The following is a 228653-nucleotide window of genomic DNA, read 5'->3' on the forward strand; positions in this document are numbered from 1 at the left end:
CGATTCTGCAACTGGACGGGCGCGAACTTCTCCGGTTCCCTGATCCAGAACATCTCGCCCACGGGCACGTCCGTCTGGTGCGTCAACATGCCGACCGGGACGCGATCGATGAGCAACGGCACCAACCTGACCCTCAGTGCCAACCAGAACCGCTGTGAGAACGCTGGCGGGTCGGCGACGGCGGTCAGCCCCGGTCAGGACAGGGGATCGTTCTCCTTCGTGGTCAACTCCGTGTCCTACTGCGGGGTCTGCCGCCAAAACCACGCCGCCACCTCGGCGGGCTAATTAATTCTGACCGGCTGCTTCATCAGCCAATTCGGAGTCGTTCGCTGGCCCTGGCATTCGGTGGCCGGCGAACGACTCCGAGCCGCTCAATCGCGAATGGTGCCTTTAACGTCGCCCCGTGCGCGAAGCAGTCCACGACGCCACGACCCGATGCTTTTCACGCCCGCCCAATGGACGTTAAGTAAGAGCATCCGTACTGTGTGAGGGGTGTTGAGTAGACCGCTCGGCAGACCGCAGCACCCGGCAGGAACAGGCGGATGAGCATCTCCTGGTCCACCATCGGTCACACGGTGCGCCTGACCGTCACGGGGGCGCGTCGGTGGCTTGCGCTTCCCGACCGCCGTCCCGTCACGGTGGCCGCCGTGGTGCTCATCGCGCTGCTGGTAGGGGCCTTCGGTGCCGCAGCCGGCTCATGGCTGAGTACGCGTGCCGTGGCCGACCTGCCCAGCGAGGCAACGCTGGCCGACCTCAGCCGGCGGGCCACCGGCGTCGACGAGGCGCCGGTCGTTTCGCGTGAGACGTCCCCTCGGACGGCGGCAAGATTCGCTGCCGACACCACGCTGGCCACCGGTTGGGATTCCGCCCAGGCCCGGCAGCGCTACGCCGCGGCCGGCTGGTCAGTCTCCCCGTTGACGGTCACCGACGACCAGGCGAGCGTGCTGTATCCCGGTGACAAGGCCGTCAGCTACCTTCCAAGCCGATACGCCCGCTTCACCGCCGAGTCGCGCGGGTTGGTCATCGAGGTCAGCGGCGGGTTCGTCGGTGCGGACGGCGTCGTGAGGCTGGCCGGTTGGGCCGCCGATTCGCCAGTGGTGCCGGCCCTGACAATCGCCGGCGCGGCCCTCGGGCTGATCACCGGATGGCTGTTGGCCGTGACGACGATGCGACGAGTCCGCCCAACGCACCCCGCGCACCGGGCCACCGTGAGCGCGTTGACGGCCACCGCCCTGCTCGTGCTGGCGGCACCTGCCATCGCTCTGTACGGCAACCTCGTACGCACGTTACGCCCACACGTCGACACCAGCGGCCCGGCCGCCACCGTGCACAGCGCCCTCACTCCCGACCCCTACTGGTCAGCCGCTCCCGCCTGGCTGCTCCCGGGCCTCACCGTCGCTGGCGGCCTGATCGCCGTCATCACGCTGGTTCTCGCTGCCTCGACACGGCTGAGTCGCGTCGGCACGGTCGACAGCCCGGCTGGTGTCGGCGACTGGGAAGCCGCGGCCAGCACAGTCGAGGCGTCGATCGAGGCGGCACGAGTCGACCGCGACGCGGCGCAGCGGCTGCTGTTCCTCTCCGCATACCCGGACTGGACACCGGGCTCCCTGGACCGGATGCGCGAACGGCTGATCAACGCCGGCGTGCCCGCAGACTTCCTGACGACGTCGAACCAGTCCAGGCCGGATCGGCCCTGACCCGTCGTCGGCGACGGCGGAGGATCCATGTGCTGGCCGAACCACTGGCCGGACTGATCCACTCTGCTTCAGTGATATCGCGGTCTCCGGGGCGGTCTGACACCCCCACCTCAGGAAAACCGAGTCGATCGTCATCATGCCGCCGGGCCGGGCCGTGCGTCACGTGGTGGTCGACGTGGCCACCGGATTGTGGAATGGGCGGACGCCCAGCTCAGAGGCCGGAAAATCGGTTGAGTTGACGGGTTGGTGCCGGCAGGCTGAGGTCTCCGCCACCCACGTCCCGGAGGACTTTCATGCGCCTGCTCCGTGATCTGTGGGGCACTTCGACCCGTCGTGTGACGATCGTGGCCGTCCTGATCGTGCTGGGCGCTGCGGGGCAGGCGGGTGCGTCGGCGCTGGCCGGCGCGGTGCTGGTGCACCGTTCGGCTGGCTTCTTCGCCGTACTGGCCGCAGCCCTGGTTGCCGTGGTCCTCAGCGACCTCGCGGTGAGTCTGCTGATGGCCGGCCTGACCGCGGACTGGTCCGCCGACGTGCGTCGCCGGCTCTGCCGCGTCGCTCTCGGGCAGGACCTGCCCACCCTGGAGACCACTCCGGTGGGCGAGTTGCTGGACCGGATCGACGGGGACGTCTATCAGGTGGCATCGGCAATTCGTAACCAGGGCACCCGGCTCGCCCAGGGCCTCTGCGTCGGTCTGTTGTCGATGGTCGTGGCGGTGTTCGTGTGGTGGCCGGCCGGGATCGCGATGCTGCTGCTCACCGTGGTGCTCGCGGTCGGCCTGCGCCGACCCACGGCGCGGATCGGCCCGGCCCGGATGGCCGAGGAGGAGGCGTGGTCCGACCTGGCCGCCGTGATGGAGGAGGCGGTGCACGGCCAGGACGACGTACGCACGAGTCTGGCGCGGCCGTACGTGCTGCGGTTGTACGCCCGGCGGGCCTCCGCCGTGCTGTCCCGTGGCCTGGTGGTCTGGGTGCTGTCCGCCCGGGTGGCGACGGTGGCCACCGCGACGATCCGGGCAGGCATCGGCGCTGTGGTGCTCGGCGGTGCCTGGGCGTTGGCCACCGGTCGGATCGACGCCGCCCGGCTGACCGCCATCTGGCTGCTCGCCCTGGCCTTCGGGGCGACCGCGGAACACGTCAGCCGGATGGTGCCGGAGATCCAGGAGGCGCTCGGCGCGTGGGCGCGGGTGCAGTTGCTCTACAAGGCCCGGCAGGAGCCGGTCGGCGGGGCCAGCCCGAGCGAGGGTGACCTGCGCATTCGGGACCTGACATTCGGGTACGGGGAGAGTGACCGGGGGGCCGCGCTGCGCGGGCTCAGCCTCACCTTCGCGCGCGGTCGTTCGTACGCGCTGATCGGGCGGACCGGTTCGGGCAAGTCGACGCTGGCGAAGGTGCTCACCCGGGCGGTCGACGTGCCGCCGGGCACTGTCTTCCTCGGCGGCACCGACCTGTGCGACCTCGACGTCGAGCAGCTGCGCCGCTGGGTGGCGTTGGTGCCGCAGCGCACCGAGATCCTGGCCGGCACGCTCGCCGAGAACGTGGCGCTCTTCGACCCGGAGTTGCTCGACGCGGCGGCTCGGGCGCTCGACGAGCTGGGCCTGGCCGGCTGGATCGCCGAGCTGCCGGACGGGTTGACGACCCGGCTGGGGGAGGGCGGGCACGTGCTCTCCGCCGGTCAGGAGCAGTTGGTGGCGTTCGCCCGGATCCTGGTCCGGGAGCCGCACGTGGTGATCCTCGACGAGGCCACCGCTCGGCTGGACCCGGTCACCGAGGCGCGGGTGCAGCGGGCCACCGAACGCCTGTTGCGCGACCGGATCGGCATCGTCATCGCGCACCGACTCTCCTCGGTGCGCCGCTGTGACGAGGTGGTCGTCCTGGCCGACGGTGCGGTGGTCGAGGCCGGTCCGCTGGAGTCGTCAACGCGCTTCGCCGAACTGTTGGCGACCAGCCACGCTGCCGCGTACGCGACGGTGGCGCCGGCCGGTCGCACCGGCGTCGGCACCGACCTGCTGGTCGGGCCCGGCCCGGCCGACCCCTGGCCGAGCGAGCCGGCACCCGCGCGGGGCGAGCCGAATGGGCAGACCGCGCGGGCGACACCGCCGGACGGCACGCAGGGTGCGGTCGGGCCGACCCGGGCCGACCCGCCGCCGCTGCCGCCGGTGCCGCCGGCCCGGACGCTGCGGGAGATCTTCCGACTCTGCACCAACGATCCCCGGTACGGTGCGGCCGCGATCGTGCTGTTCCTCGGGCTCAGCCTGCTCGGGCTGGACGGCCCGGTGCTGCCCTGGCTCTGGGCGGACCTGGTCGACGGGACGGGCAACCCGTACCTGCCGGCGGTGGGGATCGTCGCCGGTTTGCTGATCACCCTGCCGCTGCCGTTCTACACCCACGTCTGGTTCCCGCAGTGGTGGGTGCGGCAGATGCTGCGGATCGGCCTTCGCCTGGTGCACGGCCAGACCGGGCCGCGCCGGGTCAGCTCACACACCCCCGCCGAGGTGGTGGCGCAGGGCGGGGACACCGAACGGGTGGTCCAGCTCGCCGACAACGTGCTGGACCAGACCGTCGCGCTGGTGCTCGTGGTCGCCATGACGGCGGTCACCGGCAGCGTCGTACCCGGGCTGTTCTTCCTCGGCACGATGGTCGTCTCCGGGCTGGCCGCGACGTTGTTCGGGCCGAAGCTGGAGCATGCGGCCCGGGCGACGGTGGCGGCGCGGGCCTCCTTCGCCACGGCGCTGGTCTCCGTGCTGTCCGCGGCGCGGACGGTGAAGCTCGCCGGCGCGACCACTGCGGTGCTGCGCCACCTGGCGGGCCTGGACGTGCTGCGCAGCGACCGGCAGCGGCGGGAGATCTCGGTCCAGGTGTGGGCGCGCTCCACACCGTCGATGGCCAGTGGGCTGTTGCCGATCGGCGCCTGGGCGCTCTACCTGAACGGCTCGCTCTCCGCCGGGGCGGTGCTGGTGGCCGTCTCCACCCTGGGCGCGGCCCGCTGGTTCGCCTGGACGACGGCGTCGTTGATCTCGCAGCTGCCCTCGGCGCGGGTCTGGACCCGGCGCACGGCGGCGATGACCGGGGTGAGCGCGTACTCCGCGGGGGTGCCGGAGGTCGACCTGACCGCCGGGACGGCGCCCGCGCCGACCATGCCGCCCCGGCATCCGCTGCGGCGGCTGGAACTGCGCGGCTTCGGGGTGGTGCACTCCGACGGCACGGTGGCCGTCCGGGACGTGGACCTGACCGTGCAGCGGGGGCAGTTGGTGCTTGTCGTCGGGCCGGTGGGGTCGGGCAAGTCCTCGCTGCTGCGCGGGCTGGCCGGGATCGTGCACCACACCGGCGAACTGGCCTGGAACGGTGACCCGGTCACCGAGCCGGAGCTGTTCCTGCGTCCCAACCAGGTCGGCTACGTCGGTCAGTTGCCCCGGGTGCTCTCCGGCACGGTGGCCGACAACATCGCCCTCGGGCACCAGGTGGACGCGGCGGGGGCGGTCAGCACCGCCCAGCTCGACCATGACCTGGCCGCCGCCGGTGGTGGGCTGGGCCTGCTCATCGGGCACAAGGGCACCCGGCTCTCCGGCGGGCAGTTGCAGCGGTTGGCGCTGGCCCGGGCGCTGGCCCCGCGTACCGAACTGCTGGTCGCCGACGACGTGTCGTCGGCGCTGGACGTCACCACCGAGCTGGCGCTGTGGCAGGCGTTGCGCGGCCACGGGGTGACAGTTGTCGGCTCGACCGCGAAGCGCGCCGCGTTGGTCCGGGCCGACCACGTGGTGGTGCTGCTCGGCGGCACGGTGGCCGCCCAGGGCACCTGGCAGGACCTGGAAGGCGACTGGTCCCACCTGGCCGGCTGACCGACGGTCGGGCGGCCACTCACGCGGCGGCCGCCCGACCGGTCGGGATCAGGAGGCGCGGGCGTACTGGGCGGGGCCGGAGTACGCGACACCGAGCTTCGCGGCGGCCCGGTGCGGCCAGTACGGGTCGCGCAGCAACTCCCGACCCAGCAGCACCAGGTCGGCCTCGCCGCTGGCGACGATCTGCTCGGCGTGCTCGGGCTCCACGATGAGGCCCACCGCGCCGGTCGGCACGCCGGCCTCGCGGCGGATCTGGGCGGCCAGCGGCACCTGGTAACCCGGGCCGAGCGGGACGCGCTGGTCAGTGCTCACCCCACCGGAGGACGCGTCGACCAGGTCGACGCCGACGCCGGCCAGCTCACCGGCGAGCACCACGCTGTCCTCGATCGTCCAGCCGCCCTCGACCCAGTCGGTGGCGGAGATCCGGGTCAGCACCGGCACGTCCTCGCCGACCGCGGCGCGCACCGCGCGGGCCACCTCCAGGGTGAGCCGCATCCGGGCCGCCCGGTCGCCGCCGTACGCGTCGGTGCGGTGGTTGGTCAGCGGCGACAGGAACTCGTTGAGCAGGTAGCCGTGGGCGGCGTGGATCTCCACGGCGGCGAAGCCGGCGTCCAGCGCGCGTTGGGCGCCGGCCGCGAACGCCTCGACCACACCGGCGATGCCGGCCTCGTCGAGGCTGGTCGGCGTCCGGTAGTCGGCGGTGAACGGCTCCGAGCCGGGGGCGACGGGCGTCCAGCCGCCCTCGGCGTCCGGCACACCACCGCGCTCGGGTGCCCACGGCCGGTAGGTGGAGGCCTTGAAGCCGGCGTGCGCGAGCTGCACTGCCGGCACCGCGCCGTGGGCCGCGACGAACGCGGTCACCGGTCGCCAGGCGTCGACGTGCGCACCGGACCAGAGGCCGGTGTCCTGCGGGCTGATCCGGCCCTCGGGGAGTACGGCGGTCGCCTCGGTCAGCACCAGGCCGGCGCCGCCGACCGCGCGGCTGCCGAGGTGGATCAGGTGCCAGTCGGTGGGCAGGCCGTCGGGGCCGGCGGAGTACTGGCACATCGGCGCCATGGCGATCCGGTTGGGCACTGTGACCCCGCGCAGGGCCAGGGGGGTGAACAGGGAACTCATGGGGTCATCCTCTCCGACACGGCGACGGGCCCCCGGGGAGAGGGGCCCGTCGCCGTACTGGTGAATCGGTCAGGCAGGAACGGGGGTGAGCTCGGGCCGGGTGTCGGCGACCGGCTCCGGATCGGTCAGGTCACGCCGGCCGGCGGACTCGTACGCGACGCGGTCGAGAGTGCCCTCGCGGGCGGCGACCACTGTCGGCACCAGCGCCTGCCCCGCGACGTTGGTGGCGGTGCGGATCATGTCCAGGATCGGGTCGATGGCCAGCAGCAGGCCGGCGCCGGCCAGCGGCAGGCCCAGCGTGCTGAGGGTCAGGGTGAGCATCACGATCGCGCCGGTCAGGCCGGCGGTGGCCGCCGAGCCGACCACCGAGACGAAGGCGATCAGCAGGTAGTCGCCGATGCCGAGGTCAACGCCGAACACCTGGGCCACGAAGATCGCGGCGAGGGCCGGGTAGATGGCGGCGCAACCGTCCATCTTCGTGGTGGCGCCGAAGGGCACCGCGAACGAGGCGTACTCGCGGGGCACACCGAGTCGCTCGACGGAGCGCTGGGTCACCGGCATGGTGCCGACCGAGGAGCGGGACACGAAGCCCAGCTCGATCGCCGGCCAGGCGCCGGCGAAGAAGCGCAGCGGGTTGAGGCGGCCGGCCAGGATCAGCACCAGCGGGTAGACCACGAACAGGACGATGGCGCAGCCGACGTAGACGGCGGTGGTGAACTTCGCCAGGGGGGCCAGCAGGTCCCAGCCGTACGAGGCGACGGCGTTGCCGATCAGGCCGAGGGTGCCGATCGGGGCGAGTCGGATGACCCACCAGAGCGCCTTCTGGACGATCTCCAGCAGGGAGCGGTTCAGCGCCACGAACGGTTCGGCGGCTTCGCCGACCAGCAGGGCCGCGGCACCGATGACGACGGCGAGGAAGACGATCTGGAGGACGTTGCCCTCGACGAACGCGCCGACCGGGTTGGTGGGCACGATGCCGGTGAGGAAGTCGGTCCACGAGCCGGTGTTCTTCGGCGGCGCCGCGCCACCCAGGTCGAGGGTCACGCCCTTGCCCGGGTTGGTCAGCAGGCCGAGGCCGATGCCGATGCTCACCGCGATCAGCGCGGTGATGCCGAACCACATCAGGGTCTTGACGGCGAGCCGGGCGGCGTTGGCGACGCCGCGCAGGCTGACCACGCTGACCACGATGGCGGTGAAGACCAGCGGCGGCACGGCCAGCTTGAGCAGTTGGACGAAGAGGCTACCGACGGTGTGCAGGGTGCTGGTCAGCCAGCTCAGGTCGTTGCTGCGGGCAAGGAAGCCCAGTGCGACGCCGAGCACGAGGCCGAGCAGGATCTGCACGGAGAAGGGAATTTTGCGCAGGCTGAAGGGCATGAGGATGTATCCAATTGTCCGGTCCGATCGGGGCAGGCGTAGGAACGCGGCTAGCCCGGACAGATGCCACTGGCCTGCAGTCGGAGATCGACATACAGGCGGACAGTGAGGCCCCAGACATTGGTCATCGCTGGCCGACGATACGCCGATTCCCGCTCATCGGAAGGACCGGACGGCGTGAGGCTCCTTACACAGGGCCAGCGCGGTGGCGGTGCTCAGGCCCCACAGCACCGCCAGGGCGAGGATCAGCCGTTCCAGCACCCCCACCACCGGGCCTCGACCGATCACGAGCATCGCCAGCCCCACCGTGGCGCAGAGCGGCAGTGCCAGCGCGGCGGCCATGCCGGCCAGCCGACGCACCGTCCGGCCGGCCGGCCCGGAGACGGCCAGCGTGATCATGGCGAAGACCACCGACGCGGTCGCCGCGATGCTCGCGCCGCCGTGCACCAGGTCGGCCGCCGTCGCGCGCTCGAACGGCGGCAACGGGCAGCCGCCGGAGCAGGTCACCGCCCCGGACACGGCGGTGAACACGGCCCCGGTGGCGAGCAGCGCCGGGGCCGCCGCCCACACCCCGGGGGGCAGCGCCGCGCCGATCAGCAGCAACGCGCCGGCAAGGGCAAGGATCCCGATCCGGTACGTCGCGGCGTGGGCGCTGCCGGCGATGCCCGCCTCGCTGACGTACCCGGTGAACCCTGGACCGGGACCGGCGACCACGGCGAGCGTCACCGCCACCGCACCGGCCAGCGTGCAGCCGGCCGCCGCGGACCCGGCGACCCGACGGGCGACGTCGCCACGGGCCCTCGGCACGGTCGGGGTGGCCGGCCGACCCGGCTCAGCCACGCCCGTGCGGCGTGCTCCAGCCGGACTCGTCCGGCCCGAGTGGCACGATGCCGCTGGGATTGATCTCCCGGTGCGTGCCGTAGTAGTGCCGCTTGATGTGGTCGAAGTCCACCGTCTCGCCGAAACCCGGCGTCTGGAACAGATCCCGGGCGTACGCCCAGAGCACCGGCATCTCGGTCAGCTTGTTGCGGTTGCACTTGAAGTGCCCGTGGTACGCGGCGTCGAAGCGGACCAGCGTGGTGAACAGCCGCACGTCCGCCTCGGTGATCGCGTCGCCCATCAGGTAGCGCTGCCCGGACAGCCGCTCGGAGAGCGCGTCCAGCCGGGCGAAGAGCGCCCGGAACGCCTCGTCGTACGCCTGCTGGGAGGTGGCGAACCCGCACCGGTAGACGCCGTTGTTCACGTCGGTGTGGATCTCGGCCATCAGCGCGTCCATCTCGGGGCGCAGCCCTACCGGGTACAGGTCCGGCGCCCCCGCACGGTGCAGCGACCGCCACTCGGTGGAGAAGTCGAGGGTGAGCTGCGGATAGTCGTTGGTGACCACCCGACCGGTCAGGGTGTCGACGAGCGCCGGCACTGTCACCCGGCCGGTGTAGTCCTGGTCGGTGGCCAGGTACGCCTCGGACAGGAAGCTCACGCCGAGGACCGGGTCGAAGCCGTCCGGGTCGAGGGCGAACGCCCAGCCCCGCTCGTCCCGGATCGGGTCGACGGTGCCCAGCGAGATCGCGTCGTCCAGCCCGAGCAGGCCACGCACGATCCTCGCCCGGTGCGCCCACGGGCAGGCCCGGCACCAGATAAGCCGGTAACGGCCGGCCTCGAGCGGCCAGCGGTCCTGCTCGTCAGGGCCGCCGCCGGGTGGCGAGGTGGAGTCGGCGGTGACCCGACCGGTGAACCGGTTCGGCTGGCGGACGAACGCTCCGCCGCCGCTGGTCTCTGCGCTGAACTGGGCCCGGGCCATGCCGTCAACCTATCCGCTGCCGGCGCGGATATCCTGGCGGCCGGCAGCCCTCGTGACCCGTGGGCGTGCCCCACCCCCGCCGTCTGCACCCCCTAAGGACTCGCGATGACCGTGGCATACCTGGTGGCCGGTGTCCGCACCCCGATCGGCCGGTACGCGGGCGCGCTGGCCGGCGTCCGCCCCGACGACCTGGCCGCGCACGTGATCCGGGAACTGGTCGCCCGCCACCCGTCGGTGGACTGGGCGCGAGTCGACGACGTCGTGCTCGGCTGCGCCAACCAGGCCGGCGAGGACAACCGCAACGTGGCCCGGATGGCGGCGCTGCTGGCCGGCCTGCCCGAGGAGGTGCCGGGCAGCACTGTCAACCGGCTCTGCGGCTCGGGCCTGGACGCGCTCGCCACCGCCGCCCGGTCCATCGTCGCCGGGGACGCGGAGCTGGTGATCGCCGGCGGGGTGGAGAGCATGAGCCGGGCACCGTTCGTCATGCCGAAGGCGACGTCGGCGTACTCCCGCTCGGCGGAGGTGTACGACACCACCCTTGGCTGGCGGTTGGTGAACCCGTTGATGCGTGACGGGTGGGGGGTCGACTCGATGCCGGAGACGGCGGAGAACGTGGCCGCCGAGTACGGCGTGAGCCGGGCCGAGCAGGACGCCTTCGCGTACCGGTCGCAGCAGCGTGCGGCCAAGGCGCAGGCCGACGGCCGGTTCGCCGAGGAGATCGTGGCGGTGTCCGTGCCGGCCGGTCGTCGCGAGACCCGGCTGGTCGAGGTCGACGAGCACCCCCGGGAGACCTCGCTGGAGAAGCTGGCCGCACTGCCCACCCCGTTCCGCGACGGCGGCACGGTGACCGCCGGCAACTCCTCGGGCGTCAACGACGGCGCTGTCGCGTTGCTGGTGGCCAGCGAGGCGGCTGTCGCCCGGTACGGTCTGACGCCCCTGGCCCGGATCGTCGGCGCGGCGGCGGCCGGTGTGCCGCCCCGGATCATGGGGATCGGCCCGGTGCCGGCCACCCGCAAGCTGCTCGACCGTGTCGGCGTCGAGGTGGGCGCTGTGGACGTGGTGGAGTTGAACGAGGCGTTCGCCGCGCAGTCCGTGGCGGTGTTGCGGGAGCTGGGGCTGCCCGTGGACGCCGACCACGTCAACCCGAACGGTGGCGCCATCGCGCTGGGGCACCCACTCGGCGCCAGTGGCGCGCGGCTGGCGTTGACCGCCGCCCTGGAGCTGCGCCGTCGCGGCGGCCGCCGGGCTCTGGCCACCATGTGCATCGGCGTTGGTCAAGGCATCTCGCTGTTGCTGGAGTCAGCCGCCTAGAGTGGTCCACACCACACGACCCGCGGGTCGACCGGTGCCCACGCGTGCCCGCTGCGCGCCCCGACGCCGGTGCCGTCCCGCGCCGCGGCGATGAACTGGGGAGCACGCTGATGCCGGACGGACTGCCGACCGAGATCGATCTGACCAGGCCGAGCGCGGCCCGGGTGTACGACTACTTTCTGGGTGGAGCGCACAACTTCGAGATCGACAGGCAGTTGGCGGAGCAGATCGCCAGCATGACCCCGAATCTCGCCGCCACCATGCGCTCCGGTCGGGAGTTCCTGCGTCGGGCCGTCCGGGTGCTGCTCGACGCCGGCATCGACCAGTTCCTCGACATCGGCTCCGGAATTCCCACCGTGGGCAACGTGCACGAGGTGGCGCAGGGGGTGAACCCCAAGGCCCGCGTCGTGTACGTCGACATCGACCCGGTGGCTGTCGCGCACAGCCGGGAGTTGCTGGCTGGCAACGAGCTGACCGGGGTCATCCACGCCGACCTGCGGGAGCCGGAGCGGATCCTCACCGAGACCCGACAGCTCGGGCTGATCGACTTCAGTCGTCCGATGGGCATCCTGCTGGCCGGGGTGGTGCACTTCATCCCGGACGCCGACGGGCCCGAGGCGATCCTGGCCACCCTGCGGGCCGCGGCCGCGCCGGGCAGCTTCCTGGTCGTCTCCCACTCCACCTTCGAGGACCAGCCGCAGGAGATGCTGGACGCCCAGCGCCTCTCCGCCCGCACCGCCACCGAGATCACCCTGCGCTCCCGCGCTCAGGTCACCGGCTTCTTCGGCGACTGGACCGTCCTGGAACCGGGCGTGGTGCACATGCCGCTCTGGCGCCCGGACTCACCGTCCGACGTGGACGAGCGCCCGGAGCGGTTCGGCGCCTTCGGGGGCGTCGCCCGGTACGACCAGCCCGCCGGCTGATCTCGTGGCCGCCGTCCCGGACCCCGCCGGGGTCGATTCCGGCCGGGACCCCGCCGGGGTCGATTCCGGCCGGGCGGACGCCCAGGGGTACGCCGCCGACTGGGCCCGCGCGGTGCGCCGGCTCGGTTTCGTGCCGCTCAGCGTGGCCGAGACCGAGCGGCTGCTGCTGGCGCACACGATCCGGCTGGCCCAGGCGGTACGGGCGGAGCCGTTCAGCGCCTACCCGGCCGAGGAGGTCGGGCGGGCGCTGGTGGAGGCGCACCTCACCGAGCCGCAGGCCCTGGAGTGGACGCTGCACGCGCTCGGCGCGACCTTCGGGCGTCGGGTGCTGGGCGACGGTGACCGGCCGGCCGACCTCGCCGACCGGATCGCGGCGGTGCAGGGCGGGCTGGCCGCCGGGTTCGCCCGTGCGCTGCGCGACCGCACGTTCAGCCAGCAGGAGCGGATCGCCCGGTCCGCCTGGCAGGCGCGCGACGAGGTCGAGCAGGCGCTACGCGAGAGCGAGGCACGGTTCCGGGCGGTGTTCACCGGCGCCGCGATCGGGATCGGGATCGCCGGCGTGGACGGTCGGATCATGGACGTCAACCAGGCGTTCGCCGACATGCTCGGCTACTCGATCGAGGAGTTGCGCGAGATCAACGTGGCGGCGCTGTTCCACGCCGACGACGCCGCCGGGATGTGGGAGCTCTACCAGGAGCTGATCGAGGGAAAGCACGACGCCGCCCGGGTGGAGAAGCGCTACCACCGTAAGGACGGCACGGTGGTCTGGACGGATCTTGCCGTATCGCTGATCCGGCACGACGGCCGGCCACGATTCACCGTCGCGATGATCGAGGACATCACCGAGCGGTACGAACTCCAGCAGCGGCTGCGCTTCCAGGCTCTGCACGACCCGCTGACCGGGTTGCCCAACCGAACGCTGTTCTTCGAGACGTTGGGCCGGGTGCTCGACACCGCGGGCACCGGGCAGCGCGTCGGGGTCTGCTTCCTCGACCTGGACGGCTTCAAGGCGATCAACGACAGTCTCGGCCACGACCTCGGTGACCGGCTGCTCGTGATGATCGGCCGGCGGCTGGCCGCGTGCGTGGCCGACCACGGCCACCTGGTCGCCCGGATGGGCGGCGACGAGTTCGTGATCCTCGTCGACGGAGGGGACGACACCGACGACCCGGTCGCCGTCGCGGAGGCCGCGCTGGCCGCCGTCGCGGCCCCGGTCCACGTCGGTGAGCACCAGTTGGCCGTCTCGGCCAGTGTGGGCATCGTGCAGTGCCCGGCCTCGGAGACCAGCGCGTCGGAGCTGATGAAGGCGGCGGACACCACGCTCTACTGGGCCAAGGCGGCGGGCCGGGGCCGGTGGGCGGTCTACGACCCAGAGCGCGGCGCCCGGGACATCGCCCGCGCGGCGCTGGTCGCCGGGCTGCCCGCCGCACTGGAGCGGGGCGAGTTCGTGCTGCACTACCAACCGATCGTGTCGCTGCTGGAGGGCACCATGCTCGCGGTGGAGGCGCTGGTCCGTTGGGAGCATCCGGAGCTGGGCCTGATCGGGCCGGACCGGTTCATCGGCCTGGCCGAGGAGACCGGCCTGATCGTCCGACTCGGCGAGTGGGTGCTGCGGCGGGCCTGCGAGGACGCCGAACGGTGGTGGCGGGAGTTCCCCGACGCCCGGCTGGTGGTCAGCGTCAACCTGGCCGCCCGGCAGGCCGACGAACCGGCCATCGTGGACACCGTCGCCGACGCGTTGCAGACCAGCGGGCTGCCCGCGGAGCTGCTCCAACTGGAGCTGACCGAGAGCGCCGTGATGGGCAGTGCCGACGAACCCCTGCGCAGCCTGCACCGGCTCGCCGCGCTCGGCGTCCGGCTGGCCGTGGACGACTTCGGCACCGGGTACTCCAACCTGGCGTACCTGCGCCGGTTGCCGATCCACTGCCTGAAGCTCGCCGGTCCGTTCGTCGAGGGCATCCGCGCGGACGGCACCGACGTGGCCGCCGACCACCGCGACGAACGGATCGTCGACGCGTTGGTCCGGTTGGCGCACGCCCTGGAGTTGTGGGTCACGGCCGAGGCGGTGGAGACCGGAGTGCAGGCCGAACGGCTGCGGGCGCTGCGCTGCGACACCGGGCAGGGCCGATACTTCGGTGCGCCCGCCCCGGCCGACGTGATCACCGCCCGGCTGCGCGGCGGAGCGTTGGCGTGAGTGGGGGACCGAACCGGTCCGAAGGGTGGCGACGAAGGATGGCGGCGTGGACCTGACGGACTCGCAGACGGCGGTGACCGTGGTGGCCGGCCTGGCCATCCTGGCCGGGTTGGCCGGCGTGGTGGTGCCCGGTCTGCCGGCGCTGCCGCTGTGCTGGGGCGGCGTGCTGCTCTGGGCGGTCTTCGGCGGCGCCGGCCTGGGTGGCTGGGCGGTGTTCGCCGCCGCCACAGTGGTCGCCGGGGGTGGCGCCGTGATCAAGTACGCGTGGCCGGGCCGGAACCTGAAGCGCACGGGTGTGCCGACGTCCACGCTGCTCGCCGGCGGGGTGCTCGGCATCATCGGCTTCTTCGTGGTGCCGGTCGTCGGCCTGGTGCTCGGCTTCGTCGCCGGGGTGTGGGCGGCCGAACGGCTCCGGCTGGGCAGTAACCAGCTCGCGTGGCCCTCGACCGTGCAGGCCCTGAAGGCCGCCGGCCTGTCGATGCTGGTGGAGTTCCTGGCCGGCCTCCTGGTCGCGGCCCTCTGGGTAGCCGGCCTCCTCCTGACCTGACCCACGCCTTTCCCGCGGTGATCAAGAGCTTTCGGTCAGGCACGGCGGGAAATTTGACGCAAACCTCTTGATCACGAGGGGGAGCGGGGCGCGGGGCACTTTTCGGGTACGGCGGAATGGCCGTACGTGAGAGAGAGGCGTGCCCCGCGCCACCGGGTCGGGCGGTCCGAGCGCCCGGGGTGGGCCCTTGTCGGGCCTGGTCACCGGTCCAGGATGCCGGCCGGGGCGGCCGGTCGGCAACGCAATTAGCCCGACGGCGGTGAGATTCCCACCGACTACGTATTGACCGCCTTGATCGGCTGGGTCGACACTTTGCCCACTCGCACGCGGAACCACCTCAGGGAGGTGTGCAGTGGCCACGACGCCCGTGCCGACCGCCGAGCAACCGATGGACGACGACGCCCGGCGGCTCGCCGAACTCGGCTACAAACAGGAGTTGCGCCGTAAGTGGAGTGGCTTCTCCAACTTCGCCATCTCCTTCTCGATCATCTCGATCCTGGCCGGCTGTTTCACCACCTTCGGTCAGGCGTGGAACAACGGCGGGCCGGTCGCCATCTCCTGGGGCTGGCCGCTGATCTCGCTGTTCATCCTGATCATCGGCTTCTGCATGGCGGAGCTGGTGTCGGCGTACCCGACCGCGGGTGGGATCTACTGGTGGGCGGCCACCATGGGCCGCCCGGTGCACGGCTGGTTCACCGGCTGGCTGAACCTGATCGGTCTGGTGGCGGTCACCGCCTCGGTGGACTACGGCTGTGCGACGTTCCTCAACCTCACCCTGTCGGCGCTCTTCGACGGCTGGGCCGGGACGCTGCGTCAGGCGTTCGTCCTCTTCGTGATCATCCTGGTGCTGCACGGGCTGATCAACATCTTCGGACACCGGATCATCGACGTACTCCAGAACGTCTCGGTCTGGTGGCACGTGGCCGGCGCGGCCGTCGTGGTCGCCATCCTGGTCTTCGTGCCCGACAACCACCAGAGCTTCCAGTTCGTGTTCACCGAGCGGTTCAACAACTCCGGCTTCGGCGACGGGGACATCGGCGGGCTGACGTTCTGGTTCTACGTGCTGCCGCTGGGCTTCCTGCTGACCCAGTACACGATCACCGGCTTCGACGCCTGCGCGCACGTCTCCGAGGAGACCCGGGGCGCCTCCCAGGCCGCGGCCCGTGGACTCTGGCAGTCGATCTTCTACTCGGCGGTCGGCGGCTGGATCCTGCTGCTGGCGTTCCTCTTCGCGGCCACCGATGTCGAGGCGGTCAACGCCGCGGGCGGCTTCTCCGGCGCCATCTTCGAGTCCGCGCTGACCCCGGTCTTCTTCAAGATCGTCATCATCATCTCGACCATCGGCCAGTTCTTCTGCGGCATGAGCTGCGTGACCTCGATGAGTCGGATGGCGTACGCGTTCAGCCGGGACCGTGCCGTACCCGGATGGCGGCTGTGGTCGAGGGTCGACCGCAACGGCACCCCGGTCAACGCCATCATCGGCGCCACAGTGGCCGGCCTGGTGCTGACCCTGCCGGCGCTGTACGAAAGCTCCGCCGGTATCCCGATCGCCTTCTACGCGGTCGTCTCCGTCGCGGTGCTCGGGCTCTACCTGTCGTTCCTCATTCCGATCGCGCTCCGACTGAGGATGGGCGACCGGTTCGTCCCGGGGCCGTGGACGTTGGGCCGCAAGTACAAGCTGCTCGGCTGGATCGCGGTGATCGAAATCGCGATCATCGCCGTCTATTTCGTGCTGCCGATCGTGCCCGCCGGAGTGCCCGGCAACGACGAGTTCACCTGGTCGGCGGTGAACTACGCGCCGCTCGCCGTCGGCGGGGTGCTACTGGTGGTCGCCGTCTGGTGGTACGTCTCGGCCCGCAAGTGGTTCACCGGCCCGGTTCGTACCGTCGAGGAAACCGCGGTGGCGGCCGACCCGGCGCGGGCCGACGGCCCGGTCTGATCGGCACCCGGCGGGACGGGCGGTGCTGCCGTCCCGCCGGCCGACGGTCGGGTTTGCCGCACGTGCCGCCGGGGGCATTGACGGTGATCCGGTTTGCCAGTAGACCTTGGTGATGGAGGCCCGCGAATGAGGAAAGCTCCGCTCACGCTGGAACAACTGCGGGTCGCCATCAACGATGGCGAGATCGACACGGTGGTGCTGGCCCTCGTCGACATGCAGGGTCGGTTGCAGGGCAAGCGGTTCCACGCGCCCTTCTTCCTCGACCAGGTGGTGACCAACGGCAGCGAGGGCTGCAACTACCTGCTCGCCGTGGACGTCGACATGAACACCGTCGACGGGTACGCGATGTCGAGCTGGGAACGCGGCTACGGCGACTTCGCGATGGTGCCGGACTTCGCCACGTTGCGCCGGGTGCCCTGGCAGCCCGGCTCCGCCCTGCTGCTGGCCGACCTGACCTGGCTCGACGGCTCGGGTGACGTGGTCGCCTCGCCCCGGCAGATCCTGCGCCGGCAGCTGGACCGGCTGGCCGAGCACGGGCTGACCGCGTACGCCGGCACCGAGTTGGAGTTCGTGCTGTTCCGCGACTCGTACGAGGACGCCTGGCAGCGTGGCTACCGCGACCTCACCCCGGCCAACCAGTACAACGTCGACTACTCGCTGCTCGGCACCGCCCGGGTGGAGCCGCTGCTGCGTCGCATCCGCGTCGAGATGGCCGGCGCCGGGCTCACCCCGGAGAGCGCCAAGGGCGAGTGCAACCTCGGGCAACACGAGATCGCCTTCCGGTACGACGAGGCGGTGGCCTGCGCCGACCACCACGTCATCTACAAGAACGGCGCCAAGGAGATCGCTGCCCAGGAGGGGATGGCGATCACCTTCATGGCCAAGCCGAACGAGCGGGAGGGCAACTCCTGCCACATCCACTTCTCACTGCGGGACTCCTCCGGCTCGTCGGCGATGCTCGGCGACGGACCGGCGCACCTGTCGCAGACCGGGCAACGGGTGCTCGCCGGGCTGCTGGCCACCATGCGGGAGTTCAGCCTGCTCTTCGCCCCGAACATCAACTCCTACAAGCGCTACCAGCCGGGATCGTTCGCCCCGACCGCGCTGCGCTGGGGTGTCGACAACCGCACCTGCGCGCTGCGGGTGGTCGGGCACGGGCAGGGCATGCGCGTGGAGAACCGGGTGCCCGGCGCTGACGTCAACCCGTACCTGGCGATCGCCGGGTTGGTCGCCGGGGCGCTGCACGGCATCGACGGCGAGCTTGAGCTGGGTGCGGAGTGCACCGGCAACGCGTACGACGACCCGGAGGCCGAGCGGGTCCCCGGCACCCTGCGCGACGCCCTGGCCCTCTGGGAAGGGTCCACTGTGGCCCGGGAGGCGTTCGGTGCCGAGGTGGTGGCCCACTACGCCAACCAGGCGAGGGTCGAGCTGGCCGCCTTCGACGCCGCGGTCACGGACTGGGAGCTGACCCGTGGCTTCGAACGCCTCTGACCGCGTGAGGATGGAGGTGGCGGTGTGACGGTCTTGGTGGACCCGGCGCGCGGGGTGGGGTTTCGGGAGGTTGCTGCGGCCTCGGTGGACGAGGTTGACGCGGCCATCGCGCGGGCGGCTGCCGCCTTCGAGACCTGGCGTCAGGTGGGGGCGGGGGACCGGGCACGGTTGCTGCGGCGGTTCGCCGCCGTGGTCGACGCGCATCTGGACGAGTTGGCAGTGCTGGAGGTGCGCAACTCCGGGCACACCATTGGCAACGCCCGGTGGGAGGCGGGCAACGTCCGCGACGTCCTGGACTACTACGCCGGCGCGCCCGAGCGGTTGACCGGGCGGCAGATCCCGGTGCCCGGCGGGTTGGACGTCACCTTCCACGAGCCACTCGGTGTGGTCGGCGTGATCGTGCCCTGGAACTTCCCGATGCCGATCGCCGCCTGGGGGTTCGCCCCGGCGCTCGCCGCCGGCAACACAGTGGTGCTCAAGCCCGCCGAACTGACCCCGCTCACCGCACTGCGCCTGGCCGAGTTGGCCCGCGAGGCCGGCCTGCCCGATGGCGTCTTCACCGTCATCCCGGGCGAGGGCTCGGTGGTGGGGGAGCGGTTCGTCAGCCACCCGGCGGTCCGCAAGATCTGCTTCACCGGCTCCACCGAGGTCGGCACCCGGATCATGGCCGGCTGCGCCGCCCAGGTGAAGCGACTCACCCTGGAGTTGGGCGGCAAGAGCGCGAACATCGTGTTCGCCGACGCCGACCTGGAACGCGCCGCCGCTACCGCGCCGGGCGCGGTCTTCGACAACGCCGGCCAGGACTGCTGCGCACGGTCGCGGATCCTGGTTCAGCGTTCGGTGTACGACCGGTTCCTGGAACTGCTCGAACCGGCGGTACGCGCGGTGCGGGTCGAGGACCCGTCGCGCGACACCGCCGAGATGGGCCCGCTGATCTCCGCCGCCCAGCGGGACCGGGTAGCCGGTTACCTCGCCGGGGCGACTGTAGCTTTCACCGGCTCCTGCCCCGACGGCCCCGGGTTCTGGCACGCGCCCACAGTGCTGCTGGCCGACTCGCCGGCCGACCGGCACTGGCGGGAGGAGATCTTCGGCCCGGTGGTCTCGCTGCTGCCGTTCGACGACGAGGCGGACGCGGTCCGGCTCGCCAACGACACCGAATACGGCCTCTCCGGCTCGATCTGGACCCGGGACGTGGGTCGGGCCCTGCGCCTGGCCCGCGCCGTCGACTCGGGCAACCTCAGCGTCAACTCGCACTCCTCGGTGCGCTACTGGACCCCGTTCGGCGGGATGAAGCGCTCCGGGCTCGGCCGCGAGCTGGGCCCGGACGCGCTGCACTCCTTCACGGACGTCAAGAACGTGTTCATCGCGACGGAGGAGTGACGCCAGTGCAGGGTCGGTTGCAGGACCGGGTGGCAGTGGTCACCGGAGCGGGCAGTGGCATCGGGTTGGCCACCGTGCGGCGGTTCGCCGCCGAGGGGGCCCGGGTGGTGTGCGTGGACATCGACGCGGCGGCCGGCACGAAGGCCGCCGAGGAGTGCGGCGGAGAGTTCGTGGCCACCGACGTGGCCGACGAGTCGGCGGTACGCGACCTGTTCGACGGGGTGGCCGACCGGCACGGCCGGGTGGACATCGCGTTCAACAACGCCGGCATCTCACCGCCGGACGACGACTCCATCCTGGACACCGGCCTGGACGCGTGGGAGCGGGTGCTGCGGGTCAACACCACGAGCGTCTACCTGTGCTGCAAGTACGCCATTCCACACATGCGTCGGCAGGGCAAGGGCTCGATCATCAACACGGCCTCGTTCGTGGCGTTGATGGGTGCGGCCACCTCGCAGATCGCGTACACCGCGAGCAAGGGCGGGGTGCTGGCGATGACCCGGGAGTTGGGTGTGCAGTTCGCCCGTGAGGGCATCCGGGTCAACGCCCTCTGTCCCGGCCCGGTGGCCACCCCGTTGCTGCTGGAACTCTTCGCCGCCGACCCGGAGCGGGCCGCCCGTCGGCTGGTGCACGTGCCGATGGGCCGCTTCGGGCAACCGGAGGAGATCGCCGCCGCGGTGGCGTTCCTGGCCAGCGACGACGCCTCGTTCATGACCGCCGCGCAGTTCGTGGTCGACGGCGGCATCACGGGCGCCTACGTCACGCCGCTGTGAACGCGAGCAGTGAGCCGGGTTTGCGAGCCCCGCAGTCGCGAACCCGGCCAGCCCGGAGCCGACGCCCGCTGATCGGGGTCAGCGCGTACGTCGAACCTGCCGACTGGGCGGTCTGGCGGGGTGTGCGGGCGGTGCTGGTGCCGGAGGCGTACCCGCGGGCGGTGGCGGCCGCGGGTGGGCGGGCGGTGGTGCTGCCACCGGACGACGTGGACGCGGACGTGGTGGCCGTCCTCGACGGGTTGCTGTTGGCCGGTGGCGCGGACGTCGGCCCGGGGCGGTACGGCCAGCCGCCCGACCCTCGTACCGAGGACCGGCCGGACCGGGACGCCGGCGAGTTGACAGTGTTGGCCGCCGCGCTCGCCGCCGAGGTGCCGGTGCTGGGCGTGTGTCGGGGGATGCAGTTGCTCGCGGTCGCGTACGGCGGCACGTTGTACCAGCACCTGCCCGACGTGGTGGGTCACGAGGCGCACCGCCCGGCGCCCGGCGTGTACGGCGCGCACGCGGTGCGGTTCGCGCCGGGGAGCCTGGCCGCCTCGGTGCTGGCCGGGGTCGACCAGGTCAACTCGTACCACCACCAGGCGGTCGCCGATCCGGGCCGGCTCACGGTGACCGGCTGGGCGGGGGACGGCGTGGTCGAGGCGGTCGAGGACCCCGCCCTGCCGTTCGTGCTCGGAGTGCAGTGGCATCCGGAGAACGAGCCGGATCCCCGCCCGATCACGGCGTTGGTGCAGGCCGCCGGCCGGCGGGTGCGCCGTGACCGTGGTCGGCCTGGACGCGGCGGGTGTGACTGAGATCGCCCCCGCCCGTCGATGGCACCGGTGGGAGGATCGGCGCATGGGCAAGGTTTATCCGGAGATCGACGGTCGACTGCGTGACTTCATCGTGGCGCAGCCGCTCTTCTTCGTAGCGACCGCCCCGTCGGGGGTCGAGGGGCATGTCAACGTGTCTCCGAAGGGCATGCGGGGCACGTTCGTGATCCTCGGCCCGCACCGGGTGGCGTACCTCGACTATCACGGCAGCGGGGCGGAGACCATCGCCCACCTGCGGGACAACGGCCGGATCACGCTGATGTTCTGTGCCTTCGACGGTCCGCCGAAGATCGTCCGGTTGCACGGTCGGGGCAGCAGCGTCGCGGTCACCGAGGACGCCTTCGCCGATCGGCTCGCCGAGTTTCCCGCACCGCCGGACGTGCACGCCGTCCGGGCGGTCATCACCGTCGAGGTGGAGCGGGTCAGTGACTCCTGCGGATATGCGGTGCCACTGATGGACTTCCGAGCCGAACGTGATCTGTTACTCACCTCACACTCTCGCCGCAGCGCCGACGACCTGGTCGCCTACCGGGCCACCAGGAACGCGGCAAGCATCGACGGACTGCCGGTCTTCTGACTCGTCAGAGCGTTCCGGGCGCCGCCGTTCGACGCCGCCGTCCACCCGCACTGTCCGGTGCCCGACGACCCAGGCGTACGTAACCAGCGTCCATCGCTCGTGATGCGTTACGTTGCTGGTCCGCTGGGGTACAAGTCGGAGCACGGCGGGTGAAGATCAACGGTCGAGGGGTACGGCCGGAGCGGGAGGCTGCATGAGCTCGGCCCAGGGGGGCGCGGACATCGGGCATCCCGCCCTGTCCGGTCGCGAGACCCCGGCGATGCTGGCGGCCGCGTTCGCGGCCGGCGGCGAGATGGGCGAGCGGCTGGCCTCCTTCGACTGGTCCTCCGGCCCGCTGGGTGAGCCCGGTCAGTGGCCCCCGGCGCTCTCCAACGCGGTCGGCATGATGCTCGCCTCCAGCGCACCGATCGTCATGTTCTGGGGCGACGAGCAGTTGGCCTTCTACAACGACGCCTACCGGCCGACCATCGGCGGCAAACACCCGGACGTGATCGGCCAACCGGCCCGCGCGAGCTGGGCGGAGACCTGGCCGGTGCTCGGCCCGCTGCTCGACAGCGTCCGGAGCACCGGCCGCTCCTACCGGGGCGAGGACCATCCCTTTCTGCTGGACCGTTACGGCTTCGTCGAGCAGACCTACTTCAACGTCTCGTACGACCCGATCCGGGGGGACGACGGCTCGGTCAGCGGCGTCTACTGCATCGTCAGCGAGACCACCGGGCGGGTGCTCGGCGAGCGTCGACTTCGAGCGCTGTCCGAGCTGGGTGCCGAGCTGATCGACATCGGCAGCGCCACGGAACTGGGTCGGACCGCCGCCGGGGTGCTCGGCCGGCACCGGGCGGACGTGCCGTTCGCCCTGATCTATCTGGCTGACGACAACGACCAGCTCACCCTGGCCGGTTGCACCGGCACCACCCCGCCCGCCGTCGATGTCACAGCGCAGTTGTCGGCTCGGCTGACCGCCGATGGCGCGCCCGCCACGATCGAGGTGGCCGCTCTGTTCGACGCGTTGCCTGTCGACGCCGCCGACCAGGCCCTCGTGCTGCCGCTCACCGCGACCAACCAGACCGTCGGCGCGCTGGTCGTCGGCGTGGCCCGTCAGCTGCCGCTCGGCGACGACTACCGCAACTTCCTCGGCCTGGTCGCCGCCCAGATCTCCCGGGCGGTCGGCACCCAGCGGGCGTACGAGCAGGAACGGGCCCGCGCCGCCGAGTTGGCCGCTCTGGACCGGGCGAAGACCAACTTCTTCGCCAACGTCAGCCACGAGTTCCGCACCCCGCTGACCCTGGTGCTCGGCCCGCTGGAGGACATGCTGGCCGATCCGGAGCTGCCGGCCACCGAAACCGACCGGCTCACCATGATGCACCGCAACGCGTTGCGCCTGCTCAAGCTGGTCAACACAGTGCTGGACTTCTCCCGACTGGAGTCCGGTCGGCTCGCCGCCCGCTACCAGCCCACCGACCTCGCCGGTTACACCGCCCGGCTGGCCAGCACCTTCCGCTCGGCGACCGACCGGGCCGGGTTGCGACTGGTGGTGGACTGCCCGCCGCTGCCGACGCCGGTCTTCGTCGATCGGGACATGTGGGAGAAGATCGTCCTCAACCTGGTGTCGAACGCGGTCAAGTTCACCTTCGACGGCGAGATCCGGGTGCGGATCCGGGCCGTCGAGGGCGCGGCCCGGCTGGATGTGACGGACACCGGCGTCGGCATCGTGCCGGACGAACTGCCGCACGTCTTCGAACGGTTCCACCGGGTGCCCGGGGTGCGGGCACGCACCCACGAAGGCACCGGCATCGGCCTCGCGCTGGTCCGGGAACTGGTCGAGATGCACGGCGGTGAGGTCGGGTTGACCAGCACTGTCGACGTGGGCAGCACCTTCACGGTGACCGTTCCGTTCGGCTCGGCGCACCTGCCGGCGGACCGGGTGGCGGCGTTCGATCCGCTGCCCGTGGGTGAGCCCGAGCAGGCCCGGCTCTTCGTGGCGGAGACCGCGCTGTGGGCCGGTGTCGCGTCGGCACCCGAGCTCGACCGGCAGCCGGCGAAGGGCACCTCGGCTGGCCGGATCCTGGTCGTCGACGACAACGCCGACCTGCAGGAACACGTCAGTCGGCTGCTCTCCCCGACCTGGGACGTGGTCACCGCGAACGACGGGCTCGATGCCCTGCCGCTGGCCCGCGAGGGCGGGTTCGACCTGGTACTCACCGACGTGATGATGCCCCGGCTGGACGGGTTCGGGCTGGTGAGCGCGCTGCGCTCGGACCCGCGTACCCGGCACGTGCCGATCGTGCTGCTCTCCGCCCGCGCCGGCTCCGCGGAGGCCGTCGCCGGTCTCGCCGTCGGCGCCGACGACTACCTCACCAAGCCGTTCTCCGCGCAGGAGCTGATCGCCCGGGTCCGGGCCAACGTCGAGCTGGGCCAGCTGCGCGGGCAGATCATCCGCCGGCTCCGGGCGCTGGCCGACGCGGCGGTGGCGGTGAACACCGCCCGATCCACCGCCGATGTGCTCCAGGTCGCCGCCCGACACGCGTTGAGCCTCGCCGAGGCGGCTCGGGTGGTGGTCACCGCCGCCGAGGTGCGCTTCGAGGCGGACGGCGGCGGCACCACCGCCGCCGACCCGTCCTTCGTGACCGAGCTGACCGGCACGACCGGCAAGCAGCTCGGTGAGCTGCAGGTCTGGCGGGCAGCCGGCGACGAGGCGCAGGCCGACGACGCCGCGTTGACCCAGCTGGCCCGGCTCGTCGGGGTGCGACTGGAGAACGCCCAGCTCTACGAAGCCGAACACCGCATCGCCACCACCCTGCAGCACAGCCTGCTGCCCCGGTCGCTGCCTCAACTGCCCGGCGCGGTGGTGGCCAGCCGTTACCTGCCCGGCAGCGCCGACGTCGAGGTCGGCGGCGACTGGTACGACGCGATCGCGCTGAACGGCGACGAGCTGGTGCTGGTCATCGGCGACGTGGTCGGTAAGGGCGTCCGGGCCGCCGCGGCGATGGGCCAGCTGCGCAACGCGCTGCGGGCGTACGTGCTGGAGGGCTTCGATCCGGGTGAGTCGCTGACCCGGCTCAACCGGCTGGTCGGCTCCACCGAGGGCCGCTCCTTCGCGACGGTGGTCTGCCTGCTGTTCAACCCCCGCACCGGTCGGCTGCGGTACGCGAGCGCCGGTCACCCCTCCCCACTGTTGATCACTGGAGGCGACGTGGCGTTCCTGCACGACCGGGCGCTCGGTCCACCCGTCGGCGCCCTCCCCGACGCGACGTACGAGTCGGTCGAGGGCGAGTTGCCAGCCGGCACTCGACTGCTGCTCTACACCGACGGGCTGATCGAGGACCGTCAGCTCGGCATCGATGCCTCACTGGCCCAGTTGCGCGTCGACGCGGCCACCCCGAGTGAGCACGTGGTGGACCTGATCGACGCGGTCGTGGAGCGGGTCACCGGACGGCCGCGCCGCGACGACGTGGCGGTTCTCGCCCTGGAGGCGGCGGAGCTGAACCGCTTCGCGCTGCGGCTACCGGCGGACCCGACCCGGCTCAGCGTGCTTCGAAAGCGGTTGGAGGACTTCCTGATCGCGCACTCCGTCGGCGAGACCGACCTGTTCGACCTGACCGTCGCCGTGTCCGAGGCCGCCGCCAACGCCATCGAGCACCCGGTCCATCCCGCCGAGGCCATGATCAGTGTGGAGGTGGCCATCGAGGATCGGACGGTGACGGCCACGGTGCGCGACAGCGGGCAGTGGCGGGAGTCGACCGGCTCCGGCTTCCGGGGCCGCGGGCTGGCCCTGATCAGAGCGCTGGGCGAACTGTCGGTACGGCGTACCGCTGAGGGCACCGAGGTGACGCTGCGCCGGCAGTTGCAGGACTGACCGCGCGCCCGGCGGCGGCCGGGTGCCTAGGCCGGGTCGAGCCAGCTCTGCCCGCCGAGGCCGGAGATCTCCAGCACCCGACGGACCTGCCGGGACGGGCGAACGGTGAGCCGGCCCGGAAACTGCTGGGCGAGCCGGACCAGGGCGTGGATGGCGGCCGAGTCGAAGAAGGTGACAGCACTCAGGTCGAGAGTGATCTTCCCGGCGGGCTCACGTAGCGCCGTCTGGAGCATCGTGTCCGCGGTCGCCATGTCGACCTCGCCGGCCACCACGACGTGGAGGTGGTCACCGTCGATCTCGGCGCTGGCGGAGAAGACGGGCGGTGCTCCCCCTTGATCCACGCTGACACCATGGCACAGCCACCCTGGCAGGGCAACAACCTCCACCGGGCGGCCGTGGCGCGGGTCACCAGCGGCCCCGGCGATAGGCTTGCGGCATGACCGTCCGTCCGCCGCTGACACCAGGCACGCTCTCCCCGATGCGACCGGTGCCACCCCAGATCGCCCGACCCGAGTACGTGGGCAAGGCGCGTCCGCGGGAGTGGCGTGGCTCGCACGTGCAGACGCCGGAAACCATCGAGAAGATGCGGATCGCCAGCCGGCTCGCCGCCCAGGCGACCCAGCTCGCCGGCGAGCACTGCAAGCCCGGCGTGACCACCGACGAGATCGACAAGGTGGTGCACGAGTTCCTCTGCGACCACGGCGCGTACCCGTCGACGCTGGGCTACAAGGGCTTCCCGAAGTCCTGCTGCACCAGCCTCAACGAGGTCATCTGCCATGGCATCCCGGACACCACGGTCCTGACCGACGGCGACATCATCAACGTCGACGTGACCGCGTACATCGGTGGGGTGCACGGTGACACCGACGCCACCTTCTGCGTCGGCGAGGTCAGCGAAGAGGCCCGGCTGCTGGTCGAGCGGACCCACGAGGCGATGATGCGCGGCATCCGCGCCGTCGCCCCGGGACGCCAGATCAACGTGGTGGGTCGCGTCATCGAGTCGTACGCCAAGCGGTTCGGCTACGGCGTGGTCCGCGACTTCACCGGCCACGGCATCGGCGAGGCCTTCCACAGCGGCCTCTACGTGCCGCACTACGACAGCCCGCGTCCCACGGACATCATGGAGCCCGGCATGACGTTCACCATCGAGCCGATGATCACCCTCGGCACCTACCAGTACGACATGTGGGACGACGGGTGGACCGTGGTCACCAAGGACCGGAAGTGGACGGCGCAGTTCGAGCACACCATCGTGGTGACCGACGACGGTCACGAGATCCTGACCCTGCCGTGACCGACACCCCAGCGGCGCTGCGCGAGGCGCACCACGCGGACGTCTCCGGCGGCTGGCTGCGCCCGGCCGTCTTCGGCGCGATGGACGGCCTGGTCACCAACATCGCCCTGATCGCCGGCGTCGGCGGCGGCGGGGTGTCGCCCCGCAGCATCGTGCTCACCGGCAGCGCAGGCCTCGTCGCCGGTGCGATCTCCATGGGCCTCGGTGAGTACACCAGCGTGCGCTCCGCCAACGAGCAGGTCGCCGCCGAGGTGGCCAAGGAGCGACGGGAACTGGAACGGCACCCCGAGGCTGAGGCCCGGGAGCTGGCCGACGCGTGGGTGGCCCGGGGTCTGCCCCGGGACCTCGCCACCCAGGTCGCCGAGGCGGTGCGGCGCGACCCGGAGGAGGCGCTGCGGGTGCACGTCCGCGAGGAGCTGGGCGTAGACCCCGACGACCAGCCCAGCCCGTGGGCCGCGGCGATCTCGTCGTTCCTGTTCTTCTCGATCGGCGCGCTGGTCCCACTGCTGCCGTACCTGCTCGGCGCCACCGAACTGTGGCTGGCGCTCGCCGTCGGCGGGCTCGGGCTGTTCGCCGCCGGGGCCGTGGTGGCCCGCTTCACCCACCGTCCCTGGTGGACCAGCGGGCTGCGCCAGCTGCTGCTGGGCGCCGCGGCTGCCGGCGCCACCTACCTGATCGGCTCACTGATCGGCGTACCGGGCGGGCTGTGACGCGCCTCAGGTGCTGAGCAGCTCGTCGATCGTGCCGTCGACCGCACGACCACGGGCGGCCAACTCCTCGGCCTGCCGGGCCAGCACCACACCCACCTCGGTCATGTCCGCGCCGGCCAACCCGGTGCGCCGCACCGCGTCCCCCGGGTCACGGAAGTAGGTGCGACTCAGCAGACCGTTCACAGTGGCCGCCGCCAGCCGGGCCTCACCGAGCATCAGCAGAGCCTGATCGGTCTCGTACCACTCGGCGAGCCGGGCCGCCCGGCAGTGCGCCGCGCTGCCCCGGTACCACGCCTGGCGGGCCGCGGTGCTGAACTCCGCCGGCCGGGCCCGAGCCAGCCGGCCGAGGTGCTCGTCGCGCAGCGTCCGCAACCAGCCCGTCGGATCGTGCAACGCCTGCGTGGTGACGTACCGGTCGGCGGTCAGCGGCCAGAGCGGGGAGAGCACCCGGGCCTGGGCCAGGTAGTCCTCGGCGGCGGCCACTGTCAGATCGACGAGCACCCCGTCCACCCGCCGGGTCGCCGGCGGTGGGCCCGTCCCGGGCCGATAGGTGACCACCAGCATTCCCGCCTCGCGGTCCCCGCCGCCGTCGTCGTCCCCGTGCGCCAGAGGCCCGTGCACCGCGATCGCGAGCGCATCGGCCGGGAACCGCCGTCGGACCGCCTCGGCGACCCGCTCCGCGACCGTCCACCGTCGATCGTCGACGCCCCGGTCGACACCGGCCAGCTCACTCACCGGACCAGCTCTGTTCGCGGCTGCGGGGCTCGCAACCCCGGCTCACGCCTCGCGCTCACGGGACCACCTCGCTTTGGCTACCGAGCGTCAGCCTAGCCAGCCGACGGCGGAGCTTCGGGCGCGCCGCGCCCGGTCGGGGCCAGCCGGAAGATGTGGATCTCCCGGCCGCCGGCCCGCTGCACGTACGTGTGGTACGCGGGCCACGCGGTGACCAACAGCTGCCACAACCGGTCCCGTTCGGCGCCGGAGGCCCGCTCGGCCCGCACCGCGACCCGCCGGCCCTTCACGTCCACCTCGGCGGCGGGGTCGGCGAGCAGGTTCATCGCCCAGCTGGGGTGGTGGGTCTGCCCCCAGTTGGAGCCGATCACCACGTACGCGTCGCCGTCGGGCACGTAGAGCAGTGGATTGCTGCGGGGCTTGCCGGAGCGGCGGCCCGTCGTGGTGATCAGCAGGGAGGGGAGCAGGCCGAGCGCGACCACCCGGCCCCGGGTGAGTCGACCAACCATCCGATCGGCCGGAACCAGCAGGCGCGCGGTGGCGCCGAACCAGCGATGATGACCGACTCGACGGACGACATTCGTGAGCACTGACACGCCGATCAGTCTGCCGGCTGCCCGGCCCGGGCGGCACCCCTGCGCGGTCCCCTTTCGGTCGCCCGGCGGATCGGTCAGTCCAGCCGCCGCTCGATGGGCAGCCGGGCCCGGGTGAACAGGCCCGCCCCGAGCATCGCCACCACCGGCACCAGCACCAGGACGCCGAGCGCGGGCCACGGCACCAGAAAGGGGTACGGATCGGACACCGGCCAGGCACTGGCGTACTGCCGGTTCACCGATACCAGCACGATCGCGGCGGTGCCGAGGCCGGCCACGATGCCGAGCACCGAACCGAGACCGGCGATGACCCCGGCCTGGCAGATCGCCAGCAGCCGGCGTACCGCCGGGGCCGCGCCGACGGCCGCGAGGGTGGTCAGCTCGGCGCGCCCCTCGGCGGCGGCGAGCGCGGTGGCGATCCCTGCCGCCCCCACGGTGATCAGCCCGGCCGCCGCCGCGAGCAGCAGGAGCAGCGGTGAGACATCGCGCGGGGCCCCGCCGTACTCCACGCCCAGCGAGAGCGTCCCGAATGGCCGCAGGGCGGCGGCGAACCGTGCCTGTTGTTCCTCGTCGGGCGGGGTCGTGGTGCCGATCACCCAGCCGGTCTGAGACCAGCTCAGGCCGAGTTGCCGGGCGGCGTCGGCGGACAGCAGCAGACGGGACTGGCCGATTGCCCGGGGCAGCGCGTACCCCGGAAGGTCGTGGGCGGTGATCGGCACGTCCGGCCCGGCCTCCACCTCGGTGACCCGGACGGTCACCAGGCCGTCGTGCAGGTAGCGCGGGTCGGTCACCACCACGCCGCCAGCGCGCAGTACGGCCGTGGCGGCAGCGGTCGTCGCCGGGTCCACGCCGGTGAGCAGGGGGAGTGCGGTCCCGTCGTCGACTCCGGGTTCCACGTAGCCGCCGAAGTAGTCCGCCTCGCGCACCTGGCAGCGGGGATCGGCACGGGCCTGCTGGCGCTGCGCCGCGGGGAGTTGAACGCCGGGCTGCCAGGGACAGGCCCGGGCCAGCGGGAGCACCGGTGCGATGTCGCAGTAGCCGGTGCGCCCCGCCCCGCAGCTCGGTGTCTGCACCGGGGCGACAGCGCCGACCCCGAGGTGGTTCCGGGCCGCGTCGGTGATCTGAGCCAGTGTCGGCTGCGGAGCGGCCCCGATCGGGTTGACCATCACGTGGCCGGTCGGCAGCGCCGGCCGGTAGGCGCGTGCGTCGCGGGCGCCGTCGCTGGCCAGGTATCCGCCGAGCGCGACGCTGCTGGCGACGGCGGCCATCACGGCGCAGATGGCCGGTGCTGCGGCGGCCCGGTTGCGGCTGGCATCGCGCAGCGCGATCCGTGGTGCGAGCGGCAACACCCGGCCGAGGCGGGCGAGCACACCGAGCAGCGTGGGCGTGCAGCAGACCAGGCCCAACTCGCCGAGGATCAGCCCGGTGAGAACCACCGCCGGGGAAGTCCGGGTGGCCCCGAACGCCGCCAACCCCGCCCCGCCGACCACCAGTGCCAGTCCGAGAGCCAACCACCGGCCCGGAGATTTTGCCGGGGTGCGCCGCCCGGCGAGCCCGGCGCTGACGTCCTGCCGCGCGGCGGTCCACGCCGGTGCCAGCGCGGCGAGCACCCCGGCCAGCACCGCGACCCCACCGAGCAGGACCAGCGCGCTCGGCCAGCAGCGGTAGCCGCCGAAGCGGGCGCTGAAGACGTACTGCTCCATCAGCGGGCGACCGGCGAACGCCGCGCCGACGCCGACCAGCAGCCCGGCGGCGGCCCCCAGTACACCCAGCACCACACCGTCGGCCAGCACGACACGGCGAAGCTGGGCGGCGTCCCCGCCCGCCACCGCGACCAGCGCCAGGTCCCGTCGGCGGCGACGGACCCCGACGGCGAAGGCGGGCCCGACCAGCAGGACGACCTCCAGCAGCCCGAGGCCGGCGATCAGCACGCCGGTGCTCAGGTCGTTCGGGTTGTCCCCCATGATCGACCCGAGCCACGTCCGGTCCGCTCCGGTCGCCGAGCCGATGTGCCGCGCGGTGACCACCACCCCCCGATCGTTGAGCCGGGACACCAGCGCCGCGTCGACGGTGCCCGGCACGTCCGCCAGCCAGACGCTGTCCGGCTCCGGGCCGGTCGATGGCGCGGCCCCCGGGTGCAGCGCCACCACCGGTCCGAGATCGTCGGGAAACTCGACCACCGCCACCACGGTGTACGCCCTGCTTCCGTCGGCGGCGGCCACGGCGTGGCCGAGGCGCAGGTCCAGGCGACGCAGCGCCACCGGACTGACCGCGACCTCACCGGGCTGCTGCGGCGCCCGGCCGGCCCGGAACCGCACCAGCCCGCGGGCCAGCGGATCGGTGAGGTCCAGCACCCGAGCGTTCACGACCTCGTCGCGGTGCGGGCCGCGCAGGGTCAGCGGGACGCGCGGACGCACCTCGGTGACCCGGCTGCCCGGCCCGAGCAGTGCGGTCAGCTGTGCCGCGCTGACCTTCGAGGGGGGCTTGCCGTCGGCGGTGGTGTACCAGCTCTCACCCCACTCGTCCTGCCCCACCGGGGCGCCGGCGATCCACTGCAGTTGGGCGTCGGCCACCCCGAGCCGGCGTTCGACGCGTTCCTGTGGGGTCAGCTCGGCCATGTCGTAGCTCGCGGCCAGGAAGGCCAGCGCCGCCACCGGCATGGCGATCATCGCGAGCACCAGGGCGGTCCGCCGCCGGGACCGGCGTGACTCCCGCCGGGCGATCCGCAGGGCCGCCCGCCAGGAGCCGGTCAGCTCGGCGAACCGTCGTCGGCCGACCGGGGCGGGCGGCGCGGCCGGCCGCGGCGTCGCGGTGTCGGCCCGTCCGGGGGCCCGCGTCGGACGGCGAATGGTCACCGCTCGCTGCCGGACAGCAGTTGCTCGACGCTGCCCAGCGGTGCCGTCGTGTCGACCAGCACGCCGTCGCGGAGGAACACCACCCGGTCGGCCCAGCCGGCGTGCCGCGCCTCGTGGGTGACCAGCACTCCGGCGGCTCCCGCGTCGATCCGGCGGCGCAGCAGGTGCAGCACCGCCTCACCGGTCTGGGAGTCCAACGCCCCGGTGGGCTCGTCGGCGAGGACCAGCCGGCGTTCGCCCACCAGCGCGCGGGCGATCGCCACCCGCTGCTGCTGCCCGCCGGAGAGCTGGTCCGGGAAACGGTCACCCAACGCGGGCAGGCCCACCTCGGTGAGCGCGGCCATGGCCAGTGCGCGGGCCCGACGTCCGCTGGTCCCGTCGAGTTCCAATGGGAGCGCCACGTTCTCCAGCGCGCTCAGACTGCCCAGCAGGTTGAGCTGCTGGAAGATGTAGCCGATCCGACGGCGGCGTAGCTGGGCCAGCCCGCGGCGGTCCAGTGCCCCCAGCGGTTGCCCCTCGACCCGGACCTCGCCGCCGGTCGGACGGTCCAACCCACCGGCGAGAGCCAGCAGGGTCGATTTGCCGGAGCCGGACGGCCCCATCACGGCGACCAGCTCGCCGGGCCGGACGACCAGGCTGACGCCGCGCAACGCGTGCACCGCCGCCGGCCCGGCCCCGTGGGTGCGGTGGACGGCGCGTAGCTCCAGCACCGCGTCGTCCGATCCGCTCACCGTCTTGCCTCCTCGCCGGCCCATCGAGCCGCGTCCCGCGCGTCGGCGTCATCGGGTCGGGGAGCGGGAGGCGCCGGGCCGCTGGGTTGGTGCCGGACCAGACTGGTCTCGCAGTGGTCCAGCCAGCGCACCTCAGCCTCGGCCTGGAACACCATCGAGTCCAGCACGAGGCGCCAGGGAAGGTCCTCCGGCCGGTTGCTGCCGTACTTCAACCGGGTCAACTCCTGAAGGGCCCGCATCGTCGCGCTGCGTTGGGCCTGCACCACCGACCGGACGTCGACCCCGGGGGTGGTCAGCGCCAGCGCCAGCTTGATCGCCAGCTCGTCGCGGGGACGGTCGGTACGGCTGATCGGGGTGGCGAACCACAGCGCCAGGTCCGCCCGGCCGGCGTCGGTGATCTCGTACGGGCGCTGCCCAGCCTCGCTCTCCGGCAGCGGGCGCACCAGACCGTCCCGTTCCAACCGGGACAACGTGGTGTAGACCTGCCCGATGTTCAGTGGCCAGGTCGAGCCGGTCGACTCCTCGAACGCGGCGCGCAGCTGGTAGCCGTACATCTGGCCGCGTTCGAGCAGGGCGAGCAACCCGTGACGGATGGACATGGCAACGGAGTATGCATACCTGGTATGCGTACCGCAACCGGAGTGGACCGGCTCAGGTTGGTCGACCGGGAAACGGGACAGTCAGCGGGGTCAGCCCGGCGGTCTTCCGCCACCGGGTGGCCCGCACGGCGTACTCGACAAGGGCGGCCAGCGCCTGGTCCCGGTCGGCGCCGGTGGTGGACGCCAGGGCGGCCCGCCAGTGCGCGGCCGTGCGCTCCTCCACCTCGGCGGCGAGCCGCAGGGCGCTGGCCCGGTCGGTGACCGGGAACGGCAGGGCGTACCCGGCGCGGTCCGGCGGGACGACGCCGCCGGCCGTGGTGAGCTGCACCACCAGCGCGTCGCGTCGGCGTCGATGCGCGGCCTCCGCCTGGCGTGCCGCGTCCCGCGCCGCTCCGGTGAGCCGGACACCGATCCGCCCGTAGGCGTAGATGGCCGCGTACTCGGCGGACAGGGCGGAGGCGAGTGCCTCTCCGGCGGACGGCTGCCTCACTTCAGTGCCTCCTGGTGAGTTGCCCGGGCGGCGACGATCGACCCGAGTAGTGCCGCCCGCTCCGCGGGCGCCGCGGCGCAGGCGGCGGTGGCGGACTGCTGGGCGGTCTTCTCCAGCGCCCGCAGGGCGGCGCGCGCGCCGTTCGGGTCGGCGGCCGGGGCGGTGGTCGGGGCGGCGGAGGCCGCCGACGGCACCGTCACGCCGATCACCCGGGCCAGCTCGGTCGCGTGCGCGGTGTGCGTCTCGGCGATCGGGTCGAGCCGGTCGGCGAGCTCGGGATGGGCGGTCGCACTCGCCCGGTACGCGGCGGCCAGCGCGAGGGACTCGTCCACCATCGGCCGCAGCGGGTCGGGCGGTGGGGCTGGTTGGTCGTCGCGGTCGAAAAGATCACAGCCGGTCAGCGGCGTCACGGCACCGCCGAGCACCAGCAGCGCCCCGGCACTCAGGAGCTTTCGCCGGGAATGTCCGGATGCTTGGTCGCGCTGTGTCGTTCTGCCGATCCCCACCGGCCAAGTCAACACCATTCGTGCCGGTCCGGGGGTCACCGGCGTCGGTGCGCCGCCCGGTCCGCCGCCGGGCAGGCGCGTTACGCTCTGCGCAACCACCGGCGTGTCCACTCCGGTGGCGTGCCGGCATGGCGGGACCACAGGTCCCCGTCGACCAGGGAGAGGGTGCGGAGATGACGCAGCGTGGCCGTGCCACCAGGCCGACGGGTCGACCCCGCGGTGCTGCGGGCCCGCGCGGCGGTGACCTCGCCGCCCGGCGGGACCGACTGCGGGCCGTGATCGAGCCGGTGGTCAACGACGCCGGCTACGACCTGGAGGACCTGTCGGTTTCCCGGGCCGGCCGCCGGCACGTGGTGCGGGTGATGGTGGACACCGACGGCGGGATCGACCTGGACGCCGTCGCTGACGTCTCCCGCGCGGTCTCGGCCGCGCTGGACGCCGCGGAGGAGACCGGTGGCGACATCGTCGCCGGCGAGTACCAACTGGAAGTCAGCTCACCCGGCGTCGACCGGCCACTTACCCTGCCCCGCCACTGGCGGCGCAACGTGGGCCGACTGGTCAAGGTCACCGCCCGGGGCGCGGCCGCGCTGCCCGGCCAGCGGGGCGAGCAGCCAGCCGGTGACCGTCAGCTGACCGGCCGGGTGGTCGCGGCCGACGACGAGGGCGTGCACCTGGAGACCGACGACGGCCGCGCCGCCTGGGCGTACGCCCAGCTGGGCCCGGGCCGCGTGCAGGTCGAGTTCACCCGGCTCGCCGAGCTGGGTGAGCCGGACGACGAGTTCGACGACGCGGACGATTCCGACGAGATCGACGACGATTCAGACGACATCGACGACGAAGATGATGTGGAGGACGAGGAGAGGTGAACATCGACCTCGCGGCGCTGCGCGCACTCGAGCGCGAGCGGGAGATCCCGTTCGACACGATTCTCGCGGCGATCGAGACCGCGTTGCTGACCGCCTACCGGCACACCGACGGGGCCGAACCGCACGCCCGGGTGGAGATCGACCGCAGGTCGGGCGCCGCCCTGGTGTACGCGCAGGAGATGGATGCCGACGGCAGCCTGGTGCGGGAGTGGGACGACACCCCGCACGACTTCGGCCGGATCGCCGCCATGACCGCCAAGCAGGTGATCCTCCAGCGGTTGCGGGAGGCCACCGACGAGGTGCACTTCGGTGAGTACGTCGGCCGCGAGGGTGACCTGGTCACCGGCGTGGTGCAGGCGCACGAGACGCGTACCGAGAAGGGCATCGTCAGCGTCGACCTGGGCAAGCTGGAGGGCGTGCTGCCGCAGTCCGAGCAGGTGCCCGGCGAGCGGTACGCGCACGGCGAGCGGGTCCGCTGCGTCGTGGTGCACGTGGCCAAGGGCATGCGCGGGCCGCAGATCACCCTGTCCCGGTCGCACCCGGCTCTGGTCAAGAAGCTCTTCGCGCTGGAGGTGCCGGAGATCGCCGACGGCACCGTCGAGATCGGCGCGATCGCCCGTGAGGCGGGCCATCGCACGAAGATCGCCGTCCGCTCCACCACCCCCGGGGTGAACGCCAAGGGCGCCTGCATCGGCCCGATGGGTCAGCGGGTGCGTGCCGTGATGAGCGAACTGCACGGTGAGAAGATCGACATCATCGACTGGTCGGACGACCCGGGCACCTTCGTCGGCAACGCGTTGTCGCCGGCCAAGGCGCTGCGGGTCGAGGTGGTCGACCTGGCCAACCGGGCCGCCCGGGTGACCGTTCCCGACTTCCAGCTCTCGCTGGCGATCGGTCGGGAGGGGCAGAATGCCCGACTCGCGGCCCGATTGACCGGTTGGCGGATCGACATTCGTTCCGATGCGGAGCAGGCGGCGCCGGCCGCGCGTGGCGTAACTGATCACGTGCGGGAGCCGGGCGGCGCGATCTCGGGGAGCTAGGGGTAGACTTCCTCCAGTGGTACGACGCGCGCAGCCGGAGCGCACCTGTGTGGGTTGCCGGCAACGTGCGCCGGCCAGCGAATTGCTGCGGATCGTCGCGGTCAGGGACGAGGCTGGTCACAGTCTCCGGCCTGATCCGCGCCGCAGGCTGCCGGGTCGGGGAGCGAACATGCACCCGGATCCGGCCTGCTTCGCGCTGGCGGTGCGGCGCCGCGCCTTCGGGCGTGCGCTGCGCAGCACCGAGGTCCTCGACCACGGTGTGCTGGCGGAGCACGTCGATGCGCCAACCACTACGTCCGGTCAGCCCGACCGGGCGAGGGTCGCTAGCAGGGTAGGACGACCGACATGAGCACACGATGAAGTCCCTGAAATGACCAGGCTTCAAGTGCACGAGTGAGGTCGCTGCGGGTGCTGCCCGCACGACCTCGGAGTGAGGAGTGCAGTGGCAGGCAAGGCCCGCGTACACGAGCTTGCAAAAGAGCTCGGGGTCGAGAGTAAGACCGTTCTCGCCAAGCTGAAGGAAATGGGCGAGTTCGTGAAGTCCGCGTCCAGCACCGTCGAGGCGCCCGTCGCCCGGCGGCTGCGTAACGCATTCGTCGCGTCCGCCGGAGCCCCGGCTCCGGCCGCCCCGTCGGCGCCCGCGTCGACGCCGGCTTCAAACCCGACCCCGACGCCAACCCCGGCCCCGGGCGCGCCCCGGGTCTCGGCCAAGCCGATGCCGCCTCGGCGGCCGGCCGCGCCGGCACCCGGTCCGAAGCCCAAGGGTCCGGTTCCCGGTGCCCCGCAGACGGCGACCCCGGTCGCCAAGCCGGCGAGTGCCCACGACATCGAGGTGGCGGCCGCGGAGGCGCGTGCCGCCGCGCTGAAGGCTGAGCAGGAGGCCGCGGTCAAGGCCGCGCAGGCCGCCCGCCAGCAGCAGCGTGACAACCCCGTTCGCCGGGAGCCTCCGGCAGACGGCGGTAACCGCCCCGGCCCTCGGCCGGGTCCTGCGGCGATGCCGCCCCGTCCCGGTTCGCCGGCAGCTCGTCCGAGCACGCCGGCTCCCGGTCCGGGTGCCCGTCCGGGCGGTCGTCCGCCGGCGCGCGGTGCCGGTAACAACCCGTTCGGCATCCAGGGTGGCCAGCAGCAGCGGCCCCCGGCCGCCGGTGCGGGTGGCCCTCGGCCCAACAGCCCGGCGGGCATGCCGCCGCGGCCGAGCCCGAACTCCATGCCGCCGCGGCCCAGCCCGGCGTCCATGCCGAGTCAGCGTCCGGCTGCCGGTCGCCCCGGTCCCGGTGGCGCTGGTCGCCCCGGTGGCGGTGGCGCTGGTCGTCCCGGTGGCGGTGGCGGTGGCTTCCGTGGCGGTCCCGGCGGTGGTGCCGGCGGCGGCGGTGGCGGTTACCGAGGCGGCCCTGGTGGCGGCGCGGGTGCCGGCGGTGGCGGTGGCTACCGTGGCGGTCCCGGCGGCGGTGGCGGTGCTCCCGGTGGCGGTTTCCGTCCGGGTGGTCCGGCCGGTGGCGGCGGTCGTCCGGGTGCGGGCGGTCGTGGCCGTGGCGGCGGCGCCGCGGGTGCCTTCGGGCGTCCGGGTGGTCGGCCGACGCGCGGTCGCAAGTCCAAGAAGCAGCGCAGACAGGAGTTCGACAACCTGTCGGCTCCGACCATGAGCTCGGGTGCTCCCCGGGGTCAGGGTCAGATCGTCCGGCTCTCCCGTGGCGCCTCGCTGTCCGACTTCGCGGACAAGATCAACGCCAACCCGGGTTCGCTGGTCCAGGAGATGTTCAACCTGGGCGAGATGGTGACCGCGACCCAGTCCTGTTCTGACGACACCCTGCACCTGCTGGGTGAGCACCTGGGCTTCGACATCCAGATCGTCAGCCCGGAGGACGAGGACCGCGAGCTGCTCGCGCAGTTCAACATCGACCTCGACGCGGAGGTGGCCGAGGAGCGTCTGGTCAGCCGTGCGCCGGTGGTGACCGTCATGGGTCACGTCGACCACGGTAAGACCAAGCTGCTCGACGCCATCCGTAAGGCGAACGTCGTGGCCGGTGAGGCGGGTGGCATCACCCAGCACATCGGTGCCTACCAGGTCCACGTCCCGCACGAGGGCGAGGACCGGGCGGTCACCTTCATCGACACCCCGGGTCACGAGGCGTTCACCGCCATGCGTGCTCGTGGTGCCCAGGTCACGGACATCGTGATCCTGGTCGTCGCGGCCGACGACGGTGTGATGCCGCAGACCATCGAGGCGTTGAACCACGCCAAGGCGGCCGACGTGCCGATCGTGGTCGCGGTCAACAAGGTCGACAAGCCGGACGCCAACCCGGACAAGGTCCGCCAGCAGCTGACCGAGTACGGCCTGGTCGCCGAGGAGTACGGCGGCGAGACCATGTTCGTCAACGTGGCGGCCAAGCCGGGCATCGGCATCGAGGAGTTGCTCGAGGCCGTCCTGCTGACCGCCGACGCGTCGCTGGAGCTGACCGCTCCGATCGACGGGCCGGCTCAGGGTGTGGCCATCGAGGCACACCTGGACAAGGGTCGCGGTGCGGTGGCGACGGTGCTGGTGCAGAAGGGCACCCTGCGGGCGGGCGACTCGATCGTCGCCGGTGGGGCGCACGGCCGGGTCCGGGCCATGCTCGACGAGAACGGCAACCAGCTCACCGAGGCTGGGCCGGCGCGTCCGGTCATGGTGCTGGGTCTGACCGCGCCTCCCGGCGCGGGAGACACGTTCCTGGCCGCGGCGGACGACCGCACGGTGCGGCAGATCGCCGAGCAGCGGCAGGCACGGCGGCGGGCGGCGTCCTTCGCCAACTCCCGTGGTCGGGCCACCCTCGAGACGCTCATGGAGCAGCTCAAGGAGGGCGAGAAGACCTCGCTCAACCTCATCCTCAAGGGCGATGTCTCCGGTTCGGTGGAGGCTCTCGAGGACGCGCTGTTCAACCTCGACATCCCCGAGGAGGTCCAGCTCAAGGTCCTCGACCGGGGCGTCGGCGCGATCACCGAGAGCAACGTCATGCTCGCGAGCGCCTCGTCCGAGCCGGTCACGATCATCGGCTTCAACGTGCGGGCCTCGAACAAGGTCCGTGAGATGGCCGACCGCGAGGGCGTGGAGATCCGGTACTACACCGTCATCTACCAGGCCATCGAGGAGATCGAGGCAGCGCTCAAGGGCCTGCTCAAGCCGGAGTACGAGGAGGCCGAGCTGGGCAGCGCGGAGATCCGCGATGTCTTCCGCTCGTCCAAGATCGGCAACATCTCCGGTTGCATCGTCCGGTCGGGCATCATCCGACGCAACGCGAAGGCTCGCCTGCTTCGGGACGGGGCGGTCGTGGCGGACAACCTCACGATCACCTCGCTCAAGCGGTTCAAGGACGACGCCACCGAGGTCCGCGAGGGCTTCGAGTGCGGTCTGACCCTGGGTGGTTACAACAACGTCCAGGTCGGCGACGTCATCGAGACCTTCGAGATGCGGGAGAAGGTTCGCGCCTGATCCGGCAGTGACACGCTGATCAAGGGGTTTACGCCGACTCGGCGTAAACCCCTTGATCATGCGAGGCGGGTTGGCGGTATCGTCCGGGGCGATGTTCACCGGAACCGCGGTCTTCGACCTGCTGCTGCCGGGCGACTCACGGTCGCTCAAAGCCAAGAGATCATATGTACGGCCGATCGTGGCGGCGCTGCGCCGCTTCGAGGTGTCGGCCGCCGAGGTGGGTGCGCTCGACCTGCATGGTCGAGCGCAGCTGGCGGTGGCCGTGGTGGCCGCCGAGACGGCGCACGTCCGCGAGGTGCTCGACTCCTGTGAGCGCCTGGTGGCCAATCGCCCCGAGGTCGAGTTGCTGTCGGTTCGACGCCGGCTCTACGGCGTGGACGACGACTGACCATGGTGCCGGCTGTGCCGGGCGACCGGAGCGGCCCCGAAGGTAATGTTCGAGATGTTGGCCGGTCGGCCGGCGGCCTGCGGGCCGCCGGGTCGGCCGGAAGCAGGACGCCGTGGAGGTGGCGAGATGTCTGATCCGGCCAAGGTACGCCGGCACGCGGAACGGGTGCGTGAGCTGGTCGCGTCGGTGGTGCGGAGCCAGATCAAGGACCCGCGGCTCGGGATGATCACCATCACCGATGCCCGGATTACCGCTGACCTGCGTGACGCGACGGTCTTCTACACCGTGCTCGGTGACTCGGTGGCCCAGGCGGACACCGCGGCGGCGCTGGAGAGCGCCAAGGGGCTGCTGCGCAGCACGGTCGGCAAGGCCCTCGGGCTGCGCCACTCGCCGACCCTCACGTTCGTCCTCGACGACGTGCAGGACCAGGTCAAGCACATCGACGACCTGCTTGCCGCCGCCCGCAACGCCGACGCCGAGGTGCAGCGGCTCGCCGCCCAGGCGAAGTACGCGGGCGAGGCTCAGCCGTACCGGGTGGACGACGAGACCGATGAGGCGGACGAGACGGACGAGGCCACCGACGTCAAGGAGACCCCGCGGGGTGGGGAAACGCGGTGACCAGCACCGCCAGCGCCCCGTTCGCCGGGGCAGCCGGGCTCGGCCCCGCCGAGGCGGACTGGGCCGCGGCCGAGGCGTTGGTGCGGGCTCTCCCGCCGACCGCCCGGGTGCTGCTGATCTGCCACATCAATCCGGACGGCGACGCGCTGGGCAGCATGCTCGGCTTCGGTCTGGGCCTGCGGCAGTTCGGCGTACGCGACGTGCAGGCGACCTTCCCCGGGCCGCCGGAGCTGCCGGAGCCGTTCCGGGGGCTGCCCGGGCTGGACCTGCTGGTCCCGGCGGACGCCGCCGACCCGGCGCCCGATCTGGTGATCTGCTTCGACGCGGCGAGCGAGTCGCGTCTCGGCGAGTTGGCCGGGCGGTTGTCGTCGGCCGGTGCGGCGCTGGTGCTCGACCACCACGCCTCCAACCCCGGTTTCGGCACTGTCAACCTGGTCGACGCGGGTGCGGCGGCCACGTCGGTCGTGGCCGAGCAACTGTTGGCCCGGCTCGGGGTGGTGGTGGATCCGGCCATCGCCGAGTGCCTCTACGTGGCGCTGACCACGGACACCGGCTCGTTCCGGTTCGAGGCGACCACTCCGGCGGTGCATGAGATGGCCGCCCGATTGCTGGCGACCGGCATCTCGCCTGGTGACATCTCCCGGCGGGTCTTCGACACCCGGCCCTTCGGCGCGGTCCGCCTCTTCGGTGAGGTGCTCGGCCGGGCCCGGCTGGAGCCGGCCGCCGCCGGAGGTCGGGGCCTGGTCTGGACCTTCGCCACCCTGGACGACCTGGCCCGGCACGACCAGCGGCCGTACGTGCTGGAGGCGCTGATCGACTCCGTGCGCTGCACCGCCGAGGCGGATGTGAGCTGTGTGGTGAAGCAGACCAAACCCGCCGAGTGGGCGGTGTCGATGCGCAGCAAGGGCGCGGTGGACGTCAGTCGGGTCGCGGTGGCGCTGGGCGGTGGTGGGCACACGTTCGCGGCCGGGTTCACCGGTCGGGGCACCGTCGAGCAGGTGGTCGAGTCGATCCGCGGTCAGCTGGACGCGGCGTTGATCGGCTGACGCGCTTCGGCCGCCATCGATCCGTCGGTCCGGAAGATCAGGGTCAGCTCCGGGGAGTGTTGGTCTTCCCGCGTTCCGTGATACCGGGAAGAATTGCGGGATGGAGCAGCCGCACGACCTCACCGTGGAGGCCCCCCGCGCCTGGGACCGGCCCGCCGTCTCCGTTCCCGTCCTCGTCTGCCTGTCGCTCGTCGGTGGCCGGTTCGCGTCCTTCTCCACCGAGGCGAATCTGTTCACCCTCGGGACGGGCGGGGTGCTGATCTGGCTCGGTCTGAGCAACCGGGTGTCCCGTCGGCCGGCGCCGCGCCGGCTGGGCCCGGGGGCGGCCTGGTGGGCGGTGCCGGTGGTGGTCTTCGGGGTCTTCGAGGGCGTGACCTTCGTGCTGGCCGCCGGCGATGACTTCCCCACCTTCTCCCGGTTGGCCGATCCTCTCCTGGAGGATCAGCTGACCCGGTCGGCGGTCTGGTTCGCCTGGTTGGCCGCCTTCTGGGGGCTGGTGCGGCGATGATGCGCGCCCTCGCGATCGGCGGCTTCCTCGCCGCGCTGGTCCTCTTCGCGGTGGTCGAGTGGATGGCCCGGCGGGAGGGGTCACGGATCCCCACCCTGGGCGAGGTCTGCGCCTACGTCATGCGCTACGAGGTCGGTTCGGTGCCGGTGGGCCGGATCGGTCTGTTCGGGTTCTGGTGGTGGCTGGGCTGGCACTTCCTGGCTCGCTGAGCGGGCTGCCGACCGTCCAAATGGCGGGAACCGTAAGCAGTATGTGGACCTGAACGATAACTTGGGAGAAGGCCGGTGCCGCGTAGCGGTGCAGGTCATGGGCGGTGGTGCCACACCCCGTGCCGCCTCCCTCCAGGGTCGGATCGACCCGGGCTCACGCTGCCCAGTCGGCTGCTCCGGTAACCCCGGACCGCCGTGGGGCGCTCAGCAGGACCGCCCGTGAGGGCCGCCGCGTGTCGGCGGCTCACGCCCTGGGAAGAGGAGCGCCACCATGCCGAACAAGCCCAAGCCCGAGACCACCACCGACGACGCCCGCGAGCAGGCCCGCCGCGCGCTGCAGACGTCGATGGACACCCGTCAGTGACTCGTCTCGACCGGTGGTGACGCCGCCGACGCGCCGCGCCGACAGCGTCACCGTCCGGCCACCAGTGCGGGTCGAGTCGTTCAGGACAGGAACGTGTCCAGGGCCGCCTCGATGGTGCCGGAGTCCGGCGTCGCGTAGGCCCTCATGGTGGTCTTGTCGTACGAGATGAAACTCGGGCACCTGTTCGTCGGGGCGGTCACGGTGCCGCCGTCGCCGATCTTCTCGGCGGTCCTGGCCGCGTAGAAGGTCAGGGTGTAGCGCGACGAGACGTAGTCGATGGTGACCTGCTTCTCCGCCTTGTCCTTGTACTGACACTTCTTCGGGGCGCCCTGGCTGCCCTCGTCGAACTTCAGGCAGCCGACCACCGACACCTTCTGGTAGTCCGCGCCCTTGGCGTAGTAGGACTTGTCCGAGGGGACGTACGTCGACGACCAGGACGTCGGCCGGTCGGGGTTGTTCGAGAACGTGTACGCCTTGGCGCCGGCCGGTCCGCTGTAGGGCGCCGCGTTCAGGATCGGGCTGCCTTCGCAGACGTTCGCCAGGTCGCTGGAGAAACGGGCGGTCATCGAGTTGTTGTTCGGTGGATCCGCCTGCCGCGGCGTCGGGGCGGTCCCCGTGCCCGGCGTGCTGCCGGTGCCCAGCGTGGGGGTGGAGGACGTGCCCCGTGCGGGCTCGTCGTCATCGTAGGCGAGCAGGAGGCCGATTCCCGCGCCGCAGATGGCGAGTATGACGACCACCGCGCCGGCGACCAGCCCGATGATCAGGCCCTTGTTCGACCTGTTCGGCGCCGGCGGCGGTGGCGTGCCGTAGTACGGCTGGGGTGGTGGCTGTCCGTACGGCGGGTAGCCGCCCTGCTGCGGGGCCGGCGGGCCGCTCCAGGGGGTGACGTTCGGGTCGGGCGGAGGGTAACTGTCGCTCACTGTCATAAGGCCTATCGCTGTCGTGGTGCCCCCGCGTGGGAGCCTCGGACAGGGTAGTGAGCGCCGCAAACCGGGATGCCGGCGACACGGAGCGCATCAGGGCCTCGATCCTCCGTGACATCCGCCGAGCCGGTCCAGAGGTGGGTCCGTAAGTTACCAGCGGCCTTGTGCTCCTTACCGTGGACATGCCAGGATCGGCGGCGATGAACCACGCCACCACCGCCCACCGACCCGCCTCGCCCCGGCGGATCGCCGCGCTCGCCCTGCCGGCCCTCGTGGTGCTCGCCGCCGAGCCGCTCTACGTGCTGGTCGACACCGCAGTGGTCGGTCACCTCGGCCGGGTGCCACTCGCCGCGCTCGCCGTCGGCGGCACGGTCATGACGCTCACCGCCTGGGTGGGCACCGTTGTCGCCTACGGCACCACCGGCCGCGCGGCCCGCCGCTTCGGCGCGGGTGACCGGGCCGCCGCGGTCGCCGAGGGCGTCCAGTCGTCCTGGCTGGCGTTCGGTGTCGGTCTGCTGATCGCGATCGGCATGCAGGTCGGCGGCGGCGCGCTCGCGCGTACCCTCGCCGGTGGTGGTGGCGAGGTCGCCGACGCCGCCGCCCAGTGGTTGCGGATCGCGGCCCTCGGCGCTCCCGGCCTGCTCCTCGCCGCCGCCGGCAACGGCTGGCTGCGCGGCGTGCAGGACACCCGCCGCCCCCTGTACTTCGTGCTCGGCCCCAACCTGCTCTCCGCGCTGCTCTGCCCGCTGCTGGTCTACCCCGGCGGGCTGGGTCTGGTCGGCTCGGCCGTGGCGAACGTCGTCGCGCAGACGCTCTGCGGGGTGCTCTTCGCCGCCGCCCTGGTCGGCGAGCGGGTGTCGCTGCGACCCCAACCCCGCGTGATCCGCCAACAACTGGTGCTCAGCCGCGACCTGCTGATCCGTGGGCTGGCGTTCCAGGCCAGCTTCCTGTCCGCGACAGCCGTCGCCGCCCGCTTCGGCGCCGCCGCCGTCGGCGCCCACCAGATCGCCCTGCAACTCTGGTTCTTCACCGCCCTGGTGCTCGACGCCCTCGCCATCGCCGCGCAGTCCCTGGTCGGTGCCGCTCTCGGCGCCGGCGACGACGCGGGTGCGCGGGCGCTCGCCCGCCGGGTCGGGCTGCTCGGCGGCGTCTGCGGCGTGGGCTTCGCGCTGCTCGTCGCCGCCGGCGCGGGCGTGGTGCCGTCGTGGTTCAGCTCCGATCAAGGGGTACGCGAGCAGGCCATGGTGGCCTGGCCGTGGTTCGTCGTCATGCTGCCGCTGGCCGGGGTGGTCTTCGCCCTCGACGGCGTGCTGATCGGCGCCGGCGACGTGCGTTACCTGCGCAACCTCACCATCGTGGCGGCGCTCGGTGGCTTCCTGCCGGCCATCTGGCTGGCGTACGCGCTCAACCTCGGGCTGGGCGGCATCTGGGCCGGGCTCACCCTGTTCGTGGTGATCCGGCTGGTCGCCCTGCTGCTGCGACTGCGCAACGGCAGGTGGGCGGTGACCGGCGCGGTCCGCTGACCGGTCGCCGGGGCCCGCCGGTCAGCAGCGCGTGGTGGTCGGCGCGGGCGCGTCGAGGTCGAAGATGGTGCCCGGGTCGCCCGCGGGGATCCGTTCCCCGTGCACGTCGGCGATCCAGAACTGCTCCTGCACCCAGCCATCACTGAGTTGGGCGCAGTCCGCGTTCCAGGTCACGGCCTCCGCCGAGGCGACCCAGAGGCCCCGGGCGGAGGCCGGCACGTCGTCCGGGTGCGGCACCTGCCACACCACCTTGTCGCGCAGCGCCACCACTGTGGCGCCGGCGGGTGCCCGCAGGTCCACGTCGAACGGGTACGCCCAGACGAACTCCGTGGAGACCTCCAGCAGTCGGATACCGTTCTGCCTGGTGGCCCGGTAACTGACCCGGCCGTCGGCGCGCACGCCGAACTCCCAGTCCGACGGCGACGCCATCCTCGTGGCGTACCGCAGGAAGCTGCCGTTGGTGAAGTCTCCCCGGAGCCGTTCGCGAGCGTCCGGGGCGAGCAGCGCGAGGAACGGCTCCGGATCCCCGGAGAACATCGAGATGTCGACCCGACTCTCGATCAGCGCCTTGCGCACCGACTCCAGCGCGGTCCGCACCTGGGCCGCGGTGAACGGCCCGGTGCTCTTGGCCGCCGGCATCCGCACGGCCTCCTCGGCTGGCGCGAAGGAGGCCGCCGGCGACCCGGCGAAGAGGTCCCGTGGTTCGCCGACCCTGCTCACCGGCGGGGTCAGGCTCGGTGTGGGGCTCGCCGAGGCGGACGTGCGGACACCGTCGGCGACCCGGCCGACCAACACCACCCCGCCGCCGACCATCAGCAGTGCCATCACCAGCCCGAGGCCGAGCAGCAGGGCGCCGTTGTGCCGGGCCGAGAAGAAACGGACCCGGTCCCACCCGGTGGGCTGGTGCTCGGTCTGCGATGACCGTAGCCAGTCCGGTAGCTGCACCGGGTTGACCTGCGCCACCGCGGCGGGCGGCGGTGGCGGGTCGACCGGGTCCGTCGGTGTGGGCTCGCTCGACGACGTGTTGTCCATGGTTCCCCCGTCAGTTCTCGCCGCTGGTGGCCAGCGCGAGCAGATAGTAGGCGCCGGTCACCAGGGTGGCCCCGAGGACGGCGGCCACGACGAACGACAGCACGGCGACGATGTTCGGGTGCGACTCACTCCATCTGGTCCGGCCGTGCCAGTGCCACACCGCCCGGCGGGCGGCCCGGAGCGCCGGCCAACCCTCGATCAGGTCGTCGACGTAACGCGCCGGGCTCCGCCGCGTCGGTGTCGGCTGCCGCATCCACTGCGGCAGGTCGACCCGCGCGCGGTGCTCGTGGCCCGGGGGCCGGTCAGAGGTCATCGGCGGTCCTGGTCTCGGGGCGACGGCAGCGGGCGGATGATCTTCGCATCCACGACGGCCAGCCGGCTGCCCCGCTCGACATTCCGCCGAATGGACGCCTCGTCCCGCCAAACCGGCTCAGACCACGTGAGCGGAGGCTCGGGTCACGCCCGGGCCTGCCCACGCACTGCGGAGTGGGTGCCATCTGGCAGGCTTGGCCGACGTGAGCACCGATGGTCTGATCGTGGTCGACAAGCCCGGCGGCATGACGTCGCACGACGTGGTGGCGCGCATCCGCCGACTGGCGAAGACCCGACGGGTCGGGCACGGCGGCACCCTCGACCCGATGGCGACCGGCGTGCTGGTGATCGGTGTCGGCCGGGCCACCCGGCTGCTGACCTACGTGATCGGCGCGGGCAAGAGCTACACCGGCACCATCCGACTCGGCCAGACCACAGTCACCGACGACGCCGAGGGCGACGTGACCGCCACCGTGCCGGCCGGGCAGGTCACCGACGACGCGATCCGATCGGCGCTGGCCGGGCTGAGCGGCGAGGTCGACCAGGTGCCGAGCGCGGTCAGCGCCATCAAGATCGACGGGCAGCGGGCCTATAAGCGGGTCCGCGACGGGGAGAGCGTCGAGCTGCCGGCGCGGCGGGTCACCATCTCCCGGTTGGAGGTGCTGGCGATCCGCCGCACCGAGCCGGACGTGGTGGACGTGGACGTGGACGTGACCTGCTCCTCCGGCACGTACATCCGGGCCATCGCCCGGGACGCCGGCCTGGCGCTCGGCGTCGGCGGGCACCTCACGGCGCTGCGGCGTACCGCGGTGGGTGGCTTCACCCTCGCCGAGGCGGCGACGCTCGACGAGTTGGAGCAGCGCGCCCCGGACGTGGTGAACCTGCCACTGGACGCGGCGGCCGACCGGTTCTTCGCGCGCCGGGAGGCCACGCCGGACGAGGCCCGGGTGCTCGCCCACGGTGGGCCACTGGACCCGGCCGGCCTCACCGGGCCGTACGCCGTCTTCGGGCCGGCCGGCGGCCTGATCGCTATCGTCAGCGAGCGGGACGGACGGGCCCGCGCGGAGATCGTGCTCGCACCGGCCTGACAGCGCACGTCCGCCGGCCCGCAGCCGGCGGTGTCGACCCGCCGGCCGGCGGGACAGCAGAGAGGAACGGCATGCAGCGGTGGCGGGGCTACGACGCGGCGCCCGGCGGGTGGGGACGCTCGGTGGTCACCATCGGCGTCTTCGACGGCGTGCACAAGGGGCACCAGGCGACGATCGGGCACACCGTGGCCCGGGCCCGCGAGTTGGGCGTGCAGTCGGTGGTGGTCACCTTCGACCCGCACCCGGCCGAGGTGGTCCGCCCCGGTTCGCACCCGGCGGTGCTCACCGAGCCGGCCCGTAAGGCCGAACTGATCGAGGCGCTCGGCGTGGACGTGCTCTGCGTGGTGCCGTTCACCCCGGAGTTCTCCCGGGTGCCGGCCGAGCAGTTCGTGCACGACGTCCTTGTCGAGCACCTGCACGCGGCGTTGGTGGTGGTCGGCAGCAACTTCCGCTTCGGGCATCGGGCCGCCGGCGACGTGGCGTTGTTGGAACGGCTGGGTCAGACGTTCGGCTTCGGCGTGGAGGGTGGCCCGCTGATCGCCGAGGACGGCACCGTCTTCTCCTCCACCTACATCCGGTCCTGCGTCGACGCGGGTGACGTGGGCGCGGCGGCCGCCGCGCTGGGCCGCCCACACCGGGTGGAGGGCGTCGTGGTCCGCGGCGACCAGCGGGGCCGGGAGCTGGGCTTCCCCACCGCCAACCTGCTCTGCCACCGGTACGCGGCGGTGCCCGCCGACGGCGTGTACGCGGCCCGGCTGATCCGCCGCGGTCAGCACGAGCCGCTGCTGGCGGCGGTGTCCGTGGGCACCAACCCGACCTTCTCCGGCCGGGAGCGGCGGGTGGAGGCGTACGCGCTGGACTTCTCCGGCGACCTGTACGGCGAGCGGCTCGCCCTGGACTTCGTGGCGCACCTGCGTGGTCAGATCCGGTACGACTCGATCGAGCCGTTGATCGCCCAGATGAATCAGGACGTCGAGCGCACCCGGCGCGTACTGGCCTGATCGTGGCGGGGTGACGGGCCGCCACCGAGGCCCTTCGCCGGGTGTTACCGGCGAGTGCTGGTAGTCTTGCCGGGACGTCGGGTGACCGGCGTGGGGCCTCGCGTGCCTGCTCGACGCCGCGGGTGCGAGGTACCGGTCCGTTCCCGGTCCACCGGGACGACGGACACCCACTTGATCAACCCATCGAAACAGGGAGAACATGGCGCTCGATCAGGAAGCCAAGGCCAGCATCCGCGCGGAGTACGCGACCGCCGAGGGCGACACCGGTTCGCCGGAGGTCCAGGTCGCGGTCCTCACCAAGCGGATCGCCGAGCTGACCGAGCACCTGAAGGTGCACAAGCACGACCACCACAGCCGCCGTGGGCTGCTGCTGCTGGTCGGCCGGCGCCGTCGGTTGCTCAACTACGTCCAGAAGAAGGACATTGCCCGCTACCGGTCGCTCATCGAGCGGCTCGGTCTGCGCCGGTGACGTGACGGGGGAGTGGCCGGACGGCCGCTCCCCCGTACCGCGTCCCACCTGAGGAAACACGGGCCGCGCGACCACCCGAGAGGGAGCCGGTCAGCGTACCGGTCTCCGGTAGTGGCCCCCGGGAACCCCGGCATCATGCCGGCCACCCGGGCGCTTCGATCGAAGACCGGCCGGCTGAGCAGCTCCCCGATGTCGTGGGCCCACGACGCGAAGGAGCACGACAGCACATGACCGAGACCAAACTCGGCACCGAATCCCGCACCGCCGTGATCGACAACGGGTCCTTCGGCACCCGCGAGATCACCTTCTCCACCGGTCGGCTGGCTCGCCAGGCCGCCGGTTCCGTCATCGCCCAGCTGGGCGAGACGGTCGTTCTCTCCGCCACGACCGCCGGTAAGCACCCGAAGGAGCAGTTCGACTTCTTCCCGCTGACCGTCGACGTCGAGGAGCGGATGTACGCCGCGGGCCGCATCCCCGGCTCGTTCTTCCGCCGTGAGGGTCGGCCCAGCGAGGACGCGATCCTCACCTGCCGGCTGATCGACCGGCCGCTGCGCCCGTCCTTCGTCAAGGGCCTGCGCAACGAGGTCCAGGTCGTCGAGACCATCCTCGCGCTCGACCCGCAGCACCCGTACGACGTCGTGGCGATCAACGCCGCCTCGATGTCGACCAAGCTCTCCGGCCTGCCGTTCTCCGGCCCGATCGGGGCGACCCGCGTCGCCCACATCGACGGCCAGTGGGTCGCCTTCCCGACCCTGGAGGAGCTGGCTCGCGCCACCTTCGACATGGTCGTGGCCGGCCGCACGCTCGAGGACGGCGACGTCGCGATCATGATGGTCGAGGCCGAGGCCACCCCGAACGCCGTCGCCCTCATCTCGGCCGGTGCCACCGCCCCGACCGAGGAGGTCGTCGCCAGCGGCCTGGAGGCCGCGAAGCCGGCGATCCGTGAGCTGTGCCGCGCGCAGAGCGAGCTGGCCGAGGTCGCCGCGAAGCCGGTCACCGAGTTCCCGGTCTTCCTGGACTACCAGGACGACGTGTACGACGCCGTCTCCGAGCTGGCCCGCGGTGAGGTCGCCGAGGCGATCACCATCGCCGGCAAGGCCGACCGCGAGGAGGCCCTGGACCGGGTCAAGGCCCGGGTCGCCGAGGAGCTGGGCGCACGGTTCGAGGGCCGGGAGAAGGAGCTCAGCGCTGCCTTCCGGTCGCTGACCAAGTCCGAGGTGCGCAACCGCGTGCTGCGCGAGCAGGTCCGCATGGACGGGCGTGGCCCGCGCGACATCCGGGCGCTGACCGCCGAGGTCGGCGTGCTGCCCCGGGTGCACGGTTCGGCGCTGTTCGAGCGGGGCGAGACCCAGATCCTGGGTGTCACCACGCTGAACATGCTCCGCATGGAGCAGATGGTGGACACGCTGTCCCCCGAGAACCGCAAGCGCTACATGCACAACTACAACTTCCCGCCGTACTCGACCGGTGAGACCGGCCGGGTCGGCTCGCCGAAGCGTCGCGAGATCGGCCACGGCGCCCTCGCCGAGCGCGCGCTGATCCCGGTGCTGCCGTCGCGCGAGGAGTTCCCGTACGCCATCCGGCAGGTGTCGGAGGCGCTCGGCTCCAACGGCTCCACCTCGATGGGTTCGGTCTGCGCCTCGACGCTGGGTCTGCTCTCCGCGGGTGTCCCGCTGAAGGCGCCGGTCGCCGGCATCGCGATGGGGCTCATCTCCGACGAGGTGGACGGCAAGACCCAGTACGTGACGCTGACCGACATCCTCGGTGCCGAGGACGCGTTCGGTGACATGGACTTCAAGGTCGCCGGTACGCCGGAGTTCGTCACCGCGCTCCAGCTCGACACCAAGCTCAACGGCATCCCGTCGGACGTGCTGGCCGCCGCGTTGCAGCAGGCGAACGAGGCCCGGCAGGTCATCCTCGGGGTCATGAAGGCGGCGATCGAGGCTCCGGCCGAGATGTCCGACTACGCGCCGCGGGTCACCACCGTCAAGATCCCGGTGGACAAGATCGGCATGGTGATCGGCCCGAAGGGGCAGACCATCAACGCGATCCAGGACGAGACCGGCGCCGAGATCTCCATCGAGGACGACGGCACGATCTACGTCGGCGCCACCAACGGCCCGTCGGCCCAGGCGGCCGTCGACCGGATCAACGGCATCGCCAACCCGACGCTGCCGAAGCAGGGCGAGCGGTTCCTCGGCACGGTGGTCAAGACCGCCGCGTTCGGCGCGTTCATCTCGCTCCTGCCGGGCCGTGACGGCCTGCTGCACATCTCCAAGGTGGGCGACGGCAAGCGGGTCGAGCGTGTTGAGGACTTCCTCAACGTCGGTGACCGGGTCGAGGTCGAGATCGCGGACATCGACGCCCGCGGCAAGATCTACCTCGACAAGGTCCGCCCGGAGGGCACCGAGGCTCCGGCCGCCGGTGAGGCCGCTGCTGGCGACCGGCCGGCTGGTCGGGACCGGGGCGACCGGGCTCCGCGTGACCGCGGCGACCGTGAGCGTGGCGGCGACCGTGGCGGGCGTGGCCCGGAGCGCGGCGGCGAGGGCGGCAACGGCGGCGGCGGCGAGGGTGGCGAGGGCGGCGAGCGTCCGCGCCGTCGGACCCGGCACAGCTGACCGTCGTACAACGCATCACCCACCCCTCGTCGAACCGGGAGCAAGTCGTGAGTCGGGCCATCAGCGCGCCGTTTCCACCGGATCGACGGGGGGTGGCCCCGTCTCGGGACACCGGGGCGGGCCGCTCCGGCGGCACCGCCCGCGCGGTGACCCGGACGCTCAGCGACGACCCGCTGGGCGGCACGGTACGTCGTACCGTGCTGCCCAGCGGTCTGCGCGTCCTCACCGAGGCGATTCCGGCGATGCGCAGCGTCTCGTTCGGCATCTGGGTGGCGGTCGGCTCGCGTGACGAGACCGGCCCGCAGGCCGGTGCCGCGCACTTCCTCGAGCACCTGCTCTTCAAGGGCACGCACAAGCGCACCGCACTGGAGATCTCCTCGCAGATCGAGGCGGTGGGTGGCGAGACGAACGCCTTCACCACGAAGGAATACACCTGCTACTACGCCCGCGTGCTGGACGAGGACCTGCCGCTGGCGATCGACGTGATGTGCGACCTGGTCGCGGACTCGCTGTTGGAGCCGGCCGACGTCGAGACCGAGCGTGGCGTGATCCTGGAGGAGATCGCCATGCACGACGACGAGCCGGGTGACGAGGTGCACGACCTCTTCGTCCAGGCCGTCTACGGCGATCACCCGCTGGGCCGGCTGATCTCCGGCACCGCCGAGACCGTCACCCCGATGACCCGGCGGCAGATCCAGAGCTTCTACCGGGGTCGCTACACCGCGCCGCAGATCGTCATCGCCGCCGCCGGCAACCTCGACCACGCGGCTGTGGTCAAGCTGGTCCGTCAGGCCGTGCGCGGCACCCCGCTGGACAGCGACCCGGCCAGCCCGGCACCGCACCGCGCGGCGACCCCGGCGGTACGCACCAAGCCGGTGACCACAGTGGTGGAGCCGAAGGAGACCGAGCAGGCACACGTCATCCTCGGCTGCCCCGGCATCGACCGGCTCGACGATCGACGGTTCGCCCTCGGGGTGCTCAACAACGTGCTCGGCGGCGGCATGTCCAGCCGGCTGTTCCAGGAGATCCGCGAGCAGCGCGGCCTCGCGTACTCGGTCTACTCCTACGCCAGCCAGTACGCCGACACCGGCCTGTTCGCCGTCTACGCCGGCTGTGCGCCGGGCAAGGTGGACGAGGTGCTGGCCCTGACCCGCGCCGAGCTGGCACGGGTGGCCGCCGACGGGTTGACCGAGGCCGAGGTGGCCCGGGGCAAGGGGATGAGCAAGGGCTCGTTCGTGCTCGGCCTGGAGGACACCGGTTCGCGGATGAGCCGGCTGGCCAAGGGTGAGCTGCTCTACGGCGACCTGATGCCGGTCGACGAACTGCTCCGCCGGGTCGACGAGGTCACCGTGGAGGACGTGAACGTCCTCGCCGCCGAGCTGCTCAGCAGGCCGATGTCGCTGGCCGTGGTGGGCCCGTTCGGCGCCGGCGACTTCGCGGTCTGAGGTCTGCCGCCCGGCCCGGTCGAGGCACCCCGGTCGGGCGCCCCGGCCGGTGGAGCACAGCGGATCCGGCCGGAAGGGCCCGTCCCGATTGGGATAGGTTGTGCCCCGTGACTGACGAGCAGGGAAAGACCCCGGCCCAGCAGCTGCGGGTCGGCGTGTTTGGTGCGCGCGGCCGGATGGGCATCGAGGTCTGCAAGGCGGTCGACGCCGCCGACGATCTCGCCCTGACCGCGGCGGTCGACCAGGGCGACAGCCGCTCCGCCGTCTCCAACGCCGAGGTGGTCGTCGACTTCACCACGCCGGACGTCGTCATGGACAACCTCCAGTGGTCCATCGAGCAGGGCATCAGCGCGGTGGTCGGCACGACCGGCTTCACCGAGCAGCGGCTGGAGCAGGTGCGCGGCTGGCTGGCCGACAAGCCCGAGGTGGGCGTGGTCATCGCCCCGAACTTCGGTATCGGCGCGGTGCTGATGATGCAGTTCGCCGCGCGGGCCGCCCGACACTTCGAGTCCGTCGAGATCATCGAGCAGCACCACCCGCGCAAGCTGGACGCCCCGAGTGGCACCGCCACCCACACCGCCCGGCAGATCGCCCGGGCCCGCGCCGAGGCCGGCCTCGGCCCGGTCCCGGACGCCACCAAGGACGAGGTGCCGGGTGCGCGCGGCGCCGACATCGACGGGGTACGCGTCCACGCGGTGCGCGCCACCGGCCTGGTCGCCCACCAGGAGGTGCTGTTCGGCGGCACCGGCGAGACGCTGACCATCCGGCACGACTCGTACGACCGGGTGTCGTTCATGCCGGGTGTTCTGCTGGCCGTTCGCGCGGTGCGCAACCGCCCCGGCCTCACCGTCGGCCTGGACGCCCTGCTCGACTGACCGGCCCCCGTCGGTCCGGGGCGAAACCTGGTCGCGGCACGGGTCCGGCCGACCCTAGGCTGCCCCGATGATCGATGCGGGACACCTGGACCGGGCCGGGCGGCGAGTGACGCTGCGGCCGGTCGACGACGACAACTGGCGGGCGGTGGCCGACGTCGCCCCGCGCGACGACCAGCGCCGGTTCGTGGCCGCGCTGGGCGCGCGTTACCTGCTGCTCAGCATGCGCTCCGAGGTGTGGAGCTCGCTCGCTGTGTACGCCGACGAGGCCGTCGTCGGCCACGTCATGTGGGGCGTGGACGACGACGGCTCGCACTGGATCGGCGGGATGCTGGTCGACGCCGCCGAGCAGGGCCAGGGCGTCGGCCGGGCCACAGTGCAGACGCTGGCCCCCTGGCTGGCGGCCCGGGCCGGCAACCCCCCGGTCCGCCTGTCGTACCACCCCGACAACACCCCAGCCGCAGCCCTCTACACCTCCCTGGGCTTCCACCCCACGGGTGCGATGGACGACGACGAGCTGATCGCGGAACGAACCCCCTGAGCCCCGCGATCTTGCACTTTCCGTCGGGGCATACGGTGCATATTCCGCATCTGGACCACCGAAACTGCAAGATCGCCGGGCGTTCGGGCCGGCCTAGCGGGGGAGGGACGGGGTTGTGGGGCGGCGTTGGGTGGGGAGGGACGGGGTTGGGGTCAGGCGGGTGGGGAGACCGGTGACGGTGGCTTCGCCGGTGCTGTCGACAGTGACGTGCACGGGGGTGTCGGCCACGCGGAGGCCGTCGACCGCTACGGCACCGAACTCCGCTCCCGCCAGCGGTGCGAGTCGGACCGTGCCGCCCGGCACGTCCGGGTAGAGCCCCGTGGCGGCCTGGAGCAGCAGCACCGCGCCCGCCGCGGCCCACGCCTGCGGTCGGCACGAGGCCGGGTACGGCACCGGACGGCTCACCAGTGCCCGGTCGTCGCCGCCGTACAGCTCCGGCATCCGGTAGTCGAACGCCTCGGCCGCGCTGAGCAGCCCGTCGGCCAGACCGAGCGCGGCCTCGCGGTGCCCGGCGCGGGCCAGCCCAGCGAGCACGATCGCGGTGTCGTGGGTCCAGATCGAGCCACAGTGGTACGACAACGGGCTGAACCCGGCGTCGTCGCTGGACATGGTGCGTAGCCCGAACCCGGCGGCCATCGTGTCGGTGGTGAGCAGGTGCGCGACCTGGGCCTCCTCGTCGCGGTCGAGCAGACCGGTGCCGAGCAGGTGGCCGATGTTGCTGGTCAGCGAGTCGACCGGGCGCTTGTCACGGTCGAGGGCCAGCGCGGGTTGCGGTCCGTGGCGACCGTCCACCCAGAAGCTCTTGCGGAACCGGCCGACCAGCGCGGCGGCGTAGTCGCGCCAGCGGTCGGAGCTCGGGCGGCCGAAGGCGTCCAGCAGGGCCGCGCCGTTCACGGCGGCCTCGTGCGCGTACCCCTGCACCTCGGCCAGCACGATCGGCGCGGTGGCCAGGGACCCGTCGTGGAAGCGGACGGCGTCACCGGAGTCCTTCCAGCCCTGGTTGGACAGCCCGTGCCCGGTGGTGTCGACGTACTCGACCAGGCCGTCACCGTCCGGGTCGGCGTGCTCGCCGAGCCAGCGCAGCGCCGACTCCAGGTGCGGCAGCAGGGGCTCGACCTGCTCGGCGGGCATCCCCCAACGCCACGCGTCGTGCAGCAGGTTGACCCAGAGCATTGTGGCGTCGACGGTGCCGTAGTACGCCGGCGGGAGGCGTAGGCCGTTGTCGGGCAGGGCGAACGCGTGGCGGCGCAGCTCGTGCAGGATCTTGCCCGGGGCCTCGCCGGTCGTCGGGTCGACGCGGGTGCCCTGCCGACGGGCGAGCACGCGCAGGGTGCCGGCGGCCAGGTCGGTGCCGAGCGGCAGCATCATCCGGGCGGCCCAAAGGCTGTCCCGGCCGAACAGGGTGAGGAACCAGGGCACCCCGGCGCCGAGGAACACGTCGCCGGGTGCGCCGGTCTCGGCCAGTCGGAGGCCGCGCAGGTCGTCCAGGCTGCGGTCGAGCAGCCGGATCAGCCGTCGGTCGTCGGCGGTCACCTCGGGTCGGGACCACTCGGGCTCGTCGGCCGGGCCGACGACGACGGCGCGCGGGTCGTCGACGGTCACCTGCCAGCGCAGCACTGTCTCCCCGCCGGGGGGCAGGTCGACCGGCCAGACCAGCCGGGGTGCGGTGGCCCGCTCGCCGTCGACCAGCAGGTCGGCGCCCGGCGCGGTGACGGTGACGGTGATCCCGGCGCCCGACCAGGTGAGCGTGCCGGGCTGACCGGTCCTGGCCGTCAGCGCGTCGGTGGCGCCACCGGACTTGACGACCTCGATGGGTGCCAGGTCGCAGCCGAGGTCGACGGAGACGGTGGCCCGTACGCCGATCGTGGCGGTGGAGGCGATCCGCAGCTCCTCGGTGAGGCCGTTGCGGGTCGCCCGCCGGAGCCGGTCGACGCGGACGGTGGGGTCGGGGGTGGGGTCACCGAGCCAGCGGGCCAGGCTCACGAAGTGTGCGCCGTGCGGGCCGTTGTCGCCGCGGGCCAGCCCTTCGAGTTCCCGCTCGTCGACCCGCAGCTCGGCGCGGGAGAGCACCCGGGCATCGGCGTGGAAGACGCCCTGGACGCCGGTCGGGCGGATCTGCCCGGTCGCGTCCCCCAACGCGCTGGTCGGGGCGAAGACCACCCCGACCAACTCGTGCAGGAGGGGTTGCAGCTGGCGTTCGATCACGGTGTGGCTCCAGATCCTCGGGGTGCGCGGCGGCCATCTTGACAACGCGCCGCTGGCGGTGCAAAGTGCGAAACATTCCAGAAACTTGAACGATCCAATCCTGCCTTATCCAAATTGGATCGTTCAAGATGGCGAGAGGGATTAAGTGGCCGAAAAGGTGACCATCGCGACGGTGGCCCGGCACGCCCGAGTCAGCCGGCAGACGGTGTCCAACGTGCTCAACAGCCCGCACATCGTGCGGCAGGAGACCCGTCAGCGGGTCGAGGACGCGATCAACGCGCTCGGCTACCGGGCCAACCAGGCCGCCCGACAGATGCGCACCGGCCGGTCCCGCCTCATCGCCGCCCGGATCGACCCGACCCGCGACGGCATCAACGGCTCCGTGCTCGACCGTTTCCTGCACGGCCTCACCGAGACCGCCGACGCCGCCGGCTACCGGGTGCTGCTCTACACCGCCACCGACGACGACCGGGAGATCGCCACCTACGGCGACCTGCTCGGCACCTACGAGTTGGACGCGTTCGTGCTGGTGGGCACCAAGTACGGCGACCCGCGTACCGAATGGCTCGCCGACCGGGACGTGCCGTTCGTGACCTTCGGTCGCCCATGGGACGCGCTCGACGCGCACCCCTGGGTGGACGTGGACGGCGCCGCCGGCACCGCCCAGGCCACCCGGCGTCTGCTCGACGCCGGCCACCGGCGGATCGCCTTCATCGGCTGGCCGGTCGGCTCCGGCGTCGGCGACGACCGGCGAGCCGGCTGGCGCGACGCGCTGCGTGCGGCCGGCGTCGACCCGACCGGGCTGCACCGGGAGACCGAGGACGGCATCGCCGAGGGCGAACGCCTGATGCACGACCTGCTCGACACCGTGGCACCGAGCGCCGTGGTCTGCGCCAGCGACTCACTCGCCCTCGGCGCCCTCCAGGCGATTCGCGGCGTCGACCCGCCCGTGTCGGTGATCGGCTTCGACGACACGCCGGTGGCTGCCGCGGTCGGGCTGACCAGCGTCAGCCAACCGCTCGGCGAGGCCGCCGCCCGCTGCGTGGACCTGCTCACCGGGGTCCTCGACGGCGACCATGAGACCCCCACCCCCGTGCTGCTCCAGCCCTCGTTGGCACTGCGGCACACCGCGTAGTCCCACCCCCCACCAGGAGAAACCATGGCACCCCGAACAATCACCCGGGCAGCGGTGGCCGGCCTCGCCGCCGTCGCCCTCCTTGGCTCCGCCGCCTGCGGCAGCGGCTTCGACGACTCCTCCGGCGACACCGCCCAGTCCAGCGGCCCGGCCAGCCTGCAGATCCTGATCGGCTCGTCCGGCGAGGCCGAGACCAAGGCCGTGCAGGACGCCGCCGCGAAGTGGGCCAGCAGTTCGGGCAACACCGCGACGGTCACCCCGGCACAGGACCTCACCCAGCAGCTCGGTCAGGCCCTCGCCGGCGGCACCCCGCCGGACGTCTTCTACGTGGACGCGGCCCAGTTCGCCAACTACGCCAGCGTCGGTGCTCTCGAGCCGTACGGCGACAAAATCAGCAACTCGGGCGACTTCTACGAGAGCCTGCGCAGCGCCTTCACGTACGACGGCAAGGTCTACTGCGCGCCCAAGGACTTCTCGACCCTGGCCCTGCAGATCAACACCGACCTGTGGACCAGGGCCGGGCTGACCGACGCCGACGTGCCGACGACCTGGGAGCAGCTCACCGCCGTCGCCCAGAAGATCAAGGCCAAGGGGCAGGTTCCGCTGGCCCTCGGTGACACCCGGGACCGGATCGGTGCCTTCATGGTGCAGAACGGCGGCTGGCTGGTGAGCAAGGACGGCAAGCAGCCCACGGCCGACACCCCGGAGAACCTCGCCGCTCTCCAGTACGTCAAGACCATGCTCAGCACCGGCCTGGCCAAGTACCCGAAGCAGCTCGACGCCGGCTGGTCCGGTGAGGCGTTCGGCAAGGGCAAGGCCGTGATGACCATTGAGGGCAACTGGATCAAGGGTGCTCTGCAGAACGACTTCCCGAACGTGAAGTACAAGGTCGTGGCGCTGCCGGCCGGTCCCAAGGGGCAGGGCACCCTCTCCTTCACCCAGTGCTGGGGCGTGGCCGCGAAGAGCAAGTACAAGGATCAGGCGATCAAGTTCGTCGAGGCGATGACCAGCGGCGAGCAGCAGATGACCTTCGCGAAGGCGTTCGGTGTCATGCCGTCCCGCCAGTCGGCCCGTGACCAGTACACCGCCGCCTTCCCGGCGGACAAGGTGTTCATCGACGGCGCCGCGTACGCCCAGGGCCCGGTGAACGCCCCGAAGATGGACAGCGTCCTCAAGGACCTCGACACAGGTCTGCAGGGGCTGGCCAACGGCGACCCGAAGACCGTGCTGCAGAACTTCGACAAGAACGCCAAGGCGGCGCTCGGCGGCAGCTGAGGTGATGGCGGGGGCCTCGGCGAACACCGGGGCCCCCGCCGCACGTCGGCCGGAGAGAAGAAGGGAGGGAAGATGGCAACCGAGACACTGACCGCCGCGGCGACCGCGGGCGGGGCCGGCCCTCGCCGAAGCAGGGGCGGCATCCGGAGCAACGAGAACCTCGCCGGCTGGCTCTTCGTCGCGCCGGTGATCGTCATTCTGGGGCTGTTCCTGCTACTGCCCATCCTGATGGCGCTCTGGGTCAGCCTGACCGACTGGAACGGCCAGGGCAGCCCGTTCACCGGCGACGTCCCGTTCGTCGGCGCGCACAACTACACCCAGTTGTTCACCGAGGACGGGCTGGCCCGCCGCGACTTCATGACCAGCCTCCGCAACAACATCTACTACGTGGCGATCGTGGTTCCGGCGCAGACAGTGCTGGCGCTCGGACTGGCGTTGGTCGTCAACAACCGGATGCTCAAGGGCAAGAGCTTCTTCCGCAGCGCCTTCTACTTCCCCTCGGTGACCAGCTCGGTCGCGATCAGCGTGGTGTTCCTGTTCCTCTTCGCCAACTCCGGCGCGGTGAACGCGCTGCTCGGTTTCCTCGGTATCGACGGCCCGGAGTGGTTCGCCGACTCCCGGGGCGTTCTGCACCTGCTGTTCGGCGTGGTCGGCGTCGACTCGCCACCGGCGGCACTGGCCGACGGCGGCCCGTTTGGGCTGACCTGGTGGGACTGGCTGGCCGGCCCGAGCGTGGCGATGATCTCGATCATCACGTTGGTCGTCTGGACCACCTCCGGCACCTTCATGCTGATGTTCCTGGCCGGGCTGCAGAACGTGCCGGTCACGCTGGACGAGGCGAGCACCCTCGACGGCGCGTCCCGGTGGCAGCGCTTCCGGTACGTCACCCTGCCGATGATCAGACCCACCACCTTCCTGGTGCTCACCCTCGGCATGATCGGCTCCTGGCAGGTCTTCGACCAGGTGTACGTGATGAGCCAGGGCGACCCGGCCAAGACCACGCTCACCCCGGCGTACCTGTCGTACCGGACCGCCTTCCGGGACTTTGACTACGGCTCCGGCGCGGCGATCTCCTTCGTCCTGTTTCTGATCATCATCGTGCTCACACTGATCCAGCGCCGGGCGCTGGCCGAGCGGGACACCGACCGGCCGCGCCGCGGCCTTTGGCGTCGGCGCGTACCGGAAAGGTCCTGAGATGGCCGTGCTCACCGACCGCCCGGCAGCGGCGCCCGCGCGGCGTCAGCAGCGCGCTGCCCGCACCCTGGCCACCCGCTTCCTGGGGTACGCCACGCTGGTCTTCTTCGGGCTGGTGTTCCTCTACCCGTTCGTCATCCAGATCGGCAACGCGCTCAAGACTGAGCCCGACGCGGCGGCGAACCCGCTGTCACCGTTTCCGGACCCGCTCACGCTGGCCGGCTTCGAACGGATCTTCGCCGGCACCAACTTTCCGCTGTGGCTGGGCAACTCGCTGCTGGTGACGGTGCTGGTCACCATCGGCCGGGTCTTCTTCGACTCGCTCGCCGGGTACGCGCTGGCCAGGCTGCGGTTCCGGGGCCGCGGCGGGCTGTTCGCCGCCGTCATCGCGGTGATGGCGGTGCCCGGGGTGGTGCTGCTGATCCCGAAGTTCCTGGTGCTCAACCAGCTCGGCCTCTACAACAGCTACGCCGGGCTGGTGGTGCCGCTGCTGGCCGACGCGGCGGGCGTGTTCATCATGAAGCAGTTCTTCGAATCGATCCCGGTGAGCGTCGAGGAGGCCGCCCGGATAGACGGGGCGAGCATCTTCCGTACCTTCTGGTCGGTGGTGCTGCCGATGGCGAAACCGGCGCTGATCACCCTCACCATTCTGTCGTTCCAGGGCTCCTGGAACGAGTTCCCGCACAGCCTGGTGTCGGTACAGGACCCGGACCTGTTCACCCTGCCGCGTGGGTTGGCCGACCTGGTCAGCGGCTCGCTCGGCAAGGGCACCCAGTACCCGCTCAAGCTCGGCGCCGCGCTGCTGGCCACCATCCCGGTAGCGATCATCTTCGTGGTGTTCCAGCGGTACTTCGTCCGCGACGCCAACGACGGCTCGGACAAGGGCTGACCGGCCCGGTGTGGCGGCCCTACCGGGGCCGCCAACCGGTTCACTCGGCCGGTACCTTCTCGGCCGGCACGCCCACGTGCAGGCGCACCTGGGGCACCAGCATGTCGTCGACGTCCAGCGCCCGGGCCGCGCCGTCGGGCTCCCACCCGGTGCTGGTCAGGAACTTGCGGGTCGCCTCGTCCCCGTCGAACGCCCAGGCCACCGCCCGGCTCATCCCGTCCTCGCGCCACAGGTCGACGGCGGCCGCGAGCAGCCGGCTGCCGTGCCCCCGCCGGCCCCACCGCGGCTCCACCAGCAGGTCGGTCACCGCCGCCACATCCGGGCCGAGAGCGTCGGCCGGCTCACCCGGGGCCAACGCCTCGCCGTCGGCCGGGCCGGAGGCGGCGAACCCCACCAGATACGATTGCTCGGCCTGTTCGACGGCGACCAGCACCCGGTGCGCGCCCGAGGGCGGCTCCAGCACCGCGGCGCTCCACCGCCGGGCGAGGAACGCCTCGTCCAGGTTGTCGAGCACATGCCGAGGCAGGATCCGGCGGTACGCGACCCGCCAGGTCGCGAGCTGGATGCGTGCGATCTCGCCGGCGTCCTCGGGACGCGCCGGGCGGACGTACCCGAGAGCCATGGGACGGAAGCCTACGCAGGGCGAGGGAGACGACGGTGGCGCAGGGTGCCAACAGGACGACCGCGCAGGTCGTCGGGGTGGTGGTGCTCGCCGCGGCGGTCACCGGGTTCCTCGCCGTCGCCGCCGTCCGGCACGGGTTCTTCGACCTGAAGGTCTACTACGGCGCGTTGACCTGGTGGGTGCACGACGGCGGGGAGATCTACGACTACCTCAAGCCGGGCACCCAGTACGGCTTCACCTATCCGCCGTTCGCCGCGCTGGTCATGCTGCCGATGGCGTACCTGCCGTGGACGGCCGCGATCGTGGTGAGCGTGCTCGCCAGCGTGGCCACCACAACGGTGCTGATCTGGTGGCTGGTCGACCCGATCGCCCGCCGCGCCGGTTGGACCCGGTGGTTCGCCCTCGCCGTGGCGCTCTGCCTGGCCGCCGCGTTCGAACCGATGCGGGAGACGGTCAACTTCGGCCAGGTCAACACACTGCTGCTCTTCCTGGTGGCGGTGGACCTGATGCGGCTGCTGCCCGCCGGCAACCGGTGGGCCGGGGTGGGCATCGGCCTCGCCACCGCGATCAAACTGACCCCTGGCGTGTTCATCGTCTACCTGCTGGTGACCGGGCGGTGGCGGGCGGCGCTCACCGCCAGTGGCACGGCCGCCGGGGTTTCGCTGCTGGCTGCCGCGCTCTTCCCGGACGCGTCCCGGGAGTTCTGGACCGAGGCCCTGTGGAACACCGGGCGGGTGGGCGAGCTGGCCTTCGTCTCCAACCAGTCGCTGCGCGGGGTGGTCGCCCGACTCGACCCGGAGCACCCGAGCACCCTGCTGTGGCTGCTGCTGGTGCTGGGCACCCTGGCGCTCTGGGCCTGGCGCTCCCGGGCCGCCGTCGCGGCCGGCGACGAGGCGACCGGCCTGGCGCTGACCGGCGCGGTGATGTGCCTGGTCAGCCCGGTCACCTGGGTGCACCACCTGGTCTGGCTGCTGCCCGCGTTGATCCTGCTGGTCGACAACGCGATGGCCGCGCCGGCCGGCCGCCGACGGCAGGTCCTGCTGGTCGCCGCGACCATCGGGTACGCGCTGCTGATCAGCCGGACCGTCTGGCTCTGGGAGAAGGACTTCAGCGGCGTCGACGGTTTCCTGGGCAGCAACGCCTACGTGTGGGTCAGTCTGGCGCTGCTGGCCTTCCTGCCGATCCGCCGGTGGTTGACCCCGAACGGGTCAGTGGTCGAGGCGTCCGGCGTACCGCAGCTCGACCAGCCCGACCGGCGGGCCCCCACCGGCCAGCGGCACCTGGTAGGTCGACCGCTCACCGTCCGGTGACAGGCCGGCGCGCTCGCAGAACCGCCGGGCCCGCAGGTTGTCCGCCAGCACCCACGCCCGGTACCCGGCCCAGCCCCGCTCGGTGAGCCCGCTGCGGGCGGCGTCCAGCAGCGCCGAGGCGGTCCCGTCACCCCAGTGGGCCGGCTCCACGTAGAGCGCCACCACCTCGCCGACCGTCGGGTCCAGGTCGTCCCGGTCCTGGTTGCGGCGGTACGGCCCGAAGGTGGTGAAACCCACGACCAACCCGTCCACCTCGCCGAGCACTGTGGTGAACGGGTGTTCCGGATCGGCGGTGCCGACGTCGCGACGACGCTGCGCCCAGGCCACCACGTTGAGCCGCCCGAGCACCTCGTCCGGCATGAAGCCGGCGTAGCCCGCCTGCCAGCCGTGCACGTGTACCCGGGCGACCGCCTCGGCGTCGTCCGGTTCCTCCCGACGGATGGTCAGCATTGCACCGTTCTATGCCCCGTTGGTCGTCACGTCCAGCTTCCCGCACCGGCGTCGTACCGATGAATTAAGGTCGCCGACGATGACCGCACCGGAATCACTCTCGCTCGCCCAGGCCCGCCGCGTGGCGCTCGCCGCCCAGGGCTTCGCCGACCCGGCGCCGACGGGCGTGCCCACCCGCCGGCACCTGCGTCGCGTGTTGGGCCGGGTCGGGCTGATCCAGATGGACTCGGTCAACGTGCTGCAACGCGCGCACTACCTGCCGCTCTACAGCCGGCTCGGGCCCTACCCGACCACGTTGCTCGACGAGGCCGCCTACCGGCGTCCCCGCGAGCTGTTCGAATACTGGGGCCATGAGGCGTCGCTGGTCCCGGTGGAGCTGCACCCGATGCTGCGCTGGCGGATGGCCCGGGCGCACAGCGAATCGTGGGGCGGCATGCGGCGGATCGCCCAGGAGCAGCCGGAACTGGTCGCCTGGGTCCGGGACGAGGTGGCCGCCCGGGGGCCGCTGACCGCTGCCGAGATCGAGCACGACGCGCCACGGGAGACCGGCAACTGGGGTTGGAACTGGTCGGCGGTAAAGCGGGCGTTGGAGTTCCTGTTCTGGGCTGGGGAGGTGGCTGCCGCCGAGCGCAGCACCTCCTTCGCCCGCCGCTACGACCTGCCCGAGCGGGTGCTGCCCCCGGCTGTGCTGGCCTCGCCCACCCCGACCGACGCCGAGGCGTACCGGACGCTGGTTGCCCTCGCCGCGCGGTCCCTCGGGGTGGCCGCCGAGCCGGAGCTGCGCGACTACTTCCGGTTGCCGCTGGCCGGCGCCCGGCAGGCCGTCGCAGAGCTGGCCGAGGCCGGTGAGCTGGTGCCGGTCACCGTGGCGGGCTGGCGACAGCCGGCCTGGCTGCACACGTCCGCCCGGCTGCCCCGCTGGGTGCGGGGCAACACACTGGTCAGCCCCTTCGATCCGCTGATCTGGGAACGTGCCCGCACCGAGCGACTGTTCGACTTCAGCTACCGGATCGAGATCTACGTCCCGGCGCCACAGCGGGTGTACGGGTACTACGTGTTGCCGTTCCTGCAGGGCGACCGGTTCACCGCCCGGGTCGATCTGAAGGCCGATCGGAAGGCCGGGGTGCTGCTGGTGCCGGCCGCCTGGCTCGAACCCGGCGCTGACCCGGGGGAGACCGCCGTCGCACTCGCCGCCGAGCTGTACCGCCTCGCCGGCTGGCTCGGCCTGGACGCGGTGGCCCCGCCAGCGGCCGGCGATCTGGCCGGTCCGCTCACCGCCGCGTTGGCCGGCGTGTCCGGTGTACCGTGAGCGCGTGACGAGCGCTCCCGGACCGGTCGACCAGCCGCACCCCGCCCCAGGCGCGGTCCACACGGCGCCGGCCGACAGTGGCACGGCTCCCGGTGGCTTCAATTCCGGTGACACGGGTCCGGGCGGTTTCGGTCCCGGCGGCTCGGGTCCGGACGGTTTCGGTCCCGGCGGCGCGGGTCCCGGCGGCGTCGGTCCTGCCGACTTCGCACCCTCCGGCTTCGGTCCCGGCGGCTCGGGTCCCGAGGGTTGGCCGACGACCCCGCCCGGTGGCTACCAGGCGCCTGAGCCGGACCGGCTCACCCGGTTCGTGCTGCGCCTCTACGAACGTTCCCCGCGCTGGGCGGTGCCGCTGGCCGCGGTCGGCTGCGTCGCCGTCGGCATGAGCTACGCGCTGCTCAGCAACCCGACCTACGCCGACCCGGACGCCGCGCCCACCTGTCTGCTCAAGTTGACCACCGGGCTGGACTGCCCGGGCTGCGGTGGCACCCGAGCGCTCTGGTACGTGCTGCACGGGGACCTGCCGGCCGCCGCCCGGCACCACTTCCTGTTCGTCTTCGCGCTGCCGTTCCTCGCGTACCTCTTCGTGGCCTGGGCGGGGAACCAGGCGTTCGGTTGGCGACTGCCCGAGCTGCGGATCAGCTCGAAGGTCATCGGCGGTTTCCTGGCCGCGTGGCTGGCCTTCTCGGTGCTACGCAACCTGCCCTGGGCGCCGTTCACCTCGCTCTACGTCTGACCGCGCCCCCGCCTGGCCGCGCCCCCGCCTGGCCGCGCCCCCGCCTGACCGCGCCCCCGTCCGACGCGCCGTTGTCTGACAGCGCGGTTGTCTGACCGCGCCGTTGTCTGACCGCGCCGCCGCCCGACGCGCCGCCGCCCGACGCGCCGTCGCGCCGGGCACGCGCCACAGCCGATGCGCGGATGCGAGGCTCGGCCGACGTGCGCTGTTTTGGCGTCCTTTGGAGCTGATTCGTTTGCGACATCAGGGGCCCCTCCGGCGCTCACCACCCATGATCGACTCGGCATGCAGGAAACCGGGCCATTCACCCGACCCGGATACCCCGACTTTCATGAACCCGAGTCGATCATCCAGCGAGCAGCCGCAACCCGCGTCCGCGGCGGACGGCGGACGGCGGATTTCGCCCCAAGATCACGCTCGATCCTGGATGTAGTGGGGTCGGGCGCGACGGATGCCACTACATCAATGATGTTGCGCGATCTTGGGAGCGGAAGCTGCCGCCGAGCCGCTCAGGCCGCTCGGCCTCGGGCCGCTCGGGCCGCTCGGGTCGCTTGGGCTGCTCGGGTCGCTTGAGCCATTCGGGCTTGGGCCGCTCGGGTCGCTCGGGTCGCTTGGGTCGCTTGGGCTGCTCGGGTCGCTTTAGCCATTCGGGCTTGGGCCGCTCTGGCCGCTCGGCTCGTTCGGGTCGCTTGGACGCCTGAGCGGCGCTCGGGCCTTGGTCGTCGGCTCGGGTGGCCCATCCGCTGGGGCTGATGTCGCCAACGATTCAGCTCCAAAGGACGCCAATGAACTGTCCGCCCCGGCCTCGATGACGATGCCCGGTCCCCGGTCAACGCCCGGATCCCGGACCCGGTCCCCGGTCAACGCCCGGACCGGGACCCGGAGCCCGGCCAACGCCGTTGGGCGTCGGCGGGTCCGCGGACTGTCTGAGTGATCGACATTGCACGGGGCGCGCCTGAGTTGGGTCGGGCGGCACCCCACCACTAAAGTCCCAGGAATGCCGGACATGGTGCAGCCCCAGGTCAAGTTGATCGCGTGGACCCAATTCGCGGCCCCGGACGACGTGCCGTGGTCGACCGACGCGGAGGGCGGTCAGGCGCTGGCCGAGTTCGCCGGTCGGGCCTGCTACCAGTCGTGGAAGAAGCCGAACCCGGCGACCGCCACCAACGCCGGCTACCTGGCGCACATCCTCGAAGTGGGCCACCTGAGCGTGCTGGAGCACGGGTCGGTCACCTTCTACTTCACCGGGGTGTCCCGCTCCTTCACCCACGAGCTGATCCGGCACCGGCACTTCTCGTACTCCCAGCTGTCGCAGCGCTACGTCCCGGAGCGGGATGCGGCCATGGTCGAGCCGGCCGTCATCGCCGACGACCCGGAGCTGCACAAGAAGTTCGTGGAGGCCGCCGAGGCGAGCGTTCGGGCGTACACCGAGTTGCTGGAAGGCCTCGAGCAGCGCTTCTCCGACGAGCCCAACCCGACGCTGCGCCGCAAGCAGGCCCGGCAGGCGGCCCGCGCGGTGCTGCCCAACGCCACCGAGACCCGGATCGTGGTCTCCGGCAACTACCGGGCCTGGCGGCACTTCATCGCGATGCGGGCCACCGAGCACGCCGACGTGGAGATCCGTGAGCTGGCCGTGGAGTGCCTGCGCCAGCTCCAGGGGGTCGCCCCGAACGTGTTCGCCGACTTCGTGATCACCACGCTGCCGGACGGCACCGAAGTGGCGGCCAGCCCGCACGAGGCGTCCTGAGCCCTTCCCCGGCGGGCCTCGGCTGGTCGTCCGCTAGGTTGGAGGGTATGACGCACGACCACCTCGACGCCGCGGCCCGACCGGCGTCCCGCCCCTTCGGCCGGCTGCTCACAGCCATGGTGACCCCGCTCACCCCCGACGGTTCCCTCGATCTCGACGGCGCCGCCCGGCTGGCGAGCCACCTGGTCGACGAGCAGGGCAACGACGCGCTGGTGGTCAACGGCACCACCGGCGAGTCGCCGACCACCACCGACGCGGAGAAGGAACACCTGATCCGGGCCGTGGTGGAGGCCGTCGGTGACCGCGCCAAGGTGGTCGCGGGCGTCGGCACCAACGACACCCGGCACACCATCGAGCTGGCCGCCGCCGCCGAGAAGGCGGGTGCGCACGGCCTGCTCGTGGTCACCCCGTACTACAACAAGCCGCCGCAGAGCGGGTTGCTGCGACACTTCACCGCGGTGGCCGACGCCACCGGGCTGCCGGTGATGCTGTACGACATTCCGCACCGCTCCGGCGTGCCGATCGACACCGAGACGTTGGTCCGGCTCGCCGAACACGGCCGGATCGTCGCGGTCAAGGACGCCAAGGGCGACCTGACCGCCACCAGCTGGGTCACCAGCCGGACCAGCCTCGCCTTCTACAGCGGCGAGGACGCCCTCACCCTGCCGGCGCTGGCCGTCGGATGCGTGGGCGTGGTCGGCACCTCGACGCACTTCACCGGGGCGCTGACCGCACAGATGATCGAGGCGTACGACGCGGGGGACATGCCGACCGCGCTGGCCCTGCACCGGCGGCTGCTGCCGCTGTTCACCGGCATCTTCCGCACCCAGGGCACCATCCTGGTGAAGGCGGGCCTGGCGTCGCTGGGCCTGCCGGCCGGCCCGGTGCGACCCCCGCTCGTGGACGCCACCGACGACGAGATCGCCCAGCTGCGCGCAGACTTCGCGGCAGCGGGCCTGGAGCTGCCCGAATGAACGAACGACACGATGGACGTCGAGTAACGGCGTCGCAGAATGAGGTGGACGCGTGACCGAGGCGCACATCGAGGCGGAGCTACCCCCGCCGCTGCCGGAAGGCGGCCTGCGGATCATCCCGCTCGGCGGGCTCGGCGCCATCGGTCGGAACATGACCGTCTTCGAGTACGACGGCAAGTTGCTGATCGTCGACTGCGGGGTGTTGTTCCCCGACGTCGAGCAGCCGGGTGTGGATTTGATCCTGCCCGACTTCGGTCCGATCCTGGACCGGCTGGCCGACGTCCAGGCGATCGTGCTGACGCACGGTCACGAGGACCACATCGGCGCGGTGCCGTACCTGCTCGCCCACAAGCCCGACATCCCGCTGGTCGGCTCACAGTTCACCCTCGCCCTGGTCGAGGCGAAGTTGGCCGAGCGGCGGATCCAGCCGTACACGCTGACCGTGCGGGAGGGCGGCCGTGAGCGGCTCGGCCCGTTCGAGTGTGAGTTCTTCGCGGTCAACCACTCGATCCCGGACGCCCTCGCGGTGGCCATCCGTACCCCCGCCGGCCTGGTGCTGCACACCGGCGACTTCAAGATGGACCAGTTGCCGCTGGACGGCCGGATCACCGACCTGGCCGGTTTCGCCCGGCTCGGCGCCGAAGGCGTCGACCTGCTGCTGTCCGACTCCACCAACGCGGAGATCCCCGGTTTCGTCACCCCGGAGCGGGAGATCGGCCCGGTGCTCGACTCGATCTTCGCGAAGGCCAAGGGTCGGATCATCGTGGCCTCGTTCGCCTCGCACGTGCACCGCGTGCAGCAGGTCTTCGACTCCGCCGCCGAGCACGGCCGCAAGGTCGCGCTGATCGGCCGGTCCATGGTCCGCAACATGGGCATCGCCCGGGACCTCGGCCTGCTCAACATCCCGGCCGGCCTGGTCATCAGCATCGACGAGGCGACCACGCTGCCGCCGGATGAAATCGTGCTGATGTCCACCGGTTCCCAGGGTGAGCCGATGAGCGCGCTGGGCCGGATGGCCAGCGGCGACCACCGGCACATCACCATCGCCCCCGGTGACACGGTCGTGCTGGCCTCCTCACTGGTGCCCGGCAACGAGACCTCGGTCTACCGGGTGATCAACCGGCTCGCGCGGGCCGGCGCGGTGGTCGTGCACAAGGACGTGGCCAAGGTGCACGTCTCCGGGCACGCCCCCGCCGGGGAGCTGCTCTACCTGCTCAACGTGGTCCGGCCCAGCAACCTGATGCCCGTGCACGGCGAGTGGCGTCACCTGCGCGCCCACGCCCGGCTCGGCATCGAATCCGGGGTCGCCGCCGACCGGGTGGTGCTCTGCGAGGACGGCGACGTGGTCGACCTGGTCGAGGGCCGCGCCAGCGTGGTCGGGCACGTGAAGAGCCGGTACGTCTACGTGGACGGCCTCGCCGTCGGTGACGTCAGCGAGTCGCTGCTCACCGAACGGCGGATCCTCGGTGACGGCGGTTTCATCGCCACCACCGTGGTCGTCGACTCGGTCACCGGCAAGGTGGTCGCCGGCCCGACGCTCTCCGCGAAGGGCTTCTCCGAGGACCCGGAGGCGTTCAACCCGGTGGTGCCGCTGGTCACCGAGGCGCTCAACCGGGCCGCGGCGGACGGCATCACCGACCCGCACCAGCTTCAGCAGATCGTCCGGCGGACCGTGGGGCGGTGGGTCAACGACAAGTACCGTCGTCGGCCGATGATCGTGCCCACCGTCGTCGAGGTCTGACCGCACGCGTCACGATGCCCGTCCGCACACGAGGTGCGGGCGGGCATCGCCGTTTCACGATTGGGCTCACCGTTGCGGGTCAGCCGCGCTGGAGCCGGCGTCGCAGGAGCAGCAGTCCGCCGCCGAGGGTCAGCAGCGACACGCCGATCAGGCCGTACACGATGGTGGTCGTGCCGGTGCGCGGCAGTTCCGTTGCCTTCGGGGCGGGCGTGGCCGGTGCCGTGGTCGCTGCCGTGGTCGCTGGCGTGGTCGGGTCGGCCGGTGGCGCGGTGGTGGCCGCGCCGCCTCCGGCTCCGCCGCCGGTCAGGCGGAGCGTCACCGAGGTGTCCGCGTTGGTGTACCGGTTGGTGGGCGCGAGCCAGAGCCGGACGCTCTTCGTGCCGCCGGTGGCCGCCACCCGTACGTCGAAGCTGTCGGTGGCACCGCCCGCGAGGCGGCGCTCGCGCAGGATCTCGCAGCCCACACCGTTCATCCGGCCGCTGTCGGAGCACCCCGGTGCGGTGACCCGCACCCCGTCCGGGGTGGCGACGTTCAACGAGTACCCGCCGATGTCGAACGTGCCGGTGTTCGTGACCCGGACCCGCATCGTCGCGGCACCGTCGACGACCGGACCGGCGGTGGCCCGTAGCCGCAGCGTCGTGCGGTCCGGCCAGTTGATCCGGAATTCGGTGGGTCGGTCGGCGCGGCCAGTGGCGTCCTGACCGGCAACGGAACCCCACCCGGTCACGCCGAAGACCGGCTGCGCAGCCGATGAGGTCACGGTCAGGCGGTACGTCCGATCGCCCCCGGCGGGCAGTTCCGCGCCGCCGCAGACCCAGGTCCTCGGCGCACCGTCGCCGGCCCGGCAGTCGCCGCCAGCGGTCAGGCCGGCGTCCTGTGGCAGGCGGAGCACGAAGAAGCCCTTCGCGGCTGCCCCACCCTCGTTGACGACTTTGACCTCCAGCGGACCCGACGGGTGCCACGGGTCGCCGCCGAGGAAGACGATGTCGGCCCGGGCCAGGATCGTCGGCGCGGCGTTCCCGGCCGTCGTGCTCGGCGAGACGGTCGGCTTTGCAGGGGCGGCACCGGCAACGGTCGGGGTGGCGAGGGCGGACAGGGCGAGCACGGCGGCACCGACGATGCCGGACCGGAGAGGGCGGTTCATGACGACTCCCGAGAGGTTGCGGTGGGCTGACGGCGATATCACCCCGGTGCCGTTCTCCCGGTTGCGAGCTGTCGGATGTCGTGCAGTCGCGCGGCAACTGCAACCTTTGGCGCCCCTGGCGAATCAGGGCAGCGCGGCGACGGCCTCGGCGTACGCGATGCCGGTGGCGATGGCGGCGTCCATGAGGACCCGTAGCTGCGCCGGGGCGACCCCGTGCGCCAGGTCGGTGGCCACGTCGCCGGCCAGCACCAACTCGTCGCCGAGGTCGTGTGCGTACGCCTTGGGCAGCAGCCGGTCGTGGTTCCAGGCGTTGCAGAAGGCGTACGCCTCGGCGCGGCGCGCCGCCGGCAGCCGGCGGTTGGCCATGGCGCGGGCGTGCAGCACCTCGCCGCGCTCACCGGCCCGCCGGAACTGGATCACCGCCCCCTCCCAGTGGCCGACCACGGTCTCGCCCTCGTCCACCAGATACCGGTCGCCGCGCCCGTCCAGGATCCCGGTGATCATGCCGAGGGAGAGCGCCGACAACTCGCTGTCGCCCAGCTCGGGATCGGGCTCGGCCTGGGCGTCGGCCCGGTCGGCGTCGGGCTCGTCGGGCTCGTCAGGTTCGTCGTCGGTGGGCAGCGGAACCGGCGCCGCGAGCGGGCGCTCGGACAGCCAGGCGGCCATCCGGCCGGAGTGGTGCCCCGTGCCGTTGCGCGCGTCGAAGCTGCCGGCCAACTCGTTGGCCACCCCGAGCAACAGCGCCCCGAGCGTGCCCACGTCCAACTCGGTGGCCGTCCGCTCGCCGTACGCCGGCCGGGGCATCGTCCGCCCGCCCAGCCCTGCCTCCACGGCCAGCCCGCAGACCAGTGCCCCGGCGGCGGCGAACTCCATGGCGGCGAGATCGTCGGTCGGCCGGTCCAACCGGGGCAGCTGCTCAGCCAGGATGGCCAGCCCGCGCTCCAGGTGCCCGCCCAGCGCGCAGAACCGCAGGTGCGCGGCGAGGTGCGGGAACGCCGCGCGCTCCCGTCGGTGCCGGCGGTACGCCCGCACGTGCGCCGTCGCGGCCCGCTCCGGCTCGCCGGAGCGCAGTGCCGGCAGCAGACAGGCGACCAGGTCCCGCTCGGGCTGGTCGGTGCAGGACTGCGGGTCGCCGTCGGTCTCCCCGAGCTCGCTGACTGCGGCATGCCACTCGCCCCAGCCGGCCAGCAGCTCGGCACGCCGGGCCGAGGCGCAGCCCGGGCAGCCGCCGGCGGGGCCCGGCCGTTTTCCGGACCATCGCTCGTACCAGTGCCGGGCGGTGGGCTCGTCGCCCAGATGATCGGCGATCCGGCAGTGCAGCTCCGCGACGGTCGGTGTGTCGGGACCATCCGCGCCGACGCGGTGGGCCAGGTCGTGCAGCAGGGACCGGGTCTGGTCCAGCCCGACCCGGGGGGTGCCGAGCAGCGCCTCCACCGCGTACCGCTGGTAGCGCAGCAGCAGCCCGGTCTCCGTTTCGGTGAGCAGGTCGGGTCGGTGGTCGGCGGCGGCCCGGCAGCGCCGGACCGGCTCGACCAGGCGCCACCGCTCCCCGTGCAGCAGATACGCCTCGATCAACGCGAACCGCGCGTCCATCCCGGACCGGACGTCGCCGGCCGCGTCGGCGCGCTCGGCGAGCCGCTCCAGGGCCACCTGCCGGGCCGGGCCGTCGGGGAGGTCCCGGGCCTCGGCGAGCGCGGCCTCCAGCGCCGGTACGCGGCCCCGCGCGAGGCGGTCACCGGAGCCGGTGGGTGGCGTGCCGGTGCGGCTGCCGGTGAACTCGTCCCGGCCGGTCACGACGGCACCGCGCCGGGTAGTCGACGGACCGCCACGGCCAGCTGGCAGCCGGTGGAGATGCCACAGTCGAGCAGTTGGTCGAGCTGGTGTGGGGTCACGCCGCGTTCCAGGTCGGTGATCACCTCGCCGTACACCCGGGCCCGACCGTCGTCGGCGACGTGGACGAACGCCTTCGGCCAGAGCCGGTCGTGGTTCCAGGAGTTGCAGAACGCGTACAGGTCGGGCACCCGCTCGATGCCGAAGGTCGGATCGACCATGGTGCGGATCTGGAGCAGTTCCCCGTCCCCGCCGACGCGGAGGAACCAGATCAGGTTGTCGTCGAAGTTGCCCACCAGCTCGCCGTCCGGGGTCGGACCGACGGACCGGCCGCGGGCAGCGAGCACCGCGGCGACCAGTTCGCCGGTCAGGGGACGCAGTGCGCCAGGGTGCCCGGCCAGCGGATCATCCGGATCGCCTTCGATTTCCGGCGACGCCATGGGGCATCCCTTCTGAGGCGGATATCACGACCGGCGGTGGGGTTCGTGTTACGACGCGCGGACACGACCCGGAAAAGCGGGGATCTGCCCGGCCCCACCGTTACCGTGACTCTATGGCGGGCCGTACCTCTCAGGCGAGCCGGCGACGCGGCGCGTCGCCGCGCGGTGGCACCAACAGTCGTGCCCGTCAACCGGCGAAGAAGACCACCCGGGCCCCGGTCCGACGTCGCACCACGCCGCCCCGGCCCGGCCCGGCGGTCTACGTCGGCCGTGCGGTCGGTGCACTGTGGATGGGGCTGGCGCACGGGATGGGCTGGGCGGTGCGCGCCGCCGGCCGGCAGGCCGCCTCGGCCCGCGACCTCGACCCGGAGCACCGGCGGGACGGTGCCGGGCTGCTCATGTTCGGGCTCGCCCTGCTCAGCGCCGTGGCGCTCTGGCTGTCCGGAGCGGGGCCGGTGGGCGCGCGACTGGCCGACACGATCCGGCTGTTCCTGGGCGCGATCTCGGTGGTCGTACCTGTGCTGCTGATGATCGGGGCGTGGCGGCTGATGCGTCAGCCCGCCGATCCGGAGCACCGGGGCCGTGGGTTGATCGGCTGGGGCTCGCTGCTGGTGTCGACCGCCGCGCTGCTCCAGATCGGTCAGGACCCGGCCGACCCGCTGGAGCGTGACTTCGCCGGCGGTCTGGTCGGCGCGGGCGTCGGTGGGCTGCTGGAGCGGGCGGTCACCGCCTGGGTGGCGGTGCCGCTGCTCATCCTGCTGCTGCTCTTCGGCCTGCTCGTGGTGACCGCGACGCCGATCAACAAGATCCCGGAGCGGCTGGGTCTGCTCGCCGGTGGGCTGGTCGGCGCGCCGGAGACGGATGAGGAGGCAGACGAGGTGGCCGCCAAGCCGGCGCGCAAGCGACCGGCGAAGCGGATGCCCGCACCACTGGACCCGGACGACTTCGAGGACCTGGACGGCGCGGACCTCCAGGAAACCATGGTGCTGCCGCGCAAGTCTCCGGGCAAGGTGCCGGCGAGCCGCAAACCGCCGGTCGAGCCGCCGGAGCACTCGCCCGCCCCGACCCGGGCCGAGCAGCTCGCGTTGACCGGGCTGTCCGGGGACTACACCCTGCCGCCGGCCAACATGCTCAGCGCCGGGGCCGCCGCGAAGACCCGCAGCAAGGCCAACGACGAGGTGATCGCCGCGCTGACCGGCGTGTTCGACCAGTTCGATGTGGACGCCGCGGTCACCGGCTTCACCCGTGGCCCGACTGTCACCCGCTATGAGGTGGAGCTGGGGCACGGCGTCAAGGTCGAGCGGATCACCCAGCTGTCCCGCAACATCGCGTACGCGGTGAAGTCACCGGACGTGCGGATCCTGAGTCCGATCCCGGGCAAGAGCGCCGTCGGCGTGGAGATTCCGAACACCGACCCGGAGAACGTCGCCCTCGGCGACGTGCTGCGCTCGCGCGCGGCGACCAGCGATCACCACCCGATGGTCGTGGCGCTCGGCAAGGACATCGAGGGCGGCTACGTGGTGGCCAACCTCGCCAAGATGCCGCACATCCTGATCGCCGGCGCCACCGGCGCGGGCAAGTCGAGCTGTCTCAACACCCTGCTGGTGTCCATCCTCACCCGGGCCACCCCGGACGAGGTGCGGCTGCTGCTGATCGACCCGAAGCGGGTCGAGATGACCGGCTACGAGGGCATTCCCCACCTGGTCACCCCGATCGTGACCAACGCGAAGAAGGCGGCGGACTCGCTGGACTGGGTGGTCCGCGAGATGGACATGCGCTACGACGACCTCGCCGCCAACGGGGTCCGGCACATCGACGACTTCAACCGCAAGGTCCGCAACGGCGAGATCACGGCTCCGCCGGGCAGCGAACGCGAGATGCGTCCGTACCCGTACCTGTTGGTGATCGTGGACGAGCTTGCCGACCTGATGATGGTCGCGCCGCGCGACGTGGAGGACTCGGTCGTCCGGATCACCCAGCTGGCCCGGGCCGCCGGCATCCACCTGGTGCTGGCCACCCAGCGTCCGTCGGTCGACGTGGTGACCGGTCTGATCAAGGCGAACGTGCCGTCCCGGCTGGCGTTCGCCACCTCCTCCCTCGCGGACTCCCGGGTCATCCTCGACCAACCGGGCGCGGAGAAGCTGCTCGGCCGCGGTGACGGGCTCTTCCTGCCGATGGGCGCCTCCAAGCCGGTCCGGATCCAGGGCGCCTGGGTCACCGAGCGCGAGATCGCCGATGTGGTGAAGTTCTGCAAGGACCAGCGTGAGCCGGAGTTCCGCAAGGACGTGCTGGCCCCGGCGCAGGAGAACAAGAAGAAGATCGACGAGGACATCGGCGACGACCTGGACCTGCTGGTGCAGGCGGTGGAGCTGGTGGTCACCTCGCAGTTCGGCTCGACCTCGATGCTGCAACGCAAGCTGCGGGTCGGTTTCGCCAAGGCGGGCCGCCTGATGGACCTGATGGAGACCCGGGGGGTGGTCGGGCCGTCCGAGGGGTCGAAGGCGCGCGACGTGCTGGTCAAGCCGGACGAGCTGGACGAGGTCCTGGCCGGCCTGCGCGGCGACGGGGACTGACCCGCCGCCGACTCAGGACGCACGACGGGCCCGCCGGAATCCGGCGGGCCCGTGACGTGGGGGAGCGGTCAGTTGTTGATCAGCGCGGCGAAGACCACCAGACCGAGGATCGCGGCGACGACACTGGCCGCGGCGGCGTACCAACCCAGCGGCTTGTCACCGAGCACCGCGCCGACGACGCCAGCGATGACGCCGAGCACGCCGAAGATGATCGGGTTGAGCAGCAGGGCCAGGACCGCGAAGACGAAACCCACGATGGTGATGATGCGGGCGGCGTTGCTGCGGGGACGAACGGTGCTCGGCATGTCGGCCATGTCTTCCTCCTGTTGAGAGCCTGTCGTGACGGATCGATCACTACCCACTGTGGGCGCCGGCCACGCCTGCCGATGGGACACCTCAGTGGAAGATCTTGAGACCGATCACGCCGGCGACCACCAGCAGGAGACAGAGGATCCGGGGCAGGCTCGCCGACTCGCCCAGCGCCAGCATCCCGACCAGCGCGGTGCCGACCGCGCCGATGCCGACCCAGACCGCGTAGCCGGTGCCGACGGGGATGTCCCGCAGCGCGTACGACAGCCCGGCCATGCTCAGCAGCAGGGTCACCACGAACACCACGGACGGGATCAGCCGGCTGAAACCGGCGCTGCGGTCCAGGGCGATCGCCCAGGCCGTCTCCAACAGTCCCGAGATCACCAGTACGAGCCAGGCCATCGTTCACCTCACCGGAAAGCGCCCGGGCTGCCGCGCCGGGACGAGTCGAGTCTGCACGTCACGCGGGGCGTCTTGGCCTGACCGGGTACGCCCACCACTCGTCCGGAGCGGCCGCGAACATCCGGCCACCGGTGCCGACGCTAGCACCGACCCCGGTGGCGGGGCGGTGACCACCACCACGGTCCGTTGACCTCCACCTGACTTCAACTTGCAGTATCGCCACCATGACCATGCTCTACGCCGACCCCGAGGTCGCCGCCGCGCTGGACGCCGCCACCACGGTCGACGCCATGCGCGCCGCCCTCCTGGCCGCGTACGAGGGACGCCTGATCGCGCCGCCCCGGGCCGCCGCACCGCTGAGCGGCGGACGGATGGTGCTCACCGCCGGGCACCTGGTCGGCGAGTGGTACGGCTTCCGCTCGTACGACACCTTCGGTCACCCACAGGGCGAGCAGTTGGTGGTGCTGCACGACGCCCGGACCGGGGCGATCCGGGCGGTCGCGGTCGGCGAGGAGTTGGGCTCCCGTCGTACCGGAGGGTTGGGGGGCCTCGCGGTCGACGCGCTGGCGCGTCCCGACGCCGCCACCCTCGGGGTGATCGGCTCCGGCCGGCAGGCGTGGACCCAGGTCTGGGCCGCCGCCGCGGTCCGCCCGTTGCGCGAGGTGGTGGTGCACAGCCGCTCCGCCGCTCGCCGGGAGGCCTTCGCCGCCCGGGTCCGCGCCGAACTGGGCGTGCCGGCCCGTGCGGTGGCCGACCCGGGCTCGGCCGTCGCCGGGCGGGACCTGGTGGTGCTGGCGACCACCAGCCCGACCCCGGTGCTCTGCGCCGCCGACATCAGCCCCGGCACGCACGTCAACGCGGTCGGTTTCAAGCAGCGCGACCGCAGCGAGTTCGGCACCGACCTGCTGGACACCGCCGACCTGCTGGTCACCGATTCACCGGCTCAGGCGGCGGACTACCAGCCGCCGATGCTCGCGGCCACACCCCCGTACGCCGGGCGGTTGCGCGACCTGGGCGGCATCCTGGCTGGCGCGGTCCCCGGCCGGACCACCGCGGACCAGATCTCCGTCTTCTGCTCCACCGGCCTGGCCGGCACCGAGGTGTTCCTGCTCGACGCGCTGACCCGGGTGGCGGCCGCGGCGCGCTGACCGGCTGACGTTACGGGGGCTGACCGAATGGTGTCGACCGTCTCCGCAGCCCGCGTGCGTGGGCTTACCCGGCCGGCCCGGTACCCTCGGATGGTGTCTGCCACCTCTCCTTCTCCCGCTGACCACGCCGAGGGCCGTCGTGTCGCCCTGCTGACCCTGGGCTGTGCCCGCAACGAGGTCGACTCGGAGGAGCTGGCCGCGCGCCTGCACGCCGACGGCTGGCAGGTGACCACCGACGGCGAGGGCGCCGACGTGGTGGTCGTCAACACCTGCGGTTTCGTGGAGAAGGCCAAGCAGGACTCGATCCAGACCCTGCTCGCCGCCGCCGGAACGGGCGCCAAGGTGGTCGCCGCAGGCTGCATGGCCGAGCGTTACGGCCGGGAGTTGGCCGACAGCCTGCCCGAGGCCCAGGCGGTGCTGAGCTTCGACGACTACCCCGACATCGCCGCCCGGCTGAACGCCGTCGTCGCCGGCGAGCAGATCACCGCGCACACCCCACGGGACCGGCGCGAGCTGCTGCCGCTGACCCCGGTGCAGCGCCGCGACAGCGGTGTGTCGCTGCCCGGCCACGGCACGGTGACCCGTACCGTCGTCGACACCGACGAGCACACCCCGGCGCACCTGCGCCAGGTGCTGCGCCGACGGCTCGACACCGGTCCGGTGGCCTCGCTGAAGCTGGCCAGCGGCTGTGACCGCCGCTGCGCGTTCTGTGCCATCCCGGCCTTCCGGGGGGCCTTCGTCTCGCGTACCCCGGACGAGCTGCTCGCCGAGGCGGAGTGGCTGGCCAAGACCGGCGTACGGGAGCTGGTGCTGGTCAGCGAGAACTCCACCTCGTACGGCAAGGACCTGGGTGACCCGCGCGCCCTGGAGAAGCTGCTGCCGCAGCTCGCCGCGGTGACCGGCATCGTCCGGGTGCGGGCCAGCTACCTTCAGCCGGCCGAGACCCGGCCCGGGCTGGTCGAGGCGATCGCCACCACCCCGGGCGTGGCACCGTACTTCGACCTGTCGTTCCAGCACTCCAGCGAGCCGGTGCTGCGCCGGATGCGGCGTTTCGGCTCCACCGACCGGTTCCTGGAGCTGCTGGCGAGTGCCCGCGCCCTGGCCCCGGACGCGGGCGCCCGGAGCAACTTCATCGTCGGTTTCCCCGGCGAGACCCGCGCCGACGTCGACGAGCTGGTCCGGTTCCTGACCGAGGCTCGGCTCGACGCGATCGGCATGTTCGACTACAGCGACGAGGACGGCACCGAGGCCGCCGGCCTGCCCGGCAAGGTCTCCGCCGCGACGATCAAGCGGCGCTACGACCGGCTCAGCGCCCTCGCCGACGAGCTCTGCTCGCAGCGGGCCGAAGACCGGCTCGGCTCGACCGTCGAGGTGCTGGTCGACTCGATCGAGGACGGCGTCGTGGAGGGCCGGGCGGCCCACCAGGCGCCGGAGGTGGACGGTTCCACCACCCTGGTCGCCCCGGCCGAGGGCGGGGTCGACCTGGCCGCGCTGCGCCCGGGCGATCTGGTGCGCGCAACGGTGACCGGCACCGAAGGGGTGGACCTGCTCGCTGTGCCGGATGAGATGATCTCGGCGGCGCCCGGCGCGGCACGGTGACGGCGGGCCCGAGCGGAGCGGGGGACCCAGGTGGTGCGGTGCCGGGAACGCCACGGCGGCCCGAGCGGAGTGCGGCGGTGACCGGGGCCACGGAGTCGACGCCGGGCCGGGTGGTGGCCGTGGTGCCCGTCGTCAACGCGGCCAACGCGTTGACCGCCCTTCGGTTGGTGCTGGTGCCGGTCTTCGCCGCCTCGGTGATCATGTCCGGGATGACCCACTCCGGTTGGCGGATGGCGGCCTGCCTCATCTTCGCGGTGGCCTCGGCGACCGACCTGGTGGACGGCTGGATCGCCCGCCGCTTCGGGCTGGTCACCTCGGTGGGCAAGGTGGCCGACCCGATCGCCGACAAGGCGCTCACCGGCGCGGCGCTGGTGCTGCTCTCCTGGTACGACCAACTGCCCTGGTGGGTGACCGCGCTGATCCTCGTCCGCGAGCTGGGCATCACCGGGCTGCGGTTCTGGGTGATCCGGCACGGCGTCATCGCCGCCAGCCGAGGCGGCAAGGTCAAGACCGCGCTCCAGATCCTCGCCATCGCCTGGTACCTCTGGCCGATGCCGGTCGCGCTCGCCGCCGTCGGCCCCTGGATCATGGCCGCCGCCGTCCTGGTCACTGTCGCCACCGGCTTCGACTACATAGCCCAAGCCCTCCGCCTCCGCCGCCCCCGCTGACCCCACCCCCACCGCCCCCCGGGCCCGCCTCTGTTGATCATGGAGTTGTCGCCAGTCGGGACGGCGTGGTGACGCCAACTCCATGATCGCCGCGACCGGGTCGGACGCGATCGGGTCGGAGTTGGGGGTAGTTGGGTTGGGGATTGGTGGGTGGGGGACTGGTGGGTGGGGAAGGACTGGTTTGTGCGACGGAGGTTGGGGTGTCGGTGAACGGTGGCGGGGCGGGCGGTGCCGGGGTGAGTGGTCCTGGGGCGAGTGGTGCCGGGGTGAATGGCGCTGAGGTGGACGGTGCCGAGGTAGGCAGTGCGGCGGCAGGGGTCGTGCACCGGCTCGCCGAGCGGCACGAAACCCTGGCCACTGTCGAATCGCTCACCGGCGGGTCGCTCGCCGCTTCGATCGTGAACATCGCCGGGGTCAGCGGGGTCTACCGGGGTGGTCTCGTGGTCTACGCCACCGAGCTGAAGGCGACCCTGGCTGGCGTACCGGATGACCTGCTGTCCGAGCGAGGGCCGGTGGACCCGGAGGTGGCGGCGGCGCTCGCCGAGGGTGGCCGGCAGCGGTGCGGCGCGGACTGGGGGCTGGCCACCACGGGGGTCGCCGGCCCGGAGCCGCAGGACGGGAAACCCGTGGGCCTGGTCTATGTAGCGGTCGCCGGCCCGAATGGTGGCGAGGTCCGCCAGCTCGACCTGGGCAGCGGACGGGACCATGTCCGAGCGGAGGCGGTGGTCGAGGCGCTGCGGTTGCTCTCCGAGCGGCTCGCCGCCGCAACCTCGTGAAGCCAGGGCCGAAGCGGTCGAAGCCACCCGAGCCGACGCAACACGGGCGGCGGCGCGCCCCGGTGAGCCCGTCCCGACGAACCGACGGGCGGGGCGGGATGTCGCCCGGGCCCGCAACGGGTACGGTTGCGGGAAGGCTCCGACGTTCGGGGTCGGCGCGGTCCGCCGCGACCGGCCGCCCGGCGGCGGGCGCGAGGAATCCCTCAGGGGGAGGTGCGATGATCCTGCTACGCCGGGTGATCGGTGACGCACTGCGAGCGCGCCGGCAGGGCCAGCAGCGCACGCTGCGTGAGGTCTCCACCGCCGCCAACGTCAGCCTCGGCTACCTCTCCGAGATTGAGCGCGGGCACAAGGAACCGTCGAGCGAGCTGCTCGCCGCGATCTGTGACGCCCTCGGCGCCCGCCTCTCCGAGCTGCTGCGTGAGGTGAGCGACACCGTGGCGCTCGCCGAGCAGATGCCCGGGGTGCTCGTCTCGATGCAGGACGAGCCGGCCGACGCCGCAGCCAAGAGCACCAACCGGGGTGTCCGTCAGGTCACCTCCGACGGCAAGGTCGCTGTCTCGGTCCGCCAGGACTCGCCGCTCAAGGCCACCCTGCGCAGCACCCGGGTCCGCCCGACCGAGCGCGACCGGGACGTGGTCTGCGCGGCCTGAGCCGCCGATCCAGTTGACCATGGGCGGGCTGGCCCCGGCCGCGTAGGGTTGCTCGCAGGAGCCGCCGGTGCTGTCGACCGCCCGGTACGGATGCCTCATTGGCGTTCGGCTGGGACGATGGAGACCGGCCGGTCACGGTCGGACGGTCCAGCCGGCCCGGCCGTGGTGGAGCGACGCTACTGAGGGGATACCGCGGAGATGGCGAACCCGTTCGTCAAGGGTTGGAACTACCTGATGGCGCTCTTCGGTGCGAAGATCGACGAACATGCGGATCCCAAGGTGCAGATCCAGCAGGCCATCGAGGATGCCCAGCGGCAGCACCAGGCGCTGGTTCAGCAGGCTGCCGCAGTGATCGGCAACCAGCGTCAGCTGGAGATGAAGCTGTCTCGACAGATGACCGAGGTCGAGCGGTTGCAGGGCAACGCCCGGCAGGCCCTGGTGCTCTCCGACCAGGCCCGGGCCAAGGGCGACGAGGCCGAGGCGGTGCGGTTCGAGCAGTCCGCGCAGACGCTGGCCAGCCAGCTCGTCTCCGCCGAGCAGGCCACCGAGGACCTGAAGACCCTGCACGACCAGGCGCTGGGCGCCGCCGCCCAGGCCCGCCGAGCGGTCGAGAACAACTCGATGATCCTCCAGCAGAAGCTCGCCGAGCGCACCAAGCTGCTCAGCCAGCTGGAGCAGGCCAAGATGCAGGAGACGGTGGCCCGCTCGCTGGAGTCGATGTCGTCGCTGACCGCGCCCACCAACACTCCGTCGCTGGACGAGGTGCGCGACCGCATCGAGCGGCGGTACGCCAACGCGATGGGTCGCGCCGAACTGGCCGGCAACTCCGTCGAGGGCCGTATGTTGGAAATTCAGAAGGCCACGATCGACTCGGCCGGCTCCGCCCGGCTCGAGCAGATCCGGTCCAGCATGGCGGGGGAGCAGCTCGGCGGCGCGGCCGAACGACCGGCCGTGCCGCAGGCCGAGAAGACCGGCCCGGCCAACGACCCGACGGCCGCCGCCCGGCTGGACGAGCTGCGCGCCAGCATGGCTCGCGAGCGGGGCACCGGCGACCCGACCGCCGCCGGCTGAACGACCGGATCGAGGGGGTCACTGTGGCAGACGAGCGGACACGGTACTTCCGGAGGCTGGGTCGGCTTCGCCGGTCGGCCCGGCGGTGGAGCGTACTGGCCGGTGGGCTCGGCGGGGCGGCGGTGGTGCTGACTCCGTACGCCGGCCTTGGTCTGCCCGACGCGGCCTGGGCCGGCGCCGCGGGCAGCGCGGTGGCGCTCGCCGCCTGGCGCTGGATCGACGTGCGCGCCCTGGCCGCCCAGCCGGCGCCCCCGGCGCTCGACCCGGCCGAGGCGGCGGCCCGGTCCCGGGCCCGATTGATCGCCGCCGTCGAGCGGCTGCCGGTCGGCCCGGGCGTGCTGGCCGAGGTGCGCCGGGTCCGCTCCCGGATCGCGCTGCGCGGCACCAGCGCCGGAGAGCAGTGGGCCCGTCTGGACCGGGCGGCACTCACCCTGGCCGGGATGGCCCCCCGGCTCACCGGGCTGGCCGAGCCGGCGGTGCTGGAGGCCGCCGCCGCCGACCGCTCGCTGCGCGACCTGGCCGCGCGGGTGGCCAGCGTCGAACGCGCGCTGCGGCTGGCCCCGGCCGACGCCCGGCCGCCACTGGCCGAGGCGCACGCCGCGCTGACCGCCCAACTGGAGGGCGGGGTGGCGGCGTACGAACGGCTGGTGGTCGCCGCCGCCGGCTATCTGGCCGAGGACTCCCGACCGGAGACCGCCCACCCGGCCGCCGACCGGCTCACCGAGGCGACCGACCTGCTGCACGGCGTCGCCGGGGCGCTTGCCGAGCTGCGGGCCGTCGGCACCCCGCTGCGCGCGCCGACGCGCTGACGGCGCACGCCCCGAGACACCGCGCTGACGGCGCACGCGCGGCGACGGCCCGTGGACCCCGGGCCGGTCACGGTGGTGTCGTCACCAGGACCGGCCCGGTGTACGGCGAGGCGCCCACGACGTTGAACGACCGGATCCGGTAGTGGTACGTGACACCCCGGGCCAGCCCCGTGTTGGTGAAGCCGCGGCCGGTCACCGTGAAGGTCGCCGTCTCCTGCTCGAAGGCCGGGTCGAGCGCCCGCTGCACGATGAACCCGGACCCCGGGCCGCCGGGTGTGCTCGCCTCCCAGGCCAGGATCACCGTGGCGGTGTCCGGCCCCGGAGCGCTGGCGGTGGCGCTCACCCCGCTGGGGGTTCCCGGCGCGGGCGGCGAGGTCACCGTGGCGACCGTCGACCACGCCGAGGCGGAGCCCAGGTAGGTGGTCCGCACCCGGTAGTAGTACGTGGTGTCCGGTGCCACTGTCGCGTCCAGGTGGTTGTCGCCGACCCCGATCGCCGTGGTGCCCGGGCCGCTGGTGAACGTCGGGTTGGTGGCCCGCTGCACGTCGATGCCGGTGGCGAACGAGCGGTTCGTCCAACGCAGCGCCACGCGCAGCGGCGCGGCCGGCGGGAGCGTCGCGACCAGACCGCTCGGCGCGGCCAGGTGCACCGAGGCGGGTACCCCGTTCGACCAGGACGAATAGCTGACCGCGTTCTCCGCCCGGATCCGGTAGTGGTAGGTCACCCCAGGGGTGACGGTCGCGTCGGTGTAGCGGGTGGCGGCGGCCGCGACGGTGATCGTGGTGACCTCGCCGCCGAAGGTCGCGTCGGTGGCCCGTTGCAGCAGGTGGCTGGTGGCGGGTGGTCGCCCGCCGTTGCTGGTCCAGGCCAGCACGATCGCGGGTAGCGCGGTAGCGGAGCCGGACACCGGTGTGGCGGTCAGCCCGGTCGGTGCCTTCGGCGCCACCCGCAGCACCAGCGGCCGGCTCATCCCGCCGTCGCGGTGGCCGGCGAGCTGACTGTGCCAGCGGTACTCCCAACCCAGGTTGACCAGTTGGTTGACCACAGTGGCCGGTCGCCCGTCGATCGGACTGACCGGTGTCGACCCGGTCCGCGCTCCGGCCGGTCGACCCGGGTCGAGCAGCCGGACGCTGTCTCCCAGCTTGAACGGCAGCGCCGGCGCGACCGGGCGTAGCGCCACCACGACGTCCTCCCGGGGGTTGACCCGGACAATTCCCTTCCAGCCCAGCTCCGTGCCGTGCGGGAGTCGCAGCGTGCCGTCCCAGCCAACCCGGTTGATCACCTGCACGTCGCAGCCGGCGACGTGCAACGGCTGGGTCTGCCGGACGTTGCCGCTGATCCGCCAGAGCTGCGTGCCGTCGGTGGGGGCGCCCACCGGCACGGCGGGGTCGGTGGCGAAGAGCACCTCGGTGACCGGGTCGGTCGCACCGAGCGGCAGCGTCGTCGGGTTGAGCGGCCCGGCGTGTGGGTGCCCGACGCCGAGCCGGCCCGCCGACCGGCCGTGATCCGGCTCGAAGATCTGCTGTGCGGCCTTGACCGCGATCGGCACTGTCACCGGGCCGGTGCCGGCCGTCGGCGTGAACGTCACAGTGGTGGCGTGCACCGGCACCGTCGTCTGCGCCGAGGTCCGGGTGCCGAACGCCGGGTCGTACGCCGGCTGCGGGACGATCGGCGGGCGCTGGCTGGCCGCGTACGCCAGTGGCAGCCGATCGCGCAGCCGGCTCAGGTCGTACGGCGACTCGGGCGTCCCGGTGACGCGGAACTGGAGCACGGTGCGGGTGTTCGGGCCGTACCCCGGTTCGGTCGAGGGTGGGCCGCCCTCGGCGCTGCGGTCCGGGGCGTCGGTGTGCTGGTCGTAGCGACCGTCGAAGCCGGGCAGCGGGGCCGGAGCGTCGTTGTACAGGATCAGCGTGCTGCCCGGCGGCACGGCGGAGAAGTCGACGAGTACGTCGGCGCGTTCGCCCGGGGCGAGCAGCACTGTGTGTCCGTCGACGTTCAGCACTGTCGGGTCGAGCCGGTCGTAGCGGTAGCCGATCGGTTGGTTCGGCAGCACCACCGGCGCCGGCAGGAGGCCGGCCTCGTTGCCGATCTGGATGAACTCCGGGCCGGCGGCGCGCGGGTCCGGCACACCGCCGTCGCGTCCGTCGGTCGGCCACCCCGCCGGACGGTCCGCCGCCCGCGCGGCCGGCACCATCGGCACCTCACCGGCGTCGGGGTCGGCGAGCGCCCCGTCGGCCGTCCACATCGCCGCGTCGGAGCAGGCACGGTAGAGCTGGAGGTTGAGGCTGCGGTCCAGACAGGCGTTGAGGATCCGGAACCGGTACGTGCGCGGCCGCACCTCCAGGTACGGGTAGGCGACGCCGTTGACGAGCGGGGTGTCGCCGTACGCCTCGGGAACCGCCGACGGGTGCGGCAGCCCAGGGCTCAGCGGCGGTTCGTCCGGCGCGTCCACCGGGTCGTGGTGCGGGTTCGGGGCCCACCCGTCGGTGCGGGCGTCGTCCGAGGTGGAGTTGCGGGACCAGGGTCCGTAGTCCCACCGGCCGGTGGGGTTGCGTCCGCCGGAGGAGTACGGGTTCTGCCGGGGCTGGTAGACGTGCGGGTGCCAGAGGCTGCCCCGGGCGCCCCAGCGTTCCCGGTCCCAGGTCGGGTCCTCGGCGGCGAGTTGGGTGTCGTCCGGAACGAACGTCTTGTCCTCGATCACCAACGGCACCTGGTCTGCCGGCAGCACCGCGTCGGCGACGAGCTGGTCCTCGGCCGGGTCGGTGAGCAGGTAGAGCGCGAGTTGTCCGCCGTAGACGGTGAGCCGGGCCAGGCCGAGGGTGTTGTCGTGGAACCACAGCAGCCGGCCGCTCTGCTCGTTCGGGAAGTAGAGCGTGGTGGCGCCGGCTCCGGGTGCCGGCATGTCCGGCACGTGGGCCAGGCCGGGCCCGGTCGGGTACGGGGTGATCTCCCCGGCCGGGGTGATCCACTGCCCCGGGTTGCCCGCGCTGGTCCAGCCGGTCTGCGCCCCGGCCAGGTGGAGCACGGCCCGGTTCTGCGGGTACGGTGCCGGTCCGTCCAGTGGGCCCAGGCCGGCCCCCTCGATCGTGTCGTCGACCGGTAGGAACAGCTCGCCGGACCGACCGGTGGGGAGCTGGTTGATGAACTTCACCCGGACCGGTCGACCCCGACGGGCGTGGATCATCGGCCCGAGGTGCCACTGTCGCTCCGGAGGTGCCACCGTGTTGTGTCCGGCCGGGTCGGTGCCCAGGTTGAGTTGCCGGTAGCCGCGCAGCCGGGTGACCGGCAGGTCCCGGTGCAGCCGCTGGGCGTACTCCTGTAGGCCGATCTCGTAGTAGTCGCAGCCCGGATAGCTGATGGTGTCCGGCACCGCCACCGGCAGGTGGCTGCCGAGGTCGCCGCCGCCGGGCTGGCCCGGGATGGGCAGTGGGTCGACGAACTTGCGCAGTCCGGTCCCGGCCACCACCTGCCCGTCGGGGTCCCGCGTCGGGCGGGGGCTGTGGGCGAAGTTCGGCACCGGGCCGAAGTAGCGGGGCACGACGGCCGGGTCCAGGCTCGGCGTGACAACGGCCTCCTCGGTGGCACGCGGGGCCGGCACGGACGCCGCCCGGCCGTCGGCGTCGGTGTCGCGGGTGGTCCGCTCGAAGAAGGTGGAGCGGAGTCTGCGGAACATCGCCATGACTCTCCCCGGTTCGGGGCGCGAGGTCCGCCACCCCGGCGTGGGGGACCTCGGCACTCTGCTGACGGTCGGTGAGCGCTCAACCGCAGCATGCGACTCCGGCGGCCGGTTAGGAATTACCCAATCGTCCGTTTCTGCCATGGATCCCGTCAGGCGAGAGCCTGGTCAGCCGGATGACGACGAAACCGGCCGCTCGGGCTGACAGACCGGGCACCAGTAGGTGACCCGTTCGCCCAGCTCCTCCTTGCGGATCGCGGTGCCGCAGCGGCGGCAGGGCTGGGCGCGGCGGCCGTACACGTAGCTGGTCTGCCCCCGGTGCAATGAGCCGGTGCTGCTCTGCGTCCACCGGCCCCGGTTGGCGGCGAGCAGCCGCTGTGCGAGGGCCACCAGGCCCGGCAGGTCCGGCACTCCGCCGACCGGGGTCCACGGTGACACGCCCCGCAGGAACAGCACCTCGCACTTGTAGAGGTTGCCCACGCCGGCCAGGTTGCGCTGGTCGAGCAGCGCCTCGCCGATCGTCTGCTCCGGGTGGTCGGCGAGCCGACGGACCGCCTCGGCCGGGTCCCAGTCGGAGCCGAGCAGATCGGGGCCGAGGTGGCCGACCAGTTGGTCTTCCTCGGTGGTCGGCACCAGGGTCAGGTCGTGCAGGTGGTAGCCGACCGCGACAGCGCCGGGGCTGCGCAGCACCACCCGGATCAGGTGCGCGGGCCGGCCGCTCCAGCGTTCCCCCGGGGCGTACGCCCGCCAGGCGCCGTCCATCCGCAGGTGGGAGTGCAGGGTCCAGTGCTCCCCGGTCGGGGCGTTGAGCCGCAGCAGCAGGTGCTTGCCCCGGCTGGCCGACTCGCGGACGGTCCAGTCGGTGAGGTCCGTGGTCGCCAGCTGTGGCACCCGGAAGTCACTGCCGGTGATCCGCGCGCCAGCCAGCGCGCGGTGCAGCACGCGCGCGGTGTTCCAGACGGTGTCGCCTTCGGGCACCCTGCCATCCTCCCTCTTTCGAGCAAGATTCGCATGTGTCGCTATTTGTACTCAGGTTCCTCATGATCTCCTGACATGCGAAGGTCAGGGGGTTCTGAGGAGAATGCCCATGACGCGACCGCGTTGTCGTATCCCATCCGTCGCCCTCATCGCCACCCTCGCCCTCCTGCTCACCGCAGCGCTCCTACCCGCCACGGGTCCTGCGCCAGCCGCGCCCGGCGGCGCTCCGATCACCCTCGTCGCCGCCGCACCCGGCGACGAACGGTGGAGCGCCGACCTCACCGTCGTCGACCGCGACGATGTCAACGTCCGGCGTACGGCCGCCGGCCTCCGCCTGCGGGAGGCCCGGTCCACCGGACGCGGCGCCCGCAGCCCGCACAGCGCGGTCGCCGAGGGGATGCTGCTGACCGCTCCCCGGACCCTCGCCCGGCCGGCTACCCGGGTCCGCGCCGAGATCAACGCCGCGGTTCCGGCCCGCGCGACAGTGGAGGCGCAGGTCCGCGGCTGGCGGGCCGCCGGCTGGACGGAGTGGCGGGCGGCCACCACCGGCGCGGTCTTCGACCGGCCGGTCACCCGGGTGCAGACCCGGGTGGTGCTCACCGCCCCGAATGGCGGCGCCACGGCGACGGTACGGGGCGTGCAGCTCACCGCCGACGCGAACGCCGCCGTCTCCGCCGCCACGCCCGGCCGCACCTACCGGGTGTACGCCACCCGCATCGGGCTGGTCGGTGAGGTGACCGCCAACGGCCGTACCGTGCAACCCCGGGACCACTTCGCGGCGCTGCCGTCGCGGCGAGGGCTCTCCCCGCTCAACACCGGCGACTACACAGTGCGGGTCTGCACCACCAGCGGCTCCCGCTGCGAGTACGCCCCGGTCTGGGACGTCGGGCCGTGGAACACCCGCGACGACTACTGGAACCCGTCATCGGTCCGGGAGAACTGGAAGAACCTGCCGCAGGGCCGGCCCGAGGCGCAGGCCGCGTACCAGTCCGGCTACAACGGCGGACGGGACCAGTTCGGGCGGACCGTGCTCAACCCGGCCGGCATCGACCTGGCCGACGGCACGTTCTGGGACGGGTTGCGGCTGACCACCAACGCCTGGGTGGACGTCGCCTACCTGTGGACCGGAGGCGGGACGCGCGGCGTGGTCGGTGACGGGCCGCTCAACATCCGCACCGGGGCCAGCACGTCGTACGCGACGCGTGGCCTCGCCGCCCGCCTGGCCCACGTGCCGATCCAGTGCTACGTCACTGGTCAGTCGGTCGCCGGCCCCTTCCGGACCACCACCCGCTGGAACCGTCTGGCCAGTGGCCAGTACGTCAGCCACGCATACATCTCCAGCGTGTACGGCGGCAGCGTGCCGGTCTGCTGAGCCACGCTCACCCCGTCGGGCGCCCCGTCAACGTCAGGGGCGCTCGTCGGGGCGAGCCGTGCGCACCATGTCCTGGTAGCGCGGGTGGCTGGCACCGTAGACGGCGTAGTTGAGACGGGCGTGTGTGAGGCTCAGGTCGCCGTTGGGACCACCCCGGACAGCATCGGCGTCGGCGTCGGTCTGGCCGTCGTCGGTCCAGAAACAGACGGGGCACGTCCCCCCGCCGGTTCGGGATGCACAGCAGGGACAGCCCACAGGAACCACATGCTCACCCACCGGAGAAGCATTCCACAGTCGAACATCAGCCCGATACCCGCAGGAGGTCCCCCGGGGAGGCCGCGAGAAGGTCCGCAGCCCGCCCGCCGTTGACCGCGACCGCGACCAGACCGGCCGAATCGACGTACGCCACCAGGCCACCGGCCGGGGCGTCGCCGAAGGTCCGCCCGTGCACCGCCACGAGGGCCGGCACCGGCCCCGGCGGGCCCACCCGAAGCGTGGCCGGCAGCGGATCGAGCAACTCGGCCGGCGCGGCCAGTTGGACGTTGCCGAAGTGGTCCACTGTCAGCACCTCGGCGGTGAAGCCCTCGGCGTCCCGGGTCACCGTCGGCGTCGGAAGTCGCACCAGCCCGGCCGGGTCGACCGGTGAGCCCGCCTCGGACAGCGGCGCGCCGAGCGCCAACCGGGCCGCCACCGGTGCGAAGACGTCGCGGCCGTGGAACGTGTCGGACACTCGGGAGGCCAGCCAGCGCGACCCGGTCAGCTCGACCGCGTGGGTCACCCCACCGAGCGCGGTGGCCGCGTCCAGCAGCAACCCGTTGTCCGGGCCGACCAGCAACCCGCCCGGGGTGGCCAGCGCGACACCCCGTCGGGCGGTGCCCACGCCCGGATCGACCACCGCCACGTGCACTCCCACCGGCAGGTACGGCACGGTCTGCGCCAGCACGGCTGCGCCGCGCCGGACATCCGCCGGCGGCACCAGATGGGTCACGTCGATCACCCGGGCGGCCGGTGCGATCCGGGCGACGACGCCGTGGCAGGCGGCCACGAAGCCGTCGGTGAGGCCGTAGTCGGTGGTCAGCGAGATCCAGGGCACGGCGGACATGCCCGCAGGCTAGTAGAACCGCGGCGTGCTGGCGGATACGGGACAGCGCAGTGGCCGACCGGCCCCTCCCGCCGCCGGAGGACGTTGTGCAGACTGCCCTGGTGACAACTCGGAACCTCCCCGCAGTCGGAATCCTGCTGGTCGCCGTCGCCCTCAGCGCCGGTTGTGGCAGTGACGACGACGGCAGCCCGACCGCGACCCCGTCCGTCTCGTCCGAGGCGGCCCCGACCGGCCTGCCGACGCCCCAAGCCGCACCCGGTGCCGACGGCGCGACCCCGCCCTCCGCCGCCGCACAGGGCACGACGCAGCGGAGGCCGGCCAGCCCGCCTCCGGTGGTGCTGCCCAAGCGCCCGGCCAGTGCGCCCGGCGCGAAGCAGGTCGTCGACGCTTTCCGGGCTGCCGGCCTGAAGGTGCCGCGTCCGAAGGACCGCTCGGTCGACTGTGGGCCGGATGGCCTAGGCCTGGGCTGTTCGGAGCTGATGGCCACCGACGCCGTCACCGTCTACGTCTTCCCGGACGAGACCAGCGCCAGCGACATCGCGGAGACCTGGGGTGGTCAGTCGTACCAGCGTGGCGCGGTGGTGCTGAACTACCTGGAGGCGAAGACCCCGGCCGCCGACCGGCCCCGCTACGAGAAGGTCCTCAACGGCCTGGGCTGAGCACCGGTCCCTGGCGTCCACGGCCGGGGCATGTCTGTCTTCGGAGCGACATACCTGTGAGTCATATCTATGACCCACAGGTATGTCGCCCAATCGGGGCCGGCCCTCCTGAGGAGTGGAACGGGTGGCGCCGCCACCGAGGCTGCACAGCAGCGGTGACTTCGTCCGGCGGTGACTTCGTCCGGCGGTGACTTCGTCCAGTGGGGTGACGAGCAGCCGGCGCGGGCAGGGAGGGTGGGTCAGCCGCGCAGGCGCAGGCCGCGGGGGGTGGCCCGGAAGCCGGCGGCGGTCAACGCGTCCCGCAGCGGCGACGAGTGCACCGCCTCGCCGTCGGCCCGCTCCACCGACATCGCGCCCAACGCCCCGGAGTGGACGGCGTCGGCGAGCGCCTTGCCGGCCGCGGCGAGCGTGTCGGTGTCGTCGGTGAACGAGAGCAGGGTCCGGCCGCCGCGTTCGACGTAGAGGACGAGGTCACCGCCGACCTGCACCACCAGCGCGCCCGCCTTGCGACCGGCCCGGTGCCCGGTCGCCGGGGTGGCCCCGTCGCCCGAGTCGACCACCCGTTCGGGCCAGGGCAGCGCCGCACCGTACGGGTTGGCCGGGTCGGTCGCGGCGAGCACGGTGGCCACCGCGCCCCGACCCCGGGCACCGTCGGTCGGCTCGGCCAGCGCGCGCAGCCGGTCCACCGCACCGGGTACGGCGAACTGCGCCGCCCCGAGCCCTTCGACGAAGTAGCCCCGGCGGGCCGCGCCGCGCTCCTCCAGTGCCGACAGCACCGGGTAGACCGCCGAGAACCCGCCGACCACCTGCTCGGCCATCACCGCGCCCCGGGTGACCACCCCGTGCCGCTCCAGCAGCAGGTCGGCGAGCGCGGCGGCGCGCCGGGTGGGGTCGAGGTCCCGCTCCGGGAGACGTGACCAGCGGCCGGCGACGGTCGGCGGGCCACCCCGGGTCGGCAGCGCCACCCGACCGGGCCGCCGGTAACGGGTGCGGGGCGCGGACGGCCGGGAGCGGTGCGCGCCGCCAGCGCCGAGCACTGCGCGCAGCGGCGCGAGGGTGTCGTTGCTGAGGTGACCGGCCCAGACCAGGTCCCAGATCACCGCGGTCAAGGCGGCGTCGTCGGTCGAGCCGACCCGGTCGGCCAGCGGACGGAAGAACAGCGCCTGCCCGTCGCCGAGCGCGTCGAGCACCGCGTCGTGCAGCGGGGTACGGGTCAACGCCTCGTCCGGCGGCGGCAGCACCAGCGATGCGGTGTCCGCGTACGCCAGGGTGACCCAGCCGTCGCCCCCGGAGATCGCACCCGAACCCGCCCAGAGCACCTCCCCGCTGGCGCACAGCTCGTCGAGCTGGGCGGGGGAGTAGTCCGCGACACGGGCGGGCAGCACCAAGCGCTCCAACGCGGACGCCGGCACCGCAGTGCCCTGCAACTGCTCCACAGTGGCGGCGAGCGCCTCCACACCTCGGGCGGACGAGCCGACCTGCTGCCAGCGCGGCAGGAACGTCGCCAGCGCCCGGGGCGGCACCGGCTCGATCTCCCGACGCAGCGCGGCGAGGGAGCGGCGGCGCAGCATCCGCAGCACCTCGGCGTCGCACCACTGGGCGCCGGCCGAATCCGGGGTGAACTCCCCGGAGACCACCCGCCCGGTGGCGCCGAGCCGGCGCAGCGCCTGCTCGACGACGAACACCCCGAGCCCGAACCGGGCCGCGCAGCTGGCCGCGGCGAACGGCCCGTGGGTGCGGGCGTAGCGGGCCACCAGGTCACCGAGCGGGTCGGCCACCGGGGCGAGGTACGCCTCGGCCACTCCCATCGGCAGCGCCACACCGAGGGCGTCGCGCAGGCGGGCGGCGTCCTCGACGCCCACCCAGCGCTGCTCGCCCGCGATCCGGACCCGCAGCACCCGGCGGGTGGCCTCCAGCTCGCTGAGCCACGTCTCCGGCACCCCCCGCTCGGTCAACTCGGCGTCGCTCAGGTCACCGAGCACCCGCAGCAGCTCGACGACGTCCTCGGCATCGCGGGGGCGGCGCTGATCGGTCAGCCACCGCAGCTGCCGGTCGGTCTCGGTGAGCACCGCCGGGTCCAGCAACTCCCGCAGGTCGACCCGGCCGAGCAGCTCGCCGAGGAGCGTGGAGTCGAGGGCGAGTGCGGCGGCGCGGCGCTCGGCCAGCGGGGCGTCGCCCTCGTAGAGGAACGCGCCGACGTAGCCGAAGAGCAGCGACCGCGCGAACGGCGACGGCGCGCTGGTCTCCACCTCGACCAGTCGCACCTTGCGGGTGGCCAGGTCGCGCATCAGCCCGGCCAGCGCCGGCTGGTCGAAGACGTCCTGGAGGCACTCCCGGGCGGCCTCCAGGGTGACCGGGAAGTCCGCGTACTCGCGGGCGACGTCGAGCAGTTGCGCGGCGCGTTGCCGTTGCTGCCAGAGCGGTTGGCGGCGGCGCGGGTCGCGGCGCGGCAGCAGCAGGGACCGGGCGGCGCACTCCCGGAAACGGGCGGCGAAGAGGGCGGAGGTGCCGACCGACTCCTCCACGAGCTGGGTGATCTCGTCGGGCTCGAAGACCACCACGTCGGCGCCGGGGGGCTCGTCGGCGGTGTCCGGAAGTCGCACCACGATGCCGTCGTCGGAGGGCATCACCTGGGCGTCCACCCCGTACCGTTCGGCCAGCCGGCGGCCCACCGCGAGGGCCCACGGCCCGTTGACCCGGGCACCGAGCACGCTGTGCACGGCCAGCCGCCAGTCACCCAGCTCGTCGCGGAACCGCTCGACCACTACCGTGCGGTCGTCGGGCAGCGAGCGGGTGGCCTCCCGTTGCTCGCGCAGGTAGGCCATCAGGTTGCCGGCGGCCCAGTCGTCCAGCCCGCCGTCGCGCAGCGCGGCCAGAGCCGCCTCGTCGGTCTGGCGCAGCAGGGTGCGTACCCGGGCGCCGATGGCCCGGCCCAGCTCCACCGGCCGACCGAGCTGGTCGCCCTTCCAGAACGGCATGCGCGCGGCCTGCCCCGGGGCGGGCGAGACCAGCACCCGGTCCGGAGTGATCTCCTCGATCCGCCAGGAGGACGAGCCGAGCAGGAAGACGTCGCCGACCCGGGACTCGTAGACCATCTCCTCGTCCAGCTCGCCGACCCGGGCGGCCCGCTCGGCGCCGGCCAGGAACACCCCGAACAGACCCCGGTCGGGAATGGTGCCGCCGCTGGTCACCGCGAGTCGCTGCGCGCCGGGACGGCCGGTGAGCAGGTCGGTGGCCCGGTCCCAGACCAGTCGGGGGCGCAGCTCGGCGAAGGCGGTCGACGGGTAGCGGCCGGAGAGCATGTCCAGCACGGCGTGCAGCGCCGAGTCGGGCAACTCGGCGAAGGGCGCGGCCCGGCGGACCAGCACGGCCAGGTCGCCGAGCGCCCACGGCTCCAACGCCACCATCGCGACGATCTGCTGGGCCAGCACGTCCAGTGGGTTGCGCGGGTAGTGCAGCTCCTCGATCGCGCCGTCGGTCATCCGCTCGGCGACCACCGCGCAGGAGAGCAGGTCGCCGCGGTGCTTGGGGAAGACCACCCCCCGGGAGACGGCGCCCACCTGGTGCCCGGCCCGGCCGACCCGTTGCAGGCCGGCGGCCACGCTCGGCGGCGCCTCGATCTGCACCACCAGGTCGACCGCGCCCATGTCGATGCCGAGCTCCAGGCTGGAGGTGGCCACCACCGCCGGGAGCTGGCCCGACTTGAGCGCCTCCTCGATGTGCTTGCGCTCCTCCCGGGAGACGCTGCCGTGGTGGGCGCGGGCGATCACGGGCGGCGCGCCGGTGGCCGCGCCGGACTGGGCCATCACCTCGGCCGGCGGCCGGTTGCGCACCGGACCGGCGGGGCCACCCCAGCGCTGCGCGCCGGACGCCGGGTCACCGTCGCCCGCCGGGTCGTCGCCGGCCGGCAACCCCTCCGGTACGCCGATCGCGCCCTCGCCCGACGCGGATGCGGCCACCGCCTCGGCGGCCAGCTCGTTGAGGCGGGCGCAGAGGCGCTCGGCACTGCGCCGGGAGTTGGTGAAGACGATGGTCGAGCGGTGCTGCCCGATGAGGGTGAAGACCCGCTCCTCCACGGCCGGCCAGATCGACGCCCGACGCGGCCCGGGGCCGCCGAGGTCGTCCTCCGGTGGCTGCTCCTGTTCGTCCAGGCGGGTCATGTCCTCCACCGGGACCTCCACGCTGACCTCGATGGTCTTCGGGGTGGCCGGCTGGACCACGTCGACCGGGCGGGCGCCGCCGAGGAACCGCGCGCAGGCGTCGATCGGCCGGACGGTCGCGGAGAGGCCGATGCGCTGCGCCGGGGCGGGCAGCAGCTCGTCGAGGCGTTCGAGGGAGAGGGCGAGGTGGGCGCCGCGTTTGCTGCCGGCCACCGCGTGCACCTCGTCGACGATCACCGTCTGGACGCCGCGCAGCGAGTCGCGAGCTGCGGACGTGAGCAGCAGGAACAGCGACTCGGGCGTGGTGATGAGGATGTCCGGCGGGGTGCGGGCGAACGCTCGTCGCTCGTCGGCGGGCGTGTCGCCGGTGCGCATGCCGACGGTGATGTCGGGCGGTGCGACGCCCAGCCGGGTGGCCGCCTGCCGGATGCCGGCCAGCGGGGCGCGCAGGTTGCGCTCCACGTCGACGGCGAGGGCCTTGAGCGGGCTGACGTAGAGCACGCGGCAGCGCTGGCGGGCCTCGGCCGGTGCTGGCTCGCGGGCGAGCCGGTCCAGTGACCAGAGGAAGGCCGCGAGCGTCTTGCCCGAGCCGGTGGGCGCCACCACGAGTGCGTTGCGGCCAGCGGCGACCGACCGCCAGGCGCCGGTCTGCGCGGCGGTCGGGGCGGCGAAGGCGTTGTCGAACCAGGCACGGGTGGCCGGGCCGAACCCGGCCAGCACCGCGCCGGCGTCTGCGTCTGCCCCGGTCACCGGTCCATCGTGCCCCGCCGGTCCGACATCCACGAGCGACCCACGACGGAATGCGACCGCAAAAGGCAAAAAGCGTGGAACGTGCGCTTAATACGTTAAGTCTCACTTAACTGCTTGCTTCTAAGGAGCAACATAAAGTAACTTCACTCGCAACGCGAACCGGGGTGAGGGGATTTGATGGCCGGCGAGCAGCGCACCGTCGAACCGGGCACCGACGTGCTGATTCGCAAGGTCGACAGCCACCTGGCCGCGCTCCGCTCCGGCCTGCACGGCCCCGAGCTCGAGCTTGCCGAACGCCTCGCCCACTGCCTGCGCGAAATGGTTCTCTGCACCGCCCAGGCCAGCGCGGCCGACCGGGGTCAGGTCCGCGTTGCCGTGCACTACTTCGTGCTCCGTCGCGAGAGCCGTGGCCGCCTGCTTTCGGTGCGGTCGCTGACCGCCGCCGAGCGGGTGGTCGACCGGGTCGCCCGCCAACTCGGCCGCCTCGACCTGCTGGCCGTGCTACGCCGCGACCGCCCCACCCCCGACGACGCGCAACCTCTCAACAACGCCCTGCTGCGCTGACGACGCCGCACCCCCGCCCGCGTTGATCAAGAGGTTTGCGTCAGGAACGCGGGCGCGGATGACGCAAACCTCTTGATCAACGGTGGGGGTCGGGGCTGGGGTCGGGGCTGGGGCTGGGTGGGCGAATTCTGGCAAAACCGCCCGGCGGGGGAGGAACTGGCGTCTGATCGCTGCTAGGCGCCACCGCTGCCACGGGCGTCGGCCATGTCGATCGGGAGCGCAGGTGCTGGTACTGCTCATCCTCCATCTCGTGGCGGCCCTCGCCGCGCCCCTGCTCGTCCGCTGGTGGGGTCCGCGCGCGTGCTACCCGCTGGCGCTCGCGCCGGCCGCCGCGTTCTGCTGGGCGGTGGCCCGCACCCCGGCCGTGGCCGACGGCGGGGCGGTGGTCGAGACGTACCCGTGGATCCGGCAGTTGGGCCTCGACATCGCGTTCCGGCTCACCACGCTGTCCTGGCTGATGACGCTGCTGATCGGCGGCGTCGGCGCGCTGGTGCTGGTCTACAGCGCCCGCTACTTCAGTGCCGGCTCCACCGGGATGGCGCAGTTCGCCGCGGTCCTGGTCGCCTTCGCGGGCGCGATGCTCGTCCTGGTCTTCGCCGACGACCTGCTGCTGCTCTACGTCGGTTGGGAGCTGACCACGATCTTCTCGTACCTGCTGATCGGGCACAGCACCGAACGGCGGTCCAGCCGTTGGGCGGCGGCGCAGGCGTTGACCGTCACCACGCTGGGCGGCCTCGCCATGCTGGTCGGCTTCATCATGCTGGGCGAGCACGCCGGCACCTACCGCTGGTCGGCAATCAGCGAGCAGCCGCTGCCCGGCGGCGGGTACCTGGTGGGCGCCGTGCTGCTGATCCTGGCCGGTGCGCTGTCCAAGTCGGCGGTGCTGCCGTTCAGCTCGTGGCTCCCGGTGGCGATGGCGGCACCCACGCCGGTCAGCGCCTACCTGCACGCCGCCGCCATGGTCAAGGCCGGCGTCTACCTGGTCGGACTGCTCGCCCCGGTGCTCGCCACGGTCGGCCCGTGGCGGCCGCTGGTGCAGGTCGCCGGCGTGGCGACCATGCTGCTCGGCGGGTGGGCAGCGCTGCGCCAGACCGACCTGAAGCTGCTGCTCGCGTACGGGACGGTCAGTCAGCTCGGCCTGCTGGTGGCGGTGACCGGCTCGGGCACCCCGGACGCCGCGCTGGCCGGCACCGCGATGCTGCTGGCGCACGCCCTGTTCAAGGCGGCGCTGTTCCTGGTCGTCGGCATCATCGACCACAGTGCCGGCACCCGTGACCTGCGCGAGCTGTCCGGGCTGCGGCACTGGTCCCGGCCGCTGTTCGTGGTAGCCGTGCTGGCCGCGGCGTCGATGGCCGGTGTTCCGCCGCTGGTCGGCTTCGTGGCCAAGGAGGCGGTGTTCGGGGCGTTCACCGACCAGCCCGTGCTCCTCACCGGCCTGGTCGTCGGGACGGTGCTCACCGTCGCGTACAGCGCCCGCTTTCTCTGGGGCGCGTTCGCCGACCGGCCGGGTGTGGCGCCGGTCCCGCCGGGGTCGATCGCCGCGTCGCTGCTGGTCCCACCCGCGGTGCTCGCCGGTGTCGGTCTGCTTGCCGGTCCGGCCGCGAGCGTGCTGGACGACCTGCTGCGCCCGTACGCCGATCTGCTCGGCGGGGTCGACGCGCACCTGGCGCTCTGGGCCGGACCGACCCCGGCGCTCGGCCTGTCCGTGCTGGCGCTCGTCGGCGGCGGCCTGCTCTTCGCCGTGCGTGGGCCGCTCGCCCCGGTGCTGGCCCGGCTCCGATCACCGGTGAGCGGGAACCAGGGGTACGAGTGGGTCATCGGCCGGTTCGACCGACTGGCCATCGAGGTCACCGGCGCGACCCAGCGCGGCTCACTGCCGCAGTATCTGGGCATCATCCTGGTCACCCTGGTGCTGGTGCCGGGCACGGCGATGCTCTCCGCCAGCCCCTGGCGGGCGCGGATCCCGCTCTGGGACAGCCCTCTGCAACCGGTGGTCGTCGTGGTGATCGCGGTGGCGGCGGTGCTTTCGGTCGGTGCCCGTCGCCGGCTGACCGCGATGCTGCTGGTGGGCATGACCGGCTACGGCACGGCGATGTTGTTCGTGCTGCACGGAGCGCCCGACCTGGCGCTCACCCAGTTTCTGGTGGAAACCGCGACGATCGCGGTCTTCGTGCTGGTGCTGCGTCGCCTGCCGGAGCGGTTCTCGGCCCGCCCGCTGCGCCGTACCCGCTGGGCCCGTCGGGTGATCGGGGTGGCGGCGGGGTTGGTGGCCGCCGGGTTGGCCCTCACCGCCGTCGGCGCGCGCCGCGCACCGGACATCTCCGCCGCCTTCCCCGACCTGGCGGTGGTGCACGGGTACGGCCGCAACGTGGTCAACGTGACCCTTGTCGACATCCGGGCCTGGGACACGATGGGCGAACTGGCGGTGCTGGTGGTGGCCGCGACCGGGGTGGCCAGCCTGATCTTCGAGCGCTCCCGCACCGGGCCGCGGCCGCGCCGGCCCGAGTCCGAGCAGGGGGAGGGTGGACGCGGCCGGCCGGTCTGGCTGCGCGGTGGCCCCACCCTCTACGAGGAACGTCGCTCGATCGTGTTGGAGGTGGTCATCCGGCTGATCTTCCACACCGTGGTGCTGTTCTCGCTGTTCCTGCTCTTCTCCGGGCACAACGCGCCGGGCGGTGGGTTCGCCGGCGGGCTGGTGGCGGGTCTCGCCCTGGTGGTGCGCTATCTGGCCGGCGGCCGGTACGAGCTGACCGAGGCGGCCCCGATCGGCGCCGGCGCGATTCTCGGCGCCGGGCTGGCCATGTCGGTGGGCAGTGGCGTGGTGGCGCTGCTGGTCGGCGGGTCGGTGCTGGAGAGCGCGAAGGTCGACCGGGTCCTGCCACTGGTCGGCGACGCCCATCTGGTCACGTCGCTCTTCTTCGACATCGGCGTGTACCTGGTCGTGATCGGGTTGGTGCTGGACATCCTGCGCAGCCTCGGTGCCGAGGTGGACCGGCACATCGAGGCCACCGGAACGGGCACCGGCGGGTTGGCCGTCGACAAGGGGGACCGGGCATGACGCGGAGCGGTGCGGGGCCGACGTTGGTGCTGGTGCTGGCCGTCGCGGTGCTGGTCGGGTGCGGGGTGATCCTGCTGTTGGAGCGCAGCCTGACCCGGATCCTGCTGGGCGTGGTCATGCTCGGCAACGGGGTGAACCTGTTGATCCTGTTGGGCGGGCGGTCGGGCGGGGCGCCGATCGTCGGCACGGGCCCGGTGGAGCGGATGAGTGACCCGCTGCCGCAGGCGATGGTGTTGACCTCCATCGTGATCACCTTCGGGTTCACCGCGTTCCTGCTCGCGGTCGCGTACCGCAGCTGGTATCTCTCCGGAGACGACGAGGTGCCCGACGACCTGGAGGACCGGCAGATCATCCGCCAGGCCGGGCGCAACGAGGTGGGTGCGGCCGACCGCGGTGGGGAGGGCCCGAACGGCGATCCGGAACAGGTCGATCCCGAGCCGGCCCGTCGCCGGTTACGACGCGGGGACGGGTCGTGATGCGCACCCTGGTGCCACTGCCGGTGGTGGTGCCACTGCTCGGCGCGGCGCTGACCCTGCTGCTGGCCGGGAAGCCCCGAATCCAGCGCGCGATCAGCGTGCTGTGTCTGAGCGGCACGCTCACGGTGGCGGTGCTGTTCCTGGTGCAGGCGTACCGGCACGGGCCGGTGGTGGTGGCGGTCGGGGGGTGGCCGGCGCCGGTCGGCATCGTCCTGGTGGCCGATCAGCTGGCCGCGCTGATGCTGGTGGTCTCCTCGGCGGTGACCCTCTGCGTGCTGCTGTACTCGATCGGCCAGGGTCGGAGCGACACCAGTGAGAGTTCGCCGGTGTCGATCTTCCACCCGACGTACCTGGTGCTCACCGCCGGTGTCACCAACGCGTTCCTGGCGGGTGACCTGTTCAACCTCTTCGTCGGGTTCGAGATCCTGCTGGCCGCCAGTTTCGTGCTGATCACCCTGGGGGGCACCGAGACCCGGATCCGGACCGGGTCGACGTACGTGGTGGTCAGCATCCTCTCCTCGATGATCTTCCTGACGTCGGTGGGTCTGGTGTACGCGGCCACCGGCACGCTCAATCTCGCCCAGCTCGCCCAGCGCCTCGACGATCTGCCCGACGGTGTCCGACTGGCCCTTGAGCTGATGTTGCTGCTGGCCTTCGCGATCAAGGCGGCGGTCTTCCCCCTGTCGGCCTGGCTGCCGGACAGCTACCCCACCGCGCCGGCTCCGGTCACGGCCGTCTTCGCGGGTCTGCTCACCAAGGTGGGCGTCTATGCGATCATCCGCACCGAGACGTTGCTGTTTCCCGGTGGGCGTGCCCACATCCTGCTCATGGTCGTCGCCGGGCTGACCATGGTGATCGGCATCCTCGGTGCGGTGGCCCAGTCCGACCTGAAGCGACTCTTCTCGTTCACCCTGGTCAGTCACATCGGCTACATGATCTTCGGGGTGGCGTTGAGCACCGCCGCCGGCCTGTCCGGCGCGATCTTCTACGTGGTGCACCACATCACCATCCAGACCACGCTGTTCCTCGTCGCCGGGCTGGTCGAGGAGCGTGCCGGCAGCACCGACCTACGTCGTATCGGCGGGTTGGCCCGGGTGGCGCCGCTGCTGGGCGTGCTCTTCTTCATCCCGGCCATGAACCTCGCCGGAGTGCCACCGTTCTCCGGCTTCCTCGGCAAGCTCGGCCTGCTCCAGGCCGGGGTGGCGGCCGGCGGGCCGCTGCCCGGGGTGCTGGTCGCGGCCGGCACCCTGACCAGCCTGCTCACCCTCTACGTGGCGTCCCGGGTGTGGAACATCGCCTTCTGGCGCGCGCCCCGGCTGGCCACCAGCGAGCCGGTCGTCCAGTTGCCGAGGCTGATGGTGGGCGCCACAGTGGCCCTGGTCGCCCTCGGGCTGGCGTTGACCGTGCTGGCCGGTCCGCTCTTCGACGTCACCGCCGACGCGGCCGCGGACCTGCGGCTGCGCACCCCGTACGTCCGTGCCGTGCTGCCGGGCGGCGTGCCGTGACCGGCTCCCCGGAGCCGGCTCCCGACGCCCCCGGGCCCGCCGTGGTGGGGCGGGGCCGGATCGGGCGCTGGCGGGACCAGGCGGTGGCGCTCGGGTGGCTGGTGGTGGTCTGGAACCTGCTCTGGGGCGACATCAACTGGGCCAACCTGGTCGGTGGCCTGCTGGTGGGTGCGGCCGTGCTGGTGTTCTACCCGCTGCCGGCGGTCAGCTTCGGTGGCCGGTTACGACCGTGGGCGCTGCTGGTGTTCGCGGGCCGGTTCGCCGCCGAGCTGGTCAGCGCGAGCCTGCACGTCGCCCGGATCGCCGTGCAGCCCGGCTACCGACCGCGCGGGGCGATCATCGCGGTCCGGTTGCGGGTGCCCACCGACCTGAACCTGGCGCTCACCGCCGAGGCGGTCTCGTTGGTGCCGGGCACGTTGATCCTCGAGGTGGACCGGGACTCCGGAACGCTCTACCTGCACGTCATGGACACCCACGGCCCCGGGGACCTGGACGTGGCCCGGGACCGCACACTCGCCGTCGAGCGGCGAATCATCCGCGCGGTCGGCTCCACCACCGAACTGCGTCACCTCGACGTCACCTCACCCGAGAAGGGAACCCGCCCGTGACCACGTTCCTGGCCGTCGTCCTCACCGCACTGCTGTCGATCACCGCGCTCCTCGCGCTGGCCCGCCTCTACCGTGGCCCGTCGCTGGTGGATCGGGTGATCGCCGCGGACATGCTGCTCGCCACGATGGTCGGCGCGGTGGGCGCCGAGGCGGCGGTCAACCGGCACGCCACCACGCTGCCCGTGCTGGTGGTGCTCTCCCTGCTCGGCTTCGTGGGCTCGGTGTCGCTGGTCCGCTTCGCCGTCCGGGAGCAGCAGTGATCGCGACGATCGCGGACTGGCTCGGCGCCGGTTGTCTGGTGGCCGGCGCGCTGCTCGCCCTGGCCGCCGGGGTCGGCGTACTGCGTTTCCCGGACGCGCTGTCCCGGATGCACGCGGCCACCAAACCGCAGGTGCTCGGGGTGCTCCTGCTGCTGCTGGGCATCGCGTTGCGGCTGCGGTCCCCGGCCGACCTCGGCATGATCCTGCTGGTGGCGGTCTTCCAGTTGGCGACCGCGCCGGTGGCGGCGCAGATGATCGGGCGGGCCGCGTACCGGTCGGGGCGGCTCGACCGGGGCCTGCTCGACGCCGACGAACTGGCCGACCGCGGACAGGGCAGCGGGTCGGCGGGCCCGGCGTGACGACCGCCACGCCCCGGGCCTGGCGTGCCCACCGGCGGCGCCCGCTGAACCGGACGTTCCGCTCCTTCGGCCCACCCCCAGCGGAGTCCCAGCCAGCGCCGATAAAATGGCGGCATGATCGACTCTTCTGCCCAGGAGGGCAGCAGTAGCCAGCCGGGTCGTGCCCGGCATATCCCCGTACCGACGACCCCGGGAGCCCTGAGCGACCCGTGTTGATCGTCGTTGGTCTCCTTCTGATCATTCTTCTCACTGCCGCCACCGGCTACTTCGTGGCGCAGGAGTTCGGCTACGTCGCCGTGGACCGGGGCAAGCTGCGCCAGCTCGCCGATGACGGCGATCAGGCCGCCGCCCGGGCCCTGACCGTCACCAGCCGGCTCTCCTTCATGCTCTCCGGTGCCCAACTGGGCATCACCGTCACCGCGCTGCTGGTCGGCTACGTCGCCGAGCCGTACCTGGGCGGTGGCCTCGCCGACCTGCTCGGCGTGGCCGGCGTCAGCGAGGCGGTCAGCCTGCCGCTGTCGGTGGCGTTGGCCCTGGTCATCGCCACCATCGTGCAGATGGTCCTCGGTGAGCTGGCCCCGAAGAACCTGGCCATCGCTCGGGCCGTGCAGCTGGCCCGGGCGCTGAGCCGCTCAACCCTGATCTACCTGGCCGTCGCCGGGCCGCTGATCCGGCTCTTCGACCGGGCCTCGGTCCGGCTGCTGCGCCGCATCGGCATCGAGCCGATCGAGGAGCTGCCCAGCGGCGCCACGCCGGCGGACCTGGAACAGATCATCGCCGAGTCCCGCGAGGAGGGCAGCCTCGACGCCGAGATGTCCACGCTGCTCGACCGAGGTCTGGACTTCCGCGAGCTGACCGCCGGCGAGGCCATGGTGCCGCGCGTCGACGTGCACACCGTCCGGGCGCACGAACCGGTGAGCCGGGTGGTCGAGCTGCTGGACACCGGCCACTCCCGCTTCCCGGTACGCGGTGCGGAGGGCGTCGACGACCTGCTCGGCATCGTCGGCATCGCCGACGTGCTCGGCGTACCCCCGGGGGAGCGCGCCACCACCCCGGTGAGCGCGGTGGCCGGGCCGCCGCTGCTCGTACCGGAGACGTTGCCCCTGCCCACGGTGCTCGACCGCCTGCGGTCCGGGCACCGGCAGATGGCGTGCGTGGTCGACGAGTACGGCGGCTTCGCCGGCGTCATCACGCTGGAGGACATCGCCGAGGAACTGGTCGGCCCGATCCGCGACGAGGACGACCCACCGGAGCGGGCACCGGCCCGGCAGGACGACGGGTCCTGGGTGGTGCCGGCCCGCTGGCGGATCGACGAGGTCGCCGACAGCACCGGCATCGCCCTGCCCGAGGCCCCCGAGTACGACACCCTGTCCGGGTTGGTGATGCGGGAGCTGGGCCGGGTGCCCGAGGTCGGTGACCGGCTGGAGATCAGCCTGCAACCCGAGGGGGCGGACGGCGAGGACAACGAGGCAGAGCCCCGGGCGCTGGTCGAGGTGCTGGCCGTGGACCGGCACGTGGCCGACTCGGTGCGGTTGCAGCTGACCAAACCGGAGGTGACCGCATGAGCCCCGGGATCGCACTGTTCAGTTCGGTGATCCTGCTGGCGCTGAACGGGTTCTTCGTGGCCGCCGAGTTCGCCCTGGTGGCCAGCAAGCGCTACCGCCTGGAGCAGGCGGCGGCGAACGGTGGTCGGGCGGCACGCGCCGCGTTGGATGGCGTCCGCGAGCTGTCGCTGATGCTGGCCGGCGCGCAGCTCGGCATCACGCTGTGCACCCTGGGTCTCGGCGCGCTGGCCGAGCCGGCGATCGAGCACCTGCTCAGCCCTCTGCTGCACGCGGTGGGCCTACCGGACGCGGCCAGTCATCTGGTCGCCCTGGTCTTCGCCCTCGGGGTGGTGACCTTCCTGCACCTGGTGGTGGGGGAGATGGCACCGAAGTCGTGGGCGATCACCGACGCGGAGCGCTCGGCGACGCTGCTCGCGTTGCCGTTCCGCGCCTTCGCCCGGGTCTCCCGGCCGGTGCTCTCCGCGCTGAACGCCCTGGCCAACGCGATCCTGCGGCTGTTCGGCGTCAACCAGCAGGACCAGCTCGCCCAGGTGCACGGCCCGGACGAGCTGCGGATCCTGCTGGAGCAGTCCCGTGAGCACGGGCTGCTCGGTGCCGAGCAGCACCAACTGCTGACCAGCATGCTGGAGTTGCAGGGCACGTCGGTGGCGCAGGTGATGGAACCGTTCGCCACCATGGTCACCGTCCGTCGGGACGACCCGGCCGAGCGGATCGAAGAGGTCAGCCGGGGCAGTGGCCGATCCCGGCTCGCGGTACTCGACGAGGCGGGCGACGTGTGCGGGCTCGTGCACGTTCGGGAGGCGGTACGGGTGGTCACCACCGGCCGGGTCGCCACCGCCGGGGAGCTGATGACCCCCGCGTTCACCCTGCCCGCGACGTCCTCGGTCACCGAGGCGGTGGCGGCGATGCGGGCCCGGCAGTCGCAGCTCGCGTTGGTCCGCAACGGCGGCGGCCCGGCCCGGCCGATCGGCTTCGTGGCCCTGGAGGACCTCCTGGAGGAGGTCATCGGGGAGTTCGACGACGAGACCGACACGGTCCCGCGCGGGCGTCGGTTGCGCTGACCTGGCGACCCGGCCGCACTGACGACGTGCGGCCGGGTCAACGGTCGGCACGGCAGCGGGCTTGAGCCGACCCCGACCGGGTAGGCGCGCCTGGTGGGGCCGGCGGGGCCCCGTCTCGGGAGGGGGCGCGGTGCGGCTGACCGGAGTGTCCCCGGAGTCCGGTGGCACCGGGCTCTCCGTGCAGACCACGCTGCCCAACCCGAGTACCCGCCCGGGCCTGCGCCTGCCGGGGCGGGTGACAGTCGCGGCCGGCCCGGAGGACGTGCTGGTGCGGCACATCCGGCTCGGCCTCGTCACCACTGTCGAGCCGGACGACCCGAACGCGGCCCGGCGTCTCGTGCAGTTCCACCACCTGCCGATCGCCGGCCGGTTCGTCGTACCGGCCGGTCGGCGGCGGGCGGTCGACTTCGCGTTCCCGCTGCCGTGGGAGACCCCGGTGACCACCTTCGGTGGGGTGCCGCTGCTGAGCCTGCGGATGGGCCTGCGGACCGAGGTGTCGCTCGACCCCGACCTCGACCAGGGGGCCATGGTGCCGGTCTTCGTGCATCCGCTCCCCACCCAGCAGCACGTGCTGGCGGCGCTGGACACGCTCGGTTTCATGATCCGCCAGTCCGGGTTGCAGGAGGGCGGGTTGCCGGGGGTGGAGCACACCCTGCCGTTGCACCAACGCTGGGGTTACTGGGTGGGGCCGCTCTACGCCGGCCCGATCACCGAGCTGGAGGTGATCTTCGTGACCAACTCGGCGGGCCTGGAGGCGATCCTCTGGATGGATCGCCGGCTGGCGCTGGCCGGAATCACCCACCAGAGCATCAGCAGGTTCCGGATCTGGCACGAGGGCGCCGACCGGCGGGACTGGGTCGCCACCGTGGACGGTTGGATCCGCCAGGCGATCAACCGGCACGCCGCCGCGGCCGCGCACGCCGACTGGTCCGCGCAGATCGCGGGGTCGGCCCACGTCAGCCGCCACCCCGACGAGCCGGTCCGACCGGGTTACGGCCTGGGCGGCACCGCCGGCGGCGCCGGCGTAGGAGGAGGCTCCGGCGGCGGCGACGGCACCTGACCCCCGCCCTCTCACCCCCGCGATCTTGCAGTTTCTGCGGGGACAAACCGGCTCAGAGTGCGCGTTTCGACGACCGAAAGTGCAAGATCGCGGCGGACTAGCCGGCGCTGGCGGTGGCCAGCTTGAGGCTGAAGGCCAGGAAGAGGGCGGCAACGGCGGTGGTGCCACCGGCCGCCAGGCGGCGGCGCTGGCGGAACTGGGCGGCCAGGAAGGTGCCCGCGAAGATCAACGCGGTCAGGTAGAGCGCGCTGGTCACCTGTGCGATCAGCCCGAGCAGCAGGAACGACAGCGCCGGCCAGGCGTAACCGGGGTCGACGAACTGGATGAAGAACGAGATGAAGAACAGGATCGCCTTCGGGTTCAGCAGGCTGATCACCAGCGCCTTGCGGAACGGGCTGCGCATCGCCGCCGGCTCCGCGGCGTCGATGAGCCGCGGCGTGCTCGGGTCATTGCGGTCGCGCCAGCGCCGCACGGCGCCGAGCAGCATGGTCACCCCGACATAACCGAGGTACGCGGCACCGGCGTACTTGATCACCATGAACAGCGGCGGGTACGCCTTGAGCAGCGACGCCACCCCGGCGGCGGAGAGGAACATCAGCACCCCGTCGCCGACGAACACGCCACCGGCGGCCCGGTAGCCGACCGCGACGCCCCGCTTGGCCGCGGTGGAGAGCACGAAGAGTGAGTTCGGCCCGGGCAGCAGGATGATGGCCACGGTGCCCAGCACGTACGTCCAGATGTCGGTGATCCCCAGCACGCCCGCCATCATCACGCCACCGGTGCCGTCCGCAGAAGTCTTTCTCGCAGCCTGGCCTGTGCGTTCGGCCACTCGTCGACGGTCATCGCGTACTGCACGGTGTCCCGCCACGAGCCGTCCGGGCGCTGTCGGTGCATCCGCAGCACCCCCTCCCGGGTCGCGCCGAGCCGTTCGATGGCCGCCTGGGAGCGAACGTTGCGGATGTCGGTGTGCCAGGCGACCCGTACCGCGCCCAGGTCGTCGAAGGCCCGGCTGAGCAGCAGCAGCTTCGCCTCGGTGTTGATCCCGGTACGCCACCAGGGCCGGCCGAGGAAGGTGTGCCCGATCGCCACCGCCCGCCGCTCCGGGTCGATGTCGTAGTAGGAGGTGCTGCCCACCACCGCCCCGGTCGCCGCGCACCGCTGCACCCAGGCCACCCGCTCGCCCCGGTGCTGGGCGGCCAGGGCGGTGCCGATCACCTCGGCGGTTTCGGCGGGGGCGGTGGGCGGCGCGACGCTGAGGTGCCGCCACACCTCAGGGTCCGCGGTGGCGGCGTGCAACTCGTCGGCGTGCGCCAGCTCCAGCGGCTCCAGCCGAACGTGCTCGCCGTGCAGCGGCACCGGGTCGTGCCAGGGCGTGCGGGGCGTCCGCAGGTACGCCGGCAGCGGCGCGGTGACCCCGGCGTCCGGCTCGGGTGCCCCGGCGGTCAGTCGTAGCGGCAGCACGCCGGCCCAGTGCGGCAGGTGCAGGTCGGCCTCGTCCTCGCGGACCCCGCCCGTGCGGGCCCGGACGGACACCTCGCGCAGTGGCAGCGCCAGTACGGCGGTCTCGGCCAACTCTCGGCGGCTGGGCGGACGGGTGGCGGTGCTGCGTCCCGCGCCGACCTTCTCGACCAGCGCGGTCAGCATGGCGAGCTTCTCCCGCTCGTCGGTGACCAGGCGGGCGGTGCCGTGCGCGACGACCGAGCGGTAGTTGGCGCTGTGGTGGAACTGGGAACGGGCGTAGACCAGCCCGTCGAGCACTGTCACCGCGACGCAGACCGGCAACCCGTCGTCGCCGCGGGCGGCGAGCAGCGGTCGACTGCCGGTGGAGCCGTGCAGGTAGAGCGTGTCGCCGATGCGGACGTGCAGGGTGGGCAGCACCCGTGGCTGGCCGTCGACGGTGAAGCTGAGCGCACAGTCGTACGCCTCGTCGAGCACGGCGTGGGCGGCGGCCTGGTCGTAGCTCATCTTGTCGCGGGAGCGGTGGGGTGTGGTCCGGGCGGTGGGTGGATACATGCGCGCGCCCCTTTGTTCTAGTACAATCTCTTATTTGTGTCAGCACACTATCAGCTCACCGGTACGACAGCCGTCGAGATTTCGGCCAGCATCGAGTCGGGCATCCGGACCGGCGCCCTGTCACCGGGGGCCGCCCTGCCGCCCGTGCGGGCACTCGCCGCCGAGTTGGGGGTCAGCCCCGCCACCGTCGCCCGCGCCTACCAGGAGCTACGCCAACGTGGCCTGCTCGCCACCGCCGGTCGGCACGGCACCCGGGTACGCCCCCGCCCGCCGGTGGCTGCCCGCCGCTCCGCGCTGCGCCCCCCACCGTTGCCCGGCGCCCGAGACCTCTCCCGGGGTGAACCTGACCCCCGTCTGCTGCCCCCGCTGGGCCCGCACCTGGCGGCGCTCGCCACCGAGAACGCCCCGTCGGTCGGCTACTCCGATGCCGGAGTGCTGCCCGAACTGGCCGAGGTGGCCCGCGCCCGGCTGCGCGCCGACGGCGTACCGGCCGGGGAGTTGACGCTCACCGGCGGTGCGCTGGACGGCATCGAACGGTTGCTCGGCGCCCACCTGCGTCCCGGCGACGCGGTGGCGGTCGAGGACCCGGGTTGGGCCAACCTGCTCGACCTCGTCGCCGCGCTGGGCCTGCGCCCGATCGGCGTACCGGTGGACGACGAGGGGCCGCTGGTCGCCGGGGTGGCGGCGGCGCTCGCCGCCGGAGCGCGGGCGCTGATCGTCACCAGCCGGGCGCAGAATCCGACCGGCGCTGCCGTCTCCGCCGCCCGCGCCGAGGCGCTGCGGGCGCTGCTCGCCGGCCGCCGGGACCTGCTGCTGATCGAGGACGACCACGCGGCCGAACTGGCCCGCGTACCCCTGCACCCGCTCGCCGGTGCGACAGCGAGTTGGGCCTTCCTCCGTTCGGTGAGCAAGCCCTTCGGCCCGGACCTGCGACTGGCGGTGCTGGTCGGCGACGAGACGACGGTCGCCCGGGTGAGCGGCCGTACCCGGGTCGGCGCCGGCTGGGTCTCCACAGTGCTGCAACGCCTGGTGCTCGCCCTGTGGCGGGACCCGGCTGTCACCGAGCTGGTGCAGCGGGCGGCGCAGAGCTACGAGCAGCGCCGCGAGGGGCTGCTCGCCGCGTTGGCCGAGCACGGCCTGACCGCACACGGTCGCAGTGGCATCAACGTCTGGCTGCCGGTCGCGGACGAGACCAGCACGGTGACCGCGCTCCGCGACGCCGGCTGGGCGGTGGCCCCCGGCGCGCTCTACCGCATCGCCGCACCGCCGGCCCTGCGCATCACCGTCAGCTCCCTGGACACCGCCGATCTGGCCCCCCTGGCGGCGGCCCTGGCCCAGGCCGAGAACCCACCCCCCTCCCAGGGCTTCCCCACCTGACCCCGCCCCCGCCCCCGCGTCCTCGCGCTCTTGCGGTTTGTGTTGGCGAAATGTCGGGCCTGGGCATGTTGGTCGAGGCAGAAAGTGCGAGATCGCGGGGATTCGGGACGGCGGGGACGGGTATGCGGGCGCCCGGAGGTGGGGGACATGGCTTCTGGTGGGGCTCGTAAGGGGATCTGGATCGCGGTGGCGGTGGCGATCATCATCATCGTCATCGTGCTGATCGCGATCGCGTCCGGCGGCGATGGGGGCGGCAACGGATACTGACGTGTTGCGGCCGGTGCGCCGGGGCGTATCCGGCGGCGAGCATCGAACGGGTATATAACAGTCGGCATGGCCGAGCAGACCGGGAGTGCTCCGGGCGCCCAGCGGTTCATCCCGCCCGACGCCGACACCATCGACGACCTGCGCACCGCCGCCGGCGGCTGTCGGGGCTGCGAGCTGTACCGGGACGCCTCGCAGACGGTCTTCGGCCGGGGCGACGAGAGCGCCCGCGTGGTGCTCGTCGGCGAGCAGCCAGGGGACATGGAGGACCAGAAGGGACTGCCCTTCGTCGGTCCGGCCGGTCGCCTGCTGCGCCGCGCGGTCGACGAGGCCGGGCTGGACCCGGGTCACCTCTACCTGACAAATGCCGTAAAGCACTTTCGCTTTGAACAGCGCGGCAAGCGGCGGATCCACCAGACCCCGGACCAGGTGCACATCACCGCCTGCCGCCCCTGGCTGGTCGCCGAGTTCGCCCGGCTGCGTCCGGAGGTCGTGGTGGTGCTCGGCGCGACCGCCGCCAAGGCGCTGCTCGGCCCGTCCTTCCGGGTCACCCGGCAGCGGGGCGAGCTGCTGCCCTGGCCGGAGTCGGCCCAACACCCCGCGGACTTCGAGCAGGTGCCGGTGGACAACGCCGGAAAGCGGGCCGACGCGCCGCAGGCTCGGCTGCTGGCCACCATCCACCCGTCCGCCGTCCTGCGGGCCGACGACCAGGACAAGGCATACGAGGGCCTGGTCGCCGACCTCACCGTCGTCACCCGCGCGCTGCCCGGCTGACCGGCGACCGCCCCACGCAACCTGCGCGCCGCCGTGACCTGTTCAGATCTTGGACAGTTTCCGTCAGGCGCTGACGGAAACTGTCCAAGATTGACAGTGCGTCGCCGATCACGCGGATGGGTAACGGGGGTCGATGGACGTTGACAACGAGGAGCGTCGCGCCGGTGCGCCCGCTGCGGCCGCCGGGCGTCGCGGGAGATGGAAGCGGTTCTTCGAGCGGGCGCCCGGCTTGCAGCTCATGGCCGTCTACTGGGTGCCGATGACGGTGTTCATCGGGCTGCCGGTGCGCTGGCTCTTCGACCGGCAGGAGCCGCTGGTCGAGGCCGTGCTGAACGGTGCCCTGAACCTCGTCTGGATCGGACCCGCCATGTACTTCAGTCGGTGGAGCGCGGGCGAGCAGGCCGCCCGGCGCGATCCGGAGGGGTACGCGCTGCGTCAGGCACTGCGCACCAGCACCGTGCCCGCGGACCAGGCCACGCGGACCGCGCTGCCCCGCTATTTGGCAGAGCAGCGGCGAGCCACCTGGGCGGCGCTGCTGGCCATCCTGGGCATCTGCCTCGGGCTGGTCCTGCTCGCTCTGCTCGTCGCCGACAGCGAGGGCTTCGCAGTGATCTTCGGCGTGGTCGCCGCCGTCAGTGTGGCCGTCGCCGCGCTCACCCTCACCCGTATTCGCCGGCTGGAAACACCAGGATCGCGTGGGTAGGCGGCTCAACTGCCCGCGGTGATCCTGCTGAACACGTCCTTGGCGGTGATCAACAGTGCCGCTCACCCGGGCACGCCAGGCGTGGGACGCGCCGGTGGCGACCCCGTCCCGGCGAAACCCACTGCCGCCGGTCGGTGCGGGTGCGCGAGGATGAGTCACCCCGTCCTGAGGAGCGCCGATGGCGACCGACCTGACCGCGCCGCGTACCGCCGCCCGACCCGACGTCGCGTCGATCCAGCGGCGTACCCTGCGGCTGCTCTTCACCACCCAGATCATCGGCGGGATCGGCGTGACCATCGGCATCGCCGTGGGCGCGCTGCTCGCGGCACGGATCGCCGGGACCGCGGTGGCCGGTGTCGCGCAGAGCGCCGGGGTGGTCGGTGCCGCGCTGCTCGCCGTCCCGGTCACCCGGATCATGGCGCGGCACGGTCGCCGGCCGGGTCTGGTGCTGGCGTACGCGGTCGGCGCCGTCGGTGGCCTGCTGGTGGTGCTGGCCGCGGCCACCCGCTGGGTGCCGCTGCTCTTCCTCGGCATGCTGCTCTTCGGCGGAGGCACCGCCGCTAATTTGCAGGCCCGCTACACGGCGGTGGACCTCGCCGAGCCGGCCCGCCGGGGGCGGCAGCTCTCCCTGATCGTCTGGGCCACCACCATCGGTGCGGTGGCCGCGCCGAACTTCGCCGCGCTGGCCGACCGGGTCACCACCGGCTGGGGGTTGCCCCCGCTGGCCGGCCCGTTCGCGTTCAGCGCGGTCGCGTTCGTGCTGGCTGCCGTCGTACTCCTCGGGTTGCTCCGGCCCGACCCGCTGCTCACCGCGCGCCGGCTCGCGGCGGCCGACGCACCGGCCGCCGATCTGCCGCCGGCCGCCGATGCGCCGCCGGCCGCCGATGCGCCGCCGGCCGCCGATGCGACGGCGGCCGCGGTGGCGGCCGAGGCGCCGGCGGCAGGTGGCGGTGCGACGCCGGCCGCCGCGCCGGTCACGGTGCGCGCGCCGCGCGGCGCCGGGATGCGCGCGGCCTGGTCGGTGGTACGCGGACAGCCCGCCGCCCGACTCGGCATCGCCGCCGTGGCGGTGGGTCACCTGGTGATGGTGGCGGTGATGGCGATGACTCCGGTCCGGCTCGGTGAGTCGCACGCCGACGCCGACGTGTTGCGGCTGGTCGGCATCGTGCTGAGCCTGCACATCGCCGGCATGTACGCGTTCTCCCCGGTGGTCGGTTGGCTCACCGACCGGCTCGGTCGACGGGCGGTGATCCTCGGCGGGGTCGGGCTGCTGCTGGCCGCCTGCGCGGTCGCGGGCACCGCCGGGCACCACACGCCTCGGCTCTCGGTCGGTCTGGTCCTGCTCGGGTTGGGCTGGTCGGGGACGATGGTGGCCGGCTCGACCCTGTTGTCCGAGTCGGTGGCGGCCGAGGTGCGGCCGAGCGTCCAGGGGCTGTCCGACCTGATCATGGGGCTGGCCGGGGCCGGGGCCGCCGTGGTCAGCGGGTTTGTCATGCAGTTCGCCGGATATCCCGTGCTCACCCTGCTCGCGGCGGTCGCGGCGGCGCCCCTGGTGGCGCTAGCGTTGCGCCCGGTGCCGACCGGGGCACCGGACGAGGAGGGCTGATCACTGTGCGGCTGACCGACTTCTGGACGCGGCTGGACGAGGCGTTCGGGCCCGGCTACGCGGCCAGCATCGCCCGCGATCAGGTGCTGTCCCAGCTCGGCGGGCGGACCATCGAGCAGGCCCTGGCATCAGGGGAGCAGACACACGTGGTGTGGCGGGCGGTCTGTGCCGCGTACCCCGACCGGGTGCCCGCTCGACTACGCTGAGCAGCCTTTTCGCCGGTTCCGCGTGTCGCTTGTCGAGTCGTACACCTGTTCGGCTATTGTCCACAGCGGGGTGCTCGTCCACAGCTCGCGGCCCGTCGGCTGGTTTTCTGTCGGACCTAGCGCCTAGCGTGTCCGCGTGACGCGAAGCTCAGCAAAGACGCCGGCGAAGGCAGGGGTGGCAACCATGGCAGCAGGGCCTGACCGGGAGAAGGCACTCGACCTTGCTCTCGCTCAGATTGACAAGCAATTCGGCAAGGGCTCGGTGATGCGGCTGGGTGACCGGCCGGTCGTCCAGACCGCAATCATTCCGACCGGCTCCATCGCGCTCGACGTGGCCCTCGGCATTGGCGGCCTGCCCCGTGGCCGGGTGGTCGAGATCTACGGCCCCGAGTCCAGCGGTAAGACCACTGTGGCACTGCACGCGGTGGCCAACGCCCAGCGCAACGGCGGCATCGCCGCCTTCATCGACGCCGAGCACGCGCTCGACCCGGAGTACGCGAAGGCCCTCGGCGTCGACACCGACGCGATGCTGGTCTCCCAGCCGGACACCGGCGAGCAGGCGCTGGAGATCGCGGACATGCTGATCCGCTCCGGCGCTCTGGACATCATCGTGATCGACTCGGTGGCGGCCCTGGTGCCGCGCGCCGAGATCGAGGGCGAGATGGGCGACAGCCACGTGGGCCTCCAGGCCCGGCTGATGAGCCAGGCGCTCCGGAAGATCACCGGTGTGCTCAGCAACACCGGCACCACGGCGATCTTCATCAACCAGCTGCGGGAAAAGATCGGCGTCATGTTCGGCAGCCCGGAGACCACCACCGGTGGTCGGGCGCTGAAGTTCTACGCCTCGGTCCGGCTCGACGTGCGACGCATCGAGAGCCTCAAGGACGGCACCGACGTGGTCGGTAACCGCACCCGGGTCAAGGTCGTGAAGAACAAGGTCGCCGCGCCGTTCAAGCAGGCCGAGTTCGACATCATGTACGGCAAGGGCATCTCGCGTGAGGGCTCGCTGATCGACGTCGGCGTGGAGCAGGCGATCATCCGCAAGTCCGGAGCGTGGTACACGTACGACGGCGACCAGCTCGGCCAGGGCAAGGAGAAGGCCCGGGAGTTCCTGAAGGAAAACCCGGACGTGGCCGCCGAGATCGAGAAGAAGATCCTGGAGAAGCTCGGCGTCGGGGTCGGCGCGGGTGACGCCGCCGGTGGCCCGGAGCTGCCGCCGGTCGACTTCTGACCGGTCGCTGACCCATGGCAGGACGACGCGCTCGTACGGGGCGGGGCTGGGATGCCAGTCCGCCTCGTACGGGCGACGCCACCGATGCGCCCCGCCCTCGGCGGGGCCGCCGGGGGCGGTCCGAGGAGGCCGACACCGTCGAGTCTCCGGCCCCTCCGCGCGACGAGTCCGAGGTGGCCCGCGAGATCTGTCTGCGCCAGCTTGCCGTTCGGCCCCGCACCCGGGCCGAGCTGGCCGGGGCGTTGGCCAAGCGGGGCATCTCCGAGGAGATCTCGGCCGAGGTCCTCGACCGGTACGACGAGGTCGGCATCATCGATGACGCCGCGTTCGCCCGGGCCTGGGTGTCCAGCCGGCACGCCGGGCGCGGCCTCGCTCGCCGGGCGCTCGCCAACGAGCTGCGCCGCAAGGGCGTGGACGGCGAGGTGGCCACCGAGGCGCTGGATGAGCTGGACGAGGAGACCGAGGCGGACACCGCCCGTGGCCTTGTGGAGCGCAAGTTGCGCACCGCCCGAGGCGAGCCGGACGCGGTCTTCCGCCGGCTGGTGGGCATGCTGGCCCGCAAGGGCTACCCGCCTGGCGTGGCCATCCGGGCGGTGAAGGACGCGCTCGCGGCACAGAGCGCCGAGGCGGCCGAGTTCGCCGAGCAGATCGACGCCGACGCGCTCGCCGACGCCGAGGGCGAGTTGGAGCGCGACAACCGTCTGGTCGAGTGAGCGGTTCGCTGCGACTCCCGATGGAGGTGCGGGCCCGATGTTGAAGGCATGTCTGAACGGTGGGCGCGGCCGGCAGGCCCATCCGGCCGTGCCGCTCACTGCGGCGGAACTCGCCGCCGATGCGGCCCGCTGCGCGGCGCTCGGGGTCGCGGCCGTGCACGTCCATCCCCGGGACGAGACCGGCGTCGAGTCGCTGCGGCCGGCGGTGATCGCTGACGCGCTGACCGCGATCCGTACCGCCCGGCCGGGGCTGCCGGTGGGGGTGAGCACCGGAGCCTGGATCGTGCCGGATCCGGCTGCCCGGGTGGCCGCCGTCCGGGCCTGGCCGGTGCTGCCCGACTTCGCCTCGGTCAACGCTCACGAGCCCGGTGCCGAGGCGGTCGCGGCCGCCCTGCACGAGCGTGGTGTGCTCGTCGAGGCAGGGCTGTGGACGCTCGACGCGGTCGCGGCGTACCGGAGGTGGCGGGTGCCGGCCGGGCGGGTTCTGGTCGAGTGCATGGCCGAGGACGTGACGGTCGCGTTGGCCGACGCCTCCCGGGTTCTCGCCGCCCTGCCGCCGGACGCGCCGTCGGTGCTGCTGCACGCCGAGGGGCCGGCGACCTGGCCGGTCCTCGCCGAGGCGGTACGCCGGGGTCTGGACACCCGAATCGGGCTCGAGGACACCCTGTGCCTGCCGGACGGCTCGCCCGCTGTGGACAACGCGGCGTTGGTCGCGGCAGCGGTGGCGGTCGGTGCCAGCTGACCTGGGTCAGACGGTTCGGTCACACCTCGCTCGGTCGTCGGCCCCGTCCGACGAGCCCTTGGACGGCACTGAGCAGGCCCGACACGTCCAGGGGGCAGCACACCTCGCGGAGTTTGTCCCTTCCTGTCCGGCGTGATATCAGCGCGCGGTGACGGTTCAACTTCTCTCCGTTCGGGGGGTTTGATCATGAGTCCTTGACCGGAGCACCCCTGGCGACCTAGCCTCGCCATACAGGCTCACATTGCCCGACCAGCGCAGGCTAAGCGCACAACATAGATCGCGTAACAGAACAGCATCACTTTGGCCGACTCCGCGGCCTTTGGCGGCAGTTCCGGACAGGCCGGTCCGGAACGCTGCGACAACTGCACCCGGTCGCCGACGCTGCCCACGGGCACCGCCGGCGGAGAAAGCTACCCACGGCCAGCCGCTCCGGTCGGGCGTCCACAGCCGCAGGAGTGTGCCCCCGGCACGGTCGCTGCGGTCTCGACGTTAGGGGAGGCGGCCATGGCGGGGCGGCGGCACAGGTTCATCGGTAGACCCGACGGGGTCCCGGCATGAACGCGTTCGACCTCGTGCTCCTCGTGGCCGTCCTCGTCCTCGCGGTGGTGGTGATCGGGGCCGTGCTGGTCGGCATCCGGACACTGCGCCGGATGGGCGCCGCGCCGGCTCCGGAGGATCCCGCCTTCATCGCCGAGAAGGACCGCCAGGAGCAGTCCCTCGCGGCCCTGCGGACCGCGGCCGACGAGGCGAACAGCACGATCGACGTGGCGAAGTCAGCGGCCGCCGCGGCCCGTACCGAGGCGGCGGCGGCGAAGGCCGAGGCGAAGGCGGCCCGCGCCGAGGCGCGACGGGTCCTCGACGACGCCCGGGCCGAGGCGGACACCGTTCTGGAGCGCGCCCACAAGCAGGCCGAGGCGGACGCCGAACAGTTGCGGACGGCAGCCCGGCGCAGCGGCGAGCGGGAGGTCGCGGTGCTCGCCGCCACCACCCGGGAGCAGGCCGCCGAGGTGGAACGTCGGGCAGCTCGGATGGACGAGCGGGAGCGGATGCACACCGAGGAGGTGGAGCGGTTCGCCGAGCGGGAGCGACAGCTCACCGCCGCGAAGGCTGCCCTCGCCGCCCGGGAGGCCGCGCTCGCCCAGCGCGAGGCCGAGCTGACCGAGTCGGAGGAGCTGCGCCGCCGGGAGCTGGAGCGGGTCGCCGGGCTCACCGCCGAGTCCGCCCGACTGGAGCTGGTCGACGCCATCGAGACGCAGGCCAAGCGGGAAGCGGCGCTGCTCGTGCGGGACATCGAGTCCGACGCGCGCAACACGGCCGAGCAGCGCGCCCGACACATCGTGGTGGACGCGATCCAGCGGGTCGCCAGCGAGCAGACCGCGGAGAGCGTGGTCAGCGTCCTGCACCTTCCCGGTGACGAGATGAAGGGGCGGATCATCGGCCGGGAGGGGCGCAACATCCGCGCCTTCGAGTCGGTGACCGGCGTCAACCTGATCATCGACGACACCCCCGAGGCGGTGCTGCTCTCCTGCTTCGACCCGGTCCGTCGCGAGGTGGGCCGGGTGACCCTGGAGAAGCTGGTCCTGGACGGGCGCATCCACCCGCACCGGATCGAGGAGGTCTACGACCTGGCCCGGCAGGAGGTGGAGCAGCTCTGCCTCCGCGCCGCCGAGGACGCCCTGGTCGAGGTCGGCATCACCGAGATCCACCCGGAGCTGGTGACCCTGCTCGGCCGGCTGCGCTACCGCACGTCGTACGGGCAGAACGTGCTCAAGCACCTGGTCGAGACCGCCCACATCGCCGGCATCATGGCCGCCGAGCTGCGGTTGGACGTGCCGATCATCAAACGGTCGGCGTTCCTGCACGACATCGGCAAGGCGCTCACCCACGAGGTGGAGGGCAGCCACGCCATCATCGGCGCGGATCTGGCCCGCAAGTACGGCGAGCACGAGGACGTGGTGCACGCCATCGAGGCGCACCATAACGAGGTGCCCCCGCAGACCATCGAGGCCGTGCTCACCCAGGCTTCCGACGCCTGCTCGGGTGGTCGGCCGGGCGCGCGGCGGGAGAGCCTGGAGGCGTACGTCAAGCGGCTGGAGCGGATCGAGGAGATCGCGGCCAGCAAGCTCGGCGTGGACAAGGTCTTCGCCATGCAGGCCGGCAGGGAGATCCGGGTGATGGTCAAGCCGGACGACGTCGACGACATCGGGGCGGCAGTGCTGGCCCGCGACGTGGCCAAGCAGATCGAGGAGGAGCTGACCTATCCGGGTCAGATCCGGGTCACAGTGGTCCGCGAGTCCCGGGTCACCGAGATCGCCCGCTGAGCCGTTTGATCGACTTCGGCTTCCTGGAAGTCGGTGGGTCGCACGCGTCGGACACCGCGATTTCCTGAGAACCGAGTCGATCACCCTCCCGCAGCGTCCGCGCGCGGAACGGCGCGACACGCACAACCCGCGCAGATGACCGAAGGCCGCCCCGGATTACTCGGGGCGGCCTTCGGGCCTTCTGGTCGGTGTGGAGTGGCTCAGGCGCCGCCTCCGCCTCCGCCTCCGCCGCCCCCGCCCTCGGCCTGGGAGATCAGGGCCGCCGCGGGCGGGTTCTGTGCCGGGGTGCCGGCGGTCTTGCGGCCGCGGGCGAGCCGCCGTTGGACGTACTGGGCGAGCTTCGACAGCGAGTAGTTCACCACGATGAAGAGTACGGCGATCACGACGTAGACCTGGATCGGGTTGCCCAGCGCGCCGATGATCTGCTTGCCGATGTTCAGGGTTTCCTCGTAGCTGATGATGAACCCCAGCGAGGTGTCCTTGAGGACCACGACCAGCTGGCTGATCAGTGCCGGCAGCATGATCCGGAACGCCTGCGGTAGCAGGATCATCCGGGTGGTCTGCGTCGGGGAGAGCCCGATGGCTTCAGCGGCCTCCGCCTGACCGCCCGGCAGCCCCTCCATGCCGGAGCGGAGGATCTCGCCGATCACCACCGAGTTGTAGATGGTGAGGCCGATGACCAGGTACCAGAGGTTGTCGAAGTAGAGGCCGAACTCGGGGAATCCGCGGGCCACGAAGAAGATGGTGATCACGACGGGCAGGCCGCGGAACACCTCGACGCAGACGCGGGTGATCGCCGACAGCAGCGCGCTCAGCCCGCGCAGCAGGTACGCCAGCGGCGTCGCCGCGCCGACGAACCGCCGTCGGGTCAGGCTCTTGAGCTGGATCCGCAACACGGCGAGCAGCGTGCCGATCACCAGCGAGGAGACGATGGCCAGGGCCGCCGCGAACAGGGTGTTCTTGAAACCGAGGCCGATCCGCTCCCACACCTGGGAGAAATTCTCGTTGGAGGGGTCGATCAGCGGGCCCCACAGCTCCATCGAGAGCTGGCCGTTCTCGTCCAGGGGCCGGTAGATCAGGAAGTACGCCCCGACGAGCAGGACCACGCTGGCGACGAGGCTGCTGATCAGGGTGATCCGCCGCTGCCGGGGGCCGGGGATGTCGTAGAGGACGCTGGTCTGCTGACTCATCGGGCCACCGCCTGTCGCTTCTCGATCCGGTCCAGCAGGGCGCCGAGCGGCACGGTCATGATCAGATAGCCGAGCGAGATGCCGATGGCGACCGGGACGAAGGCGTAGCCCTCGGCCGAGGTGAGCTGGTCGGCAGTGGCCGACAGGTCACCGACCACCCCGAAGAAGCCGACCAGCGCCGAGTTCTTGATCATCGCGATGATCACCGAGCCGAGCGGCACGATGGAGGCCTTCCACGACTGCGGCAACACCACGTACCGCAGGTTCTGCCCGAAGGTCAGGCCCAGTGACCGCGCCGCCTCCGCCTGGCCGGCGGGCACCGCGTTCACCCCGGATCGCAGCGCCTCGCAGACGAACGCCGCGGTGTAGAGCACCAGGGCGATCAGTGCGAACCGGAAGTACGGAAGGTCGGTGCCGAGCCGGGTGAACAGCGAGTCGAGCACCGGGATGCGGAGGAAGTCCGCGTTGGAGCCGAGCGCCGGCAGGCCGAACGCGGCGAAGAACATCACCACAGTCAGTGGCATGTTGCGGAAGACGTTCACGTAACTGGTGCCGACCGCGCGCAGCGGCGGCACCGGTGAGATGCGCAGCACCGCCACGATGGCGCCCAGGACGAGGGCGCCGATCGCGGCGAGGATGCAGATCTGGAGGGTGAGCCAGAAACCACCCGCAAAGACGTCGAACTTGTCGATGAGCACGTTCACGGCTCGGTGTTCCTCCCCACCCTCCAGATCGAAGGATCAGATCAGTAGCGGTTGATGGTGGGCGCCGAGCCCAGTTCCGCGCCGAACTTGCCGGCGGTGTCGTCCCAGGCCTTCTTCCAGCTACCGTCCGAGACCGCCTTGTCCAGCGTGTCGTTGATGAAGCTGCGGAAGTCCGCGTCCTCCTTCTTCACACCGATGCCGTACGGCTCCTTGGTGAAGTTGCTGCCGGCCAGCTTGAAGGACGCCTCGTCCTTGGCGATGTAGCCGAGCAGGATCACGTTGTCAGTGGTGACGGCGTCGACCTGGCCACCCTTGAGGGCGTCGCGGCACTTGTCGTAGGTGTCGAAGAGCACCAGCTGGGTGCCGACGTCCTTGACGTACTGCTTGATCGTCTCGGCCGGGGTGGAGCCGGTGACGGAGCAGACCTTCTTGGTGCCGTCCTTGAACGAGTCCGGACCGGTGATGGTCGTGTCGTCCTTCTTGACCAGGATGTTCTGGCCGGCCTCGTAGTACGGGCCCGCGAAGGCGATCCGCTCCTTGCGCTTGTCGTTGATCGTGTAGGTCGCGGCGACCAGGTCGACAGTGCCGTTGACGATCACGTCCTCGCGGACCTTCGACGGGGCCTCGACCCACTCGATCTTGTCCTCGGGGATGCCGAGCTCCTTGACGATGATCTTGGCGATCTCGACGTCGAAGCCCTCCGGCTTGCCGGAGAGGCCCTTCAGGCCGAAGCCGGGCTGGTCGAACTTGGTGCCGACCTTGATCTTCTGGGCCTTGTTCAGCTTCTCCATGGTGGTGCCGGCGGTGAAGGACTTGCTGCCAGCACCGGTGTCCCCGCCGTCATCGCCGCCACAGGCGGTGAGGCCGAGCGCCAGAGCGGCGACCGCGGCGACTGCCGCAACGCGCTTGATACGCATACTCTTCTCCTTCTTCAACGGAGCCCACCGAGTACGGCGCGCTCCACTACGGACGCCTAGTGCGTGAGGATCTTGGAGAGGAAGTCTCGGGCCCGCTCGCTGCGCGGGTTCGCGAAGAACTCCGCCGGTGGGGCGTCCTCGACCAGTTGCCCGTCGGCCATGAAGATGACCCGGTTCGCCGCGTGCCGGGCGAAGCCCATCTCGTGGGTCACCACGACCATCGTCATGCCGTCGCTGGCCAGCGAGGTCATCACGTCGAGCACCTCGCCGACCATCTCCGGGTCCAGGGCGCTGGTCGGCTCGTCGAAGAGCATCGCCTTGGGCTGCATGGCCAGTGCTCGGGCGATGGCCGCCCGCTGCTGCTGACCGCCGGAGAGTTGGGCCGGGAACTTGTCCGCCTGGTTGGCGATGCCGACCCGGTCCAGCAGGGCCAGGCCGCGCTCGCGGGCGGCGGTCGGCTTCTCCTTGCGGACCTTGATCGGGCCGAGGGTGACGTTCTCCAGGATGGTCTTGTGCGCGAAGAGGTTGAACGACTGGAAGACCATGCCCACCTCGCTGCGCAGCTTCGCGAGGGGCTTGCCCTCGGCCGGCAGCGGCTGACCGTCGAAGGTGATGGTGCCCGAGTTGATCGGTTCCAGTCGGTTGATGGCGCGGCACAGCGTCGACTTGCCGGAGCCGGACGGGCCGATCACCACGACCACCTCGCCCCGACCCACCGACAGTGAGACGTCGTCCAGCACGTGCAGCGGCCCGAACCACTTGTTGACCGCGTCCAGCACGATGAGCGGTTCGCCCGTCGTCACGTCGTCCACCGTCCCCTGTCGTCTCCCGGATCGGGGTCGGTTGACCCCCGGTGCGGCCACTGTAGGCGGCCTGATGTGGCAGAACGCAACCCAGCGGGTCACGGAGCGGTAACACCGGTCACGATCGTTCTCGGGCGTCCGATTTTGGTCACCGGATGGGTGGTCGCGGTGGCGATCGTGGCGCCTTGTCGCGATCATGGGTGGATGACCGAACCCGTACGGTTGACCAAGTACGCCCGCGGCGGTGGCTGCGCCTGCAAGATCCCGCCGGGCGAGCTGGAGATCATGGTGGCCGGTCTCGGCCCGGCGACCGGCACCGCCGAGTTGCTGGTCGGGTTGGACCATGGCGACGACGCGGCGGTGGTACGCCTGGACGAGCGGACCGGCCTGGTCAGCACCGCCGACTTCTTCACCCCGGTGGTCGACGACGCGTACGACTGGGGTCGGATCGCCGCGGCCAACGCGCTCTCCGACGTGTACGCGATGGGCGGCACCCCGCTGGTGGCGCTCAACCTGCTCTGCTGGCCGCGCGACGTGCTGCCGCTGGAGTTGGCCCGTGAGGTGCTGCGCGGCGGCCAGGACGTGGCGCGGGAGGCCGGCTGTCACCTGGCCGGCGGGCACAGCGTGGACGACGACGGCCCGAAGTACGGTCTCGCGGTCACCGGCACTGTCCGACCGGAGGAGCTGATCACCCTCGACGCCGGGCGGGCCGGGATGCCGTTGTCGCTGACCAAGCCGCTCGGGGTGGGCGTGCTGAACACCCGGCACAAGGCGACCGGGGAAAGCTTCCCGGAGGCGGTGGCCACGATGAGCGCGCTCAATCGGGAGGCCGCCCACGCGGCGGTCGCCGCCGGTATCCGGTGCGGCACCGACGTGACCGGGTTCGGGCTGCTCGGGCACGCCTCGAAGCTGGCCCGGGCCAGCCAGGTCACGGTGGCCATCGACACCGCCCGGGTGCCCTATCTGTCCGGCGCCCGCGAGGCGCTGCGCGACGGGTTCGTCAGCGGCGGCAGCCGGCGCAACCTGGAGTGGGTGACCCCGTGGACCGACTTCGGCGCGGCGGACGAGGCGGAGCGGCTGCTGCTGGCCGACGCGCAGACCTCCGGCGGCCTGCTGGTCGCCGGCGAGGTGCCCGGCGCTCCGGTGGTGGGCGAGCTGCTGCCCCGGGGGGAGCACCTGGTCGTCCTGCGCTGACCGGGGGCGGCCGACCGCGGGAGGACACGCGGTGGCGGTGGCGCGGATGGCGCACCATACCCGATAAACTGTCACCTTCCCGCTACTCCGAGCAATGCCGCTCAGGGAAATTTTGCCCGGAATGGTCACAGACCGGTAACTTGCCCCCGGCTGGGGTCAAATGCCCCCCACCATCGTGTGTAAGGCCCGATCCGGAGGCCGGTGGGGACGAACGCAGCGAGGAGGCGGAATGACCGAGCTGTGGAACTGGAGAATCGACGGGGCTCAACCCGTGGAGGTCTACCCGGCGCTGGCGGAAGCGCTTGGTCGGGTGGTGATGCCGCTGGCCGTGGCCGACCCGGCGCGGCTGCCGGCGTACGCGGTGGTGTGTGACGTCTGGCAGGCGCCGGGCGAGTTCGCGACGGTGGTGGACTGCTACGGGGTGCCCGAGCAGCTCTCCGAGCACGCGAGCATCGCCGCACTGGCCCGATTGCTGGGCCGCAACTGCCTGCTGCGCGACGACACGCTCGACGCGGGCCGGCACCTGCTCGTCGCTCCGGACGGCACTGTCCGTCCGGTGCACTTCGACGTGCGGGACACTGAGGACGGTGAGGTGCTCAGCAGGCTGCGGCTCTGCTCGCTGGGTGACCCGGGTTGTCGGGGCTGGTCGCAGTGCCACCGCTCGCGCTGGGCGCCCGACACCGTCGCCCCGGCGCTCGCTGCGGCCTGACCCTCTCCAGGGTCAGGCCCGGCCGGGTGCCGTGCCGGCCAGCGGCGATCAGCTGGCGGCGGTGGCGGACCGGTCGGTGGTGCCCGATCCGCCACCCCGCACCACCAGTTGGTCGAGCAGGGTGCGCGTCGCCTCGGCCACGGCGGCCACCGCGGCGTCGAACGCGGCGGCGTTGTGCGCGGCGGGCGCCCGGAAGCCAGAGATCTTCCGGACGTACTGCAACGCTGCCGCCTCGACGTCCGCGTCGGTCACCTGCGGGGTGAACGGCTCACGCAGCGTCTTGATGCTCCGGCACATGTGAGTTCCTCCTCGGTTGGTGCGCTACTCGCACAACGATGACATCGCCGGGCCGACGCCGCGGGACGGACAATGCCGGTCGGAGGTCCTCCCGGACCGGGCCGCTACCCTGGTAGCCCGAGGGGAAGGGGCACCAACAGGGTGGCTAGGACCTACAACGTCGTCACGTACGGCTGCCAGATGAACGTGCACGACTCCGAACGCATCTCCGGCCTGCTTGAGCAGGCGGGATACGAGCGTGCACCCGCTGGCGACGACACCCCGGACATCGTGGTCTTCAACACCTGCGCGGTGCGGGAAAATGCGGACAACCGGCTTTACGGCAACCTCGGTCGTCTGCGCCCGGTCAAGGACAAGCACCCCGGGATGCAGATTGCGGTCGGCGGCTGCCTCGCCCAGAAGGATCGGGGCGACATCGTCCGTAAGGCCCCCTGGGTGGACGTGGTCTTCGGCACCCACAACATCGGCGCGCTGCCGGTGCTGTTGGAGCGGGCCCGGCACAACGCCGCCGCCGAGGTGGAGATCCTGGAGTCCCTCGACGTCTTCCCGTCCACGCTGCCCACCCGCCGCGAGTCCACCTACGCCGGCTGGGTGTCGATCTCGGTGGGATGCAACAACACCTGCACGTTCTGCATCGTGCCGGCACTGCGCGGCAAGGAGAAGGACCGGCACCCCGGCGACATCCTCTCCGAGGTGCGCGCCCTGGTCGACGAGGGCGTGCTGGAGGTGACCCTGCTCGGGCAGAACGTCAACTCCTACGGTGTGGAGTTCGGCGACCGGTACGCGTTCGGCAAGCTGCTGCGGGCCTGCGGCGACATCGACGGGTTGGAGCGCGTGCGGTTCACCAGCCCGCACCCGAAGGACTTCACCGACGACGTGATCGCCGCGATGGCCGAGACGCCGAACGTCTGCCACTCGCTGCACATGCCGTTGCAGTCCGGCTCCGACGACGTGCTCCGGGCGATGCGCCGGTCCTACCGCTCCGAGCGCTACCTGGGGATCATCGAGAAGGTCCGCGCGGCGATGCCGGACGCGGCGATCACCACCGACATCATCGTCGGCTTTCCTGGTGAGACCGAGGCCGACTTCCAGCGCACCCTGGACGTGGTCCGGGAGGCCCGGTTCTCCTCGGCCTTCACCTTCCAGTACTCGAAGCGTCCCGGCACCCCCGCCGCGACCATGGACGATCAGCTGCCCAAGCAGGTCGTGCAGGAGCGCTACGAGCGGTTGATCACCTGCGTCGAGGAGATCACCTGGGCGGAGAACAAGCGCCTCGTCGGTGAGACCGTCGAGGTGCTGGTCGCGGTCGGCGAGGGCCGCAAGGACGAGCGGACCGGCCGGATGTCCGGTCGGGCCCGCGACGGTCGACTGGTGCACTTCGCGACCGAGACCGCCGACGGGGAGTCCCTCGCTGGTCAGATCCGGCCGGGGGACATCGTGCACACCACCATCACGTACGCCGCGCCGCACCACCTCAACGCCGACGGAGCGCCGGTGGCGCACCGTCGCACCCGGGCCGGTGACGCGGCCGAGGCGGGTCGCTCCCCGCGTACCCCTGGGGTGTTGCTCGGTCTGCCGACGATCGGCGCACCGCCGGTCGTGACTGCCCCCGCCGCTGGCTGCGCCACCCACTGACCGCACGGAAGGGCCCCTGGACGAGGGGCCCTTCCGCGCAGGGCTGAGTCAGACGGTGATCCGGCCGGCGCCGGCGCCCGCCGTCACGATGGACTTGACGGTGCTCGCGGTGTCCAGCTGGTAGGAGTACGGGATGCTGGCCACGCTGCCGCCGGCCTGGCCGGTGGGCGAGTTGACGAAGTGGTTGTTGCGGGCGACCAGGCTGCCGGGCCCCGAGTCCCCCTCACCGAGGTGGTACGGGTCGTCGACGTTCTCGAAGTAGTTGCCCTCGACGAGCACCCCGGCATTCTCGGTGGACGCCACGCCGTAGCCGCCGTTGGCCCGGTAGTAGTTGTTGTACACGTGCACCGGGTTGCCGAAGCGCACCCGGGGGTTGCGCTGGTTGCTGCCGTCGAACCAGTTGTGGTGGTAGCTCACCCGCAGGTGACCGACGTCCTGGCTGGCGTTGTCGTCGCTGTGACCGAGCAGCATGGTCTTGTCGTGGCTGAAGACCCGGTTCCATGAGACGGTGACGAAGTCCGAGCCGCGCTTGATGTCGACGGCGCCGTCGTACCCGTTGCTGAAGCTGTTGTGGTCGATCCAGATGTTGGTGGCCGACTCCTGCACGTTGATCGCGTCGTCGTTCCAGCTACGGAAGGTCAGGTTGCGGATGATCACGTTGCGGTCGCCGCTGACGTTGAACCCGCAGCCGGCGATGGTCGCGCCGTAGTTGCCGAGGATGGTCTTGTTGGACCGGACCCGCAGCATGCCCGAGCAGGTGATCGTTCCGGACACCCGGATCACCGCGGCGCCGGTCGCGTTCAGCGCGCTGGTCAACGCCGAGGCGGTGGTGACGGTGGTGGTGGCGGCGTTGCCGCCACCGGTGGTGCCGCCGTTCTGGGTGGCCCAGCCGACCAGTGTTGACGGCGGCTGTGTGCTGGGCGGGGGAGTGCTGGACGGTGGCGGGGTGGTCGGCGGCGGGGTGGTCGGCGGCGGGGTGGTCGGCGGCGGGGTGGTCGGCGGCGGGGTGGTCGGTGTGGTGCTGCCGGTGCAGGCGACGTTGTTCAGGCTGAAGCTGCTCGGAGCCGGGTTGCTGGAGTTGTTCCAGCTCGCGTTGAAGCCGAACGTGGCGCTGGCGTTGGTAGCCAGACTGCCGTTGTAGTCGACGTTTGTCGCGGAGACCTGGTTGCCGCTCTGCGAGGCGGTGGCGCCCCACGCCTGGCTGACCTGCTGGCCGGCCCCGTACGACCAGCGCAGCGTCCACCCGGAGACCGGGTCGCCGAGGTTGGTGACTGTGACGTTGCCGGTGAACCCGCCCGGCCACTGGCTGGCGACCGAGTAGGCCACCTGGCAGCCGGCGGCCGCCTGGGCGGACACGGAGGTCAACAGCCCGGCGGTGACCAGGGTGGCGGTGGCTGCGGCCGTGGTGGCGATCAGCGTCATTCGACGCCGTCCTGTGCGCATGCTGCTTCCTTTCGGTGAGGCGGACGGAGGTGTCGCGACGCCCATGCCCGTGGGCGGCGAATCTCGGCCGGGACCAGTGGTCCTCGGGCCCGCCAGTGCAGGTTCGTGAAGGAAAGCGGCTCCCGCGCTCGCGCTCACCGACAAAGAGGCAAGCGCTTTCCCGATAAGAACATAGAAGGTTCTGAATGTAAACGGCCGGGACGGCCGATGCGGTGCACACCGGCCGTCCCGGCAGCAGCGCACCGGCCGTCCCGGTGGATCAGCAGCCGGTGCCGCTGAGTTTCACAGTGCCCGGCGCGCTGGCCGTGCCGTTGGCGGTGAAGCCCACGGTGACCGACCCGCCCGCCGGCAGAGACGGAGCGTGGCTCGGAGCCGCCGCGGTGACCGTCGTACCGGACTGCGTGACGGTGGCGTTCCAGCCACTGCCCAACGTCACCCCGGACGGCCAGCTCCAGGTGACCGACCACGGGTTCACCGCGCCCGAGCCGGTGTTCTTCACTGTCAACTCGCCCTGGAAGCCGCCCTGCCAGGCGTTGACCTGCCGGTAGGTGGCCGTGCAGGCGCCGGTCGGTGGGTCCGTCGGTCCACCGGTCGGCGGCCCGCTGGTGCCGCCACCGGACGGCGCGATCAGGTACGGCTGGAGGATCGCCTGCTTGGCGGTGTTGACGTTGGTCCAGTCGTCCAACGCGATACCGCCGGTGTCACCCGAGTTGGGGTTCCACGACCAGTAGGTGAAGGACATCCCGGTCACCCCGGTCCCGGTGTACGCCATCAGCTTCTCCAGCCACACCTTGTCCTTCGGGTCGACCAGGGTGCTGCCGAACTCGCCCATCATGATCGGAGCGATGTTCTGCTTGTAGAGGTAACCGAAGTACTTGTCCCAGATGGCCGGCATGTTCGCCGGGTAGTCCGGGGCGTCGAACCAGGTCTGCCGGTACACCGAGGTGGCGTACTCGTGCGGCGAGTAGACCAACCGGTTCGCCACGCTCAGTCGGACCGGGAACTGACCCGCCTTCGACAGGTTGCCGCCCCACCAACCGCAGTCCTCGTCGTTGCTGGTGTCGCCGTCCCAGACGTTGGAGAGGCCGCCGCTCGGGCAGCTCACCCCCTCCACGAAGATCAACCAGTTGGGCTGGACGCCGAGGATGGCGTTCCCGGCCCGCTCGGCGGCGAGCCGCCAGTCCCGGGTGGTGTCGCCACAGCCCCAGCACGCGCCGGTGGCCGCCGGGTTGGTGCCCTCCGCGTGCGGCTCGTTGTGCAGGTCGGCACCGATCACGGTCGGGTTGCCCGCGTACCGCTGGGCGAGCATCTTCCAGTCGTTGATCCAGGTCGCCTCGGAAACCGTCGACGTGTACCAGAGCGGCGACTGCCCGGCCGCCGTCGGCCGGTGCCGGTCCAGGATGATCCGCATGCCCTTGCTGCCGGCGTAGTCGATCACCTTGTCCAGGATCTGCAACGGCGACAGCCCGATCAGGTCCGGGTTGACGAAGTCGTTGATCCCACTGGCGGTCGCACCCGGCTTCAGCGCGTCGTTCGAGTACGGCACCCGCAACGTGTTGTAACCCAGCCGGGCCATCGTGTCGAGCTGTCCCCGCCATGGGTTGTTCGACCACAGCCCGTGGAAGGTCTTGTTGTCGGTCTCCATGCCGAACCAGTTGATGCCGGTCAACCGGACCGTCGCACCGGTGCTGTCCACGATCTGGTTGCCACTGGTATGCAGATAACCCGTACCGGTGCCGGCGGCCACGGCCGGGCTGGTGCTGACAGCGGCGGCGAGGAACACGCCAGCCGCAACGGTGACGAGCGCGGTCAGCGCGCCGCCGAGAGCTTTCGGACGGAACAATTCGAGCTCCACTTCGGAGGTCCGGCGCCGTCCAGAAACGACGCCGGCGGGCGGCCGTCCGCACGTCACGGTCCCCCAGGGGTACGCGGACAGTGCGCGACGGCCCATGTCACGCGGACGTGCTCACTCGCGGAAGCTCACCGGCGACCCTCGACGGCGGATGTTCCGCCTTCGTCGCCCTCGCGCCGGTGGCCCTACCTGGCTCCGTCGCTCATTCTGATCAGCCCACGTCAATGCGTCAACCTGCACCGTCGCGCCGCTGGATCGAGGGTGACCTTGACGGCCGCGGGTGGGGGCGGACACGCGGGAGCCCCCGGTCCCGAGCGGGACCGGGGGCTCCGGACGTCGTCAGCTCAGCCGGCCTGCTCGGCGAGTTGGAGGAACTGCCGCTTGGAGGCGAGGGCCTGCTCAGCCTCCTTGATCCGGCGTGCGTCCCCGGCGCTCTGCGCCCGGGCCAGCCGGTCCTCGGCCTCCGCCACCTGCGCCCGCATCTGGGCGAGCAGCGGGTTGTCCTCCTTGGTGGTGCGGCGCCACGCCGAGTCCATCACGTCACGGACCTTGTCGTCGATGACGCGCAGTCGACGCTCCAGCCCGGCGGCCGCCTCGCGGGGCACCCGGCCGGCCTCGTGCCACTGGGCCTGGATCTCCCGCAGCTTGGCCTGGGCGCCCTTCGGGTCGGCGTCGATGTCCAACGCCTCGGCCTCGGCGAGCAGGGCCTGCTTGCGCTCCAGGTTGCCGCGCTGCTCGTTGTCCCGTGCGGAGAAGACCTCGCTGCGCCGGCTGAAGAAGGCGTCCTGCGCACCCCGGAACCGTTCCCAGAGCTTCTGCTCGGCCTCCTTGGAGGCGCGCGGAGCGGCCTTCCACTGGGTCATCAGGTCCTTGAGCTGGTTGGCGGTGGCGGCCCAGTCGGTGGAGTCCGCGAGCTTCTCCGCTTCGGCGACCAACTCCTCCTTGGCGGTCTGGGCCTGCTTGCGCTGCGAGTCCAGGGAGGCGAAGTGGGCGCCCCGGCGGCGGGTGAAGCCGTCCCGGGCGGCGGCGAACCGCTTCCACAGCTCACCGTCGGCCTTCTTGTCGACCCCGCGGATGGTCTTCCACTCGTCGAGGATCTCCTTGAGCCGGTCCCCGGCGGTCTTCCACCCGGTGGACTCGGCGGCCAGCTTCTCGGCCTCCTCGACCAGCGCGGTCTTGCGGGCCAGGGCCTCGCCGCGAGCGGCGTCCCGGGCGGCGCGCGCTTCGCCGGCCTTCTCCTCGGCGAGGGTCGCCAGCTTGTCCAGGCGGGTGGCCAGCGCGTCGATGTCGCCGACCACGTTGGCCTCGGGCAGCGAGGCACGGATCCGCCGGATCGTGCTCAACGAGTGCCCGGCGTCCGCCGCACCCGACTTGAGTCGCGCCTCGGTCAGGTCCACCTCGGTCACCAGGTCGGCGAAGCGACGGGCGAAGTGTGCCAGGCCCTCCTCCGGTGCTCCCGCCTGCCAGGATCCGACCACCCGCTCTCCCTCGGTGGTCTTGACGTACACGGTGCCGTCCGCGTCCACCCGTCCGAAGGCAGTCCAGTCGCTCATGTGCCCATCCTCGTTCTCCCGGCGTCGAGGGATCGATCCCCCGTCGCCGCCACGGCGCAGCCAAGTTGCTTCCGGCATTGTCACAGGTCCGACCCGGTCCGCGTCGAGCGCCTATCGCCGACCGTGACCATACGGTGTCCTAGGGGCCGAATGACCGGATCGGCGCGGAGACGCACCGGGGATTCCCGCTACGGTGGACGGGTGCCACTGGTCGCCGCCGCCGTCTGCCCGCATCCGCCCCTGCTCGTGCCCGAGGTGGCCGGCTCCGCGGCCCCGGAGCTGGACGATCTGCGGGCGGCCTGTGACACCGCCGTACGCCGGCTGTTGGCCGCCGATCCGGACATTGTGGTGCTGGTGGGCACCGGCCCGGTGACCGGCCCGATCCACACCCCGGCGACCGGTTCTCTCCAGCCCTGGGGTGTCGACCTGTACCTGCCGTTGGTGCCAGGCCAATCGGACCGGGGCGCGGTGCTGCCGTTGAGCCTGACCATCGGCGCGTGGCTGCTGGCCCGTCACGACACCCGACCGCCGGTGACGGCCGTGCAGGTGGCCGCCGACGCCGGCCCGGCCGAGCTGGCCGCGCTCGCCGACGAGGTCGGCGCCGCCGGTGACCGGGTGGCGTCGCTGGTGCTCGGGGACGGGTCGGCCTGCCGGGGAGAGAAAGCACCCGGGTACGACGACGCGCGCGCCCTCCCGTACGACCAGGGGGTTGCCGCGGCGCTGGCCGACGCGGACCTGAACGCCCTGCTCGACCTCGACCCGGTGGTGTCGGCGGAGCTGAAGGCAGCCGGTCGCGCCCCCTGGCAGGTGCTCGCCGGCGCGGCCCGCGCGGCCGGTGGCGGGTGGCGTGGCGAGTTGCTGCACGACTCCGCCCCCTACGGGGTGGCCTACTTCGTGGCGTCCTGGGAGCGGGTGTGACAGGCCTGGTCGTCGCGGTGGTCGGCCCGACCGCGGCCGGCAAGTCCGCGCTGAGCATCGCGTTGGCGCACGCCCTGGACGGCGAGGTGGTCAATGCCGACTCGATGCAGCTCTACCGGGGCATGGACATCGGGACCGCCAAGCTGACCCTCGCCGAGCGGGACGGGGTGCCGCACCACCTGCTGGACATCTGGGAGGTCACCGAGCCGGCGAGCGTCGCGGAGTACCAGCGACTGGCCCGCGCGGCGGTGGACGACATCCTGTCCCGGGGGCGGGTGCCGCTGCTGGTCGGTGGCTCCGGGCTGTACGTGCGGGCGGTGCTGGAGCGCTTCGAGTTCCCCGGCACGGACGCGGCGCTGCGGGAGCGGCTGGAACGGGAGTTGGCCGAGGTCGGCCCGGCCCCGTTGTACGCACGGCTGCGCGCCGCCGACCCGGTCGCCGCGGACAGCATCCTGCCCGGCAACGGCCGGCGGATCGTCCGGGCCCTGGAGGTGATCGAGCTCACCGGCGCGCCGTTCGCCGCCTCGCTGCCGCAGCCCACGCCGTACTACCCGTCGGTGCAGCTCGGCGTCGACCTGGACACCGGCCTGCTGGACGAGCGGATCGCGCTGCGGGTCGACCGGATGTGGGCCGACGGCCTGGTGCCGGAGACCCGTGAGCTGGTCGGGCGCGGCCTGCCCGAGGGGCGGACGGCGAGTCGGGCGCTGGGCTACCAGCAGGTGCTGCGTCTGCTCGCCGGTGAGCTGACCGAGGCGCAGGCGCACGACGAGACGGTCCGGGCGACCCGGCGCTTCGTCCGCCGGCAGCGGTCCTGGTTCCGCCGCGACCAGCGGATCCACTGGCTGGACTCGACGACCCCGGACCTGATCGGGGCCGCCCTGCGTCTGGTGCCGGCGGCTGCGCGATGATGGGGCTGTGGAGTTCACCAAGGGCCACGGCACCGGCAACGACTTCGTCCTCCTTCCCGACCCGGACGGTCAGCTCGACCTGACCCCGGAGCTGGTCGCGGCGCTCTGTGACCGGCGGCGGGGCATCGGCGCGGACGGCGTGTTGCGGGTGGTCCGCGCGGCCAAGCATCCGGACGGCGCGGGTCTGGCCGGCGAGGCCGAGTGGTTCATGGACTACTGGAACGCCGACGGCTCGTTCGCCGAGATGTGCGGCAACGGTGCCCGGGTCTTCGTGCGCTACCTGCTCGACACCGGGTTGGCGACGCCCGCCGGCGCGGCGCTGCCGGTGGCCACCCGGGCCGGCGTCGTGCGCGCGCTGGTCGAGGGCGACGTGGTGTCCGTCGAGATGCGCCGACCCCAGGTGTACGACAGCTCCGCCGCCACCCTCGGCGGGCTCACCCTGACCGGTGCGGTGGTGGACGTCGGCAACCCGCACCTGGTCTGCGTGCTGCCGGCCGGCGTGGACTTGTCGGCGCTGGACCTGACCGTCGCGCCCGGGTTCGACCCGACGGTCTTCCCGAGCGGGGTGAACGTGGAGTTCATCGTGGCGGGCGACCCGGTCGACGGCACCGACGAGCACACAGTGATGCGGGTGTACGAGCGCGGCAGCGCCGAGACCCTGTCCTGCGGCACCGGCGCCTGCGCGGTGGGTACCGTGGCGCTGCGCGACGCCGGCCGGGACACCGGCGTGGTCGCGGTCGACGTGCCCGGCGGCCGCCTGACGGTGACCGTCACGGCGGACTCCTGCTGGCTCTCCGGCCCCGCCGTCCTGGTAGCCACCGGTGAGCTGAACCCAACAACGCTCCGCCCCTGACCCGCTCCCCACCCCTGACGCCCCGCCCCCACCCCCCGCCCCCACCCCCGCCCGTGTTGATCAAGAGGTTTGCGTCAAGTTTCGCGTGGTTCCTGACGCAAACCTCTTGATCAACGGCGTGGGCGGTGGGCGGTGGGCGGTTCGCGCCTTACGGGGTGGCGCTGGCGTTCGCGGCGATCTCGGGGAGGTCGGCGGGACCGGGGTCGGCGGCCGGGAGCGGGCTCGGGTTGTGCGCGGCGGCGCGCACGGCGGCGGCGACCGCCGGGGCGACCCGGGAGTCGAAGACGCTCGGCACGATCACCGTCGGGTTGATCTTGTCCTCACCGACCACGTCGGCGATGGCGCGGGCGGCCGCGAGGGCCATCTCCTCGGTGAACTCCTCGGCGTGCGCGTCCAGCATGCCGCGGAACACCCCGGGGAACGCGAGCACGTTGTTGATCTGGTTCGGCTGGTCCGAGCGGCCGGTGGCGACCACGGCGGCGTGCTTGCGCGCCTCCCGCGGGTCGACCTCCGGGTCCGGGTTGGCCAGTGCGAAGACGATCGAGTCCTTCGCCATCTGGGCGATGTCGTCGCCGGTGAGCAGGTTCGGCGCGCTGACCCCGATGAACACGTCGGCGCCGCGGATCGCGCCGGGCAGGTCGCCGGAGTAGTTCTCCTTGTTGGTGTTCTCCGCCAGCCACTGCCACGCCGAGTTGAGCCCGGTCAGCCCGCGGTGCAGGGCGCCCTCGCGGTCGTACGCGATGATGTCGCCGACGCCCTGGCGCAGCAGCAGCTTCATGATCGCGGTGCCGGCCGCGCCGGCGCCGGAGACGACCACCCGGACGTCCTCGAGCCGCTTGCTCACCACCCGCAGCGCGTTGGTGAGCGCGGCCAGCACGCAGATCGCGGTGCCGTGCTGATCGTCGTGGAAGACCGGGATGTCCAGCGCCTCGCGCAGCCGGGCCTCGATCTCGAAGCAGCGCGGCGCGGCGATGTCCTCCAGGTTGATGCCGCCGTAGGCCGGCGCGATCGCCTTGACGATCTGCACGATCTCGTCGGTGTCCTGGGTGTCCAGCACCACCGGCCAGGCGTCCACCCCGCCGAAGCGCTTGAACAGCGCGGCCTTGCCCTCCATCACCGGCAGCGACGCGGCCGGGCCGAGGTTGCCCAGGCCGAGCACCGCCGAGCCGTCGCTGACCACCGCGACGGTGTTGCGCTTGATGGTCAGTCGCCGGGCGTCGGCCGGGTTCTCGGCGATCGCCATGCAGACCCGGGCCACCCCCGGGGTGTACGCGCGGGACAGCTCGTCGCGGTTGCGCAGCGCGACCTTCGAGGTCACCTCGATCTTGCCGCCCAGGTGCAGGAGGAACGTCCGGTCCGACACCTTGCGCACGTCCACGCCGTCCAGCGCGGTCAGCGCGTCGACCACCTGGTCGGCGTGACCGGCGTCGGCGGTGTCGCAGGTCAGGTCGACGATCACGTGGGTCGGGTCCGAGTCCACCACGTCCAGCGCCGTGACGATCGCCCCCGCCTCGCCGACGGAGGTGGTGAGCCGGCCGATCGAGGAGGCGTCCGCGGTGACGGCGATCCGAATGGTGATCGAAAATCCGGCGCTGGGCATTCGGGTGATGGCCACGGGATCCCTCCGTAACGGCTGTGCGGCCGATCGGCCGCCGCCCGCATTTCTACCGGGTTGTCGCGGCCGACCAGCATTCGCCCCCACTTTTGGCGACCTTCACCATGGGCATATAGCAGGTGCGTTCGGCGTTGTGTCATGTCAGGATTACGTTCTACTTATCAAAACGGACAGGAGAACCGCTTGCGAGACCAGGAGAGCTTTGTCCCCGTCGAGGACGAGCTCGACGACGTCACCACCGGCGAGATGGAGCTGTCGGAGCGGCAGTCCCTGCGACGCGTCCCGGGCCTGTCAACCGAGCTCACCGACGTCACCGAGGTGGAATACCGCCAGCTGCGGCTGGAGCGGGTCGTCCTGGTGGGCGTCTGGACCGAGGGCACGATCGCCGATGCGGAAAATTCGCTGACCGAGCTCGCCGCGCTGGCCGAGACGGCCGGTTCGCAGGTGCTCGAAGGGCTCATCCAACGCCGCACCCGACCCGACCCGGCCACGTACATCGGCCGCGGCAAGGTCGACGATCTTGGCGCGGTGGTGCTCTCCACCGGCGCCGACACGGTCATCTGTGACGGTGAGCTGTCCCCGTCGCAGCTGCGCAACCTGGAGCAGCGCACCAAGGTCAAGGTCGTCGACCGCACCGCGCTGATCCTCGACATCTTCGCCCAGCACGCCAAGAGCAAGGAAGGTAAGGCGCAGGTCGAGCTGGCCCAGCTCCAGTACCTGCTGCCCCGACTGCGCGGTTGGGGTGAGACGCTCTCCCGGCAGACCGGTGGTTCCGGCCGGGGCGGCGGCGCCGGCGGCGGTGTGGGTGTGCGTGGTCCCGGTGAAACCAAGCTGGAGACCGACCGGCGGCGTATCCGCCACCGCATCTCCCGGCTGCGTCGAGAGATCAAGAACATGCGGACGGTACGCGTCACCAAGCGTGCCCGACGCACCCGCAACTCGATCCCGGCCGTGGCCATCGCGGGCTACACCAACGCCGGCAAGTCGAGCCTGCTCAACCGACTCACGGACGCGCGCGTGCTGGTGGAGAACGCGCTGTTCGCGACGTTGGACCCGACCACCCGTAAGGCCACCGCCTCGGACGGGCGGGTCTACACCCTCTCCGACACTGTCGGCTTCGTCCGGCACCTCCCGCACCAGATCGTCGAGGCGTTCCGCTCGACGCTGGAGGAGGTCGCGGAGGCGGATCTGGTGGTGCACGTCGTCGACGGCACCCACCCGGATCCGGAGGAGCAGGTCCGGGCGGTGCACGAGGTGCTCGCCGAGGTCAGCGCGGACCGGCTCCCCGAGCTGCTGGTGGTCAACAAGATCGACGCTGCCGACGAGGACACCCTGCTGCGGCTCAAGCGGCTCTGGCCGGACGCGATCTTCGTATCGGCGTACTCCGGCAGGGGCATCGAGGACCTGCGCTCAGCAATCGAGGACCGGCTGCCGCAGCCGGCCGTCGAGGTCCGGGCGGTCGTGCCCTACGACCGGGGTGACCTGGTGTCCCGGGTGCACCGCACCGGGGAGGTGCTCAGCACGTCGCACCTGCCGGAGGGCACTCTGCTGCACGTCCGGGTCGGCGCGGAGTTGGCGGCGGAGCTCGCGGCGTTCGACGTGGAGCGGCAGGGGCAGGCGGCCGGCAGCCGGTCCTGAGCGACCACGGCGTCATCCACCCGAAACGCGCGGCATGCGACACTGGCCGAATGCGCCGCGTTGTTTCCTCGGTCACGGTTGCCCTCGGCCTGCTCGGGGCAACCGTGGCGCTCGCCGGAGTCGCCGCAGCGGCTCCCGCCCCTGGGGCGTCCGGGCCGCCCGCCGCGAACCCTGGCCAGAAGCGATGCACGATCACCGACGAGCGGCTACGGGAGCTGTCCGGGCTGGTCGCCACCAAGAGTGGCTTCATCGTCATCAATGACGGCACCGACGTCCCGGCGCGCAAGCGGGTGTTCTTCCTCGACAGCAAGTGCAAGATCTCGAAGGAGCCGGTCCGCTACTCGGGGCAGGGTCCGTTCGACACCGAGGATCTCGCCCTGTCCAAGGACGGGCGCACCCTCTGGATCGCCGACACCGGTGACAACCCCGACTCGAAGGAGCGCCGCAGCCGCGTCGCGCTCTGGTCGATGCCGGTCAGCGGCACCAAGGAACCGACGCTGCACCGGCTCTCCTACCCCGGAGCCAAACCGCACGACGCTGAGGCGTTGCTCATCGGCGACGACGGAAAACCGCTGATCATAACCAAGGTGACCAGCGGCAAGGCCGAGATCTACACACCGTCGGCGGCCCTCAAGAGTGGCGACACCGACCCGGTGCCGATGCGTAAGGCCGGCGACATCACGCTGCCGAAGACCCAGACGGAGAACACCCTCAACACGTTCGGCCGGATCGCCATCACCGGCGCATCCCGGGCACCGGACGGCTCCCGGGTGGTCCTGCGCACGTACGCGGACGCCTTCGAGTTCGACGTGACCGGTGGCGACATCGTGGGCGCGCTCACCACCAGCAAGCCGCGCGTGACGCCGCTGGCCGACCCGTTCGGCGAGGCCATCAGCTACACCTCGGACGGAAAGTCGTTCGTCACCGTCTCCGAAGCGGGCCGGTTCGCCGAAGACGAGCCGCTCGACATCCTCGGCTACACCCCGTCCACGTCGACCGCCGTGCCACTGGCTCCCGAGGACGGCGCCAAGCCGGCCGCCTCGAAATCGTGGACCGACGGGCTGAGCCTCGACGACATCACGTACCTGGTCGGGGCGGTCGGGCTGATCGGCCTGCTGTTGGTCGCCGCCGGAATCTTCGGCATCGTTCGCGCCCGCCGTCGGCCGCCGACCGCTGACGCGTCCGACCCGTCGGAGCCGGACGGTGAGCCGTTCGGCCCGCGCGCGGGCCGCGCCGTTGACGGGTTCCCGGCCGACGATGACCGCAGGGGTGGTGTCTACGGGGGCGGCGCGCCGGCCGGCGGCGCGGTCTACGGCGGTGGTGCGGGTCGCGGTGGCCCGGCCCCGGCTGGTGGTGCGGGTCGCGGCGGCCCGGCCCCGGCGGGTGGTGCCGTGTACGGCGGTGGCGGCCGGCCCGCCTCGGCTGACGGTGGCTACGGTGCGCCGCGACCGGACGGCGGCGGTGCTGGCGTCTACGGCGGCGGTGGCCGTCCCCCGGCTGGCGGCGGACGTCCACCGGCCAGTGGAGGTCGTCCCCCGGCCGGTGGCGGTGGCCGTCCCCCGGCCGGTGGCGGTGGCCGTCCGCAGGGCGGCGGTGGCGGTCGTCCGCAGGGCGGCGGTGGCCGTCCCGGCGGTGGTGTGTACGGCGGCGACGGCGGTCAGCCCGGTCGGGCGGAGCCGCCACGGCGCGGAGGGCAGGAGCCCGACTACCGGGGCCAGCGGCCCGGCCGGCGCCGCGACGACGACGCGCCGATAGACCCGTACGGGCAGTATCCCGGGGGCGGTCGCGGTCCCCGGGGCGACCGTTACTGATCGGACGCTGAGGGCGCTCACCCGCCCTGACGAGCGGTGCGGGTGAGCGCTGTCGGCACCCACCCGCCGGCCGGTCAGATTCGGCGTAGCACCGCCACGACCCGGCCCATGATGGTGGCGTCATCGCCGGGGATCGGGTCGAAGGCCGGGTTCTGTGGCATCAGCCAGACGTGCCCGTCGCGCCGCCGGTAGGTCTTCACGGTCGCCTCGCCGTCGAGCATGGCGGCCACGATCTCGCCGGAGTCGGCGGTCGGCTGCTGCCGGACGACCACCCAGTCGCCGTCGCAGATCGCCGCGTCGAGCATCGAGTCGCCCTTGACCTGGAGCATGAAGACCTCGCCCTCACCCACCAGCTCGCGGGGGAGCGGGAAGATGTCCTCCACGGCCTGCTCGGCGAGGATCGGCCCACCGGCGGCGATCCGACCGAGCATCGGCACGTACGCCGGGGTGGGCCGCTGTGCCCTCGACAGCTCGTCGTCGATCGCCTCGCTGGGGGCGCGGACGTCCACCGCGCGCGGCCGGTTCGGGTCGCGGCGCAGGAAGCCCTTCTTCTCCAGCTCCTTGAGCTGGTAGGCGACGCTGGACGGCGACACCAGGCCGACCGCCTCGCCGATCTCGCGGACGCTCGGCGGGTAGCCGTGGCGTTCCACCCAGGTGCGGATGAACTCCAGGATGCGCCGCTGGCGCGCGGTCAGGTCGACTGTCGCCGGGTCGGGGAAGGCGCTGACCACCGGGGTGACCGGGCGCACGGCGGGCTGACCCGTCCGGCTGCGCGCGGCGCTGCGGCGTCGGGTGGCTGGAGGGCCCGCCTCGGTGATCTGCTGCGGGCTCTTCGGCCGGCTGGCCCGGTCCTCGGTCACGTCCGTCCTCCCTGGTCGGCGCTGGGTGCCTCGTCGGCTCGTGGTGCGTGCGGTGGTGCCACGTTGTTCATGACCGTATAGGTGAGATCAGTCATTTTCAAACATCTGTACGACCTCTCACCGGCGTGTCGGGGTGAAAAAGCGCTCCGGTCGTACGGATGTTCTGATAAATGGTACGTCAGGTAGCACTGGTGTTCGATCCTGGACCATTTTCCGCCCGTGTTCGGCCGGCTGGCCGGTAACCCGGGCGGCGTCGTGACGTTGGGTCTTCGGGTGTTGTGCGGTGCGTGGATGACCGGATGGTCCGTGACGCGCCGGACACGCCGGCCAACTTGACCCGGCTTCCCCAGCGACATACGGTCGACCCCTAGATGTAGTAGTGACACGGGCGTAAGTTGCCTACAGGTTGGGTCTGACTACCGACCGCACTCCCGTAACGTCGATCACGGCGGGCGTCATCCGAGGATGGCACCGTCGTGGTGAGTCGTGCCCGGGGGTGCCCGGGGTTATCGCAGTTGATCATTATTTGGAGGTGGGCGATGCGGTGTCCGTACTGCCGGCACGCTGACTCCCGGGTGGTCGACTCGCGGGAGGCCGACGACGGCCAGCTCATCCGACGGCGGCGGTCCTGCCCGGAGTGCGGCAAGCGGTTCACCACCGTCGAGGAGGCGGTCCTCGCGGTCGTCAAGCGCAGCGGGGTGACCGAGCCGTTCAGCCGCACGAAGATCATCGGCGGGGTGCGTAAGGCGTGCCAGGGCCGGCCGGTGGACGACGACTCACTCGCGCTGCTCGCGCAGCGGGTGGAGGAGACGGTCCGGGCCAAGGGGGCCGCCGAGATCCCCAGCCACGACGTGGGCCTGGCGATCCTGGGTCCGCTACGCGACCTGGACGAGATCGCCTACCTGCGGTTCGCCAGCGTCTACCGCTCGTTCGACTCGCTCGCCGACTTCGAGCGCGAGATCGAGACGTTGCGGGCCGCGGCGCGAGCCCGGGAGCAGGGCCGGGCCGATGCGGTTGAGGCCGCCGGCCGTACCAGCTGAATCTTCACAGTTTTTCAAGAGATTGGGACGCGCGGTGGGTGACCGCGCAGACGAGGGGGGCGACGGCGTGACAACTAGCCGTTCACGAAGCAAGGCAGGCGCGGGGCTGAAGATCGAGCGGGTGTGGACGACCGAGGGGGTCCACCCGTACGACGAGGTCTCCTGGGAGCGCCGGGACGTCGTGATGACGAACTGGCGGGACGGCTCGATCAACTTCGAGCAGCGTGGGGTGGAGTTCCCGGAGTCGTGGAGCGTCAACGCGGCCAACATCGTGACCACCAAGTACTTCCGGGGAGCGGTGGGGACCCCGGAGCGCGAGTGGTCGCTCAAGCAGTTGATCGACCGGGTGGTCACCACCTACCGGACCGCGGGTGAGGAGTACGGCTACTTCGCCAGCCCGGCCGACGCCGAGGTCTTCGCGCACGAGCTGACCTGGATGCTGCTGCACCAGGTGTTCAGCTTCAACTCGCCGGTCTGGTTCAACGTCGGCACGCTGTCGCCGCAGCAGGTCAGCGCCTGCTTCATCCTGGCCGTCGACGACTCGATGGACTCGATCCTCGACTGGTACAAGGAGGAGGGGCTGATCTTCAAGGGCGGCTCCGGCTCCGGGGTCAACCTGTCGCGCATCCGCTCGTCCCGTGAGCTGCTCTCCTCCGGCGGCAACGCATCCGGCCCGGTCAGCTTCATGCGCGGCGCGGACGCCTCGGCCGGCACCATCAAGTCCGGCGGCGCCACGCGGCGCGCGGCCAAGATGGTCATCCTCGACGTGGACCACCCGGACATCCAGGAGTTCGTGGTCACGAAGGCGCGCGAGGAGGACAAGATCCGCGCGCTGCGTGACGCCGGGTTCGACATGGACCTCGGCGGCTCCGACATCGTCAGCGTGCAGTACCAGAACGCCAACAACTCGGTCCGGGTCTCCGACGAGTTCATGTCGGCGGTGGAGAACGGCAAGGGCTTCGACCTCCGCGGCCGGCTGGACGGCTCGACGATCGAGACGGTCGATGCCAAAAACCTCTTCCGTGCCATCTCCCAGGCCGCCTGGGAGTGCGCCGACCCGGGCCTGCAGTACGACGACACGATCAACGACTGGCACACCTGCCCGGAGACCGGGCGGATCACCGCGTCGAACCCGTGCTCGGAGTACCTGCACCTGGACAACTCCTCGTGCAACCTGGCCTCGCTCAACCTGATGAAGTTCCTCCGCGCCGACGGTGGCTTCGAGGTGGAGAAGTTCGTCAAGTCCGTCGAGTTCGTCATCACCGCGATGGACATCTCGATCTGCTTCGCGGACTTCCCGACCGAGAAGATCGGTGAGACGTCCCGCGCCTACCGGCAGCTCGGCATCGGCTACGCCAACCTGGGCGCCCTGCTGATGGCCACCGGCCTGCCGTACGACTCGGACCAGGGCCGCTCGGTGGCCGCGTCGATCACGTCCCTGATGACCGGCACCGCCTACCGCCGTTCGGCCGAGCTGGCCGGCGTCGTCGGCCCGTACGACGGCTACGCCCGCAACGCCGAGCCGCACAAGCGGGTCATGCGCAAGCACGCCGCGGCCAACGACGAGATCAAGCCGACGAGCCCGGTGGCCACCGCGATCGTCCGCGAGGCGACCAAGCAGTGGACCCAGGGCAACAAGATCGGCGATAAGAACGGTTGGCGCAACGCGCAGGCGAGCGTCCTCGCCCCGACCGGCACGATCGGCTTCATGATGGACTGCGACACGACCGGCGTGGAGCCGGACCTGGCGCTGGTCAAGTTCAAGAAGCTGGTCGGTGGCGGCTCGATGCAGATCGTCAACCAGACGGTGCCGCGCGCCCTGCGCAGCCTCGGCTACCCCGAGGAGCAGGTCGAGGCGATCGTCGAGCACATCGCCGACCACGGCCACGTGGTGGACGCCCCCGGCCTCAAGCCGGAGCACTACCCGGTCTTCGACTGCGCCATGGGGGAGCGGACGATCGCCCCGATGGGTCACGTGCGGATGATGGCGGCCATCCAGCCGTTCGTCTCCGGCGCCATCTCCAAGACGGTCAACATGCCGGAGGCGGCCACCGTCGAGGATGTCGAGAAGATCTACTTCGAGGGCTGGAAGCTCGGCCTCAAGGCGCTGGCGATCTACCGGGACAACTGCAAGGTCGGCCAGCCGCTCTCGGTGGCCAAGTCCAACAAGGCCACCGAGCCGGCCGCCGTCGAGACCGCACCGGCCGCACCGGCCGCGGTCGAGAAGGTCATCGAGTACCGGCCGGTGCGTAAGCGCCTGCCGAAGAAGCGCCCGTCCGAGACGGTCAGCTTCTCCGTCGGTGGCGCCGAGGGCTACCTGACCGCGTCGTCCTACCCGGACGACGGCCTCGGTGAGGTCTTCCTGAAGATGTCCAAGCAGGGCTCGACCCTGGCCGGCGTGATGGACGCCTTCTCGGTGGCCATCAGCATCGGCCTGCAGTACGGCGTGCCGCTGGAGACGTTCGTCAGCAAGTTCACCAACATGCGTTTCGAGCCGGCCGGCATGACCGACGACCCGGACGTGCGGATGGCGGCCTCGGTGATGGACTACATCTTCCGTCGCCTGGCGCTGGACTTCCTGCCCTACGAGCGTCGCGCCGAGCTGGGCATCTTCACCGCCTCGGAGCGGGCCGCGCAGCTGCGGGCCGAGGCCGACGCGGAGGCCGCCGGCGTCACCGGCGCCGAGCTCACCGCGATGGCGTCGTCGGCGCCGGTGGAGACCCCGGCCAAGCCGGAGGCTGTCGCCCAGCCGGCCCAGGAGATGGCCGACGTGGCCGCCGCCAAGCCGGCTCCGAGCGTGGGTTCCAGCACCGAACTGCTGGAGGCCGTGATCGGCAAGGCCGCCGACGCGCCGCTCTGCTTCACCTGCGGCACGAAGATGCGGCCCGCCGGTAGCTGCTACGTCTGCGAGGGCTGCGGCTCCACCAGCGGCTGCAGCTGACGTACCACCGCACCACCCGCGAGCGCGGCAGGGACCACCTGCCGCGCTCGCGGCGTTTCCGCCCTCCGCTGGTTACTGGCTCGCTCGCTCGGCGGCGCGCACGGCATTGCGGAACAGCATCGCGACGGTGGTCGGACCGACGCCGCCGACCCGGGGGGTGATGGCGCCGGCGACCTCGGCGCACGCTTCGTCCACGTCCGGTAGGAGCCGCCGCCCGTCGTAGCGGACGCCGGCGCCGATGACGACGGCGCCGGGCTTGACGTGCTCAGGCTGAACGATCCCGGGTACGCCGGCGGCGGCGACGAGGATGTCGGCGCGATGGGTGTAGCGGGCCCAGTCGGGCACGCCGGTGTGTACGACGGTGACGGCGGCGTTGGCGGTCGGGCGCTTCTGGGCGAGCAGCATGGCCAGGGGGCGGCCGAGGGTGGCACCGCGGCCGAGGATGACGACCTCACGACCGGCGACGGGGATCTCGTAGTACGCCAGCAGGGCTTCGATGCCGGCGGGGGTGCACGGCAGCGGGCCGGGCAGGCCGACGGCGAGACGCCCCATGTTCAGCGGGTGCATGCCGTCGACGTCCTTGTCCGGGTCGATGGTCTGCAGCGCCGCGTCGTAGTCCAGATGCCCCGGAACGGGGTACTGCACGAGCAACCCGTGCACGCCCGGATCGGTGTTGAACCGGGCGATGGCCTGGTGCAGCTCGGTCTGGGTGGCGGTGGCAGGTAGATGCACGTGCGGGGAGGCGAACCCGAGCGCGGCGGCCTGACGCTGCTTGATGGCGATGTAACCGGCGCTGGCGTCGTCGTCGCCGACGAGGATGGTGGCGAGGCTCGGTGTGATGCCGCGGCTGCGCAGACGGGCGGCAGCGGCGGCGGTCTCGGCCAGGACGGCTTCGGCGACGGGTGCACCCGGCAGGAGCCGGGCAGCGCCCGATGGGGTGTGGTGTTCGGTGGATTCGCTGGTCGTGGTCATGACGGTTCCTCGACGCAGGCGCCCAGGCGGTCGACGCCCGCGAGAGGCTCCCCGATGGTTCCACCATCCCCGTGCCGCCAGTCGCCGGTGCTTCGATAATGCCGCATCACCAGGGCGGTTGCCCAACTGGACCAGCCGCGCCGTCGCCAGCGCCCGGCAGACCCGCACCGGGGCGTGCTGCCGAACATCGATATACCTCAGGGTCATATTTATGACCCTGAGGTATATCGCTTGTCGGGATGGTGCCGCCGATGGAGCCGGACGGGCAGTTCGGTAACACTCGTGCTCCGCCTTACGAAGAAGGGGTGTGAAGGCTACGAGGGAGGACGGCCTGTGAGTGAGCCGAGCCGAGCCGATGATGACATTTCCGGCATCGGAGCCGATCCGGTGGCCTTCGAGGTCTTCTACCGGCGGCACGTGGAGGCGGTGGGCCGGTTCGTGGCGCGGCGGGTCGACGACCCGCATCTCGCCGCCGACCTCACCGCCGACGTGTTCCTGGCGGTGATCGAGTCGGCGGCCGGCTACCGACCGGAGCGAGGTAGCCAGATCGGCTGGCTGTACGGGGTGGCCCGCAACGTCATCGGCGACGAGCGGCGTCGGGCGGCCCAACGGCTGCGGGTGACCGGCCGACTGGCCGGACGACGGGATCTCGGCCCCGATGACATCGCCCGCATCGAGGAACGAATCGACGCCGAGTCTGCGGCCCGCCGCACCCATCGGGCGCTGAGTGAGCTGCCCGAGGGCACCCGGACGCTCGTCGAACTCGTCGCCGTGGACGGCCTCACCGTCGCGGAGGCGGCGACAGTGCTCGGGGTGTCGCCGGTCGCCGCTCGGGTCCGCCTGCATCGTGCACGCCGCGTCGTCCGCGCCGTGCTCGCCCACCCGGTCACCACCCTCGCCTGAGGAGACGGAGATGACGATGAACGAGATCGAACGGTCGCCGCAGGGTTTCGAGGAGCAGCTCCTCAGGGATCTGACCGCACACGTCACCCAACGGGCCGAGATGGCGTCGGCGGCCCGTCCCGCCGGACGACGTACCCGATTCCTGCGCGGTTGGCGTCTCGTCGGAGCGTTCGGGCTGGCAGTGGCACTGACCGCCGGTGCGTTGGTGGTCCAGACGATCAGGGTGGGCGACCAGCCGCCAACTGCCAGCGCGTCGGAGATCTTCCATCTGGCGGCCGACGCGGCCCGGCAACAGCCGGAGCTCACCGCCCGACCCGACCAGTACGTCTTCACGGAATACCTGGTGACGATCCGGGACCTGCCGGACAGCGGTCCTTACCAGACCACACGGAGCCAACTGTGGCAGTCGGCCGGCGGAGTCGCGTACACGCAGGGCCGCTACCGACCGGAGAGCGATCCGAACGGGTGGGGCGAGTTGAAGGTGCTCCGGATGGGCGATGCCGCCGATCCCACTAAGGAACTCGACGCGTTCCAACCGCCCGCGTACCACGGCGACCTGCCCTCCGATCCGGACGAGCTGCTTCGATACCTGCGGAAGAACCCGGTCGACCTGCATCTTCCCGAAGGGGCCGACGAGGAGGCCGTCTACGGGGACGAGAGCATGGTGTACACCACCGCGCGGTCGATGGTCCGCGGCGGCTACGTGCCACCCCGCGCGCTGGCGGCGCTGTTCGAACTGTTGGCACGGGAACCCGGAGCGGTAGTCATATCGGGCGACGTGGTGGACGCCGCCGGTCGGCATGGGGTGGCGATCCGGACGCCCGGTGTGATCGGTGGCAACGTGGACCTGCTCTTCGACCGCGACACCCATGTCTTCCTCGGCACCCGCGGGACGGTGGTGCGCAACGGCAAGGAGTCCCTGTACGACAACGTCGCGCAACTCCGCATCGCAATCGTCGACCGGCCGGGCCAGCTGCCCTGAGCCGCCCCAGCCCTGGCCAGACCGGTTGTGTCGGACCGGTCAGGGCTGGGCGAACAGGGGCCCGTAGTTCGAGCGGAACATCTGTTCGCCGAGGCGGCGCATCACCAGGTCGCGCAGCGCGGGCGGGAGCCCGGTGGCCTTGTCGCGGCGATGGGTCTGGCTGAGCACCCAGTCGGTCCGCGGGCGGCGCCGCGCCTCGTACCCTTGCAGGGCCTCGGCAACGGACCCGGCGGTGGCCAACGACGTAGCGAGCACGACCGCGTCCTCCAGGGCCATCGCCGCGCCCTGGGCCATGTTCGGCGAGGTGGCGTGGGCGGCGTCGCCGATCAGCAGCACCGGCCCCCGGGACCAGGAGTCGAGCACGACCTCCTGGTTCGGCCCGGCGTGCAGGGTGCTGTCGTCGTAGTCGAGGGCCTTGAGCATGGTGGATACCGGCTGGGTGAACGTTTCGGCCAGCTCGTCGCGCCAGCCGGGCCGGTCGGCCACCGGGCCGTCGTTGTAGTAGCAGTACGTCTGCTCGGCGCTGATCGGGATGGTCAGAAACTGCCGCCCGCGCCCCAACTGCACTGACCAGACCGGCTCGTCGTCGACGCGGGGAGCAACCCACCGGTACGCGTACTGGCCGAGGTCGCGGGCGGCCTGGCCGTCGAAGGCGAGCCGGCGGACCGTCGAGTTCACTCCGTCCGCGCCGAGCACCAGGTCGTACCGTGCGGTGGCACCGTCGTCGAACTCGACGGCGACCTGGTCGCCCTCCGCCACGAGCGCGACCGGCTGGCGGCCCCAGCGGATCGGGGCGTCGCCGACGCCGTCGAGCAGCGCCCGGTGCAGGTGCGCCCGGGGTAGCGACACGCACGGCCCGACGCCCTGCCACAGCGCGGCCACGTCGATGTCGAAGAGGCGACGCCCGCGCTGGTTGGCGCTGCGCTGCCGGGCGATCTCCACGGAGACGTCGGCGATCGGCTCGGCCAGACCGAGTACGTCGAGCATCCGGGTCGCGTTGCCGGTGAGGTAGATGCCGGTGCCGGAGTCGGTCGGCCCCGGTGCCCGCTCGACCACGTCGACAGTGGCACCCCACTCGCGTAGCGCGGCCACCGTCGCCAGTCCGGCGACCCCTCCGCCGACGATCAGTACCCGGATACCGTCACCCCGCACGACACGTTCCTCCCCGTTGCCCCTGCTCGACCCCGCTGAGCTGCTGCTCAACGGTTCGGCCGCCGCAGCACTCTACGAGGAGGGTGAGCCAGCGCACGGGAACGGGGGCTGAATTACCGAGGAATGGGCTGCGACGATGAGGCATGACGACCGCTGAGACGTACGCCGAGTTCGGCAGCCGCGAGGCGCGGGGGGTGTCGCCCACGTATGAGCGCCTGTCGCAGGCCGTCACCCGCGACGACGATCTGCTCACCCTGCTCGACGGGCTTCCGCCGGCCAAGCGGCAGCCGAATCTGCTGTTCGGCGTCGTCCGCTGGCTCGGCGGCCCGGTCGACGACCCGGCCGCGTTCCACGACTTCGTGGTGACGCACTGGCCGGCCATCGAGACGCAGATGCGTGCCCGGGCCACCCAGACGAACGAGGCGGGCCGGTGCGCGGTCCTGCTGCCGGTGCTCGCCGCGTTGCCGCAGCCCCTGGCCCTGCTGGAGGTCGGTGCGTCGGCCGGGCTCTGCCTCTACCCCGACCGGTACGCGTACCGCTACGGCGACCATCGGGTCGGCTCCGGTGAGCTGGTCCTCGACTGCGCGGCAAACGGGCTGGTGCCGCCGGTAGGCGTACCCCAGGTGGTGTGGCGGGCCGGCCTGGACCTCAACCCGCTCGACGTGACCGACCCCGACGACGTGTCCTGGTTGGACGCGCTGATCTGGCCGGAGCATGCCCACCGGCGGGCCCGGCTGCGCGCCGCGGCGGCGGTCGCCGCGGCCGACCCGCCGCTGCTGGTCCGCGGCGACCTGGTGGACGACCTGCCGGCGCTGGCCGCGCGGGCGCCGACCGACGCGACGCTGGTGGTCTTCCACACGTCAGTGCTCTATCAGGTGCCGCCCCCGCGCCGCGACGCGTTCGTCCGGTTGGTCCGCGAGATGCCGGGGCACTGGGTGGCGAACGAGGGGCCGGAGGTGCTCCGGTACGACGGGCTGCCCGACCCGCCGAGCGACGCGCTGCACAACGTCCTCGCGCTCGACGGAAAGCCGCTGGCCTGGGCCAGAGGCCACGGCCAGGCGCTGACCTGGTTCGGCTGACGTCACCAGGCCGCTGAATCGACGCGGTCAGCTCAACGAGCCGGCTCGGGCATCCGGTGGCGCAGGGCCCGGATGAACCAGTCCACCGCCGGCGCCGTCGCATCGCCGGTCGACCAGCCGTTGACCACCGCCAACAGGTCGAGGTAGCGGTCCCGGCGGGGGTCGTTGGCCAGAACCAGTCGGTCGAGCAACCGCCGACGCAGGTCGGCCTCGTCGGAGTGAGCGTGCAGGCTCCCGTACCGGTTGGTGACGGCTGCGACCAGCGGATCGGCGTCCGGGCTGGCCGGGTCGAGACCGGCGGCGAGGGCCGGGGCCACCGCGTCCCGTACCACCGCGACGGCGTCCGGGCGGGGCAGGCCCGGGACGACGTGGTCGGCGGCGTGCTGCCGCGTCAGCCGCCGCATCCGGGCCCGGAAATCCGGGTCCCGGCACAACTCGGCCAGTTCCAGCCATGCCTCGACCTGCTCGGTGCTGGGGTCGTCGGGAAGCTCCGGTGTCATCGAGACGATCACACCCGGGTACGCGGGCTGGTCGCTGAGGCCGGCGAAGACGCTGTCCAGGAAGTCGGTCACCAACTGCCCGCGTTCGCGGGTCGTGAGCTGGGCCAGTCGGTGCAGCTCGTCCACCTCGGCGGGGCCCGACCCGCGCCTCGCCGCGACGATGAGCACCGCCTGGCGCAGCCGCAGCACCCGGATCTGCACGGCCAACGCCTGGGCGTGCGCGGCGGCGACCTCGGGCAGGGGTACCTCGTGTTCCACCACCCGTCGGATGGTGGCCAGGTCCAGGCCCAGGTCACGCAACGTCCGGACCAGCTCCAACCGGGCCACGGCCGCCGGGCCGTACCGCCGGTAGCCCGCCGGGCTCCGGTCCGTCGGCGGCACGACCCCGCTGTCGGCGTAGTACCGGATGGTCTTGACGCTCAGGCCGGTCCGTCGGGCCAGGTCGCCGATCGTGTGAAACGTCTGCCCGCTCATGCCCCCACCCTCGCGTCTCCCCCCGGTGGAGACTCAAGCACCATCCGGACCGGCGAGGAACGCCGCGACCGTCGCGGTGAACGCCTCGGCGTCGTCGAGCCACGGGTAGTGCCCGGCGCCGGGCTGAACGACCAGCTCGGCGCGGGGGGCCAGCTCGGCGAACCGGGCCACCAGGCCCGGCGGTGCGGCCAGGTCGACAGCGCCGGCGAGCAGCAGCACCGGGCCTCGATGTGCGGTGAGCGCCGCACGGGTGGTCGGCGGATCGAAGGCGCCTTCGGAGCTGAAGATCCTCGCCAGCTCCTCGTTGTGCTGACCGGACTCCGCGGCCTGGTGGACCTGAGCGGCGGTGTCCCACCGGCCGTACAGGAACGGCGCGATCTCCTGCTTGGAGTCTGGCCTGGCCCGACCCGAGAGGATGGACTCCAACGCCGCCATTGCCACCGGAAACCACGGCTCGCCGGCCCGGGCCTCGGTGACCTCCTCACGCTGCGCTGCGGTCACCTCCAGCCCGACCGCTCGGATGCTCGGGTTGACCAGCGCGAGTCGGCCCACCCGATCGGGGTGCCGGGTCAGGTATTGCAGAGCCAGGTTGGCGCCGGCGGAGTGCCCGAGCAGATCCAGCCGGTCGAGGCCCAGGTGCCCGCGCAGCGCCTCCACATCGTCGACCATGCGGTCGCAGCGGTACGTCGAGACGTCCGCCGGTGCCGCCGAGCGACCGGTGCCCCGCGGATCGAGGATGACCAGCGTCCGGTGCGCGCCCAGACCGCCGAGGTCACCGAGGTACGCGGAGTCGCGCATCGGCCCGCCCGGCAGGCAGACCAGCGGGTCCCCAACTCCGACCGTCCGGTACGCGAGGGTGGTCCCGTCGATCGCGTCGAAAGTGGTGATCATCGGTCAGCGGACCCGCTCGTGGTGGAGCAGGACCACGCCGTTGCCGAAGACCCGGCTCTCCACCAGCCGCAGACCGGCCGGAGTCTCGGCGTCGGGGAAGAGTCGACGGCCCCGACCAAGCACCACCGGGTGGACGTAGATCCGGTACTCGTCGATCAGGTCGTGCCGGGCGAACGTCGCGGCCAGGTCGGCCCCACCGAGCGCGAGGTCGCCGCCCGGTTCGGCGGTGAGCTTGCGGACCTGCTCGACGTCGACCTCGCGCACGACGGTGGCGTTCCAGTCGGCGTGGTCGAGGGTGCGCGAGTAGACGATCTTCGGCATGTCCCGCCAGATGCGGGCGAACTCGCGCTCCGGGCCGCTGGCGGTCGGGTCCTGATCGGCGGTCGGCCAGTAGGCGGCCATCAGCTCGTGGCTGACCCGGCCGCTGAGGAACCCGCCCATCGGGGCGATCACGTCGTTGAAGTGCTGGTGCAACTCCTCGTCGACCTGGTGCCAGCCGATGTCGCCGCCCGGGCCCTCGAAGAACCCGTCCAACGACAGGCTCATCTGCACAACGATCTTCCGCATCGTGTCCCCTCCGTACGCGTCGACGGGTGTCGAACCCGATCGTCGTCGGACCGTACGACGAAACGACCGCTCGCCGCGACGACGCCGGGGCATGTCGTCGCATCCCAGGCAGCGGGAGGCCGACAACGAACCGTCCCTAGACTGCTGCGGTGACCGGAGAGCGACGACCCCTGGCCGACCGGCCGCTCACCGAGCCGCACCCGTCCCGGCTGCCGTCCGACCACCCGGACCGGGCCCGGATCCTCGCCGCGCACACCGCCGCGTTGGCCGCCGGTGAGGCCGGTTACCTCGACCCGGCGAGTGGGCTGTTCGTGCTCAGCGCCGGGTTCCTGGCCCGCCGCGGCACGTGCTGCGGGCGCGGCTGCCGGCACTGTCCGTACGTGGATGATCCACCCTCGGAACAGGCGTAGACGAGGACTTCCGCGCGACACCGACACCCCGTACGGTGTCCGACGGACACTTGGCGGGCGCCTTCCGCCGTCGGTCGGCGAGAGGGTGGAGTGTGCGCGGGCGGATCGTGATCGCCGGGCTGGCCGGGCTGCTGGTGAGTGGCTGTGCCGACGAGGCGGAACCGGCGGCGGTGCCGCCGCCGGTGCCGATCGCGGTGGACGTGGCGGCGGCCTCCTCGGGCGGCGCCTGCCGCCTGCTGGACTTCGCGGTGATCGAGCAGGTGGTGAAGGTCCGCTTCGACGTGGCGGCGGCCAGCGAACAGGGCGACACCCACACCTGTGTGGTCCGGGCCGCAGGTGCCACCCTGCCGGAGCTGACACTCAGCGTGACCGAGACCACTATCGACAAGGCCAGCTTCGGCGCGGACGTGGTGCCGGACAAGGCGGCGAAGGTCACCGGGCTGGGCCAGCAGGCGTACAAGCGGACCACCGCTGCGGCGAGCGGGCACGGGCCGGTCGCCGAGGTGGGCTGGCTGGCCGGCGACGGACGGCTGGCCACGGTGAGCTGGACCACGGCCCGCGGCAGTGAGCGCTCGGCGGTGGAGAAGCTGACCGGTGACCTGACCGCGTTGGCGAAAAAGGTGGACACCCGGGCGTTGTGACGCCCGGGTGCCCGGTTGGTCAGTTGGCGGCGACGAAGACCCGGGAGGCGACCTCGCGGGGCAGCCGCACCCGGTCACCGGAGCGGTCGATCGACACGCCGTCGCGTTCCTGGGCCACTGTCACCGTGGCGCCCGGGTCGACACCGGCGGCGTGCAGTTGGCGCAGCACGTCGGCGTCCTTCTGCACGCTCTCGCAGATCCGGCGCACCACGACCGACCCGGAGAGGCCGGGGAAGGCCAGATTGCGCTCGCCCTCGGCGGCCTCGGTGGTCTCCGCCGCCGGCGAACCCAGCTCCTGAAGCCCGGGGATCGGGTTGCCGTACGGGGAACGGGTCGGCCGGTTGAGCAGGTCGTAGACCCGCTTCTCCACCGCGTCGCTCATCACGTGCTCCCAGCGGCAGGCCTCCTCGTGGGCCTCCTCGTAGGGCATCCCGATGACGTTGACCAGCAGCAGTTCGGCGAGGCGGTGCTTGCGCATCACGGACACGGCGCTGCCGCGACCCAGGGCGGTGAGCGTCAGGTGCCGGTCGCCCTCGACGGTGAGCAGGCCGTCGCGCTCCATCCGGGCGACGGTCTGGCTCACGGTGGGGCCACTCTGCTGCAGCCTTTCGGCGATCCGGGCACGCAGCGGTGGCACCCCCTCTTCTTCCAACTCGAGGATGGTGCGCAGGTACATTTCGGTCGTGTCGACCAGGTCGTGAGACTTCATAAGGTCAGCGGCCCTCCGGTGCACGATGTTACCTCGGTGAACGACCGGCGACCGCCGCCGAACCGCGTGCCGTCTACGCGAATGGTGTTGGATGGTCGCCATGTCCGGTACCCAGGAGCCGTTGGTCGAGGCCGAGCGCCTCGTCACCGAGCTCGACCAGGCCGATCCGCCCACCCTGCTCGACGTCCGCTGGCGGCTCATCGGCCCGCCCGGCCGCGACGACTACCTCGCCGGCCACCTGCCCGGGGCGGTCTTCGTCGACCTGGACACCGCGCTCTGCGGGGCGCCGGGCGCCGGCGGTCGGCACCCGTTGCCCGACCCGGCCGCGTTGCAGGCCGCGCTGCGGGCCGCCGGCGTCCGGGCCGGTCACCCAGTGGTGGTGTACGACGGCGGCGACGGCCTGGCCGCCTCGCGGGCCTGGTGGACGCTGCGCTGGGCGGGTCACCGGCCGGTACGCCTGCTGCACGGCGGCTACCCGGCCTGGGTCGCCGCCGGCCGGCCCGTCTCCACCGACGCGCCCGCCCCACCGCCCGGTGACGTCGTGGTGCGTCCCGGTGACCTCCCGGTGCTCGACGCCGGGCAGGCCGCCGCGCTGGCCACCGCGGACGGCGCGGTGCTGCTCGACGTGCGGGCGGCGCCCCGTTACCGGGGCGAGGTCGAGCCGATCGACCCGGTAGCCGGGCACGTGCCGGGAGCGGCGAACCTGCCCGCCGGGGAGTACGTCGGGTCGGACGGCCGTTTCCTGGCCGCCGACGTGCTGAGCGAGCGGTTCGCCGCCGCCGGGGTGACCGAGGGGCGGGCCGTCGGGGCGTACTGCGGCTCGGGGGTGACCGCCGCCCAGGCGGTGCTCGCGCTGCATCTGGCCGGCCGCACGGACGCCGCGCTCTACGTTGGATCGTGGAGCAACTGGGTGGCGGACCCGGGCCGACCGGTCGCCTCCGGGTCGACACCCGGCCGCTGACCAGCGCGTGCGGTGGGCCGGCGCCGATCCTCGTGCGACGATGGGCTCATGTCCGACGACACGGTGGTGGTGTGGGACGAGTCGCTGCTCGCCTACGACATGGGTGACCATCCACTCGACCCGGTCCGGGTGGAGCTGACCATCGCGCTCGCCCGCGAGCTGGGCATCCTGAATCGGCCCGGGGTGCGGATGGTCAAGCCGGAGCCCGCCGACGATGCCCTGCTCACCCGGGTGCACGCGCCGGCCTACCTCGCCGCGGTGCGCAACGCGCCACGCGACCCGCTCTTCGCCGGGTACGGGCTGGGCACCTCCGACAACCCGGTCTTCGAGGGTATGCACGAGTCCAGCGCGCTCATCGCCGGCGCGACGGTGGCCGCCGCCGAGGCGGTCTGGCGCGGCGACGCCCGGCGGGCGGTGAACGTGGCCGGTGGGCTGCACCACGCGATGTCCGCCCGAGCCTCCGGCTTCTGCGTCTACAACGACCCCGCGGTGGCCATCGCCCGCCTGCTCGACCTGGGCGCCGAGCGGATCGCGTACGTGGACGTCGACGTGCACCACGGCGACGGGGTGCAGGACATCTTCTGGAACGACCCGCGCGTGTTGACGGTCAGCGTGCACGAGACCCCGTTGGCGCTCTTCCCGGGCACGGGTTTCCCGGACGAGACGGGTGGGCCGGGTGCGCAGGGCACCGCTGTCAACATGCCGTTGCCACCCGGTGTCGAGGACAGCGGCTGGCAGCGCGCGTTCCACGCGATCGTGCCGTCGGTGCTGCGGGCGTTCCGGCCGCAGATACTGGTCAGCCAGTGCGGTGCCGACGGGCACCGACTGGATCCGCTCGCCGACCTGAACCTGACGGTGGACGGGCAGCGGGCCACCTACCTGGCGATGCGGGCGCTCGCCGACGAGTTGTGCGACGGCCGGTGGGTGGCCACCGGCGGCGGCGGGTACGCGCTCGTCGAGGTGGTGCCCCGGGCCTGGAGTCACCTGCTGGCCGTGGCCACCGGTGACCCGATCGACCCGGCCACCCTGACCCCACCCGCGTGGCGGGACCTGGTCGCCTCGCGAAGTCTGGGCCGGGAGGTGCCGCTGCGGATGACCGACGACGCCGACCCGTCGTACGAGCCGTGGCAGCCGACCGGCGAGCCGAACGCGGTGGACCGGGCGATCGCGGCCACCCGCAAGACGGTCTTCCCGCTGCTCGGGCTCGACCCGCACGATCCTCGGGACTGAGCCGGGCCGGGGGAGGGCGTTCCGGTGACGACCGTGGACCAGCCGGTGGACGTGCTGCTCAGCGATGGCAGCACGGTCCAGTTGCGACCTATCGACCCGGCCGACGCGCCGGGCATCGTGGCGATGCACAGCCGGTTCTCCGAGCGCACCCGCTACCTGCGGTACTTCTCGCCGTACCCGCGCATCCCGGAGCGGGATCTGATCCGCTTCGTCACCGTCGACCACCACGACCGGGAGGCGTTCGTGGTGCTGGCCGCCGACCAGATCGTCGCGGTCGGCCGGTACGAGCGGCTCGGCCCGCAGGCCCCCGAGGCGGAGGTGGCCTTCGTTGTGGAGGACGCCTACCAGGGGCGGGGGATCGGCTCGGTGCTGATGGAGCATCTGGCCGACGCGGCCCGCCGCAACGACATCATGAGCTTCGTCGCGGAGGTGCTACCGGCCAACGGGACGATGCTGCGGGTCTTCGCCGACTTCGGCTACCAGGTCCAGCGCGAGTACGCCGACGGCGTGGTCCACCTGAGTTTCCCCATCGCGCCCACCGAGGCCAGCCTGGAGGTGCAGCGCGGCCGGGAGCACCGCACCGAGGCGCGGTCGATCGCCCGGCTGCTCGCTCCGCGCGGCATCGTCGTCTACGGCGCCAGCGCCACTGGCCAGGGCGTCGGCGCGGCGGTGCTCGGGCACCTGCGTGACGGCGGGTTCACCGGTGCGGTGGTGCCGGTGCATCCGAGCGCGTCGACAGTGGCGGGCCTGCCCGCGTACCCGTCGGCGGTTGACGCCGGAGCGCCGGTGGACCTGGCGGTGGTGGCGGTCCCACCGGAGGCGGCGACAGCGGTGGTCGCCGACGCAGCCGCCGCGGGGGTGCACGGCCTGGTGGTCATCTCGGCCGGCTTCGCCGAGGCCGGCGGCGAGGGCGCGGCCACCCAGCGGGCGCTGGTCCGCGCGGCGCACGCGGCCGGGATGCGGGTCGTCGGCCCGAACTGCCTGGGCGTGGCCAACACCGACCCGACGGTACGCCTCAACGCCACCCTCGCCCCGGCCTTGCCGCCGGCCGGCCGGGTCGGCATCTTCAGTCAGTCGGGTGCGTTCGGGGTGGCGCTGCTCGCCGAGGCGGACCGGCGGGGCCTCGGGCTGTCCAGCTTCGTCTCGGCCGGCAACCGGGCCGACGTCTCCGGCAACGACCTGCTGCAGTACTGGCAGGACGACCCCGGCACCGATGTGATCATGCTCTACCTGGAGACCTTCGGGAACCCGCGCAAGTTCGCCCGGTTGGCCCGACGGATCGGCCGTGCCAAACCGGTCGTCGCGCTCGCCTCGCCGGCCCGCCCGCCCGGGGTCGGTGACGCCGCCGGGCCGGACGAGGTGGCGGTGGCGGCGCTCTTCGCCCAGTCCGGGGTGATCCGGGTGGACACCGTGCCGGAGTTGCTCGACGTGGGTGTGCTGCTGGCCAACCAGCCGTTGCCGGCCGGCGGCCGGGTCGGTGTGGTCGGCAACTCCTCGGCCCTCACCGGGCTCGCCGCGACCGCCTGCGTCGGGCAGGGCCTGAGCGTGGCCGACGGTTATCCCCGCGACGTCGGGCCGAGCGCCGGTGCCGTCGAGTTCGCCGCCGCGCTCGCCGAGACGGCCGCCGACGAACGGGTGGATGCCCTGGTGGTGGTCTTCGCCCCGCCGCTACCCGGCCAGCTGACCGAGGTGGACGCCGACGTGACCGCCGCACTGCCGGCCGCCCTCGCGCTGGGCAAGCCGACCGTGGCGACGTTCCTGGTCGGGCGGCTGCCCCCGGGGGTGCCGGCGTACGGCGGCGTGGAGGAGGCGGTCCGCGCTCTCGCCCGCGCGCACCGGTACGCCGAGTGGCTTCGCCGCCCGCCCGGGGTGGCACCGGAGCTGCCCGACCTCGATCGGGCTGCCGCGCAGGCCGCGCTCCGGGCCGAGGCCACCGACCCGGGTGCGCTGCTGGCCGCGTACGGCATCGACGTGGTGGCCTCGGTGTCCGTCGACTCGGTCGACGCCGCGGTCGACGCGGCGGCGCGGCTGGGCTTCCCGGTGGCGCTCAAGGCGGCCGCCCCCGGGCTGCGGCACCGGCTCGACCTCGGCGCGGTCCGGCTGGACCTGCCCGACGAGCAGACCCTCCGCCGGGCGTACGCCGACCTGGCGGCGAGCTTCGGCGCGGACGCGCTGGTCCAGCCGATGGTCCCGCCCGGCGTGGCCTGCGTGGTGGAGGTGGTGGAAGACCCCGCGTTCGGGCCGGTGGTCGGCTTCGGTCTGGGCGGGGTCGCCACCGAGCTGCTCGGCGATCGGGCCTGGCGGGCGGTGCCGCTGACCGACCGGGACGCGGCCGAGCTGGTCGACGAGCCTCGGGCGGCGCCGCTGCTGCGCGGGCACCGGGGGGCCGCGCCGGTCGACCGGGCGGCCCTGGCCGATCTGCTGCTGCGGGTGGGTCAGCTCGCCGACGAACAGCCCCGGGTGCGCTCGCTGACCCTCAACCCGGTGCTCGCCCGCCCGGATGGCATCTCGATCCTGCACGCGCAGGTAGGGGTGGGTGGCGTGGTCGCCCGCCCGGACACCGGCCCCCGCCGCCTGTGAGCGTGCCCGGTCAGGCGCGGCTGGAGATCTGCTGGACGCCCCAGGTGTTGCCGTCCGGGTCGGCGAAGAAGACGAAGCCGACGTTGTCCAGCGGATCCGGCACCGGCCGGGGGTTCTGACCGACCACCTGGATCTCGCTGACCTCCACACCCCGCTCGACCAGCTCCTCGTGGGCCCGCTTCAGGTCGGGCACCACCAGTTGCAGGCCCTTGAGTGAGCCGGGCGGCATCTCCGGGATGACGCCCTTACCGATCACGATCGAGCAGCCCGAGCCGAGCGGCGTCAGCTGGACGATGCGCGCGTCGTCATTGATCACCGTGTCGTGGTCCACAGCGAAGCCGAGTTGGTCGGCGTAGAACTTCTTCGACCGCTCCACATCGGAGACCGGCACGATCACCACTTCCAGTGTCCAGTTCATGGGTGCTCTTCCTTTGTCGTCGTTGTTGAGTGCAGCAGGTCGGCCAGTCGGGTGAAGCTCTGCCCGACGCCCCGCGCCATCGGGTAGCGCAGCACGATGTTCCGCCCCTCTGCGGTGGCGTAGAGCAGCGTGGTGGTGACTGTCGTTCGCCCGGCCACCTCAAAGAACTCGTGGCTGACCAGCGTCTCGCCCGGATAGGACTGGTCGTCGAAGCGTTCGGTGCAGACCAGCCGGTGCGGTGGCTCGATCTGCCGGTAGACCCCAGCCTGGACCATCCGGGCACCCTCCGGGCCCTGCGACACGAACCGCCACCGTCCACCGATCCGCAGGTCGACGTCGCACTCCGTCAGCCTCCACCCGCGCGCGCCGTACCACCGGGCCAGCAGTTCGGGTCGGGTGAAGGCGGCGAACACCAGGCGCGCCGGTGCCTCGAACAGCCGGCTCATCACGATCTCCCGATCACCCTGGATGTGGACGACGAGCGGATCGTCGACGTTGGTCAACCGCCCGTTCCGTTCGGTCTGGCGGGCCGACGCTCGGTGCCGGTGGGGTCGACGGACTGGAGTTCGTCGAGCAGTACGTCGAGGCGTTGGTAGCTCTCCGCCCAGTAGTCGCGGTAGTCGGCGAGCCAGGCCGTCGCCTCCCGCAGCGGGCGGGCCTCCAGTCGGCACGGTCGGCGCTGGGCGTCCCGCCCCCGGCTGACGAGGCCAGCGCGTTCCAGCACCTTGAGGTGCTTGGAGATGGCCGGCTGGCTCATCGCGAAGGGTGCTGCCAGCTCTGTCACGGTCGCCTCCCCGGCCGCGAGCCGGGCGAGGATGGCCCGCCGGGTCGGGTCGGCCAGCGCCGCGAAGGTCGCGTCCAGCAGTTCGGTGCCCACCACTCATAACCTCCTGGTTTTATAACCACATGGTTTCTATCGTGGATGGGGTCACCGGTCAAGCGCTTCGACAGCACGGAAGGCCCCGGCGAACCGCCAGGGCCTTCCGTGGGAACCGGGTGCGTCAGCAGGCGTACGCCTCCAGGCGCTGGGCCCGCTCCGGGGCGCGCAGCTTCAGCAGCGTCACCTTCTCGATCTGCCGGATCCGCTCCCGGGACAGGCCGAACTCCCGGCCGACCTCGTCCAGGGTGCGCTGGCGGCCGTCGTCCAGGCCGAACCGGAGGCGGATGACCGCCTGCTCCCGCTGGGACAGAGTGGAGAGCACGATGCTGACCTCGTTGCGCAGCTCGCCCTGGGCGGCGGCGTCGCCCGGCTCGGTGCGCGGGTCCACCGAGGCCACGAAGTCGCCGAGCGCGCTCTCCCCGTCGTCGCCGACGGCCTGGTCCAGGCTGACCGGTTCCCGGTCGTAGGAGATCAGCTCGATGACCTGGATCTCGGGGATCTCCAGTGCGCGGGCCACCTCGGCGACCGTCGGTTCGCGGCCCAGCGTCACCGCCAGTTCGCGGCGGGCCCGAACCATCCGGTTGACCTGCTCGACCATGTGCACGGGGATGCGGATGGTGCGGGCCTGGTCGGCCATGGCGCGGGTGATGGCCTGTCGGATCCACCAGGTGGCGTACGTGGAGAACTTGTAGCCCTTGGCGTAGTCGAACTTCTCCACCGCCCGGATCAGACCGAGGTTGCCCTCCTGGATCAGGTCGAGAAACGCCATGCCACGGCCGGTGTAGCGCTTGGCGATGCTGACCACCAGCCGCAGGTTCGCCTCCAACAGGTGGTCCTTGGCCGCCCGACCCTCCGCGACGATCAGCTCCAGGTCGGCTCGCAGCTCCGCGGAGACCGGGGTGCAGGTGGCCAGCTTCTCGTCGGCGAACAGGCCGGCCTCGATGCGCCGGGCCAGGTCGACCTCCTGCGCGGCGGTCAGCAGCTTCGTCCGGCCGATTCCGTTGAGGTAGGCCCGGACCAGGTCGGTGGAGATGCCGCGCTCGTCGGTGGCGTCCAGGTCGACCAGGGCCTCGGGGGCCCCGTCGGTGTCGGTCGTGGTGGCCGGGCGCGTCCGGTGTTCCGTCATCTGAAGGACCATCTCTGTCTCTCCCCGTTTCCACGTCGGTGCCGTGTTCCCGGCCCAGTGGTGCCGGTGTGAACAACAGCTTGGCGGGCGGGGCGTAAAACGGGAGTGAGGCGATCGGGCACCCGACAGGAATCGCGTCGGATCGCTGGTGCGGTGTGTCACCGGAGTGTGTGGTTGCCCGCCCCGGCTACGTTGCGGACGGCCGGCCACCTCTGGTCGGCCGGAAACGACAGTTGGAGGACGGTGTGGTCTTCAAGCGGCTCATGAAGGCGATGGGCGTCGGTGGTCCGTCGGTGGAGACGGTGCTGGCCAACGCGAACTGCCGCCCGGGCGGCCAGCTGGAGGGCCGGATCCAGGTGCTGGGCGGCGACCACCAGGTCGACATCGACCACGTCGCTCTCGGCCTGGTCACCCGGGTCGAGGTGGAGAGCGGCGACAACGACTACGACACCACTCAGGAGTTCCACCGCCAGCAGGTCACCGGCGCGTTCCGGCTGGAGCCGGGGCAGCGCTACGACCTCCCGTTCCGCTTCGACGTGCCGTGGGAGACACCGGTCACCGAGCTGTACGGGCAGCACCTGCACGGAATGACCATGGGCCTGCGTACCGAGCTGGAGGTCGCCCGCGCGGTCGACAAGGGCGACCTGGACGCCGTGTCGGTGCACCCGCTGCCGGCGCAGGAGCGACTGCTGGACGCGCTGCTACGGCTGGGCTTCCGGTTCGCACGCGCCGATGTGGAGCGTGGTCACATCTACGGCGTACGCCAGACGTTGCCGTTCTACCAGGAGATCGAGTTCAGCCCGGCACCGCAGTACGCTCGCTCGATCAACCAGTTGGAGGTCACCTTCATCGCCGACGCGCAGCAGATGCAGGTGGTGCTGGAGGTCGACAAGCGCGGCGGTGTCTTCACCGAGGGCCGGGACGCCTTCGGCCGGTTCACTGTCGACCACGCCACCGCCGACCGCACCGACTGGACCGCCGAACTCGACAACTGGCTCCGCCAGTCCCTGACTCGCCGAGGCCTCTTCTCCTAACCCGCCCCGCACCCCCACCAGCCAACCCCGGTGATCAAGAGATTTGCGTCAGGACCCGGGCTCGAGATGACGCAAACCTCTTGATCACCGCTGCTGGTTAGAGGTCCAGGAGGAGGGTTTGGGGGCCGATGTTGGTGCTCTCCACCAGCATGTGGGTGCGGAAGCGACCGGTCTCCACCTTCGCTCCTCGTTCGCGTAGGGCGTCGACCACCGCTGTCACCAGTGGCTCGGCGACCTCGGCGGGGGCGGCGGCGGTCCAGCTTGGTCGGCGGCCCTTGCGGACGTCGCCGTACAGGGTGAACTGGCTGACCACCAGGATCGGCGCGCCGGTGTCGGCGGCGGACCGCTCACCGTCCAGGATGCGTACCTCGTGCACCTTGCGGGCCATCGTCTGAGCGGTCTCCGCGGTGTCGGTGTGGGTCACGCCGAGCAGCACCAGCAGGCCGTTCTCGATGGCACCGACCACCTCGTCGCCCACCGTCACGCTGGCCCGCCCGACGGTCTGCACCACCGCCCGCATCAGGCGCTCACCGGCTCGATGAAGCCGCGCTCCACCAGGTGCGCCACGATCGGGCCGGCCGCCTCGGCCATCTCGTCGGGCTCGACGTCGTGCGCGGCGGCGAGCAGGGCGAGCTGGTCACGCAGCGGCAGCCGGCCGTCGGCGCCACCGACCAGCGCCAGCACCAGCGGGTCGATCTCCTCGGTCCAGCGCAGGCCGTGCGGCATCGCGAGGACCTGCCGGTCCACCCCCCAGCCCTCGTCGCCCATGGTGGCCTCCTGCCGCAGCTGGAGGCCCTCGGCGGCCCGGTAGCGCTCGGCGAGCAACGCCTCGGTGTCGCGTACCCGGAGAAAGTCCTGGCGGTCGAACCAGGCGGCGACCTGGTCGCCCAGCGGTGGCTGCACCCGCTGGCGCAGATCCTCCACCCGGACCACCGGGTCGGCGTGCCCGCTCCGACGCAGTGACACGATGCCGAAGCCGATGCCCTCCACCTTGTGCGCGTCGAACCAGTCCAGCCAGGCGGCCATCCGCTGCGGGTCGGCGGTCTCGCCGACGTCGGTGAGCCACAGGTCGACGTACGCCATCGGGTCGGCCACCTCGCGCTGGATCACCCAGGCGTCCAGGCCGGTCCCGGCGAACCAGCCGGCCACCCGCTCGTCCCACTCCTCGCCGGCGACGTGCACCCAGTTCGCCAGGTACTGCATGGTGCCGCCCTCGGTGAGCAGGCCCGGAGCGGCGGCGGCCAGTTCGGCGCCGATCGCGTCACCGACCCGGCCGGAGTCGCGGTACACGTGCGTGGTCGTGCCCGGGCCGACCACGAACGGTGGGTTGCTCACCACCAGGTCGAACCGCCGGCCGGCCACCGGGGCGACCAGGTCGCCGCGGAGCAGCTCCCAGTCCTGACCGTTGAGGGCGGCGGTGGTCGCGGCGAAGCGCAGCGCCCGCTCGGAGAGGTCGGTGGCGGTCACCGACCTGGCGTGGGTGCCCAGGTGCAGGGCCTGGATGCCGGAGCCGGTGCCCAGGTCCAGTGCGGTGTCGACCGGCCGGCGCATGGTCGCGCCGATCAGGGTGTGGGTCGCCCCGCCGACGCCGAGGACGTGCTCGGCGTGCAACGGGCGGCCCGGGCGGGCGCTGGCCGGCACGTCGGCGAGCACCCACCAGTCCTCGCCGTACGGCTCCAGGTCGATGCCGGCCCGCAGGCCGTCGCCGTACCGCTCGACCAGCCCGCCGGCCAGGGCCTCGGCCAGGCTCAGTGGCGCCAGCGCGGCGGTCACCGCCGCCTCCGACTCGGTCTGGGCGCAGATGAACACCCGGATCAGGGTGCCGAGCGGGTCGCCGTCCCCGGTGGCCAGCAGCGCGGCCCGGTAGTCGTTGCGGGCGACCGCCGCGGTCGCCTGGGCGCCCAGCCGCTCGGCGATGCCGTGACTGGTGAATCCGGTCCGGGTCAGTGCGCTGCGCAGCGCGTCGACGCCGGCGGGGGAGAGCAGCATGTCGTGTTCGTCCACCCCGACATCCTGCCTCCCGTCGTGTCCCGGATCAGCGTCACCCGCCGGAAGGTGTCGGAGCGTCGGTGTCCGCCCGGCTCGGTACGCCAGGCAGGATGGTCCGCATGACGCTTGTCCTGCCCATCGACCCGGAGGCCAACCGGCTGCTGGAGCGCAGCCCGCTGGCCCTGCTGGTCGGCATGGTTCTTGATCAACAGGTGCCGATGGAGAAGGCGTTCTCGTCGCCGTACGTGCTCCAGCAGCGGCTCGGCCATGAGCTGGACGCGGCGGAGCTGGCCGGGTACGACCCGGAGGCCCTGGTCGCGCTCTTCGCCCAGCCGCCCGCGTTGCACCGGTTTCCCAAGGCCATGGCGGCCCGGGTGCAGGAGGTCTGCCAGGTGCTGGTGGAGCGCTACGACGGTGACGCGGCGCTGCTCTGGACCGAGGTCGCCGACGGGCCCGAGCTGCTGCGCCGGGTCTCCGCGCTGCCCGGCTTCGGCAAGCAGAAGGCACAGATCTTCGTGGCCCTGCTCGGCAAGCGGTTCGGGGTGACCCCGCAGGACTGGCGGAAGGCAGCCGGAGACTACGGCGACCCGGGCGCGTACCGGTCGGTGGCCGACGTCACCGACGCCGATTCGCTGCGTCGGGTGCGGGAGTTCAAGCAGCAGATGAAGGCGGCGGCCAAGGCGAAGACGACCGGCGGCTGAGCCGTCTGCTCAGGCGGCGGTGGGGTGCGCCAGCGAGGCCAGCGCGCGCCGGACGTCGGCCAGCGAGACGGTCGCCGAGTCGTCCAGGTCGGCCAGGCCGGCCTCGATCCACTGGCGCATCAGCGTGGTGACCCCGATGCCCCGGGCGTCGGCGGCGGCGCGAACCCGCTCGTAGGTGTCCAGTGGCAGCCGCACCGAGCGGCTCACCATCGGCACGTCGCTGTCGGGGGTGGGCAGCTCCGCCGCCGGGCTCTCGTCGATCAGCTCGGCGATTCGCTCGCCGCCGTCGTGGAACTGCTTGGTCGCGTCGTTACGGTGCATCGTCACGGCCTCCTCGTCTACCGAGATCTCCGCACGGCCTCGTCGTAGCGCTTGGACTCGACGTCGCTCAACTCGCGGGCGGAGAGAATGTCCCAGTCGTTGTCGGTGCCATCGGCCTCGGCGAGCAGCACCGCCAGCCGGCGGCCCCGACGGGCGGCGGCGTAGACCACCATCACGTCGTCACCCAGATGACGGATGACCCGTCGGGCGCTGTGCAGCGCCTCCCAGACTTCCCCGGGTGTGACGTCGTAGACCCTCAGGTTGGCCAACGCCTCGTCGGTGAAGCTGAACCTGCTGCCCACATCTCGGAGCGTACCACGGGCGTAACACGCGGCGGGATGAGTCGAAGTTCGCTGATCACGGACCTGCGGTGACAGGATGAGGCGTAACCCCCTCGAGGAGGTCCATGGTGAAGCGTCAGGCGTACCAGCCGATTCTGATCACCGACGCCTCGCGCAGCCAGGGCGATCAGCTCAACAGCCGTCAGCGCCGCTATGTCCTGATGATGGGCATCCGGGTGGCCTGCATCATCGTCGGCGCGATCCTGGTCGGTGCGAACGCCCCACTGCTCTGGCTCTGGCTGCCGTTGTGCGCCCTCGGCATGGTGCTCATTCCCTGGCTGGCCGTGCTGCTGGCCAACGACCGGCCGCCGAAGGAAGAGCACCGGCTGGCCAACCGGTTCCACCGCCGGCACACGGACGACACCCCGCCGATGAGCCTCACCGCCGAGGAGCGCCCACACAAGGTCATCGACGTCGAACCCTGACCCGCGAACGGGCCAGGGTTCGATCCGTCCCGACCGCGCCAGGCCCGGCGCCGGCCGCTACGCCTGCGGCCGAGCCCCGGCCGTGGAGACGGCCAGCGCGCCCAGGTCGGTGGCGCGGCTCAGTGCCGCGGTCGGGGTGGCACCGGCGAGCCACGCGGTGAGCAGACCGGCCGCGAAGGCGTCGCCCGCGCCAGTGACGTCCACCACCGCCACCCGGCTGGCCGGAGCCACGCAGACCGGCGTGGTGCGGTCCACCCAGACCGCGCCGGCCGCGCCGCGCTTCACCACCACCCGCCGAGCCGTCGCGGACAGCGCCCGCCCCTGCGCCGCCGGGTCCAGCCCGCCGGCCAGCACCGTGGCCTCGTCCGCGTTGACCAGGAGCAGGTCGATGTCGCGTACCCAACCCAGGAACGCCGCCGCGCCGACCCGCCGCAACGGCGCCGCGGAGGCCGCGTCGACGCTGATGGTGAGCCCGCGCTCGCGGGCGGCGGCCAACGCCCGCAGCCCCGCGCCGCGCGACTCCGCGTCCAACAGGGTGTACGCGGACAGGTGCAGATGCCCAGCGCCGGGCGCCGCCGCGAGGGCCTGCTCGACGTGCGCGGCGCTCAGCCGCAGGTTCGCGCCCCGCTGGCTGACCATGGTGCGCTCGTCGTCGGCGGCCAACACGATGACAGTGCCGGTCGGGGCGCCCTCGACCCGCTCGATGGCGCAGTCGACGCCCGCCCGCTCCAGCTCGGCCACCCGGTCCCGCCCGGCGTCGTCGTCACCGACGGCGCCGACGAGCGTGACGTCCACCCGCTGCGCGGCGATCCAGGCGGCGGTGTTGGCCGCCTGACCGCCGCCGCCGAGACTGATCGCGGCCCCGGTGTCCGAGCCGGCCGCGAGCGGCCCGGACAACACGGCGACCACATCGGTGATCACGTCCCCGACGACGACCACCCGGGCCGGTCGGGTCATGCCGGGACGGCGGTGCCGCGGGCCACCGAGGCGACCGCGATCCGCGCGGCCAGGTCGGCGTTGCGCAGGATGATCCGAACGTTCACCGCCAGGCTCGCGCCCTCGGTGGCCGAGTGGAAGTGCGCGAGCAGGTACGGGGTGACGGCCTTTCCGGTGATCCCGTCCCGCTCCAGCAGGGCGAGGCCCTCGGTGAGCGTCCGGTCGTGCAGCTCCGGGTCGAGCTGCTCGTCGACCGGCAGCGGGTTCGCGATGAGCAGCCCGCCGGTGTGCAGGGCGTGCTCGTCCCGGGCGGCGAGCACGGCGGCGACCTGCTCCGGCGAGTCCACCGACCAGTCCAGGTCGAAGCCGGCGTCGGTGAGGTAGAAGCCGGGGAACCGGCGGGTGCGGTAACCGACCACCGCGACCCCGAGGGTCTCCAGCCGCTCCAGCGTCGCCCCCACGTCGAGGATCGACTTGACCCCGGCGCAGACCACCGCGATCGGGGTCTGCGCCAGGGTGACCAGGTCCGCCGACTCGTCGAAGGTGTGTGCGGCCTCCCGGTGCACCCCACCCAGCCCGCCCGTGGCGAACACGCCGATGCCGGCGGCGGCGGCCACCGCGCTGGTCGCGGCGACCGTGGTCGCGCCGTCCGCGCCGGTCGCGGCAGCCACCGCGAGGTCGCGGACGGAGAGCTTCGTCACCCCGTCGACGGTGGCCAGCCGGGTCAGCTGCGCGTCGTCCAGGCCGACCACCAGCTCGCCGGCGATCATGCCGATCGTCGCCGGAACGGCCCCGGCGTCCCGAACCGTTCGCTCGATCTCCCTGGCCACCCGCAGGTTCTCCGGTCGGGGCAGACCGTGCGAGACGATGGTGCTCTCCAGCGCGACGACGGGCCGGCCGTCGCGCAGGGCTACGGCGACCTCGGTGCCGTAGCTGATGCGAAAGTCAGTCACACGGGCACCGTACGGGGTGGGGCCTCGGCCGGCCTCAAGTGGACCCGGCCATGATGACCTGCCAAACTTGTCGGTTGGAGGTGCAGACGTGAGCACAGAGGTTCTCGAGCGTCCGGAGCTGAAGGACGCCGACACCGGTCCCGAGATGTTCCACTACGTCCGCAAGGAGAAGATCGCCGAGAGCGCCGTCATGGGCACTTTCGTCGTCGCTCTCTGCGGCGAGACCTTCCCGGTCACCAAGGCGGCCAAGCCGGGTTCACCGGTCTGCCCCAAGTGCAAGGAGATCTACGACTCGTACCGTGAGTGAACCTCGGCCGGTGCTCTGGCCGGCGACGTAGCCTGCGGCGGTGACCACCTCCACCGCCCTGCTCCTCGCCGACCTGACCGGGGTGGCGGTGTTCGCCGCGTCCGGGGCCTCGGCGGCGGTGGCCAAGCGGCTGGACCTGTTCGGTGTCGCGTTCGTCGGCTTCGTGGCCGCCCTCGGCGGTGGGATCTTCCGGGACCTGGTCATCGACGAGGTGCCGCCGCTGGCCTTCGCCGACTGGCGGTACGCGGCCACCGCCGCGATCACCGCGCTCGCCGTCTTCTGGCTGCACCCGCAACTGGTCCGACTGCGCACCACCGTGCTGGTGCTGGACGCGGCCGGCCTGGCGCTGTTCACCGTCACCGGCACGCTCAAGGCGCTCGACGCCCGGGTGCCGGCCGTCGGTGCCTGCCTGATCGGCATGCTCACCGCGATCGGCGGCGGGCTCGGCCGCGACCTGCTCACCGCCGAGATCCCCGTCGTGCTGCGCCGGGAGATCTACGCGCTGGCCGCACTGGCCGGTTCGGTCCTGGTGGTGCTGCTGTACGTCACCGGGCAGACCGGGCCCGCGCCGCTCACCGCCGCCGCCGTCCTGGTCTTCGGGCTGCGCCTGATCGCGCTGCGTCGACGCTGGTCCGCGCCGGTGGCCACGCTGCGCCCGCCCCGCGCCGACGGGGCGGATCCACGCACCGACCGGGAGTGGTGAGACGCTCGGGCCGCTGTTCGGTCGGGTGCGGGATTGTGACCAGCGTGGCGTCGCCTGGGCCCGACGGCCCGTGCTGGTTATGCTGAGTCGGCCTTCGCGGCAGCTTCTGCGCGGAGGCGTTTTCATGGGCGGCGGATCCTCGTGGCCCTCGCCCGGGGTCCGCCATCGTGCGGTCGGAGAGGAGCTTCGCGTGGCAGCCCGGACGCCGGTGCTCGAGACGTTCCCGGCGCTACGCGCCTGGCAGCGCAAGGCGCTGGTGGAGTACCTGCGTCGCCGTAGCGAGGACTTCACCGCGGTCGCCACGCCCGGCGCCGGCAAGACCACCTTCGCCCTGCGGATCGCGGCCGAGTTGCTCGGTGACGGCACCGTGGAGGCGGTCACCGTGGTCGCCCCGACCGAGCACCTGAAGAACCAGTGGGCAGACGCTGCGGCCCGGGTGGGCATCCAACTCGACGCCGCCTTCCGCAACGCCGACCTGCACTCCGCGGCCGACTTCCACGGCGCGGTGGTCACCTACGCGCAGGTGGGGATGGCCCCGCAGGTGCACCGGCGACGCACCATGACCCGGCGCACCCTGGTCATCCTCGACGAGATCCACCACGCCGGCGACTCCCGGTCCTGGGGCGACGGCGTGAAGAACGCCTTCGAACCCGCCGTACGCCGGCTGATGCTCACCGGGACGCCGTTCCGCTCCGACGACAACCCGATCCCGTTCGTCAGCTACGAGCGGGGCGGAGACGGGCTGCTGCGCTCCCGCGCCGACTCGGTGTACGGCTACTCCGACGCGCTGCGCGACGGCGTTGTCCGGCCGGTGCTCTTCCTGGCGTACTCCGGGGAGACCCGCTGGCGTACCAACGCGGGGGAGGAGCTGGCGGCCCGGCTGGGCGAGCCGATGACCCAGGACCTGGTGGCCCAGGCGTGGCGCACCGCCCTGGACCCGGCCGGCGACTGGATGCCACAGGTGCTGCGGGCCGCCGACGCCCGACTCACCGTGCTGCGCAACGCGGGCATGGCCGACGCCGGTGGTCTGATCATCGCCACGGACCAGCAGACCGCCCGCTCGTACGCCAAGCTGATCGAGCAGGTGACCGGCGAGAAGGCCGCCGTGGTGCTCTCCGACGACCAGGGTGCGTCCGCCCGGATCGCGACGTTCGCGGCGTCCGACCAGCGGTGGCTGGTCGCGGTGCGGATGGTGTCCGAGGGGGTCGACATCCCGCGACTGGCGGTCGGGGTCTACGCCACCAGCGCCAGTACGCCGCTCTACTTCGCCCAGGCGATCGGCCGGTTCGTGCGGGCCCGCCGACCCGGGGAGACCGCGTCGGTGTTCCTGCCCAGCGTGCCGCACCTGCTCGGGTTGGCCAGCGAGATGGAGACCGAGCGCGACCACGTCCTCGGTAAACCCAAGGAAGCCGACGGTTTCGACGACGACCTGTTGGAACGCGCGCAGCGCGACGACCAGGCCAGCGGGGAGCTGGAAAAGCGGTTCGCGGCGCTCTCGGCCACCGCCGAGCTGGACCAGGTGATCTTCGACGGCGCGTCCTTCGGCACCGCGGCCCAGGCCGGCACCCCCGAGGAAGAGGAATACCTCGGCCTGCCCGGTCTGCTCACCGCCGACCAGGTTTCGCTGCTGCTGACCAAGCGCCAGGCCGCACAGCTCGCCGCCCAACGCCGTCGTACGGCCGACGGGGCCGCTCAGCCGGCCGCTGCGGCCACGGCAGCGCCACCCGCACCCATGAGCGCCGCCCAGCGTCGCGTGGCCCTCCGGCGCCAACTGAACGCTCTGGTGGCCGCCCGACACCACCGCACCGGTCAGCCGCACGGCAAGATCCATGCCGAGCTGCGCCGGCTCTGCGGCGGGCCGCCGAGCGCCCAGGCCACCATCGAGCAGCTTGAGGAACGCATCGCCACCGTGCAGACCCTCTAGACCCGCCCGGCTCCAGAGCCCGCCCAGCTCTAGACCCGCTCGGTCTCCGGACCCGCCCAGCCCCAGCTGGCTGGCTGGGGCGCCGAGGATTGCCTGCCCGGGACGGCCCCGGATGGCCTCTGCGGGGTGTCTAGGGTCAAGATCGCGCAATATCCGGGATGTAGTGGCATCGGCGCGTCGGTGAGGCCACTACATCCTGGTTTGAGCACGATCTTGGCGCGGGGCGCGGGGCGCGGGGCGCGGGGCGCGGGGCGCGGGGCGCGGGGCGCGGGGCGCGTCGGACAGATAAAAGTCGGCCGGAGGCACCCTCGGGGTGCCTCCGGCCGACTATGTCGGTTTGCGGATTTAGTTCGCCATCAGATCGGCGCCTCGCCAGCTGAAATCGGGCTCCGTTGCGAACCGCTCGGTGATCTTCACGAGATCCTCCGCGTACTTGTTCGCGTGGTGCCCGCAGAACACCAGCTCGCTCCCACCCGCCAGAGTGATCCGGAGCTTCCCGGCAGCATTGCAGCGGTCGCACCGTTCATCGGCGGCTGGGGGAGCCGCCGTCACGGGCGGCGGCGTGAGGGTCGGGGTCATCGCCTTCCTCCTCTGGTCGTCACCGATGAACAATCTCTTCGGTCGTTGCTCACCTATCGTGCAACACCCTTACTAGGCACTGCCTTCCCTGTGTGCCCGCGGGGGACCGAGGTCACACCTGGAAGGGACAGTGTGCCGTGCACCCAGGGTGCCACGTCAACGATCACATTCGTGCATCCGGACGATCACCATCTGGTGTTGCACACCAGGTGGTCAAAACGACACGTTCGGTTGACGAAACCCGCTCAGTCCAGGTAATCCCGGAGGACCTGCGACCGGGACGGGTGACGCAGCTTGGACATCGTCTTGGACTCGATCTGCCGGATCCGCTCCCGGGTCACCCCGTAGACCTGGCCGATCTCGTCGAGCGTCCGGGGCTGGCCGTCGGTCAGGCCGAAGCGCAGGCGTACCACACCCGCCTCACGCTCGGAGAGCGTCTGCAGCACCTGCTGGAGCTGGTCCTGCAGGAGGGAGAACGAGACCGCGTCGACCGCGACCACGGCCTCGGAGTCCTCGATGAAGTCGCCGAGCTGGCTGTCGCCCTCGTCGCCGATGGTCTGGTCCAGTGAGATGGGCTCCCGAGCGTACTGCTGGATCTCCAGCACCTTCTCGGGTGTGATGTCCATCTCCTTGGCCAGCTCCTCCGGAGTGGGCTCGCGGCCCAGGTCCTGGAGCAGCTCACGCTGTATGCGGCCGAGCTTGTTGATGACCTCGACCATGTGCACCGGGATGCGGATGGTGCGGGCCTGGTCGGCCATGGCGCGGGTGATGGCCTGTCGGATCCACCAGGTGGCGTACGTGGAGAACTTGTAGCCCTTGGTGTAGTCGAACTTCTCCACGGCCCGGATCAGACCGAGGTTGCCCTCCTGGATCAGGTCGAGGAAGGCCATGCCACGGCCCGTGTAGCGCTTGGCCAGCGACACCACCAGTCGGAGGTTCGCCTCCAGGAGGTGGTTCTTGGCCCGCTCGCCGTCGCGGGAGATCCAGCCCAGGTCGCGGACCATCTCCCGGACGAGCTTCTCCTCGCCCTCGTCGGCAGCCCGCAGCCGCTCGGCGGCGTAGAGCCCGGCCTCGATCCGCTTGGCCAGCTCCACCTCCTGCTCGGCGTTGAGCAGCGGAACCTTGCCGATCTGCTTCAGGTACGCCCGGACGGAGTCGGCGGAGGCGGTCAGCTCGGCGTCACGTCGCGCCTGCTTGAGTGCCTCGGACTCCTCGTCGTCCCACTCGAAGTCGTTGTCGGTCGCCGAGGCGGCGGCGTCGGTCTCGGCGGCCTGGGCCAGCTCGGCCGGCTCCTCGACCACCACGTCCTCGATCGCGGCGGCCAGCTCCTCCGGGTCGATCTCGCCCTCGGCGCCCTCGCCCTTGGCCTTGCCGCCAGCCTTGGTCGGCTTGGCCCCGGCAGCCGCGGCCACCGTCGCCTTGGTGGCTCGGGTCGACTTGGTCGCCTTCGCCGGCGTCGCCGTGGCGGCCTCGGTGCCGGTCGCCTTGCGGGCGGCCACCTTGCGCGGGGCCGACGTCGCCGGGGCGTCGTCGCCGGCGGGCGCCTGCTTCGGGGCCGGCGCGGCGGCCTTCTTGGTGGTCTTGGCGGTGGTGGCCCGGGACGCTGGCGTGGTCGAGCGGGCCGCGGCGACGCGGCGGCGGGTGCTCGCCGAGCCGTCCACCACGACGGTCACTCCCGCCTCGGAGAGCGCCCGCAGGATCTTCTTGGCCTGGGCCGGAGTCACCTCGGCGGACTCGACGGTGCGCGCGAGCTGAGCCGACGTGAGCTGACCACCGGCGCTCTGCGCGTGGGCGATCAGGGTGTCGGTGAGCGAGCGAACGTCGGCGCCGGGCTGGCGGGGTTCTGTCACGAATGACCTTCCGGAGGCGAAGAGCGGGCACGGCGGGTTCGTCCAGCGCAGCGAGGGTTACCGTGCCGGGCGATGTGGTTGAGGGACCCTCGTGTCACGGTCCGGCCGGTGGTCGGCGGTCCGTGCCCCGTGGGCAGGGGTGAATTGTAACGCCGTCTGCGGCGATCATCCTGCTCCGCACCGCGTACCGCCGGTGGGGACCGTCGGTGGGGCGGAGATATGGGCTTCGCGGTAATGATAGCCGCGCGGCCGGCGAAGGGCTTCCGTCGTCGAGCCCGCTGGCGCGCAGATCGTGTCCGAACTGCCGTTTGAGCAGGCAGTACGAGGTCAACGTGGCGGTTGCGAGGGTGCGCGTGTGGATCACCGAGGTCGCTGTCGGTCCGGCCGGTGGCGTCCCCACCAGGTCGCGGTTGGGCAACGGTTGTGAGCCGAGCATGGACGGGGCGGTAAGCACTTAAGCGACATTACCAACCGAAAGGGGCATATTGGCGGAGGTCGGCCGCTCAAGCTGCGACGGCGTGCGGGTGCGCCCACCTCGCAGCGGATCCCAGGCGCCGAAGATCCTGGTCTGGTGCCGTCGTGCGGCGTCGGGAACGATGATCTTCGGAAGCCGGGTCGGTAGTTTCACCCACCCACATGCACCCGGAGTGCGGAAAGAGGCGAATCATGACCAACTCGGCCACGACACCGTCGGAGCTGCTGACCATCGCGGTGGAGGTGGCTCGGGACGCGGCGGACACCGCGTACCGGATGCGCGCCGAGGGGGTCGTCGTCGCCGCCACCAAGAGCACCGTCACCGACGTGGTCACCGCCGCCGACCGGGCGGTGGAGCGGCAGATCCTCGACGCGTTGGCCGCACTTCGCCCGGACGACTCCGTGCTGGGTGAGGAGTACGGCGAGGGAGCTGCCGGCGCGACGCGCAGCGGTGTGCGCTGGATCGTCGACCCGATCGACGGCACTGTGAACTACCTGTACGGACTGCCGCACTCCGCGGTCTCGCTGGCCGCCGAGGTGGACGGGGTGGTGGTTGCCGGCGTGGTGCGCAACGTGAGCACCGGCGAGCAATGGACCGCCACAGCCGGCGGTGGGGCCTGGCGCGACGGTGTCCGGCTGCGGTGCTCCGGCGAGGTCGATCTGGGCCAGGCGCTGGTCGGCACCGGCTTCGGCTACGACGCCAGCCGTCGGGCGCACCAGGCGCAGGTGGTGGCCGGGCTGATCGCACACGTACGGGACATCCGCCGGCTCGGCGCCGCGGCTCTGGACCTCTGTCTGGTCGCCGAGGGGCGGCTCGACGCGTACTTCGAGAAGGGTCTTGCGGCCTGGGACCTGGCGGCTGGCGGGCTGGTGGCCGCCGAGGCGGGGGTGCGGGTCGCCGGCCTGGCCGGTCGGCCGCCAGGGCCGGATCTGGTGGTCGCGGCCCCGCCCGCGCTCTTCGCGCCGTTGCACGACCGGTTGGCCGCGCTGGACGCCGCCGGCGGCCCCTGACCGGCGGACCAGGTCTGCCGGCTTCGAGCGCCCGGCTCCGGCCTTCTGAGCGGCTGGTTCGAGCCTTTGAGCGGCCGGCTCCGGCCTTTTGAGCGGGTGCCTCTGGTCGGCGGACCAGGTTGGTGCCGGTCGCCGACCTGGCGCTGCGGTGGGCCGCTTACGCCGTCACTTGGCGGGTGGGGACGGGCAGGAGCCCTTGGGGGCCTCCGGCGGACCCGAGTCGCCGAGCGACTGGTTGACCTCGGTCGTGGTGGCGAGCTGCTGGAAGTTGTTGCCCAGCACCACGTCCACGATGTCGTCGGTGCGCTTCGGGTCGTAGCCCGGAGTGGCGTTGTTGAGGAAGTACGCCTGGAGCAGGTGCGCGGACCCGACGCCCTTCGGGCCGTACCGCAGCACCGCGACGCTGTTCACCTTCTTCTCGTTCCCGGTCTTCTTGACCTGGAACTGTCGGTTGCTGAACTCATCGGCGACGGTGTGGGCGAGGCCGGGCTGATCCGTGGCGTTGAACACGTTGATCTTGACGTCTTTGCGCTCGCGCAGGGTCAGATCCGCCAACGGCCAGCCCTCGGGGCAACCCGCCGCGGTGCCCACGTTGCCCTGGCTGTCGCGGACCACGGCCACGACGACGAAGACCAGGGCGATGATCGCCAGCAGGCCGACGACGACGAGTGCTCGCACGCGCGCAAAACTCATCAGGGCACTCCCCGGACCTCAGTGGGTGGTGGCGGCCAGGAACGATCGCTCAGGCCGCCGGCCGTCGAATACGCCGCTGAGGTTAACGGTTGTCCGGCCGTCGCGTGGAAACAGCCCGACATGCCGGCGCGCCGACCGCGAACCGGGTACTACTACCCCTATCTTCGTGTCGCCTGAATCACATTGGGAACAACTTCGCGTGCGGGGGCGTACATCTCAGCCGCAAGGGCGGTATACATGCCTCGCCCAAGGGGGGGTAAGGTTCCGCGCTCGCAGGGGAGTCGCCCCGGCGAGCTCGACCCGTTCGGTCCTCGGGTCGGGTGCCCGACACAAGTGGTGGCCGGCCAGCGGAACCGAAACAGCGTCGTCCGGCGTTACAACCGGAAGCGACAACATCGATATGGGAGAGTGAAACCGATGGCCACCGACTACGACGCCCCGCGTCGCGACGAGGTCGACCTCGGCGAGGACAGCCTGGAAGAGCTCAAGGCACGGCGCGTCGACTCACAGTCGGGCGCGGTGGACGTCGACGAGGCCGAGGTGGCCGAGAGCTTTGAGCTGCCCGGTGCCGATCTGGCCGACGAGGAGCTCACGGTCAAGGTGCTTCCGATGCAGCAGGACGAGTTCCGGTGCGCCCGCTGCTTCCTGGTCCACCACCGTAGCCAGCTGGCGGTCGAGCGTAACGGCGAGCTGATCTGCCGCGAGTGCGTCTGACAACCACAACAACACCGGCGGCGGCCTCCTGAACGGGGTCGCCGCTGCCGGTGTAGGCATGCGGCAGCGGTGGGTACCTGCTTGACTCGTAGCGGGTAGCCACAGCACCGGGAGGTCCGATGAGCGATCGAGGCGGCACCACCGATGGCGGCACGGACGGCCTCGGCGCCACCCGTGCCACGGATGACCTTGATGCCGCCCGTGGCGCGGATGACCCGGGTGCCGCCCGTGGCGCGGAAGACCTCGGTGCCACCGTCGCGGCGTTGACCGCGGACGACATCGCGCCGGCCCGACGCCGTCAACTGCTGACCCGGATGGTCGGGCAGGCCCGTGCCCGGGGCATCTCCGACCTGTTCAAGCCGCGCGCCGCCGTGCGGTGGATGGTCGACACCGTCACCGAGATCGCCCCACACGTGCCCGTACGGGACCTGGACACGCTGCGCCAGCACTTCCCCGGCCTGGACGACGCCGCCCTGGCCGATCGGCTCATCCGTAACGCGTCGAGGACCACCGCCGCGATCGGCGCGGCCGGTGGGGGCGTCGCCGCCGTCGAGTGGGCGGTGGCCCCGACCCTGCTCTCCGCGCCGGTGCTGCTCGCCGCCGAGACCGTGGCCGTGGTGGCGGTGGAGCTGAAACTCGTCGGCGAACTGCACGAGATCCACGGCGTGGCACTACCGGCCGCCGGCAGCCAACGGGCGGTCGCGCTGGTGCACTCCTGGGCCACTCAACGCGGCGTCAACCCGATGGTGCCCGGCGTGGGAGTGGGAGCGGTGCTCGGCACCGCCGCCCGCAAGGAGTTGCGGGACATGCTGCTGCGGCGTTTTGGTCGCAACCTCACCACGCTCGGGCCATTCCTGACCGGCGCGGCGGTGGCCAGCTTCCTCAACCGCCGGGCCACCCAGCAGATGGCCGACCAACTCCAGGTCGACCTGCGTCGGCGGGGCATCGCCCGGCCCGCGCCACCGGCGGCCCTCCCGGGCCCACCGACCGGCACCTGAGCAGGCCCTCGCCGTCTCTTGACCGACCCATGCCGTCGGACCGGCTCCTGCGCGGGCCCATGCCGTCGTGGACCGGCTCCTGAGCCAGGCCTTCGGCGTCGGGTCAGCCCGGCTCGCCCGGCGTCGGGTGGGTAGCCGCGAGGGCGTCCCGCGCGCTCAGCACCGCCTCGGCCAGCTCGACCGGGTGGCGGGTGCTCACCACCCAGAACGGGGTCGGATCCGCGGGATCGTCGAGGATCACCTGCACGGCGCCGCCGATCCACGGTCGCTGCACCACGAAGGCGAGCGGGTCCGCGCCGACGCCGAGCACCTCACGTCGGCCGGCCACGTCCAGTGGCACCACGTCGGCCACGAAACGGACCGGCAGGCGGGCGTCGTCCACCCGCAGCTCGGCGTCGGCCACCCCGACCCGGATCCGGCCCAGCCACCACAGCCCGACGGCGGTGAGCGGCACCAGCACGGCGAACGGCAGCCAGGCGCGGACGCCGGAGGCACCCATCCAGATCTCGACGGCCAGCAACGCGGCTGCCACCAGCCCGGCCAGCCACAGCCACCAGGGCAGATCCAGCCGCTCGGTGTACGCCGAGCGGGCGGCGACCGGCGGCTGATCGGCGGACGGGGAGGGCGACATGCTCACTCCTGCGAGGGTACGGCGCACGGCAGCTCGACGAACCGGCAGGATGGCAGGGTCACCCCGCGAACCGGACGGAAGAGGGGACCCGTGACCGACGTCGTACCCGTGCCCGTGCAGCTGCTCGACCCGGAGCTGCCGTTGCCCACGTACGCCCATCCCGGCGACGCCGGGGCCGACCTGGTGGCGGCCGCGGACGTGGAGCTGCCACCCGGCGGCCGTGCCCTGGTGCCCACCGGCGTGGCCATCGCGCTGCCGGAGGGGTACGTGGGACTGGTCCATCCCCGCTCCGGTCTGGCGGCCAGGCTCGGCGTGACGGTGCTCAACGCGCCCGGTACGGTCGACGCCGGCTACCGGGGTGAGATCCTGGTCAACCTGATCAATCATGATCGGGATGTGCCGGCGAAGATCTCCCGCGGCGATCGGATCGCGCAGCTCGTGGTCCAGCAGGTCGCGCGGGCGCGGTTCGAGCCGGTGGTCGAGCTGCCCGCGTCCCGGCGCGGGACCGGTGGGCACGGGTCCACCGGTGGGCACGCCGGGCTGGTGCCGTCGCCGACGGGCCAGGACCGGGTCGAGCGGCGGCCGAGCGAGCCGGGCCGCGGGCAGACGGAAGAGGTGGCAGGGTGAGTGTGAACAGCGGAGGGCAGGCGCAGTGATCTTCTCCCGAAAGCGGGCCGACGCGGAGCGGCAGACCCGTGACGAGCGGGCCACCCAGGTCCCGGACCAGGGCGACGCGACGCCGACGCTGGAGCGCGGCCCGTACGACATCTCCGAGAGCTACGACGACGTGCAGCGACTCGATCTGGGCAGCCTGCACATCCCGGCGATCGCCGACGTCGAGGTGCGGGTGCAGGCCGACCCGCAGGGTGTGGTCCAGCAGGTGGTGCTGGTGCACGGTGACAACGCGCTCCAGTTGGGCGTCTTCGCCGCCCCCCGGTCCGAGGGGATCTGGGACGAGGTGCGCGAGGAGATCCGGCAGTCGCTGCTCCGCGACGGCGCGAGCGCGCAGGAGGTCGCCGGCGAGTACGGCCCGGAGCTGCACGCCCAGGTGAACACCCCGGACGGCCCGACGAACCTGCGGTTCGTCGGAATCGACGGGCCGCGCTGGATGGTCCGGGGCGTGTTCCAGGGTCCGGTGGCCACCGACCCGGCCATGGCCGGGCCGCTCGTCGAGTGCCTGGACGGCCTGGTGGTCGACCGTGGGCAGGAGGCGAAGCCGGTCCGCGAGCCGCTGCCGCTACGGCTGCCTCGGGAGATCGCCGACCAGGCCGAGGCCGAGGCGGGCGACGCCGCCGCCGCGCCGCGGCAGGTCTGACCCGCGCGCACCGGCCCGCCGGAACCAGCCCCGTCGGCGTACGCTGGCGGCACGGTTCCGGCGCCGCCGGGGCCGGCCGGGGACGGCGAGCGTGGAGAGGGTGACGCGGAGGTCATGATGACCGACGAGGGCCGGGTGTCGCTGCGGCGCATCCTGCAGAGGTTCACCGCCAGCGAGGCCGAGATCGACGCGCAGGAGCTGCGTCGGGAGAGCGCCGAGTGCGGCGGAATCCCCGCCCAGCAGTGCTCCCGGGGTCAGGTGGTCTCGGTCGCCGGTCGGCTGCGCACGGTGGTCTACACGCCGCGCACCAATCTGCCCACCCTTGAGGCCGACCTGTACGACGGCAGTGACGTGGTGACCCTGGTCTGGCTGGGTCGACGGCACATCGCCGGGATCGAGCCGGGCCGGCATCTGACCGCCCGTGGGCGGGTGGCCGTGCGGGACGACCGCAAGGTCATCTACAACCCCTACTACGAGCTGGACTCGCCCAAGTGACGACACTGCGGACGGAAGGCCGGCGATGACGACGGGACAGGACCGGGCGGCACAGCCGGATACCGACCCTCAGGACGAGGAGCCGCTGCCGACGATCGCCGAGCAGATGGCCGACCAGCTCGGCGGCTGGCGCGGGCTGGTCGAGTCGAGCATCCCGGTCGTGGTGTTCGTCGTCGCCAACATCATCGGCGAGCTGCGGCCGGCGGTGATCGCGTCGATCGCGGTCGCCGTGCTGATCGCCGGGCTGCGGCTGGCCCAGCGTCGGCCGATCCGGCACGCCGTCAACGGGCTCTTCGGCGTCGGCGTCGGCGCGGCCATCGCGTGGCGCACCGGCGACGAGCGTGACTTCTACCTTCCCGGCATCCTCTACGGCATCGGCTACGGTGTCGCCCTGCTGATCTCGGCCGTGATCCGGCAGCCGCTGGTGGGCTGGATCTGGTCGGTGTTGGTGGCCAAGGGCCGTTCGGAGTGGCGGTCCGACCCGAAGCTGGTGCGCACCTTCACGCAGCTGACCGTGCTCTGGGGCGTGGTCTGGCTGGCCAAGGTGGGCGTGCAGGCCGGTCTCTACCTGGCCCACCAGGACACCGCCCTGGGCGTGGCCCGGTTGGCGCTGGGCTACCCGCCGTACGCGCTGCTGTTGCTGATCACGGTCTGGACGGTGCGCCGGGTCACCCGGGAGTCGCCGCCGGCCCCGCTGCCCAGCGCCTGAGCGAGGCCGGGCTACCCGGACCGCTCAGCGCGCCCGCCGGGGTCAGCGTGAGCTGCGGGTCCGTTCGACGCTGTCCGGCCCGAGGATAACCGCGCGGACCTCGTCCTCCACCTCGGCGGTGCAGACGAAGATCAGCTCGTCGCCGGCCTCGATCGGGTCGTCCGGGCTGGGCACCAGGACCCGCTTGCCGCGCAGGATCGCCACCAGGGCGGAGTCGCGGGGCAGCGGCACGGCGTGGATCGGCCGACCGACGTAGGGGGCGGTCGGCGGCAGGGTGATCTCGACGAGGTTCGCCTCGCCCTGTCGGAAGGTCATCAGCCGGACCAGGTCGCCGACGGTGACGGCCTCCTCGACGAGCGCGGCCATCACCCGCGGCTTGCTCACCGCGACGTCCACGCCCCACTGATCGGTGAACAGCCACTCGTTCTCGGCCCGGTTGACCCGGGCGACCACCCGGGGTACCGCGAACTCGGTCTTGGCCAGCAGCGACAGCACCAGGTTGGTCTTGTCGTCACCGGTCGCCGCGACCACCACGTCACACCCGGCGATGTTCGCCTCCTCCAGGCTGGCCACTTCGCACGCGTCGGCCAGCACCCAATCGGCGGCCGGCACCCGGTCCGGGCGCAGCATCTTGGGCTGACGCTCGATGAGCATCACCTGGTGGCCGTTGTCGATCAACTCCTGGGCGATCGAGCGGCCCACGTTGCCCGCGCCCGCGATGGCGACCCGCATGGCTCAGTGCCCTCCTTCCGGCGGCGTCGCCGCCACCGACGTGACCGTCGCCACGATGTCATCGCTGACCAGCATGAACACCTGGTCGCCCTCCTGAATGACGGCGGAGCCGGTGGGCAGCGTGCCGATGCCGAAGCGGATCAGGTAGGCCACCCGCGCCCCGGTCGCGTCCTCCAGCGTCCGCACCGGTCGGCCGATCCAGTCCTTGTGTACGGGCACCTCGACGATCGACACCGTGCTCGTGGGGTCGCGGAAGATCTCCACGTTGCCCTCCGGCACCAGGTGTCGCAGCATCCGGTCCGCCGTCCACCGCACGGTCGCCACGGTGGGAATGCCCAGCCGCTCGTAGACCTGCGCCCGGCGCTGGTCGTAGATGCGGGCGGCGACCCGGGACACGCCGAACGTCTCGCGGGCCAGCCGGGCCGAGATGATGTTGGAGTTGTCGCCGCTCGACACCGCCGCGAAGGCGTCCGCGCGCTCGATACCGGCCTGCCGGAGCACCTCGCCGTCGAAACCGGCCCCGGTCACCGTGATCCCGGCGAAGTCGGGGCCGAGCCGGCGGAAGGCGTCGGCGTCCTGGTCGATCACCGCCACCGAGTGCCCTCGGGACTCCAGGCTGTGGGCGAGGGTCGACCCGACCCGACCACATCCCATGATCACGACGTGCACGCTGTCCCTCCCAAGGTGCGTACCACTCCCGCTGCCGGTGGCCTTCGAGTGCGAGCCTGCCACGTCCCGGTCGCGAGCGGGGACCGACCGTACCCCGCCGTCTCGAGCAGCGGTGATCGCCCACCCCCGCGCCCCCGCCGTGGTGGTCGTACCCTTGGCGTTCGTGGCCAGTCCCACCTCGCTGCTGAAGCGGCTTCTTCTCGGTCGACCGTTCCGGTCCGACCGGCTCCAGCACACCCTCCTGCCGAAGCGCATCGCGCTGCCCGTGTTCGCGTCCGACGCGCTGTCCAGCGTCGCGTACGCGCCCGACGAGATCCTGCTGACCCTCTCCATCGCCGGTGCGTCCGCGTACTTCTTCTCGCCGTGGATCGCGCTGGCCGTGGTCGTGGTCATGCTCACCGTGGTGGCGAGCTACCGGCAGAACGTGCACGCCTACCCGTCCGGTGGTGGCGACTACGAGGTGGCCACTGTCAACCTGGGGCCGAAGTTTGGCGTCGGGGTGGCCAGCGCGTTGCTGGTCGACTACGTGCTCACGGTGGCGGTGTCGGTCTCCTCCGGGGTGGCCAACCTGGGCTCCGTGGTGCCGTTCGTGGCCACCCACAAGGTCCTGATCGCGGTGAGCGCGGTGGTCCTGCTCACCGCGGTCAACCTGCGCGGGCTGCGCGAGTCGGGCACTGCGTTCGCCATCCCCACCTACGGCTTCGTGATCGTGATGCTCGGGATGCTGCTCACCGGGCTGTTCCGGGTCTTCGTGCTGGGCGACGAGCTGCGCGCGCCGAGCGCGGACCTGGTGATCCAGGCCGAGCACAGCGTGACCGGTTTCGCGCTCGTCTTCCTGCTGCTGCGCACGTTCAGCTCGGGCGCCGCCGCGCTCACCGGCGTGGAGGCGATCTCCAACGGGGTGCCGGCGTTCAAGGCGCCGAAGAGCCGCAACGCCGCCACCACCCTGCTGCTGCTCGGCACCATCTCGGTGAGCATGCTGGTCGGGATCATCTGGCTGGCCCGGCTGACCCACCTCCAGTTCGTCGAGGATCCGAATCTCCAGATCGTCTCCGGCCCCGAGGGGTACGTGCAGAAGACGGTCACCACCCAGCTCGGGGAGACGGTCTTCGGTTCCGGGTCGATCCTGCTCTACGTGCTGGCCGGGGTGACCGCACTGATCCTGTTCCTGGCAGCGAACACCGCGTTCAACGGTTTCCCGGTGCTCGGCTCGATCCTGGCCCAGGACCGCTACCTGCCCCGGCAGTTCCACACCCGGGGCGACCGGCTGGCCTTCTCCAACGGCATCACCTTCCTCGCCCTCTTCGCGATCGTGCTGATCGTCGGCTTCCAGGCCGAGGTGACGAAGCTGATCCAGCTCTACATCGTCGGGGTCTTCGTCTCGTTCACCGTCTCCCAGGCCGGCATGATCCGGCACTGGAACCGGCACCTGCGCACCGAGCGGGACCCGGAGGCACGCCGCAGGATGGTCCGCTCCCGGGCGATCAACACGTTCGGCATGGGCCTGACCGGCACGGTGCTGGTGATCGTCCTGATCACCAAGTTCCTGCTCGGCGCCTGGATCGCGATCGCCGCGATGGCGGTGATCTACGCGCTGATGCTGGCGATCCGCCGGCACTACGACCGGATCGCCGTCGAGCTGACCCCGCCGGACGAGGGCCGGGCCGTGCTGCCCGCCCGCAACCACGCGATCGTGCTGGTCAGCAAGCTGCACCAGCCGACGCTGCGGGCCATCGCCTACGCCCGCGCCACCCGGCCGGACACCCTCACCGCGGTGACCGTGAACGTGGACGAGAAGGACACCCGGGACCTGCAGGCCGACTGGGAGCGACGGGAGATGGCGATCCCGCTCACCGTGATCGACTCGCCGTACCGGGAGATCACCCGCCCGATCCTGGACTTCGTCGCCTCCACCCGCCGCAAGTCGCCCCGGGACGTGGTCACCGTGTTCATCCCGGAGTACGTGGTCGGCCGTTGGTGGGAGAACCTCCTGCACAACCAGAGCGCCCTGCGCCTCAAGGGCCGGCTGCTCTTCGAACCGGGTGTGATGGTGGTCAGCGTGCCGTGGCAGCTCGCGTCGACAGCGAGCAAGAACCTGGACCGGCTGGACGCCACGCTGTCCCGGACACCGGCGCGGGGGCCACGCAGCGCCGTGCCACCACTGGTCGCCGCGCCGCCGGTGGCCGCCACGCCGCCCGGCGAGGGCGGGCCCGAGAACAGCGGAACGATGGGGAACAGTCGTGACTGAGCCGGGCGGTCCGCGGACCGCGACACCGCCGACGCCGTCGGCGTCGGCCTCATCGGCGTTCGAGCGAGGGCTGGCCGAGACCGACCGGGTCGAGCTGACCGTCGACGCCGTCGCCCCCGGCGGGCACTGTGTCGCCCGGGTGGACGGGCAGGTGGTCTTCGTCCGGCACGCGCTGCCCGGTGAACGGGTCATCGCCGAGGTCACCGAGGTGCACCGGGGGTTCGTCCGGGCCGACGCGGTGACCGTGCTGGAGCCCTCACCGGACCGGGTCGAGCCGCCCTGCCCGTACGCGAAGCCGGGTGCCTGCGGGGGCTGCGACCTCCAGCACGTCGCACCGGCCGCGCAGCTGGCCTGGAAGACCGCTGTGGTCCGCGAGCAGCTGGTCCGCCTCGGTGGGCTGACCGACGTCGAGCTGGACCGGCTCGGCGTCCGGGTCGAGGCGTTGCCCGGTGGGCTGCTCGGCTGGCGCTCCCGGGTCCGTTACGCGGTCGACGCCGCCGACCGGGCCGGCCTGCTCAAGCACCGCTCGCACGAGGTGGTGCCGATCGACCGCTGCCGGATCGCCCACCCGGCCATCCAGCAGCTGCCGGTGCTCACCCCCACCGGTGCGCGCTGGCCGGCCGCCGAGGCGGTGGAGACCGTCGCCAGCACCGGCGGGGACGTGACCGTCACGGAGATCCGCGACGGGGTGCCCGCCCCGGTCAGTGGCCCGACCGAGGTCCGCGAGGTCGCCGCCGGACGGGACTGGACGCTGCCCGCGTCCGCGTTCTGGCAGGTGCACCCGGCCGCCGCAGACGCCCTCTCCACGGCCGTGCTGGAGTTGCTGGACCCGCAGCCGGGCGAGGTCGCCTGGGACCTCTACGGCGGCGCTGGGCTGTTCGCCGCCGGGCTGGCCGCACGGATCGGCGCGACCGGCCGGGTGACAGTGGTCGAAGCGGCGGCGCAGGGTGTCGCCGCCGCCCGGGAGAACCTCGCCGACCTGCCCAGCGTCGAGGTGGTGTCGGCCCGGGTGGAGACCGCGCTGGCCCGCCGACGGATCACCGGCCCGGTCGACGTGGTCGTGCTCGACCCGCCGCGCTCCGGGGCCGGCGCCCAGGTGGTCCGCGCGCTGGCCGCCGCCGGCCCGCGAGCGGTCGCGTACGTGGCCTGTGACCCGGCCGCCTTCGCCCGGGACGTGCGTACCTTCGCCGACCTCGGTTGGCGGCTGGCGGCGCTACGGGGCTTCGACCTCTTCCCGATGACGCAGCACGTCGAGCAGGTCGGGCTGCTGCTTCCGCCGGACGCGCGGTAGAACACCCCGCGTCTGCTGTGTCAGCGCCTGACCGGGTGCTCAGCAGCACACTCCCCGCCCGGCCCGGGTGCGTGGGGCTCGGGCCGGGCTGCGGAGTACCGGGGGGCCGATAGACTCTCCGGTCATGAGTGTTGAAGAGGACACGGCCAACCACGGCCGGCTGCTGGGGACGGTTCGCGGTCCGCAGGACGTCAAGCGGATGTCCGGCGAGGAACTGGACGTCCTCGCCGCCGAGATCCGGGACTTCCTGATCACCAAGGTCTCCCGTACCGGCGGGCACGTCGGGCCCAACCTCGGTGTGGTCGAGCTGACGCTCGCCATGCATCGCGTCTTCGACTCCCCCCGGGACCGGCTCCTGTTCGACACCGGCCACCAGGCGTACGTACACAAGATCCTTACCGGGCGTCAGGCCGGCTTCGACAAGCTCCGCCAGCGCGGTGGCCTCTCCGGCTACCCCAGCCAGGCGGAGAGCGAGCACGACCTCATCGAGAACTCGCACGCTTCCACCGCGCTGTCCTACGCCGATGGCCTCGCCAAGGCGTACGCCCTGCGGGGTGAGGCACGCAGCGTGGTGGCCGTGGTCGGCGACGGCGCGCTGACCGGCGGCATGTGCTGGGAGGCGCTGAACAACATCGCCACCGCCGGCAACTCCCTCGTGATCGTGGTCAACGACAACGGCCGGTCCTACTCGCCGACCATCGGCGGGCTTGCCGACCACCTCTCCTCGCTGCGGCTCAACCCCGGCTACGAGAAGGTCCTCGACACGGTCAAGGACGCCCTCGGCTCCACGCCGCTGGTCGGCAAGCCGATGTACGAGGTGCTGCACGCGGTCAAGAAGGGCATCAAGGACGCGGTCGCCCCACAGGCCATGTTCGAGGACCTGGGCATCAAGTACGTGGGCCCGGTGGACGGGCACGACGTGGGCGCGGTCGAGGCGGCGCTGCGCGCGGCCAAGAACTTCGGCGGCCCGGTCATCGTGCACGCGGTCACCCGCAAGGGCTACGGCTACCGTCCCGCCGAGGAGGACGAGGCGGACTGCCTGCACGGCCCCGGCAGCGCCTTCGACGTGGAGACCGGCGCGCTGCTGGCCGCCCCGTCGGTGAAGTGGACGCACGTCTTCGCCGACGAGCTGCTGGCCATCGCCGACGAGCGCCCGGACGTGGTGGGCATCACCGCCGCCATGGCCGAGCCGACCGGCATCGCCAAGCTCGCCCGCAAGTACCCCGAGCGGGTCTACGACGTGGGCATCGCCGAGCAGCACGCGGCCACCTCGGCGGCCGGGTTGGCGCTCGGTGGTCTGCACCCGGTGGTCGCGGTCTACGCCACCTTCCTCAACCGCGCCTTCGACCAGGTCCTGCTGGACGTGGCGATGCACAAGCTGCCGGTGACCTTCGTGCTGGATCGGGCGGGCATCACCGGCCCGGACGGGCCCAGCCACTACGGCATCTGGGACATGTCGGTCTTCGGGGTGGTGCCGGGGCTGCGGATCGCCGCTCCCCGCGACGCCGCCACCCTGCGCGAGGAGCTGCGCGAGGCGATGGCCGTCGACAACGGCCCGACCGTGGTGCGGTTCCCGACCGGGGCGGTCGCCGCGGACCTACCGGCGCTGCGCCGGGTCGGCCCGGTCGACGTGCTGGCCGAGTCCGCCCGTACCGACGTGCTGCTCGTCGCCGTCGGCTCCTTCGGCCAGCTGGGCATGGAGGTGGCCGCCCGGGTCGCCGAGCAGGGCTACGGGGTCACCGTCGTCGACCCCCGCTGGGTGCGTCCGGTCCCGGCGGAGCTGGTCGACCTGGCCGCCCGCCACCGGCTCGTGGTCAGCGTCGAGGACGGCGTCCGGGTCGGCGGGGTGGGCGACGCGCTGGCCCAGGCGATGCGCGACGCCGACGTCCGGGTGCCGCTCAAGGATCTGGGTGTGCCGGCCGACTGGCACCCGCACGGCACCCGCGCGCAGATCCTCGCCGACCTGGGTCTGACCGCTCAGGACGTGGCCCGCAACGTCACCGGTTGGATCTCCGGCCTGGACGCCACCCCGGACCGCCTCACCCCCAGCGACGCGGCCGCACAGAACTGACGAGAACGAACAACGGCGGGCGTCCCTCGGGACGCCCGCCGTCGTGTGTCCATCCCCAATCCCGTCGCCCCGCCCCTGCCTCGCTTCGCCCCTGCCCCGCCCGTCTCCGCCGATCTTGCACTTTCGGTTGCCGTGATGCGCCTTGAGTGCCGGTTTGTCGGAACAGAAAGTGCAAGATCGCGCGGGCGGGGTGGGCGGGCCGCGGGTGGGGTGGGGTGGGGCTAGCGGGGGGAGATTGAGCGGTAGTGGGTTTTGTCGGTGTTGGCGAGGCTGTAGGTCTGGGAGCGGGACGGGGTGGGGATGACCACCAGGCCGGGGCGCTCGACCAGCAGGGGAGTGCCCGGCGGAACGGACAGGGAGCTGTCCCGGGTGGCCCGCCAGCTCAGCACCACCAGCGGCTGACCGGGCACCGGTAGTTGGTACGCCTGCAACGGGGTGGCCCGGTCGGCGGGTGAGACGACGGGCGCGCTCCCGTCGGCCGGTCGATAGATCACCGCCGTCATCGCGCCGGCGTCGGTGTCCCAGCTGAGCTGCTGCAACTCGGCCGGCTCGCCGCCGCCGAGGGCGACTTCGCCGAGCGAGCGCACGGTGAGCTTCGCCATCGGCCAGGACGTCGGCACCGAGCGTGGGGCGTCCCGGTCCCCGATCCGGCGCGGGATGCTGCCGAAGGGGCCCCGATCGCCGGACAGCACGCAGGTGTCCAGGCCGGTGAGTGCCCGCCGGCCCGTGCCGGACTCGTCGCGGACCAACGGGTAGCGCGGGTCGACGGTGCCGGTGCCGAGGTCGAGCAGCCGGTCGGCGGCCCGTCCACGGGGGAGCGACTCCGTGGTTCGCAGGGTCGCGGTCACGCCGACGGCCGTGCAGGACGGCACGTCGACAGGTGCGCTGAGACCGTCCGCGATGGTCAACGTCCGGTCCTGTGGCCCGAGGAGGCGTTGCACCCGGGCCGAGACCAGGTAGCGCCGACCGCCGGCCGTCTGCACCGGCAGCACGTCCGAGTAGACGAGGTAACCCGGATCGGTGTACTCGGTGGCGCGGGTCACCGCGTACCGGTCGCCCTCGCGAGTCAGTTGCAGCAGCCAGGACGCGCTTTCGCCGGGCACGTCGGCGGCCACCAGCGCCACCGGGGCGCCGTCGACCCGACCGGAGAAGAGGATGCCGGACGAGGGCAGGTGCGCGCGGTCGTCGGCCGGCGACCGCCAGCCCCGGACCGCCGCGGTGACCGCCGCCGTCGCCGCGGCGTCCCCGGAGAGGTCGCCGCGGGGCGGCCACACCGCGAGGGTGCCGTCCAGGCTGTCGTACCCGACCCGGAGGTCCTGCGGCTTCCGTTCGGCTACCGGACCGCAGGCCGTGCTGGCCAGCAGCGCGCTCAGCAGGACGGGAAGCGCCCTGCCGTACCGACGGCCTGGAGTCACCTGGCCCGCCCCCGATCGCCTCGCCGTCGCTGTGGGAAAGCGCCATAGTACGAGATGTCCGATGCGGCGCCTCAGTTGGCCGGCATCCGAACCACCACAATGGACAGCACCGGGGGTTTAGGGCGTTTTGGTTGCTCCGGTAGACTCCGCCGACTGTGACGCCTGCCGAGTCCCGCGCCCTGCCCGCGCCGCACCCGGAGGCGGCAGCCGACTCCGCCGAGCTGGTGAGCTACCGCACACCGGCCGGCCTCTTCGCCGGCCCGCCCGCATTGGCAGCCCCCACCACAGCGCCAGCCAACCCCGTAGCGCCGGCCGAGCCCACAGCGCCGGCGGAGTCCGAAACGCCGGCGGAGTCCGAAACGCCGGCCAACCCCGTAGCGCCCGCCGGGTCCGAAACGCCGGCCGAGAGCGCGGTGCCGACGCGGACGCGGTGGCGTCGGTGGACTCGGCGTCGGCAGCACCTGGCGGTGGGCGGGCTGTTCCTGCTCGCCGCACTCTGGGTGACCAGCCGGATCTGGCTGGACCCGTCGGGTCGGGTGGCCTCGCTCTACACCGGTGACCCGGCGCAGGTGCAGTTCTTCCTCGCCCACTCGGTACGCGTGGTGCTGCACGGCGAGTACCCGTTCTACACCGAGCAGTTCAACTACCCGGACGGCGTCAACCTGATGGCCAACACGGCCGTGTTGGCGCTGGGCATCCCGATGGTCCCGGTGACGCTGCTCTTCGGGCCGGCGGTCTCCTTCGTGGTGCTGGTCACGCTCGGTCTCGCCGGCACCGCCATGGCCTGGTACCTGATGCTCTCGCGCCACCTGGTGCGTACCGCGCTCGCGGCGGCGGTCGGTGGCTGGTTCTGCGGGTTCTCGCCCGCGATGCTCTCGCACGCCAGTTGGCACCCGAACATCATCAGCCAGTTCCTGCTGCCGTTCATCGTGTGGCGGGTGCTGGTGCTCACCCGCTCCGGAAAACCGGTTCGGGACGGGGCCCTGCTCGCCCTGCTGGTCACCGCGCAGGCGTTCATCAACGAGGAGATCCTGCTCTTCACGGCGCTGGCCTGCGGCGTCTTCCTGCTGGCGGTGCTGGCCCAGGAGCCGGCCCGGTGGCGGGCGGCGTGGCGACCCCTGGGCGTCGGTGTGGTGACCTGCGCGCTGCTGGCCGGGGCGCTGCTGGCGTACCCGCTCTACGTGCAGTTCGCCGGGCCGATGGCCTACCACGGGCTCAGCGACGCGGTGAAGGACTACGGCAACGACATCGCCGCCTTCTTCGCCCCCGGCTCGCCCACCCTCGGCGGCAACCAGCGGGCCAACATCAACCTGGCGCCCAACTACTCCGAGGAGAACGCCTTCTTCGGCTGGAGCCTGTCGATGCTGGCCATCGGCATCGTGGTCTGGCTGCGCCGGGAGTTGATCGTTCGGGCGCTCGCGGTGACCGGCGTGTTCTTCGCCGTGCTCTCCCTCGGCGAGCGGGTCTCCTGGTGGGACCGCGAGCTGATCACCGGGCCGTGGCAGTGGTTGGTCCACCTGCCGCTGCTGGACGCGGTGGTGCCGACCCGGTTCGGGCTCATCACCAGCGTGGTGATCGGTCTGCTGCTGGCGCTCGCCGTCGAGCGGGCCTGGGCGCTACGCCCGGCCGACCGCCGTACCGTCCGGGTGCTGACCGCCGCGGGCCTGGCCTTCGCGCTTCTGCCGATCGCTCCGATGCCGCTGCGGATGGTCTCCCGGCCGCCGGTGCCGGACTTCATCACGGCGGACCGGTGGCGGGCGTACGTCGGGCCGGACCAGACGCTGGTGCCGATTCCGGTGCCCAGCATGGGCAACACGCACGGCATGCGCTGGGCGGCGGCCACCAACCTCGACTTCAAGATCCCCGGCGGTTACTTCCTCGCGCCCCGCAACGGCAACACCGGTGACGCGGGCCGGTTCGGCGGTCGTCCCAGCGGGGTGGGTCAGATGCTGGAGGAGGTGGCGACCACCGGCCGTACGCCCAAGCTGGACGACCGGCAGCGTCGGCGCTTCACCGACGAGCTGCGACACTGGCGGGCGGCGATCCTGGTGCTGCCGGTGCGGCAGCAGAACGCCGAACCACTGCGACGTACGGTCGAGGAGCTGGTCGGCCCGGGCCGCCAGGAGTTGGATGTCTGGGTCTGGGACGTCCGAACGCTCACCGACCGTTCGGTCTGATGACCGCCGGGACGACGTCCCCGAACATCTCGCCCCCGGCGACGGTCGGCGCGTCCCGCTCGGCCTGGCTGCGGGACGCGCTGGTGGTGGCCGGCTATCTGGGCCTCGCCGTGCTGGTGACCAGTGGGCAGTGGGGTCACCCGTGGCGGCTGTTCCACCAGGCGGGTGACCAGATCCTCTTCGAGTGGATGCTGGCCCACGCGGCGCATGCCGTGGTCGAGGGGGAGAACCCGCTCTTCAGCACCGGGTTGAACGCGCCCGACGGGGTCAACCTGATGGCGAACACCTCGGTGCTCGGCCTGGGCGTCCCGCTCACCCCGGTCACAGTGCTCTTCGGCTCGCAGGTGGCGTTCTGCGTGGCGGTCGTCTGCTGCCTCGCCGGGACCGCTGCCGCCTGGTACGTGCTGCTGCGCCGCCGGCTGGTCGGCACCCGGGCCCCGGCCGCGGTGGGTGGGCTGATCTGTGGTTTCGCCCCGGGCATGATCGCTCAGGCCGGCGCCCACCTGCACATCGCCGCCCAGTTCCTGGTGCCCGCGATCCTCGCCCTGGTGTTCCGGCCGGCCGCGGAGACGACGCGACACGGCGTGTGGCGGCCGGGCGTCGGCCTGGGGCTGCTGCTCGTCTGGCAGGTCTTCATCGGCGAGGAGGTGCTGGTCTTCCTGGTGCTCGCGGCCGGCGTCTTCGCGCTGGGTTACGCGCTCGCCGACCGGGTGGCCGCACGGCGGCTGGCGCCGGCCCTCTTCGGTCGACTCGCGGTGGCGGCCGGCGTGGCGGCGGTGCCGTTGGCGTACCCGCTGTGGTTCCAGTTCCACGGCCCGCAGCACTACTCCGGGATGGCGTTCGCCACGAAGGGCTTCCAACTGGACGTCGCCTCGTTCACCGCGTCGGCCCGGCAGACCGTGCTGGGTGACGACTGGCTACCGGGGTTGCTCTCGCCGAATCCGACCGAGGAGAATTCGTTCTTCGGCCCGGGGCTGCTGGTGCTCGCCGTGGTGATCGTGATCTGGCAGTGGCGACGACCGCTGGTCCGGGCACTGGCCGCCTGCGGCGTGGTCTTCGCCCTGCTCTCGCTCGGCGACGAACTGCGGGTGGACGGTGAGGCCACCGGCATTCCGGGGCCGTACCGGCTGGTCGGCGGGCTGCCGCTGCTCGATCTCGCGGTGCCGGCCCGGTTCGCGCTGGTCTGCGTACCGGTGCTGGGTGTGCTGGTGGCCCTGTCCCTGGACCGTGTTCGGGCCGCGCGCGGACCGAACGTGGCGCCGGGCCTACCGGTGCGGCTGCTGTGGGCCGGCGCGGTCGCCGCCGCGTTGCTGCCCCTGATTCCGACGCCGATCCGCGTGGTGCCCGTCGCGCCGGTGCCGGCGTTTCTCGCCGCCGGTGGCTGGCGTCCGCTGGTGCCGCCCGGTCGGACGGTGGTGGCGGTGCCCCCGGTCACCGGTGCCGGGCGCAGCCCGGTGATGCTCTGGTCCGCCCGTACCGGTCTGGCGTTCGCCGCGCCGGGCGGTTACTTCATCGGCCCCAGCGGTCCGGACGACCCGGCGGCCCGCTGGGGCGCGCCGGACCGGCCCACGTCGGTGCTGCTGCGGCAGGTGGCCGAGACCGGCGCGGTGCCGGTGCTCAGCGACGCCGACCGCCGCCAGGCCGTCGAGGACCTGCGGCACTGGCGTGCCGCGGTGGTCGTACTCGGGCACCTGGAGCACGGTGATTCGGTCCGCCGAACCGTCGACGACCTGCTCGGCCCGGGCCGACCGGTTGACGGCGGATGGTTGTGGGACGTCCGGGACCACGTCGGCTGAGCCGACCGATGGCGCGGTCCTCGGCTAACCCACCAGGGCGCGCACGTCCCACACCCAGACGTCGTCGACCCGCTGCGGTGGCCCCAGCAGGGCGGTGACCAGCTCACGGAGCACCGCCTCGCGGGGGTGCGCCCCGAGCACCACCACCGACGCCCGCCAGAACCGCAGGTCCTCGACGGCCTGGCGGCGGTTCTCGTCGGTCAGCTCCGGAACCGTGCCGCTGTCCATGGTGGAGTAGATGAGGGAGCTGGTCGGTCGGTTCGGCGCACCGAAGACCCCCTCACCCAGCTCGTTCGGGCCGATGAAGTAGCCGCCCGGAACGGGGAACTCCTGCCCGGTCAGGGCACTCCACCGCAGCGTCGGCAGACCGTGCACGTTGCTCGGGATCGGTACCGGCACCAGGGTTCGACCCGCCGGCACGTACGGCCGCCAGCCGCCCGCGGTGATGAAGTGCGGCGGTGGGTCGATCTGCTGGGCGGGCAGCGGGCGGGGGAAGAGCGGCAGCACGGCGAGGGCGACCGCCGCGTACCCCACCGGGCGCAGCCACCGACGGCGCGACGCGACCGGCTCGGCGGGCTTGGCGGGCTCGGCGGACACAGCCGGGGCCCCTTCGGCGGCGCGCTGGGCCGGCACCCGCGGCCGGTCGGCCACCGGGCGCCCCTGGCGGTGCGCGGCGTCCCAGGTCAACGCGAGCAGTACGCCCACCGCGGCGGCGACCACCAGCGTCAACCGGGTCGGCATCATCATCTCGACCAGCGGCAGGTCGTCCGACACGTACGACCACGGGCCGCGCACACCGGTCTCCACACCGTTGAAGCGCACCCACGGCCCGATCGCGGCGATGCTGAACACCACGATGAGCACCGCGGCGATCCGGGCGGCCAGCGAGCGGCGTACGAGCAGCACCAGAGCCACCACCGAGAGCAGCACCAGCGGCCAACCGAACCAGGTGTTCTGCTCGGTCAGACCGATCGTCTTCTCCACGGCCGGGTCACCGGCCCAGGTGTCGCGGGCGAAGGTGACGAAGGCGACCAGGTCCTCGCCCCAGTTGTGGAACACGCCGCCCTGCAGGCCCCGGTAGGACTGCGGGCCGTTGAACTGGAACCAGATCGGGTACGCGGTGAGCACCAGGGCCAGCCCGCCGGCGACCCCGAGCCCGGCCAGGAACGTGCCGGCGGTGGCCCGGGTGGCCCGCGGCCGCTGCACCGCGTACGCCAGCACGATGACCAGGCAGGCCAGCGCGGTGAGCAGCAGCATCTCCTCGTTGATGAAGATCTGGTACGCCACCAGCGCACCGAGCACGAGCCCGTTGCGGCGCCACCGGCCCGGCTCACCCAGGGTCAGCACCCGCACCACGATCAGCGGGAGCAGGAAGTTGGAAACGAAGTTCGGTTGGCCGTTGGCGTGGTGGATGATTCCCGGCGCGAAGCCGAGGAACGCGCCGCCGACGAACGCCGCCGCTCGGGAGCGCACCAGGTGGCGGGAGAGCATCCAGTACCCGGTGCCGGCGGTGGCCGCCAGCGCCGCGCCCAGGTAGAGCGCGTACATCACCTGGGGGCCGAGCAGCATGGTCAGCGGAGCCAGCGGCAGGGTCACCCCGAGCAGCGAGGTGTTGGCCATCATGTTCACCCCGTCCGGGGCGTTCTGACGGGCCGTGAACAGCGGGTTCTCCAGGTGCCGCACCGAGTACTCGCCGTGCGCGAACAGCCACTCGAACCAACTGTGATCGGTGGGCAGGTGCGAGGAGACCCGGCCGTTGACGTCACCCCAGTAGTTGAGGCAGACGAAGACGCCCAGCAGCACATAGGCTCCGAGGGCCAACAGGTCGGCTCGGGCCGGACGGCGTCGAGGCCGCCGTGTCGACTCGGCCTCGGCCGGGTCGGCGTCGGTAACGGGATTCAGCGAAGGGTCTACCACCGGCACAGCCACGACGCGCCATCGTACAGGCGGGGTTCCGTCACTTTTGCCGGGCCGGTGCGCTGACGGTCGGTTTGCCGGGCGGGTCACCCGTCGGCCAGCCTTACCTGGTGACGGAAGGACGGTCCTTGTCGATCATCGAGCTGGGCGAGATCCGGGACGAGCCCGCGTCGGCATCCCCGGTCCGCCGCCCGCACGCCGCCGGTCGCCCGCTGCGCAGCGCGACTGTGCTGTTGCTCAGCCTGGTGGTGCTGGCCGGTGCCGCGCCACCAACGCAGCGAACGGTGAGCGTGGTGCCGGCGACGCGGACGGCCACCGCGTACCTGGCCGGGGACGGCGTCTACGTTGTCGATCCGCCGACACCCGACGGGGACCGGTACCTGACCGCGTACGCCCAGCCGGCACCGACCGGCGCCGGGGTGCGGCGGCGGTGGCAGGCGCCGCTGGCCCGCACCGGTAACTACCTCGACGTCCGGGTCGAACGGGGCCTGGTGCTGGCGTTGGCGGTCAACGCCCCCAACCGGCTGTTCCAGACCACTGCCTTCGACACCGCGACGGGCCGGCAACGCTGGCAGCATCCCGGTGGTCCCCAGCCGACGCCCGGCGGTGGCCTGCTGGTGACCAATGGCCGGGAGGACGGGTCGGGCGCGATGAGCGGGGTTGAGCCCGACACCGGCCTGGTGCTCTGGTCGGTGCCGATCCCGCCGGCCGCCAGCCCCACCTACCACCTCACTCCCGAGGGGCAGGTCGACCGGTTCGTGCTCCTGCAACCGACCGGCGAGGTGCAGGTGCACGACGCCGGCACCGGCCAGCTGCTGCGCAGCATCGACACCCTGCCCGGTGGCCGGTCGGCGTACCAGCGGGTGCATATCGTCGACGACCTGCTGCTGCTCGTTCCGCCGGGCAGCACCCGGCTGGTGAGCTTCGGGCTGGCCGAGTTGGAGCCACGGTGGACGGCGGAGGTGACGCTGGTGTCGCATGTGCTCGAATGCGGCGGTCTGCTCTGCGCGGTACCGCAGACCGGCGGCGTCCAGGTGCTCGACCCGGCCACCGGCTCGGTGCGGTGGTCGGAACCGGGCCAGGACGTCCTGGCCGACGTCCGGTACGGTCGGCTACTGATGGCCAGGCCCGGCCAGGGGTACGCGGTGCGCGACGCGGCCACCGGGCAGATGCGGACCGAACTGGGCGCGTGGAGTCTGATGCCGGTGCTGCGGCCGGACGATCCGCTGGTCGGTGTGCGGCGGGGTGACGACGGTCGGATGGTCGTCGCCGAACTGGACCTGGTGGCCGGCCGAACGCGGATCGTCGACGTGCTGCCGGGCATCGCGGGCAGTTGCCAGGCGTCCCTGCCGGTCCTGCTCTGCCAGCGCCTCGACGGCACGACCGCTCTGTGGAGGTTGACGCGGTGACCGACTCGGTGATCGACCTCGGCGAGCTGCGGGACGAGCCGGACCCGGATTCGATGCCCCGCCCACCTCGCGCTCACGGTCGCCGGCTGCGCTGCGCGCTGGTCGTGGTGCTCGCGCTGGTCACGCTCGCCGCCTCCGCCGTCGCATCGCCCCGGCCGGCCCCGGTGACGCTGCCGGGCCGACCCGGGTCCGACGTCATGATCGATGGTGACCTCCTCCTGGTCATGGAGCCGGCCAGCACCGAAACGCGGCAGGCGCGGCTGGCCGCGTACCGGCTGCCCGGCGCCGAGCCGGTCTGGCAGGCGCCGCTGCCGGCGGAGGCCCGGTACTGGGGGATGATTCCGCTGGCCGGGATGCTGCTGGCCACCGGGTACGAGATCGGCCCGGAGGGTCGGGAGACGCTCACCGTCGCACTGGACCGGGCGACCGGGGCGTACCGGTGGCAGCAGCCGGGCACCGTCTCCAAGCTGACCGACGGCAACCTGCTGCTGCGCAGCGGCGGCGAGACCGTACCGTCCGGTCTGCGCGCTGTGGATCCGTGCTGCGGCACCGTGCGCTGGGAGCTCTCCGGCCTCAGCCCCGACATGAGGGTGCGGGACACCGGGCTCGGGGTGGACCGGGTGGTGCTCAACCAGTTGGACGGGCCGGTCGAGGTTCGCGACGCGATCACCGGTGCGGTGCTGGCCCGCGCCGACCTGCGCCCACCCGACGGCGGTCGGATCGGACTGGACCTGACCAAGGACCTGCTGCTGTCCATCGACAGAGGCTCGGGCACTGTCACTGCGTACGAGCTGGACCAGCTCAAGCCCCGCTGGACCCGCGCCAGGGTGCACATCGACTTCGCGCTGGACTGTGGCCCCGTCCTGTGTCTGCGCACCGGCAACAACGAACTGCAGGCGCTCGACCCGGCAACCGGCGAGGTGCGCTGGCACAGCAGCCAGTGGGGTTGGGCCTGGCCGACCGACGGCCGGCTGTTGGCCAACCTCAGCGGTGTCGGTCCGTCGGAGCAGTACGTCGTGCTCGATGCGCTGACCGGCCAGCAACTGGCCGACCTGGGCCGGTGGGAGCTGTACCAACTCGGCGTCGGCGGCCGGCTGGTCGGCATACGCCGGCATCCCGACGGAGGGGTGCTCGTCGGCGAGCTGGACATCGCCGCCGGAAAGGTGCACATAGTGGACGTGCTGCCCGATGTCACCGGGGGGTGTCAGGCGATCACCGGCTACCTGGTGTGCATCGCCACCACGACCGGCTCGTACCAGCTCTGGAAACTGACCGACTGATCACCAGTTCGCCTGGGTGGGCGGCGGGGGCAGCGGCACCGACGCGGGTCGCAGCACGTACGCCACCCCACCGCTGCCGCGTTGCCAGACCGCCTCGAACCCCTGCCGGGGCACGGTGCGACGGACCGCGTCGTCGTCCGGGGCGTACGGATCGTTGAGCACCGGGTCGCCGTCGGCGGTGAAGCCGACCAGCACCATCAGGTGTCCTCCGGTGTCGTACCCGAGCCCCGGCACCTCGTCGGCCCGGAACGCGGCGGAGACGATCAGGGGGATGCCGGCGGCGACGAACGCCTCCGCCTCGACCAGCGACCGCAGTCGGGTGACGAACGCGTCCACCCCGTGCAGACCGGCGTACGCGGTGTTGAACGGCCAGTTGCCGGCCCCGGCGTACGCGTGGTCGTAGCAGTGCCGGGCGGCGTGCACCACCACCGGACGCGGGCCGGACGGCTCCACCCAGGCGTAGCGGTCCGGCGTCGGCTCGGCGCCCCAGTAGGCGAGCACCATCGAGGTGCAGGTGGGGCTGCACCAGGAGTCCCCGCCACCGCCCCACTGCGGGTACTGGCCGGCGTGCAGCCGCTGCGAGTAGCGGGGCACGTCCAGCACCCGACCCCAGGCAGCGGACGGGACGGGTTCCCCCGTGTACCCCTGGTCGGCCGTCGTGGGACTGGTGGCGACCGCGCCGATGCTGCGCAGCACCGGGCCGGTCGGACTGCCGGCGGACCGGCACAAGGTCACCCGCGCCTGCCAACCGGTGACCGTCGCTCCGGTCACGATCAGGGTGTCGGTGTCGACCCGGGCGGCACTGTCGCGCTGTCCGGGCAGCGAGGTGCGCCGTACCGTGTGGTCGCCGGCGGCCCAGCGGGCCAGCCGGTACCAGTCGGTGCTGGGCGCGTCGTCGTGCCAACCGCGCAGGTCGACCTCGATCCAGCAGCCGTCCGGGGTGTCGGCCGTCCAGGACGGCACCACCTCGGCGACGGCGAAGCCGACAGGTACCGGCGGCGACGTCCAGGTGCCCCGTTCGGCGACGCCGTCGAGGACGAGCCCTCGACCGCTGGCGAGCAGGCCGTCGCCGCTGCCGCTGGTCGTGTCGGCCGGCAGGTGGAAACCCCGGTAGGCGATGTCCCGTCGGGTGGGTGGTGCCGCAGTGGTCATGCCAGTCCGTCCGTCGTTCGGTGCCGCGGCCAGCATCGCGTACGCCGCGGTGGCCCGCAACGCCGGCCGGCGCGGACGGCGAGGGACGATGGTTGCCGGCCGGCACTAGGTTGTCGGTGGTCAGCAGCGAGGAGGCCGGGATGCGGGTACTGGTGGTCGAGGACGAGCGCAATCTCGCCGACGCGATCGCACGCGGGTTGCGCAAACGGGGGATGGCGGTCGACGTGGCGTACGACGGCGACGCCGGCCACGAGGCGGCGTTCGTCACCCGGTACGACGTGGTGGTGCTGGACCGCGACCTGCCGGGCGTGCACGGTGACCAGATCTGCGCCGACCTGGCGGCCTCCGGCGCGTTGACCCGGGTGCTGATGCTCACCGCCAGCGGCACTGTCGCCGACCGGGTGGAGGGGTTGCAGCTCGGCGCGGACGACTACCTGCCCAAACCGTTCGCCTTCGACGAACTGGTCGCCCGGGTGCAGGCGCTGGGCCGGCGGGCCACCCCGGCCGCGCCTCCGGTGCTCGAACTGGCCGACCTGGTGCTCGACCCGGCCCGCCGGGTGGCCACCCGCGCCGGGGTGCCGGTGGACCTCACCAACAAGGAGTTCGGGGTGCTCTGCGAGCTGCTCAAGGCGCGTGGCGCGGTGGTCTCCAGTGAGGAGCTGCTGGAACGGGTCTGGGACGCGAACACCGACCCGTTCACCACCATCGTCCGGGTCACAGTGATGACGCTGCGCAAGAAGCTCGGTGACCCGCCGATGATCGAGACGGTGGTCGGGGCGGGCTACCGCACCGCTGAGGTAGGCGCGTGAGCCGCCGGTTGCGACCCACCCTGCGGCTGCGGCTGACAGTGCTCAACGGAGTGCTGCTGATCGGGGCCGGAGCGATCCTGGTGTTGCTGGCCTGGCTGCTGGTCCGCGACGCGTTGCGTCCCACCGACGAGTTGGTGCCCGGCACGATCGTGCTGCTCTCCGACGGCCGGCAGATGGACGCCGCCGAGTGGCAGCGGCAGTTGGTCGACGCCGCCTCCGGGGAGCTGCTGGCCAAGGGCCTGGTCGCGCTGCTGGCGATCAGCGTGGTCGGGGTGGCCGGCGCGTACGCGGTTGCCGGTCGGGCGCTGCGCCCACTGCACCAGGTCACGGCGACCGCCCAGCGGCTCGGTGAGGCGACCCTGGACCAGCGGATCGGTTACTCGGGCGCCGACGACGAGGTGGCCGAGTTGGCCAAGACGTTCGACGCCATGCTGGACCGGATCGCGTCCGCCTTCGAGGCCCAGAAGCGTTTCGTGGCGAATGCCTCGCACGAGCTGCGTACCCCGCTCGCCGTGATGCGGACGGAGATCGACGTGACGCTCAGCGACGACGACGCGGACACCGCCGAGTACCGCCGGATGGCGACGGTGGTCCGCGACGCCTCCGAGCGGGCCAACGGTCTGGTGGACGCGCTGCTGGTGCTGGCCCGCAGCGAGGCGCAGGCCGGGCGGCAGCTGGGCCGGCGTACCGAGTGTGACCTCGCCGCGGGCACCGCCAACGCCCTGTCGGCGATGCGCCGCGAGGTGGAACGGATCGGCCTGCGGGTGCAGACGTCGCTGGAGTCCGCGCCGGTCGTCGGTGACCCGGGGCTGCTCGACCGGCTGGCCGGAAACCTGATCGAGAACGCGGTCCGCTACAACCATCTGCACGGTCGGCTCTGGGTGCGTACCGGCACCGACGGTGACCGGTCCTGGCTGGTGGTGGGGAACACCGGTTTCGAGGTGGACCAGGCCGACGTGCCGGGGCTGTTCGAGCCGTTCCGTCGTGGTGGCCGGGAACGCACCGGAGCGCGTGGCTCCGGCCTGGGGCTGTCCATCGTCCGGGCGGTCTGCGCCGCGCACGGCGGCACCGTGCGGGTGGTCGCGCAGCCCGGCGGTGGCCTGGAGGTGACGGTCACCCTGCCGTCGTCGGACGCCCCGGCCGTGCCCGGAACGGTGTCCGCCGCCGGCTGATCGGGGTTGCGCGCCCCGCTCGGCCGATGGCAAGATCGCCGGGTCAGCTCGGAGTGAAGGGGGGTGCGTCGATGTCCATCAGTCAAGGCTCCGCACCCCGGGTCCTCGCAGGCTGACCCCCGGCGGCGGAGCGTCCCCATCCGAAGATGGAGAGACCACCCGTGTATCCACGGATCCGCAACATCAGTTTCGACTGCCACGACACGTACACCCTGGCCGGCTTCTGGTCGGCGGTGCTCGGCTACGCCCGGCTCCCGGAGGACGTTCCGGGTGACCCGGAAGCTGCCCTGCTGCCGCCGGACGGTGCCACGCCGAACATGTTCTTCCAAGCCGTGCCCGAGGACAAGGTGACCAAGAACCGGGTTCACATCTGCCTGGAACCGGTCGACCGGACCCGCGACGAGGAAGTCGAGCGGGTGCTCGGCCTCGGGGCCACCATGGTCGTCGACCGGCGGCGCGCCGACGGGACGGGCTGGGCGGTTCTCGCCGACCCGGAGGGGAACGAGTTCTGCGTCGTCCGCAGCGCCGGGGAGCGGGTCGACACCACTGTGGAGGACCAAGCATGAGTTCGACGATCCACAACATCAGCATCGACTGTCACGACACGTACGCCCTCGCCGGCTTCTGGGCGCAGGTCTTCGACTGCCCACGGCAGCCCGACGACTTCCCCGGCGACCCGGAGGCGATGCTCCTGCCGCCGGGTGGCCCGGAGGTGCTGTTCATCGCGGTGCCCGAGGGCAAGACGGTGAAGAACCGGCTGCACCTGGACCTGCAACCCGCTGACCGGACCCGGGCCGAGGAGGTCGAGCGACTGCTCGGCATCGGCGCGACGTTCGTCGCCGACCACGTCGGCCCGACCGGCGGTGGCTGGGTGGTGCTCGTCGACCCGGAGGGCAACGAGTTCTGCGTGCTCGGCAACGCAGCCGAGCGGGCGGCCGCGGCAGCGGCGCGGGCGGCGGCAGCGGTTGCCGAACCGGCCTGACCGTCGACGTACGGCACCGGGCACCGGCCACCTTCGCGTGGCCGGTGCCCGGTTCCACGCCCCCGGGGGCGGGACCTGACCGCGAGATTCAGGCCGTGGCCGGGCCGTGCCGTGGCGCGGGCGACTGGACGAAGGCCGCCGCGCCCTCGTACTCCGCCACCGGGGCGGTGCCGACATGCTCGTACTCGAGTAGAAGCAGACCCTTCGCCGTCGCTTCGTGATGAACCAGTCGGAGGCCGACGGACGCGCTCGGCTGGTCGAGCAGCCGACGCCCGGAACCGGCCACGGTGGGGGCGACGACGAGTCGGAGTGTGTCGACGAGGCCGGCCGACAACAGAGCCTTGCCAAGTCGTGCGCTCCCGTGGATCTGGAGTTCCCGTCCGGGCCGGGCCTTGAGCTCCCCGACGGTGTGGATCGGGTCGCCCCGGAGCAGCGTCGTCGGGTGCCAACCACCCTCCGTCAGGGTGCTGGTCACTACGTACTTCGGTAATGAATTCATCCGTTCGGTGAACGGATCGTTCGGGTCGGTGATCTGCGGCCAGTCGCGAGCGAACGCCTCGTAGGTCCGCCGTCCGAGCAGCAGACCGTCGGCGAGACCCAACCAGTCAGAGGTCCGGCGGACGAAGACCTCGTCCAGGTAGGGCACGAGCCAGCCGCCCCGGGTGAAGTCGTCGCTCGTGTCCTCGGTCGGCGAGCCGGGCCCCTGGCTGACGCCGTCGAGAGTGACGAACTCGGTAAGGACGATCTTCACAGCGCCCCCTGGCTCTCGGCGAGCCCGGCGAGTTGTTCGGTGACCGAGCCCCAGCCGTCCGCGAAGCCGATCTTCTCGTGAAGGTCACGAGCGGCGGGATCACCGTGACGGACGATGATCCGGTAGTCCGTGCCGTCCGGATGATCCTTCATGGTGATCTCCGCGGTCATCGGGACCGGGGTTGGGTGCGCGGGCCGCCAGGCGCTGTCGATCACGTTGGTGAACACGATCCGTTCGAGAACGTCGACGACGAGGAAGCACGCGTCGAGGTGCGGGACGAACTCCACCCCGTCCTCGCTCAGTCGGGTCACGAGTGCGCCACCGGGCCGGACGTCCAAGCGATCGACGCGGCACAGGGCCGGCGCCGGTATCCACCACTTCTCGAAGCGGGACGGGTCGGTCCAGGCGTTCCACACGGCGGCGAGAGGTGCGCGGATGACCCGCGTCATTGTCAGGTCCAGGTCGGGATTCATTGCTGGTTCTCCTGCTCATCGGTGACGAGGCGTTCCAGGCGATCCGTGCGCTCTTCCCAGATCCGGCGCTGCTCCGCGAGCCAGTCGTCGACGACAGCGAGGCGCTCGCGGTTGAGCACGCAGGTGCGCACCCGTCCGGACTTGGTCGTGTGGATCAGTCCGTTCGACTCGAGCGTCTGCACGTGCTTCATGAACGAGGGAAGAGTCATCGGAAACTCGCGAGCGAGGTCACCGACGCTCGTCGGACCGTGGCCGAGGCGGCGGATGACCCAGCGCCGGGTCGGGTCAGCGAGGGCGACGAACACGCCGTCGAGCTGCGCCGAATACTGTGCCATGCGGCTAAGTGTTGCTGGAGATGACACTTAGCGCAAGGGCAAAGTATCGGCGGCCCCGGGGAGTGGCTGCCGTGCCGACGGCAGCCGGTCGGCACGCTTCAGGAAAGCAGCAGGGGCCCCGGCCACCCGAGGGTGGCCGGGGCCCCGGTCTCGTACGGATCAGGACTGCTGCTCGACCTGGCCTCGGATCGCGGTGAACTCGGCCTTCGCCTGGTCGGCGGACTTGAAGTACATCACCACCATGCCCAGGCTGCCCCGGTCGGCCCAGACGCAGATGCCCAGCGGCACGGAGTCGGCCTTGCCGTCGCCGCAGCGCGCCTCACCGCCCAGTGGGCCGGCGTCGACAGCCGTCATCTTGTTCACCGTCAGCTGCTTGGACAGGCCGTCCACATAGGCGTCGAGCTCCTTCTTCGGATCCGACAGCAGCCCGGACACGCCCGCGATCATGACGAGGTCCTGCTTGGTCGGGTCACCGTAGAAGGCGGCGACCGTGCTCGTCTCGTTCCCCGCCGCCGTCTTCATCCCCGCGACCGCCTGGTCGGCGGCCGTCAGGAGCTCCGGGTTGGTGAGCTTCGGCCGGCCGGCGAGGGTGGTCGGCGCGACCACCCGGGTCTTGCTGGCGTCCACCACGGCGCCCACGTCGTCCTTGACGACGAGCCAGGTGATCGCCACCCCGCCGACGCAGAGCACCAGCACCACTGCCAACACGATCAGCACGATCTTGCCGACGTTCGACTTCTTCGCCGGGGGAGGGCCCCCGGCCAGGTTCGGGTCACCGTACGGCTGACCCGGCTGCGCGGGCGGGAAGCCAGGCTGCGCCGGCGGGAAGCCCGATTGCGCGGGTGGGAAACCACCGGGCTGCTGTGGGTGTCCCTGCTGCTGCGGCGGCGCCCAGCCGCCAGGCTGCTGGCCCGGCTGCTGCGACGGGTCGGGGAAATTCTGCGGCGAGCCGTAGGGATTGGCCGGCGGCTGGGACATCAGTCAGCTCCAAGATGGGGGTGCAAAACGCGTGATCCTAACCCGGCGCGGCGCCCGCCGTCGTCCCCGCGGAAACCCGCGGCTGGCGATCGACTGATCACAAACAGTCGCGGTGGCCGGTCCGTCCACGAGAGACGGTCCGACCACCGCGACAGTGGTACAGGGATCGGTCAGGCCGGCAGGCTCGCCGCACCACGCGGCAGGAACCGCTTGCCGGTGACCCGCTCGGAGGTGCCGGTCCGGTCCAGGTACGGCGTGACGCCGCCCAGGTGGAACGGCCAGCCAGCGCCCAGGATCATGCACAGGTCGATGTCCTGCGCCTCGGCGACCACACCCTCGTCCAGCATCAGCCGGATCTCCTGCGCGAGCGCGTCGAGGGCGTTCTGGCGTACCTGCTCGGCGGTCAACGGCTGGTCACCGACCACGAGCAGCTTGGCGACCTCTTCGTTGATCTGGTCGTCGACCACGAGCGGCTGGCCCGAGTCGGCGATCCGCTTGAGGTTCTCGCTGACCTCGAACCGGTCCGGGTACGCGGCGTGCAGGGTGCCGCCCACGTGGTACGCGACGGCCGGCCCGACCAACTGGAGCAGGGCGAGCGGACGCATCGGCAGGCCCAGCGGGTCCAGTGCGCTGTTCGCCACGTCCAGCGGAGTGCCCGCGTCGACGGCGGCGAAGACGGTGCCCAGGAAGCGGGTGAGCAGCCGGTTCACCACGAACGCCGGAGCGTCCTTGACCAGCACGCTCGACTTCTTGAGCTGCTTGCCCACCGCGAACGCGGTGGCCAGGGTGACGTCGTCGGTGCGCTCGCCCCGGACGATCTCCAGCAGCGGCAGCACCGCCACCGGGTTGAAGAAGTGGAAGCCGACCACCCGCTCCGGGTGCTCCAACTCGGCGGCCATCTCGGTGATCGACAGCGAGCTGGTGTTGGTGGCGAGCACCGCCTCCGGGGAGACGATCTTCTCCAACTCGGCCCAGACCTGCTTCTTGACGCCCAGGTCCTCGAAGACCGCCTCGATGACGAAGTCCGCGTCGGCGAAGGCGCTCTTGTCGACAGTGCCGCTGACCAGGCCGTACAGCTTGGCGGCGGTGCCCTTGTCCATCCGGCCCTTGGTGACGGCCTTCTCGATCTGGGTGTGCACGTAGCCGACGCCCTTGTTCACCCGGGACTGGTCGAGGTCGGTCATCACCACCGGCACCTGAAGGCGGCGGGCGAACAGCAGCGCCAGCTGGCTGGCCATCAGACCCGCGCCGACGATGCCGACCTTGGTGATCGTGCGAGCCAGGCCCTTGTCCGGAGCGCCGGCCGGGCGCTTGGCCCGCCGCTGCACCAGGTCGAACGCGTACAGGCCGCTACGCAGCTCCTCGGAGAAGACCAGGTCCGCGAGCGCCTCGTCCTCGGCGGCGGTGCCGGCGGCGAAGTCGCCGTCCTTCGCCGTCTCCAGCAGGTCGAGCGCCTTGTACGCGGCCGGGACGGCGCCGTGCAGCCGCTGGTTGAGCGTCTCCCGGGCGAAGTAGAGCACGCCCGCCCACATGTCCTTGTCGACCTCGGGCCGGGTCACGGTGACCTGACCCCGGACCACGCCGGCCGCCCACTCCAGGGACCGCTCCAGGAAGTCCGCCGGCTCCAACAGGATGTCCGCGATGCCCAGCTCGGCCGCCTGCTTCGGCTTGAGCATCTTGTTCTGCATCAGCGGGTTCTGGATGATCACCTGGGTCGCGGCGGGGATGCCGATCAGGTTCGGCAGCAGCTGGGTGCCGCCCCAGCCGGGCACCAGACCGAGGGAGACCTCGGGCAGCGCGAGGGCCGCCGCGCCGCCGGAGAGCGTCCGGTAGTGGCAGTGCAGCGCCAGCTCCAGGCCACCGCCCATCGCCGCGCCGTTGACGAACGCGAAGGTGGGGACGGTGCTGTCCTTGAGCCGGGCGAAGACCCGGTGGCCGAGCCGGCCGATCTCCAGCGCCTGCGCACGGTCGGCGAGCTGCGGCAGGCCGACGATGTCCGCGCCCACGCAGAAGATGTACGGCTTGCCGGTGACCGCGATGAACGCCGGGTCGGCGGCGAGCGCGGCGGTGATCGCCTCGTCCAGGCTGGCCAGCCCACCCGGGCCGAAGGTGTTCGGCTTGGTGTGGTCGAAGCCGTTGTCCAGCGTGATCAGGGCGGCGGGCCGGTCCAGCCCCGGCACGTTCACCTGACGCAGCAGCGCCCGGGTGACGACCTCGTTCGGTGCCTTCACTTGTTGCCACCCTCCCAGTGCGGGTTCTCCCAGATGACCGTGCCGCCCATGCCGATGCCGATGCACATCGCCGTGAGGCCGTACCGGACCTCGGGGTGCTCGGCGAACTGGCGGGCCAGCTGCGTCATCAGCCGCACGCCGGAGGAGGCCAGCGGGTGACCGATGGCGATCGCGCCGCCCCACGGGTTGACCCGCGCGTCGTCGTCGGCGATGCCGAAGTGGTCGAGGAAGGCGAGCACCTGCACGGCGAACGCCTCGTTCAGCTCGAACAGGCCGATGTCGTCGATGCTGAGCCCGGCGAGGCGCAGCGCCTTCTCCGTCGACGGGATCGGGCCGACGCCCATCACCTCCGGCTCGACTCCGACGAAGCCGAACGACACCAGCCGCATGGCGACCGGCAGGCCCAGCTCGCGGGCGGTGGCCTCGTCGGCCAGCAGACTCGCGGTGGCGCCGTCGTTCAGGCCGGCCGCGTTGCCCGCGGTGACCTTGCCGTGCGGGCGGAACGGGGTCTTCAGGGTGGCCAGCTTCTCCAGCGAGGTGTCCCGTGGGGCCTCGTCCACAGTGGCCAGGCCCCAGCCGCCCTCCGCGTCGCGGATCGACATCGGCACCAGGTCGTCCTGGAGCTTGCCGTTGGCGTACGCCTTGGCGGTCTTCTGCTGCGAGGCGAGCGCGAACGCGTCGGTGCGTGCCTTGGTGATGTGCGGGACCAGGTCGTGCAGGTTCTCCGCGGTGGAGCCCATCACCAGCGCGGACGGGTCGACCAGCTTCTCCGCGATGATGCGCGGGTTGGGGTCGACGCCCTCACCCATCGGGTGGCGGCCCATGTGCTCGACGCCACCGGCGATGGCGATGTCGTACGCGCCCATGGCGATGCCGCTGGCCACGGTGGTGACCGCGGTCATCGCCCCCGCGCACATGCGGTCGATGGCGAAACCGGGAACGGTCTTGGGCAGCCCGGCCAGCAGGGCGGCGGTGCGGCCGATGGTGAGGCCCTGGTCGCCGATCTGGGTGGTGGCCGCGATGGCGACCTCCTCGACCCGCTCCGGGGGCAGCTGCGGGTTGCGACGCAGCAGTTCCCGGATGCAGCGGATCACCAGGTCGTCGGCGCGGGTGTTGGCGTACATGCCACCCGCCTTGCCGAACGGGGTACGGACGCCGTCGACGAAGACGACGTCGCGAACTTCACGGGGCACTTGAGCCTCCTATTCGACCGTGATCGGCCTTCGCGCCGAGCGGCACGCCGGACCGAACAAGGGTCGCCGACACGGGCACGTTTCCCTCGAATGCTACTCGCCAGTAACCAACCCCGTCGCCACCCCCGCCTGTGGCCCACCCCACACCCAGCTCCGGTCGATCATGAAGTTATTGCCGAGACACGCCGGTGCGTGTGGCAACAACTTCATGATCAACAGCGGGGAGGGGCGGGTCAGGAGGTGGGGGTGGGGGGTGGTGGGGTCAGGGCTTCGGTCAGGTCGGGGGTGAGGAGGCCGATCTGCCACTCGCGGGCGTTGAAGCCGCGCAGGGTCTCCGCGACCGACGCCTCGGTGATCTCCTCCGGCGGGGTCCAGGCCAGCCGGCGGACCGAATCCGGAGTGATCAGGTTTTCCGGCGGAAGGTTGTGCTCGCCGGCGATGCGGATCACGACCTCCCGGCAGCGGGCCAGCCGACCGGCCGCCACCGGGTCCCGCTCGGCCCACCGGTGCGGCGGAGGCGGGCCCTCCACTGCCGGCGAGACCGGCAGGGAATCCTCCGGCAGCTGCCGGGCGTCGTCGAGCGCGGCGAGCCAGGTGCGGGCCAGCCGACGGACCGACCGACCACCGAAGCCGGGCAGGGTCAGCAGGGTCTTCTCGTCCTTCGGGTCCAGCTCGGCCGCGGCGATGATCGCCGAGTCGGGCAGCACCCGACCGGGAGCGGCGTCCCGCCGGGCCGCGATCTGGTCCCGGGCGTACCACATCGAGCGGACCCGGGCCTGGGCCCGCGCCCCCCGCAGCCGGTGGATGCCCGAGGTGCGCCGCCACGGCTCCGCCCGGACCCGGGGCGGGCGTGCCCCGGTGCGGACCAGCGCGGCGAACTCCTCCGCGGCCCACGCTGACTTGCCCTGCCGGGTCAACTCGGCGTCCAGCGCGTCACGCAGGTCGGTGAGCAGCTCCACGTCGAGGGCGGCGTACGTCAACCACGACTCGGGCAGCGGTCGGCTCGACCAGTCGGCCGCCGAGTGGTGCTTCTCCAGGGTGAAGCCGAGCAGCTGCTCGGTGAGCGCGGCAAGCCCGACGCGTTCGAAGCCGGCCAGCCGAGCCGCCAGCTCGGTGTCGAACAGTCGGCGTGGATGCAACCCCACCTCGGCCAGGCAGGGCAGATCCTGGCTGGCCGCGTGGAGGACCCACTCGGCCTCACCGATCACCGCGTCCAGCGCGCTGAGGTCGGGCAGGGGCAGCGGGTCGATCAGCGCCGTGCCCGCACCGGCCCGGCGCAGTTGCACCAGGTACGCGCGTTGGCTGTAGCGGTAGCCGGAAGCCCGTTCGGCGTCCAGGGCGACCGGGCCGGTGCCCGCCGCGAAGCGGGCCACGACCTCGGCAAGCTCGGCCGGGGCGGCCACCGGATCGGGGGTGCCGTCACGCGGGGCGATCAGCGGAACGGGCCCACCGTCGGCCGGGTCGGCCCCCTCGCCCGCCGGCTGCGGCTGGGCCGACGGCGGGTGCTGGGGTGCGTTTCCCGGAAGTTCTTCGGTGGGCCGACGGCGCAGGGGTGGTTCGTCGGTCACCTGCCAACCCTAGTGCGCGCGGAGATCCGGCGGGTGCAGCCGGTCCGGCGTGTGTCGATCAGGTGTCCGCAAAGTGTCCTCCCGAGGGCCGAACGTCAGGCTGCGCCGGCCGGGCGGCGATCGGAGAGGGCGGTGACGCCGGGTGGGGGGAGACCGGCGGTCGAGGCGAGCAACGCGCACCAGCCGAGCAGGTGTGGGGTCAGGTCGTCGTCGATCGGCGTCCAGGACGCGCGGATCTCGATGTCGCCGATGGTCGGTGGCCCGGCGAGATCGCCGAACCGGGTCGACATGGTCTGCGTCACCGTTCCGCCGATCGCCCGGTGGCCGGCGTCCTGGGCGTCCAACGCGTCGGTCAGCCACGTCCAGCCGACCCCGGGCAGCAGCGGGTCGGCGGCCAGATCGACCTCCAACTCGGCGGTCACGTAGGTGACCAGCCGCAGGGTGCCCTGCCACGCCTCGTGCCCGACCGGGTTGTGCAGCAGGATCAGCCGGCCGGTCGCCACCTCGTCGTCGTCGCGCAGCACGGTCGCGGCGAGCGCGAACGCGTACGGGGCCAGCCGCTGGGGCGCGCCGACCTCCTCCAGGGTGATCTCCGGCCGAGGGGCGGCCGACCGCAGCCCGGCGACCGCTCGGGCGAACGTCTCCGGGAGCGCGATCGGGGGGGCCATGTCGGCAGCCTATGCCGACGCCCGCCCCCCGCTTCGACGGCGCGCCGACGCTCACCGAGGGGCCCTCGCTTCGACTGCGAGGTAAGGAACGGTGCCCTTCCTCTCACCCCCACCCGGTTGGGGGTGGCGGGCGTGGCACGATTGCGGCGATGACCACGGACACCACGGGCACTGTCGCCCGAGACGGAGATTCCCGCCCCGGCGGACCGGCCGACTCGCCCTTCATCAGGGCCTGCCGACGTCGGCCCGTCCCGCACACCCCGGTCTGGTTCATGCGCCAGGCCGGCCGCTCCCTCCCGGAATACCGGGAGATCCGGGCGAGCGTGCCGATGCTGGAGTCCTGCCGGCGCCCGGATCTGGTCACCGAGATCACCCTCCAGCCGGTGCGCCGGCACGGCGTGGACGCGGCGATCCTGTTCAGCGACATCGTGGTGCCCGTCGCCGCGGCCGGGATCGACCTGGACATCGTGCCGGGCACCGGCCCGGTGGTCGCCGAGCCGATCCGCACCGCCGCCGACGTGGAACGGATCCGCCGGATCACCCGCGACGACGTCTCGTACGTGGACGAGGCCGTCCGGCAGTTGGTGGTCGAGCTGGGCGACACCCCGCTGATCGGTTTCGCCGGTGCGCCGTTCACGCTGGCCAGCTACCTGGTCGAGGGCGGGCCGTCGCGCACCCACGCGAAGACCAAGGCCCTGATGTACGGCGACCCCGAGCTGTGGCACGCGCTCTGTGCCCGGCTGGCCGAGGTGACGTTGGCCTTCCTGCGGGTGCAGATCGAGGCCGGCGTCTCCGCCGTGCAGCTGTTCGACTCGTGGGCTGGTGCGCTCTCCGAGGCCGACTACCGCCGTTTCGTGTTGCCGCACTCGACCACCGTGCTGAGCGGGCTGGCCCACGCCGGAGTGCCCCGGATCCACTTCGGGGTGGGCACCGCCGAGCTGCTCGGCGCGATGGGCGAGGCCGGGGCCGACGTGGTCGGCGTCGACTGGCGTACGCCGCTGGACGTGGCCACCGGCCGGATCGGCGCGGACAAGGCGGTGCAGGGCAACCTGGACCCGTGCGTGCTGCTCGCGCCGTGGCCCGTCGTCGAGGCCGAGGTGCGCCGCATCCTGGAGCAGGGCCGGGCGGCCCCCGGCCACGTGTTCAACCTCGGCCACGGGGTGCTGCCGGAGACCGACCCGGAGGTGCTGACCCGGGTGGTCGCGCTGGTGCACGAGCTGTCCAGCCGCCGAGCCGACCAGGGCTGACCGGGAATGCGGCAGCCCTGGCGGGTGGCGGTGGTCGGCGGCGGGATCGCCGGCCTGGCCGCCGCGGTCCGCCTGCGCGACCGCGCACCCGCCGGCACCGAGATCACGGTGTACGAGCAGTCCGGCGTCCTGGGCGGGAAGCTGCGCACCGGGGAGCTGGCTGGTCAGCCGGTGGAGTTCGGCGCGGAGTCGTTCCTGATGCGCGACCCGACCGGCGCCGAGAGCGCGGCGGTGGCGTTGGCCCGCCGGCTCGGATTGGCCGAGAAGATCGTGCACCCCACGGTGGGGCAGGCCGCGCTGGTCATCGACGGGGAGCTGCGCCCCATCCCGGGCGGCACCCTGGTGGGCGTACCCGGGGATCTGGATCGGGTGGCCACGGTCGCTCGCCCCGCCGCGGACGCCGACACCGACGGCGGTCGGCCGTTGGTCGGGCCGGACGCGGACGTCTCGGTGGGCGCGTTGGTCCGGTCCCGCTTCGGCAACGAGGTGGTCGAGCGGCTGGTCGACCCGATGCTGGGCGGCGTGTACGCCGGCCGTGCCGACGATCTTTCCCTGGTCACGACGATGCCGGCGCTGGCCCGCACGGCCCGGGTGGAGCACACCCTGGTCGGCGCGGTCCGGGCCGCGCAGGCCGCCGCGCCGCGTGCGCCCGGTGCCCCGGTCTTCGGCACCCTCGCCGGTGGGCTGAGCACCCTGATCGAGGCGGCGGTGACGGCCAGCGGCGCGACGGTACGGCGGGACGCCGCCGTGCGCGAGTTGACCCCGACCGGCACCGGCTGGCAGCTCACCGTCGGCCCGACGCGTGACCCCGAGCTGGTGGATGTGGACGCCGTGGTGCTGGCGGTGCCGGCGCGCCCCGCGGCGCGGCTGCTCGCCGGCCCCGCGCCGGCGGTGGCGGCGGGCGTCGGCGCGCTGGACTACGCGAGCGTCGCGCTGGTCACCATCGCGTTGCCGCAGCCGCGACTGCCCGAGCTGTCCGGCTTCCTGGTGCCGAGCACCGAGGGCCTGCTGATCAAGGCGGCGACCTTCTTCACCACCAAGTGGGGGCACCTGCGCCGGCCCGACGGGTTGGCCCTGGTGCGCGCCTCGGTGGGCCGGTACGGCGAGGAGGCGCACCTTCAGCGCCCCGACGCGGACCTGGCGGCCACCGTGCACCGGGAGTTGTCGGCGGTGCTCGGCACCCCGCTGCCCGCCCCGGTCGACGGGCACGTGCAGCGGTGGGGCGGTGCACTGCCGCAGTACGCGCCGGGGCACGCCGACCGGCTCGCCGCCGCGCGGACGGCGCTGCGGGCCGCGCACCCCACCCTGGTCCTCGCCGGCGCCGGCTACGACGGCGTCGGCATCCCGGTCTGCGTCCGCTCCGGCGAGACGGCGGCCGAAGAGATCATCACAGCACTGGGAGGATCGGCGAGATGACCGAGCAGACCAACGCGGCCCGGTTGCGGGAGCTGAACGACAGCATCCGCTACACCATGTGGTCGGTGTTCCGGGCCAGCTCTCCGCTGCCGTCACTGCGGGACAACGTCACCGGCGAGGTGGTGTCCCTCTTCGACGAGCTGGCCGGCAAGGACGTCGTGATCCGGGGCGTGTACGACGTCTCCGGGCTGCGCGCCGACGCGGATGTGATGATCTGGTGGCACTCCGCGTCCAGCGACGCGCTCCAGGACGCTTACCTGCGGTTCCGCCGCACCACGCTGGGCCGGGCGCTGACCCCGGTGTGGTCGCAGATGGCGCTGCACCGGCCGGCGGAGTTCAACAAGAGCCACATCCCGGCGTTCCTGGCCGGCGAGGAGGCTCGCCCCTACATCTGTGTGTACCCGTTCATCCGCTCCTACGAGTGGTACCTGCTGCCCGACGCCGAGCGGCGCGAGATGCTGGCCGAGCACGGCAAGATGGCGCGCGGCTACCCGGATGTGCGGGCCAACACGGTCGCCTCGTTCGCGCTCGGCGACTACGAGTGGATGCTCGCCTTCGAGGCCGACGAACTGCACCGGATCGTCGACCTGATGCGGGACCTGCGCGCCTCCAGCGCCCGCCGGCACGTCCGCGAAGAGGTCCCGTTCTACACCGGCCGCCGCCGTTCGGTAGCCGAGATCGTCAACTGCCTGGTCTGACCCGCCCCGCCCCCGTCCCTGCCTCGCTGATCTTGCAGTTTCTGTCCCGGCGAAAGGGCATGAGCCGCGATCGGGCGACCGAAAGTGCAAGATCGCGGGAAGGGTGGGGCGCGGGGTCAGAGGGGGCGGAGCATTACCTGTTCGCCGTCGGGCGTCAGGTTGCCCGGCTCGTCGGTCATCCGGAAGCCGGCGCGGCGGTAGAGGGCCTTCGCTCGCGCGTTGTCCGGCATGACGTTGAGGCGCAGCCGGTCGGCGCCGGCCCTGCGGGCCCACTGCGCCACCTCGTCCACCAAACGGTCTGCGACACCCTTGCCGCGGGCGTCCGGGTTCACCCACATCGAGATCAGGTCCATCATCAGCGGGTCCGGCGTGGGTACACCGCTCGACATCCCGACCGGACGCCCGTCCAGGACGGCCACCAGGTTGTGTGAGTTGGGGATGCTCAGCCGGTCGCGCCAGCGTTGCTCGCGGTCGCCGTCGCCCTGCCAGTCGGCGAGTCGGGAGCCGAACGCTCCCGGTGCCTCGGTGAGGGCGGCCAGCCGCAGTTCCCGCCAGGTCGGCCAGTCGTCGGGGGTGAGCACCCTGATCTCGATCATGCGGGGATGGTGCCCGGACGGACTGCCGGGCACCACCGCATTTCCCACCGGCCGGCGCCGCACCCCCGCCCGGGTGCGGCGCCGGACGGGGATCAACTGGTCGTCGTACAGGAGACCAGCGGAACCGGGTTGCTGCCGTTCCACGAGCCGAGGAAACCGAACGTGGTGCTCGCTCCGGCGGCGAGGGTGCCGTTGTGGTTCGCATTACGTGCGGTGACCAGCGTGCCGTTGGCGCCGACCGTCGCGTTCCACGACGAGGTGACCTGCTGGCCGTTGTTGTAGTTCCAGCTCACCGACCAGCCCCGGGTCGGTGAACCGCCGGCGGTCACCTTCACCTCGGCCTGGAAGCCACCGGACCACTGACCGGTCACCTGGTATGTCGCCGTGCAGGCACCGGCCGGCGGCGGGGTGGTCGGCGGGGGCGTGGTCGGCGGCGGGGTGGTGGGCGGCGGGGTCGTCGGCGGGGGCGTGGTGGGCGGCGGGGTGGTCGACCCGCCGCCGAAGTCGACGTCGCTGCACAGGTAGTACGACTGGTCCAGGTGGCTGGCCTGCCAGACGGTGTAGACGATGTGCCGTCCGGTGCGTCCCGGCGCGTTCACCGGGATCTGGATCGAGACGCCACCGGTGTCCGGGTCCCACTGGGAGGCCGGGGTGTTACCGATCTGGCCGGCCAACTCCAGGTTGCCCCAGCCGAGCGGTTGGGTGGCCGAGTTGAAGCCCTGCTTCGTCACGTACACCCGGATGTAGTCGGCGCCGTGGCTGGCCTGGTCGAAGAAGCGGAGCCGGAAGTTGTTCGACACCGCTGTGGTCTTCCAGGCACCGACGGTGTCCAGCGCGTTGTAACGAGGGCTCTGGGTGCGTCCGCCGCTGCACAGCTGGCCGTCGGGGACGGCGGCCTGGTGGTTGCCCCCCACTCCCTCGCGGAACAGGCCGTTCCAGTTCCACATGGCGGCCGGGTCGGCCTGCCAGGCCTGCCAGCACATCGGGTCCTCGGTGGCCATCCGGGGGTTCTGGAAGTCGCCGCCCCAGCGTTGCCAGCAGCTGTAGTTACGCGAGGCCGGGTCGACGACCGAACCATGCGCCGAAGCGGGCCTGGGCAGCATGGTGGTCAGTGCGGTCGTCAACAGGAGCGTGATGGTCGCCACGACGGCGAACAACCAGAGCACGCGTCGTGATCGGGTGAAAGACATGGAGCCCCCGGGGGGATGAGGTCGGACGTCGACACCCGGATCGCCGGGAGTTGCCCACTCCCGTGCCTGATCGCTGGCTCCCGCGATGGCTCTACCCGGCACCATGCCAGCTCGATCGTCAGCCGTCAATGGCATCCCGTCGCATCGGCGTGTGCGGGATGCCGTCCTCGACGTACTCGGGGCCGCTGACCGCGAAGCCGTGCCGGGTGTAGAACGCGACCAGGTGCGACTGGGCGTCCAGCACGCAGGGGCGGTTGCCCACCACCTCCAGCGCCGCCGTCATCAGCCGACCGGCGTGTCCGCCGCCGCGCGCCGCCGGGGCTACCACGACCCGACCGATCCGGGCGACACCGTCCGGGTCGGCCAGAATCCGCAGGTACGCCAGCGGCGCGCCGCCGTCGGTGAGCCAGACGTGCCGGGTGCCCGGCTCGACGTCCCGCCCGTCCAGCTCCGGGTACGGGCAGTTCTGCTCCACCACGAACACGTCGATGCGTAGTTTGAGCAGGTCGTGGAGGGTGCGGGCGTTCAGGTCGGCGAAGGAGGCCGTCCGTAGCTCGGTGGTCTGCTGAGGCATCCACCGATGGTAGGTCGGGCGGGTTCAGCTCAAGTCCGCCCGGTCGGGTGCGAGGTAGGTGGCGGCCACGGCGGTGAGCAGCAGGACGCCGCCGACGATCACCGGCAGGGGGAGCGGTTCGTGCAGCAGCGCCACCGCCAGCGCCGCGGCGGTCAGCGGTTCGAGCAGGGTCAGCACGGCCGCGACGCTGCCCGGGGTGGTGCGCAGCCCGGCGTAGAACAACGCGTACGCGACCGCCGTGGTGACCACGCCGAGGTGCAGCAGCAGCGCCAGGGTGTCGAGGCGTACCGGCACGCTGACCCCGGTGACCAGGGCGAACGGTGCCAGGGTCAGCGCGCCGACAGTGGTGGAGATGGTGGTCAGCGTCATCGGCGCGGTGCGCTGCGACACCCGACGGCTGATCAGGGTGGTGACCGCGTACCCGAGGCCGGAGCCGGCCGCCGCGAGCAGGCCGAGCAGCGGGGCGGGCGCCGCCGCGCCGGGGTGCTCGGTGGCGGCGGTGATCAGGACGAGGCCGGCCACCGCCGCGACCAGCGTGCCGAGTCGCAGCGGGCCGGGGAGCCGGCGGGCGTGCGCCGACTCCCAGGCCGCGGCGAGCACCGGTGCCAGGCCCAGGCTGACGATGGTGGCCACGCTGACTCCGGCCCAGGCCACGGCGGCGAAGTAGAGCGCCTGGTAGAGGCCGAGACCGACGCCGGTGAGCAGCAGCGGTACGGGTGCGGCGCGCACTGTGGCCACGATCGTGCGGAGCCGGCCGGCGGTGCACGCCAGCAGCACGAGCGCGGCGATGGCGAGGCGGTGGAAGCCGATGCTCACCGGGCTGAGCCCGGTGCTCTCGCGCAGGAGTTGCACTGCCACACCGGTGGTGCCCCACAGCACCCCGGTGACGGTGATCTGGATCAGGCCGCTGCGGGCGGCGTGGCTGGCGGCCGAGGCGGCCGGCAGCGCGGTGCGGGTCGTGGACACGGAGCGCTCCGAAGGGTGAGCCGTTGACGGGGACGACGTCGACGGAGCGCGTACGACAGGGTGGCCGAGCGGGGTCAGGTCACCCGGTCGGCGAGAGGCGCGGCGCTCCGCTCAGGAGCGCGGCGGGGGCAGGACGCCCAGGAACGGCCGCATGGCGACGACCGTACCCCAGCGTGGTGTTCCGGTTGGCCCGCGGCCGGGCGGGCGCGGTCAGGCCGGGCGGGCGCCGACGGCGTCGCGGATCTCGGCGCCCACCGCGCCCTCGACGGCGCGGGCGCAGTGTGCGCAGCAGAAGAAACGACCGTTGACCTCGACGCCGTGTCCGACAATCTTGACCTGGCAGTGCTCGCAGATCGGTGCCATGCGCTGGATCGCGCACTCGAACGAGTCGAAGGTGTGCACGTCGCCGCTGACGGTGTGCACCTCGAACGCCATCCAGTAGTCGTTGCCGCAGACCTCGCAGGTTGCCACCGAAAACCTCCCTTAAGTGGACAAGTGCCTACAGAATCTCCCAGGTGGCTTTGACGTGGGGGCGGAACGTCGACGCCTGGCCACGGCGGCGGCGTGTCGGCCTCGGCGTGTTGCCCGTTATGCCGGGTGAACCGCCGCAACCCCCGGAGGATCACCGTGATCAAGCGCAACAAGCTCTTCGGCAACCAGACCCGGGTCACCTTCTGTCTGCCCCGGGACGTCCCACCCGGCCCGGTGAGTGTCGTCGGCTCCTTCAACGGCTGGCAGCCGGGCCGGCACGAGTTGGTGGCCCGCCGCGACGGCACCAGGACGGTGACCGTGAAGCTGCCGCCGGGGGAGCACCGGTTCCGTTACCTCGGCACCGGGGGCGTCTGGTTGGACGACGAGTCGGCCGACCAGGTCGACGACCGGGGCTGCCTGCTCCGGCTCTGAACAAGAAAACTGCCGCCATCGATGGATTTATCGATGAGAGTCTTTACTGTTAACAATGTTTAAATTACCTTGAGGGCACCTCACCGGACCTGGAGAAGGAGCTGCCCCCATGCGTCGAAGAATCACCGTCCCGCTGGTGGCGGCGGGCGCCGTCGCCGCCACCCTCACCGTCGCCGCCCCCGCGCAGGCGCACGGCTACGTCTCCGCCCCACCGAGCCGGCAGGCACTCTGCGCACAGGGCCGGGTGCCCGACTGCGGGCAGATCAAGTACGAGCCGCAGAGCGTCGAAGGGCCCAAGGGCCTACGCAGCTGCAACGCCGGAATCGCCCAGTTCGCCGTCCTCAACGACGACAGTCGGGGCTGGCCGGCCACCTCGGTGGGCAGCTCGCTGACCTTCACCTGGGTGAACACCGCCCGGCACGCCACCAGCAACTGGGAGTACTGGATCGGCAACACCCGGGTCGGCGTGGTCAACGGCAACGGCCAGCAGCCGGGCGCCACCGTGTCGCACAACGTCAATCTCGGCGGCTTCTCCGGCCGACAGAAGATCCTCGCGGTGTGGAACATCTCCGACACCGCGAACGCCTTCTACTCCTGCATCGACGTGCAGATCGGCGGCGGAGGGTCGAACCCGACGCCCACCCCCACCACCTCACCCACCCCACGGCCTACCCCGACCACCACGCCGACCACTCCGCCCGCGCCGGGCGGCAGTTGGACGACGGGCCGGGCGTACCAGGTCGGCGACCAGGTCACCTACGGCGGAGCGACGTACCGCTGCCGGCAGGCGCACACCGCGATCCCGGGCTGGGAGCCGCCGAACGTACCGGCGCTCTGGCTCCAGGTCTGACCGCACGGGTGCGGCCCGTTGGTCGCACCCGTGTCGCCGCCCTCGCGTGAACGGAGCAACCGGCATGCCCCGCCGTACCCCGCTGGCGACCCTCGTTGCGGCTCTGCTGCTCACCGGAGCGTGCGCCGGACCGCCCACGTCGAGCCCGTCGGCCGTGCCGCAGCCGGCCCCCGCGTCCCCGGCCGGCTCGGCGGCGGCCGGGGACGCGGGGGCCGGTTCCGCGGGTGCCGGGTCCGCGATCGAGGCGGACGCGATGAGCGGGATCGACGTGGTGTTCCTGAGCACCATGGTCGGGCACAGCGAACGCACCCTGCAGATCGTCCGGCTGGCCCGGGACCGCGTGCGCGACGACGCACTGCGCACCCTGGCCGCCGCCGTCGAGGCGACCGAGGGCGACGAACTGGCCGCCATGCGCGGCTGGTTGCCCACGACCGGGCCGGGTGCCAGCGCGGCCGCACACCACCACGACGGGCACGGCGACGACGCCGCGCTGGACCGGCTGCGGACCGCGCCGGACGCGGACGTCGACCGAGTGCTGCGCGACGTGCTCGCCGACCACCAGCGATCGGCCGCCGACCTGGCCCGATCCCACGTCGGCGTCGGCCGCAACGAGCGGGTCCGCGACCTGGCCCGGCGGATCGAGCAGTCCCGGACCGCCGAGGTCGAGCTGCTCAGGGGTACGGGTACGCCCTGAGCGCGGTCACGCCCCGGGTGCCCGCGTCAGCGGGGTTCCAGCTTGATGGAGACCGAGTTGACGCAGTGCCGGGTGTCCTTCGGGGTGAAGCCCTCGCCGTGGAAGACGTGCCCGAGGTGACTGTCGCAGCGGGCGCAGCGGATCTCCGTACGCGCCATGCCGAGGGTGCGGTCCTCGATCTCCTTGACCCGGCCCGGGATGGCGTCGTCGAAGCTCGGCCAGCCGCAGTGCGAGTCGAACTTCGTGTCACTGGAGAACAGCTCCAGCCCGCAGGCGCGACAGTGGTAGACCCCCTGGGTCTTCGTGTCCACGTATTCGCCCGTCCACGGGCGTTCGGTGCCGGCCTCCCGCAGAACGTGGAACTCCTCGGGGGTCAGTCGGACCCGCCACTCTTCGTCGGTACGGGGCAGTTCGTTGTCGTCAAGACTCACCCCTCAACGGTACGTCGAACGTCGGGGGCGTGGCATAAGGTCGCGGGATGGGTGGCACCAAGGCTGCGGCCGCCGAGGTCGAGGTGGCCGGGCACACCGTCCGGCTGAGCAGTCCGGATCGGGTGATCTTCCCGCAGCGGGGGTTCACCAAGGCGGACGTCTTCCACTACTACCTCGCGGTCGGCGACGGGATCATGCGCGCTCTGCGGGACCGACCGACCACCCTGCAACGCTTCCCCGAGGGCGTCGAAGGCGAGGCGTTCTTCCAGAAGCGGGTGCCCACCCGGGGCGTGCCGCCCTGGGTGACGACCGCACAGATCACCTTCCCGAGCGGTCGGAACGCGGCGGAGCTCTGCCCGGTCGATCTGGCGCACGTGGCCTGGGCGGCGCAGATGGGCACGATCGTCTTCCACCCGTGGCCCGTGCGGGCCGCCGACGTCGACCGCCCCGACGAGCTGCGCATCGACCTGGACCCGCAGCCCGGCACCGACTTCGCCGACGCGGCGCGGGCCGCCGGCGAGGTCCGCGCGCTCCTCGACGAGCTGGGCGCGACCGGCTGGCCGAAGACCTCCGGCGGCCGGGGCGTGCACGTCTACCTGCGCATCCAACCCCGCTGGACGTTCACCGAGGTGCGCCGTGCCACCATCGCGCTGGCCCGGGAGGTGGAGCGCCGCAACCCCGACCTGGTCACCACCGCCTGGTGGAAGGAGGAGCGCGGCACCCGCGTCTTCGTCGACTTCAACCAGATGGCGCGCGACCGCACGATCGCCTGCGCGTACTCGCTGCGGGCCAACGCGCGGGCCACCGTCTCGACCCCCGTCAGCTGGGACGAGCTACCCGACGTCGACCCGGACGACTTCGACCTGCGCACCGTGCCGGCCCGGCTCGCCGAGCGAGGTGATCCACACGCCGGCATCGACGACGCACCGTGGGACATCACCCCGCTGCTGGAGTGGGCCGAGCGGGACGCCGCCGCCGGCCAGGGCGACCTGCCGTACCCGCCGGACCACCCGAAGATGCCCGGCGAACCCAAGCGGGTGCAGCCGAGCCGCGCCAAGCGACCTCCCGAGGAGGAGAACGCCTGAGCGCCGAGCTATCGGTGCTCGCCGAACATCACAGGCAGGACCCCGGGTCCACCCCCGTGCCGATGATCGCGAACAGCATCCGGCGGAACATGCCGACCTCGGCCTGATCGAAGCCGGCCATCGCGTTCCGCTCCGCCTCCTCGCTGGCGTGGGCGACCCGCGCCCGTACCTCCTCGCCGGTGGTCGTGATCGCCGGAATGCGCAGCCGGCGGTCGCGGGGATCGGAGTGGCGTACGACGAGATCCTTCTGTTCGAGTCGATCGAGTTGGGTCATCAGCGTGGTCTTGTCCAGCCCGAGGGTCCTGGCCAGCTCGACCTGGGTCAGCCCGGGTGTCTTGTCCAGCGCGCTCAACACGATGTAGTCCCGCAGGTGCAGGCCGTGCCTCTCGGCCTGTTCGCCGGTCACCACGTGCATCCGTTGGGCGGCGCGATGCAACAGCCAGGTGATCTCGGAGTCGAGCGACGGTGCCGGTCCAGCGGTCATCGCGCCGCACCCGACAGCAGCGGGATGCCCTCGTAGGCGCGTCGGTCATGGGCGGGAACGACCTGCATCAGCTCGGTCAGCGCGGCCGATCGCAGGATGCCCTGTCGCACCTGTTCGGCGTCGCTGTCGGCGAGGGTCCGTAGCAGCCAGGGGCGTTCCACCCGCCGGTGGACTCCGTCCAGTTGCCAGGTCAGATCGCCGATGAACGCGTAGCGCTGCCCCGACGGAAGGGTCACGAACGCGACCACGGATCCCGTCGTGTGGCCGCCGGCCAGGGCCAGCACCAGGGAACCGTCGCCGTGGACGTCGAAGCTCGCGGAGAAGCCGAGGTACGCGGGGCCGTCGAAGGAGTACTCGCGGATCTCGTGGCCGGGCGAGACGGCGCGGAAGACCTTTCCGTCACCATCGCTGGCGGCGTACTCAAGCTCGCCCCTGTTCATCCAGACCGGAAGGTCGAGCGAGTCCAGGCCGCTCGCGTGGTCCCAGTGCGAGTGCGTCAGGAACACCCCGCGGAGCCGGGTGCTGTCGTAACCGTTGTCGTCGAGCTGCTCACGCACGGTCCGGAAGGTCTGGAAGGGTGCGCGGGCGAACCGCGGCTGCATGGCGACGTGCGCGGCGACGTCGGCCCCGAAGCCGGCATCGATGAGGAAGTCGCCCTTCGGGTGCCGCACGAGGATGGCGGTGGCGGCGAACTGCCGCTTGTCGCGGAACGAGCCACCGCGAATGGCAAATGCCGCTCGCGTCTCGTAGCTGCCCGTGGGGAGTTGACAGATCGCCATGTCGGGTGGCGGTGTCGCCTCGGGAAGGGCAGCCGTCCACGGCTCGGGGGCAGGAAGGGTTCTCACGGCCAGATCGTACGACGTCAGATCGTCTGAGGCCAGATGAACCTCCTCCGGGACGGGAAGCTCGGAGCCGTAGCGTCGGACGCAGCGATTAGCCTGCCGTCATGGCGAGCACAGAGCTGGATGAGTTGATCGTCGCGGACGCCGAGGCCCTGCGCGCCTGGTTGTCGGCCAACCACGCCACGTCGCCCGGTGTCTGGCTCGCCCTGACCAGGAAGGGCGGCACGGTCACGACGGTGACCTGGCAACAGGCGGTCGACGAGGCCCTGTGTGTGGGCTGGATCGACGGGCAGGCCCGTAAGCGGGATGAGGAGTCCTCCTGGATCCGGTTCACTCCGCGTCGGTCCCGCAGTTCGTGGTCGCAACGCAACGTCGCCAACGTGGCCCGGCTGGAGGAGCAGGGGCGGATGTTGCCGGCGGGCCGCGCCGCGGTGGACGCCGCGAAGGCGGACGGGCGGTGGGCGGCCGCCTACGCCCCGCCGTCGGAGGCGGAGGTGCCGGCCGACCTGCTCGCCGCCATCGCCGCCGAGCCCGCCGCCCAGGCCATGCTCGACGTGCTCACCAAGGCCAACCGGTTCGCTCTCATTCATCGCCTCAATGCCGTCAAGCGGGCGGAGACCCGTGAACGCAAGATCGGCGAATTCGTCGCCATGCTGGCCCGTCACGAGACGTTCTATCCCCAGAAGGCGAGGCCGGCGCCCGGGCCGACGTCGTCGTGAGCGGGAGTCAACGTCCCGGCAACCGATTGACTTTCGATAGGTAACGAGTGAAACTCGATGCATGGTTACGGAGCATCGAGCGGTAGCCGCTCTCAGAGTTTTCCTCGTGGTGCTGTTCGGGGTCCTGGTCCTGTTTCAGACCTTCTCCCTGCCCGGACAGTTCGCCCACATGGCCGCGGAATCGCCGCAGGACGCCTACCTCCGGTGGCCCGCCACGGTCGTGGCGGTGTTCTGGGTGCTGTGCGTCCAGGTCGTCATCGTCGCGACCTGGAAGTTGCTCAGCCTGGTCAAGAGCGACCGCATCTTCACCGAGGCGTCCCTGAAGTGGGTGGACGCGATCGTGTGGGCCATCGCCGCCGCGTGGGTGGTGCTCGTGGGTGTCTTCCTCTACGTGGGGTTCAACGCAGACGACCCGGGGCTGCCGCTGCTGCTGTTCCTGCTGACGGTGGGCGTCAGCGTGCTGGGGCTCCTGATAGTGGTGATGCGGGCGCTGTTGCGGCAGGCCACCACCCTGCGGACCGACATGGAAGCGGTGATCTGATGCCCATCGTCGTCCGCATCGACGTGGAGTTGGCCAAGCGCAAGATGAGCGTCGGCGAGTTCGCCGAGCGCGTCGGGCTCACCCCCGCCAACGTGGCGGTGCTGAAGAACGGCCGCGCCAAGGCGGTCCGCTTCAGCACCCTCGAAGCGATGTGCCGAGTGCTCGACTGCCAACCCGGAGACCTGCTGGAGTGGGTCGAGGAGGAAACCCCATGAAGTACGCCCTGACCGTCGCCGCCGTTCTCGTGGTCGCCCTCGGCGTCGCCGGAATCGTGCACGGGGAGGCCGACGACTCACCGGGCCTTCAACTCCTGGGCGTCCTGCTGGTGCTTGGCGCTGTGGTGTTCGGCATCCGCAACATTCGAGGCGGCAGTTAGCCGCCCCGGCGCGCTGGCCGGCCCGAGCTGACCCCTCCCGTAGTAACGATCATGTAACGGGCGCGAACCTTTCCCGGTAGGTCGCCTGTCTTGATGGTCGTCGGCCCGCCAGGGCCAGGGGAGGCGTCGGATGAAGCTGGTGTGGAGGCGGGCCCGCGAGGCGCGAGGGTTGCTGGTCGCGGCGGTGATCGCTGCCCTCGTCGCCGTCGCGTTGGTCACTGGGCTGTCCGACTACAACCGTCGTGCGGTGGACGCCGGGCAGCGGGCACTGGTCGCCGCCTCGCCGGCCGAGGAGCGCGGCCTTCTGGTCAGTGGCTCGGGTGGGCGGGACGCGGCCGAGTTCGCAACCCGGGACAAGGCGGTCCGAGCCGAGTTCGCCAACGGGCTCGGCGGCGTCCCGGTCAGTGTCACCGCCGCCCGTTACGGCACCGGCCGGGAGCTGACCGGCGACCTCGGGCAGATCCCGCGTACGGCCGACGAACCGGTCTTCGCGAACCTGGCCACGCTCGCCGACCTCGCCAGCCACGCGGAGCTGACCAGCGGAGCCTGGCCCAGCCCCGGAGCGAACCCCGTCCAGGTGAGCCTGCCCGAGCGGGTCGCCGGCGCCCTCGGCCTGACCGTCGGCGAACGCGTCCCGGTGCGTGACCGGGCCACCGAACGACGCGGGGAGTTGGTGCTCGCCGGCACCTGGCGGCCCCGCGACCCGTCGGACGCGTACTGGCTGCTGGCCCCCGGCGTGGGGGCGGGCAGTGCCGGTTCCGGCACCTCCTACGGGCCGTTCACGCTCGACCCGGCCGACTTCGTGGCCACCTTCCCGGGCTCGGTGTCGGCGTCCTGGCTGGCCCAACCGGACCTCGGCGCCGTCGACACCGCTGCCCTGCCCGCCGTTCGGAAAGCCCTCACCGAGGCGGTCTCGGCCGTGCCCGAGGCCGCCCAACTGGGCAGCTCCGGGCAGACGGTGACCAAGATGCCGCAGTTGCTGGACCGGATCGGTCGCGCCGACCTGGTGGGTCGCTCGTCGCTGGCCACCCCGCTGCTGCTCATCCTGGTGCTCGCCGGGTACGCGCTGGTGCTGGTCGCCGCGCTGCTGCACGAGGACCGCCGGCCCCAGACCGCACTGCTGCGCGCCCGCGGCGCCGCCCGTCGGCAGTTGGCCGGCCTGGCCGCCCGTGAGGCGACCCTGGTGGTCGCCCCGGCCGCCGTGCTCGGTCCGCTGATCGCCGGTGAGGCGTTGCGGTACATCCGACCCGGCGGGTCGGGTGACCTGTACACCGCCGGCGGCAACACCACACTGGTCTGGGCGGCGGCAGCGGCCACCGCGGCCGGCTGCCTCGTCGCCATGGTCCTTCCGGCGCTGCGTGGCGCCGGGACGTACGTCGCCGACATGGCGGCCCGATCCCGGCCGAACCGGGCCGCGAGCGTCCAACGCGCCAGCGTCGACCTGGTGCTCGTTGCGCTCGCCGTGCTCGCCTGGGTGCAGCTGCGCCGGTACGCCTCCCCGCTGGCCGGCTCGGGTGGCCAGCTCGGGCTCGACCCGTTGCTGGTCGCCGCCCCGACGCTCGGTGTGCTGGCCGGTGCCGTGCTGGCGTTGCGGGTGCTCCCGCCGCTCACCCGGTTCGCGGAGCGGTTCGTCGACCGACGTCCCTGGACCGCCACCATGTTCGGCATGTGGCAGGCCGGTCGGCGTCCCCACGCCGGCCCGGTGCTGCTGCTCGCCCTCGCCGTCGGCGGCAGCACCCTGGCCTGGTCGCTGATCAGCACCGGCGAGCGGTCCCAGGTCGAGCAGGCCGGCCACACGGTCGGCGCCGACCTCCGGGTGACCGAACGGACCGGGGGCGCCCCACCGACCCGGGCCGGTGAACTCGCCGCGCTGCCGAGCGTGAACCGGGTGCTGCCGGCGTGGCGCGACGAGATCCGGGTCGGGCGGGAGAACCTGCCGGCGACCGTGATCGGTGTCGACCCGGCCAGCGCCCCGGGCGTCGTCCGGCTCGCCGACCGCCTCGGCGACGGATCGGCGTCGGAGCAGTACCGGAGGATGGTCGGCGCGCGGGGAGAGCCCGCCGGCGTCGAACTGCCCGCCGGGGCGCGTGAGATCACCGGCACGATCCGTACCCCGGTGAGCAACGCCGCCCGGTCGCTGAAGGTCGCGGTGACGCTGCTGGTCACCACCCCCGACGGGCTCGCCCTGCGGCTGCCGGCGGCCAACGCCGACAGCGACGGCCGGGCCACCCCGTTCACCGCGCGACTGCCCGACCTGGGCGGGGCGCGGCTGCGGCTGGCCGGCTTCGAGGCCGACGGTGGGTTGGCCGCCGGCAACTCCTACGAGCTCCAGGTGGACGGGCTGACGGTGGTCAAGGCCGACGGCACGAAGCAACCGGCCGAACTGGGCGGCGACTGGGCCGTGACCGCCCTCGGGCAGGAGCCCATGCCGGTACGGACCACCGGCGCCGGGTTCGCCGCGGCCCGCACGGTCGACGTGATCCCCGGCGGGCAGTTCGCGTACCAGCCGCCCACCCGGTTCGCTGTCGTGCCGGGCGGAGACAACAAGCCCATACCGGTGTTGATGACCCCCGGGGTCCGCAACGCGCTGAGCCTGCGCGTCGGCGACACCGTCGACCTGACCCTCTCCGGGGCGACGCTGCCGGTGCACCTGGTCGGCGAGCTGGACGCCGTGCCGGCCACCACCGGCGAAGGCGTCCTGCTGGACCTGCCGGCCGCTGTCGACGCGATGATCCGGAGCAGCGGCGCAGTGCGACCCGTACCGGAATGGTGGGTCGGCGCCGCCGACGCGAACGCCGCCGCCCAGGCGGTCAGCGCACTCCCGGGCGTCACAGTGCTCAACCGGGAGGCGGCCATCGAGGCGGCCGCCGACGACCCGTACTGGCGCGGCTCGCGCACCGGCATGCTCGCCGCCGCGCTCGGCGCGGTACTGCTCGCCCTCGTCGGCCTGATGGTGGACGTGTGGGCCACCGCCCGGCGTCGGCTCGGCGAGTTCGCGGTCCTGCACACCCTCGGGGCCACGCCCCGGCTGATGGCTCGGGCGCTGCTCGCCGAACAGACGTTCCTCGCCGGCATCGGCGTGGGCGTCGGGCTGTTACTCGGCACCGCGGTCGGCGCGACGATGGCCCCACTGGTCATCCTCACCCCGGCCGCCGGCCGGCCGACACCCCCGGCGGCGTTCGTGCTGCCCTGGGTGCCGATCGGCCTGACCGCGGTCGGTCTGCTGCTGGCGGCGCTCGCCTTCAGCGCGTTCATCGCCACCGGCATCCGTCAGCGGGTGGCGGCGGTGCAGCTGCGAATCGGGGGAGAACGATGAGCGTCGGGGCAGCCGTCCGGCGGGTCCGGGCGTACGGGGGGCAGTTCCTGCTGCTGGCGGTGCTGACCCTGGTGGTCACGCTGCTGATCAGTGGAGTGCCCCGGCTTGTCAACCGGCTCGCCGAACAGGGGCTGCGAGCACAACTCAACAGCGAGCCGGCCGCCCGCCGGGACATCTCGTACTCCACCAGCCTTGAGCCCGCGACGTCGCGGCGGACGGCGATGGGCGACGCCGCCGAACGGTTCGACGCCCTGGCCGCGGAGATGCCGCCGCCGGTGCGTTCGGCCGTGACCGAGCGGTGGTACAGCGTCGAGACCGCAGAGGCCCGCGTGGTCGGACCGGACCTCGCGGCCCGCAACCTGCTGGTCGACATGGGCCTGCGGGCCATGCCCGACATACAGGGCGCGAGCACCCTCGTCGAGGGGGCGTGGCCGAGCGAGACCTACGTTCCCGACCGGCCGATCGAGGTGGCGCTCGACGTCGACGTGGCCCGCAAGCTCAACCTGCGCGCCGGCAGCCAACTGCGCATCGGCAAGACCGATGAGAAGGGCAGACTCATCGACGGTGTCCCGCTGGTGGTGACCGGGCTGTTCCGCCCCGTCGACCGCGCCAACGGCATCTGGGACGGGCTGCCACAGCTGCTGCGGATCATCGAACCGCAGGGCGATGGCCAGCCGTTCGTCATCGTCGGCGTCGTCGCGCAGTCGCCCCTCAACAAGCGGGCCGCCGAGGGCTGGCCGATCCAGTCCAACTGGCGGTACCGACTGGGCGTCGACCGGATCGACGCACGCGAGCTGGACCAGATGATCGACGGCCTGCAGGTGATGCAGCGCAACCAGCCGCCGGGGCTCAGCCTGACCCAGGGCGTCGACGTTCCGTTGCGCGCGTTCGCCGCCCAGATCGACGCCGTCCGGACCCTGCTCGCGGTGATCGCGGCCGGCGTCCTGGCCACCCTGGCGGGGCTCATCGTGCTCGCGGCCAGTCTCGCCATCAGACGACGTCGCTCGGAGTTCGCGCTGCTGCGCGCCCGAGGGGGCGGGGCCACCGCCGGCGCCCGGCGCAGCCTCGCCGAGTCGGTGCTGGTGGTGCCGATCGCCGCCGTGCTGGGCTGGTGGCTGGGCACCTTGTTCCCCGGTGCCCCGGATCCAACCACCCCGTACGTCATCGGCGTGACCGTGCTGGTCACGCTGGCACTGCCGTTGGCGACACTGGCCGTACCGGCCGGCGGAGCGGGGCGCCGGGACCTGATCCGGGTGCGCCCGTCGGCCCGTCGGCTCACCGTCGAGGTCTCCCTGCTGCTCCTGGCGGGGCTCGCCGCGGTGCTGCTGCGTCGGCGTGGCCTGACCCTCGGGGAGGTGGACCCGCTGCTCGTGTCGGTGCCGGTGCTCCTCGCGATCGCGGCGGCGGTGCTGGCGCTGCGCGCGTACCCCTGGCCGTTGTTGCTGGTCAGCCGGCTGGCCGCGCGGACCCGGGGCAGCGTGGCGTTCCTCGGCACGGCCCGCGCCGGTCGCGCGGCGGTCGCCGCCCCGCTGGTCGTGGTGGTGCTGGCGATCGGCACCGCGGCGTTCTGCGCGGTCGTGGCCGCCGGCATCGACGCGAGCCGGGAACGGGCTGCCGCGCAGATCGTGCCCGCCGACGCGGTGATCCGCGGGGAGCGCTTCGCACCCGACACCATCGACGAGCTGGGCCGTCTGCCGGGGGTCCGGGCCGTCACCCGGGTGCTGTACGAGGACGATGAGCGGTTGGCGTCCGACGAGGTCGGCACCGACGCCTTCATCGGGCAGACGGACGTGCTGCTGGTCGACGGCTCGGGGTTGGACAAGGTGGCCCGCGATTCCCAGGTGGACCTGTCGATTCCGGCCGCGCTGCGCACCGCCGCGCCCGGCCCGGGGCCGCTGCCGGCGATCGTCTCACCGGCGGTCGCCGCCGACCTGGCCAAGGCCGGGCTGGACGACTCCGCCTTCATCTCGGTGCAGGGCCAGCGGTACGAGTTCCGGGTGGCCGGCACCGAGGACAGTTTCCCGATGCTGGCGGCGAACGCCAGCCGGTTCGTGATCCTGCCCTGGCAGGCCCTGCCGACGCGTACCACCACACCCGTGCCGACCAGCCTGCTGATCGCCGGGGACCCGCTGGACGCCGAGGCGCTGCGCGTCGCCGGCGACCAGGGGCAGGAGCGCTACCAGCGGGACGGCACTGTCACCGGTCGGGAACGGATGATCGGAGTCACCGTCGACACCCGGGCGGACGTCCGCCGGGATCTCGGCGAGGGCGGGGCGAACGGGGTGCTGGCCTTCGGGTTCGTCGCCGGTGCCGCCGGCGGCACCGTACTCGGGCTGTTGGCCATCGCGTTCACCGTGCTGGCCGGCGCGCGCGCCCGGGGCCAGGTGCTGTCCCGGCTGCGCACCCTCGGCCTGTCCCGCCGGCAGTGGCGAGGGCTGCTGCTGGTCGAGTTGACCCCGCTGGTCGCGGTGTCGGTGCTGACCGGCGCGCTGGTCGGTGCGGTACTGCCCCTGCTGCTCAACCCGGTGCTCGGCCTGTCCGCGTTCACCAGTGGTGTGCCCGTCCGGGTGGCTTTCGAGCCCAGCCTGGTCGCCGCGGTGCTCGCGCTCGGGGCGGTCGCCCTCGGCTTCGCGGTCGCCGTCGAGGCCCTGAACAACCGCCGGTTGCGCCTCGGAGAGGTGCTTCGGCTCGGAGAGGAGAGCTGAGATGACCGCTACCGCCCAGACTCCACTGGTGCCTGACCTGGCCGCCCTGCAACAGCGGGCAGCGCTTCGCGCCGCCGAGCGGGCCGGCGGACAGGACCGCCTACGCGGGCACATCGTCTGCGACGGCCTGGTGCGCATCTTCAAGACCGAGGGGGTGGAGGTGGTCGCCCTGCAGGGGCTCGACCTGGTCATCGACCGGGGTGAGCTGGTGGCGATCGTCGGTGCCTCCGGTTCGGGCAAGTCGACCCTGCTCAACATCCTCTCCGGCCTGGACACCCCGACCGCCGGTATCGCCCGGGTGGCCGACTACGACCTGCTCTCGCTCTCCGCGAAGCGACGGCTGAGCTACCGCCGGCAGCTGGTCGGGTTCGTCTGGCAGCAGACCGGCCGCAACCTGCTGCCGTACCTCAGCGCGCTGGAGAACGTCGAGCTGCCGATGCAGTTGGCCGGCAAGCGCAGCCGCAGGGCCCGCCGGGAGCGGGCCCGGGAACTGCTCGACCTGGTCGGTGTGGGCTACTGCGCCGACCGGCGGCCCGGGCAGCTCAGCGGTGGCGAACAACAGCGGGTCGCGGTGGCGGTGGCGGTGGCCAACGACCCGGAGGTTCTCTTCGCCGACGA

Annotated in this window: 209 protein-coding genes and 2 riboswitches (2 of these 211 cut by a window edge); of the genes, 128 read left to right on the forward strand and 81 right to left on the reverse strand. The window is 72.1% G+C overall.

All coding sequences use genetic code 11. The features are described 5' to 3' along the window. The 3 genes from GA0070561_RS13285 to GA0070561_RS13295 form a co-directional block, all read left to right on the forward strand. On the forward strand, nucleotides 1-285 hold the 3' portion of the coding sequence (locus GA0070561_RS13285) for a peptidase inhibitor family I36 protein (protein WP_091400336.1). Its footprint begins 117 nt before the window's first position; only the last 285 of its 402 coding nucleotides appear in the window; the start codon falls outside the window, past its left edge; the stop codon is at nucleotides 283-285. Nucleotides 286-542: 257 nt separating this feature from the next. After that, nucleotides 543-1697 carry a hypothetical protein gene (locus GA0070561_RS13290; RefSeq protein ID WP_091400337.1) on the forward strand — a complete coding sequence of 385 codons (1155 nt, stop codon included), beginning with the start codon at nucleotides 543-545 and terminating at the stop codon, nucleotides 1695-1697. Nucleotides 1698-1990: 293 nt separating this feature from the next. Beyond that, on the forward strand, nucleotides 1991-5533 hold the full coding sequence (locus GA0070561_RS13295; protein ID WP_091400339.1) for an ATP-binding cassette domain-containing protein: 3543 nt from the start codon (nucleotides 1991-1993) through the stop codon (nucleotides 5531-5533). 48 nt (nucleotides 5534-5581) lie between these two features. On the opposite strand, the gene GA0070561_RS13300 is transcribed toward GA0070561_RS13295, so the two are convergent. The 4 genes from GA0070561_RS13300 to GA0070561_RS13315 all read right to left on the reverse strand — a co-directional run bounded on the left by GA0070561_RS13300 (nucleotide 5582) and on the right by GA0070561_RS13315 (nucleotide 9821). Continuing rightward, nucleotides 5582-6649: an NADH:flavin oxidoreductase/NADH oxidase gene (locus tag GA0070561_RS13300; protein ID WP_091400341.1), complete on the reverse strand. Its 1068-nt coding sequence runs from the start codon at nucleotides 6647-6649 to the stop codon at nucleotides 5582-5584. Nucleotides 6650-6718: 69 nt separating this feature from the next. Beyond that, complete coding sequence (locus tag GA0070561_RS13305) at nucleotides 6719-8011, reverse strand: dicarboxylate/amino acid:cation symporter (protein ID WP_181539392.1); 1293 nt, start codon at nucleotides 8009-8011, stop codon at nucleotides 6719-6721. Nucleotides 8012-8179: 168 nt separating this feature from the next. After that, the gene (locus tag GA0070561_RS13310; protein WP_141710371.1) at nucleotides 8180-8863 is read right to left on the reverse strand and encodes a DUF998 domain-containing protein; all 684 of its coding nucleotides are present in this window, start codon (nucleotides 8861-8863) and stop codon (nucleotides 8180-8182) included. Next, nucleotides 8856-9821, reverse strand: a complete 966-nt coding sequence (locus GA0070561_RS13315) for a glutathione S-transferase family protein (RefSeq protein WP_091400344.1) — start codon at nucleotides 9819-9821, stop codon at nucleotides 8856-8858. Before GA0070561_RS13315 ends, GA0070561_RS13310 begins: the two co-directional genes overlap by 8 nt. Nucleotides 9822-9926: 105 nt before the next feature. On the opposite strand from GA0070561_RS13315, the gene pcaF reads away from it, so the two are divergent. The 11 genes from pcaF (at nucleotide 9927) to GA0070561_RS13370 (ending at nucleotide 25618) form a co-directional block, all read left to right on the forward strand. Next, nucleotides 9927-11132, forward strand: coding sequence for a 3-oxoadipyl-CoA thiolase (pcaF, locus tag GA0070561_RS13320; protein ID WP_091400345.1), 1206 nt, complete (start codon nucleotides 9927-9929; stop codon nucleotides 11130-11132). A gap of 110 nt (nucleotides 11133-11242) precedes the next feature. Further along, complete coding sequence (locus tag GA0070561_RS13325) at nucleotides 11243-12055, forward strand: SAM-dependent methyltransferase (protein ID WP_091400346.1); 813 nt, start codon at nucleotides 11243-11245, stop codon at nucleotides 12053-12055. Between the two features lie 4 nt (nucleotides 12056-12059). Continuing rightward, complete coding sequence (locus GA0070561_RS13330) at nucleotides 12060-14249, forward strand: putative bifunctional diguanylate cyclase/phosphodiesterase (RefSeq protein WP_091400348.1); 2190 nt, start codon at nucleotides 12060-12062, stop codon at nucleotides 14247-14249. 46 nt (nucleotides 14250-14295) lie between these two features. Next, complete coding sequence (locus GA0070561_RS13335; RefSeq protein ID WP_091400349.1) at nucleotides 14296-14796, forward strand: DUF456 domain-containing protein; 501 nt, start codon at nucleotides 14296-14298, stop codon at nucleotides 14794-14796. 352 nt (nucleotides 14797-15148) lie between these two features. Continuing rightward, nucleotides 15149-16735 carry an amino acid permease gene (locus tag GA0070561_RS13340; protein ID WP_091400351.1) on the forward strand — a complete coding sequence of 529 codons (1587 nt, stop codon included), beginning with the start codon at nucleotides 15149-15151 and terminating at the stop codon, nucleotides 16733-16735. Between the two features lie 126 nt (nucleotides 16736-16861). Then, on the forward strand, nucleotides 16862-18226 hold the full coding sequence (locus tag GA0070561_RS13345) for a glutamine synthetase family protein (protein WP_091400352.1): 1365 nt from the start codon (nucleotides 16862-16864) through the stop codon (nucleotides 18224-18226). 33 nt (nucleotides 18227-18259) lie between these two features. Continuing rightward, nucleotides 18260-19606 (forward strand): aldehyde dehydrogenase family protein, encoded by a 1347-nt coding sequence (locus GA0070561_RS13350; RefSeq protein WP_425255900.1) that lies wholly within the window; start codon nucleotides 18260-18262, stop codon nucleotides 19604-19606. A 5-nt stretch (nucleotides 19607-19611) separates the two neighbouring features. Further along, a complete protein-coding gene (locus GA0070561_RS13355) occupies nucleotides 19612-20379 on the forward strand; it encodes a 3-oxoacyl-ACP reductase (RefSeq protein ID WP_030489498.1) in 768 nt (255 codons plus the stop codon). 20 nt (nucleotides 20380-20399) lie between these two features. Continuing rightward, nucleotides 20400-21170: a gamma-glutamyl-gamma-aminobutyrate hydrolase family protein gene (locus GA0070561_RS13360; RefSeq protein WP_091402042.1), complete on the forward strand. Its 771-nt coding sequence runs from the start codon at nucleotides 20400-20402 to the stop codon at nucleotides 21168-21170. Nucleotides 21171-21213: 43 nt separating this feature from the next. Next, a complete protein-coding gene (locus tag GA0070561_RS13365; protein WP_091402043.1) occupies nucleotides 21214-21765 on the forward strand; it encodes a pyridoxamine 5'-phosphate oxidase family protein in 552 nt (183 codons plus the stop codon). A 193-nt stretch (nucleotides 21766-21958) separates the two neighbouring features. After that, nucleotides 21959-25618, forward strand: a complete 3660-nt coding sequence (locus GA0070561_RS13370; RefSeq protein WP_091400355.1) for a SpoIIE family protein phosphatase — start codon at nucleotides 21959-21961, stop codon at nucleotides 25616-25618. A 26-nt stretch (nucleotides 25619-25644) separates the two neighbouring features. On the opposite strand, the gene GA0070561_RS13375 is transcribed toward GA0070561_RS13370, so the two are convergent. Beyond that, nucleotides 25645-25959 (reverse strand): STAS domain-containing protein, encoded by a 315-nt coding sequence (locus GA0070561_RS13375; protein WP_208603765.1) that lies wholly within the window; start codon nucleotides 25957-25959, stop codon nucleotides 25645-25647. A 95-nt stretch (nucleotides 25960-26054) separates the two neighbouring features. On the opposite strand from GA0070561_RS13375, the gene map reads away from it, so the two are divergent. Both map and GA0070561_RS13385 read left to right on the forward strand, forming a co-directional pair. Continuing rightward, nucleotides 26055-26912: a type I methionyl aminopeptidase gene (gene map / locus GA0070561_RS13380; protein WP_091400357.1), complete on the forward strand. Its 858-nt coding sequence runs from the start codon at nucleotides 26055-26057 to the stop codon at nucleotides 26910-26912. Continuing rightward, nucleotides 26909-27622 carry a VIT1/CCC1 transporter family protein gene (locus GA0070561_RS13385; protein ID WP_091400358.1) on the forward strand — a complete coding sequence of 238 codons (714 nt, stop codon included), beginning with the start codon at nucleotides 26909-26911 and terminating at the stop codon, nucleotides 27620-27622. Before map ends, GA0070561_RS13385 begins: the two co-directional genes overlap by 4 nt. Before the next feature lie 6 nt (nucleotides 27623-27628). On the opposite strand, the gene GA0070561_RS13390 is transcribed toward GA0070561_RS13385, so the two are convergent. From GA0070561_RS13390 to GA0070561_RS13420, 7 genes are all read right to left on the reverse strand, one after another. Beyond that, nucleotides 27629-28357, reverse strand: a complete 729-nt coding sequence (locus GA0070561_RS13390) for a hypothetical protein (RefSeq protein WP_091400360.1) — start codon at nucleotides 28355-28357, stop codon at nucleotides 27629-27631. A gap of 92 nt (nucleotides 28358-28449) precedes the next feature. Beyond that, on the reverse strand, nucleotides 28450-28950 hold the full coding sequence (locus tag GA0070561_RS13395) for a nitroreductase/quinone reductase family protein (protein WP_091400361.1): 501 nt from the start codon (nucleotides 28948-28950) through the stop codon (nucleotides 28450-28452). Between the two features lie 74 nt (nucleotides 28951-29024). Next, the gene (locus tag GA0070561_RS13400; protein ID WP_244166214.1) at nucleotides 29025-31802 is read right to left on the reverse strand and encodes an FtsX-like permease family protein; all 2778 of its coding nucleotides are present in this window, start codon (nucleotides 31800-31802) and stop codon (nucleotides 29025-29027) included. After that, on the reverse strand, nucleotides 31799-32533 hold the full coding sequence (locus GA0070561_RS13405) for an ABC transporter ATP-binding protein (RefSeq protein ID WP_244166216.1): 735 nt from the start codon (nucleotides 32531-32533) through the stop codon (nucleotides 31799-31801). Before GA0070561_RS13405 ends, GA0070561_RS13400 begins: the two co-directional genes overlap by 4 nt. Then, nucleotides 32530-33132 (reverse strand): PadR family transcriptional regulator, encoded by a 603-nt coding sequence (locus GA0070561_RS13410; RefSeq protein WP_091400365.1) that lies wholly within the window; start codon nucleotides 33130-33132, stop codon nucleotides 32530-32532. Before GA0070561_RS13410 ends, GA0070561_RS13405 begins: the two co-directional genes overlap by 4 nt. A gap of 52 nt (nucleotides 33133-33184) precedes the next feature. Next, a complete protein-coding gene (locus GA0070561_RS13415) occupies nucleotides 33185-33622 on the reverse strand; it encodes a ferritin-like domain-containing protein (protein WP_091400366.1) in 438 nt (145 codons plus the stop codon). Further along, nucleotides 33619-34146, reverse strand: a complete 528-nt coding sequence (locus GA0070561_RS13420) for a hypothetical protein (RefSeq protein ID WP_244166218.1) — start codon at nucleotides 34144-34146, stop codon at nucleotides 33619-33621. Before GA0070561_RS13420 ends, GA0070561_RS13415 begins: the two co-directional genes overlap by 4 nt. Nucleotides 34147-34301: 155 nt before the next feature. Here GA0070561_RS13420 and rimP point away from each other — a divergent pair, with 155 nt between their 5' ends. From rimP to GA0070561_RS13465, 9 genes are all read left to right on the forward strand, one after another. Further along, the gene (gene rimP, locus GA0070561_RS13425; protein ID WP_091400370.1) at nucleotides 34302-34994 is read left to right on the forward strand and encodes a ribosome maturation factor RimP; all 693 of its coding nucleotides are present in this window, start codon (nucleotides 34302-34304) and stop codon (nucleotides 34992-34994) included. Further along, entirely contained in the window at nucleotides 34991-36034 is a 1044-nt protein-coding gene (gene nusA, locus GA0070561_RS13430) for a transcription termination factor NusA (protein ID WP_091400372.1), read from the forward strand. Before rimP ends, nusA begins: the two co-directional genes overlap by 4 nt. A gap of 16 nt (nucleotides 36035-36050) precedes the next feature. Continuing rightward, a complete protein-coding gene (locus GA0070561_RS13435; protein WP_091400374.1) occupies nucleotides 36051-36383 on the forward strand; it encodes a YlxR family protein in 333 nt (110 codons plus the stop codon). Between the two features lie 93 nt (nucleotides 36384-36476). Next, complete coding sequence (gene infB, locus GA0070561_RS13440) at nucleotides 36477-39500, forward strand: translation initiation factor IF-2 (RefSeq protein ID WP_091400376.1); 3024 nt, start codon at nucleotides 36477-36479, stop codon at nucleotides 39498-39500. 91 nt (nucleotides 39501-39591) lie between these two features. Continuing rightward, nucleotides 39592-39888, forward strand: coding sequence for a DUF503 domain-containing protein (locus tag GA0070561_RS13445; RefSeq protein WP_091400377.1), 297 nt, complete (start codon nucleotides 39592-39594; stop codon nucleotides 39886-39888). A 126-nt stretch (nucleotides 39889-40014) separates the two neighbouring features. Continuing rightward, nucleotides 40015-40506 carry a 30S ribosome-binding factor RbfA gene (gene rbfA, locus GA0070561_RS13450; RefSeq protein ID WP_091400379.1) on the forward strand — a complete coding sequence of 164 codons (492 nt, stop codon included), beginning with the start codon at nucleotides 40015-40017 and terminating at the stop codon, nucleotides 40504-40506. After that, entirely contained in the window at nucleotides 40503-41552 is a 1050-nt protein-coding gene (locus GA0070561_RS13455; protein ID WP_091400381.1) for a DHH family phosphoesterase, read from the forward strand. Before rbfA ends, GA0070561_RS13455 begins: the two co-directional genes overlap by 4 nt. Before the next feature lie 100 nt (nucleotides 41553-41652). Further along, complete coding sequence (locus GA0070561_RS13460) at nucleotides 41653-42060, forward strand: hypothetical protein (RefSeq protein WP_091400383.1); 408 nt, start codon at nucleotides 41653-41655, stop codon at nucleotides 42058-42060. Then, nucleotides 42060-42269, forward strand: coding sequence for a DUF6186 family protein (locus tag GA0070561_RS13465; protein WP_181539437.1), 210 nt, complete (start codon nucleotides 42060-42062; stop codon nucleotides 42267-42269). The genes GA0070561_RS13460 and GA0070561_RS13465 overlap by 1 nt, the downstream gene beginning before the upstream one ends. A gap of 444 nt (nucleotides 42270-42713) precedes the next feature. Here the strand turns inward: GA0070561_RS13465 and GA0070561_RS13470 are convergent, their stop codons facing one another. After that, the gene (locus GA0070561_RS13470) at nucleotides 42714-43553 is read right to left on the reverse strand and encodes a hypothetical protein (protein ID WP_091400386.1); all 840 of its coding nucleotides are present in this window, start codon (nucleotides 43551-43553) and stop codon (nucleotides 42714-42716) included. Between the two features lie 203 nt (nucleotides 43554-43756). On the opposite strand from GA0070561_RS13470, the gene GA0070561_RS13475 reads away from it, so the two are divergent. Continuing rightward, complete coding sequence (locus GA0070561_RS13475) at nucleotides 43757-45079, forward strand: MATE family efflux transporter (RefSeq protein ID WP_091400388.1); 1323 nt, start codon at nucleotides 43757-43759, stop codon at nucleotides 45077-45079. Between the two features lie 21 nt (nucleotides 45080-45100). Here the strand turns inward: GA0070561_RS13475 and GA0070561_RS13480 are convergent, their stop codons facing one another. Both GA0070561_RS13480 and GA0070561_RS13485 read right to left on the reverse strand, forming a co-directional pair. Then, nucleotides 45101-46111: a hypothetical protein gene (locus GA0070561_RS13480; RefSeq protein WP_091400389.1), complete on the reverse strand. Its 1011-nt coding sequence runs from the start codon at nucleotides 46109-46111 to the stop codon at nucleotides 45101-45103. A 10-nt stretch (nucleotides 46112-46121) separates the two neighbouring features. Then, on the reverse strand, nucleotides 46122-46424 hold the full coding sequence (locus GA0070561_RS13485; RefSeq protein WP_091400391.1) for a hypothetical protein: 303 nt from the start codon (nucleotides 46422-46424) through the stop codon (nucleotides 46122-46124). Nucleotides 46425-46626: 202 nt separating this feature from the next. On the opposite strand from GA0070561_RS13485, the gene truB reads away from it, so the two are divergent. The 7 genes from truB (at nucleotide 46627) to GA0070561_RS13520 (ending at nucleotide 54457) form a co-directional block, all read left to right on the forward strand. Continuing rightward, entirely contained in the window at nucleotides 46627-47511 is an 885-nt protein-coding gene (truB, locus tag GA0070561_RS13490; RefSeq protein ID WP_091402049.1) for a tRNA pseudouridine(55) synthase TruB, read from the forward strand. Nucleotides 47512-47582: 71 nt separating this feature from the next. After that, nucleotides 47583-48512 (forward strand): bifunctional riboflavin kinase/FAD synthetase, encoded by a 930-nt coding sequence (locus GA0070561_RS13495; RefSeq protein WP_091400392.1) that lies wholly within the window; start codon nucleotides 47583-47585, stop codon nucleotides 48510-48512. A gap of 199 nt (nucleotides 48513-48711) precedes the next feature. Next, a complete protein-coding gene (gene rpsO / locus GA0070561_RS13500; protein WP_030337594.1) occupies nucleotides 48712-48981 on the forward strand; it encodes a 30S ribosomal protein S15 in 270 nt (89 codons plus the stop codon). A 227-nt stretch (nucleotides 48982-49208) separates the two neighbouring features. Continuing rightward, nucleotides 49209-51599: a polyribonucleotide nucleotidyltransferase gene (locus tag GA0070561_RS13505; RefSeq protein ID WP_091400395.1), complete on the forward strand. Its 2391-nt coding sequence runs from the start codon at nucleotides 49209-49211 to the stop codon at nucleotides 51597-51599. A gap of 47 nt (nucleotides 51600-51646) precedes the next feature. Further along, the gene (locus GA0070561_RS13510) at nucleotides 51647-53044 is read left to right on the forward strand and encodes a M16 family metallopeptidase (protein WP_091400397.1); all 1398 of its coding nucleotides are present in this window, start codon (nucleotides 51647-51649) and stop codon (nucleotides 53042-53044) included. 107 nt (nucleotides 53045-53151) lie between these two features. Continuing rightward, nucleotides 53152-53919: a 4-hydroxy-tetrahydrodipicolinate reductase gene (gene dapB, locus GA0070561_RS13515; protein WP_091400399.1), complete on the forward strand. Its 768-nt coding sequence runs from the start codon at nucleotides 53152-53154 to the stop codon at nucleotides 53917-53919. A 67-nt stretch (nucleotides 53920-53986) separates the two neighbouring features. Then, nucleotides 53987-54457 (forward strand): GNAT family N-acetyltransferase, encoded by a 471-nt coding sequence (locus GA0070561_RS13520; protein ID WP_091400401.1) that lies wholly within the window; start codon nucleotides 53987-53989, stop codon nucleotides 54455-54457. 93 nt (nucleotides 54458-54550) lie between these two features. Here GA0070561_RS13520 and GA0070561_RS13525 read toward each other — a convergent pair whose 3' ends face one another. Then, nucleotides 54551-56662 carry a glycogen debranching N-terminal domain-containing protein gene (locus tag GA0070561_RS13525; protein ID WP_091400403.1) on the reverse strand — a complete coding sequence of 704 codons (2112 nt, stop codon included), beginning with the start codon at nucleotides 56660-56662 and terminating at the stop codon, nucleotides 54551-54553. Between the two features lie 145 nt (nucleotides 56663-56807). Here GA0070561_RS13525 and GA0070561_RS13530 point away from each other — a divergent pair, with 145 nt between their 5' ends. From GA0070561_RS13530 to GA0070561_RS13545, 4 genes are all read left to right on the forward strand, one after another. Then, complete coding sequence (locus GA0070561_RS13530; protein ID WP_091400406.1) at nucleotides 56808-57797, forward strand: LacI family DNA-binding transcriptional regulator; 990 nt, start codon at nucleotides 56808-56810, stop codon at nucleotides 57795-57797. Between the two features lie 24 nt (nucleotides 57798-57821). Then, a complete protein-coding gene (locus GA0070561_RS13535; RefSeq protein ID WP_091400408.1) occupies nucleotides 57822-59072 on the forward strand; it encodes a sugar ABC transporter substrate-binding protein in 1251 nt (416 codons plus the stop codon). 72 nt (nucleotides 59073-59144) lie between these two features. Continuing rightward, nucleotides 59145-60266, forward strand: coding sequence for a carbohydrate ABC transporter permease (locus GA0070561_RS13540; RefSeq protein WP_091400411.1), 1122 nt, complete (start codon nucleotides 59145-59147; stop codon nucleotides 60264-60266). 1 nt (nucleotide 60267) lies between these two features. After that, the gene (locus tag GA0070561_RS13545) at nucleotides 60268-61155 is read left to right on the forward strand and encodes a carbohydrate ABC transporter permease (protein ID WP_091400413.1); all 888 of its coding nucleotides are present in this window, start codon (nucleotides 60268-60270) and stop codon (nucleotides 61153-61155) included. Between the two features lie 40 nt (nucleotides 61156-61195). Here GA0070561_RS13545 and GA0070561_RS13550 read toward each other — a convergent pair whose 3' ends face one another. Then, nucleotides 61196-61777: a GNAT family N-acetyltransferase gene (locus tag GA0070561_RS13550; RefSeq protein WP_091400416.1), complete on the reverse strand. Its 582-nt coding sequence runs from the start codon at nucleotides 61775-61777 to the stop codon at nucleotides 61196-61198. Nucleotides 61778-61812: 35 nt separating this feature from the next. Here GA0070561_RS13550 and GA0070561_RS13555 point away from each other — a divergent pair, with 35 nt between their 5' ends. After that, nucleotides 61813-63087, forward strand: a complete 1275-nt coding sequence (locus GA0070561_RS13555; protein WP_091400418.1) for a glycosyltransferase 87 family protein — start codon at nucleotides 61813-61815, stop codon at nucleotides 63085-63087. On the opposite strand, the gene GA0070561_RS13560 is transcribed toward GA0070561_RS13555, so the two are convergent. After that, complete coding sequence (locus GA0070561_RS13560) at nucleotides 62986-63537, reverse strand: GNAT family N-acetyltransferase (RefSeq protein ID WP_091400420.1); 552 nt, start codon at nucleotides 63535-63537, stop codon at nucleotides 62986-62988. The two genes, GA0070561_RS13555 and GA0070561_RS13560, sit on opposite strands and share 102 nt — an antisense overlap. Nucleotides 63538-63616: 79 nt before the next feature. Here GA0070561_RS13560 and GA0070561_RS13565 point away from each other — a divergent pair, with 79 nt between their 5' ends. The 5 genes from GA0070561_RS13565 (at nucleotide 63617) to GA0070561_RS13590 (ending at nucleotide 70041) form a co-directional block, all read left to right on the forward strand. Beyond that, the gene (locus tag GA0070561_RS13565; protein WP_091400422.1) at nucleotides 63617-64846 is read left to right on the forward strand and encodes a winged helix-turn-helix domain-containing protein; all 1230 of its coding nucleotides are present in this window, start codon (nucleotides 63617-63619) and stop codon (nucleotides 64844-64846) included. 4 nt (nucleotides 64847-64850) lie between these two features. Then, a complete protein-coding gene (locus GA0070561_RS13570) occupies nucleotides 64851-65579 on the forward strand; it encodes a DUF2752 domain-containing protein (RefSeq protein ID WP_244166220.1) in 729 nt (242 codons plus the stop codon). A gap of 1006 nt (nucleotides 65580-66585) precedes the next feature. After that, a complete protein-coding gene (gene thyX, locus GA0070561_RS13580) occupies nucleotides 66586-67326 on the forward strand; it encodes an FAD-dependent thymidylate synthase (protein ID WP_091400425.1) in 741 nt (246 codons plus the stop codon). A 47-nt stretch (nucleotides 67327-67373) separates the two neighbouring features. Continuing rightward, complete coding sequence (gene dapA / locus GA0070561_RS13585) at nucleotides 67374-68300, forward strand: 4-hydroxy-tetrahydrodipicolinate synthase (protein ID WP_091400427.1); 927 nt, start codon at nucleotides 67374-67376, stop codon at nucleotides 68298-68300. 52 nt (nucleotides 68301-68352) lie between these two features. Beyond that, a complete protein-coding gene (locus tag GA0070561_RS13590; protein WP_091400429.1) occupies nucleotides 68353-70041 on the forward strand; it encodes a ribonuclease J in 1689 nt (562 codons plus the stop codon). A 79-nt stretch (nucleotides 70042-70120) separates the two neighbouring features. On the opposite strand, the gene GA0070561_RS13595 is transcribed toward GA0070561_RS13590, so the two are convergent. The 3 genes from GA0070561_RS13595 to GA0070561_RS13605 all read right to left on the reverse strand — a co-directional run bounded on the left by GA0070561_RS13595 (nucleotide 70121) and on the right by GA0070561_RS13605 (nucleotide 73455). After that, complete coding sequence (locus GA0070561_RS13595; protein WP_091400432.1) at nucleotides 70121-71185, reverse strand: LPXTG cell wall anchor domain-containing protein; 1065 nt, start codon at nucleotides 71183-71185, stop codon at nucleotides 70121-70123. A gap of 123 nt (nucleotides 71186-71308) precedes the next feature. Beyond that, complete coding sequence (locus GA0070561_RS13600; RefSeq protein WP_244166279.1) at nucleotides 71309-72889, reverse strand: type III secretion system chaperone family protein; 1581 nt, start codon at nucleotides 72887-72889, stop codon at nucleotides 71309-71311. A gap of 86 nt (nucleotides 72890-72975) precedes the next feature. Next, the gene (locus tag GA0070561_RS13605) at nucleotides 72976-73455 is read right to left on the reverse strand and encodes a YbjN domain-containing protein (RefSeq protein WP_091400436.1); all 480 of its coding nucleotides are present in this window, start codon (nucleotides 73453-73455) and stop codon (nucleotides 72976-72978) included. Between the two features lie 113 nt (nucleotides 73456-73568). Here GA0070561_RS13605 and GA0070561_RS13610 point away from each other — a divergent pair, with 113 nt between their 5' ends. Continuing rightward, complete coding sequence (locus tag GA0070561_RS13610) at nucleotides 73569-76028, forward strand: FtsK/SpoIIIE family DNA translocase (protein WP_091400438.1); 2460 nt, start codon at nucleotides 73569-73571, stop codon at nucleotides 76026-76028. A gap of 68 nt (nucleotides 76029-76096) precedes the next feature. Here the strand turns inward: GA0070561_RS13610 and GA0070561_RS13615 are convergent, their stop codons facing one another. Continuing rightward, nucleotides 76097-76342, reverse strand: coding sequence for a hypothetical protein (locus tag GA0070561_RS13615; RefSeq protein ID WP_091400441.1), 246 nt, complete (start codon nucleotides 76340-76342; stop codon nucleotides 76097-76099). A gap of 82 nt (nucleotides 76343-76424) precedes the next feature. Further along, nucleotides 76425-76739 carry a quaternary ammonium compound efflux SMR transporter SugE gene (gene sugE, locus GA0070561_RS13620; RefSeq protein ID WP_091400443.1) on the reverse strand — a complete coding sequence of 105 codons (315 nt, stop codon included), beginning with the start codon at nucleotides 76737-76739 and terminating at the stop codon, nucleotides 76425-76427. Nucleotides 76740-76800: 61 nt separating this feature from the next. After that, nucleotides 76801-76871: riboswitch (guanidine-III (ykkC-III) riboswitch) on the reverse strand. A 92-nt stretch (nucleotides 76872-76963) separates the two neighbouring features. Here sugE and GA0070561_RS13625 point away from each other — a divergent pair. The 7 genes from GA0070561_RS13625 to pspM all read left to right on the forward strand — a co-directional run bounded on the left by GA0070561_RS13625 (nucleotide 76964) and on the right by pspM (nucleotide 83463). Further along, nucleotides 76964-77887 carry an ornithine cyclodeaminase family protein gene (locus GA0070561_RS13625; RefSeq protein WP_091400445.1) on the forward strand — a complete coding sequence of 308 codons (924 nt, stop codon included), beginning with the start codon at nucleotides 76964-76966 and terminating at the stop codon, nucleotides 77885-77887. A gap of 90 nt (nucleotides 77888-77977) precedes the next feature. Beyond that, the gene (gene rimO / locus GA0070561_RS13630; RefSeq protein WP_091402051.1) at nucleotides 77978-79486 is read left to right on the forward strand and encodes a 30S ribosomal protein S12 methylthiotransferase RimO; all 1509 of its coding nucleotides are present in this window, start codon (nucleotides 77978-77980) and stop codon (nucleotides 79484-79486) included. Nucleotides 79487-79563: 77 nt separating this feature from the next. Then, on the forward strand, nucleotides 79564-80154 hold the full coding sequence (gene pgsA, locus GA0070561_RS13635) for a CDP-diacylglycerol--glycerol-3-phosphate 3-phosphatidyltransferase (protein WP_091400447.1): 591 nt from the start codon (nucleotides 79564-79566) through the stop codon (nucleotides 80152-80154). Nucleotides 80155-80420: 266 nt separating this feature from the next. Further along, nucleotides 80421-80930, forward strand: a complete 510-nt coding sequence (locus GA0070561_RS13640) for a CinA family protein (protein WP_091400449.1) — start codon at nucleotides 80421-80423, stop codon at nucleotides 80928-80930. 218 nt (nucleotides 80931-81148) lie between these two features. Further along, nucleotides 81149-81583 carry a helix-turn-helix domain-containing protein gene (locus GA0070561_RS13645; RefSeq protein WP_091400451.1) on the forward strand — a complete coding sequence of 145 codons (435 nt, stop codon included), beginning with the start codon at nucleotides 81149-81151 and terminating at the stop codon, nucleotides 81581-81583. Between the two features lie 198 nt (nucleotides 81584-81781). After that, complete coding sequence (locus GA0070561_RS13650; protein ID WP_091400453.1) at nucleotides 81782-82654, forward strand: PspA/IM30 family protein; 873 nt, start codon at nucleotides 81782-81784, stop codon at nucleotides 82652-82654. A gap of 23 nt (nucleotides 82655-82677) precedes the next feature. Continuing rightward, complete coding sequence (gene pspM, locus GA0070561_RS13655) at nucleotides 82678-83463, forward strand: phage shock envelope stress response protein PspM (protein WP_091400455.1); 786 nt, start codon at nucleotides 82678-82680, stop codon at nucleotides 83461-83463. 67 nt (nucleotides 83464-83530) lie between these two features. Here pspM and GA0070561_RS13660 read toward each other — a convergent pair whose 3' ends face one another. Both GA0070561_RS13660 and GA0070561_RS13665 read right to left on the reverse strand, forming a co-directional pair. Then, on the reverse strand, nucleotides 83531-87142 hold the full coding sequence (locus GA0070561_RS13660) for a hypothetical protein (RefSeq protein ID WP_091400457.1): 3612 nt from the start codon (nucleotides 87140-87142) through the stop codon (nucleotides 83531-83533). Nucleotides 87143-87307: 165 nt separating this feature from the next. Next, complete coding sequence (locus GA0070561_RS13665; protein WP_091400459.1) at nucleotides 87308-88117, reverse strand: DNA-formamidopyrimidine glycosylase family protein; 810 nt, start codon at nucleotides 88115-88117, stop codon at nucleotides 87308-87310. Between the two features lie 109 nt (nucleotides 88118-88226). Between GA0070561_RS13665 and GA0070561_RS13670 the strand changes: the two genes are divergently transcribed. Continuing rightward, nucleotides 88227-89489: a hypothetical protein gene (locus tag GA0070561_RS13670; protein ID WP_091400461.1), complete on the forward strand. Its 1263-nt coding sequence runs from the start codon at nucleotides 88227-88229 to the stop codon at nucleotides 89487-89489. Between the two features lie 33 nt (nucleotides 89490-89522). Here the strand turns inward: GA0070561_RS13670 and GA0070561_RS34615 are convergent, their stop codons facing one another. Together GA0070561_RS34615 and GA0070561_RS13680 are read right to left on the reverse strand one after the other, a co-directional pair. Then, nucleotides 89523-89906: a CPCC family cysteine-rich protein gene (locus tag GA0070561_RS34615; RefSeq protein ID WP_309251677.1), complete on the reverse strand. Its 384-nt coding sequence runs from the start codon at nucleotides 89904-89906 to the stop codon at nucleotides 89523-89525. Continuing rightward, nucleotides 89791-90591, reverse strand: coding sequence for an SAM hydrolase/SAM-dependent halogenase family protein (locus tag GA0070561_RS13680; protein WP_091400465.1), 801 nt, complete (start codon nucleotides 90589-90591; stop codon nucleotides 89791-89793). Before GA0070561_RS13680 ends, GA0070561_RS34615 begins: the two co-directional genes overlap by 116 nt. 101 nt (nucleotides 90592-90692) lie before the next feature. On the opposite strand from GA0070561_RS13680, the gene GA0070561_RS33585 reads away from it, so the two are divergent. Continuing rightward, on the forward strand, nucleotides 90693-91250 hold the full coding sequence (locus GA0070561_RS33585) for a hypothetical protein (RefSeq protein ID WP_146758640.1): 558 nt from the start codon (nucleotides 90693-90695) through the stop codon (nucleotides 91248-91250). Nucleotides 91251-91489: 239 nt separating this feature from the next. Here GA0070561_RS33585 and GA0070561_RS13695 read toward each other — a convergent pair whose 3' ends face one another. Continuing rightward, entirely contained in the window at nucleotides 91490-96160 is a 4671-nt protein-coding gene (locus GA0070561_RS13695; RefSeq protein ID WP_091400471.1) for an Lhr family helicase, read from the reverse strand. Between the two features lie 177 nt (nucleotides 96161-96337). Here GA0070561_RS13695 and GA0070561_RS13700 point away from each other — a divergent pair, with 177 nt between their 5' ends. The 10 genes from GA0070561_RS13700 (at nucleotide 96338) to GA0070561_RS13745 (ending at nucleotide 106676) form a co-directional block, all read left to right on the forward strand. Next, the gene (locus GA0070561_RS13700) at nucleotides 96338-96724 is read left to right on the forward strand and encodes a hypothetical protein (RefSeq protein WP_091400473.1); all 387 of its coding nucleotides are present in this window, start codon (nucleotides 96338-96340) and stop codon (nucleotides 96722-96724) included. A gap of 223 nt (nucleotides 96725-96947) precedes the next feature. Further along, nucleotides 96948-99782 carry a Na+/H+ antiporter subunit A gene (locus GA0070561_RS13705; RefSeq protein ID WP_091400475.1) on the forward strand — a complete coding sequence of 945 codons (2835 nt, stop codon included), beginning with the start codon at nucleotides 96948-96950 and terminating at the stop codon, nucleotides 99780-99782. After that, the gene (locus GA0070561_RS13710) at nucleotides 99779-100258 is read left to right on the forward strand and encodes a Na(+)/H(+) antiporter subunit C (RefSeq protein WP_091400477.1); all 480 of its coding nucleotides are present in this window, start codon (nucleotides 99779-99781) and stop codon (nucleotides 100256-100258) included. Before GA0070561_RS13705 ends, GA0070561_RS13710 begins: the two co-directional genes overlap by 4 nt. Then, complete coding sequence (locus GA0070561_RS13715) at nucleotides 100258-101763, forward strand: Na+/H+ antiporter subunit D (protein WP_091400479.1); 1506 nt, start codon at nucleotides 100258-100260, stop codon at nucleotides 101761-101763. The genes GA0070561_RS13710 and GA0070561_RS13715 overlap by 1 nt, the downstream gene beginning before the upstream one ends. Further along, complete coding sequence (locus GA0070561_RS13720; protein WP_091400481.1) at nucleotides 101760-102371, forward strand: Na+/H+ antiporter subunit E; 612 nt, start codon at nucleotides 101760-101762, stop codon at nucleotides 102369-102371. The genes GA0070561_RS13715 and GA0070561_RS13720 overlap by 4 nt, the downstream gene beginning before the upstream one ends. Beyond that, complete coding sequence (locus tag GA0070561_RS13725) at nucleotides 102368-102631, forward strand: MrpF/PhaF family protein (protein WP_091400483.1); 264 nt, start codon at nucleotides 102368-102370, stop codon at nucleotides 102629-102631. The genes GA0070561_RS13720 and GA0070561_RS13725 overlap by 4 nt, the downstream gene beginning before the upstream one ends. Beyond that, nucleotides 102631-102990: a monovalent cation/H(+) antiporter subunit G gene (gene mnhG, locus GA0070561_RS13730; RefSeq protein ID WP_091402053.1), complete on the forward strand. Its 360-nt coding sequence runs from the start codon at nucleotides 102631-102633 to the stop codon at nucleotides 102988-102990. Before GA0070561_RS13725 ends, mnhG begins: the two co-directional genes overlap by 1 nt. A gap of 209 nt (nucleotides 102991-103199) precedes the next feature. Continuing rightward, the gene (locus GA0070561_RS13735; RefSeq protein WP_091400485.1) at nucleotides 103200-104555 is read left to right on the forward strand and encodes a hemolysin family protein; all 1356 of its coding nucleotides are present in this window, start codon (nucleotides 103200-103202) and stop codon (nucleotides 104553-104555) included. Further along, a complete protein-coding gene (locus GA0070561_RS13740; RefSeq protein WP_091400487.1) occupies nucleotides 104552-105616 on the forward strand; it encodes a hemolysin family protein in 1065 nt (354 codons plus the stop codon). The genes GA0070561_RS13735 and GA0070561_RS13740 overlap by 4 nt, the downstream gene beginning before the upstream one ends. Nucleotides 105617-105746: 130 nt before the next feature. Next, nucleotides 105747-106676, forward strand: a complete 930-nt coding sequence (locus GA0070561_RS13745) for a sporulation protein (RefSeq protein ID WP_091400489.1) — start codon at nucleotides 105747-105749, stop codon at nucleotides 106674-106676. Nucleotides 106677-106773: 97 nt separating this feature from the next. Here GA0070561_RS13745 and leuE read toward each other — a convergent pair whose 3' ends face one another. Both leuE and GA0070561_RS13755 read right to left on the reverse strand, forming a co-directional pair. After that, complete coding sequence (leuE, locus tag GA0070561_RS13750; RefSeq protein ID WP_091400492.1) at nucleotides 106774-107445, reverse strand: leucine efflux protein LeuE; 672 nt, start codon at nucleotides 107443-107445, stop codon at nucleotides 106774-106776. Continuing rightward, a complete protein-coding gene (locus tag GA0070561_RS13755) occupies nucleotides 107445-108689 on the reverse strand; it encodes a bifunctional pyridoxamine 5'-phosphate oxidase family protein/GNAT family N-acetyltransferase (protein WP_091400494.1) in 1245 nt (414 codons plus the stop codon). The genes leuE and GA0070561_RS13755 overlap by 1 nt, the downstream gene beginning before the upstream one ends. 36 nt (nucleotides 108690-108725) lie before the next feature. Here GA0070561_RS13755 and GA0070561_RS13760 point away from each other — a divergent pair, with 36 nt between their 5' ends. From GA0070561_RS13760 to rny, 9 genes are all read left to right on the forward strand, one after another. Next, nucleotides 108726-110066, forward strand: a complete 1341-nt coding sequence (locus GA0070561_RS13760) for an aminotransferase class I/II-fold pyridoxal phosphate-dependent enzyme (RefSeq protein ID WP_091400497.1) — start codon at nucleotides 108726-108728, stop codon at nucleotides 110064-110066. Nucleotides 110067-110399: 333 nt separating this feature from the next. Next, entirely contained in the window at nucleotides 110400-111104 is a 705-nt protein-coding gene (locus GA0070561_RS13765; RefSeq protein WP_091400500.1) for a UdgX family uracil-DNA binding protein, read from the forward strand. Nucleotides 111105-111237: 133 nt separating this feature from the next. Continuing rightward, nucleotides 111238-111807, forward strand: coding sequence for a hypothetical protein (locus GA0070561_RS13770; protein ID WP_091400502.1), 570 nt, complete (start codon nucleotides 111238-111240; stop codon nucleotides 111805-111807). 178 nt (nucleotides 111808-111985) lie between these two features. Next, nucleotides 111986-113413, forward strand: coding sequence for an MFS transporter (locus GA0070561_RS13775; protein ID WP_091400504.1), 1428 nt, complete (start codon nucleotides 111986-111988; stop codon nucleotides 113411-113413). Nucleotides 113414-113418: 5 nt separating this feature from the next. After that, entirely contained in the window at nucleotides 113419-113619 is a 201-nt protein-coding gene (locus tag GA0070561_RS13780) for a DUF3046 domain-containing protein (protein WP_030489422.1), read from the forward strand. A 184-nt stretch (nucleotides 113620-113803) separates the two neighbouring features. Continuing rightward, nucleotides 113804-114850 (forward strand): recombinase RecA, encoded by a 1047-nt coding sequence (gene recA / locus GA0070561_RS13785; RefSeq protein WP_007456801.1) that lies wholly within the window; start codon nucleotides 113804-113806, stop codon nucleotides 114848-114850. Nucleotides 114851-114864: 14 nt separating this feature from the next. Then, the gene (locus tag GA0070561_RS13790) at nucleotides 114865-115563 is read left to right on the forward strand and encodes a regulatory protein RecX (protein ID WP_091400505.1); all 699 of its coding nucleotides are present in this window, start codon (nucleotides 114865-114867) and stop codon (nucleotides 115561-115563) included. 37 nt (nucleotides 115564-115600) lie between these two features. Then, entirely contained in the window at nucleotides 115601-116305 is a 705-nt protein-coding gene (locus tag GA0070561_RS13795; RefSeq protein ID WP_091400507.1) for a 3-keto-5-aminohexanoate cleavage protein, read from the forward strand. 554 nt (nucleotides 116306-116859) lie between these two features. Beyond that, on the forward strand, nucleotides 116860-118626 hold the full coding sequence (rny, locus tag GA0070561_RS13800) for a ribonuclease Y (protein ID WP_091400509.1): 1767 nt from the start codon (nucleotides 116860-116862) through the stop codon (nucleotides 118624-118626). 200 nt (nucleotides 118627-118826) lie between these two features. Here rny and GA0070561_RS13805 read toward each other — a convergent pair whose 3' ends face one another. Genes GA0070561_RS13805 through GA0070561_RS13820 form a run of 4 tightly spaced genes read right to left on the reverse strand, consistent with a single transcriptional unit; the run spans nucleotide 118827 to nucleotide 122249 of the window. Beyond that, nucleotides 118827-119816, reverse strand: a complete 990-nt coding sequence (locus tag GA0070561_RS13805; RefSeq protein ID WP_091400511.1) for an amino acid ABC transporter permease — start codon at nucleotides 119814-119816, stop codon at nucleotides 118827-118829. After that, nucleotides 119813-120520, reverse strand: a complete 708-nt coding sequence (locus GA0070561_RS13810) for an amino acid ABC transporter permease (protein ID WP_091400513.1) — start codon at nucleotides 120518-120520, stop codon at nucleotides 119813-119815. The genes GA0070561_RS13805 and GA0070561_RS13810 overlap by 4 nt, the downstream gene beginning before the upstream one ends. Before the next feature lie 41 nt (nucleotides 120521-120561). Continuing rightward, entirely contained in the window at nucleotides 120562-121437 is an 876-nt protein-coding gene (locus GA0070561_RS13815) for a glutamate ABC transporter substrate-binding protein (RefSeq protein WP_091400515.1), read from the reverse strand. Nucleotides 121438-121493: 56 nt separating this feature from the next. After that, the gene (locus GA0070561_RS13820; protein ID WP_091400517.1) at nucleotides 121494-122249 is read right to left on the reverse strand and encodes an amino acid ABC transporter ATP-binding protein; all 756 of its coding nucleotides are present in this window, start codon (nucleotides 122247-122249) and stop codon (nucleotides 121494-121496) included. Nucleotides 122250-122444: 195 nt separating this feature from the next. Between GA0070561_RS13820 and selD the strand changes: the two genes are divergently transcribed. Together selD and GA0070561_RS13830 are read left to right on the forward strand one after the other, a co-directional pair. Continuing rightward, a complete protein-coding gene (selD, locus tag GA0070561_RS13825; protein ID WP_091400518.1) occupies nucleotides 122445-123434 on the forward strand; it encodes a selenide, water dikinase SelD in 990 nt (329 codons plus the stop codon). Between the two features lie 229 nt (nucleotides 123435-123663). Further along, nucleotides 123664-124143, forward strand: a complete 480-nt coding sequence (locus GA0070561_RS13830; RefSeq protein ID WP_091400520.1) for a hypothetical protein — start codon at nucleotides 123664-123666, stop codon at nucleotides 124141-124143. A 48-nt stretch (nucleotides 124144-124191) separates the two neighbouring features. On the opposite strand, the gene GA0070561_RS13835 is transcribed toward GA0070561_RS13830, so the two are convergent. Next, a complete protein-coding gene (locus GA0070561_RS13835) occupies nucleotides 124192-124440 on the reverse strand; it encodes a DUF2277 family protein (RefSeq protein ID WP_091400522.1) in 249 nt (82 codons plus the stop codon). A gap of 141 nt (nucleotides 124441-124581) precedes the next feature. On the opposite strand from GA0070561_RS13835, the gene miaB reads away from it, so the two are divergent. Next, on the forward strand, nucleotides 124582-126075 hold the full coding sequence (gene miaB, locus GA0070561_RS13840; protein WP_091400524.1) for a tRNA (N6-isopentenyl adenosine(37)-C2)-methylthiotransferase MiaB: 1494 nt from the start codon (nucleotides 124582-124584) through the stop codon (nucleotides 126073-126075). 48 nt (nucleotides 126076-126123) lie between these two features. On the opposite strand, the gene GA0070561_RS13845 is transcribed toward miaB, so the two are convergent. The 3 genes from GA0070561_RS13845 to GA0070561_RS13855 all read right to left on the reverse strand — a co-directional run bounded on the left by GA0070561_RS13845 (nucleotide 126124) and on the right by GA0070561_RS13855 (nucleotide 130923). Continuing rightward, entirely contained in the window at nucleotides 126124-127518 is a 1395-nt protein-coding gene (locus GA0070561_RS13845; protein ID WP_091400526.1) for a pectate lyase family protein, read from the reverse strand. 259 nt (nucleotides 127519-127777) lie between these two features. Continuing rightward, entirely contained in the window at nucleotides 127778-129361 is a 1584-nt protein-coding gene (locus GA0070561_RS13850) for a cellulase family glycosylhydrolase (RefSeq protein WP_091402055.1), read from the reverse strand. A 353-nt stretch (nucleotides 129362-129714) separates the two neighbouring features. Continuing rightward, the gene (locus GA0070561_RS13855; protein WP_091400528.1) at nucleotides 129715-130923 is read right to left on the reverse strand and encodes a DUF349 domain-containing protein; all 1209 of its coding nucleotides are present in this window, start codon (nucleotides 130921-130923) and stop codon (nucleotides 129715-129717) included. Between the two features lie 150 nt (nucleotides 130924-131073). Between GA0070561_RS13855 and GA0070561_RS13860 the strand changes: the two genes are divergently transcribed. Genes GA0070561_RS13860 through dapF form a run of 3 tightly spaced genes read left to right on the forward strand, consistent with a single transcriptional unit; the run spans nucleotide 131074 to nucleotide 133602 of the window. Continuing rightward, complete coding sequence (locus GA0070561_RS13860; protein WP_091400530.1) at nucleotides 131074-131841, forward strand: class III extradiol ring-cleavage dioxygenase family protein; 768 nt, start codon at nucleotides 131074-131076, stop codon at nucleotides 131839-131841. Next, nucleotides 131826-132749 carry a tRNA (adenosine(37)-N6)-dimethylallyltransferase MiaA gene (miaA, locus tag GA0070561_RS13865; RefSeq protein ID WP_373861636.1) on the forward strand — a complete coding sequence of 308 codons (924 nt, stop codon included), beginning with the start codon at nucleotides 131826-131828 and terminating at the stop codon, nucleotides 132747-132749. Before GA0070561_RS13860 ends, miaA begins: the two co-directional genes overlap by 16 nt. A gap of 7 nt (nucleotides 132750-132756) precedes the next feature. Further along, nucleotides 132757-133602 carry a diaminopimelate epimerase gene (dapF, locus tag GA0070561_RS13870; RefSeq protein WP_091400532.1) on the forward strand — a complete coding sequence of 282 codons (846 nt, stop codon included), beginning with the start codon at nucleotides 132757-132759 and terminating at the stop codon, nucleotides 133600-133602. A gap of 148 nt (nucleotides 133603-133750) precedes the next feature. Here the strand turns inward: dapF and GA0070561_RS13875 are convergent, their stop codons facing one another. Further along, nucleotides 133751-135217: an NAD-dependent malic enzyme gene (locus GA0070561_RS13875; protein ID WP_091400534.1), complete on the reverse strand. Its 1467-nt coding sequence runs from the start codon at nucleotides 135215-135217 to the stop codon at nucleotides 133751-133753. Nucleotides 135218-135400: 183 nt separating this feature from the next. On the opposite strand from GA0070561_RS13875, the gene hflX reads away from it, so the two are divergent. Together hflX and GA0070561_RS33935 are read left to right on the forward strand one after the other, a co-directional pair. Continuing rightward, complete coding sequence (gene hflX, locus GA0070561_RS13880; RefSeq protein ID WP_091400536.1) at nucleotides 135401-136855, forward strand: GTPase HflX; 1455 nt, start codon at nucleotides 135401-135403, stop codon at nucleotides 136853-136855. A gap of 50 nt (nucleotides 136856-136905) precedes the next feature. Continuing rightward, complete coding sequence (locus GA0070561_RS33935; RefSeq protein ID WP_091400538.1) at nucleotides 136906-138666, forward strand: hypothetical protein; 1761 nt, start codon at nucleotides 136906-136908, stop codon at nucleotides 138664-138666. Nucleotides 138667-138740: 74 nt separating this feature from the next. Here the strand turns inward: GA0070561_RS33935 and lexA are convergent, their stop codons facing one another. Further along, nucleotides 138741-139526, reverse strand: a complete 786-nt coding sequence (gene lexA / locus GA0070561_RS13890) for a transcriptional repressor LexA (RefSeq protein ID WP_091400540.1) — start codon at nucleotides 139524-139526, stop codon at nucleotides 138741-138743. A 539-nt stretch (nucleotides 139527-140065) separates the two neighbouring features. On the opposite strand from lexA, the gene nrdR reads away from it, so the two are divergent. Then, the gene (nrdR, locus tag GA0070561_RS13895; protein WP_091400542.1) at nucleotides 140066-140566 is read left to right on the forward strand and encodes a transcriptional regulator NrdR; all 501 of its coding nucleotides are present in this window, start codon (nucleotides 140066-140068) and stop codon (nucleotides 140564-140566) included. Nucleotides 140567-140633: 67 nt separating this feature from the next. Further along, nucleotides 140634-143507: a vitamin B12-dependent ribonucleotide reductase gene (locus GA0070561_RS13900; RefSeq protein WP_373861760.1), complete on the forward strand. Its 2874-nt coding sequence runs from the start codon at nucleotides 140634-140636 to the stop codon at nucleotides 143505-143507. A gap of 72 nt (nucleotides 143508-143579) precedes the next feature. Here GA0070561_RS13900 and GA0070561_RS13905 read toward each other — a convergent pair whose 3' ends face one another. Beyond that, entirely contained in the window at nucleotides 143580-144479 is a 900-nt protein-coding gene (locus tag GA0070561_RS13905) for a bifunctional 5,10-methylenetetrahydrofolate dehydrogenase/5,10-methenyltetrahydrofolate cyclohydrolase (RefSeq protein ID WP_091400547.1), read from the reverse strand. A gap of 13 nt (nucleotides 144480-144492) precedes the next feature. After that, nucleotides 144493-144574, reverse strand: a riboswitch (ZMP/ZTP riboswitch). A 238-nt stretch (nucleotides 144575-144812) separates the two neighbouring features. Between GA0070561_RS13905 and GA0070561_RS13910 the strand changes: the two genes are divergently transcribed. Together GA0070561_RS13910 and GA0070561_RS13915 are read left to right on the forward strand one after the other, a co-directional pair. After that, on the forward strand, nucleotides 144813-145382 hold the full coding sequence (locus GA0070561_RS13910) for an RNA polymerase sigma factor (RefSeq protein ID WP_091400549.1): 570 nt from the start codon (nucleotides 144813-144815) through the stop codon (nucleotides 145380-145382). Between the two features lie 10 nt (nucleotides 145383-145392). Then, complete coding sequence (locus GA0070561_RS13915; RefSeq protein WP_091400551.1) at nucleotides 145393-146364, forward strand: CU044_5270 family protein; 972 nt, start codon at nucleotides 145393-145395, stop codon at nucleotides 146362-146364. Nucleotides 146365-146403: 39 nt separating this feature from the next. Here GA0070561_RS13915 and GA0070561_RS13920 read toward each other — a convergent pair whose 3' ends face one another. Beyond that, nucleotides 146404-147516 (reverse strand): FAD-dependent monooxygenase, encoded by a 1113-nt coding sequence (locus GA0070561_RS13920; protein ID WP_244166222.1) that lies wholly within the window; start codon nucleotides 147514-147516, stop codon nucleotides 146404-146406. 143 nt (nucleotides 147517-147659) lie between these two features. On the opposite strand from GA0070561_RS13920, the gene GA0070561_RS13925 reads away from it, so the two are divergent. Next, nucleotides 147660-148595 carry a DUF2332 domain-containing protein gene (locus GA0070561_RS13925; protein ID WP_091400553.1) on the forward strand — a complete coding sequence of 312 codons (936 nt, stop codon included), beginning with the start codon at nucleotides 147660-147662 and terminating at the stop codon, nucleotides 148593-148595. Nucleotides 148596-148627: 32 nt separating this feature from the next. Here the strand turns inward: GA0070561_RS13925 and GA0070561_RS13930 are convergent, their stop codons facing one another. Genes GA0070561_RS13930 through GA0070561_RS13940 form a run of 3 tightly spaced genes read right to left on the reverse strand, consistent with a single transcriptional unit; the run spans nucleotide 148628 to nucleotide 151027 of the window. After that, nucleotides 148628-149569 (reverse strand): MerR family transcriptional regulator, encoded by a 942-nt coding sequence (locus tag GA0070561_RS13930; protein ID WP_091400556.1) that lies wholly within the window; start codon nucleotides 149567-149569, stop codon nucleotides 148628-148630. A gap of 33 nt (nucleotides 149570-149602) precedes the next feature. Further along, nucleotides 149603-150460 carry an alpha/beta fold hydrolase gene (locus GA0070561_RS13935; RefSeq protein ID WP_091400559.1) on the reverse strand — a complete coding sequence of 286 codons (858 nt, stop codon included), beginning with the start codon at nucleotides 150458-150460 and terminating at the stop codon, nucleotides 149603-149605. Between the two features lie 3 nt (nucleotides 150461-150463). Further along, nucleotides 150464-151027 carry a dihydrofolate reductase family protein gene (locus tag GA0070561_RS13940; protein WP_091400561.1) on the reverse strand — a complete coding sequence of 188 codons (564 nt, stop codon included), beginning with the start codon at nucleotides 151025-151027 and terminating at the stop codon, nucleotides 150464-150466. 149 nt (nucleotides 151028-151176) lie between these two features. On the opposite strand from GA0070561_RS13940, the gene GA0070561_RS13945 reads away from it, so the two are divergent. Further along, on the forward strand, nucleotides 151177-151437 hold the full coding sequence (locus GA0070561_RS13945; RefSeq protein ID WP_091400563.1) for a DUF5522 domain-containing protein: 261 nt from the start codon (nucleotides 151177-151179) through the stop codon (nucleotides 151435-151437). A gap of 92 nt (nucleotides 151438-151529) precedes the next feature. Beyond that, nucleotides 151530-152078, forward strand: coding sequence for a hypothetical protein (locus tag GA0070561_RS13950; RefSeq protein ID WP_091400566.1), 549 nt, complete (start codon nucleotides 151530-151532; stop codon nucleotides 152076-152078). A gap of 19 nt (nucleotides 152079-152097) precedes the next feature. On the opposite strand, the gene GA0070561_RS13955 is transcribed toward GA0070561_RS13950, so the two are convergent. Then, nucleotides 152098-152787 carry an iron-dependent transcriptional repressor DtxR gene (locus GA0070561_RS13955; RefSeq protein WP_091400569.1) on the reverse strand — a complete coding sequence of 230 codons (690 nt, stop codon included), beginning with the start codon at nucleotides 152785-152787 and terminating at the stop codon, nucleotides 152098-152100. 100 nt (nucleotides 152788-152887) lie between these two features. Here GA0070561_RS13955 and GA0070561_RS13960 point away from each other — a divergent pair, with 100 nt between their 5' ends. The 3 genes from GA0070561_RS13960 to GA0070561_RS13970 are packed head-to-tail and all read left to right on the forward strand — an operon-like array spanning nucleotide 152888 to nucleotide 157558. Beyond that, the gene (locus GA0070561_RS13960) at nucleotides 152888-153748 is read left to right on the forward strand and encodes a sulfurtransferase (protein ID WP_091402061.1); all 861 of its coding nucleotides are present in this window, start codon (nucleotides 152888-152890) and stop codon (nucleotides 153746-153748) included. A 48-nt stretch (nucleotides 153749-153796) separates the two neighbouring features. Beyond that, nucleotides 153797-154978 carry an acetoin utilization protein AcuC gene (locus GA0070561_RS13965; protein ID WP_091400571.1) on the forward strand — a complete coding sequence of 394 codons (1182 nt, stop codon included), beginning with the start codon at nucleotides 153797-153799 and terminating at the stop codon, nucleotides 154976-154978. Nucleotides 154979-155002: 24 nt separating this feature from the next. Continuing rightward, a complete protein-coding gene (locus GA0070561_RS13970; protein ID WP_091400574.1) occupies nucleotides 155003-157558 on the forward strand; it encodes a bifunctional acetate--CoA ligase family protein/GNAT family N-acetyltransferase in 2556 nt (851 codons plus the stop codon). 10 nt (nucleotides 157559-157568) lie between these two features. Here GA0070561_RS13970 and GA0070561_RS13975 read toward each other — a convergent pair whose 3' ends face one another. The 4 genes from GA0070561_RS13975 to sigB form a co-directional block, all read right to left on the reverse strand. Further along, a complete protein-coding gene (locus GA0070561_RS13975; protein WP_091400577.1) occupies nucleotides 157569-157976 on the reverse strand; it encodes a VOC family protein in 408 nt (135 codons plus the stop codon). Further along, the gene (locus GA0070561_RS13980) at nucleotides 157973-158422 is read right to left on the reverse strand and encodes an SRPBCC domain-containing protein (RefSeq protein ID WP_091402063.1); all 450 of its coding nucleotides are present in this window, start codon (nucleotides 158420-158422) and stop codon (nucleotides 157973-157975) included. Before GA0070561_RS13980 ends, GA0070561_RS13975 begins: the two co-directional genes overlap by 4 nt. 53 nt (nucleotides 158423-158475) lie before the next feature. After that, a complete protein-coding gene (locus GA0070561_RS13985) occupies nucleotides 158476-158853 on the reverse strand; it encodes an ArsR/SmtB family transcription factor (RefSeq protein WP_091402064.1) in 378 nt (125 codons plus the stop codon). A gap of 124 nt (nucleotides 158854-158977) precedes the next feature. Continuing rightward, a complete protein-coding gene (gene sigB / locus GA0070561_RS13990; RefSeq protein ID WP_091400580.1) occupies nucleotides 158978-159994 on the reverse strand; it encodes an RNA polymerase sigma factor SigB in 1017 nt (338 codons plus the stop codon). A gap of 233 nt (nucleotides 159995-160227) precedes the next feature. Here sigB and GA0070561_RS13995 point away from each other — a divergent pair, with 233 nt between their 5' ends. After that, nucleotides 160228-161016 (forward strand): sporulation protein, encoded by a 789-nt coding sequence (locus GA0070561_RS13995; protein WP_091402066.1) that lies wholly within the window; start codon nucleotides 160228-160230, stop codon nucleotides 161014-161016. 97 nt (nucleotides 161017-161113) lie between these two features. Here GA0070561_RS13995 and dtd read toward each other — a convergent pair whose 3' ends face one another. Both dtd and GA0070561_RS14005 read right to left on the reverse strand, forming a co-directional pair. Further along, nucleotides 161114-161536, reverse strand: a complete 423-nt coding sequence (gene dtd / locus GA0070561_RS14000) for a D-aminoacyl-tRNA deacylase (RefSeq protein WP_091400582.1) — start codon at nucleotides 161534-161536, stop codon at nucleotides 161114-161116. Further along, the gene (locus GA0070561_RS14005) at nucleotides 161536-163020 is read right to left on the reverse strand and encodes a DUF7782 domain-containing protein (protein ID WP_181541221.1); all 1485 of its coding nucleotides are present in this window, start codon (nucleotides 163018-163020) and stop codon (nucleotides 161536-161538) included. The genes dtd and GA0070561_RS14005 overlap by 1 nt, the downstream gene beginning before the upstream one ends. A 95-nt stretch (nucleotides 163021-163115) precedes the next feature. Here GA0070561_RS14005 and GA0070561_RS14010 point away from each other — a divergent pair, with 95 nt between their 5' ends. Continuing rightward, a complete protein-coding gene (locus tag GA0070561_RS14010) occupies nucleotides 163116-163706 on the forward strand; it encodes an HhH-GPD-type base excision DNA repair protein (RefSeq protein ID WP_091400584.1) in 591 nt (196 codons plus the stop codon). Between the two features lie 9 nt (nucleotides 163707-163715). Here GA0070561_RS14010 and GA0070561_RS14015 read toward each other — a convergent pair whose 3' ends face one another. Beyond that, entirely contained in the window at nucleotides 163716-164027 is a 312-nt protein-coding gene (locus GA0070561_RS14015) for a hypothetical protein (RefSeq protein WP_091400586.1), read from the reverse strand. A gap of 17 nt (nucleotides 164028-164044) precedes the next feature. Continuing rightward, on the reverse strand, nucleotides 164045-164329 hold the full coding sequence (locus tag GA0070561_RS14020; RefSeq protein WP_030489374.1) for a hypothetical protein: 285 nt from the start codon (nucleotides 164327-164329) through the stop codon (nucleotides 164045-164047). A gap of 104 nt (nucleotides 164330-164433) precedes the next feature. On the opposite strand from GA0070561_RS14020, the gene GA0070561_RS14025 reads away from it, so the two are divergent. Then, the gene (locus GA0070561_RS14025; RefSeq protein WP_181518647.1) at nucleotides 164434-164793 is read left to right on the forward strand and encodes a DUF3099 domain-containing protein; all 360 of its coding nucleotides are present in this window, start codon (nucleotides 164434-164436) and stop codon (nucleotides 164791-164793) included. 57 nt (nucleotides 164794-164850) lie between these two features. Here the strand turns inward: GA0070561_RS14025 and GA0070561_RS14030 are convergent, their stop codons facing one another. Continuing rightward, on the reverse strand, nucleotides 164851-165750 hold the full coding sequence (locus GA0070561_RS14030; RefSeq protein WP_091400588.1) for a carbohydrate kinase family protein: 900 nt from the start codon (nucleotides 165748-165750) through the stop codon (nucleotides 164851-164853). Next, the gene (locus tag GA0070561_RS14035) at nucleotides 165747-166682 is read right to left on the reverse strand and encodes a pseudouridine-5'-phosphate glycosidase (protein ID WP_091400590.1); all 936 of its coding nucleotides are present in this window, start codon (nucleotides 166680-166682) and stop codon (nucleotides 165747-165749) included. Before GA0070561_RS14035 ends, GA0070561_RS14030 begins: the two co-directional genes overlap by 4 nt. Before the next feature lie 88 nt (nucleotides 166683-166770). Between GA0070561_RS14035 and GA0070561_RS14040 the strand changes: the two genes are divergently transcribed. The 3 genes from GA0070561_RS14040 to GA0070561_RS14050 all read left to right on the forward strand — a co-directional run bounded on the left by GA0070561_RS14040 (nucleotide 166771) and on the right by GA0070561_RS14050 (nucleotide 169616). Beyond that, complete coding sequence (locus GA0070561_RS14040; protein WP_007456912.1) at nucleotides 166771-166989, forward strand: DUF3039 domain-containing protein; 219 nt, start codon at nucleotides 166771-166773, stop codon at nucleotides 166987-166989. A 40-nt stretch (nucleotides 166990-167029) separates the two neighbouring features. After that, on the forward strand, nucleotides 167030-167692 hold the full coding sequence (locus GA0070561_RS14045) for a trimeric intracellular cation channel family protein (RefSeq protein ID WP_091400592.1): 663 nt from the start codon (nucleotides 167030-167032) through the stop codon (nucleotides 167690-167692). A 190-nt stretch (nucleotides 167693-167882) separates the two neighbouring features. Then, on the forward strand, nucleotides 167883-169616 hold the full coding sequence (locus GA0070561_RS14050) for a DEAD/DEAH box helicase (protein ID WP_091400594.1): 1734 nt from the start codon (nucleotides 167883-167885) through the stop codon (nucleotides 169614-169616). Between the two features lie 345 nt (nucleotides 169617-169961). Here the strand turns inward: GA0070561_RS14050 and GA0070561_RS14055 are convergent, their stop codons facing one another. Further along, nucleotides 169962-170195: a DUF7455 domain-containing protein gene (locus GA0070561_RS14055; RefSeq protein WP_091402071.1), complete on the reverse strand. Its 234-nt coding sequence runs from the start codon at nucleotides 170193-170195 to the stop codon at nucleotides 169962-169964. A gap of 245 nt (nucleotides 170196-170440) precedes the next feature. Then, on the reverse strand, nucleotides 170441-172045 hold the full coding sequence (locus GA0070561_RS14060) for an RNA polymerase sigma factor (protein WP_091400595.1): 1605 nt from the start codon (nucleotides 172043-172045) through the stop codon (nucleotides 170441-170443). Between the two features lie 666 nt (nucleotides 172046-172711). Between GA0070561_RS14060 and GA0070561_RS14065 the strand changes: the two genes are divergently transcribed. Then, nucleotides 172712-173530 (forward strand): inositol monophosphatase family protein, encoded by an 819-nt coding sequence (locus GA0070561_RS14065; RefSeq protein ID WP_091400597.1) that lies wholly within the window; start codon nucleotides 172712-172714, stop codon nucleotides 173528-173530. A 165-nt stretch (nucleotides 173531-173695) separates the two neighbouring features. Here GA0070561_RS14065 and GA0070561_RS14070 read toward each other — a convergent pair whose 3' ends face one another. Further along, nucleotides 173696-174208 (reverse strand): LytR C-terminal domain-containing protein, encoded by a 513-nt coding sequence (locus GA0070561_RS14070; RefSeq protein WP_181539345.1) that lies wholly within the window; start codon nucleotides 174206-174208, stop codon nucleotides 173696-173698. Nucleotides 174209-174640: 432 nt separating this feature from the next. Here GA0070561_RS14070 and GA0070561_RS14075 point away from each other — a divergent pair, with 432 nt between their 5' ends. Beyond that, the gene (locus tag GA0070561_RS14075; RefSeq protein ID WP_007075406.1) at nucleotides 174641-174937 is read left to right on the forward strand and encodes a DUF4193 domain-containing protein; all 297 of its coding nucleotides are present in this window, start codon (nucleotides 174641-174643) and stop codon (nucleotides 174935-174937) included. A gap of 119 nt (nucleotides 174938-175056) precedes the next feature. Further along, nucleotides 175057-175935: a hypothetical protein gene (locus GA0070561_RS14080; protein WP_244166223.1), complete on the forward strand. Its 879-nt coding sequence runs from the start codon at nucleotides 175057-175059 to the stop codon at nucleotides 175933-175935. 103 nt (nucleotides 175936-176038) lie between these two features. On the opposite strand, the gene GA0070561_RS14085 is transcribed toward GA0070561_RS14080, so the two are convergent. Continuing rightward, nucleotides 176039-176572, reverse strand: coding sequence for a DUF3093 domain-containing protein (locus tag GA0070561_RS14085; RefSeq protein ID WP_425255896.1), 534 nt, complete (start codon nucleotides 176570-176572; stop codon nucleotides 176039-176041). Nucleotides 176573-176656: 84 nt separating this feature from the next. Here GA0070561_RS14085 and dut point away from each other — a divergent pair, with 84 nt between their 5' ends. From dut to GA0070561_RS14105, 4 genes are all read left to right on the forward strand, one after another. Continuing rightward, nucleotides 176657-177193, forward strand: a complete 537-nt coding sequence (gene dut / locus GA0070561_RS14090; protein ID WP_091400603.1) for a dUTP diphosphatase — start codon at nucleotides 176657-176659, stop codon at nucleotides 177191-177193. A 25-nt stretch (nucleotides 177194-177218) separates the two neighbouring features. Further along, the gene (locus GA0070561_RS14095) at nucleotides 177219-177881 is read left to right on the forward strand and encodes a DUF3710 domain-containing protein (RefSeq protein ID WP_091400606.1); all 663 of its coding nucleotides are present in this window, start codon (nucleotides 177219-177221) and stop codon (nucleotides 177879-177881) included. 114 nt (nucleotides 177882-177995) lie between these two features. Continuing rightward, nucleotides 177996-178376, forward strand: coding sequence for an OB-fold nucleic acid binding domain-containing protein (locus tag GA0070561_RS14100; protein ID WP_091400608.1), 381 nt, complete (start codon nucleotides 177996-177998; stop codon nucleotides 178374-178376). A 25-nt stretch (nucleotides 178377-178401) separates the two neighbouring features. Then, nucleotides 178402-179085: a DUF3159 domain-containing protein gene (locus GA0070561_RS14105; RefSeq protein WP_091400610.1), complete on the forward strand. Its 684-nt coding sequence runs from the start codon at nucleotides 178402-178404 to the stop codon at nucleotides 179083-179085. Between the two features lie 42 nt (nucleotides 179086-179127). Here the strand turns inward: GA0070561_RS14105 and GA0070561_RS14110 are convergent, their stop codons facing one another. After that, nucleotides 179128-179817 (reverse strand): potassium channel family protein, encoded by a 690-nt coding sequence (locus tag GA0070561_RS14110; protein ID WP_091400611.1) that lies wholly within the window; start codon nucleotides 179815-179817, stop codon nucleotides 179128-179130. Nucleotides 179818-179820: 3 nt separating this feature from the next. Beyond that, nucleotides 179821-180486 carry a potassium channel family protein gene (locus GA0070561_RS14115; protein WP_091400613.1) on the reverse strand — a complete coding sequence of 222 codons (666 nt, stop codon included), beginning with the start codon at nucleotides 180484-180486 and terminating at the stop codon, nucleotides 179821-179823. Between the two features lie 163 nt (nucleotides 180487-180649). Here GA0070561_RS14115 and GA0070561_RS14120 point away from each other — a divergent pair, with 163 nt between their 5' ends. From GA0070561_RS14120 to dxs, 3 genes are all read left to right on the forward strand, one after another. Continuing rightward, complete coding sequence (locus GA0070561_RS14120; protein WP_091402073.1) at nucleotides 180650-182734, forward strand: APC family permease; 2085 nt, start codon at nucleotides 180650-180652, stop codon at nucleotides 182732-182734. Between the two features lie 70 nt (nucleotides 182735-182804). Continuing rightward, a complete protein-coding gene (locus GA0070561_RS14125; RefSeq protein WP_091402075.1) occupies nucleotides 182805-184025 on the forward strand; it encodes a class I SAM-dependent RNA methyltransferase in 1221 nt (406 codons plus the stop codon). Between the two features lie 124 nt (nucleotides 184026-184149). Further along, entirely contained in the window at nucleotides 184150-186096 is a 1947-nt protein-coding gene (dxs, locus tag GA0070561_RS14130) for a 1-deoxy-D-xylulose-5-phosphate synthase (protein ID WP_091400615.1), read from the forward strand. 221 nt (nucleotides 186097-186317) lie between these two features. Here dxs and GA0070561_RS14135 read toward each other — a convergent pair whose 3' ends face one another. After that, complete coding sequence (locus GA0070561_RS14135) at nucleotides 186318-187511, reverse strand: hypothetical protein (RefSeq protein WP_091400617.1); 1194 nt, start codon at nucleotides 187509-187511, stop codon at nucleotides 186318-186320. 269 nt (nucleotides 187512-187780) lie between these two features. Between GA0070561_RS14135 and GA0070561_RS14140 the strand changes: the two genes are divergently transcribed. Both GA0070561_RS14140 and GA0070561_RS14145 read left to right on the forward strand, forming a co-directional pair. Continuing rightward, nucleotides 187781-189688 (forward strand): DUF6311 domain-containing protein, encoded by a 1908-nt coding sequence (locus GA0070561_RS14140; protein ID WP_425255901.1) that lies wholly within the window; start codon nucleotides 187781-187783, stop codon nucleotides 189686-189688. Then, entirely contained in the window at nucleotides 189688-191484 is a 1797-nt protein-coding gene (locus GA0070561_RS14145; RefSeq protein WP_244166224.1) for a DUF6311 domain-containing protein, read from the forward strand. The genes GA0070561_RS14140 and GA0070561_RS14145 overlap by 1 nt, the downstream gene beginning before the upstream one ends. 24 nt (nucleotides 191485-191508) lie before the next feature. On the opposite strand, the gene GA0070561_RS14150 is transcribed toward GA0070561_RS14145, so the two are convergent. Further along, nucleotides 191509-193401 (reverse strand): DUF6311 domain-containing protein, encoded by a 1893-nt coding sequence (locus GA0070561_RS14150; RefSeq protein ID WP_208603789.1) that lies wholly within the window; start codon nucleotides 193399-193401, stop codon nucleotides 191509-191511. Nucleotides 193402-193529: 128 nt separating this feature from the next. Here GA0070561_RS14150 and GA0070561_RS14155 point away from each other — a divergent pair, with 128 nt between their 5' ends. Both GA0070561_RS14155 and GA0070561_RS14160 read left to right on the forward strand, forming a co-directional pair. After that, nucleotides 193530-194810, forward strand: coding sequence for an outer membrane protein assembly factor BamB family protein (locus tag GA0070561_RS14155; RefSeq protein WP_167362410.1), 1281 nt, complete (start codon nucleotides 193530-193532; stop codon nucleotides 194808-194810). Next, the gene (locus GA0070561_RS14160; protein WP_091400626.1) at nucleotides 194807-196090 is read left to right on the forward strand and encodes an outer membrane protein assembly factor BamB family protein; all 1284 of its coding nucleotides are present in this window, start codon (nucleotides 194807-194809) and stop codon (nucleotides 196088-196090) included. Before GA0070561_RS14155 ends, GA0070561_RS14160 begins: the two co-directional genes overlap by 4 nt. On the opposite strand, the gene GA0070561_RS14165 is transcribed toward GA0070561_RS14160, so the two are convergent. Then, nucleotides 196091-197242 carry a peptidase C39 family protein gene (locus tag GA0070561_RS14165; RefSeq protein WP_244166225.1) on the reverse strand — a complete coding sequence of 384 codons (1152 nt, stop codon included), beginning with the start codon at nucleotides 197240-197242 and terminating at the stop codon, nucleotides 196091-196093. A gap of 140 nt (nucleotides 197243-197382) precedes the next feature. Here GA0070561_RS14165 and GA0070561_RS14170 point away from each other — a divergent pair, with 140 nt between their 5' ends. The 4 genes from GA0070561_RS14170 to GA0070561_RS14185 all read left to right on the forward strand — a co-directional run bounded on the left by GA0070561_RS14170 (nucleotide 197383) and on the right by GA0070561_RS14185 (nucleotide 200205). Continuing rightward, entirely contained in the window at nucleotides 197383-198051 is a 669-nt protein-coding gene (locus tag GA0070561_RS14170) for a response regulator transcription factor (RefSeq protein WP_091402081.1), read from the forward strand. Next, nucleotides 198048-199223, forward strand: coding sequence for a sensor histidine kinase (locus tag GA0070561_RS14175; RefSeq protein WP_091400628.1), 1176 nt, complete (start codon nucleotides 198048-198050; stop codon nucleotides 199221-199223). Before GA0070561_RS14170 ends, GA0070561_RS14175 begins: the two co-directional genes overlap by 4 nt. Nucleotides 199224-199369: 146 nt before the next feature. After that, entirely contained in the window at nucleotides 199370-199789 is a 420-nt protein-coding gene (locus tag GA0070561_RS33590; RefSeq protein WP_208603766.1) for a VOC family protein, read from the forward strand. Next, nucleotides 199786-200205 carry a VOC family protein gene (locus tag GA0070561_RS14185; RefSeq protein ID WP_091400633.1) on the forward strand — a complete coding sequence of 140 codons (420 nt, stop codon included), beginning with the start codon at nucleotides 199786-199788 and terminating at the stop codon, nucleotides 200203-200205. The genes GA0070561_RS33590 and GA0070561_RS14185 overlap by 4 nt, the downstream gene beginning before the upstream one ends. 88 nt (nucleotides 200206-200293) lie before the next feature. On the opposite strand, the gene GA0070561_RS14190 is transcribed toward GA0070561_RS14185, so the two are convergent. From GA0070561_RS14190 to GA0070561_RS14225, 8 genes are all read right to left on the reverse strand, one after another. Then, entirely contained in the window at nucleotides 200294-200956 is a 663-nt protein-coding gene (locus tag GA0070561_RS14190; RefSeq protein WP_091400635.1) for a dihydrofolate reductase family protein, read from the reverse strand. Further along, a complete protein-coding gene (locus tag GA0070561_RS14195; RefSeq protein WP_091400637.1) occupies nucleotides 200953-201429 on the reverse strand; it encodes an SRPBCC domain-containing protein in 477 nt (158 codons plus the stop codon). The genes GA0070561_RS14190 and GA0070561_RS14195 overlap by 4 nt, the downstream gene beginning before the upstream one ends. Next, a complete protein-coding gene (locus tag GA0070561_RS14200; protein ID WP_091400640.1) occupies nucleotides 201426-201764 on the reverse strand; it encodes an ArsR/SmtB family transcription factor in 339 nt (112 codons plus the stop codon). The genes GA0070561_RS14195 and GA0070561_RS14200 overlap by 4 nt, the downstream gene beginning before the upstream one ends. A 159-nt stretch (nucleotides 201765-201923) precedes the next feature. Then, complete coding sequence (locus GA0070561_RS14205; RefSeq protein WP_091400643.1) at nucleotides 201924-202742, reverse strand: hypothetical protein; 819 nt, start codon at nucleotides 202740-202742, stop codon at nucleotides 201924-201926. A gap of 170 nt (nucleotides 202743-202912) precedes the next feature. Beyond that, the gene (locus tag GA0070561_RS14210) at nucleotides 202913-204973 is read right to left on the reverse strand and encodes a 3-hydroxyacyl-CoA dehydrogenase NAD-binding domain-containing protein (protein WP_091400646.1); all 2061 of its coding nucleotides are present in this window, start codon (nucleotides 204971-204973) and stop codon (nucleotides 202913-202915) included. Continuing rightward, nucleotides 204970-206166, reverse strand: coding sequence for a thiolase family protein (locus tag GA0070561_RS14215; protein WP_091400648.1), 1197 nt, complete (start codon nucleotides 206164-206166; stop codon nucleotides 204970-204972). The genes GA0070561_RS14210 and GA0070561_RS14215 overlap by 4 nt, the downstream gene beginning before the upstream one ends. Nucleotides 206167-206399: 233 nt before the next feature. Then, the gene (locus GA0070561_RS14220; RefSeq protein ID WP_091400650.1) at nucleotides 206400-207734 is read right to left on the reverse strand and encodes a ribonuclease D; all 1335 of its coding nucleotides are present in this window, start codon (nucleotides 207732-207734) and stop codon (nucleotides 206400-206402) included. Nucleotides 207735-207829: 95 nt separating this feature from the next. Continuing rightward, nucleotides 207830-208402, reverse strand: a complete 573-nt coding sequence (locus tag GA0070561_RS14225) for a DUF3000 domain-containing protein (protein ID WP_091400652.1) — start codon at nucleotides 208400-208402, stop codon at nucleotides 207830-207832. Nucleotides 208403-208551: 149 nt separating this feature from the next. Between GA0070561_RS14225 and hemE the strand changes: the two genes are divergently transcribed. From hemE to hemQ, 3 genes are read left to right on the forward strand one after another with little or no spacing between them, the layout of a single operon-like run. Beyond that, nucleotides 208552-209649, forward strand: a complete 1098-nt coding sequence (gene hemE / locus GA0070561_RS14230; protein ID WP_091400654.1) for a uroporphyrinogen decarboxylase — start codon at nucleotides 208552-208554, stop codon at nucleotides 209647-209649. Nucleotides 209650-209655: 6 nt separating this feature from the next. Further along, nucleotides 209656-211065, forward strand: coding sequence for a protoporphyrinogen oxidase (gene hemG / locus GA0070561_RS14235; RefSeq protein ID WP_091400656.1), 1410 nt, complete (start codon nucleotides 209656-209658; stop codon nucleotides 211063-211065). Next, entirely contained in the window at nucleotides 211062-211763 is a 702-nt protein-coding gene (hemQ, locus tag GA0070561_RS14240; protein ID WP_091400658.1) for a hydrogen peroxide-dependent heme synthase, read from the forward strand. Before hemG ends, hemQ begins: the two co-directional genes overlap by 4 nt. A gap of 116 nt (nucleotides 211764-211879) precedes the next feature. Here hemQ and GA0070561_RS14245 read toward each other — a convergent pair whose 3' ends face one another. From GA0070561_RS14245 to GA0070561_RS14265, 5 genes are all read right to left on the reverse strand, one after another. Next, nucleotides 211880-212359, reverse strand: a complete 480-nt coding sequence (locus tag GA0070561_RS14245; RefSeq protein WP_091400660.1) for a GNAT family N-acetyltransferase — start codon at nucleotides 212357-212359, stop codon at nucleotides 211880-211882. 92 nt (nucleotides 212360-212451) lie between these two features. Beyond that, nucleotides 212452-213549, reverse strand: a complete 1098-nt coding sequence (locus tag GA0070561_RS14250) for a lytic polysaccharide monooxygenase auxiliary activity family 9 protein (RefSeq protein ID WP_091400662.1) — start codon at nucleotides 213547-213549, stop codon at nucleotides 212452-212454. A 118-nt stretch (nucleotides 213550-213667) separates the two neighbouring features. Then, nucleotides 213668-214123: a GNAT family N-acetyltransferase gene (locus GA0070561_RS14255; protein ID WP_091400664.1), complete on the reverse strand. Its 456-nt coding sequence runs from the start codon at nucleotides 214121-214123 to the stop codon at nucleotides 213668-213670. A gap of 24 nt (nucleotides 214124-214147) precedes the next feature. After that, the gene (locus tag GA0070561_RS14260) at nucleotides 214148-215089 is read right to left on the reverse strand and encodes a DMT family transporter (RefSeq protein ID WP_091400667.1); all 942 of its coding nucleotides are present in this window, start codon (nucleotides 215087-215089) and stop codon (nucleotides 214148-214150) included. Between the two features lie 210 nt (nucleotides 215090-215299). After that, on the reverse strand, nucleotides 215300-215560 hold the full coding sequence (locus GA0070561_RS14265; RefSeq protein WP_091400670.1) for a Prokaryotic metallothionein: 261 nt from the start codon (nucleotides 215558-215560) through the stop codon (nucleotides 215300-215302). A gap of 156 nt (nucleotides 215561-215716) precedes the next feature. Between GA0070561_RS14265 and GA0070561_RS14270 the strand changes: the two genes are divergently transcribed. From GA0070561_RS14270 to GA0070561_RS14280, 3 genes are all read left to right on the forward strand, one after another. After that, nucleotides 215717-215992, forward strand: a complete 276-nt coding sequence (locus GA0070561_RS14270) for an isoamylase early set domain-containing protein (protein ID WP_091402083.1) — start codon at nucleotides 215717-215719, stop codon at nucleotides 215990-215992. A 109-nt stretch (nucleotides 215993-216101) separates the two neighbouring features. After that, complete coding sequence (locus tag GA0070561_RS14275; RefSeq protein WP_091400672.1) at nucleotides 216102-216842, forward strand: lytic polysaccharide monooxygenase; 741 nt, start codon at nucleotides 216102-216104, stop codon at nucleotides 216840-216842. A 64-nt stretch (nucleotides 216843-216906) separates the two neighbouring features. Next, the gene (locus tag GA0070561_RS14280) at nucleotides 216907-217536 is read left to right on the forward strand and encodes a DUF305 domain-containing protein (RefSeq protein WP_091400674.1); all 630 of its coding nucleotides are present in this window, start codon (nucleotides 216907-216909) and stop codon (nucleotides 217534-217536) included. 26 nt (nucleotides 217537-217562) lie between these two features. Here GA0070561_RS14280 and msrB read toward each other — a convergent pair whose 3' ends face one another. After that, nucleotides 217563-217967: a peptide-methionine (R)-S-oxide reductase MsrB gene (msrB, locus tag GA0070561_RS14285; RefSeq protein ID WP_091400676.1), complete on the reverse strand. Its 405-nt coding sequence runs from the start codon at nucleotides 217965-217967 to the stop codon at nucleotides 217563-217565. A gap of 47 nt (nucleotides 217968-218014) precedes the next feature. On the opposite strand from msrB, the gene ligD reads away from it, so the two are divergent. Beyond that, nucleotides 218015-219052, forward strand: coding sequence for a non-homologous end-joining DNA ligase (gene ligD, locus GA0070561_RS14290; RefSeq protein WP_091400677.1), 1038 nt, complete (start codon nucleotides 218015-218017; stop codon nucleotides 219050-219052). A 28-nt stretch (nucleotides 219053-219080) separates the two neighbouring features. On the opposite strand, the gene GA0070561_RS14295 is transcribed toward ligD, so the two are convergent. Beyond that, nucleotides 219081-219536 (reverse strand): MarR family winged helix-turn-helix transcriptional regulator, encoded by a 456-nt coding sequence (locus GA0070561_RS14295; RefSeq protein WP_244166226.1) that lies wholly within the window; start codon nucleotides 219534-219536, stop codon nucleotides 219081-219083. Further along, a complete protein-coding gene (locus GA0070561_RS14300; protein WP_244166227.1) occupies nucleotides 219533-220381 on the reverse strand; it encodes an MBL fold metallo-hydrolase in 849 nt (282 codons plus the stop codon). Before GA0070561_RS14300 ends, GA0070561_RS14295 begins: the two co-directional genes overlap by 4 nt. Nucleotides 220382-220482: 101 nt before the next feature. Here GA0070561_RS14300 and GA0070561_RS14305 point away from each other — a divergent pair, with 101 nt between their 5' ends. The 7 genes from GA0070561_RS14305 to GA0070561_RS14330 all read left to right on the forward strand — a co-directional run. Further along, nucleotides 220483-221097 carry a YdeI/OmpD-associated family protein gene (locus GA0070561_RS14305; protein WP_091400680.1) on the forward strand — a complete coding sequence of 205 codons (615 nt, stop codon included), beginning with the start codon at nucleotides 220483-220485 and terminating at the stop codon, nucleotides 221095-221097. 106 nt (nucleotides 221098-221203) lie between these two features. Continuing rightward, nucleotides 221204-221638, forward strand: coding sequence for a DUF2975 domain-containing protein (locus GA0070561_RS14310; RefSeq protein WP_244166228.1), 435 nt, complete (start codon nucleotides 221204-221206; stop codon nucleotides 221636-221638). Continuing rightward, complete coding sequence (locus GA0070561_RS14315) at nucleotides 221638-221853, forward strand: helix-turn-helix domain-containing protein (protein WP_030336216.1); 216 nt, start codon at nucleotides 221638-221640, stop codon at nucleotides 221851-221853. Before GA0070561_RS14310 ends, GA0070561_RS14315 begins: the two co-directional genes overlap by 1 nt. Continuing rightward, nucleotides 221850-222014: a hypothetical protein gene (locus GA0070561_RS33595; protein ID WP_167362411.1), complete on the forward strand. Its 165-nt coding sequence runs from the start codon at nucleotides 221850-221852 to the stop codon at nucleotides 222012-222014. The genes GA0070561_RS14315 and GA0070561_RS33595 overlap by 4 nt, the downstream gene beginning before the upstream one ends. Nucleotides 222015-222144: 130 nt before the next feature. Next, nucleotides 222145-225330 carry an ABC transporter permease gene (locus GA0070561_RS14320; protein WP_091400682.1) on the forward strand — a complete coding sequence of 1062 codons (3186 nt, stop codon included), beginning with the start codon at nucleotides 222145-222147 and terminating at the stop codon, nucleotides 225328-225330. Further along, nucleotides 225327-228035, forward strand: a complete 2709-nt coding sequence (locus GA0070561_RS14325; RefSeq protein ID WP_091400683.1) for an FtsX-like permease family protein — start codon at nucleotides 225327-225329, stop codon at nucleotides 228033-228035. The genes GA0070561_RS14320 and GA0070561_RS14325 overlap by 4 nt, the downstream gene beginning before the upstream one ends. A gap of 1 nt (nucleotide 228036) precedes the next feature. Beyond that, on the forward strand, nucleotides 228037-228653 hold the 5' portion of the coding sequence (locus GA0070561_RS14330; protein ID WP_091400684.1) for an ABC transporter ATP-binding protein. Its footprint extends 379 nt past the window's final position; only the first 617 of its 996 coding nucleotides appear in the window; its start codon is at nucleotides 228037-228039; the stop codon falls past the right edge of the window.

Source organism: Micromonospora saelicesensis, from assembly GCF_900091575.1.
GTDB classification, from domain to species: domain Bacteria; phylum Actinomycetota; class Actinomycetes; order Mycobacteriales; family Micromonosporaceae; genus Micromonospora; species Micromonospora saelicesensis.

Coding starts and splice junctions, on each gene's coding strand:
- GA0070561_RS13290 (WP_091400337.1), top strand. CDS start 543: ATGAGCATCTCCTGGTCCACCATCGGTCACACGGTGCGCCTGACCGTC.
- GA0070561_RS13295 (WP_091400339.1), top strand. CDS start 1,991: ATGCGCCTGCTCCGTGATCTGTGGGGCACTTCGACCCGTCGTGTGACG.
- GA0070561_RS13300 (WP_091400341.1), bottom strand. CDS start 6,649: ATGAGTTCCCTGTTCACCCCCCTGGCCCTGCGCGGGGTCACAGTGCCC.
- GA0070561_RS13315 (WP_091400344.1), bottom strand. CDS start 9,821: ATGGCCCGGGCCCAGTTCAGCGCAGAGACCAGCGGCGGCGGAGCGTTC.
- pcaF (WP_091400345.1), top strand. CDS start 9,927: ATGACCGTGGCATACCTGGTGGCCGGTGTCCGCACCCCGATCGGCCGG.
- GA0070561_RS13325 (WP_091400346.1), top strand. CDS start 11,243: ATGCCGGACGGACTGCCGACCGAGATCGATCTGACCAGGCCGAGCGCG.
- GA0070561_RS13345 (WP_091400352.1), top strand. CDS start 16,862: ATGAGGAAAGCTCCGCTCACGCTGGAACAACTGCGGGTCGCCATCAAC.
- GA0070561_RS13365 (WP_091402043.1), top strand. CDS start 21,214: ATGGGCAAGGTTTATCCGGAGATCGACGGTCGACTGCGTGACTTCATC.
- GA0070561_RS13370 (WP_091400355.1), top strand. CDS start 21,959: ATGAGCTCGGCCCAGGGGGGCGCGGACATCGGGCATCCCGCCCTGTCC.
- map (WP_091400357.1), top strand. CDS start 26,055: ATGACCGTCCGTCCGCCGCTGACACCAGGCACGCTCTCCCCGATGCGA.
- GA0070561_RS13410 (WP_091400365.1), bottom strand. CDS start 33,132: ATGTCCATCCGTCACGGGTTGCTCGCCCTGCTCGAACGCGGCCAGATG.
- GA0070561_RS13420 (WP_244166218.1), bottom strand. CDS start 34,146: ATGGTGTTGACTTGGCCGGTGGGGATCGGCAGAACGACACAGCGCGAC.
- rimP (WP_091400370.1), top strand. CDS start 34,302: ATGACGCAGCGTGGCCGTGCCACCAGGCCGACGGGTCGACCCCGCGGT.
- GA0070561_RS13445 (WP_091400377.1), top strand. CDS start 39,592: ATGTTCACCGGAACCGCGGTCTTCGACCTGCTGCTGCCGGGCGACTCA.
- rbfA (WP_091400379.1), top strand. CDS start 40,015: ATGTCTGATCCGGCCAAGGTACGCCGGCACGCGGAACGGGTGCGTGAG.
- GA0070561_RS13460 (WP_091400383.1), top strand. CDS start 41,653: ATGGAGCAGCCGCACGACCTCACCGTGGAGGCCCCCCGCGCCTGGGAC.
- GA0070561_RS13465 (WP_181539437.1), top strand. CDS start 42,060: ATGCGCGCCCTCGCGATCGGCGGCTTCCTCGCCGCGCTGGTCCTCTTC.
- GA0070561_RS13475 (WP_091400388.1), top strand. CDS start 43,757: ATGAACCACGCCACCACCGCCCACCGACCCGCCTCGCCCCGGCGGATC.
- GA0070561_RS13480 (WP_091400389.1), bottom strand. CDS start 46,111: ATGGACAACACGTCGTCGAGCGAGCCCACACCGACGGACCCGGTCGAC.
- GA0070561_RS13485 (WP_091400391.1), bottom strand. CDS start 46,424: ATGACCTCTGACCGGCCCCCGGGCCACGAGCACCGCGCGCGGGTCGAC.
- GA0070561_RS13495 (WP_091400392.1), top strand. CDS start 47,583: ATGCAGCGGTGGCGGGGCTACGACGCGGCGCCCGGCGGGTGGGGACGC.
- rpsO (WP_030337594.1), top strand. CDS start 48,712: ATGGCGCTCGATCAGGAAGCCAAGGCCAGCATCCGCGCGGAGTACGCG.
- GA0070561_RS13505 (WP_091400395.1), top strand. CDS start 49,209: ATGACCGAGACCAAACTCGGCACCGAATCCCGCACCGCCGTGATCGAC.
- GA0070561_RS13520 (WP_091400401.1), top strand. CDS start 53,987: ATGATCGATGCGGGACACCTGGACCGGGCCGGGCGGCGAGTGACGCTG.
- GA0070561_RS13535 (WP_091400408.1), top strand. CDS start 57,822: ATGGCACCCCGAACAATCACCCGGGCAGCGGTGGCCGGCCTCGCCGCC.
- GA0070561_RS13540 (WP_091400411.1), top strand. CDS start 59,145: ATGGCAACCGAGACACTGACCGCCGCGGCGACCGCGGGCGGGGCCGGC.
- GA0070561_RS13545 (WP_091400413.1), top strand. CDS start 60,268: ATGGCCGTGCTCACCGACCGCCCGGCAGCGGCGCCCGCGCGGCGTCAG.
- GA0070561_RS13550 (WP_091400416.1), bottom strand. CDS start 61,777: ATGGCTCTCGGGTACGTCCGCCCGGCGCGTCCCGAGGACGCCGGCGAG.
- GA0070561_RS13560 (WP_091400420.1), bottom strand. CDS start 63,537: ATGCTGACCATCCGTCGGGAGGAACCGGACGACGCCGAGGCGGTCGCC.
- GA0070561_RS13565 (WP_091400422.1), top strand. CDS start 63,617: ATGACCGCACCGGAATCACTCTCGCTCGCCCAGGCCCGCCGCGTGGCG.
- thyX (WP_091400425.1), top strand. CDS start 66,586: ATGGTGCAGCCCCAGGTCAAGTTGATCGCGTGGACCCAATTCGCGGCC.
- dapA (WP_091400427.1), top strand. CDS start 67,374: ATGACGCACGACCACCTCGACGCCGCGGCCCGACCGGCGTCCCGCCCC.
- GA0070561_RS13595 (WP_091400432.1), bottom strand. CDS start 71,185: ATGAACCGCCCTCTCCGGTCCGGCATCGTCGGTGCCGCCGTGCTCGCC.
- GA0070561_RS13605 (WP_091400436.1), bottom strand. CDS start 73,455: ATGGCGTCGCCGGAAATCGAAGGCGATCCGGATGATCCGCTGGCCGGG.
- GA0070561_RS13610 (WP_091400438.1), top strand. CDS start 73,569: ATGGCGGGCCGTACCTCTCAGGCGAGCCGGCGACGCGGCGCGTCGCCG.
- GA0070561_RS13615 (WP_091400441.1), bottom strand. CDS start 76,342: ATGGCCGACATGCCGAGCACCGTTCGTCCCCGCAGCAACGCCGCCCGC.
- sugE (WP_091400443.1), bottom strand. CDS start 76,739: ATGGCCTGGCTCGTACTGGTGATCTCGGGACTGTTGGAGACGGCCTGG.
- GA0070561_RS13625 (WP_091400445.1), top strand. CDS start 76,964: ATGACCATGCTCTACGCCGACCCCGAGGTCGCCGCCGCGCTGGACGCC.
- rimO (WP_091402051.1), top strand. CDS start 77,978: ATGGTGTCTGCCACCTCTCCTTCTCCCGCTGACCACGCCGAGGGCCGT.
- GA0070561_RS13645 (WP_091400451.1), top strand. CDS start 81,149: ATGATCCTGCTACGCCGGGTGATCGGTGACGCACTGCGAGCGCGCCGG.
- GA0070561_RS13650 (WP_091400453.1), top strand. CDS start 81,782: ATGGCGAACCCGTTCGTCAAGGGTTGGAACTACCTGATGGCGCTCTTC.
- GA0070561_RS13660 (WP_091400457.1), bottom strand. CDS start 87,142: ATGGCGATGTTCCGCAGACTCCGCTCCACCTTCTTCGAGCGGACCACC.
- GA0070561_RS13670 (WP_091400461.1), top strand. CDS start 88,227: ATGACGCGACCGCGTTGTCGTATCCCATCCGTCGCCCTCATCGCCACC.
- GA0070561_RS13680 (WP_091400465.1), bottom strand. CDS start 90,591: ATGTCCGCCGTGCCCTGGATCTCGCTGACCACCGACTACGGCCTCACC.
- GA0070561_RS13700 (WP_091400473.1), top strand. CDS start 96,338: ATGGCCGGCGAGCAGCGCACCGTCGAACCGGGCACCGACGTGCTGATT.
- GA0070561_RS13710 (WP_091400477.1), top strand. CDS start 99,779: ATGACGCGGAGCGGTGCGGGGCCGACGTTGGTGCTGGTGCTGGCCGTC.
- GA0070561_RS13715 (WP_091400479.1), top strand. CDS start 100,258: ATGCGCACCCTGGTGCCACTGCCGGTGGTGGTGCCACTGCTCGGCGCG.
- GA0070561_RS13740 (WP_091400487.1), top strand. CDS start 104,552: ATGAGCCCCGGGATCGCACTGTTCAGTTCGGTGATCCTGCTGGCGCTG.
- leuE (WP_091400492.1), bottom strand. CDS start 107,445: ATGATGGCGGGCGTGCTGGGGATCACCGACATCTGGACGTACGTGCTG.
- GA0070561_RS13755 (WP_091400494.1), bottom strand. CDS start 108,689: ATGTATCCACCCACCGCCCGGACCACACCCCACCGCTCCCGCGACAAG.
- GA0070561_RS13765 (WP_091400500.1), top strand. CDS start 110,400: ATGGCCGAGCAGACCGGGAGTGCTCCGGGCGCCCAGCGGTTCATCCCG.
- GA0070561_RS13770 (WP_091400502.1), top strand. CDS start 111,238: ATGGACGTTGACAACGAGGAGCGTCGCGCCGGTGCGCCCGCTGCGGCC.
- GA0070561_RS13775 (WP_091400504.1), top strand. CDS start 111,986: ATGGCGACCGACCTGACCGCGCCGCGTACCGCCGCCCGACCCGACGTC.
- recA (WP_007456801.1), top strand. CDS start 113,804: ATGGCAGCAGGGCCTGACCGGGAGAAGGCACTCGACCTTGCTCTCGCT.
- GA0070561_RS13790 (WP_091400505.1), top strand. CDS start 114,865: ATGGCAGGACGACGCGCTCGTACGGGGCGGGGCTGGGATGCCAGTCCG.
- GA0070561_RS13795 (WP_091400507.1), top strand. CDS start 115,601: ATGTTGAAGGCATGTCTGAACGGTGGGCGCGGCCGGCAGGCCCATCCG.
- rny (WP_091400509.1), top strand. CDS start 116,860: ATGAACGCGTTCGACCTCGTGCTCCTCGTGGCCGTCCTCGTCCTCGCG.
- GA0070561_RS13805 (WP_091400511.1), bottom strand. CDS start 119,816: ATGAGTCAGCAGACCAGCGTCCTCTACGACATCCCCGGCCCCCGGCAG.
- GA0070561_RS13815 (WP_091400515.1), bottom strand. CDS start 121,437: ATGCGTATCAAGCGCGTTGCGGCAGTCGCCGCGGTCGCCGCTCTGGCG.
- selD (WP_091400518.1), top strand. CDS start 122,445: ATGACCGAACCCGTACGGTTGACCAAGTACGCCCGCGGCGGTGGCTGC.
- GA0070561_RS13830 (WP_091400520.1), top strand. CDS start 123,664: ATGACCGAGCTGTGGAACTGGAGAATCGACGGGGCTCAACCCGTGGAG.
- GA0070561_RS13835 (WP_091400522.1), bottom strand. CDS start 124,440: ATGTGCCGGAGCATCAAGACGCTGCGTGAGCCGTTCACCCCGCAGGTG.
- GA0070561_RS13845 (WP_091400526.1), bottom strand. CDS start 127,518: ATGCGCACAGGACGGCGTCGAATGACGCTGATCGCCACCACGGCCGCA.
- GA0070561_RS13855 (WP_091400528.1), bottom strand. CDS start 130,923: ATGAGCGACTGGACTGCCTTCGGACGGGTGGACGCGGACGGCACCGTG.
- GA0070561_RS13860 (WP_091400530.1), top strand. CDS start 131,074: ATGACCGGATCGGCGCGGAGACGCACCGGGGATTCCCGCTACGGTGGA.
- GA0070561_RS33935 (WP_091400538.1), top strand. CDS start 136,906: ATGCGCCGCGTTGTTTCCTCGGTCACGGTTGCCCTCGGCCTGCTCGGG.
- nrdR (WP_091400542.1), top strand. CDS start 140,066: ATGCGGTGTCCGTACTGCCGGCACGCTGACTCCCGGGTGGTCGACTCG.
- GA0070561_RS13905 (WP_091400547.1), bottom strand. CDS start 144,479: ATGACCACGACCAGCGAATCCACCGAACACCACACCCCATCGGGCGCT.
- GA0070561_RS13915 (WP_091400551.1), top strand. CDS start 145,393: ATGACGATGAACGAGATCGAACGGTCGCCGCAGGGTTTCGAGGAGCAG.
- GA0070561_RS13925 (WP_091400553.1), top strand. CDS start 147,660: ATGACGACCGCTGAGACGTACGCCGAGTTCGGCAGCCGCGAGGCGCGG.
- GA0070561_RS13930 (WP_091400556.1), bottom strand. CDS start 149,569: ATGAGCGGGCAGACGTTTCACACGATCGGCGACCTGGCCCGACGGACC.
- GA0070561_RS13935 (WP_091400559.1), bottom strand. CDS start 150,460: ATGATCACCACTTTCGACGCGATCGACGGGACCACCCTCGCGTACCGG.
- GA0070561_RS13940 (WP_091400561.1), bottom strand. CDS start 151,027: ATGCGGAAGATCGTTGTGCAGATGAGCCTGTCGTTGGACGGGTTCTTC.
- GA0070561_RS13955 (WP_091400569.1), bottom strand. CDS start 152,787: ATGAAGTCTCACGACCTGGTCGACACGACCGAAATGTACCTGCGCACC.
- GA0070561_RS13960 (WP_091402061.1), top strand. CDS start 152,888: ATGTCCGGTACCCAGGAGCCGTTGGTCGAGGCCGAGCGCCTCGTCACC.
- GA0070561_RS13965 (WP_091400571.1), top strand. CDS start 153,797: ATGTCCGACGACACGGTGGTGGTGTGGGACGAGTCGCTGCTCGCCTAC.
- GA0070561_RS13975 (WP_091400577.1), bottom strand. CDS start 157,976: ATGAACTGGACACTGGAAGTGGTGATCGTGCCGGTCTCCGATGTGGAG.
- GA0070561_RS13980 (WP_091402063.1), bottom strand. CDS start 158,422: ATGAGCCGGCTGTTCGAGGCACCGGCGCGCCTGGTGTTCGCCGCCTTC.
- sigB (WP_091400580.1), bottom strand. CDS start 159,994: ATGGTCCTTCAGATGACGGAACACCGGACGCGCCCGGCCACCACGACC.
- dtd (WP_091400582.1), bottom strand. CDS start 161,536: ATGCGGGCGGTGGTGCAGACCGTCGGGCGGGCCAGCGTGACGGTGGGC.
- GA0070561_RS14010 (WP_091400584.1), top strand. CDS start 163,116: ATGGTCCGCATGACGCTTGTCCTGCCCATCGACCCGGAGGCCAACCGG.
- GA0070561_RS14015 (WP_091400586.1), bottom strand. CDS start 164,027: ATGCACCGTAACGACGCGACCAAGCAGTTCCACGACGGCGGCGAGCGA.
- GA0070561_RS14025 (WP_181518647.1), top strand. CDS start 164,434: ATGGTGAAGCGTCAGGCGTACCAGCCGATTCTGATCACCGACGCCTCG.
- GA0070561_RS14030 (WP_091400588.1), bottom strand. CDS start 165,750: ATGACCCGACCGGCCCGGGTGGTCGTCGTCGGGGACGTGATCACCGAT.
- GA0070561_RS14055 (WP_091402071.1), bottom strand. CDS start 170,195: ATGACCCCGACCCTCACGCCGCCGCCCGTGACGGCGGCTCCCCCAGCC.
- GA0070561_RS14065 (WP_091400597.1), top strand. CDS start 172,712: ATGACCAACTCGGCCACGACACCGTCGGAGCTGCTGACCATCGCGGTG.
- GA0070561_RS14075 (WP_007075406.1), top strand. CDS start 174,641: ATGGCCACCGACTACGACGCCCCGCGTCGCGACGAGGTCGACCTCGGC.
- GA0070561_RS14080 (WP_244166223.1), top strand. CDS start 175,057: ATGAGCGATCGAGGCGGCACCACCGATGGCGGCACGGACGGCCTCGGC.
- GA0070561_RS14100 (WP_091400608.1), top strand. CDS start 177,996: ATGATGACCGACGAGGGCCGGGTGTCGCTGCGGCGCATCCTGCAGAGG.
- GA0070561_RS14105 (WP_091400610.1), top strand. CDS start 178,402: ATGACGACGGGACAGGACCGGGCGGCACAGCCGGATACCGACCCTCAG.
- GA0070561_RS14110 (WP_091400611.1), bottom strand. CDS start 179,817: ATGCGGGTCGCCATCGCGGGCGCGGGCAACGTGGGCCGCTCGATCGCC.
- dxs (WP_091400615.1), top strand. CDS start 184,150: ATGAGTGTTGAAGAGGACACGGCCAACCACGGCCGGCTGCTGGGGACG.
- GA0070561_RS14145 (WP_244166224.1), top strand. CDS start 189,688: ATGACCGCCGGGACGACGTCCCCGAACATCTCGCCCCCGGCGACGGTC.
- GA0070561_RS14165 (WP_244166225.1), bottom strand. CDS start 197,242: ATGACCACTGCGGCACCACCCACCCGACGGGACATCGCCTACCGGGGT.
- GA0070561_RS14170 (WP_091402081.1), top strand. CDS start 197,383: ATGCGGGTACTGGTGGTCGAGGACGAGCGCAATCTCGCCGACGCGATC.
- GA0070561_RS33590 (WP_208603766.1), top strand. CDS start 199,370: ATGGAGAGACCACCCGTGTATCCACGGATCCGCAACATCAGTTTCGAC.
- GA0070561_RS14185 (WP_091400633.1), top strand. CDS start 199,786: ATGAGTTCGACGATCCACAACATCAGCATCGACTGTCACGACACGTAC.
- GA0070561_RS14195 (WP_091400637.1), bottom strand. CDS start 201,429: ATGAATCCCGACCTGGACCTGACAATGACGCGGGTCATCCGCGCACCT.
- GA0070561_RS14200 (WP_091400640.1), bottom strand. CDS start 201,764: ATGGCACAGTATTCGGCGCAGCTCGACGGCGTGTTCGTCGCCCTCGCT.
- GA0070561_RS14205 (WP_091400643.1), bottom strand. CDS start 202,742: ATGTCCCAGCCGCCGGCCAATCCCTACGGCTCGCCGCAGAATTTCCCC.
- GA0070561_RS14225 (WP_091400652.1), bottom strand. CDS start 208,402: ATGGCCCCCCCGATCGCGCTCCCGGAGACGTTCGCCCGAGCGGTCGCC.
- hemE (WP_091400654.1), top strand. CDS start 208,552: ATGACCACGGACACCACGGGCACTGTCGCCCGAGACGGAGATTCCCGC.
- hemG (WP_091400656.1), top strand. CDS start 209,656: ATGCGGCAGCCCTGGCGGGTGGCGGTGGTCGGCGGCGGGATCGCCGGC.
- hemQ (WP_091400658.1), top strand. CDS start 211,062: ATGACCGAGCAGACCAACGCGGCCCGGTTGCGGGAGCTGAACGACAGC.
- GA0070561_RS14245 (WP_091400660.1), bottom strand. CDS start 212,359: ATGATCGAGATCAGGGTGCTCACCCCCGACGACTGGCCGACCTGGCGG.
- GA0070561_RS14250 (WP_091400662.1), bottom strand. CDS start 213,549: ATGTCTTTCACCCGATCACGACGCGTGCTCTGGTTGTTCGCCGTCGTG.
- GA0070561_RS14255 (WP_091400664.1), bottom strand. CDS start 214,123: ATGCCTCAGCAGACCACCGAGCTACGGACGGCCTCCTTCGCCGACCTG.
- GA0070561_RS14275 (WP_091400672.1), top strand. CDS start 216,102: ATGCGTCGAAGAATCACCGTCCCGCTGGTGGCGGCGGGCGCCGTCGCC.
- GA0070561_RS14280 (WP_091400674.1), top strand. CDS start 216,907: ATGCCCCGCCGTACCCCGCTGGCGACCCTCGTTGCGGCTCTGCTGCTC.
- ligD (WP_091400677.1), top strand. CDS start 218,015: ATGGGTGGCACCAAGGCTGCGGCCGCCGAGGTCGAGGTGGCCGGGCAC.
- GA0070561_RS14295 (WP_244166226.1), bottom strand. CDS start 219,536: ATGACCGCTGGACCGGCACCGTCGCTCGACTCCGAGATCACCTGGCTG.
- GA0070561_RS14305 (WP_091400680.1), top strand. CDS start 220,483: ATGGCGAGCACAGAGCTGGATGAGTTGATCGTCGCGGACGCCGAGGCC.
- GA0070561_RS14315 (WP_030336216.1), top strand. CDS start 221,638: ATGCCCATCGTCGTCCGCATCGACGTGGAGTTGGCCAAGCGCAAGATG.
- GA0070561_RS33595 (WP_167362411.1), top strand. CDS start 221,850: ATGAAGTACGCCCTGACCGTCGCCGCCGTTCTCGTGGTCGCCCTCGGC.
- GA0070561_RS14320 (WP_091400682.1), top strand. CDS start 222,145: ATGAAGCTGGTGTGGAGGCGGGCCCGCGAGGCGCGAGGGTTGCTGGTC.
- GA0070561_RS14325 (WP_091400683.1), top strand. CDS start 225,327: ATGAGCGTCGGGGCAGCCGTCCGGCGGGTCCGGGCGTACGGGGGGCAG.